We start from the raw sequence: 230,686 nt of genomic DNA on the forward strand, positions 1-230,686 counted from the left end.
GGTCAAAATCCGCATCCAGCTTCTGCAGCGATCCTGCAATGCGCTGCTGCCGGGCCTTGATCCATGCGTCCTGCTGCGCCACGCGCGCAGTGGCCTCGCGCAGCATGCGGTCCATCTCGGCCGGTTGCGGACCGCCGACGGTGGCACGATTGCGCACGATCGCCACCGGATCGAGGGTGCTGCGAAACTCCTGTTCCGACATCGGCAGGGCCTGGGGGAATTCCGAATTCAGCACCGCTTCGTGATAGATGCGCTGCGCCTGGTCATAAGGAAACTCCAGCGGCCGGATGTTGTTGGCCTTGGCATACTCCACCACTTCCGAAGCGAAGTGATGGCCCACGCGGAAGGGCAGCTTGTACTTGCGCATGAGCACGTCGGCCAGTTCCTGGGACGCGGTCCAGTCGCTGTTGAGTTCTTCCAGCGCGCGTTTCGGATCGATCACCAGCGCGCCCAGGATGCTTTCCCAGTTCTTCAGGACCTTGACCGTATTGAGCACCATCTCCTTGTTGGGCTTCACGTCCTTGGCATCGCTCATGCCGGGCGGGATGTTGTGCGCCACGATGGCCACGCCCATGCCCTCGGCAATCACCATCGAGGCATCGCGCCGGGTGCTGTTGAGCAGGCCCGGATTGCGCTTCTGCGGCATGGCCGACGACACGTAAGTATTGGCCCCTCCCTCCTGCAACAGGATCCACGGACGCGGCTGCGCATATTGCGTCATCACGTCCTGGATGAAGGCGCCGGCATGCAGGGCAATGGAAGAGACCACCGCGCCCGCTTCCACCGGACCATCCACCGCCGACAGTTGCGCCGCGTCATAGGCGTTGTCGACGATGGCGGCAAAGCCCAGGTAGTCGGCCATGCGCTGGCGGTTCAACGGCCAGCTGGTGCCGTTGAGCACTGTGGTGCCCATGGCCGAGCGGTCCAGCCGCCCATAGGCTTCGCGCAGGCGCTGGGCATCGCGGTCCAGTGCGGCGGCAAAGCCCAGCAGGTAGTGGCCGTAGCTGTTGGGTTGCGCCGCCACCCCATTGGTGTAGTTGGGCACGATGGTGTCACGCTGGCTGGCGGCCAGTCGGACCAGCGCCGCCGTGGTGGCGTTGAGCTGGTTGGCCAGCGTCAGCAGGTCTTCGCGCAGGATGGCCGCGCGCAGCGTGGCCAGCATGTCCTGGCTGGAACGGCCGGCGTGCAGCAGCGTGATCTGCGGACCGGCCGCCTGGATCAGCAGCGGCTCGAAGGTGATCACCAGCGTCGGACGCTTGGCACCCGGCAGCTCGCCATCGGCCAGCACCTTGCGGATGCCCTTGACGACCAGCGGGGTCATCGACTTGTCCAGCAAGCCTTCGTCGGTGTTGATCACGGCCGTGGCCTTGTTGATTTCGCCGAGCCAGAAGAATTCATCATGGCGCGGCGTCTGCTGCGCGTGCAAGGGCGCGGCGCAAGCCAGCAGGGCAGCGGACAGCGCGACGGCGAGGGTGGAAAGCTTGGGCAAGGCGGTCTCCTGGAAGTGTTGATTGGTCTGTGCAGGGCGACTATCTTAGCGGGCAATCGCGATTCAGGTTGAAGGTGAACAGAGCCTGATATTTCAGGTATCTCGTCTCCAAAGTGTAGTTATTGGCATCTACGCGATATACTGTGCATCCATACAGTTCCTTTCCTGCCTGCTTTTCGCCGCAATGCCCGCCATCCCCGATCACCGTTTCTACTACCTGAGCAATTTCCAGCAGGCGCTGGATTGGCTGGGGCAGCGCTATGCCGACCTGCTGCAGGACGAGGAGCGCGATTTCCTGCTGCGTTTCCCGGCCTTGCCGCTGGCTGCGCGGGCGCTGTTCGTGCGCATGATGATGCGCAAGGGCGAGCACTTCCGCGCCAGCCGTCTGGCTTATCCGGAGATCGGCTGCCCGCTGCAGGCGTCCCGCGATCTGCCGCCCGAATGGGTGGAGCAGGATGCGCCGCTGTCGCTGGCCCAGGTCTTCGCGCTGGCGACCAAGCCGGAGCTGCTGCGCTGGTTCGGCGTGCGCGGTGGACTCAGGACGGCGCGCAAGGACAGCTTGCTGGCGGCACTGGAAAGCGATCCCCTTCATGCCGCGCCGCGCTGCCTGTCGCAATGGATAGCGCCGGGGCAGGGCGGGGAAGCGGTCCTGCGCATGCGGGTTGGCGGCCTGTGTGAACGTTTGCGTTTGATGTTCTTCGGCAACCTGCGCCAGGACTGGAGCGAATTCGTGCTGGCCGATCTGGGTACGCTGCGCTATGAACAGATCGCCCTTTCTGCCGAGGCGCGCGGTTTTCGCAGCCGCACCGACATTGATCTTTACCTGCAACTGCAGGCCTGCAAGCAACGCTTCGAGGCCGGTGACGAGGTCGCTGCGGTGCTCGACGCGCTACCCGCGGAGCGCTTCGACAATCCCTGGCTGGAGAGCCGCCGTGAACGCCTGCTGTTCCAGCTCGGCCAGCATTGCGAGAAGGCCGGCGACTGGCTACAGGCGCAGCAGATCTACGCCGCCTGCCGTTATCCCGGCGCACGGGCACGCGCCATCCGCGTGCTGGAAAAACTGGGCCGCTTCGGTCCCGCGCAGGCCCTGCTGACGATCGCCCGGCAATCGCCCGAGAGCGAGGCGGAACGCCAGCAACTGCTGCGCATCGCGCCGCGCCTGGCGCGCCAGCTGGGTTTGCCGCCGGCGCTGCGGCCGCGCCCCGCCGTGGTCGATCAGATCGAGCTCGTGTTGCCGGCCGAGGGCGGCCGCGTCGAGCGGGCGGTGCAGTTGCATTTGCAGCGGGCTGATGCGCCGGTGTTCTATGTCGAAAACGCGCTGGCCAATGCCCTGTTCGGCTTGCTGTGCTGGGAAGCGCTGTTCGCGCCCATTCCCGGCGCCTTCTTCCATCCCTTCCAGCGCGAGCCGGCCGATCTCTTGAGCGCCGATTTCGCGGCGCGTCGGCGCGATGTGCTGGCGCGCTGCTTGCGCCGCTTCGATGACGGCAGCTACCGTGCGCATCTCCTTGCCATCCATGAGGCCAAGCACGGCCTGCAAACGCCCTTCGTGGCCTGGGGCTGGGTCACGCGCGAGCTGCTGGTGATGGCGCTGGACTGTATCCCCGCTGCACATCTGAAGCTGTGGTGCCTGCGCATCCTTGACGACATTCGAGAGAACCGCAACGGCTTCCCCGACCTGATCCAGTTCTGGCCGCAGCAAGGGCGCTATCGCATGGTCGAAGTCAAAGGCCCGGGCGACCGCCTGCAGGACAACCAGCGCCGCTGGCTGGACTACTGTGCGCAACACGCCATGCCGGTGGCGGTGTGCTACCTGCAATGGGAACAGGCGGCAGCATGAACGAGGCGCTCTCGGCCGGCGCTGCGCAAGAGCAGTCCGCACCGCGCTACACCGTCTCGGTTCGTGCACTGTGCGAATTCACCGCCAAGCAGGGCGATCTCGATCTGCGCTTCACGCCCACACCCACCGCCCAGGAAGGCATCGCCGGTCACGCCATCGTGGCGCAGCGGCGCGGGGAAGGCTACCTGAGCGAAGTGACGCTCTCGGCCGATCATGGCGCGCTGCATGTGCGCGGACGCGCCGATGGCTATGACCCCGCGCGCCAGCTGCTGGAAGAAGTGAAGACTTATCGCGGCCAGCTCTCCAGCCTGCCCGACAATCATCGCCACCTGCACTGGGCGCAACTGCGGGTCTATGGCCACCTGATGTGCGAGCGGGAAGGGCTGGCGCGCATCCATTTGGCGCTGGTGTATTTCGACATCGGCAGCCAGCAGGAAACGGTACTGGAAGAAACCCGCAGCCGCGAGGAACTGGCTACGCTCTTTGCTGCACAATGCGAGCGCTTCATGCGCTGGGCCGAACAGGAGCTGGCGCACCGCGCGGCGCGTGATACGGCCTTGCAGGCGCTGCGCTTTCCGCACGGCGATTTCCGTCCCGGTCAGCGGCAACTGGCGGAGGCGGTATTTCGCGCGCAGACGGGCCGGCGCAGCCTGCTGGCGCAGGCACCGACCGGCATCGGCAAGACGCTGGGCACCTTGTTCCCGGCCCTCAAGGCCGCCCCGGCGCAGCGGCTGGACAAGATCCTCTTCCTCGCGGCCAAGACCCCCGGCCGGCAACTGGCGCTGGATGCCGCCGCCACCTTGAAGGATCACGGCGAACTGCCGCTCCGCGTGCTGGAACTGTGCGCACGCGACAAGGCCTGCGAATATCCGGACCGGCTGTGCCGGGGCGATTCCTGTCCGCTGGCGCAGGGCTTCTACGACCGCCTGCCTGCCGCCCGCGCGGCCTGCCTCTCGCAGCCGCTGCTGGATCGCGAACATCTGCGCAGCGTGGCCCTGCAGCATCAGGTCTGTCCCTACTACCTGGGCAGCGAGATGACGCGCTGGAGCGATGTCATCGTCGGCGATTACAACTACTGGTTCGATGGCGGTGCCATGCTCTACGGCATGGCGCAGGCGCATGACTGGCGCGTGAGCGTGCTGGCCGACGAGGCCCACAACCTGGTCTCGCGGGCGCGTAGCATGTACAGCGCGCAACTGAGCCGGGCAGCGCTGCGGGCCGCGCGCGCCGTGGCCCCGCCGGCCGTGGCCAAGCCGCTGGAACGGCTGGGCCGCGCCTGGACCGCCGCCGGCAAGAAAGCCGACTTGCCCTATCAGGTGCTGGAAGCGCCGCCGGCCAAGTTCGTCGAGGCACTCAGCAGCAGCGTGGGCGCCATCAGCGATTTCCTGGCGCAGGTGGCGGTGCCGCTGGATCCGCCGCTGCGCGATTTCTACTTCGATGCCATGGCCTTCGTGCGGCTGGCCGAATCCTTCGGCCCGCACTCGCTGTTTGATCTCACCCGGGAAGATGAACGCAATACCGTGCTGTGCATCCGCAACGTGGTGCCTGCGCCTTTCCTGGGGCCGCGCTTTGCCTTTGCGCATGCGACCACGCTGTTCTCGGCCACGCTGGCCCCGTGGAATTATTTTGCCGATCTGCTGGGCATGCCGGCCAATACCGCCTGGATCGATGTCGAGTCTCCCTTCCAGGCCAGCCAGTTGCAGGTGAAGGTGGCGCATCAGATCTCCACCACCTGGCAGCGCCGCGCAGCCTCCATCGCACCAATCTGCGAACTCATGTCGCGCCAGTATGAAGAGCGGCCGGGCAACTACCTGGCGTTCTTCTCCAGCTTCGACTACCTGCAGCAGGCGCGCGATGCCTTCGCACGGGCGCATCCGCATATCGCCACCTGGCAGCAGTCGCGCCGCATGTCCGAGACCGACCGCGATGCCTTCCTCGCACGTTTCGAAAGCGCCGGGCAGGGCATCGGCTTTGCCGTATTGGGCGGCTCCTTCGGGGAAGGCGTGGATCTGCCCGGCGATCGACTCATCGGCGCTTTCGTCGCCACGCTGGGGTTGCCGCAATTCAACCCGGTCAACGAGCAGTTGCGTGAACGCATGGAGCAACTGTTCGGCTGCGGTTACGACTACACCTACCTCTATCCCGGCATGCAGAAAGTGGTGCAGGCGGCCGGCCGCGTCATCCGCACCGAAACTGACCAGGGCACGGTCTGGCTGATCGACCAGCGCTTCGGCCGGCCCGAGGTGCAGGCACTGCTGCCGGCCTGGTGGCAGATCGCCGATTCCCGCGCGCTGCCAGCGTGAGCGCCGTGGCTTCTCAGGTTTTTCCCGAGTGACATCTTTTTACGAACCCCTAGCATAGGCGGGTAAGTGGACATGCCGGGTCCGGGTTGCCCGATCTCCCGCAGGATGAGAGTCGAAAAGCCGCGCCAGCCGTGGCACGCGACTGTCCTTGCGGGATCTTTCGGGAACTGTGTCAATTCCGCGTCGAAGGAGGAACAAATTGTCGCTATTGAGCGACAAAGCGTTCGTCTCACATGTAAGATTCTGCCTCTTTCTTCATATGTTCCTGGCAAGAAATGAGTGTTGTGTCTTGTCGGCTTTTTACATTTTTGACAACGAAGAAGGTTGCGGTATCAGGATTTGTTTGTTTTAATGACAACGTGGAATGTGGTCGAAAAAACAACATTCCTGCGCCTGGTCCGCGCGGAGCATGACTCCGCATCCAGAGGGGAAAAGTCCCGCCGTCAGAGCGGATGAATAAATATAGCTGGGGGATGGCAGCATATGGGAACACTTACCGCTTTTTAACAAGGTTGCAGGCAGGTCTTGCGCGCCCGGTCAAAAGCCGCCGCCGTCAGGACAGGGCAGGGAGTCAAGCATGGGAAACGATATCTCCAACTTGCTGAGCAAGTTCGGGGCGACGGTGGATGGGTATCTCGAAATCGAGGCCGCCATCAACTACAAGGAGCCGGTCCGCAAGCCCAAGGCGCCGCTGGTGGTTGCGCAGCCGGCCGCGGCGGACGTGAAGGCCGAACCGGCACCGGTCGTGGCGGCCAGCGCGGTGGTGCCGCTGCTGGACCCGCCTTCGCTTTCCTCCTCCCAGCGCATTGAGCCTGTGATCGAGCCGCTGACCGAGCCGGTCAGCGAGCCGGTCGTTGAAGCGCCTGTCGTTGCTGCGCCTGCCGCCGTCCCCGTCGCTCCTGTCGCTCCTGTCGCCAGACTTGCACCGTCCCTGTCCGTGCAGGCGCCTGTTACCTCCCCGAACCCGGCGCCGGTCAGCCAGATCAGCCCGTCGGCGCCCCATGGCCCTGGCGTACCCACCCTGTTGCGTTCGATGCTGGGCGAGGCCGCGCGCCAGCGCGAAGCCCTGCAGCGCGCCAACAATGACGACGCCGGCCAGTCCGGCGTGGCCCTGCCCCCCACGACGCCCGCACAAGTGATTGCCGTAGTCTCGCCCAAGGGCGGGGTCGGAAAGACCACCCTGTGCTCGGCCCTTGCCTGCAGCCTGGCGCGCCATGGCCGCGTGATCGCCATCGACCTGGATCCGCAGAATGCCTTGCAATACCACCTGGGCGTGAGTGCCGACGCCGTTGCTGCAGCGGCCGCTGCCGCAGATTGGCGCAGTGGCCTGGCCGCCGGCATGGCCGGCACGCAGGTGGTCAGCCACACCCTGGTGGCCGGCGCTGGCGAAGCTGCGCTGGCCCAGCAGATGGCCGAGGATGGCCAATGGCTGCTGCGCCAGTTGCACGCCCTGCAGCTGCAGGCGGGCGACGTGGTGCTGCTGGACCTGCCGGCCGGACAGACCGCCTATCTCGACCAGGCCCTGCGGGCCGCCGACCAGGTGCTGGCGGTGGTGACGCCCGACGCCGGTTCTTTCCTGGCGCTGGAACATATGCGCCAGGTCCTGCATGGCCGCAACAACTGCCGCTATGTGGTCAACAAATACGATGCCAGCCGCAGTTTCAGCCAGGACATGCTGGAAGTGCTCAAGCGCTGGATGGGTCCGCGCCTGGCTGGGGTGATCGCGCTCGATCACGCCATCAGCGAAGGCCTGGCCTATGGCTTCAATCCGCTGGTCAAGGACGGCCACTCGCCGGCCTATGAGCAGTTGCAGGGCGTGAGCGAGGTGCTGCGCGCCGCTGTCGCCAAAGCCGTCGCTACGGGTGCACGCGCATGACGACCGGATCCCAGGCTCCCTCGCCATCGCAGTCGCCAGCCCCGTCCGACCTGCCTGCCGCCGCCACGCTGTCACCGCATCCGCCAGGACAGGAGCCCTCGGCACGGCCATCGGCCAACCGCCTGCAGCAATGGATGCAGACCGTCGGCGCGCGCCTCGAAGGCTTGCCGCGCGGGCCACGCCGTCTGGTGCAATGGGCCGTGCTGCTGTTTGCCACGATGCTGGCGTTGCTGATCATTTCGGTGCCGCTGGACTTCGCCGCCCAGTGCGTCTTCGCCATCGGCTGCTTCGTCGCCGCGCTGGTGCTGCGCAAGCAGTCGGGACGGTTCCCGGTTCTGGTGCTGATCACGCTCTCGCTGACGGTGTCGATGCGCTACATGTACTGGCGCATCAGTTCCACGCTGGCCTTTGAAAGCTGGCTGGACATCTGCTTCGGCTACGGACTGCTGGCGGCCGAACTGTATTCGCTGCTGGTGCTGACGCTGGGCTACCTGCAGACCGCCTGGCCGCTGCGCCGCAAGCCGCAGATGCTGACCATGCCGCCGGCGGAGTGGCCGACGGTGGATGTCTTCATTCCCTCGTACAACGAATCGCTGGACATCGTCTCGCTCACCATCTTCGCCGCGCAGGCCATCGACTGGCCGCAGGACAAGCTGCGCGTGCACGTGCTCGATGATGGCCGCCGCGAAGAATTCCGCGAGTTCTGCGACAACATCGGCGTGAACTACCTGGTGCGCTCCGACAACAAGCACGCCAAGGCCGGCAACCTCAACGAGGCGCTCAAGGTCACCGACGGCGAATTCGTGGCCATCTTCGATGCCGACCACGTGCCGACCCGTTCCTTCCTGCAGATCTGCATGGGCTGGTTCTACAAGGACCCCAAGCTGGCCATGCTGCAGACCCCGCACTTCTTCTTCTCGCCCGATCCCTTCGAGAAGAACCTCAATACCTTCCGCTCGGTACCCAACGAGGGCGAGCTGTTCTATGGCCTGGTGCAGGATGGCAATGACCTGTGGAATGCCGCCTTCTTCTGCGGCTCCTGCGCCGTCATGCGCCGTACCGCGTTGATGGAAATCGGCGGCATCGCCACCGAGACCCTGACCGAAGATGCGCACACCGCGCTGAAGATGAACCGTGCCGGCTACAACACCGCCTATCTCGCCATCCCCCAGGCCGCCGGCCTGGCCACCGAGAACCTGGCGCGCCACATCCGCCAGCGCGTGCGCTGGGCGCGCGGCATGGCGCAAATCTTCCGCGTCGACAATCCGCTCAAGGGCAGGGGGCTGCGTCTGGGCCAGCGACTGTGCTACCTCAACGCCATGCTGCACTTCTTCTATGGCCTGCCGCGCCTGATCTTCCTGACTGCGCCATTGACGTACCTGTTCTTCGGCGCCCACATCTTCCAGGCCTCGGCGCTGATGATCACGGCCTACGTGCTGCCCCACGTGCTGCACGCCAGCCTGACCAACTCGCGCATCCAGGGACGCTTCCGCCATTCTTTCTGGAACGAGGTCTACGAGACCGTGCTGGCCTGGTACATCCTGGGGCCGGTGCTGCTGGCGCTGGTGAACCCCAAGCTGGGCGGCTTCAACGTCACCGACAAGGGCGGCATCATCACCGATGACCACTTCGACTGGAAGCTGGCGCGGCCCTACATGGTGCTGCTGGGGCTGAACGTGGCCGGACTGGGCTTCGGCATCTGGCAACTGATCCATGGTGATCCGAATGCGGTCACCACCATCCTCATCAACATGGCCTGGACGCTCTACAACGTCATCATCAGCAGCGCCGCCATGGCGGTCGCTTCCGAAACCCGCCAGGTGCGCAGCGAGCCGCGCGTGACCGCCGAACTGCCGGTACGCATCAAGCTCGACGACGGCAGCATCATCGACGGCAAGACCCTGGACTTCTCGCAGAAGGGCATTGGCCTGCGCCTGCCTGCCGGCGTCAGCATCGCACGCAATGCACGCATCGAAGTCTCGATGATGCGCAATGCGCAGGAGAAGGTGTTCCCGGCAATGGTGGTGTTCAGCCGCAACGACATGGTCGGTGCGCAGTTCCACGAACTGTCGCTGCGCCAGCAAAGCGAACTGGTGCGCCTGACCTTCTCGCGCGCCGACATCTGGGACAACAACTGGGGCAAGAGCCGTCCCGATACACCGCTCAAAGCCTTGCGTGAAGTCGCCGGCATCGGCATGAATGGCGTACGGCAATTGTTCAAGGCGACCCTGATCCTGATGCGCAGCCGGCGTGCGCAACGCCGCGCGCCGGCACCCGCTGCAGCCCCCTCGGCAGTGGCGGCAGCCACTGTGCCCGTTACCGATAACACTCTGGAAAAACAATAATGAAAACGAAGCAGTCTCAAGCGCAACGGATGCCCTTGCGCCAGCGCTCCCTGTGCCTGATGCTGGCGGCCGTGATGACGGCAGGCAGCCTGCCGCTGCCGGTACTGGCGGCCACCCCCGCGACTCCGGCAGCCACGGCCACGCCCGGTCTGCCGGCACCGATCCCGATGGCCGGCGATCCTTACGTGTTCACCTTCAAGCAGCTGGGCCGCAACGGTTCGATGAACCTGCATGGCGTGGATGCCACCGACAGTCTCAACTTCGACGTGCCGGTCTCGCTGGTGGCCACCGGTGCGCACGTGACCCTGTATTACACGTATTCGCCCGCGCTGCTGCCGGACCTGTCGCAGATCAACGTGATGGTCAACGACGTCGTGGCCGGCAGCATCCCGCTGCCCAAGGAAAACTCCGGCAGCATGCAGACCGCCAAGGTCGACATCCCGGCCAAGCTGATTACCGAATTCAACCGCCTGAGCCTGCAGTTCATCGGCCACTACACGATGGGTTGCGAGGATCCCTTGCATTCCAGCCTGTGGACGCGCGTGGCCAACGGCTCCACGCTGGACCTGCAGACCACGGCGCTGCCGCAGAAGGATGACCTGGCGCTGATGCCCGTGCCCTTCTTCGACCGGCGCGACATCCGCATGCTGAACCTGCCCTTCATCTTTGCCGGCACGCCCGACAACGGCACGCTGGAAGCGGCAGGGTCGCTGTCGTCCTGGTTCGGCGCGCTGGCCGCCTATCGCGGTGCGCGCTTCCCGGTACAGATCAACACCTTGCCCCAGCGCGGCAATGCCGTGCTGATGGTGGCCGGCGAGGCCGCCACCACCGTGGCCGGTGTGGCCGTGGCCGCGCCCAAGGGGCCGACCCTGACCGTGCAGGCCAATCCGAATGATGCCAATGGCAAATTGCTGATCGTCTCCGGCCGCAACATCGCTGAACTCAAGCAGGCCGCCGCTGCCCTGACGCTGGGCGGCAAGGGCCTGGCGGGCAGTTCGGTGGTGGTCGACAAGCTGCAGCCGCTGACTCCGCGCCAGCCGTATGACGCGCCCAACTGGCTGCCTACCGATCGTCCGGTGAAACTCTCCGAGCTGATCGATCCCAAGCGCCTCAATGTCTCCGGCTACAACCCGGGCGAGATCACCATTCCGCTCAACTTCCCGCCCGCGCTCTCCAGCTGGCGACAGGACGGCGCGAAACTGAAACTGGTGTATCGCTATACGCCGCAGCCCAAGTCGTCCAATTCGTCCTTCATGGTCAGCCTGAATGATGGCCTGATCAAGGCCGACGTCCTGCTACCGCACGACCAGCTGGACAAGAGCCTGCTGGCCGCCATCAAGGATGACGCGCTGACCCGCGAGATGAACGTGCGCCTGCCGCTGAACCTGGCCGGTCCGCAATCGCGTCTGCAGCTGCGCTACATGTACGATTTCGTCAAGCAGGGCGAATGCCAGGACGTCATCATCGACAACGTGCGCGGCAGCATCGATCCCGAATCCACCATCGACCTGCGCGGCTACGATCACTTCATGGCCATGCCCAATCTGGGCGTGTTCAAGGATGCCGGTTTCCCCTTCACGCGCATGGCCGATCTCTCGGAGTCGGCGGTGGTATTGCCCGACAATGCCACGTCCGATGATCTCTCGGCCTACCTGACGCTGCTGGGCCGCTTCGGCAGCGCCACCGGCTATCCGGCGACCGGCGTGGCCGTGACCCAGGCTGCGCAGGTCGACAAGGTGGCCTCGCGCGACCTGCTGGTGCTGGCCTCGGGACAGAATCAGCCGCTGCTCAAGCAATGGGCCGATCGCCTGCCGGCGGTGGTGACCGGAGACAAGCAGCGCTTCCAGGTGGCCGATCTGGCCCTGCGCGTGCGCAGCTGGCTGCAGATCGATGACGAGGACCAGGCCAAGCGCCGTGCGCGGCTGGCACTGGCCTTCTCGGGGGGCGAGCCGACCTCTTACCTGACCGGTTTCGAGTCGCCCCTCGACAGTGGCCGCAGCGTGGTGGTGCTGGCCGGTGGCGATGCCTCCGGCCTGCAGCAGATCCTCGATGCCATGGCCAGCAAGGACCCGGAAGCCGAAACCATCCAGGGCAGCCTGGTGGCAGTGCGCGGCACCACCATCGATCCGCTGCTGGCCGAAGAAAATTATTTCGTCGGCAGCATGTCGCCGCTGCGCATGCTGCGCTGGTGGCTGTCGCGCCACGTGCTGGCCATGTTCGTGCTGATTGCCGGAGGCATCCTGATGCTCGGCGGCCTGGCTTACCTGACCCTGCGCGCCAAGGCGAGAAAGCGTCTCAATGCCTGACCTGCCGTTCCAGCCTCTGCGACGCAGCCTGTTGAAGGTGGCGGCCGCACTCGCGCTCAGTGGTACCGGTGCGGCTGCCAGCGCCGCGCCGGCCGCCTGCGCGGCGGTTGACTGGCCGGCCTGGCAATCCTGGGCTGGCAGTCACGTGCAACCCGATGGCCGGGTTCTGCACTCCAGCCTGCTGCCCAATCACACCACGTCCGAAGGTCAGTCCTACAACCTGCTGCTGTCGCTGATCGCCAATGATCCGCAACGCTTTGACCAGATCTGGAGCTGGACCCGCGACAACATGATGGCGCCCGATGCCGCCAACCGCCTGCCGGGCTGGCTGTGGGGGCAGGGTGCCGATGGCAAGTGGCAATTGCAGGACGCCAATTCCGCATCGGATGCCGACCTGTGGATTGCCTACGCGCTGCTGGAAGCGGCGCGCCTGTGGCAGCGCCCGACCTATCGCAGCGATGCAGTGCGCCTGCTCGACGCCATCGAAGCGCGCCTCGTGGTGGACCTGCCGGGCCTGGGCAAGATGGTCTTGCCGGGACCGCAGGGCTTCAGCCAGGGCAGCCAGGCCTGGACGCTCAATCCGAGCTACCTGCCGCTGCCGCTGCTGCGCCGTCTGTACAAGGAGCGCCCCAAGGGCCCCTGGCAGCAGATCGCCACCAACACCGTGCGCATGATCCAGGCCACCAGCCCCAAGGGTTTCGTGGCGGATTGGGTCGGCTACAAGATGACGGCGGCGCAGGCCGGCCAGTTCATGGTTGATCCGGCCAAGGGCGAACTGGGCAGCTATGACGCCATCCGCGTCTACCTGTGGGCCGGCATGACCTCGCCGCGTGACCCCGGGGCCGCACCGCTGCTGGCCGCCCTGGATGGCATGCGCCAGCGCATCGTCGCCACCGGCATCGCGCCGGAGAAGGTGGCCGTGACCAGTGGTGCCATCGAAGGGCAGGGACCGTTCGGGTTTGGCGCGGCGTTGGTGCCGTATCTGCAGGCCAAGGGTGAAAACACCCTGGCCGCGCAATGGCAGGCGCGCGCCGCACAACAGCTGGAAAGCGGACTGGCCCAGCCCAGTGCGCAACCGGAAATTCTGTATTACAACGTCATGCTCGGCCTGTTCGGCCTCGGATGGGCCGAGCAGCGATATCAGTTCCGCGACGACGGAACGCTCAATTTGTCTTGGGAGAAGTCATGCGCACGCGCCGTACCACGCTAGCCATCGGAGTGCTGGCCGCGCTCCTGGGCGCACCCCTGGCCCCGGCCCTGGCTGCGCCGACGGACCTGCAGGCCCAGCTGGTGGAGCAGGGCCAGTACTGGCAGGCGCGCAACAACAACCAGCGCGCCGCCGAGGTCTGGCAGAAGGTGCTGCAGCTGGACAAATCGCAGGTCAACGCGCTGTACGGCATGGGCCTGATCGGCGTGAAGCAGAACCGGCCGCAGCAGGCCAATGCGTATCTGGAACGGCTGCAGGCGCTCTCGCCGCAACCCTGGCAAGCCGCCCAGCTGATGCAGGACATCGCCCTGGCCCGCCCTGAAAACCAGGCCCTGCTGGCCGAAGCCCGCCGCCTGGTGGATGCCGGCGAGCGTGACCGCGCCACCGACACCTTCCGCAAGATGTTCAATGGCCTGACGCCCTCGGGCACGGTCGGCCGCGAGTACTACAACAATCTGGCCTTCAACGATGCCAGCTGGCCGGAAGCGCGCAAGGGCATGGAGCGCCTGCTGCGCGAAACTCCCGAGGACAGCATCCTGGCGCTGTTCTATGGCAAGCAGCTGGCGCGCCATGAAGACAGCCGGGTGGAAGGCATCCGTGTGCTCTCGCGCCTGAGCAAGCAGACCGACATCGGCGGCGACGCCGATGAAAGCTGGCGGCTGGCGCTGACCTGGCTGGGCCCGCCGAGTCCGGCGCAGGCCCCGCTGTTTGAAGAATTCCTCAAGGTCCATCCGGACGACAAGGACATCCGCGACCTGCTGGCCAAGGGCCGCTCGCAGGTCGCCGGCACGCAGACCCCGACGGTGCTCTCGCGCGGCCTGCAGGCCTTGGAGAAGGGCGATCTGCAGGAAGCCGAAAAGGCTTTCCAGGAACGCCTCTCCAGCCATCCCGATGAAACCGATGCACTCGGTGGCCTGGGTGTGGTGCGCCAGCAGCAGAACCGTCTGGCCGATGCCGAACCGCTGCTGGCGCGCGCCGTAGCGAAGGGTGGCAGCGGCTGGAAGAAGGCGCTCGACAGCGTGCGCTACTGGCTGCTGATCCAGCGCGGCCGCGAACTGCAGGCGCGCGGCCAGACCCGCCAGGCGCAGGATGCGCTGACCCAGGCGCTGCGCCTGGATCCGAAGAACACCGATGGCCTGGTCGCCATCGCCGATATCGAAGCCACGGCCGGCCAGTTCGAGGCCGCCACGGCGCACTATCGCCAGGTACTGGCGGTGCAGCCGGCACAGGCCGGAGCGATTCGCGGTCTGGTGAATGTGCTCTCGCAGACCGGGCAAGCCGATGAAGCGCTGCGCCTGCTCGACAAGCTCACCCCGCAACAACAGGCCGAGTTCGGCGACCAGGGCCGCCTGCGCGCCCTGCGTGCGGCCCAGCAAGCCAACCTGGCCGAACAGCGTGGCGATCTCAATGCCGCACTGGACGCCCGGCGCGAAGCGGTGCGCAACGATCCCGACAACGTCTGGACCACCTTCGACCTGGCCCGCCTCTACATCAAGGCCGGCCAGTCGCGCCAGGCGCGCGTGACCATCGATGACTTCACCCGCGAGCATCGCGACAACGTCGACGCGCTCTACGCCAGCGCCTTGCTGTCGGCCGAGATGGAGCAGCGGCAGGATGCGCTCGATACCCTGCGCCGCATCCCCGAGGCCCGTCGTACCGCACCGATGACCGATCTGTATCGCCAGGTCACGCTGACCATCCAGGTCGGCCATGCGAGCGAGCTGGTCAAGACCGGCCAGCGCCAGGAAGCCCTGGCGCTGCTGGATCGCGTGCAGCCCGAAGCGGCCGGCAATGCCGAGCGCACCGGCACGCTGGCCTCGGCCTATGTCGATGCGGGCGATACCCCGCGTGCGCTGGCGCTGATGCAGCCGCTGATTGCGCCGCCGGCCACGCCGAGCGTCGCTACGCGCCTGCAATACGCGTCGGTGCTGCTCAGGGCCGGTGAGGATGCGCAGGTCTACAGCGTACTCACGGCCTTGCAGAACCAGAACATGGACGTGGCCACGCGCAAGCAATACGACGATGTGCGTTTCCTCTACCGCGTGCGCCAGGCCGAACGCCTGCGCGAAGGTGGCGACCTGGCGGCGGCCTACGACACGCTGGCCCCCGCGCTGTCACAGCGGCCCACCGATATCGGTGCGCTCTCGGCACTGGCCCGCATGTTCAATGCGGCCGGCGACAATGCCCGCGCACTGGCGCTCTACAAACCACTGGCCGAACGCAATCCGCGCGACGTCACGGTGTTGCTGGGCGCGGCCGATACCGCCATGCAGGCGCACGACAATGCCTATGCCCTGCGCCTGCTGGATCAGTTCAACAAACTGGAAAGCAGCGATCCCACCACCCTGACCGAAGCCGCACGCATCTATCGTGCGCTGGGCAAGACCGGCGAAGCCACGGCACTGTTGCGCAAGGCGGTGGCCATTGAAAACTCGGCGCGCCAGCGCAGCCTGATGGCCCAGGGCAATGGTTTCGATCCGGCCATCAACCCCTTCCGCACCCAGCGTCGCCTGCCGGGCAACGAGAATGTGGCTGCCATCCCGCCGCCTGCCGAGACCATGCTGCGTCCGGCGATGATGACGGCTTCCGCACCGGCGGCGGCCGACGTCTTGCCGACCCCGGCCAACGCGCGTGTGGCGGCGTCGCAGGCCGCGCCTGCGGTGGCCTATGGCCCGGCGCTCGGTCCGGTGTTCAGCAATGCATCGCCGGCTCCGGCGCAGATGGTCCAGACCACCCAGCCGGGCAGGGCGGGCGCTTATGCGCAGCAAGGTGCGGCACCTGCCACCGCTTTGCCGGGTGCGGCCACCGCCGCCCAGCGCGCCTTGCTGGCGCTGCAGGGCCAGCAAGGCCTGCCGGCGGACAACCTCACGCCGGCGCAGCGCGCCCTCAACGACATCCTGCAGGCGCGCAGCCCCTACGTCACGCAAGGCGTAGTGGTGCGCGGCAATGCCAGCGAATCGGGCCTGAGCCGCATCAACGATATCGAAGCCCCGCTGGAAGTGAACATGCCGGTCGGCAATGACCGCGTGGCCGTGCGTATCACGCCGGTCTCGCTGGATGGCGGCACCATGACCGACGAGGCCGCCAGCCGCTTCGGCGGTGGCGGTTCCAGTGCCACCGGCGTGGGCAAGCAGAGCGCCAGCGGCGTGGGCGTGGCGGTAGCCTACGAGCGTCCTGACGACGGCATCAAGGCCGACATCGGCACGACGCCCAGCGGTTTCAAGTATCCCAACGTGGTCGGTGGCGTGAGCGTGGAGCAGCCGCTCGGCGGCAGCAGCACCAACCGCTTTGGCGTGACGGTGTCGCGCCGTGCCGTCAACGACAGCATCACCTCGTTTGCCGGCAGCACCGACCCGCGCGTCGGCCGTTCCTGGGGCGGCGTGACCGCCAACGGCGGCCGTGCCGAGATGAGTTCGGATGATGCCCAGACCGGCGTCTACGCCTACGGTGCCCTGCACAGCCTGATGGGCCGCAACGTCGAATCCAACACGCGTGTGGAACTGGGCGGCGGTGCCTACCAGTACCTGGCCAACGGCAACGACGAGAAGATGACGGCCGGTGTCTCCGCCACCCTCATCAGCTACGCCAACAACCAGAACTTCTATACCTATGGCCACGGCGGTTACTTCAGCCCGCAGGCCTATCTGGGACTGGGCGTGCCGGTGACCTGGGCCAAGCGCAGCGACCGTTTCAGCTTCCAGCTCAAGGGCTCGGCCGGTGTGCAGTACTTCCGCCAGGACGGCGCGGATTACTTCCCCACGGATGCCGCCCTGCAAGCGGCCAGCGGCAAGACCTACGGGCAGCAGACCAAGACCGGCATCGGCTACAGCCTGGAAGGCAGCGGCGAATACCGCTTTGCGCCGCGTCTGTTTGTGGGCGGTACGCTGCGCCTGAACAATTCGAGCGACTTCCGCGAACTCAATGTCGCCATGTACCTGCGCTATACCCTGGAGGACATGCAGGGCAGTTTCCTGACCTTGCCGGTCAGCCCGTATCGTTCGCCGTACTCCAACTGATTTGACTGAACATTTTTTGATAGAGAGATTGCCATGGCAGCTGCATCCATTCTCGCTGGTCTGAGTATCCTGGTCCTGGGCGAAAGCCATATGAGCCTGGCCGACCACCTCACCGAACCCCTCAATGCCAAGCTGGTCCAGATGGGCGCCAAGGTCCACTCCATCGGCGCCTGCGGTGCCAGTGCCGGCGACTGGCTGACCACCAAGAAGGTCGACTGCGGTGCCGAGCAGATCGACAACGGCAAGATCCAGATCAAGGGCCGCGATGCCAGCACCACGCCCATCGCCGAACTGATCGCCAAGGACAAGCCGGACCTGGTGGTGCTGGTCATCGGCGACACCATGGCCTCCTACGACAAGCCGGCCTTCCCCAAGGCCTGGGCCTGGCAAAGCGTGACCAGCCTGACCAAGGCGATTGCCGCCACCGGCACCAAGTGCGCCTGGGTCGGACCGGCCTGGGGCAAGGCTGGCGGCATGTATCAGAAGAACGATGCGCGCACCCAGCTGATGTCGCAGTTCCTGGCTGCCAACGTGGCACCTTGCACCTACATTGATTCGCTGGCCATGTCCAAGCCGGGCCAATGGATCACCACCGATGGCCAGCACTTCACAGTGGCCGGCTACAAGTCCTGGGGTTCGGCCATCGGCGATGCGCTGGGCAAGCTGCCGGCCGCTGCCGTGAGCGCCAAGGGAGCCAAGAAATGAGCGTGCTGCGCGCACTGACCGCGAGCGCGGCCCTGCTGGGCTGTGCGGGGGTGATGGCCGCTGACATTCCGCTGTATCCGACCGGCCCGGCCGAGGATGCCGCCTTCATCCGTTTCATCAACGCCACGCCGGACGCGCTGCAAGTGGTGGCCCAGAAGGGCCAGCCGCCGCTGAAACTGGACGCGGCCAAGCCGGTCTCGTCCTTCTTCCCGGTGCAGGCCAAGTCCACCATCAAGGGCACGCTGACGGTGGCGGGCAAGAGCCTGGAGCTGGGCGTGCAGGCCAAGCCGGGCGAGTTCGCCACGGTGGTGGTGCTGCCTGATCCCAAGGGCATCCGCCAGGTCACCGTGCAGGACAATCCGGATGACTTCAATGGCCTGAAGGCCTCGCTGGCCTTCTTCAATCTCGATGCTTCCTGTGCCGCTGCAGCCCTGCGTCCGGCCGGCCGCACTGCCGACCTGTTCAAGGGCGTGGCGCAAGGCAGCCTGCAGCGCCGTTCCATCAATCCGGTCAAGCTGTCGGTGCAGCTGGTCTGCGGCGGGGCCAATACCGGCCCGGTGCTGGACCTGGGTGAGTTGAAGGCAGGCGAGCGCTACAGCGTCCTGCTGCTGCCCTCGGCCAGCGGTCCGCGCCTGCTGGCCGCGACTGACAAGCTGGCCAACTGATTCTTGACGCTGACTTACGCTGACTGACGCCGACTGCACCACGCCATGGTCTTTGCCTCGCTTGAATTCCTGACGCTGTTCCTGCCGCTGTTCCTGCTGGTCTATGCCCTGGTGCCGCAGCGCGCACGCAATGGCGTGCTGCTGGCGGGCAGCTGGCTGTTCTATGGCTGGCTCAGTCCGCTGTTCCTGTCCCTGCACGTGGTGCTGACCATCGTGGCCTGGGTTGGCGGCCTGCTGGTGGATCGCGCCCGTGCGCGTGAAGAAGGGCAGGGCAGTCTGCGCCGTCCCGTGCTGCTGATCGCGCTGGTGGTCTTCAATACGGCGGTACTGGTCTGGTACAAGTACGCCAACATCGTCGCTGCCACCGTGAGCGATCTGATGCAGCACTACGGCGCCATGCCGCTGGTGTGGCAGAAGGTGGCGCTGCCGGCGGGCCTGTCCTTCATCGTGCTGCAGGCGATTTCCTATCTGGTGGATGTGCACCGGCGCACGGTGGCGGTGGAGCGCAGCTTCATCAATTACGCCACCTACATCTCCATGTTCGGCCACTCGATTGCCGGCCCCATCATCCGTTACGACTGGGTACAGCGCGAGTTGCGCGAGCGCTGGTTCAATCGGGAAAATTTCTCGCTGGGTGCGCGCCGCTTCATGGTCGGCATGGCCATGAAGGTGCTGGTGGCCGATACGCTGTCGCCCCTGGTGGATGCGGCCTTCCACCTGGAGCATCCGACCCTGGTCGATGCCTGGATCGGATGCCTGGCGTATTCGATGCAACTGTTCTTCGATTTCTCCGGCTACAGCGCCATGGCCATCGGCCTCGGTTTGATGCTGGGCTTCCACTTCCCGGAGAACTTCAATCATCCCTATCTGGCCGGCAGCATCCAGGATTTCTGGCGGCGCTGGCACATCTCGCTCTCCAGCTGGCTGCGCGATTATCTCTACATCGGCCTGGGCGGCAATCGCCACGGCGTCTGGAAGACTTATCGCAACCTGTTCCTGACCATGGCCATCGCCGGTCTCTGGCATGGCGGCGACAGCTGGAATTATTTGCTGTGGGGCTCGGCGCATGGCGTGGCGCTGTGCATCGACCGCGCGTGGTCGCGCTCTTCGTTGCCTTCCATTCCTTCGTGGCTGGCCCATGGCTTGACGCTGCTGTTCGTGTGCCTGGCCTGGACCTTGTTCCGCGCGCCTGATTTCGCCACCGCTGCCACGATGTATGCGGGCCAGTTCGGCTTGCATGGCACCGGCCTGAGCGATGCGCTGGCCGTGATGCTGCGGCCGGTGCAGGCGCTGGCCGTGCTGCTGGGTTTGTTCTGGATCGTCGCCCCGCTGTGGCAGGCGGCACTGGAGGCGCGCTGGGGCGAACGCGCACACTATCTCTGGTTCGTGCGGGCGTGGCCGATCGCCGCCTTCCTGCTCTCCTTTGCACTGATCGCCAGCCGCGAAACCGTGCCTTTCCTTTACTTCCAGTTCTGAGCCGACGATGAGCACGCCCCCCGTTCATGCTGCACATACGCCTCCTGAGCCCAGCGCCATGGCGCGCCGGGCCAGCCGTTGGGCCGGTGCCGCGCTGGCCGCCGTGCTGTGTGCAGGATTGATCTCCTGCGGCTGGCTGGTGTACGCCGGCAAGATCGACTGGCTACCCGCCAGCTGGACGCGCGACGACGCCTTGCATGGCGAGCTGACGCATCAACTGGCCAAGCAGCTTTCCAACGCTTGGCTGCCGGACCAGGCCGCCAAACTGGAGCGCGCCGGCAGCTGGCTGCTGCTGGGCGATACCGGCCCGCGCGTGCGCACCGGCTGCCCCGGCTGGCTGTTCCTGGCCGAAGAATTGCAGGTCAATCGCCACGCACAAGCCAACGCGCAGACCAAGCGCGCCGCAGTGCTGGCCATCCGGCAGGCGCTGGCCCAACGTGGCATCGGCCTGCTGGTGGCGGTGGTGCCGGACAAGAGCCGCATCGCCGCCAGCGCCTTGTGCGGCCTCACGCGTCCGGCCGAATTGAATGCGCGCGCCGCGCAATGGGTGAGCGAACTGAACCAGGATGGCGTGGCCGCCATCGACCTCGCCCCAACGCTGGCACCGCTCGGTGCTTCGGCCTACCTGCACACCGATACCCACTGGAACGAGACCGGCGCGAACGCCGCCGCGCAGGCCATCGCGGCGCGCATCACGGCCGCTGGCGTGCAGGCCACGCCGCAGCAGGCCTATACCGTCCAGCCGGGCAAGCTGGCGCAGCGTCCCGGCGACCTGGTGCACCTGGCCGGACTGGACTGGCTGCCGCTGCGCTGGCAACCCACGCCGGAAAGCGTGGCCGCCACCGTCTTCACCGAAGCGGCCGCCACAGGGCAGGGCGCCACCGCCAAGGGCGGCGATGATCTCGACGATCTGCTGGGCGACAGCCAGTTGCCCAACGTGGCCCTGATCGGTACTTCGTTCTCGCGCAATTCCAACTTCGTCGGCTTCCTGCAGATGGCGCTGGGCGCGAAGATCGGCAGCTTCGCCAAGGATGGCGGCAAGTTCTCCGGCAGCGCCCGCGATTACTTCGCCAATCCCGCCTTCACCCAGACGCCGCCCAAGCTGGTGGTCTGGGAAATCCCCGAGCGCGACCTGCAGACGCCCTACGAAGCGATCTCACTGGCCCGCTGATCGATCATTAAGCTGGCGTTAATGCTGTCTCAATGGGCATTAACGTTGCATTAATGCAATAAATCATTTCCTTTCCGGCGCATTTTCATGTGTGCCGCCGTCCGCTTTGCTGGAGGCAGGTCCCCGGGCCTGCTAAACTTGCCGGTCCGCCCACCGACCGGGCAGGATCCAGGCACTGCCTGGTCAACCTCCACGACAAATTGACAGAAGAATTCGACCCCGCTCCCCTTGCGGACGAGCATGACTCCGGCTCCTTCGAGAGCTACTTCCGCGATCCTTCGCAAGCCGCCGAAGCGCCCCTGGCCTGGGGCCTGGGCCAGCGGCTGGACGTGCTGGACGCGCTGCGCGGCCTGGTCTCCGGTGGCCAGGCTGCTGCGCGCCTGCGCATCTGGATGTTTCTCGAACTGGCGGCGCAGCCGCAGGGCCGCCTGCAGCGCGAGGACCTGAGCCAGCTGTTCTACGCCCTGAAGCCCGAGGCCATGGAAGCCGCCCTGAAGCGCCTGCGCGATCTGGGCCTGCTGGTCTGGGACGCCACCGGCCAGGATTACCAGCTCTCGCCCATCGCCCAGCAGGTGCAAGCCCTGCTGGCCCCGCTCACGCGCGCCGTCGGCGAGGATGACGAAATGGCCGCGCTGCTGGCGCAAGTGGCCGGGGCCCAGGCACTGGGCCTGTCCGATGCCAGCCAGATCCGCCACCTGCATGCGCAATTGGCGCGCCTGCACGACCAGTTCGCCGATGCCATTGCCAGCGGTTCGGAAGCCTTGCTGCGCCAGGCCCAGCCGCGATTCGAACGCGCCCTGAAGCTGGTCAATCGCGCCGGTGAAGCGCTGACCGCCCTGATCCGCAGCGAACATGCCGACGCCCGCCTGGAACGCGAAGCGCGTGCGCTCGGCAACGGCCAGGCGCGCCTGCTGACCATGGCCAGCCAGTTCACCCGCGCCCTGCAGCAGGCCGACCGCCAGCGCGTCACCCTCGGCAGCACCGGCGTGACCAGCTCGGACGTGCGGCGCTGGCTGCAATCGCATGCTGACTTGTCTTCGCTGATGGGGGAGGCGCTGTCCATCGGTGTGAAGCCGGTCTTCGTCAGCGGCCACGAATTGCTGGATGTGGCCGAAGGCGAATTCGAGCGCGACCGTCCCGATACCCAGCGCCAGCAAGGCCTGCCGCCTCCGGCCCAGGCCGTGGAAGGCAAGATCGAAGCGCTGCGCATGCCGGTCGAGCTGGGCGAACTGATTGAACAACTGACACGCCTGGGGGCCCTGCCGGAAGGCGAGGACGCCACCGAATTGCAACCGCAGCCACTGACCTCGGTGGTACTGGGCGGCAGCTTCGGCAAGGCCGCGTATCGCCTGCAATTGCTGCCGCTGCTGGGGGACGCCCAGGCGCGCACCCTGCAAGGGCAGACCGGCGACCTGGCGCGCCTGCCTTGGCAAGCCGGCTTCCTGCCGCGTGTCGACAAAGTCGATGACCCCGATGTCGCCGCCATGAGCGCCGGGGCCGTCCATCCAGATCCATCCCGGGAAAGACCGAATGAGTGAGACCCTAGACGAGGCCGGCCTGTTGGCCGCCGAACTGCTGGCGCGCCGCTGGCTGCCCCGCAAGCACCCGCGCGTGCGCCGCGCCCTGATTGATGCCGACCTGTGGCAAGCCCTGCAGGACCGCCTGGCCCAGGTTGGCCTGCGTCTGGTGGACAACATCCACGCCGATCACATCAGCGTGGCGCTGGTGCGCCCGGCCGAATCGGCCGTTTTCGGTGAGGCCGGCATGAATGCCAACAACAACCTTGACCTGCCGCGCGATGCCATCTCGCTGCTGGTGGTGCTGTGGGCGCTGATCGTGCTGCCCAAGCGCGAACGCCAGTCGGCGCGCGCCGCCGGTGACGATGCCCAGCAGCAGGACGAGATGTTCCACACCGACAAGCCCATGCCGACCGCCGCCGAGGTCAGCCCGGTGGTGTCCTACACGGCGCTGCTGGCCGACTTCGGCAACCAGCTCGGCAAGAAGACGCGCATGGATACCAACCTGCGCCGCCTGGAAGCGCACGGCTTCATCGTGCGCCGGGGCGTCGACATCGCCGAAGGCCCCTTGCTGGACCTGCTGCTGGACTACGATGCCCTGGCGCCGCGCATCCTCGATGGCGCCTTGGGCGACGTGCTGGCACGCGCCACGGCACGCGACGAAGCGGGCACTGCGCCAGAGGCGCAGGCTGATGCCGACGCTGCTGCCGATGAATCATCCGAAGAGGGAGACGCCTGATGTTCCACCTGCAATCGCTGGAACTGCTGCAGTGGGATTATTGCCAGCGCCTGACGCTGCCCCTGGACGGTTCCATCATCACCATCGCCGGCCCCAACGGGTCCGGCAAGACCACGCTGCTGGACGCCATGCGTACCCTGCTGGGCCTGGATTGCTCGGGCGGGCGCAGCTACAAGACCTACGCCCGCCACGCCAACGCCGACACCACCTGGCTGCGCGCCACGGTGGACAACCGCCCGCATGGCCGCCAGACCTCCACCCGTCCGTTCGCGCGCAACCTGCTCTATGCCGATCAGGTCACGCTGGCCTGCCGCATCGAGCGCAACGGCGGCGACTGGCAGCGCCGCTACTGCATGAGCGATGGCGACGTCGCCATCGAAACCCTGGCGCAATTGCCCGAAAAGGATTGGCTGGGCCTGGACCACTGGCGCAAGCGCCTGGAAGGCGCCGGCCTGTCGCGCGCGATTGCGCGCGTGCTGGCGCTGGAGCAGGGCCAGACCGACCGCCTGTGCGAATTCTCGCCCAAGGAATTGCTGCGCCTGGTGTTCGAAGTGTTCGGCGACCAGGAAGTGCTGGACCGCTACGAAGAAGCCCGTCGCCATCAACGTGACCTGGCCGCCGAGGTGACCCTGGCCGAACAGGAACTGGCCTACAGCGAAGCGCAACTGGCGCAGCTGGACAGCCGCGTCACGCTGTATCGCACCTATCAGGGCAAGCTGCGCGAGCGCGAGACGCTGGCCACCGAAGTCATTCCGGTCTTGCGCTGGCACGAAGAGCGGCAAGGCACGGCCACGCGCCTGCGCGAACTGCATCGCCAGCGCCTGCATCACAATCACCTGCGCCGCCAGCGCAGCAGCGATACCTTGCAGCTGTCGTCCCTGCTGACGCAGCAACAGGCGGCACGCGAGAAGGTGTCCGCGCTAGAGCGCGACAAGGCGGAAGCTCAGCAAGCCCAGCAAAAGGCGCGCGATGCCGAGAAGCCGGTGGAAGAACTGGTCAAGCAGGCCGATGAACTGCTGGCCCTGTCCGCGGTGGAAGGCGATGCCACGCAATTGCTGGCCCGCGTGGAAGAACTGGAACAGCAGAAGAGCACGCTGCACGATCGCTGGCGTGACCTGGAGCAGCAACGCAAGGACGCCAGCGGCGCGCTGGACCGCCTGACCGGACAACGCCAGGCCCCGCGCCCGAATGACGTCCAGCAATTCACGCGGGCCTTGCGCCAGGCCGGCATCGCCCATCACCTGCTGGCCGATGTGATCGAGATTGCGGACGACCAGTGGCGTGCCGCCGCCGAAGGCGTCTTGCGCGCCTCGTGCTGGGTGGTGGTGCTGGATGATCCCAAGGATGAAGCCGCCGCCATGGCGCTGGCCGAGCGTGAGCGTTATCGCCATTACGTGGTTTCCGATGCTGCCATGGCGACCTCGCAGCCGCCCGCAGAGAGCCTGCTGGCGGTGTTGCGCTTCTCGGCCAAAGCTCCGTCCTGGCTGCTGCGCCAACTGGCGCAGATCCGCCGCGTGGCCGATACGGTCGAAGGCGCAAGCAGTGGTGGCGAATGGATCACGCCGCAAGCCTACTGGCGCGATGGCCGGGGCGGGCGCAGCGTGTGGCGCGATCCGGGCGATTACCAGTTCGGTGCGGCCGCCATGGCCGCGCGCCAGGCCTCGATTCAGAAGCGCCTGGCCACGCTGGACGAACAGTTGACCGACATCGTCCTGAAGCAAAGCGAAGTCAAGCGCCAGCTCGACGCCGCCAAGAAAGCCACCGAGGGCCACCTCGCAGCAGAGGCGCTGGCGAAGCGAAGTGAAGAGTTCGAACAGGCGCGCCGTCAGTTGCCCGCACTGAAGGCCGCGCGTGTGGCGGCGAGTGAACGTTGGAGCCAGTTTGACGTGCAGTACGCGGACGCCATCGAACAGCGCACCATCCTCGATGGCAAGCTCGATGCCTTGCAGCGCCGCCTGCGCGACAGCGAAGGCGATCTTGCGGGGCAGGAGCGTGACTGGCGCGTGCGTCACGATGAGCAGCGCGCCCGTGCGCTGGCCTCGCGCGCGCAGAAGGGCCGCTTCCCTGCGCACTGGATTGCGACTGCGACGGTGCAGGCGCTCTACGAGAAATACAGCAACGCCAAGCAGGCCGAGCTGCGCATGGCCTCCGTCGAAAACGAACTGGAAACCGGCCACTGGGAAAAGGATGGCACGGTCGAAGACAAGCACCTCATCATGCAGGGCACGGTCGGCAACCAGCGCAACGAACTGGATTCGCGCAAGATCAGCAATCACCAGGCCGAGGAAGCCGTCGGCAATGCGCGTGAACGCTACATCGACGTGTTGCGCGCGACGGTACGCCGCTATCGCAAGAACATCGTCGACCTTGGTGCCCTGGCCGGGGTGGTGGTCAGCGCCGATCTGCCGCATCTGGACAATGACGACACCATCCTGCGCCAGGCTGAACTGAAGGTCAGCTTCAACTTCGACGGCAAGGGCGAGATCGGCCTGAACGATGGCGAAGCGTCCGGTGGCCAGCAGGTCATCAAGTCGCTGATCCTGCTGGTGGGGCTGTTGAAGGATGACGACATGCCGGGCGGTTTCGTCTTCATCGACGAACCCTTTGCCCACCTCGACGTGCGCAACATCCAGCTGGTCGGCAACTTCCTGAAATCGACCCGCGCGCAATACGTGCTGACCACGCCGATCACGCACAACGTCGAAGTCTTCGAGCCGGCCGACATTACGCTGGTCACCTCGAAGAAACCGCGCGAGGCACGCTGGGCGCCGCCCATCGGCGTACTGCAGCGGCGCTTGCGGCTGGATGCCTGAACGCGGTCAGGCACTGGCAGGGAAAACGAAAGAAGGCCGGCGTCATGCCGGCTTTCTTGTCAGCGCATCTCGCGAATGATCCGCGCCTTCGGTGGCAGGAATTCCTCCGGCACCTCCGGTACGTCGGCTTCCAGCAATTGATAGGCCACCGATTCGCACCAGTGAATGCCGCGCGCCAGGGCCAGCGGCCGCGAAGAGTAGCGGCCCGGCAGGGAACGTTTGGGGAAGAGTTTGCCGATGGAGCTATGACGGATTTCCACGCCACTGACGAACCATTGTGCGTCATTGGCCGCACACCAGACCAGGAAGGTGAACGGGGAAGATTCGGCGGTAATTTCGTAACAGGAGACCATGTGAGTGCGTTGATCAGACACTAACAAAAATTCACATGGCCGCCATTATAGTGGCCTCCTGCAAAGCTCACACAAGCGCTCCCCGTTCACCCCTTGCCGGGGCTCCCGCCCTCAGGCCGCTTCGGTCAGGAACTGCACCACCGCCTGCGTGAAGGCGCGTGGCTGTTGCTGGTTGGAGATGTGGGCCGCATCAAATTCCACATACAGCGCACCCGGAATGGTGGCACGCATGAACTGCGCATCGGCCGGTGGCGTCGGCACGTCGCCGCTGCCGGCAATCACCAGCGTGGGCGCGCGGATGCCCGCAATCGCTTCCCGCAGATCATTGTCGCGCACCGCTGCGCAAGCGCCTGCATAGCCCTCCGCCGGCGTGGCCAGCAGCATGGCCGTCAATGCCTGCACTTGCTCCGGATGCTGTTCGGCATACTCGGGCGTGAGCCAGCGTGAAACGACCGCAGTGGCAATGGCCGACAGGCCATCGCGCTGCACGGTCTCGATGCGGCTGTTCCAGGCCTCGGGCGTGCCGATCTTGGCACCGGTATTGCAGAGGATGAGCTTGGCCACGCGGTCCGGATGATGCACCGCCAGCCACATGAAGGTGCTGCCGCCCATGGAGAGACCGCAGAAATGCGCTTGCTTGATGTCGAGCTGGTCGAGCAGGGCGATGACGTCGCTGCCGAGTTGGGCAATCGTGTAAGGACCGGGCGTGACCTCGGACTGGCCGTGGCCGCGCGTGTCATAACGCAGCACGCGGAAATGCTTGCTCAGTTCGGGAATCTGCGGATCCCACATCGCCAGCGAAGTCCCCAGCGAATTGGACAGCACCAGCACCGGCAGGGCCGCGTCGCCGTCGAGCTGGTAATGCAGTTTGATTCCGTTCAGGGTTGCAAAGGGCATGAGTAAATCCTTGGCCCGCGCCACCGGACGGTGGTGACGGGCGTGTGTGAATCAAAAAGCGTCAGATACGCCGGGAATCAGCCAATCTGCGCGATGGCCGAGGGATGCTGGGTCAGCGGAGTGACCGAAATGGTCATGAAGGGATAGAGCGGCAGGGCCGACAGGATGTTGTGCAGCTCATCATTGCCGGAGACGTTGAAGATGCTCACGTTGGCATACTGCCCGACCACGCGCCACAGGTCGCGCCACTTGCCTTCGCGCTGCAGCTTCTGCGACATCTCCTTCTCGTCTTTCTTCAGCTGATCGGCCACGGCCTTGTCGAGCGTGGCGGGAATGTTGACCTGCATTTGAACCATGAACAGCATGATGTGTGCTCCGTTGTCGTTATGGGTGGAATGTCGTGCAGCGCGCGCCCTGGTCGCGATGGTGAACGCGGGGCGGGAAATCGTGATGTTCGATAAACGAACATAAATCCTTTGTTCGCACAAACGAGTGTAGGCGTCCGTGCGGGCAACTGTCAACTTGGGCAGACGGTTTGCTGCGCGTCAACTACGCGCAGGATGAGCGCTGGGGGCGCATCGTGATGGCCTCTCACTCGCGCCGTTCGGGATTCGGAAAACCGGTCGCCGGGAAGGAGCTGGTCTCGATGTCCAGCCAGGCCGGGCGTTCGGCATACATGTCGGCCACCAGTTGCTTGATGGCTTCGATGTACCAGGCATTGTCGTTGATGCGATGCGTGAGGATGATGGGGGAGGTCGCGCGCGGATCGTCGATGAGCCGGTAATGCAGGTCATTGCGCAGCCGCGCCGAGGCCGGGATCAGGCACAGTCCGGATTCGGCCGCCACCAGGCCCAGCGCGGTCTGGATCTCGCGCACCTCGTGCACTTCAGCCGGGTGGATGTCCTGGTCATTGAGCAGGCTCAGGATGTGGTCGGCGAAACTGGGGCGCGGCTCCTTGGGATAGACGATCAGCTTCTGTCCATGCACTTCCTTGAGGCTCACGCGCTGATGGCTGGCGGCCAGCGGGAAAGAGGGCGGGATGGCCAGCACCAGTTTTTCTTCGCGCAGGACGATGCGCGCCACCGTCGCATCATTGCTGCGGATGCGCCCGAAACCGACATCGATGCGCCCCGACTTGAGGGCGGCGAACTGCTGCATCGAGGTCAGCTCCAGCAACTGGATGTCCACCTCCGGATAGTGCTGGCGCAGCTTGCGCACCAGCACCGGCAGGCCGCCATAGAGCGTGGAGGCGACGAAGCCGATGGACAGCGTCTGGCGCTGGTTCAGGCCGATCTGCTGGGTGGCGTTCTTCAACTGCTCCAGCCGGTTGAGAATCTGCAGCGCCTGCTCGTAAAACACCCGGCCGGCTTCAGTCAGGCGCAGCGGGCGGCTGTTGCGCAGGATCAGCTGCACGCCCAGTTCTTCTTCCAGCAGCTGGATCTGGCGCGACAGTGGCGGCTGCGCAATGTGCAGCTGTTCCGAGGCGCGCGTGAAGTTGCGCGTATTGGCCACGGCCACGAAGTATTTCAGTTGTCTGATGTCCATGGCCGAAAATCATATCTCACAGAAACTAATGATGTCTAATCCTTTGATTTTTATAGGAGCCTTTATAAACTATATAAAAAAGGTATGAAACTAGACGAATTTGGTGTTGGCAATGGCAGGGCTTCCGGGTGTTCAATGCAGTCCATGGATACCCCACAACACCTTCACGCTGCGGCCCCGGCCCTGATCGACCGGGTCGAGACCTTCCTGGTCGATCTGCCGACCATCCGTCCCCATCAATTGTCGATGGCGACGATGAACGGGCAGACCCTGATGCTGGTGCGCCTGTACTGCTCCGACGGTACCGTCGGCGTGGGCGAGGGCACCACCATCGGTGGCCTGGCCTATGGTGCCGAATCACCCGAGGGCATGAAGCTGGCCATCGATACCTACTTCGCGCCGCTGCTGCTGGGCGCCGATGCCAGCCTGATCCCGGCCATCATGGCGCGCCTGAACAAGGCCATCCAGGACAATCGTTTCGCCAAGTGCGCCATCGAGACGGCGCTCTTCGATGCCCTGGGCCAGCGCACCGGCCTGCCGGTCTCGCAACTGCTCGGCGGCCGCGCCCGCGAAAGCCTGCCGATCGCCTGGACCCTGGCCTCGGGCGACACCGCCAAGGACATCGACGAAGCCGAACGCATGCTGGCCGCGCGCCGCCACAAGATTTTCAAGCTCAAGATCGGCCGCCGCGAAGTCGAGGCCGATGTGGCCCACGTGGCCGCCATCAAGAAGGCCCTCGGTGATCGTGGCTCGGTGCGGGTGGATGTGAATATGGCCTGGAGCGAACTGGAAGCCCAGCGCGGGCTGGCTGGCCTGGTCGATGCCGGCTGCGAACTGGTGGAGCAGCCGGTGGCCTCGGCCCCGGCACTGGCCCGCTTGAAGGGCAAGCACGCCATCGCCATCATGGCCGATGAATCGCTGACCGGTCCGGCATCGGCCTTTGCGCTGGCGCGCATCGGCGGTGCGGATGTGTTTGCGATCAAGATCGAACAATCGGGTGGCCTGCGCGCCGCCCAGCAGGTGGCCGCTATCGGCGACGCGGCCGGCATCGAGCTCTACGGCGGCACCATGCTCGAAGGCGCCATCGGCACCATCGCCTCGGCCCATGCCTTCGCCACCTTCCGTGAATTGCAGTGGGGGACTGAGTTGTTCGGTCCGTTGCTGCTGACCGAAGAAATTCTGGCCGAGCCTTTGCAATACCAGGATTTCCAGTTGGCCATACCGAACCGCCCCGGACTGGGCATCGTGCTGGATGAAGAGCGTGTGCAATACTTCCGGCGCGACCGCAAGCAAGGGGCGACAGTGACAGCAGCGAGGCCGGCCACACTGGCCGGATAAAACAAAAAAGACGCACTTCCCCAATCTACAAATCCAAAAGGAGACTCAACATGGCAGCCAAGATTTTCAGCACCCCCGAAGTCCAGGACTTCCTGCGCCTGGCCAGCGGCCTCGACACCGAAGGCGGCAGCCCGCGCACCAAGCAGATCGTGCATCGCATCCTGTCCGACCTGTTCAAGACCATCGAAGACCTGGAAATCACCTCCGACGAATACTGGGCCGGCGTGGCCTACGTCAATCGCCTGGGCGCTGCCAGCGAAGCCGGCCTGCTCTCGCCGGGCCTGGGCCTGGATCGCTTCCTGGACATGCGCATGGATGCCGAAGACGCCGCACTGGGCATCACCGGCGGCACCCCGCGCACCATCGAAGGTCCGCTGTACGTGGCCGGTGCGCCGGTGGAGCAGGGCTTCGCGCGCCTGGACGATGGCAGCGACAAGAACGGCCAGACCATCATCATGCACGGCACCGTCTATGGCTCGGATGGCAAGCCCATGGCCGGCGCGCAGGTCGAAGTCTGGCATGCCAACACCAAGGGTTTCTATTCGCACTTCGACCCGACCGGTGAACAGAAGCCCTTCAACATGCGCCGTACCATCATCACCGATGCCCAGGGCCGCTACAAATTCCGCAGCATCATGCCGGCCGCCTACGGCTGTCCGCCGGCCGGCCCGACCCAGGGCCTGCTGAACCAGCTGGGCCGCCACGGCAACCGTCCGGCACACATCCACTTCTTCGTCACCGCCGATGGCCATCGCAAGCTGACCACGCAGATCAACATCGAAGGCGATCCGCTGATCTATGACGACTTCGCCTACGCCACCCGCGAAGGCCTGGTGCCGCCGCTGGTCGAGCGTACCGATGCGGCCAGCATCAAGGCCGAGGGACTGGAAGGCCCGTTCGCCGAGATCGTCTTCGACATCAACCTGACCTCGCTGGTCAACGGTGCCGACAACCAGGTCGTGGACCGTCCGCGCCTGGCCGCCTGATCGCCTGATCGTCCTGCGCCAGCCGCTGGCGCAGGCCAGCCTCATCCCCGCCGACTGCCTTGCCGCGATGGTTTTCCATCGCGACAGGCGGGCTGCACCCTGGAGAAAAGACATGACCACCCTTGCCGCCGACAAGTATGAAGAGGTCGAGCGCCTGCTCGACACCGCCCTGGACGAAGATCCCACCAACGGCATCTTCCGCTGCCGCCGCGACATCTTCACCAATGCCGACCTGTTCGAGCTGGAGATGAAGCACCTGTTCGAATCGAACTGGGTCTACCTCGCTCACGAGAGCCAGGTCCCCGAGATCAACGATTACTACAGCACCTGGATCGGCCGCCAGCCGGTGGTGGTCACCCGCGACAAGAACGGCGAGCTGCACGCGGTCATCAATGCCTGCGCCCACAAGGGGGCCATGCTGTGCCGTCGCAAGCACGGCAACAAGAGCAGTTTTACTTGCCCGTTCCACGGCTGGACTTTCTCCAACAGCGGCAAGCTGTTGAAGGTCAAGGATGAGAAGACCACCGAATATCCGGTCTCCTTCAACAAGAACGGCTCGCATGACCTGACCCGCGTGGCGCGTTTCCAGAACTATCGCGGCTTCCTCTTCGGCAGCCTCTCGGAAGACGTGCTGCCGCTGGAAGAGTATCTGGGCGAGACCCGCGTCATCATCGACCAGATCGTCGACCAGGCGCCCAATGGCCTGGAAGTCCTGCGCGGCAACTCCAGCTACCTGTATGACGGCAACTGGAAGATGCAGATGGAAAATGGTTGCGACGGTTACCATGTCAGCTCGGTGCACTGGAACTATGCCGCCACCATGAGCCGCCGCAAGGAAGGCGGCACCAAGGCCACCGATGCCAACAACTGGAGCAAGGCTGTTGCAGGCGTCTACGGTTTCGAGAATGGCCACATCCTCCTGTGGACCAATACGCTCAATCCGGAAGTGCGCCCGATCTGGAACCAGCGCGAGGAACTGGCAGCCCGCGTCGGCCAGGCACGCGCCGATACCATCGTGGCCCAGACCCGCAACCTGTGCCTCTATCCCAACGTGTTCCTGATGGACCAGTTCGGCACGCAGATCCGCGTGGCCCGTCCCATCAGCGTGAACCAGACCGAGATCAGCATCTTCTGCTTCGGCCCCAAGGGCGAGAGCGCCGAAGACCGCCGCGTGCGGATTCGCCAGTATGAGGATTTCTTCAATGTCTCCGGCATGGGCACCGCCGACGACCTGGAAGAATTCCGCGCCTGCCAGGCCGGCTACGCCGGATCGGCCGTGCGCTGGAACGACATGAGCCGGGGCGCGCCGCTGTGGAAGCAGGGCCCGGACGAGAATGCGAAGAAGATGGGCATGAACCCCAAACTGAGCGGTGAACGCAGCGAGGACGAAGGTCTCTTCGTCTGCCAGCACCACTACTGGACCGAGCAGATGCGCAAGGCCGTCAGCAAGGAACGTGCGGCCGCAGAGCAAGGAGCACAAGCATGAACCAACCTGCCCAACTCGATGCAGTCTGCGCCTTCCTCTATCGCGAGGCGCGTTATCTCGACGAACGCCAGTGGGAATCCTGGCTGGAACTGTACGCCCCGGACGTCGAATACTGGATGCCGGCCTGGGACGATGACGACCAGCTCACCGAAGACCCGCAGCGCGAAATTTCGCTGATCTATTACGCCAACCGCGATGGCTTGGAAGACCGCGTCTTCCGCATCAAGACCGAGCGCTCCAGTGCCTCCATGCCGGAGCCGCGCACCAGCCACATGATCGCCAATGTGGAGATCCTGGACGAGCACGACGATGTGGTGGAAGTGCGCTACAACTTCCATACGCTGTCGCACCGCTACAAGATCACCGACCAGTTCTTCGGTACCACCCTGGTCAGCTTGCGCAAGACCGAAGGCGGCTTCCAGATCGCCAGCAAGAAGATCGCCCTGAAGAACGACTACATCCGCCAGGTCATCGACGTCTATCACGTCTGACCAGCCCGCAGGAGACATGACATGAGCAGCTATCGCATCGCCCTCAATTTCGAAGACGGGGTGACCCGCATCATTCAATGCGGTCCCAAGGAGAAAGTCCTGGACGCGGCGTTCCGCCAACGCATCAACCTGCCCATGGATTGCTCCGACGGCGTGTGCGGCACCTGCAAGTGCCGCGCCGAAAGCGGGCAGTACGACCTGGGCGACGACTATATCGACGATGCGCTCAGCAGCGATGAAGCGGAACAAGGCCTGGTGCTGACCTGCCAGATGATCCCGCAATCCGATTGCGTAGTCGCCGTACCGGTGGCCTCTACCGCCTGCAAGACCGGCAGCGCGAAGTTCGGCGGCAAGGTGGCCGAGGTCACCGCCTTCGGTGAGGCAGCCTTCGAACTGGTGCTGGAGGTGGCGGCCGATGCACCGGCTTTCCTGCCGGGGCAATACGTCAACATCGCCGTGCCGGGCAGCGGCCAGCATCGTTCGTATTCGTTCAGTTCGCCCTCGGGGGCCACGCGCATGAGCTTCCTCATCAAGAACGTGCCGGGTGGCCTGATGAGCGGCTGGCTGGGCAAGGCCGCCACCGGTGATGCGCTGGAGATGACCGGTCCGCTGGGCAGCTTCTACCTGCGCCCGGTCGACAAGCCCGTGCTGATGCTGGCCGGTGGTACCGGGCTGGCGCCGTTCCTGGCGATGTTGGAAGAGATGGTGCAGCAGGGCGTGCAGCAGCCGGTGCACTTGATCTATGGCGTCACCCGCGACCAGGACCTGGTACTGGTGGATCGTCTTGAAGACCTGGCGAAACGCTTGCCCGGCTTCAGCTTCACCACCTGTGTAGCCGATGCCGCAACGAGCCATCCTCGCCAGGGGTACGTGACCCAGCACATGCCGGCCGAGGTGCTGCACGATGGCGCAGTCGATGTCTACCTGTGCGGTCCGCCGCCGATGGTGGAGGCGGTGCAGAAGCACTTCCAGGCACAGGGCATCGCCCCGGCCAGTTTCCATTACGAGAAGTTCGTCACCAGCCAGCCGGTGGCGGTGGCGGCATGAGCGCAGCGCTCCCCCGCGCACGCTTCGCCGGCAAGGTGGCCGTGGTCACCGGCGCCGCCCAGGGCATCCTGCGCGGCGTGGCGCTGGGCATCGCGGCTGAGGGTGGCCAGGTGCTGATGGTGGACCGCGCCGGCTTCATCCATGAAGTGGCGATGGAAGCGCCCGAAGGACGGGCCACCGGCTTCGTCGCCGACCTCGAAACCCATGACGGCGCGCAGGCCGCCATGGCCCGCGCCATTGAACTGCATGGCCGCATCGACCTGCTGGTCAACGGCGTGGGCGGTGCCATCCGCATGCGTCCCTTCGCCGAATTCGAAGCCGATCAGATCGATGCCGAGATCCGCCGCTCGCTCATGCCCACGCTCTATGGCTGTCACGCGGTGCTGCCGCACATGCTGCGCGCGGGCCGGGGCACCATCGTCAACGTTTCCTCCAACGCTACGCGCGGCATTCGCCGGGTGCCGTATTCAGCGGCCAAGGGCGGCGTCAATGCCATGACCTTGGCACTGGCCATGGAATACGGCGAGCAGGGCATCCGCGTGGTGGCCACCGCGCCCGGCGGTACGCAGGCGCCGCCGCGCCGCGTGCCGCGCAATGCGCAAGGCGACAGCGCGCATGAGCAGGCGTGGATGCAGGAGGCCGTGCAGCAGGTGACCGGCTCCACTTTCTTCAAACGCTATGCCACGCTGGAAGAGCAGATCGCACCCATCCTCTTCATGGCTTCCGACGAGGCCAGCTACATCACCGGGGCCGTATTGCCGGTCGCCGGTGGCGACAATGGCTGAGGCCTCTCAATCAACTTCCTTGAACGGAGACACCATGTCTGAACGCCAGGCCATCATTCCCGAGGGAATGGAAGACGTCTACGAAAAAATCGGTTATGCCCCCGGCGTATTGGTCGGCGATGTTCTCTACGTCTCCGGCCAGATCGGGCGCGGTCCCGACATGCAACTGGTGGAGCCGCGCGAAGCCCAGATCGTGCAGGCCTTCGAGAACCTCAAGCGGGTGCTGGAGAAGGCTGGCGGTACCCTGGACGACATCGTCGATCTCTCCACCTTCCATACCGACATGCGCGATTTGCCCTTGTTCATCAAGGTGCGCAACCGCTACCTGAACGCCTATCCGCTGCCGGCCTGGACGGCGATTGGCGCGCACATGCTCGGCGGTGCGCCGGGCTACATCATCGAGATCAAGGCGGTGGCGCATCTGCGCAAGAAGGGGCAGGCCTGACCCGCACAGGATTACTGCAAGAAAAACGCCGGGCATGACAAACACAAGAATACAAAACAACGCCAATCCCGCAAGACAAACGACAACGGAGGAGACCCATGAAGACCCAGGAAGTGAGCCAGATCATCGATGGCGCGCGTTTTACGCAATTCCACTGGATGGTGATGTGCCTGTGCGCATTGCTGCTGGTGTTCGACGGTTATGACCTGTTCATCTACGGCGCCGTGCTGCCGGTACTGATGAAGGAGTGGTCCCTGTCGCCGGTGCAGGCCGGCGCGCTGGGCAGCTATGCGCTGTTCGGCATGATGTTCGGTGCCTTCGTCTTCGGCCCGCTGGCCGACCGCATCGGCCGCAAGAAGGGCGTGGCGATCAGCTTCGTGCTCTTCAGCGTCTCCACTTTCCTGAGCGGCTTTTCCACTTCGCCCACGGAATTCGGCATCTATCGCTTCATGGCCGGCCTCGGTTGCGGCGGCCTCATGCCCAATGCCGTGGCGCTGATGAATGAATACGCGCCCAAGCGCCTGCGCAGTACCTTGGTGGCCATCATGTTCAGCGGCTACTCGCTGGGCGGCGTGCTGTGCGCGGGCCTGGGTATCTGGATGCTGCCCAACTTCGGCTGGCAATCGATGTTCTTTGCCGCGGCCGTACCGCTGGTGCTGCTGCCGGTGATCCTGTGGAAGCTGCCGGAATCGGTCGGCTTCCTGCTGCGTGCGGGCAAGCAGGAGCAGGCCCGTGCCATGCTGGCGCAGGTCGCTCCGCAAGCGGTGCTGGGTGCCGATGTGCAGCTGGTGCAGAGTGATGCCAAGGGCTCTGGCGCGCCGATGCTGGACTTGTTCAAGCAGGAGCGCACCCTCGGCACGCTGATGATCTGGATCGCCTTCTTCTGCTGCCTGCTGATGGTCTATGCGCTGGGTTCGTGGCTGCCCAAGCTGATGGCCAGCGCCGGTTACAGCCTGGGGTCGTCGCTGTCCTTCCTGCTGGCGCTCAACTTCGGCGGCGTGGTCGGCGCCATCGGCGGCGGCTGGCTGGGAGACCGCTTTACCTTGCCCAAGGTGGTGGTGAGTTTCTTCGCGGTCGGCACGGTGGCCATTGCGTTGCTCGGCTTCAACAGCCCGACCCCGGTGCTGTACCTGCTCATCATCGTGGCCGGTGCCACGACCATCGGCACACAGATCCTGCTGTATGCCAATACGGCCCAGTTCTATCCGCTGGCGATCCGCTCCACGGGTCTCGGCTGGGCTTCCGGTGTGGGCCGCTCGGGCGCCATCGTCGGTCCCTTGCTGGGCGGTGCATTGATGGCGGCCGCGCTGCCGCTGAAGATGAATTTCCTGGTCTTCGCCGTACCGGGACTGGTCGCTGCACTGGCCATCGGCATCTTCCTGCTGCGCTATCGTCATGGCCAGCGTGCCGTGGCAGCGGAGACTGCGCCGACCGTGACCGCCACGCCGATCTCGCGCAGCGTTTAAGATCGTAGCCGGTCAAGCCGGTCCGGCACCTGGCGGAGCGATCCACGGGTGCCGGACCTTTCGTGCGTTCGTGTAGTTGCATTTCGCAAGGAAGCTTCGATGGTTCAACGACAAGGCTCGCTCACTGCGTGGGTGGCGGGTTTTCTGGCAGTCCTGATTTCTTATGCCGGTCCGCTGGTGATTTTCGTGCAGGCGGCCCATGCGGGCCAGGTGCCGCAATCACAACTGGTGTCCTGGGTGTGGGGCATCTCCATGGGTGCGGGCGTGAGCGGCCTGCTGCTGAGCTGGTGGTTCAGGATGCCAATCATCACGGCCTGGTCGGCACCGGGGACGGCGCTGCTGTTGAGCCTCTTTCCCGGAGTGGGCATGCCGGAAGTGGTGGGGGCCTACCTCATGGCGGCCGTGATCCTGATCGTCATCGGCGTGACCGGCTGCTTTGAAAAAATTCTTGCCTTCATCCCCAAGGGCATTGCGGCCGGCATGATGGCCGGCATCCTGTTTCAGTTCGGGGTGCAGGCCTTTCGCTCCAGCGTGGGTGCGCCGCTGATGGTGTTTGCCATGCTGGCCGCCTATCTCGCAGGACGCCGCTGGTGGCCGCGCTACGGCATCGTGGTGGTGGCACTGACCGGTTTCGCAGTGGCCTTTGCCGGCGGCCGCACCGAACTGGGAGCCCTCCACCTGGAGTTGGCGCAGCCGGTCTTCATTGCCCCGCACTTCAGCATTGGCATGTTCTTCAGCCTGACGGTGCCGCTGGTATTGGTGAGCCTGACCGGCCAGTTCCTGCCGGGCATGGCGGTGCTGCAGCTGGCGGGCTACCATCCGCCCACGCGCGCCGTGGTCACCGGCACTGCGCTGGCCTCGCTGCTGACGGCCTGCTTCGGCGGCATCACCATCGTACTGGCGGCCATCACGGCCGCGCTCTGTACCGGCAAGGATGCGCATCCGGAACCGGGCCGGCGCTATATCGCCGGTATTGCCAATGGCGTGTTCTATCTCATCGGCGGCACCTTTGCGGCGTCCATCGTGACGCTGTTTGCCGCCTTTCCCAAGGAACTGATCGCGGCCCTGGCCGGGCTGGCACTGATCGGTGCCATCGTGTCCAACATCCGCCTCATGAGCGAGGACGGCAGCCATGCCGAGCCTGCCGTCATCACCTTCCTCGCTACTGCGTCCGGCATGACCCTGTTCGGACTGGGCGCGGCCTTCTGGGGCGTGGTCATCGGCATGGCCGCGCACTGGCTGATCGGCCGTCCCGCCCAGAAAAAATGAAAAACATGGAGACCCCCCAATGACCCCTCAGCATGATTCCTTCGACCCGCTCGCCAGCGAAGTCCTGGCCGTGGTACCGGGCCGCGCGCATGACCTGGCACGCCTGCGCGTGCTGGCACAAGTGCAGGCCGCGCCGACCGTGACGGTGGTCGGCAAGTACAACCACGGCAAGAGCCGCCTGCTCAACGAACTGATGGGGCGCGACGTGTTTGCGGTGGCCGATCGGCGCGAGACGGTCACGCTGTCCGAACACCATCACGCCGAACTGCGCTGGCTGGATGCGCCCGGGCTGGACGCCGACGTCGCCCTGCAGGATGACAGCCACGCACAGGAAGCCACGTGGCTGCAGGCCGATGTGCGCCTGTTCGTGCATGCGGCCAAGGAAGGCGAACTGGATGCGGCCGAACGCCATCTGCTGCAGGCCCTGCGCGAAGACCAGCAGCGCACGCGGCGGCAGACGCTGTTCGTGCTCACGCAGGTGGACCAGATGAGCGATGACGAGCAACTGGCCAAGGTCAGCGCCGCCATCTCTGCGCAGGCACCGGGACTCACGCTGTATCCGGTGTCGTCGACGCGACACCGCAGTGGCGTGGAAGGCGGCAAGTCGCTGCTGCTGCAGCGTAGCGGTATTCCGGCGCTGCAGGCCTTGCTGCGTGACGTGGTGGAGCAGGTGCCGGGCGCGCGCCGACATGAACGCCATCTGCTCTTCACCGAGATCGGCCAGCAGGTACGGCAGCAACAAGCTGCGCTGGAGAGCGGGCTGCAAACGCTGCGCCAGCGCCAGCAGCAGCAACGCCAGGATTTCGAACAGGGGCTGCAGGCCGTGCTGGAAAAAGTCCATCAGGATCTGCTGCCGGTCGTCGAGTTTCAGGGGGACGATCCCGCGCTGGTACCCGATACCGCCGCCGACGAATTCAAGCTCACCGCCGGCAAGCGCGAGCGGGCGCGCATTCACGTCGCTTATTCCCGGGCCTGCATCGCCATTCGCGCGCACCTGATCCAGCATGGCGTGGAAGGGCTGCCGGCCAGCCAGCAGACCTCGGTGGCCAGCCTCGATACGGTGATGGTGGCCGTGCTGGGCATCTCCATCAAATGCCGCGCCGACCTGCGCCGCCGCTTCTGTGAACCGGCGGGGCAGGCGCAATTGAAAGAGGCCTTCCTGCACTACTACGAACTGTCGGAAGACCGCCAGGCGCTGCAACAGCAGATCGCCATCGGCCAGGCCGAGCTGCACGCGCATGAACGCGCGCAGCAGGCGCTGGCGCGGCTGCGCGAAGGAGAGGGCGCATGAGCCATGAAGAACAGCGTTTCATCGAGTCCATCGGCCGCACCGGCCAGGGCGAGGCCGACCTGCAGCCGGTGCTGTCTGCATTGCGTGATTGGCTCGTGGCGCTAGCGCAGGCGTTTGAAGCTGCACCGCTGCCTGCCAGCGGCCTGAAGTCGGCCAGCCCCATGGCGCGCCGTATGGCCGCCTTGCACGAAGAGCGGATCCACCAGGCGCGCTGCCGCGAGGAGCAATGGCTTGCCCTCGCTCCCGCGCGTGCGCTGGCCCAGCGTTTCGAGGGCAAGCTCATGCTGCTGGTGTTCGGCAAGTTCAATGCCGGTAAAAGCTCGCTATGCAACTTTCTCGCGCAGCGCTTCCGCGAGCGCCAGCAGGCGGTGCAGTATTTCCATCTGCAGGACGGGGCGCTGGTGGAGAGTGAAGATCCTTTCCATGAAGGCGCTACCGAAACCACGGCACGGCTGCAGGGCGTCTGCCTGGGCGACGGGCTGGTGCTGCTGGACACCCCCGGCCTGCATTCGGCCACCGGCGAGAATGCGGCGCTCACGCAGCGCTTCCTCGACAGCGCCGATGCGGTGCTGTGGCTGACCAGTTCGACTTCGCCCGGACAGGTGCAGGAACTCGATGAACTGGCGCGCGAACTGCGCCGTGGCAAGCCGCTGCTGCCGGTGCTCACGCGCAGCGACGTCATCGATGAGGATGAGGTGGATGGCCAGATCGTCAAATGCCTGCGCAACAAATCCGATGCCAACCGCGCCGACCAGGAAGCTGACGTCCGTGCCCGCGCCGCCGACAAGTTGCAATCGCTGGGTGTGGCGCTGCATCAGCTGAAGGCTCCCGTATCGGTGTCCGCCTATGTGGCCCGCACGGCCGGTGCGGATGCCGAAGCGATGCGCGGTGCCGGTTTCGAGCGCCTGTATGCCGCACTGTCGGACCTGCTGGCACCGGCCCTGGCCTATCGCGACCGCAAGCCGGCCGAAGTGCTGCTGCACCATCTGCAGGAGGCGGTACTGGCCCCTCTGCAAGGGCAGACCCTGCCCGCGCTGCGGGGCTTGCAGCAGTTGGTGCAGAGCGAACTGCAAGCACTGCCCGCCAGTCGCGCACGCATCGTGCAACTGGCCTGGCGCGAGGTGATGCCGGGCCTGCCGGCCTTGCTGGAGCAGCACGCCGGCACGGGCGATGTGGCCGCTGTACTGGCCAGCCTGCAAGCATCATTGATGCACGCCTTCGAGCGCCACGCGCGCGCCGTACTGGACAGCCATGTGCTGTCCGCACCGGCCCCGGTGGCGCTGGTCCTGCCTGCGGGCAGCGGCTATGAACGCATTGCCGGCGATTTGCCGCCGTCCTACGAGAAACTGTACGAAGCGCTGGGCCAAAGCGTACTGGCCACCCTGGAAGAACTGGCCGATGAAGTGGCAGGGTACTGTACTGCCCGGTTGGCGGCACTGTCTGATGCGGTGTCCGTGCAGCGGGCTCTCATCGATGAGCACGGGCGGCGGCTGGCACAGCTGGAAGACACGTTGCGCTGTGTGCCGGAAGGCATGGCCGCACGCTGAGGCGGCCGACCGGGCCGGGGAGAGCTGGCTTGCGCGTGGGCAAGATCTGCTGTGACGTCAGTGCTCAGGAATCTTTTGTGGTGTTAAGGATCCCTTAATTTTGCGGACCTACAGTAAAGCATCGGCGGTCAGCTCAGCATTGGCGACCGCCGACGCTCCGCCATGGAGCGGCAGCGCTTTCATCCTGAACCACGACAAGGAGCCATCATGGACATCAACAAGATCACCGCCATCAGCGCCATCGTCTTCGGCCTCGCCGGCATGGCGGCACCCCTGACCCACGCCCAGGACATGCAGGGCACGGTCGCCTACATGAACGGCGGCATCGGTGCCGGCGAGCAGGCCAAGCTGCGTGAATCGGCCAAGGACTACAACCTGCGCCTGCTGTTCTCGGAAGCCAAGGACGGCGCCTACGTCAGCAACGTCAAGCTGGACGTGGCCGACCTTCACGGCAAGAGCGTCTTCAGCCTGGCCACCGCCGGCCCCATGACCAACCTCAAGCTGCCCAAGGGCGAATACGAGATCACTGCCGTCTACAACGGCGTCAAGAAAACCAGCAAGGTCAGCGTGGGTGAGAAGCCCGTCTCGCTGAGCTTCAACTGGGCGCATCAGGACAACTGAGTCCCGGCGCATTCATCGGCCAGTCATTGGCCATTCGCCGGTCATTTATCGGCCGTCGCCCCAGCCCCCTTCGAACGTCAGCCATAGCCCGCTCCGCAGAGCGGGCTATGGGCGCTTGCGCGCGGTCTGCCAAGGCAGGAGAAGAATGACATTTTTGTCATTGAAATGTCATTCGAATGACGTTCCGGCTTGCCTAGAATCAGGCTCCCCCTTCAAAAATCGTCTTTCAGGACCATATCTCATGACTAACACAACTCTGCCCCGTCTTCTCCGTGGCGCGCTGATCCCGGCGCTGCTGGCCAGCCAGTTGATCGCTTCATCGGCCATGGCGCAGACGCCGCCGCAGGTCGGCATTCGCGGCAGCATCGTCTCGGTCGGCAAGGATCGGCTGGTGGTCAAGACCAACAAGGGCGCCGAGCAGAACGTGGCCCTCGACAAGGACACCCGCGTGGCCGCCATCTCGATTGCCGACATCAACGACATCAAGCCCGGCAGCTACATCGGCGCGGCCGGCATCCCGCAGCCGGATGGCTCCCAGAAGGCGCTGGAAGTGCACGTCTTCCCGCCCGCCATGGCCGGTACCGGCGACGGCCATCGTCCCTTCGACCTGGCTCCCAACAGCACCATGACCAATGGCACCGTAGGTGACGTGGTGGCCAGCCAGGGCCGCACCCTCACCCTGAAATACAAGGGCGGCGAGAAGAAGATCGTGGTGCCCGATGATGTGCCCGTGGTCAGCATCGAAGCCGGTGATCGCTCGCTCTTGGCCGCAGGCGTGAAGGTGGTAGTGCGCGCCCGCAAGAACGCCGATGGCAGCCTGACCGCCAACAGCGTGAGCGCCGGCAAGAACGGCATCACCCCGCCGATGTAAGCAGGTGCGACGATGCCCCGTTCACCCGTTCTCCATCCGCTGGCCGTGCGCATTGCCCACTGGCTCAATGCCGTGGCCATCGCCTGCATGATCAGCAGTGGCTGGGGCATCTACAACGCCTCGCCCATCTTCGGCTTCAAGTTCGCTCCCTGGATGACTCTGGGCGGTTGGCTGGGCGGCGCCATCGCCTGGCACTTCGCGGCGATGTGGCTGCTGGTGGCCAATGGCCTGTTCTACCTGCTGTATGGCAGCTTCAGCGGCCATTTCCGCCGCCACCTGCTGCCGCTGCGCGCGGCCGATGTGGTCAGCGACGCGGTGCAGGCCATGCGCTTTCGCCTGCCGCATCAGCCCGGCGTCTACAACGCGGTGCAGAAGCTGCTGTACTGGGCGGTGATTCTGCTGGGCATCCTGGTGGTGCTGTCGGGTCTGGCGCTGTGGAAGCCGGTGCAGCTGGACTGGCTGGCCGATCTCTTCGGCGGCTTCGACTTTGCGCGCAAGGTGCATTTCGCCGCGATGGCCGGTATTGCTGGCTTCGTGGTGGTACACCTGGCCCTGGTGGCCATCGTTCCCAAGACCCTCATCCCGATGTTCACCGGAGGCCGTGATCACGAGGCCAATGCATCATGAACGACAAGGACGAACGCAAGACCCCGCCGGCGGAGAAGACCGGCAAGATCCTGCTGGCCGACCATCGCCCGGCGCTGTTGAACGTGCAGCGCCGCCTCATGCTGCGCTCGGCGCTCTCGGTGGGGGCGCTGTCGATGCTGTCGGGCTGCGACCTGCAGGACAACGACAGCGTGGACAAGGTCCTGTGGGCCATGTCGCGCTGGAATGACCGGGTGCAGGCATTGCTGTTCCGCAGCCAGAAACTGGCTCCGACCTATGCGGCCAGCCAGATCACCAATCCGTTTCCCTTCAACGCCTTCTATGACGAGTTCAACGCGCCAGACATCGATGGCAGCGGCTGGAAGCTGGAAGTCTCGGGCCTGGTCAGCGACAAGCGCAGCTGGAATCTGGAGCGCCTGCGCGCACTGCCGCAGGCGGCGCAGATCACGCGCCACATCTGCATCGAAGGATGGAGCGCCATCGGCCAATGGTCGGGCGTACCGCTGAGCTTGTTCCTGCAGGCGGTCGGCGCGGATCTCACGGCGAAATACGTGGGCTTCAAATGTGCGGACCGCTATTACTCCAGCCTGGACATGCCCACGGCGCTGCATCCGCAGACCATCCTGGCGCTGGACTTCGGCAAGGAGGCGCTGCCCACGCAATACGGCTATCCCTTGAAGGTACGTGTGCCGACCAAGCTGGGCTTCAAGAATCCCAAGCATGTGGTGGCCATCTTCGTGAGCAACCAGAACCCGGGCGGCTATTGGGAAGACCAGGGCTACAACTGGTTCAGCGGGATCTGAAGCGCGGATTCCCCAAGACGGAGTCCGGATGGCGGAAACCGGGCGGCAGATCAGCCCCGGTTCTGCCGGAGTCGTTGCAGATCTTCCGGCGTATCGACATCCGAAAAAATCCCTGCATCCTCCACCGCAATCTCTACCAGCGCCGGGCTCTCCAGCAAAACCCGCGCACCGCGATCTCCCTGCAGTGACAGCAAGGCCGGCAGGTGCGACTGCGCAAAACCGGCCGGATTGCCGCGCCGCCCCTGCATCACCGGCACCACCATCGACGCCCCCGCCGCCAGCGCATCGCGCAAGCGCCGCACGGTGTCCGGCTGCACGCGCGGCATGTCGGCCAGCGCCACCAGCCATGCCGACGCATCAGCGCTCTGCTGCAGACCGCATCGCAAGGAGGCGCTCATCTCGCGCGGCCCATCCTGGCCGGTCAGGCAGACCGTGCAGCCCAGCGCACGCAGCGCATCGGCCAGCGGTCCTTCTCCATGCACCACGGCCAGCACCGGCATCACTTCCAGCAAGGCTGCCGCCGTAGCTGTGGCCACGATGCCGGGGCGGCCATCGTGATGGACGAAGGGCTGCAGGAGTTTTTCTTCGTGCGCGCCGAAGCGGCTACCCCGGCCGGCGGCCAGCAGCAGGGCGATGGGTGGGGAGAGTGTGGACATGGTGCAGCAGGTATCCCGAAACGCGAAGGCAAGCGGCCATTGTGCCCAAGTTTGGTCCGCTGCGTGGCCAAGGATGAGCCGGACTATGGTTGACGTACCAACAACGTCCGGTCCACGCCGCGCGCCATCGCATGAGGACCACAGATCCTAATGTTTTAAATTGCATAATGTTTCCACCCGGCCAGTTTGAGGCTATCCTTGTCCGGCAAGGGTTTGCGGGCTTGCGTTGCCGAATTGGCATACCACGTTTCTGCATTTTGATATGGTCGCGATGGCAGCGGGCTCCTAGAATCGAGCGCATGCAAGGCGGCCTTGCCATTTGGCAATCGCTGGCATCGGTCTTGCTGGGGTAGCTGGGGCATCAGGGGGCAAGCCGGACGGTCGGGGAAAGTCCGTCTACGGGGCGCCATACACAACATGGTTGGGATGGAAAGAAGCAATGATCAAGAACATACGTATCGGCTCGCGCCTGGGGGCGGGTTTTGCCGTGGTGCTGGTGTTTTCCATGGTGGTCGCCGCCGTCGGCATCTGGCGGCTCAAGACGGTCGCGCAGCAGACCCAGCAGATGATGGACGTGCCGCTGAAGACCGAACGGCTGGTGTCGCAATGGAACACGCTGCTGCTGATCGCGATCCAGCGCACCACCACCGTGGTCAAGAGCCGCGATCCAGAACTGGAAGCCTTCCTCGCCAAGGAGGCTGCGGCTTCCAGCAAGGAATCCGCACAGACCCTGAAGGACGTGGAGCAGCTGCTCACCAGTGAGGAAGAGAAGAAGCTGTTCGCGGCCATCAACGCGGCGCGCAAGCAGTTCCTCGCCATCCGCGACCAGATCTACGCGGCCAAGAAGGAGGGCGATGCGGCCAAGGTGGATCAGCTCTACCAGCAGCAATACGTCGGCATCGCCAACAACACCCAGGGCGCGATGCGGTCCTTGCTGGATTTCGAACGCGCCCGCATCGATGAAATCTCCGCCGACATCCAGCAGGATGCGGCCAGCAGCCAGTGGCAGATCTTTGCACTGGAAGCCGTGATCCTGGCCTGCGGCATCGCCTTCGCCCTGCTGCTCACGCGCAGCATCACTCGGCCGGTACACGCGGCGCTGGCCATCTCGCAGCGTGTGGCCGCCGGTGACCTGACCTCGCGCGCCCAGCCCATGGGCCAGGATGAACTGGGCCAGCTGGTGGCCTCGCTGCAAGGCATGAGCGAGCGCCTGCATGGCGTGGTCTCCACCGTGCGCCTGGGGGCCGACAACATTGCCGTGGCTTCGGGTGAAATCGCCAATGGCAACCTCGACCTCTCGGCCCGTACCGAAGAGCAGGCCGGTGCGCTGGAAGAAACCGCCGCCTCCATCGAGCAGCTCACGTCCAGCGTGCGCACCAATTCCGAGAACGCGCATCAGGCCAATGACCTGGTCAAGTCGGCGGCTTCCATTGCGGGGCAGGGCGGGCAGGTGATGCAGGAGCTCATCGACACCATGGGCAACATCAACAGCTCCTCGCGCAAGATCGTCGACATCATCGGCGTGATCGATGGCATCGCGTTCCAGACCAACATCCTCGCGCTCAATGCAGCTGTGGAAGCGGCGCGTGCGGGCGAGCAGGGGCGCGGTTTCGCGGTGGTGGCTTCGGAAGTGCGCGCCCTGGCGCAGCGCTCGGCCTCGGCCGCCAAGGAGATCAAGCAGCTCATCGATGATTCGGTCTCCAAGGTCGATGCCGGCAGTGAACTGGTGGAGCGCGCCGGCAAGACCATGCAGGAAGTGGTCGGCAGCGTGCAGGGCGCGCATGCGCTGGTGGGCGACATCAGCACCGCCAGCCGCGAGCAGGCCGAAGGCATTCATCAGGTGAATCAGGCGGTGAGCCAGATGGATGGCGTGACCCAGCAGAATGCGGCGCTGGTGGAACAGGCGGCCGCAGCGGCGAAATCGCTGGAAGACCAGGCGGCGCAATTGAAGCGGGCAGTGGCTTTCTTCGCCTTGCAGGCGGCGTAGGCCAATCGCACAACGGCGGATATCGAAAAGGGCCGCAGCGTGCTGCGGCCCTTTTCATGCAGGCTCGGGAACGATCAGCAAGGATCAGAAAGAATCAGGCCGCCTTGAGAAATTCCGGCCCGAAATCCATCAGCACGTCGCGCACCAGCGTGGCCGTGCTCTGGCAGCCCAGCTTGTCCTTGACGCTGGCGCGATGCACGTCCACCGTCTTGACGCTGATGTTGAGGTCGCGCGCGATGAGCTTGCTGGACTGGCCCATGATGACCTTCTCCAGGATCTCGCGTTCGCGTGCGGTGAGAGTCTTCAGGCGGGCCTTGAGCTGCTGGCGGCGCTCGCGGGCCTGCATGTTGCCGGCCACGTTCTTGAGCGTCATCTGGATGCGTTCCAGCATCTGCTGCGAGTTGTAGGGTTTTTCCAGGAAGTCGACCGCGCCATTGTGCAGGGCGCGCACCGACATGGGAATGTCGCCATGGCCCGAGACGAAGATCACGGGGATGTCGGCCCCGATTTCCTTCAGGCGATCCTGCAGCTGGAAGCCGCTGATTTCAGGCATGCGCACGTCCAGGATCAGGCAGGACAGGCTGTTGGCGTCATAGGCCTTCAGGAAGGCCTCGGGGCCATCGAAGCATTCGGTCCGGATATTGACCGAGCTCAGCAGCCAGGCCAGCGAAGTCCGAACGGCTTCGTCATCATCGACGATGTAGACCACCGGCGGGTTGGTTTCCATCTGCACTCCTCGTCTCGTCAAAATGGAGCCGGCTTGCACCGGCGCTATTTCCGACCCTCTCGATTTCTTGATGGACTGGTCGGCACAAATCAAATCGTCATGCTTTGACTTATGCAAAAAGCAGGCCTGAAATTCTTGGGATCAGCGACACTGTAACACCCCCGTCCTGACGATGGTCTAGGTATTTTTACCTAGATCGTCTGCCGCAATCCCCTGTGGGGCGGGCATGTGGCACGGATTGCCTGCACCATGGGCATGCCTTAACCTGCTCTCATCGAACGCCGTGCTTCATCGGCGTGCATAACAGGGAGATCCCATGAGCACCACCGCCATTCAAAAAGAAACGCCATCCGCACCCGTGGTGCGCGCCCCCCTTGCTGCCGAGCAACTGGAATTCCGCAATGCCATGGCGCACCTGCCGGCGGCGGTATCCATCATCACCACCGATGGTGAAGGCGGCCGCTGCGGCATCACCGCCTCGGCCGTCTGCTCGGTGACCGATACGCCGCCCACGATCCTGGTCTGCATCAATCGCGGCAGTGCCATGCATGACGTGTTCAAGAAAAATGGACGGCTGTGCGTGAACGTGCTCTCGGATGAACTGGAACAGCTGGCCATGCACTTCTCCGGTGCCACCAAGGTTCCTATGGAAGAGCGTTTCGGCTGGGATATCTGGGAGGAGCCGGGCGAACTGGGACAGCCGGTACTGGCCGATGCGCTGGTCAAGCTGCAGGGGCGCATCCGCGAATTCAAGGAAGTGGGTACGCACTCGGTGATGTTCGTGGAGCTGGCCGAGGTCGAGGTCAATGAGAAGAAGGACAGCCTCATTTATTTCAATCGGCTGTTTCACAAGGTCAAGCGTACGGCGCTCTGAGATTCTTTCCTTGGAGTTAAAGATGAATGCCGTTCAGCGCAATGCTGAACGGCATTCATGCTTTCCGGGGGTGTTTTTTTCCTTAAAAAAAACCGTTCGGACTGAGTAGCGGCTTCGCCGCGTATCGAAGGCGCACACAACGGAGCGCCTTCGATACGCCGCTGCGCGGCTACTCAGTCCGAACGGTTGTCTGAAAAAAAGAAAATGGAGAGAAGGTAAAGCAGTGCTCAGAGATCCAGCACCAGCATCCCCGACCTGGCCCTTGAGACACAGGTACAAATCTGGTCATTGGCCGCCTTCTCCTTCTTGGAGAGGCAATTGTCGCGATGATCCGGCTCGCCCTCCAGCAGCGGTACCACGCAGGTCCCGCAGATGCCCTCGCGGCAGGATGTATCGATGACGATGCCCTCGCGCGCCAGGATGTCGACGATGGGAATGCCCACCGGAATCTGCACCACCTTGCCCGAGCTGGCCAGCTTCACTTCGAAGGCACCATCGCCACCGCCAGCACCCTGCGCAGGAGCAGCAGGGGCCACCGGTGCAGCAAAGTGCTCCAGATGAATTGCCTCCTCGCTGCGGCTGGCTGCTGCACACTTGACCACCGCATCCATGAAGGGAGCGGGGCCGCAGGTATAGACGTGGGCGTCCTTGCTGCCGGCTTCGAGGCACACCGTGAGGTAATGCTCCATCTGCGCCGGCATGACCGCATAGTGGAAACGCACCTGCGCGGCGAAGGGCGCGTTCTCCAGCAGATCGGCAAAGGCCGCATGCTCGCGTGCGCGCACGAAGTAATGCAGCGTGAAGGGCTTCTGTTCGGCCCACAGGCGATAGGCCATCGCCAGCAGCGGCGTCACGCCGATGCCCGCGCCGAAGAGCAGGTGCTCCGGTGCGCTGGCATCGAGGGCGAAGAGGTTGCGCGGCGTGCCCACTTCCAGTTCCATGCCCGGCTTGACCGCATCATGCAAGGCCGCCGAGCCGCCACGCGACGCCGGTTCGCGCTTGACCGCGATGGTGTAGCCGCAACGGTCTTCCAGCGGACCGCACAGCGAGTATTGGCGCATGATCCCGGTCGGCCCGGTGACGTCGATGTGGGCCCCCGGCTCGTAAGCCGGCAGCGGGGCGCCATCGGCGCGCACCAGGCGGAAGGAACGGATGTCGCCGGTTTCATCGGTGAGGGTGTCTACGATCAGTTTCATGAGGCCAATACTCGTCGGTTCAATGTCGAAAGTGCGGTACGCCAGCTCAGAGCAGGAAGCCCAGGGCGTTGAGGCTGTCCATGGAGTTGATCAGGCGGATCACCTTCTGCTCGATCTTCGGACCCTGGGGCGTGAAGCGCAGGCGATGCGTGACGTTGGCCACGAACATCGTGTGCTGCTGGCGCTTGTAGCTCACCAGGACCTGGGCCGAGGTGATCTCCACCAGCTCCTCCGACAGGTGCACCGGCACGAAGCGCGACACGGTGCGTACGGTCGCTGCCGCATCCACGGCCGACATCGCGTGGCCCGACGTCAGGCGCTCGATGCGGATCTTGCGCATGTGGGCATTGTCGTAGGCGTAGTTCAGCGAGGCCGCGTAGTCGGTGGTGTCGGGATCGATGGGCACCACGTAGTAACCATCTTCGGTCCACAGGGCTTGCCAGGCGGCATAGTCCTTTTTGTCCAGAAGTTCAGCTTCTTTCCAGATGAAGGCGATGGCCCGCGCCATGGGCGCGGGGATGCCTTGCAGGGTGTCGTGTTGGTTCATATCGGTCATTTCTCCATCATCTTTTTCCACATGGCATAGGCTTCGCGCATGCCGGTTTCATCGGTCGAGTGCGACACCTTGTCGCCGTTGTCATCCACCCACTCACGGTTCAGGCCACGGTTGACCAGGATCGGTGCATCGCGGCCGGCGTGCGAACCGGCCTGCACGCGTTCCCAGGCTTCGGCATCATCGGGGCTGCCGAAGCCGAACGGACCCTGGAAGTGTTCGTGGATGCGCAGGCGTTCGCGGTTGGCGATCTCCGGTCCGCCGTCCATGCCCAGGGCCACGTGGCGGATCTGGGTCTCGCCCACCGACACCGGATGCAGCACCCGGAAGAAGGACATCGACATGGCCACGTTGGGGAACAGGTTCAGGTTGAAACCGGCGCCGTGCAGCGAACGCACGATGCGGCGCACCTGTTCCGGCGGCATGGTCTTGGAGAGTTCTTCGGTGACGTGGGCGAAACGCTCCTGCAGTTGTTCGCTGCCGTCGTCCACATCCAGGTCCACGTGTTCCGGCACCATGATCATGACGCTGTGGCCATTGCCCAGCGAGCGGGTGATGGACTGGTCATCGGTCATGAAGGACAGCATCTCGGAAGTCTCTTCATCGACCGACGACAGGAAGGTCTTGTGCACCACCGGGAAGTGATAGCCGTCGGTGGTGTTTTCCAGCTGGATCTTCCAGTTGCCCTTGAAGCTGAACTTGTGCTCGCCCTGCACCTTCACGGGGAAGCCTGCGCCTTGCTTCATGAACAGGTCGATCCACTTCTTGGCATGGCCGAGGAAGTCCGACAGCGGTTCGATCTCCTGGTTGAAGGAGGCGAAGATCATGCCGTTGTAGCTCTCCGCACGCAGGCTCTGCAGCGGCAGGTCGGCTTTCTCGATGACGTCTTCGTAGCCTTCCGGATAGGGCAGGCCGCGCAGCTTGCCGTCCAGGCCATAGGACCAGCTGTGGTAGGGACAGGTAAAACCGGTGGCATTGCCCTTGTGCTTTTCGCAGACGGTGGCGCCACGATGGCGGCAGCGGTTTTCCAGCACGTTGATCTTGCCGGTCTTGTCGCGCACCACGATCACCGGCTGGCGGCCGATCTGGGCAGTCTTGAAATCGCCGGGATTCTTGATTTCGCTTTCATGCGCAACCCAGATCCAGGTCTTGTAGAAGATCTTGTCCATCTCCGCTTCGAAGATGGCCGGATCGGTGTAGAGCGAAGGATCCACCACCGCATCCTGTACCAGGTCGGCATAGGATGAATCGGTCTTGCGCGGGTGGAAGCGTAGCGGTGCGTTCATGGCTTTCTCCAGTGGCTTGCAGTCGTTGTCAGTGTTGATTGGGCGAGCTTGTCGGGGCAGTGCGTGTCAGGGGCGTTGCTTGAGTGCCTGTTCCAGATGCAGGCCCAGTGCGCAAATGCGTTCGTCATCGCCCTTGCGGCCGACCAGTTGCAGTCCGGCCTTGAGCGAGCTGCCGGCCATCGGCACCGGAATGCTCAGGGCCGGATGGCCGGACAGGTTGAAGGGCCGCACCAGCGAGGACAGCATCAGCACCGAGGCACCCTGGCGGATCGCTTCCAGCGTCGGCGGCAGCGACGGCAGCGTCGGCAGCAACAGCGCATCGGCGTCGGCCAGCGCGGCGTCGACTTCGGCGCTGAAGGCGGCACGCACGGCTTCGGCCTGGGCCACCGCTTCATCGCTGGTGGCGGCGGCGGCCGAGAGGCGCTTCTCGATGTCGGCACCCAGTTTGCCCAGGCCCAGCAGGTGGCCGAAGGCGTCATGCGTTTCGCGATTGATGAGGGTCATGCCGGCCTCGAAGGCGGCGTGCATGTGCTGCGGGGTCCAGGCATCGCCCGTCCAGCCGCTGGCGGCGAAGGCAGCGGTGACGGCCTCTGCGATCTCGGGATCGGCCTGTACCGTTACCAGTTTGACGCGGGCCTGTGCTGCCGTAGCGGTGGCGGCAGCGCGGTCGAAACCGGGCGCGATGCTGGCCATGGCGCTGATGATGAGATCCATGCTGCGCGCAAAGGGGCCCACGCAATCCAGGCTGCTCACGGCCGGATAAGCTCCGGCGCGGCTGACGCGGCCGAAGGTCGGTTTGAATCCGATCACGCCGCAGCAGGCCGCGGGCAGGCGGATCGAGCCGCCGGTGTCGCTGCCGATGGACACATCCACCAGCCCCGCGCCCACGGCCGAGGCCGAGCCGCTGGAGGAGCCACCGGTCATGCGGCTTGCGTCCTGCGGATTGACGGCGGTGCCGTTCCAGTCATTGATGCCGGTCATGCCGTAGGCCAGCTCGTGCATGTTGGCGCGGGCGGTGAGCTGCCAGCCGGCGTCGAGCAGCTTGCGAACCACGTCGGCGTGCGCCGCAGCCGGCGGCGCATCGGCCAGGGCGGCGCTGCCGCCGCAAGTGGGCTGGCCGGCGATGTCGATGCAATCCTTGATGGCCACTGTCGGGCCGCTGCCACCGAGGTGAAAACGCGAGAGCAGGGCGTGGCCGGTGCCGGGGACGGTGCGTGCTGAAGTGTTGCTCATCCTGCCGCTCCCAGGCAGGCGATGCGCGCCTGCTGCTGCAGGGCGGCGAGGGCGGCCTGGCCATTGCGCTTGCGCGGTGTCGGCAGGGGAGATGAAGAAGTTGGCTGGGGGCTCATGGCGCATCCGTTCAAATGGGGCCGACCAGGCTGGCAATCCACGTCGGGCGCGGCATGCAGGCGGTTTCCTTGGCTGATGTGAAGCATTCTAAAAGTCGCCTTAAAATAGATCAAATTGATGTAAAATATTTTTCACATAAGCGGCATGGATAGTGATCGCCGCTTTCCTTGATGTGACTCATCGGGCCCAGGCCCCCGCGCGCCCCCATCCGGAGACTGCTATGGCGACCTTCAACAACATGGACCTGAACCTGCTGCGGGTCTTCCAGGCCATTGCCGACGAACGCAGCCTGACCCTGGCCGGCAACCGCCTGCACCTGTCGCAGCCCGCCGTGAGCTATGCGCTCGGACGGCTGCGGCAGATCTTCGATGACCCGCTCTTCATCCGCACCAAGGAGGGCATGCAGCCCACGCCCGCCGCGCTGGAACTGTCCAAGCCCATCAACCGCGCGCTGCAGGCGGTGCAGGATGCGCTGCGCTATACCGAGCGCTTCGACCCGGCCGCCAGTACGCGCGTCTTCCGCGCCTCGATGACGGACGTGGCCGAGATGATGTTCCTGCCGCAGCTGTGCGAACTGCTGACCGCGCAGGCCCCGCAGACGCGCCTGCAGGTGGAGCAGGTGCCTCCCGCACATCTGGAAGAAGCGCTGCGCACCGGCCAGCTCGACTTTGCCTTCGGCAACTTGCCAGCGCTCAAGGCGGTGACCTGTCATGAACTGCTGTTCCGCGAAACCTATGTCTGCATGATGCGCAAGCGTCCGGCCCTGCCTGCGCGCGAACAACTGCAGCTCGACGAATTCCTGGCGCTCTCGCACGTGCTGGTCGAGTCGGCCGAGAGCAGCCATCACCAGGTCGAGAATTCCTTCCGCAATCTCGGCGTGCAGCGCAAGATCAGCCTGTCGATTCCGCATTTCACCGTGCTGCCGCGCATCCTCGGCAAATCCGATCTGGTGGCCACCGTCCCGGCGCGCATCGCCAAGCTCTTCCACAGCGAGCACCCGGACGTATTCCTCTCCTACGAACTGCCGGTCAAGCTGCCGGCGGTGGACATCACCCTGCACTGGCATCCGGCCTTCGATGCCGACGCCGGCAATACCTGGCTGCGCCAGATCGTCATCGACATGCTGCAGAGCTACGGCCGCAGCAGCTGATCCATTGCGCCGGAAAGCAGAAGGCCCGCCAACGCGGCGGGCCGTTCTCCCTGCCTGCGGGAAGACCACCGGATGTCGGCGGCGGCCTTCCCTCCTCAAGTAGCCCGTACTCAGAAGCGGTGACGCATGCCCAGGCGCAGCGCGCTCTGGTTGCCGGTCGACGACTGGATGCCGCCACCGAAGACCGGATACGCGTTGTAGCCCTTGTCACGGTCATAGACGGCGCCCACGTACAGGTCGGTACGTTTGGATATCTTGTAGTCCACCGTCGCCACCAGTGCCTGGGCATTGCCCACACCCTGGTTGCGCTTCTGGAACTGGTAAGCGGCAGCCAGATCCCACAGCGGTGTCAATGCATAGACCGTGCCCAGTTCATAGGTGGTGGCCTTGGCATTGGTGTCGGTGTTCTTGACCTGGGTGATCACGCCGAACGGTGTGAAGGCACCGATCTGGTAGCGCGCACCGCCGCCATAGATGCGGGTGGCGGAAGCGCCGCTGCTGCTCTTGATGTCGGTGTAGGCGAGCGCGCCGCTGAAGGCACCGCTGTCGTACTGGGCGGTGGCGCTGACGGTGCGGCCGGCATTGTTGTTGCCGGCCACTTCACCGAGCCCGAGCATTGCGCCAAAGCTGAAACCGCCGAACTTGGCGCTGTTGTACTTGATGGAATTGTTGGTGCGGTCGCCGGCATAGATGTGGTTGTTCAGGGCCGTGCCGTGCGCGGCATCGGCATGCAGGCCCCAGCCGAAGGAGCCGGCCGGCGACAGTGCGCCCATCGCATACTGGCCACCGATGTTGGCCATGAAGTCGTACTGGCGACCCACGCTCAGCGCGCCCCAGTCCTTGCTGCCCAGGCCGACGAAGGACTGGCGGCCGAACAACAGACCGCCTTGTCCCAGGCTGCCGTCGTCGGCACCGAAGCCGGTTTCCAGGGTGAAGAAGGCATTCAGGCCACCGCCCAGATCTTCCGTTCCCTTGAAGCCGATGCGGCTGCCCTGAGCGATGCCGCTGTCCATGCGCAGCAGCGACGCGCCGCCGCCGCCGGTCTTGGCGGCGTTGGAGTAATAGGTCAGGCCGAGATCGATCAGGCCATAGATGGAAACGCTGCTCTGTGCATGTGCCATCCCCGTGCCGGCCGCGAGCAAGGCGGCGGCCAGTAGTTTCTTCTTCATGTGACAAGGCTCCCTGTGGTGTTGCAGTGTGATGGTCGCGCTCTGCACCGGGTGAGGCCGATGCCGGGCGGCGAACGCAGCCGGTAGATGTGGAAGGTCTGCGTGGCGTGCATGACATGTCGTCATGTGGGGCCATCATAGGAAGCGCATTTGCGCCAGATCAAATTGATGCAGCGGATAGATGGAATAAGCCCGATTCATGCACCGGACAGATAAGTCGCCGACTCTCGAATCCGGTGCATGAATCGGCGCGATGACGGGATAATCGTGCAGAACTTCACCACGCGAGTGCGTGCGATCACCAAGGCGGCGCGTCGCCCGCGCGGACTAAAGGAATCCTTAGTTGTGGCGTTCCACCAACGGCAGCGTGAAGCAGAAACGCGTGCCGCAGCTTTCTCCGGGTTGTGCCCAGATATCGCCGCGATGGCGCGCAATGATGTTCTTGCACAGCGCCAATCCGATGCCGTTGCCGCTGACCTTGGAAGAAAAGAAGCCATCGAAAAGCCGTTCGCGGTGGCCGGCATCGATGCCGCGTCCCTCGTCGGCAACGGTCAGCAGGGCATTGCCGGCACTGCGCGCGGTGCTGATGCGCACATGCCTTGCGCCCTCGGGAAAGGCCATCATTTCCTCGATGGCGTTGAAGGCGAGATTCAAGATCACCTGGCCGATCAGCACCTTCTCGCAGCTCACCACCAGCGGCTGCGTACCCGGTTCGATGTGCAGGTGGACCTTGCCTTCGGCGGCCTTCATCTCGATGAACCAGCGCACTTCCTCCAGCACGGCGTTGAGGTCGATCAGGCCTTCGCTCTGCTCTAGCCGCACCACGTATTCGCGCACGCTCTTGATGATGGTGGCGGCATGGTCGACCTGGCGTCCGGCACTCTCCAGCCCCCACACGATCTGTCCGGCCTGTTCGCGCAGGGCCTCGCTCTGTTTGATGCGCAACACCGAGCCTTCGAGGAAATTGCGGATCGCCGCCAGCGGCTGCGACAGCTCGTGCGCGATGGCGGTGGCCATCTCGCCCATGGCATTGTGGCGCGCCAGGTATTCCAGCGAGGCCTGGTCGCGGCGGCGCGCTTCCTCGGCTTCGACCTGGTCGGTGATGTCGTGGAAGTGCAGCAGGTGGCCCTTGAGGTCGTTCTCGATCTCGATGTAGCGGCACACTGCGTGATGCCAGCGCACCAGCCCATCCTTGCGCAGGATCTGGTAGCGCAGCGGGAAGCTGATGGCATCCGGCAGCGCCAGCGTGAGCAGTTCCAGCAATTCATCGCGCGACTCCGGCAGGCATTGCTCGACGAAATTCTTCGGCGGGTTCTGGCCCGGCCGCACGCCCAGCAGCTTGCGGCCGGCGTCGCTCAGGTACTCGATGCCGCCATCCGAACGCAGCACCGTCACGCCTTCGTCGGAGTCCTGCATGAATTCCTTGAGACGGCTCTCCAGCTTTTTCATTTCGCGCCGGATCTGTTCCTCGCGCGCAATATCGCGGAACTGCACCATGATCACGTCGCGCTCGGTCAGCGGCACCAGCGTGGCAATCGCCTCCGAGAGAATCTCGTCACCATTCTTGGCGCGGTAGCACCACTCGACCATGTTGCTGCCGTGGAGCACTGCATCGTGCAGCCACTTGCGGCCGATCTCGCGGCGGTATTCGTGCGACTGCCGGCTCATGTCCGGGGCTTTGAGCGGCAGCAGTTCTTCCAGCGTGAATCCCAGTACCTGGCAGGCCGAGGGATTGGCCCAGAGGATGGACTTGGTCTGGGCGTCATGCAGGATGATGCACATGGGCAGTGCTTCCATCATGCGGCGGAAATCGTCCAGCCCGAAGCGGATGCTGTCATCCGGCAGGGCAGGGGAAACTGGGGCAGCGGTTTGTTCTGGCATCGCTCGTCTCTGTCATCGCTTCATGATCTGCAGGACGGTGTCTCCTCCATGGATGAGTTCACGCATCGGAGGAAGCACTGGCGCTGCTTTGTGGAATGGCACTAGGGGATTTCTTTAGAAGGCTTCACCTATTCCCCTAAAAAAGCTGCAGCGCTCCCGATTGAACCGGGATACGCCGCTCCCTACACTCGACTTCATTCTGATGCAAGCCACCTGGAGAATGCAATGTCCGTGATGGAGAACCCGGCCGCGCTGGCCGCCCGTGAAGAAGATGCCCTGGTCCCGTTGCTGGCCGAGATCCGTGCGCGCCGCGAGGAATTCGCCGCGCAGCGTTTCGTGCCCAAGGATTTCATCGCGCAGTTGAAGAAGGCCGGTGTCTATCGCGCCGCCACCCCGCAATGCTTCGGCGGCAGCGGTCTCTCGCCGATGGGTTTCCTGCAGATGATCGAACGCATTTCCGTCGCCGATGCCTCGGTCGGCTGGGTCGCCAGTTTCGGTTCGGCCTCGGTCTATCTGGCCGCTCTGCCCAGGGAAACGCAAGCCAGGCTGTATGCCAAGGGGCCGGACCTGACCTTTGCCGGCGGCCTGTTCCCGCTGCAGCCGGCCGAGCAGGTCGAGGGCGGCTGGATGGTCAATGGCACCTGGAAGTTCGCCAGCGGCTGCAAGGGCGCCGATGTGCTGGGTGTGGGCATCGGTGCGGCCGTGCCCGGCCAGGCCGGTTCCAAGCCGCGCACCGCCGTGCTGCCGCCGGAGCAGGTCGAGATCATCGACAACTGGGACGTGATGGGACTGGTCGGTACCGGCAGCCATGACCTCAAGGTGAGCCAGCAATTCGTCCCCGAGGAATGGACCTTCATCCGTGGCGGTGTGCCCACCATCGATGAACCGCTGTACCGCTATCCGACCATCGCCTATGCCGCGCAGGTGCTGGCGGTGGTGAACCTGGGCGTCGGACGCGCCGCCATCGACGAGATCAACCAAATGTCCGGTGGCCGTGTTGCCATTACCGGTGCGCCCAAGCTGGCCGACCGTTCCTATGTGCGCATCGAGGTCGCCAAGGCCGAAGCGAAATTGCGTTCGGCGCGCGCCTTCCTCTACGACGCCACCGGCGAAGTCTGGCATTCCATCCTCGCCGGCAACCCCGTCACGCCCGAGCAGGTCAGCCTGCTGCGCCTGACCGCCGTGGAAATCGCCAAGGTCGGCAATGAAGTCACGCAGGCCATGTTCGGCCTGGCCGGTACCACCGCCATCTACAGCAATCACCCGCTGCAGCGCTATCTGCGCGATGCCGCCGTGGTCAAGCAGCACGCCTTCCTGGGCGAGGGCATCTATGACGGTGCCGGTGCGGTCACGCTGGGCGTGCCGCCGATGCCGGGCTTCCTGTAAGCCGCCGCGTCCTTTCCCTTTTTGATTTCAAGTTTTCAGCCCGGAGCCCTCATGAGCCAAGTCCCAAGCAATGATAAAGAACCGCTGCGCGTCCTCTTCTGTGTCGGCGTGACGCAAAACTTCTTCGACCTGCCCGCCACCGAGACTGGTCCGGTGTGGCAGGCCTATGGCCAGATGATGACGGCACTGGCCACCATGGACGGCATCAAGGTACTGGGAACCATGGACGATGACCGTCTCATGGTGGGCAAGTCCGACGATGCGCCGTGGACCTTCTACATCATGGCCGACGTGGCCGATCTCGATACGGTGGTGGCGGCCTGCAACCTGTTCCGCACCACCATGGTCGGTGAACACCGCCTGTGGAAGTACGGCAAGATCGAAGCCCGCGTGGGCCGCGCCCTGATCATCCAGGGCGCCTGATCATGGACAAGAAGATTGCCCTGGTCACCGGTGCCGCACGCGGCCTCGGCGAAAGCATCGCGCGCAAGATGCACGCCGCCGGCTACAAGGTGGCGCTGGCCGACATCGACCTGGAACAGGTCTCGGCAGTGGCCGCCAGTCTTGATGCCAGCGGGGCCACCGCCATGCCGCTGGCGCTGGACGTGCGCCGCAAGCCGGACTTCATCGCCGCCTGCGACGCCATCGAATTGCGCTGGGGCGGGGCGGCGGTGCTGGTCAACAATGCGGGCCGCTCGCGTGTGGCAGCGTTGATGGAGATCACTCCCGAGGAGTGGGACGAGGTCACCGCCATCAACATGAAAGGCACGTTTCTTGCGTGCCAGGTGTTCGGCAAACGCTTCGCCGATCGCGGCTACGGACGCATCATCAACATCGCCTCGCTGGCCGGGCAAAACGGCGGCACCGCCACCGGTGCGCACTATGCAGCGGCCAAGGGGGCGGTAATGACCCTGACCAAGGTATTTGCGCGTGAACTCGCAGGCGCCGGGGTGACCGTCAATGCCATCTCGCCGGGCCCGCTGGACCTGCCCATCGTGCGCGAAATCGTGCCGGCCGACAAGCTGGCTGCGACCATCGCCACCATTCCGGTCAAGACGCTGGGCGAACCCGATTTCATCGCCGATGCGGTGCTGCTGCTGGCCTCGCCCGCTGCGGGTTCGGCCACCGGGGCCTGCCTCGACATCAACGGCGGGCTCTACATGCGTTGATGAAGATCGGCCTGGTGCCGATGCCAGATTGCTGTCCCAGATCGGTGGCGGCGTGGGGAAGCCCGCCATCATCTCAACCAACAAGGGAGAAACACATGCTGCACAAACGCCTGATTGCCACCGCCGCCACTGCCGTTCTGGCCGCTGCCGGAACCCTCGCCAGCGTCGCCGGCAATCCTGCCTTTGCCCAGGTCAAGATCGGGGTCGTGACCTCCTCCACCGGGCCGGTCTCGCTGGTGGGCATTCCGCAGAAGAACACCGTGCCGCTGCTGCCGGCCAAGGCCGGTGATCTGAAGATCGAATACATCTCGCTGGACGACGCCAGCGATCCGACCAAGTCGGTCACCGAAGTCAAGAAACTGATTGCCGAATACAACGTCGATGCCATCATCGGCCCCAGCGGTTCGCCCAATGCCATGGGCGTGATTTCCTTTGCGGCCGAAGCCGGCGTGCCGATGCTGGCCCCGGTGGGCACGGCGGCCGTGGTGCTGCCGATGACGGAGCAGAAGAAGTGGGTTTTCAAGACCACGCAGAACGATGACCTGATCGCCAGCGCGCTGGTGGCGCAGATGGTCAAGAGCAAGGTCAAGACGGCCGGCTTCATCGCCGTCAACGATCCCTTCGGTGAGAACTGGGCCAAGGTCTTCACGGAGCTGGCAGCCAGGAACAACATCAAGATCGTGGCCAATGAGCGCTACCAGCGCACCGATACTTCGGTCACCGCGCAGACGCTCAAGATCGTCGCTGCCAATCCGGATGCCGTGCTGGTGGCGGCCCCGGGCGCGGCCACCGTGCTGCCGCAGACCACGCTGTTCGACCAGGGCTACAAGGGCAAGATCTACCAGACCCACGGCGCGGCCTTGCCGGCCTTCCTGCAGCTGGGCAAGAACAAGGTCGAGGGCACCATCCTGGCCGCGAGCCTGATGCTGGTACTGCCCGAGATCGCGGACAGCAATCCCTCCAAGAAGGTCGCCACCGAGTACATCGAGGCCTACAAGAAGATGTACAACACCGTGCCCGCCACCTTCGGTGCCAACGTGTATGACGCCGGCCTGCTGCTGGAGAAAGCCATTCCTGTGGCCGCGAAGAAGGCCAAGCCGGGCAGCAAGGAATTCCGCGCCGCCCTGCGCGATGCACTGGAAAGCACCAAGGAAGTGGTCGGCACCCAGGGCGTCTACAACATGAGCCCGGCGGATCACAGCGGTTTCGATGAACGTGGTCGTGAGCTCATCACCGTCAAGGGCGGCAACTGGACCCTGCTCAAGCCGTAAGGACCACGCCTGCTGCGCCGGTCCGGCCTCCACGCCGGGCGGGCGCAGTGTTCCACCTCCACCCGCATCCCGAACCTGGCGCGTCGTTCCCGGCTGGATGGCAGCGCGCGCCGGCTCCACAAGGAAGTCGCAATGAATCTCCAAATCGTGGCGCTGCTGGGACAGGACGGCATCACCAACGGTGCCATCTATGCGCTCTTGGCGCTGTCCATCGTCCTGGTCTTTACCGTCACTCGTATCCTTCTGATCCCGCAGGGCGAGTTCGTCTCCTTCGGCGCACTCACCATGGGCATGATGCAGAACGGCCAGCCGCTCACCGTCGCCTGGCTGCTGGTGGCCATGTGCCTGGGCGCCTGTGCCTTCGATCTCTACGACATGTGGCGCACCAGCCGCCGCCGCCCCAGTCTGTGGCTGCCGGCCAAGCTGGTGTATGCGGTGGTCGTGGCGGGACTGGCCCTGAATCTCAACTTCGCCACCTTGCCCATGCTGGCGCAGATCGCCATGACCCTGCTGCTGCTGGTGCCGATGGGGCCGCTGATGTACCGCATGGCTTTCCAGCCCATCGCTTCGGCCTCGCCGCTGGTGCTGCTGATCGTCTCCATCGCCGTGCACGTGGCGCTGGTCGGTGTGGCGCTGCTGGTGTTCGGCCCCGAAGGCGCACGCACCGCGCCCTTCACCGAGGCCAGCCTGGAACTGGGCAGCCTGCGCTTTTCCAGTCAGGCGCTGTGGGTGATCTGCGTGTCGCTGCTGCTCATCGTGGGGCTGTTCCTGATGTTCGAGCGCACGCTCTATGGCAAGGCCTTGCGCGCGGCTGCGCTGAACCGCATGGGCGCGCGCCTGATGGGCATCTCGCCGGTGTTCGCGGGCAAGGCCATGTTCCTGCTGGCTTCACTCATTGGCGTGATGTCGGGCGTGCTGATCGCGCCCATCACCACGATCTACTATGACTCCGGCTTCCTGATCAGCCTGAAGGGCTTCGTTGGTTCCATCATCGGCGGGCTGGTCAGCTATCCGGTGGCGGCCATCGGTGCACTGGCCATTGGCCTCATCGAATCCTTCTCGACCTTCTGGGCCAGTGCCTACAAGGAAATCATCGTCTTCGTGCTGATCATTCCCATCCTGCTATGGCGTTCTCTCTCGACCCGTCACGTGGAGGAAGAAGAATGAAACCCGCTGCCTCCACCTCTTCTTCCAAACGTCCGATGGCGCGCTTGTCCTCGCGCGCGGCGCTGGGCCTGTTCGTGGTCCTGCTGGCGGTTGCGCCCTTCGTGCTGCCACCGTTCACCATGACCTTGTTGAACAACATCGGCCTGGCCTCGCTGGTGGTGCTGGGACTGGTGCTGCTGACCGGCGTGGCCGGCCTGACCAGCTTCGGGCAGGCGGCGTTCGTCGGTCTGGGTGCCTACTTCTCGGCGGCACTGTCGGCCAAGATCCTGCCGCTGCCCGATGCGCTGCTGTGGATGCAATCGCCCTGGGTGGCACTGGTGGTGGCCCTGGTGCTGACGGCCGTGCTGGCCTTTGCGGTGGGCAGCGTCACGCTCAAGCTCTCCGGCCACTACCTGCCGCTGGGCACCATCGCCTGGGGCATCAGCCTGTATTTCATCTTCGGTACGCTGGAGAGCATGGGCGGGCAGACCGGCATGTCGGGCATTCCCTCGATCACGTTCTTTGGCATCGCGCTCAGTTCCGACCGGGCCATGTTTGGCCTGATCTGGGTGGCCGTGCTGCTGAGCGTGGCGGCCCTGAGCAATCTGCTGGATTCGCGCGAGGGCCGCGCCATCCGCGCACTCAAGGGCGGCATCGTGATGGCCGAGGCCATGGGCATCGATACGGCGCGCATGCGCATCGTGGTCTTCGTGATCGCGGCCGTGCTGGCGGCCCTGTCGGGCTGGCTGTACGTGCACATGCAGCGCTTCGTCAATCCCTCGCCCTTCGGGCTGGGCTTCGGCATCGACTACCTGTTCATGGCGGTGCTGGGCGGGGCCAGCCATGTGTGGGGCGCGGTGCTGGGCTCGACCTTGATCGTGGTACTCAAGGAATGGCTGCAGGGCATCCTGCCGGTGGTGCTGGGACGCTCGGGGAATTTCGAGACCATCGTCTTCGGGCTCCTGATCGTGGTGCTGCTGCAGCGTTCGCGCGATGGGCTGTGGCCTTACCTGGCACGTCTGGTGCCGGTGCGCAGCCGACGGCTGGCGATTGATCCGCAAGCCGAAGCGCTGCCGCGCCGCCCCATGCCTGCGCCGCAGGAAGTGGTGCTGGACGTGCGGGACGTGACCCGCAAGTTCGGCGGTCTGGTGGCCAACAACAACATGAGCCTGAAGGTGATGGCCGGTGAAGTGCTGGCCCTGATCGGTCCCAATGGGGCGGGCAAGTCCACGCTCTTCAACCAGATTTCCGGTGTCGATACACCGACCTCGGGCAGCGTGCAGTTCCGCGGCCATGAGGTCACCGGTCGCGGTTCGCGTCACATCGCCGGGCTGGGCATGAGCCGCAGCTTCCAGCATGTACGCCTGATGCCGCGCATGACGGTGCTGGAGAACGTCGCCATCGGTGCCTATCTGCGCGGCCAGCGCGGTGTGCTGTCGTCCATGCTGCGTCTGGATCGCCAGGAAGAGACGCGCATCCTGGCGGAAGCGGCGCGCCAGATCGAACGTGTCGGATTGAAAGCACAGATGTTCGAGCAGGCCGGTGCGCTGTCGCTGGGCCAGCAACGCATCCTGGAAATCGCCCGTGCGCTGGCCGCCGATCCCTGCCTGCTGTTGCTGGATGAACCCGCAGCGGGTCTGCGCCTTGGGGAGAAGCAGTCGCTGGGCGACCTGCTGCGCAAGCTGCGCAGCGAAGGCATGGCCATCCTGCTGGTGGAACACGACATGGATTTCGTGATGGAACTGGTGGACCGCATCGTGGTGATGGACTTCGGCCAGAAGATCGCCGAGGGCTTGCCCGAAGAGATCCAGAACAATCGCGCCGTGCTGGAAGCCTATCTGGGCGTGGCCGACGAGGAAGAGGGCGCCGCAGTCGAAGAGGGCGCGGGCAATGCCATCGCAGCAGGAGCACATCATGGGCAATAAGGTATTGGAAGTACGCGACCTGTCGGCGGCCTATGGCCGGGTGCAGGTACTGTCGGGCATCGACCTCTCGGTGGAGCAGGGCAAGATCGTCACCGTGATCGGCCCCAATGGCGCGGGCAAGACCACGCTGCTGTCGGCCATCATGGGGGTGTTGCCCTCGCGCGGGGCGATGGCGTTTGACGGCACCATCCGCCATTCGCCCGAGGTCGAAGAGATGGTGGCGGCCGGCATGACCCTGGTGCCGGAGAAGCGTGAGCTGTTCTCGGAGATGAACATCGAAGACAACCTGATGCTGGGGGCTTTCCAGCGCTACCGCACCGGCCAGCGCGACTACGCGGCGACGCTGGAAGAGGTCTATACGCTCTTCCCGCGCTTGCGTGAACGCCGCACGCAACAGGCCGGCACGCTCTCGGGCGGCGAGCGCCAGATGCTGGCTGTGGGCCGTGCGCTCATGGCCAAACCGCGCCTGCTGATGCTGGACGAGCCCAGCCTGGGGCTGGCCCCGCTGATCGTGCGCGAGATCTTCCGCATCATCGCCGAGCTGCGCCGGCGCGGCGTCTCCATCCTGCTGGTGGAGCAGAACGCACGCGCCGCGCTGCAGGTGGCCGATTACGGCTACGTGCTGGAGAACGGCGAGATCCGCATGCACGGCCCGGCCAGCCAGCTGGCCCATGACCGCCGCGTGATCGAGGCTTACCTGGGCTTGTCCGGCAAGCACCAGGACAAGCTGGCTGGCTGATGTCTTCTTCCTTGAATTCCATGAAACAAGAAACTTCCTCTTCTCCTGTGCCAGCACCGCTGCGCATCTGCATCGCCGGCGCCGGTGCCATCGGCGGCACCCTGGCCGTGCGGCTATCGGCGGCCGGACATCAGGTCAGCGTATTGGCGCGCGGCCAGACGCTGCAGGCCATCCGCGAGCGCGGCCTGACCTTGCATGACCTGCACGGCACCACCCACGCCCGTCCGGCGGCCAGCCAGTTGCCGGAGTTCGGTGTTCAGGACGTCATTTTCCTGTGCGCCAAGAGTCAGGACATGTCAGCCCTGCTGCCCCAGATCGCGCCCATGGTGGGCGAAGAGACGGTGGTGATCCCGACCAACAATGGCGTGCCGTGGTGGTATTTCCACCGAGAGGGCGGGCGCTTCGATGGCCAGGCCGTCAAGGCCGTGGACCCGGATGGTGCGCTGTCAAACGCGGTTGCGCTGGACCGGCTGATTGGCAGCGTGCTCTTCATCACGGCCGAGGTCGAGAGCCCGGGCGTGATCCGCTCGGTCAATCCGCACCTGATGGTGCTGGGCGAACCTTCCGGCGAGATGAGCGAGCGGCTCATGCGCGTGCGGGCGGCGGTGGAAGCGGCTGGTATCGAAGCCCGCGCCACGGATCGCATCCGCGACAAGCTGTGGACCAAGATCATCGCCAACATCAGCACCAACCCGCTGTCGGTCATCACGCAGGGCACGCTGCAGCAGCTGTACGGCTTGCCCGAGTTGCGCGAGGTGGTCAGCCAGATCATGCGCGAGACCTTGCTGGTGGCCTCCAGCCATGGGGCGCGGGTGGATATCGATCCACTGACCTTCCTGCAGCTGGGCGAGGCCATGGGGGCCTTCCGCACTTCGATGCTGCAGGATCTGGAGCGCGGACGGCCACTGGAGCTGGCGGCCATCGGCGATGCGGTGCTGGAAATGGCCGAGCGTTATGCCATCCCGATGCCGATCACGCGGGCCATCGTGTCGCTGGCGCGTTTTCGCGGCGAGGCGGCGCAGCAGCAGACAGAGCAGACAGGACAACAGAGAGCGCAGCAGACACAACAACCGCAGCCGGCGGCACGGGCCGCCTGAGCGCGATCACCTCATTTTCGGATTCAGGAGTCAAATCGATGAATATCATGCAATTCAGCTATGGCGCAGATAAGCCATCCCACTGCAGTGATGAAGAATGGGCACTGCGCATCCAGCTGGCGCACTGTTACCGGCTGGTGGATTACCTGGGCTGGACGGAGATGATCTTCAACCACATCTCGGTGCGTGTGCCGGGGCCGGAGCATCATTACCTGGTCAATCCCTTTGCGCTGAACTACAACGAAGTGACGCCGACCAACCTGCTCAAGGTGGGGCTGGATGGGCAACTGGCCGAACCGTCGGACTACAAGGCCAATCCGGCCGGGTTCGCGCTGCATAGCGCCATCCATGGTGCGCGTGATGATTTGCGCTGCGTGATCCATACGCATACCACGCCGATCTCGGCAGTGACGATGAAGAAGAGCGGCTTCGAGCACAACGATTTCTATGGGGCGCAATTGTTCGGGCGCATCGGGTATCACGAGTTCGAGGGCATTACGCTGTTTGCGGAGGAGAAGGAGCGCATGTTGCAGAGTCTCGGGGACAAGCACATTCTGGTCTTGCGCAATCACGGGGTGGCGGTGTGCGAGAGCGATATCCAGCGCGCCTTCTTCCTGCTGTGGACGGTGCAGCGGGCCGCCGAGATCCAGGTGGCGGGACGGTCGATGGCGGGGGAGGATCAGCTGTTGCCGGATGCGGTAAGGCAGAAATGCGCGGACCTGACGCAGCAGCTCATTCGCAATGACGGGTTTGCGGTGATTTTCTTTGAGGCGATTGTGCGGAAGATGTTGAAGGGGGTTTATCAGGTGGGTTGAGCTTTGGGATGGATCAATGGGGCGGCTGGGGTGGGTGGATTTGGGCGGCCAAGCGTTGGTGCAGGCTACTGCGGCCGCTCTTTGTTCGAATTCGCTGTGAGTTTTTCCAAGGTCATTGACTGGATTTGTTTTTGATCCTGTTTCCTACCTGGAGCCATAAAGCTTTTATGTCCGAGATTCGCGCCTTCTGTTTGCGCCTCACATCATCGGAAAGATGAAATATGCTGTAAATGAATACGCCCTCACGCAGCTGGTAATAGGCACTGTGACAGGTGTTGGTTGGTCGATACCCAATTCCATCACCCAGATTGCAATCAATCTCGGCGGCATAATTCTTGATGGGGTGGGTGATAAACGGCGTCATTGGATAGATGAACATCGGGGTGACGCTCCAGTAGCCAATCTCTTCTTTACTGCGGTCACCCCAATGTTCTTCATCAGGTACTTCGTCCCATACGCCCATGTCGAAGCGCATTTCTTCGCTAGAAGAAATGCAGAAATTGCCAAGCCATTTTTTTCTCTCTTTGGACAAGAAGACCGTGCAATACGTATCGCGGGACTTGGTATTCCATGGAGATGGCTTTCTAGAGATGGCCCATGTGTTGGGGATGTTCGTGACTTTTTTCACCAAGGTCAGATCGCCGGAAGACAATGTTGCAGTCTTGCCGGAATTCATTAGTAAGACCCCGAGAAGGAGCAGGTAGTAATTGGACGCTTTCATTTAGTTTTTAATTGCTGTTGTTGATGAGGACTGCCAGGAAAGGCTTGATCGACAGGAGAGAGTTGCAGAGCCTGCTGAATGCGGTATCAGCGGCTGGATTGTTTTCTTACCTTATTCCCTACCTGAAGCCATAGGGCACGGATGTCAGAAATTTTTACCTTTTGCTTGCGCTTCACGTTGTCAAATACGTGAAAGATGCTGTAAATGAAGACCCCTGGACGCATCTCATAAAGTGTGGTGTGGCACATGCTGGTGGCGCGATAGACTGGTCCGTCTTCCATATAACAGTCCGATTCTGCGGCGTAGTTCTTGATCGGCTTCAAGATGAATGGCGTCATCGGGTAGATGGAGAGTGGTGTGACGCGCCAGTAGCCGACTTCGTATCGACTGCGATCTGCCCAGTCCTCCTCCTCGGGGACTTCGTTCCAAATGCCCATGGTCTGAATGAAATCCGTGTTTGATGTGAGACATAGTTCCCCGAGCCATTGCTTGCTCTTCCGTGATAAAAAAACCGTGCAATAAGTTTCGGGGAAATCTTTTCCTAGAGGTGCCATATTTTTTTTTATATGCCACGTGACTGGAATATGCAGAACTCGCTTTAGTAGGGCTAAATCCTTTGTTGAAATTTCTTTTGCCGAAACTGATGGAGCAAACGCGGTGAAGAGAGTGAACAAGAGAATCCTGATTCTGATCATTTGCTGTTATCCATTAATATGTTCTGTGCCCAAAGAGTCTCCTTCAAGCGCTCAGGTAAATGATTTGGCTTTTTTGTGGTGCCATTAACGCCATTGATTGCCTTTGCTACGGCTTGTACTGTCAGTTCGTCAATAACAGCCGATCTAATTTGCAGGTTGATACTCTTAAATCCGTTGTCTTTGGCACCTGCTGTCCAATACCATCCGCCCGAATCGACTGCGTTATAAACATTGATTGAAAGTCTCTGCGGGTCAGAAATCTTTGGGGCCTTGTCCGGACGTTTTGGATTCCACCAATCCGGCGCAAATGAACTGGGAGATAGCCATCCTCGATACACCCAATACTTGCTGTAATTCTCCCGCCCACTCAGTTGCTTGATCCCCCGCCCCCTGAACTTCGGCCCGTCATGCTCTTCGATATTGCCAAGCCTTCCGGTGAGGTAATAGAGATAATCCGTCTTGCCCTTGGGCGCGTAGAACCCCGCATCCTCCGGCTGAAAACTCTCATGCGTCGGATTCCTGGTGAAGCTCACTGATCCCTCCGCCATCATCACGAGATAGTTGCATTCAACCGCCCCTTCTCCAAGAAAATGCGTCATCCGCACCGGTGAATTGATCAGGTACTTGCGCATCACCTTGTTGATGTCATTCCGGTAGGTTTCTCGAATCGAGGCCGGGGTGCGCTGGCGTCCCTCTGCCTCCAGCGCCTTCAACGGATATTTCTCATCCGGATAGATGCGCGCCAGGTCCTTCGCACTGAGCCACGCACATTTGCGGAAATGGCGAATGAATTCCTTCGGATGCCAGTGCCAATGATTTCTGGGCAACTCAGTGCCCCCGGGCCAGAAGGCAAGGGCGCTGATATGCGCACGCAATGCCTCAAAATCCGTATTGCTCAGCGGCGTCGGATTTTCTGCCGTGCTGGTCTTCAACCATCCCCAGCGCGCCTCGATCGTGCTGCTCTCCCACTCAGTTGGAAACCGCGCGATGACCCGGCGCAACCTGTAGGCCATGTCCGCCTCGGCCATCCTGGACCTGGCTTCTGCCGGCTGGACACGTCCATCCTTGTCGGTATCGAGCCAGCCCCGGATCGTCCGCGAATCACAGCGGCTATCCTGGTCGGTATCGTCATTGATGAGGCGCCACTGCTTCCAATGTGGGAAATCTGCATCGCTGAACTTTCGGATGTTGGCGGCATTCAGGTTGATCCAGCCTTCTCCGCCGGGATAAGTCAGCTTTCTCCAGTGGGGCAGGCTGGCGGATGGCAGCTTGTCCGGCCCGATCACGCGTCCAAAACGCAGCAGTTCATACACGGCGCTCGGGGCAGGGCGCTGCGCTTCGGGACAGGCGTTGGCGATCCGGACCGCATGCTTGTAGAGATCAGCTTCGCCATCCTTTTCCCTGAGGGGCGTGCCAGTCCTGGTCCCGTCCATCGCGTAAGTGGTGAGCACCGCTTCCCCGGTGCTGGCGACGTTGCCCTCGGCACCGGGATAGCGCACGCCCAGGATCATGTCACTGGCGGTGATGTGGACGGCAGAGAGCGCAACCGGGGGATCGGGCTCCTTGTCGCGCGATGGACGCAGCGGTTTCGGAGCTGCCGTCAATGCCTGCGCGGAATGTGCCAGCGGCGGTTTGTCGTAGACCGGCGTCCCGGCAGGGATGTGGAAATGGATTTCGCCGAAGATGACGTCGCTTCGTCCGTCCGACGTGAGCGGCAGCGGACCTGAAGCGCGGCCCGTGAGCCTGGCGAGATTGGCATCGTCGCAAATGATCTCAAAGTGCATGCGCCCCATCTCTCCATCGATGTAGCCTACGTTGCCGATGACCTCCTTGCGATGCACGAAGCGGGTGACCCGCGCGGCCGGCGCGATGTCATGCAAGTGCATGTAGACACTGAAGAAGACGACGCGCGCCTGTTCACCTTCGCCGATCTCGGCTTCATGCCTGATGACGACCACGCCGTCGCTGGTCGCGCCGTTGTACATGAGGGGATGTTCAGGCGGCAGGTTGGGCAAGCCTTTCGTGGGCGGGCGGACAAAGACGATGGTGCCATCCGCAATGGCCCGGACGGGTTCATGGGCGTTGCCTGCCTTCGGAGCGGTCAGGTGAATCCCGCCATGCCATCCGAGATTGAAACTGACCGGAAAAGCGCCCCGGCCTGGCGCATCGCCATTCATGGCCAGGTCGAGCCATTCGTCTTCGCTCTGTTGCTCCGTTCGCGGTGGCAGGAAAGGGGGACTGATCAGCATGATGTCCTCGTTGAAGAAAAACTCACTGTGAGTAGGGATAGCGCTTGGGCAGATTCAAGTCGCTCGCGGGCAGCAATGGCATCGCATACGACACGCGTGCCGGACCCGTCATCGCATGCTGCGACGCCTTGCATTCCCATTTGCCGGCGGTTCCTTGCGTGATCCCGGAGGCGTTGATCTGGATGAAGGAACCGCCTGCCGAAATCACCACCTCTTCTTTCGCATGGATCTCTACGCGCCCGCTGGTCGACAGCAGCCGCGCCACCTTCTCGGCAATGAGATCCAGGTCGTCGCTCTGCGCCTGCACCTCCACCTTGCCCTTGGCGGAGAACAGCTTGATCCCGGCCTTGAAGGCAAACAGGCTGATTTTTTCGGCGACGCTGGCCAGCAGACTCTTGCCGGTCGCGATGCTGGTATCCGAACCCGAGGACAAGGTGATCTCCTCTCCGGCATGCGCATGCAGCCCCTTGCGCGTGGTCAGGCCGATGCCGTCGGGCGACGCGGCCAGCAGGATGGCTTGCTTGAAACGATGGGCCTCCGATTGCGCGGCTTCCGGGTAAGTGCCTTGCGTCGCTTCGATCATCTTGCCCAGGGCATCCAGTCCACCGAGCGCTTCCGCATCTGCCTTCGCCGCGCTCTCGGAGAGTTGCTGGCTCATTGCCGATGCGGTTTTCAGCTGGCCGGTGGCTTCGCTGGCATCCAGTTGCGTTCCCTGTGCACCCGGCCTGCCGTAGGTGCTGATGTACAAGCCCTTGTGTGTGACGATGGCCCCATAGGCGTCGGTGCTGAGCGCGAAACCGGTGCCGAAGAAATGGCGGCGCTCATTGCCCGTCTGGCTGACCAGATGGCCGAGATTCAACTGCGCATGGGCGTGGGTGCTGTAGAGGTGAATCCGGTTTTGTTCGGAGGTGTCATCCATCACCAGCTGGTTGAACCCGACACCGCCGAATTCCTTGGATTTGAATCCCGATAGCCGTCCGTTGCTGTGCCATGGCGGACGCTGTTCCTCATTGAACAGGCGCCCCGTCACGACCGGTCGATCCGGGTCGCCATTGAGGAAGGACACGATGACTTCCTGCCCGATGCGCGGCACATGGACGGCACCCCAGTATTCGCCTGCATTGGCATAACTCACCCGGACCCAGCAGGACGCCGCCTCATTGCCCGGATTGATCCGGTCCCAGCGGAACTGGACCTTGATGCGATCGAGAGAATCGGTGTAAACCTCCTCTCCCGCAGGCCCCACGACGATTGCCGTCTGCGGCAGCATGACCGGCCTGGCATGCGACCGCGCAGGGCGGAACGGCAGCTTGCGCCGCTGTACCTCGAAGCGGTTGAAGCAATGGCCGGTGTGTTCATTCTCCGTCTGGTCGACTTGCCGCTCACGCCGGATCGACTCCTTGAAGGCCAGCAGTGCAGGGCTCAGGCTGCCCGGAAAATCCAGCGCCTGATGCGACAGGGGCAGGTTGTTCTCGATGAACCAGTCAATGGCCAGGATGACGAACTGGCGTTCGCTCTCCGGCTCCTTGCGATGCAGGGGATGGTCCTCCAGCCTGAACCAGCGCCCGCAAGCCAGATTGCGCACGCCCGAGACGCCGCTGTAGCGCTGCATCGCAGATTCCCATTGCTCCACTTGCAGGTCGGCCTGACGATTGCCTTGCTCCTGCTGGGAAAAACTGTATGCGCCGGTGTACTCATACACCTCCAGCTGTGCGGGCAGCAGTCCATACTCTGCCATCACCTGCTCTTCGGCCTCCTTCTGCAGGCGAGGCGATTTGTAGTCGTCGCTGCGGCCGCGCCAGACGTTCGAGGCGAGCGTACGGCTGGCGCTCCACTGCAGGATCTTGTCGAGCTCGTCACGGGGGCCGGCACCGTGGAAGGCAATGCCTTGCCGGTGCAGGCCGGGCAGGCTCCATGTAGTGTCGGTAATGACCAGAACATGGCCACCGCCATCCTCCTGTTGCTCGTGATGGGCGAACCAGCCTTCTTCTTCCATCAGACGCTGGACGAAGTTCCAATCGGTTTCATACTGGGTGCAATAGGGCCGAGCCAGAGACGGGCGCTCCAGTTCGAAGCGATAGTGGCCGCGTGCTTGCGGATGGCCGTCGAACACGTCCGCAAGAATGTCCTCGGTGGTCTTGTCCTGCCAGATCCGGGCGTCCTTGCGAAAGCGCAGGAAATGCAGCCAGGGAGAAAACGAGAGCTGGCAGAAATCGATCTCGCCGTCACTGCCCAGGCGCTTGGCGGTATGCACGTAGCCATGCCAGGGGAGGGTATCGCCTTCATGCTGCCTGATCCACAGGGTGACGGGCTGTGCAATCAATTGCTCCAGCGCGATGCCGGTGCGCGTGGCCAGCAGATCGAGGGTGACTTCGTAGCCGTGATTCAGTCGCTCAGTGGCGATGAGCCGTTGTGGCAGGAGGATGTCCGGCCCGAGCGGCGAGTCCAGCTGGAGCAGCCGACGATGTTGCGTGATGCGCGCTTGGGAGCGGGATGAATCTTTCTGCGAGGGGGCGGGCATGCGATGCGCTTTCCAGGGAGAATTCGCGCAATCCGGAACAGGCCAGTGAACAAACAGGCAAAAAACGCAGGCCCACTTGCGAAGTGCGCTTGCCCGGCTTGAAGGAGGAAGTCCCGGATGCGGCCAATGCCCTTGATCTCATCGGTGCTGCAGAGGCCACGGGCGACGAAGGCGACAGTCTCCGTTGCGAGAGGCGTTTTCTCAATGGAAGAAATTCTAATTTTCGGGCGATTTGTATTGCTGCGTTCCCTCCGCCATCGTCAAGATAGATCGACGCTTTTGATGGAATGACGAATTGTTTTGAATGGCGGCATCCATAAAAAATCGCGCCGCTCCGAAGGAGGGCGCGATACCTGGTACATCCGCAAGCAAAGACGTTCACTTCGTCCCGGTCTTGTTCCAATCCGCCGCCTTGTCCGACGCCGCGCCCGCCACCGAGTACAGCGCTCCCGGCGCATTGCGCGTCTTCTGGAATTCTTCCAGCGACTGCCCGCGCATGGCCGCATAGATATGCAGGTTCGACACGCCGACCACCGCGCCCAGTTTTTCCAGCAGGAAGAAAATCACGCCATAGCGAATCATGGCCTGCCAGTCGCGGCGGCTGATCATGTCGCATTCCTCCTGCGACAGCCCGGCTTCCTCATAGGTGGCCTGCGGATCAGCCCGGAAGCGCTCGCGGAACGCCGGCTGGATCAGCTGGTACAGATAGCGGTTGATGCGGTAGCGTGCATTGGCCGTCTCCAGCGTGAAGGGGTAGGTGCCTTGCAGTTGCTCGATGCCCTTGAGCTGCTGCGCCACGTGCTCGCGATGACGCGCCACCTCGGCCGCCTGTAAGGCCGCATCGGCCGGCACCGCCGGTTCATACACGGCCACCGCGATGCCGGTCATGGAGGGCAGGTAATACTCGCGATGTCGGCAGTTGACGCCCGCCGGCATGGCCCCGCGCATGATGAGCCACATGATGACCTCGGCACTCTCCAGTCCGCCCAGCGTCGCCAGTTCGGCGTGGGTCAGGCGCGTGAGCGCCTCCGGGTCATGCTGCAGGAGATCGAGGAACTGATGGTCCCACGGCGTATTGTTGAACCCCGCACGCTCGCCATGCACCTGGTGCGACAGCCCGCCGGTCGCGACGATGACCACATCCAGGTCCTCCGGATAGCTTTCGATGGCGCGGCGCAGGCCCTGGCCCAGTTTGTAGCAACGGCGCGCGGTCGGGATCGGGAACTGCAGCACGCCCACCTGCAGCGGGATGATCTGGCCGGGCCAGCCCTCCTGGTGCGGCCATAGCATCGACAGCGGCGAGAAGCACCCGTGGTCCAGCGGCTTGTTCTGGAAGAAGGCCATGTCGAATTCATCGGCCATCAGGGAGCTGCCGATATGCCGTGCCAATGCCGCATGGCCACCGACGGCCGGCAGCTTGCGCGCCCCCCCGCCTTCGTCGGCGACCTGGTACTCGCTGCCCACCCCCAGGGCAAAGGCGGAGTAATGATCGAAGAAGAAGGAGGTCACGTGGTCGTTGTAGACCACCAGCAGCACGTCCGGCTGCTTCTCTTGCAGCCATTGCTGCACCGGCTCGTAAGCCTTGAAGATGGGCGCCCACACCGCATCGTGCTGCTTGTTGGCATCCAGCGCGAAGCCGATGGTCGGTGTATGGGAGGTGGCGATGGCGCCGACGATGTTGGCCATGACGATTTATTCCTGTAACAGATGAATCCGATGTGATTGATGCAGCAGCTTGATCAAACCGCAGCCGCCGGACGCTGCCCCATCTGGATGAAGACGATGATCAGCGCCGCCAGCGTAGCCGGCACCGCGAGAATGGCGATGACGGCACCAAAGCCCCAGCCCATCGACAGCAGCACGCCGCCGGCGAAGGAGCCCAGGATGCTGCCGAAGCGGCCCACGCCCAGCATCCACGACACGCCGGTGGCACGCACCACGGTCGGATAGCAGGAGGGGGCAAAGGCGTTCAGTCCGGTCTGTGCGCCGCTCATGCAGAAGCCGGCCAGCAGCACGTAGGCCGCAAACATGCCCGACTGCACGCTGCCGGACGCCAGCAGCAGAATGAAGACGGCACCGGCGATATAGGCGCAGGCGATGGCACGGCTGGGCGACCAGCGATCCATCAGGAAGCCTACCACCAGCGCGCCGACGGTGCCGCCCAGCTGGAACAGGGCCGTGATGCTGGCCGCCTTCTCGATGGGCAGGCCGGCATCCTTGATCAGCGTGGGCAGCCAGCCCGAGAGCAGGTAGATCACCAGCAGGCCCATGAAGTAGGTGCCCCACAGCGACAGCGTGGTCTTGCGATAGGTCTCCGAGAGCAGCACCTTGGCCGGCTGGCCGCCCTTGACCGGCGGTTCGCTGACGCTGAAGGTCTGGCCGGCGGCGAAGTGGCCGCCGCACACGCGCGCCAGGGTGCGGGCAATGCGCTCGGCGGGATAGTGGCGCACCACCATGAAGCGCGCCGACTCCGGCACCAGCCACAGGTAGAAGGGCAGGCACAGCAGCGGGATGGCACCGCCGACCATCAGGACGGTGCGCCAGCCATACTCCGGCAAGAGCGCGGCGGCGAGGAAGCCGACCAGGCCCGAGCCGAGGTTGAAGCCGGTGAACATGATGGCCAGCAGCGTGCTGCGCGAACGCTCCGGGACATACTCGGAGAGCAGGGTAGTGGCATTGGGCATGGCCGCGCCCAGGCCGAGGCCGGTCAGGAAGCGCAGCGCCGAGAGCGTGACCACGTCATGCGCGAAGGCACAGGCCAGGCTGCACGCACCGAACCAGGCCACCGCCGTCATCAGCAGTTTCTTGCGGCCGTAGCGGTCCGACAGCGGACCGACCAGCAGCGCACCCACGGCCAGGCCGATGGGCGCGGCACTCATGACCACGCCGAAGGCCGCGCGCGAGATGCCCCATTCCTTGGTGATGGCCGGTGCCAGGAAGCCCATGATGGCCACGTCCATGCCGTCGGTGGCCACGATGAGGAAGCACAGGATCAGCAGTAGCCATTGATAGCCGGACATCTTGCGCCCGTTGATGTGCGAACGCACGTCCAGCGATTGTGCTGTATTCATTAAGTCTCCGTGATGGGTTCGAGTTGTGGGAATCTGCCGGCTTGTCTGCACGCGGCTTGGGGATTACCTGTCCAGGCAGCACCAGCGTGCCTCGACTTGGCACAAAGTGTAAGACGGGGAGGGCTGGCGAGTATTGCTTTCGGCTACCGGAGTGTTGCCATTTGCTAATCGCGATGGATTTTTTTTGGAATTCGGAAAGTGCGGTCCGCAGGGCCGCAAGCCGCCGCCTGCGGGCTTGCGCCGTTCAGTCCAGCGCGGCGGCGACCGCTTCGATGGCTTCCTGCAGTGCCCGGGCGCCGGGCGACAGATGCGCACCCTTGCGCTGCATGAGCCCGATGCGGCGCTCCATGCCGCGCATGGCGAAGGGCAGGGTGGTGAGCTGCCCGGTGGCGATCTCATGCTGCAGCTGATGGGCCGAGATCACGGTGAGCATGTCGCTGCCCACCAGCAGTCCGCGCAGCAGCGCCAGGTCGCCGGTTTCCACCGCAGGGCGGGGCGCCGGCCAGTGGCTGTCGCGGAAGAATTGCTCGATGGAATCGCGCAAGGGCGTCCCGGCCCGTGAGAGCACCCAGGGATAGCCGTCGAGATCACGCAAGGACAGCTTCTTGCGGCGCGCCAGCGGGTGGCCGGCCCGTGCGATCAGGGCAGCACTGTCGGCCACCAGCGGCCGCATGTCGAAGGTGTCACTGGAGAAGGCGCGCAATGCGCCGACGATGAAATCGATGCGTCCGCTCATGAGGCCGGCGGCCAGCTCTTCATAGGGACTTTCCAGCGAACGGATCTGCAGGCGCGGATGGCGTGCCAGCACCCGCGTCATGGCCGCCGGCAGCAGTTGCGAGCGCGCCAGCGGCAAGGCCCCCACCGTCACCGTACCTTGCACCACACCGTCGAGGGCGGCGATGTCTTCCGGAATATGGCGCAGTTCGGCCAGCGCCCGGCCGAAGCGTTCGGTCCAGCGGCGGCCCGCATCGGTGGGCAACATCCCGTGCGCGGTGCGAAAGAACAGCGCCTGCCCGAGGATGCCCTCCAGCATCGACAAGGCCTGGCTCACCGCCGAGGGCGACACTTCCATCAGGCGCGCCACGCTGGGCATGTGATGCGTTTCGGCCAGCAGCGCGGCGGCCTGCAGGCGGCGTTCATTGAACAGCGCGTCCAGGCTGCCTACCGGCTGGCCGTTGCGGTCGCGCAGGCGCAGGGCATCGTCGCGCACTTCGCGCAGTTCGGCTTCGATGCGCTCGACCCGCAGCCGGACGGCTTCGCCGGCGGCGGTCAGCAGCATGCCGCGCCCCTTGCGCTCGAACAGTTGCGCCGACAGGCTCTGCTCCAGCGCCGCCACCGAGCGCGCCACCGCCGAGGAGGCACGCAGCAGCGTGTCGGAGGAGCGGCGTACTCCGCCGGTGGTGGCGACGACATTGAAGACATGCAGGTGACGCAGGTTGAGCAGGGCCATGGCGTGACGATCCGGGACATTGATTTCTGAGCGCGATTAGAAAATTAGAACAGAGGAAGGCCCACAACGCAACCAAGCCGACAGGGCGCTCACGCATACTCGACGCCATTGTTTTCAAAGGTAAAGCGCCGTGCCTGACCTCGATTTCCCTCTTCCCGGAGACGCTGACGCGTCCGACCTGCTGGCCATTCCCTGCACCCTGATGCGCGGTGGCACCTCGCGTGGTCCCTTCTTCGTGGCCGATGATCTGCCAGGGGACATCGCTGCGCGCGATCGCGTGTTGCTGACCGCGCTGGGATCGCCCGATCGTCGTCAGATCGACGGCCTCGGCGGTGCCCACCCACTGACCAGCAAGGCCGGCATCGTCAGCCGCAGCCGCGTGACCGGGGTGGATCTGGATTTCCTGTTCGCGCAGTTGCAGCCCGAATCGGACCGTGTCGATACCACGCCCAATTGCGGCAACATGCTGGCCGCCGTGCTGCCCTTTGCCATCGAGCGCGGCCTCATCGTCGCCGGTCCCGAGACCACCACCGCGCGCATCCTCACACTCAACACCGGCATGCAGTGCGACGTGACGGTACAGACACCGGGCGGCCGCCTGCGCTATCGGGGCGATACCCGTATCGATGGCGTGCCGGGATCGGCGGCACCGGTCAGCATCAACTTCCTCGACACGGCTGGCTCGGTTTGCCCTGCCATGCTGCCCACGGGGCGCGTGCAGGACAGCGTGCGTTATGTCACGCCCAGCGGTGAGCAGCGCGAGACGGCCGTCACCCTGATCGACAATGGCATGCCCATGGTACTGGTGCGTGCGTCTGATTTCGGCCTGACTGGTGATGAAAGCGTGGCTGTCCTCAATGCCGATGCGTTCCTGAAGGAGAGACTGGAGGCGCTGCGACTGGCCTGCGGTCCGCTCATGGGGCTGGGGGAGGTCAGTGCCAGGAATTATCCCAAGATGTGCCTGCTGTCTGCCCCCTTGGCGGGCGGCACGATCAGCACCCGCTGCTTCATCCCGCATGTCTGCCACGAGGCCATTGGTGTGCTGGCCGCCGTCACCGTCGCCACCGCCTGCGTGCTGGAAGGCTCGGTAGCCCAGGGGCTGGCGCTGCCCGGCAGCGGCTTGCAGCGCACCGTCTCGGTGGAGCATCCCAGCGGCGAATTCAGCGTTGCGCTGGAGCTGGATCCGCACGACCAGCAACAAGTCCTGCGTGCCGCGCTGCTGCGCACGGCGCGTCCCATCCTGCGCGGGGAAGTGCTGATCCCCGCCGAACTCCTGACCGACTATTCCTGAATCCCATGCGAGACTCCCTCATCATCGACTGCCATGGCCACTACACCACCGCCCCCAAGGCGCTGGAAGACTGGCGCAACCGGCAGATCGCCCACCTGAACACGCCCGGACTCGGTCCCAAGGTGGCCGAGCTCAAGATCAGCGACGACGAACTGCGCGAGTCCATCGAAAGCAACCAGTTGCGCCTGATGCGCGAGCGCGGTGCGGATCTCACCATCTTCTCGCCGCGCGCTTCCTTCATGGCGCATCACATCGGCGATCTCAACACCAGCCAGACCTGGGCGGCCATCTGCAACGAGCTGTGCCATCGCGTGGCGCAGCTGTTCCCCGATCACTTCATCGGTGCGGCCATGCTGCCGCAGTCGCCGGGGGCCGATATCCGTACCTCGATTGCCGAGATGGAGAAGTGCGTGCGCGAATATGGTTTCGTCGGCATCAATCTCAATCCCGATCCCTCGGGCGGACACTGGACTGCGCCGCCGCTGTCGGACCGCGCCTGGTATCCGCTCTATGAAAAGATGGTGGAGCTGGACGTGCCCGCCATGATCCACGTGAGCACCAGCTGCAATGCCTGCTTCCACACCACCGGTGCGCATTACCTCAATGCCGACACCACCGCCTTCATGCAGTGCCTGACCTCGGACCTGTTCAAGGATTTCCCGACGCTGAAGTTCCTGATCCCGCACGGCGGCGGTGCCGTGCCGTATCACTGGGGCCGTTTCCGTGGCCTGGCGCAGGAGATGAAGAAGCCGCTGCTGGAAGAACATCTGCTCAACAACATCTTCTTCGACACCTGCGTGTATCACCAGCCGGGCATCGACCTGCTCACGCGCGTGATCCCGGTCGGGAACGTGCTGTTCGCCTCCGAGATGATCGGTGCCGTGCGCGGCATTGATCCGCAGACCGGCTACTACTACGACGACACCAAGCGCTACATCGAGGCGGCCGCCCTGAGCCCCGAAGAACGCCACCAGATCTACGAAGGCAATGCCCGCCGCGTCTACCCGCGCCTGGATGCCGCCCTCAACGCGAAAGGACTGACAGCATGAGCACTCCCCTGATCAACCAGCTTGGCGTGGTCAAGCGCCATATCGAACGCGCCGATGCCGCCGCCGTGCAACAGCTCGGCCAGTTTGGCGTGGCGACCGTGCATGAGGCGCAGGGCCGCACCGGCTTGTTGAAGCCCTATCTGCGTCCCATCTATCCCGGTACCACGATCTCGGGCACCGCCGTGACCGTACTGCTGCACCCCGGCGACAACTGGATGATGCACGTGGTGGCCGAGCAGATCCGGCCTGGCGACATCGTGGTGGCAGCCATCACCGCCGAGTGTACCGACGGCTATTTCGGCGACCTGCTGGCCACCAGTTTCATGGCCCGCGGTGCGCGGGCCCTCATCATCGATGCGGGTGTACGCGATGTGAAGGTGTTGAAGGAAATGGGCTTCCCGGTGTGGAGCCGTGCCATCAGTGCCAAGGGCACCATCAAGGCCACGCCGGGGTCGGTCAACGTGCCGGTGATCTGCGCCGGTGCCCTGGTCAATCCGGGCGATGTGATCGTGGCCGATGATGATGGCGTGGTGGCCGTGCCTGCCGCTGACGCCGTGCGTGTGGCCGAGGTCGCCCGCAAGCGCGAAGCCCTGGAAGGGGAGAAGCGCGCCCAGCTGGCCGCCGGCGTGCTGGGGCTGGACATGTACCAGATGCGCGCGCCGCTGGAGGCCGCCGGTTTGAAATATATCGACTGAGTTTGTGTCGCCCACAGGCTGAACCTGACAAGGAGCCGTGAGGGGAAGAAGAGAGCGTCCACGCAAAAGAGGCGCACGCCGGCCTGAACAGACATCCGTACTGCGCAGCAGAGCGCCCTTGGTGTGCGCCATCCCAATTGACAAGAACACTGGATCAACCAGACCGATTTACCCACAGGAGGAGATTCCTTATGCAGTTGCAACACCCCATCCGTCTCATCCCGGCAGCCCTGCTGCTGGCCGCCGCTCCCGCTGCTTTCGCGCAGAGTTCCGTCACCATCTACGGCGTAGTGGATGTCTATACGGCCTACCAGAAGAGCACCGTCGGCGGCAAGGACACCTCGCTCTGGGCCATGGGCAACAATGGCCAGATGACCAGCCGTCTCGGTTTCAAGGGCGTCGAGGATCTGGGCGGTGGCTATCGCGCCAGCTTCAATCTGGAAACCGGTTTCGATCCCAGCACCGGCGGCCTGCAGAACAGCTACCGCTACTTCGACCGCCAGTCCTGGGTCGGTCTCGGCGGCGGCTTCGGCGAAGTGCGCGTGGGGCGGCAGAACAGCGTCATGTTCCTCTACTCGGGCAACATGGATGCATTCGGTGCGGCCACCTATGGATCGGCCTACAACAACTTCGCCAACTGGCTGGCGCGGGTGGACAACGATATCAGCTACATCTCGCCCAAGTTTGCCAATACCACGCTGGAGCTTCATTACTCGGTGGGCGAGCGCGCCGGCAGCACCGCCGGCAATGCGGTCTACCAGATCGGCATGCAGACCCAGCAGGGACCGGTCTACGTGGGCAGCGCCTACCTCAACGCCAACAACGCCACCAACACCAACAGCGTGAAGCAGTTCATGCTGGGCGGCAATGTTGACTATGGCAGCGGCAAGGTCTACCTGGCCTTCTTCCGCACCAATGAAGTGATCTCGGCCACCACCGGCAATGTCTTCACCAACCCGGCGGGCAAGTACGATCCGGCCGGTGCCGTGGTCGGCAATACGGCAGGCGACTATCACAACACCTACAGCCTCTCGGCCGACTACCGCATCAACGCGCAGACTACCGTCGGTGCAGGTGGCGGCTTTGTCAAAGACGCTTCACGCTACAACAACAACGCGCGCCAGTTCAGCCTCATCGTGAACTACGACCTGTCCAGGCGCACGCGGCTGTATGCGGTGGCCTCACGCCTGATCAACCAGAATACCGCTGCCTATCGCATGACCGGTGCCAGCTTCACGGCCAGCCAGGCCCTGAGCCCGGACGCCGGTGCCAGCGAGACCGGCGTGCAACTGGGGATCCGGCATACCTTCTGAGGACGGTCGTTCTCAGTCGGCTGGTACGGCATAGGCCGCGAGGAAGGTTTCCACCGCGCGGCCGACCATGCGCTTCATGCGCGGCCGCGAAATGCTGGTCTCCAGCCCCAGCATCATCGGCTTGACGGTCTCGCAATCGAGCAGGGCGCACAGCTGCAGGGTCGCCAGCATCGGATCAGCGGCCCGCAGCCGCCCGGCCGCCATCTGCTTCTTCAGGAAGGCGGCGATGCGCTCCATCCCCATCTTCGGTCCCTCTTCATGGAAGCGCCGGCCGATGTCGCTGCGGCCGGCTTCGGCCACGATCATGCGGTGCGTCTGCAAGGTGCTCTCCTTGCACAGGAAGCTGACCGCCTTTTCTCCAAAGACCTGCAGGGTCTTCGCCAGATCGTCCACCTCCTGGTCCAGTGCGGCCAGGGCCGGCTCCATCTGCTTCTTCGCCTCGCCGTGGGTCACCGCCACGAACAGCTCCTCCTTTGACTTGAAGTAGCCATACAGCGTGGCCTTGGAGCCACCAATGCGGGCCGAGATCTCGGCCATGGACGCACCCTCGAAACCCATCTCCTTGAACACGTCTGCCGCCACGGCCAGGATGGCCTCGCGCCGGGCAGGGGTCTTGACTCTCATCGAACTGTCTCCGTTTTCTTTACAAGTGTCATTTTCGTACAGATGTGTTCAGTATTGCTTGACCGGGGAAGAACTGTCAATTAATAATACTGTACAGTTCGGTATCGTTATAAAAACCTTCTTCCCTTTCCGGAGAGTCCTTCATGCGCACCACACCCCTCCTACGGCCCGTCGCTGCACTGGCCATCCTCAGTGTCCTCAGTGCCTGCGGCAAGCCGCCGGGCGGGGCGCCACCCGCAGCGGGCACGCCCGTGCTGGGCGTGATGACGGTACGCGCGCAGCCGGTGGAGCTGCATGCCGAGTTGCCGGGCCGGACCTCGCCTTACCAGATTGCTGACGTGCGGCCGCAGGTCAACGGCATCATCAAGGCACGCAATTTCCGCGAGGGCAGCGACGTCAAGGCCGGGCAGGTGCTGTACCAGATCAACCCGGCCAGCTATCAGGCAGCCTATGACAGCAGCGTGGCGGCCTTGGCCAAGGCCGAAGCGAGCGTGAAGACGGCGCGCCTGAAGGCCAGCCGCTACAAGGAGCTGGTGGCCATCAAGGCGGTCAGCCAGCAGGATTACGATGACGCCGTCGCGTCCCTGGGCGAAGCCGAGGCCGATGTCGGTTCGGCCCGGGCCAACGTGCAGACCAGCCGCATCAATCTCGATTACGCCAAGGTCGATGCGCCCATCTCCGGCCGCATCGGCAAGTCCAGCGTGACGCCGGGCGCACTGGTCACCGCCAGCCAGACCACGGCGCTGACCACCATCCAGCAGCTCGATCCCATCTACGTCGATGTCACCCAGTCCAGCACCAACTGGCTCAACCTCAAGGAAGCGCTGGCCAATGGCGAACTGCAGAAGTCCGGCAACGGCGCCAAGGTCAGGCTGATCCTGGAGAACGGCCGCACCTACGCACAGGAAGGTACGCTGCAGTTCTCCGACGTGACGGTCAACCAGGACACCGGTGCCATCACGCTGCGCGCAGTCTTCCCCAACCCCAAGACCGACCTGCTGCCGGGCATGTATGTGCGCGCCGTGCTGCAGGAGGGCGTGCGCCAGCAGGGCCTGCTGGTACCGCAACAGGCGGTCAGCCGTGACGGTGCCGGCAAGCCGGTAGCCTTCGTGGTCAATGCGGAGGGCGTGGTGGAGCAGCGCGCACTGGTGACCGACCGTGCCATCGGCAGTCAATGGCTGGTCAGCAGCGGCCTGAAAGAAGGCGACCAGCTGGTGGTCGATGGCCAGCAGCGCGCCACTGCCGGAGCCAAGGTGAAGGTGGTGCCATGGTCGCCCAAGACCACGGTGGCCAACGGCAGCGCCGGCAACGGCAACAACTGAGAGGCGGGAAAACATCATGGCTCGCTTCTTCATTGACCGCCCCATCTTCGCCTGGGTACTCGCCATCATCGTCATGCTGGCCGGTGCCATTTCGGTGCTGACCCTGCCGATTGCGCAGTATCCGGCCATCGCACCACCCGCCATCGCCATCACCGCCAACTATCCGGGGGCGTCGGCCAAGACCCTGGAAGACACCGTGACCCAGATCATCGAGCAAAAGATGAAGGGGCTGGATCGTCTCAGCTACATGGCCTCCACCAGTGAATCGTCCGGCTCGGTGACCATCACCCTGACCTTCGAGAACGGGACCAATCCGGATACCGCCCAGGTGCAGGTGCAGAACAAGCTGTCGCTGGCCACCCCCTTGCTGCCCTCGGAAGTGCAGCAGCAGGGCATCACCGTGACCAAGTCGGCCACCAACTTCCTGAACGTGCTGGCCTTTACTTCGGAAGATGGCAGCATGAGCGGCTCCGATCTGTCGGACTACGTGGCCGCCAACATTCAGGATGCGATCAGCCGCGTGGAAGGCGTGGGCGACACCACGCTCTTCGGTTCGCAATATGCGATGCGCATCTGGCTCGATCCCAACAAGCTCAACAGCTACAGCCTCACGCCGCTGGACGTGAAGAACGCCATCCAGGCGCAGAACGTGCAGGTCTCGTCCGGCCAGCTGGGCGGCCTGCCTGCTGCCGAGAACCAGCAGATCAACGCCACCATCACGGCCCAGACCCGCCTGCGCACCGCGGAGCAGTTCCAGAACATCGTGCTGCGCACGCTCTCCGATGGCGCCCGCGTCAAGCTGCGCGACGTCGCCCGCATCGAACTGGGCAGCGAAAGCTATACCTCGGTCGGCCGCTACAACGGCAAGCCTGCAGCCGGCCTGGCCATCAAGTTGGCCACCGGGGCCAATGCACTCGATACCGTCAAGGCCATCGATGCCCGCGTGGCCCAGCTGGAGAAGTTCTTCCCCGCCGGAATGAAGGTGCAGAAGCCCTATGACACCACGCCCTTCGTGCGCATCTCCATCGAGGAAGTGGTACGCACCCTGATCGAAGCGGTGGTGCTGGTGTTCCTGGTGATGTACCTGTTCCTGCAGAATTTCCGCGCCACGCTGATCCCGACCATCGCCGTGCCGGTGGTGCTGTTGGGAACCTTCGGCGTGCTGGCGGCATTCGGCTTCACCATCAACACGCTCACCATGTTCGCCATGGTGCTGGCCATCGGCTTGCTGGTGGACGATGCCATCGTGGTGGTGGAAAACGTCGAGCGCGTGATGTCCGAGGAAGGCTTGCCGCCCAAGGAAGCCACCCGCAAGTCCATGGGCCAGATCAGTGGCGCGCTGGTCGGCGTGGCGCTGGTGCTGGCAGCGGTGTTCGTGCCGATGGCCTTCTTCAGCGGCTCGACCGGCGTGATCTATCGCCAGTTCTCCATCACCATCGTCTCGGCCATGACGCTGTCGGTGCTGGTGGCACTGGTGCTGACACCGGCCCTCTGCGCAACACTGCTCAAGCCCGCGGCCAAGGGCCATGCGCTGGCCACGACCGGTTTCTTCGGCTGGTTCAATCGCCAGTTTGATCGCGGCAACCTGCGCTACCAGGGTATCGTGCGCCACATGCTGGGGCGCGGCTGGCGCTACATGGCCGCTTACGCGGTGTTGCTGGCGCTGGTGGTGACAGGATTCATGAAGCTGCCCGTGGGCTTCCTGCCGGATGAAGACCAGGGCACGCTGTTTGCGATCCTGCAGTTGCCCTCCGGTGCCACCAAGGCGCGCACCGATGCAGTCATTGAACAGGTCGAGCATCATTTCCTGGTGGACCAGAAGGATGCGGTATCGGGCGTGTTCGCCGTCTCCGGTTTCAGCTTCGCCGGTAGCGGCCAGAACATGGGTTTTGCCTTCATCAAGCTCAAGCCCTGGGATGAGCGCAAGGGCCCCGGACTCTCGGTGACCGACGTCGCGGCCAAGGCCGGTGCGGCCTTCGCGCAGATCCGTGATGCCCGCGTATTCGCCTTCGCCCCGCCGGCCGTGTCCGAACTGGGCAATGCCACCGGCTTCGACCTGATGCTGAAGGATGAAGCCAACCTCGGCCACGCCGCCCTGATGCAGGCGCGCAACCAGTTGCTGGGCACGCTGATGCAGGACAAGCGCCTGGTGGCGGTGCGCCCCAACGGCCTGGAAGATACACCGGAGTTCCGCCTCAATGTCGATACCGACAAGGCCGGAGCATTGGGCGTGGCCATGTCCGACATCAATGACACCATCGCCACCGCCTGGGGCAGCAGCTACGTCAATGACTTCATCGACAAGGGCCGCGTCAAGAAGGTGATGCTGCAGGCCGATGCGCAATACCGCATGCTGCCCTCCGACCTCGATCGCTGGTACGTGCGCAACAGCGCCGGCACCATGGTGCCCTTCAGCGCCTTCTCGACCGCCAGCTGGACTTCCGGTTCGCCCCGCCTGGAGCGCTACAACGGCGTGCCCTCGATGGAAATCCTCGGCATGGCCCTGCCGGGGGCGGCCTCCAGCGGTGAAGCCATGGCCATCGTGGAAGCGGCCCTGGCCAAGATGCCACCTGGCATCGGCTATGAGTGGACCGGCCTGTCGCTGCAGGAAAAGGCCTCCAGCGGCAAGACCGGCCTGCTGTATTCGATCTCGATTCTGATCGTGTTCCTGGCGCTGGCGGCGCTCTATGAAAGCTGGGCCGTGCCGTTCTCGGTGATCCTGGTGGTGCCGCTGGGCGTGTTCGGCGCGCTGCTGGGTGCGATCCTGACCTGGAAGATGAATGACGTCTACTTCCAGGTGGGCTTGCTCACTACCATCGGCCTGGCCTGCAAGAACGCCATCCTGATCGTGGAATTTGCCAAGGATCTGCACGAGCATGGCAAGAGCCTGGTGGAAGCCACCATGGATGCGGTGCGCATGCGCTTGCGTCCTATCCTGATGACCTCGCTGGCCTTCATCCTCGGCGTGCTGCCGCTGGTGCTGGGCAGCGGTGCGGGTGCCGGCGCACAGCATGCGCTGGGCACGGCGGTGATCGGCGGCATGCTCTCGGGTACGGTGCTGGCGGTGTTCTTCGTGCCGCTGTTCTTCGTGATCATCATGAAGCTGTTCGCCCGCAATCCATCCTCCGCGCCGCAAGGCCAACCCGCGATTTCCCCGGAGCACTGACATGAATCCTTCCCTGACCCATCGCGCCGCGCATCGTCCCCGGGTGCTGATGACTCCGCTGCTGCTGGCCATGCTGCTGGGCGGCTGCACCCTGATGCCCGAGTACCAGCGGCCCGCCGCCTCCGTGGCGAGCCAGTTTGCGGGCGACCACAGCGCAGGGGCCGCCAGCAGCACGCCGGCCATGGCGGTGTCTGATATCGGCTGGCGTGATGTCTTCACCGATCCGACATTGCAGGAGGTGATAAGCCTCAGTCTGGCCAACAATCGCGATCTGCGCGTGGCCGTACTCAACATCGAGAAGGCGCGCGCCCAATATGGCGTGGAGCGCGCCGCACTGTTCCCGACCATCAACGCCGCCACCAGTGAATCGGCCAGCCGCACGCCGGCCGACCTGTCGGCCACCGGCCGTGCGCTGACCGCGCGCAGCTATACCGCCACGCTGGGTTTCAGTGCCTACGAACTGGACCTGTTCGGTAGAGTCCGCAGCCTCAAGGAACAGGCGCTGCAATCCTTCCTCTCCACCGCCGAGGCTCGCCGCAGCACCCAGATCAGCCTGATCGCCGAAGTCGCCACCGCCTGGCTGACGCTGGCCTCCGACCAGGACCGCCTGCGGCTGGCCAAGGACACGCTGGCCAGCCAGAGCAGCAGTTACGAACTCACGCAGCGCAGCTTCGAGCTGGGCTCGTCCTCGGCGCTGACCTTGCGCCAGGCGCAGACCAGCGTGGAGAGTGCGCGCGTGGACGTGGAGAGCTACACCGCCCAGGTCGACCAGGACCGCAATGCCCTGGTGCTGCTGGTGGGCAAGGACCTGCCGGAGCGGCTGCTGCCGCAGGGTTTGCCCGATACCGCACTGGCCGCCGCCAGTCCGCTGGCGACCATTCCGCCGGGGCTGCCCTCGGACCTGCTGCAGAGGCGCGCCGACATCGTCGAGGCCGAACGCACGCTGCGTGCCGCCAATGCCAACATCGGAGCGGCGCGCGCGGCCTTCTATCCCAGCATCAGCCTGACCGCCGATGCAGGTACGGCCAGTGCGCGGCTGGCCGGCCTGTTCAAGGGCGGTTCGGGCTCGTGGAGTTTCGTGCCGCAGATCTCCTTGCCGATCTTCGATGGCGGTGCCAACCAGGCCAACCTGGATATCGCCACCATCAGCCGCGACATCAGCGTGGCCCAGTATGAGAAGGCCATCCAGACCGCCTTCCAGGAAGTCTCGGATGCACTGGCCCAGCGCAATACCCTGGGCCGCCAGTTGAAGGCGCAGGAGGATCTGGTGGAGGCCAGCGATGCCTCGTACCGGCTCTCGCAGGCGCGCTTCAACAATGGCGTGGACAGCTATCTCACCGTGCTCGATTCGCAACGCACGCTGTACTCGGCGCAGAAGACCCTGATCGGTACGCGCCTGTCGCGCTGGACCAATCTGGTGACCTTCTACAAGGCGCTCGGCGGCGGCTGGGTGGAACGCTCCGGCAGCCCTGTCGCCAGTGACCTGGCCACGGCCGCGCCATGAGCCCGCGCGCCGGCAAGACCCGCGCCATCCTGCTTGATGCCGCGCTGGCCGCGTTTGCCCGGCGCGGCGTGCGGGCCACCACGCTGGAACACGTGGCGGCCAGCGCGGCTTTTACGCGCGGGGCGGTGTACTGGCACTTTCCGGACAAGCTGTCCCTGGTCAATGCCGTGTTCGATGACCTGGTCTGGCCCTTCGACATCGGTCCGGAACTGGCGGTCTATCGCCAGAGCGAGCAGCCGCTGTTGTTGCTGCGCGAGGTGCTGTGGCTGAAGCTGCTGGATTTCCTGCGCAACGTACAGCAGCGGCGTCGCATGGAAGTGGTACTGCGTTATCGCGGCACGCCCGAGCTGCCGGAGGAATTGGGTGAACGTATCGAGTCGCTGAGCCTGCGCGCCCTGCAGCACCTCACCGCCGCCCTTAATATCGCCTATGAACGCGGCCAGCTGCGGCGCGGGCTCACGCCCATCGATGTGGCGCGCTGCCTGGTGGCGGCCTGCATGGGTGTCATTGCCGAGCACATGGAAGACCCGCAGGCGCGCCTGGAACATTCCTTCCATCTGGCGCCGCTATTGGTCCTGCAAGGCGCTGAAATGGCGTAAAAGTTCAGTGCCGCCCGCTGGCGCGCGCAATCAGGGCGTTGAGGAAAGCGCGCGCCGCATCGGGCAGGGTGCGTCCGGCCAGGGACTGGATTTCCAGCTGCAGGGTGTTCATGTCCTTGTCGCGGATCGGCAGGGCGGCCAGCTGTCCTTCGCGCACCAGCTTGCGGATGGGCAGCGCGGCCGAGAAGCCGATGCCGTCGCCGGACATCACGAAGCACAGCAGGGCACTGATGGAGTCCGCCGCCAGGGTCGGCTCCAGCAGCACGTTGCGGCGGCTGCAGCAGGCATCGATCAGGCGCCGCATGGTGATGTTCTTCTGCGGCATGGCCAGCGGATACGGGGCCAGCTCCGACAGGCTGACCTGCTTGCGATGGGCCAGTGCATGGTCCGGCCGCATCACCGCCATGATGGGCGCGCGCTGGGCGAACTCGACCTTGATGTCCGGATCCGGTGCCATGGTGAAGGTCAGTCCCAGGTCGACTGCGCCTTCGCGGATCTGCTGCGCCACGTGGACTGCATTGCCCACCGAGAGCTGGAAACGGATGCCCTTGTGCTGGCGGCAGAATTGCTCAATGGCCGCTGGTACGAATTCCAGCGCGAAACCCTCAGTGGTCGCCAGCTTCACCTCCCCGCGCCGCAAGCCCTTCAAGGCCGCCAGTTCATTGCCGATGCGTTCGGCTTCCAGTTGCTGGCGCAGCGCGTGCGCGGCCAGCAGTTCTCCGGCGGCATTGGGCCGCATGCCGCGCGAGACGCGCTCGAACAGCGGCGTGTCGAGTTCGGCTTCGAGCCGCGCGATCTGGCGGCTGATGGCCGAGGAGGCGACGTTGAGCGTATTGGCCGCTTCGGTAATGGAGCCGCGCCGCACCACTTCGAGGAAGTAGCGCACGGCGGTCTCCTGCAACACACGGGTATGGATGATGGACATCCATGAATTGTAGGAATGGTTTGCCGATTCGGCAATCACTGGTTCGAAAACTTGTACTTGTGGCAAACCATGTGCAGGCTTAGGATGCGTTCACGGATCGGCGGCAGGGTGCCCGCCGTCGCGTCGCGAGGGAGGCTTCATGGATGCTGCACAGGCTGCAATGACGAAGGCGCAGGGCGAGGGACGCTACAAGTATCTGGTATTGGTGCTGCTGTACCTGGGCTGGTGCGTGTCCTACATCGACCGCGCCGCCATCACCTTCGCCGCGACCCAGATCGCCAGCGAATTCGCGCTCAAGCCTTCCGACCTTGGCATCCTGCTGTCGAGTTTCTTCCTCGGCTATTCCCTCCTGCAACTGCCGGGCGGCTGGCTGGCGGACCGTTACGGTTCGCGTCCCGTCATCGTCATTTCCATCCTGCTGTGGTCGGTCTTCACCGGCGTGACCGGCATGGCCTGGTCGGTGACCAGCCTGGTGGTGATCCGCTTCATCTTCGGTCTGGGCGAGGGCGCGTTTCCGGCCGCCAGCGTCAAGGGCGTGGCAGAAAACTTCAGCCGCGAGGAGCGGCCCAAGATGTCCTCGCTGCTGATGTCCTCCAACTACATCGGCAGCATGCTGGCCCCGCTGCTGATCGCACCGCTGATCATGCATTTCGGCTGGCGCGCGGTGTTCCATACCATCGGCATTGCCGGGCTGGTGTTCGCCCTCGTGTACTGGTTCTGCGTGCGTCCGGTACGGCCCGGCAAGGACGGTCCCAAGGCCATCAACAAGGAAGCCTTCGCGGCCCTGCTCAGGATGCCGCTGATGTGGAAGATCGTGGCGGTATGGTTTGGCCTGTCCATCATCAACAAGGGGCTCGACAGCTGGATGCCGACTTATCTGATGACCGTGCGGGGCCTCAACCTCAAGGCGGTCGGCCTGTTGCTGCCGCTGCCCTACATCATGGCCGGTCTGTCGACCGCCATCGGCGGCTGGGTCATGGTGCGCTTCTTCGATGGCCGCGAGAAGCTGCTGCTGATTGCCTCTTCGCTGCTGACCGCCGTCTTCGTCTACTGCATGTACACTGCCGCGACCGTCGAGGGCGTCATCGCCTGGCAATGCCTGGCTTACTTCTTCAAGTCCTTCGTGCTGGCCACCTGCATCGCGCTGCCGACCAAGCTGCTGCAGGCGCAGCTGGTGGGCAGCGGCGTGGGCATGGTCAACCTGGGCGGGCAACTGGCGGGCTTCATTTCGCCGCTGGTGATCGGCTTCCTGGTCAGCGCCTTTGCCAACTACGATTACGCCTTCAGCTTCCTGATCGGCGCGGCCCTGTTCTCGGTGCTGGTGAGCCTGTTCATCCGCACCAGCAAGACCGGCGGCCAGATGCAGCCGGCCTGATCCACTCACAAGGAAATTCATGTCTGATTCCCTCGTCGAAAAAACTGCCGTCGAACTGCGCCAGCTGATCGGCAGCAAGCAAGTCTCTCCGGTCGAGTTGCTGGACGCCTGCATCGCCCGCATCGAAGACCTCAATCCCCACATCAACGCCGTGACCGCCACCTGCTTCGAGCGGGCCCGCAAGGAAGCGCGGGCGGCCGAGCAGGCGGTCATGGACGGGGCTGAACTGGGGCTGCTGCACGGCCTGCCCATCGGCATCAAGGATCTCGAAGAAACCGAAGGCCTGCTGACCACCTATGGCTCGCCTATCTATCGCGGCAACGTACCCGCACACGACAACGCGCTGGTGGCGCGCCTGCGCGCAGCCGGTGCCATCGTGGCCGGCAAGACCAACGTGCCCGAAATGGGGGCCGGGGCCAACAGCCGCAATACGGTGTGGGGGGCCACCGGCAATCCCTTCAATCCGCTGCTCAATGCGGGCGGCTCCTCCGGGGGCTCGGCGGCGGCGCTTGCGGTGGATCTGCTGCCGCTGTGCTCGGGCTCGGATACCGGCGGCTCGCTGCGCATTCCTGCGGCCAAGTGCGGCGTCGTGGGATTCCGCCCCTCGCCGGGACTGGTACCGAGCGAGCGCAAGCTGCTGGGCTGGACGCCGATTTCGGTAGTCGGTCCGATGGGCCGCAATGTGGCCGATACCGTGCTGCAATTGCGCGCCACCATTGGCCTGCATGCCAGCGATCCCTTGAGCTACGCGGTCGATGACGCGGCGTTCGCGGCCTTGCCGCCGGTGGACTTGTCGCGCCTGCGTATCGGCTATACGGAAGACTTCGGTGTCTGTGCGGTGGATGAGGGCATCCGTGAGGTGTTTCGCCAGAAGATGGCGGCCATCGGCCGTTTCGTGCAGGTTTGCGAACCGGTGGAGGTCGACATGGGCGAGGCCCATCGCGCCTTCGACGTGATCCGTGCCGAAGCCTTCGTGGCCGGGTTCGAGGCCGCCTATCGCCGCGATCCCGCTTCGCTCGGCCCCAACGCCCGCGCCAACTACGAGATGGGTGCGGCCATGAGCCTGTCCGACTGCGCCTGGGCGCAGGGCGAGCAGACGCGCCTGTTCCGCCGCTTCCAGCAGCTGTATGCGCGCTATGACCTGATCCTCTCGCCGACCACGCCGGTCTCGCCTTTCCCGTGGAGCGAGCTGTACCTGAAGGAGGTCAACGGCGCGCCGCTGGAAAATTATTATCGCTGGCTGGCCCTGACCTATGTGGTCACACTTGTTACCAATCCCTCGATCTCGCTGCCCTGCGGCCGCGATCATCGCGGCATGCCCTTCGGCTTGCAGGTCACCGGTGCCTTCCGCGACGATGCCCGTTTGCTGGCCTGGGCCGGCGCGCTGGAGGCGGCGTTTGCGGGCGATGAGACATTGCAGCGGCCACGGCCTGACCTGGCGAAGCTGAAGTCCGTCAAGGCAGCGCTGACCTCCCTGGTTACCCATCCGCCCATCTTTGATGGCGCGGCGACGGCAGCGGCGGCACAGGCTGCGGTATAAACCATTTATATTATTTCATTCTTGAACGATTCCATGAGCACGATCCAACGCTTCAATACCAATGCCCGTATGAGCCAGCTGGTGCTGGCCAACAATTTTGCCTTCGTCGCCGGCCAGGTGGCGGACCATCCGGGTGCGCCCATCCCGCAGCAGGCCAGCGAAGTGCTGGCCAAGGTCGATGCCCAGTTGCAGGCCCAGGGGATCGCGCGCGAGCGCATCGTCAGCGCCAATGTCTGGCTCTCCAGCCCGGAGCATTTCGCTGCCTTCAATGCGGTGTGGGATGCCTGGGTCCCTGCAGGCCATGCGCCCACGCGTGCCTGCGTGCAGGCACTGCTGATGGCCCCTGGGCTGGACGTGGAAGTGGCCGTCATCGCCGCCCTCTGAAAAGATCACGGAGTTTGCCCATGAGCCAGCAAGGCCGCGTCGACTATCTCATCATCGGGGCCGGCATCGCCGGTGCCTCCATCGCTTACTGGCTGGCGCGTCACGGCAGCGTGCTGCTGCTGGAGCGCGAATCGCAGCCGGGCTATCACAGCACCGGCCGCTCGGCCGCGCTCTACATGGAAAGCTATGGTCCGCCGCAAGTGCGCGCGCTGACCTGCGCCAGCCGCGCCTTCTTCGATCATCCGCCGGAAGGTTTTACGGAACATGCCCTGCTCACGCCACGGGGCGCATTGTTCTATGCCACCTCCGCCTTGCGTGACGAACTCGACGCCCATGAGGCCCTGGTGCGTTCGGTCTCCGACAAGGTGCAGCGCCTCGATGCGGCGCAGACCCGCGCCATGGTGCCAGTGCTGCGTGAGCAAGACCTGATCGGTTCGGTCTACGAGGAAGATGCCAGCGACATCGACGTGCATGCCTTGCACCAGGGCTTCCTGCGCGGCGCGCGGGCAGCGGGTGCGCGCGTGCTGTGCAATGCCGAGGTGCAGTCGCTGCAGCATGGCCATGAGCAGGGAGAGAGCACGTGGCATGTGCAGACGAGTCAGGGCGAGTTGCGCGCGGGCGTCATCGTCAATGCCGCCGGTGCCTGGGCCGACGAGATCGGGCAACTGGCCGGAGCCGCACCCATCGGACTGGTGCCGAAGCGGCGTTCAGCCTTCACCTTCGCGGCACCGGCCGATAGCGCCCACTGGCCGATGTTCATGCCGGTCGATGAATCTTTCTACATCAAGCCGGATGCCGGCCTGCTGCTGGGTTCGCCGGCCAATGCCGATCCGGTCGGACCGCACGACGTGCAGGCCGAGGAACTGGATATTGCCATCGCCATCGACCATATCCAGAACGGCACGACGCTGGAGATCCGGCGTCCGGCGCACGTCTGGGCCGGCCTGCGTTCCTTCGTGAGCGATGGCAGTTTCGTCGGCGGCTACGACGCCAAGGTGCCGGATTTCTTCTGGGCTGCCGGGCAGGGCGGGTATGGCATCCAGTCTTCACCGGCGGCGGGCGAGGCCTATGCGGCCCTGATCCTGGGCGAACCGGTGCCGGCGCATATCGCGCGCTTCGGGGTCGATGCCGCGGCCTTGAGTCCGGCGCGGCTCGGCTGAACGGCCGCGAGCACCGACCCCTTGCGCGGCTCAGGCCAGCTTGAGGCTGGCCGTGCTGCGCATCTGCGCTGCCTCTTCCTGTGCCTGCATCGCCTCCACCAGCTTGTGCAGTACCTGGCCGGTGAGGCGAGCGAGCAGGCCCTCGTGATCCTGCTCATACTTCTTCAACAGCCGCAGGCAATCCTGATCCACCCACATCCAGTCGCCGCTGCGGCTCTGCGGCGGCAATTGCGCGCGTGCCGCCAGCGGCAGCGGCGCTATCTCCTCCTGCCAGGCCCACAGGTAGTCGTGACGATGCGAGCGCGTGAAGGGCAGCCCGCAGACCTCGGCTACCAGCGGGTCGTGGCGCATGGTGAAATCGATGATCTCGCGCCGCAGGCTGCCGTCCGGCATCGGATGCAAGGCTTCGATCCAGCAATGGTAATCCTTCAGTTCAGACAGCTTGCGCGCACTGCGCCGTGCCTTGCGGCCCGGATGCATGGCAACGTAGAGACCGCTGCCGCAGTCGATGACCTCGCCGCCCGACAGCGCCGTGTAAGGACGATTGAGCAGGAGGCGCAGCACGCGTGCACCGACCAAGGCGTAATCGGCGCAGCGCCCCAGCGTGCCCATGGTCAGCCGTGCTTCCGCGGCCGCTTCTTCCATGACCGCATTGAGGGCGGCATCGATCATGCCGCGCAGCGCCGGAGCGACCGGCAGCGTGAGGGCGGCACCGTTGGCGGCGGGGGCAGAGGCGAAGGGCACACCGGGACTCATGCGTGCTTCCTCATCGCAGGCTGATGAGCGTCTGCAATACCGTGTCCTGCACCTTGATGGATTGCGAATTGGCCTGGTAGACGCGCTGCGCCACGATCATGTTGACCAGCTCGGCGGTCAGGTCGACGTTGGATTGTTCGACGGCACGGCCCTGCAAGCTGCCGAAGGTGGCCGTGGTGGGGGGGCCGACCAGCGGACTGCCGGCCGCCGCCGTGGCCTGGTAGAGATTGTTGCCCAGCGGCTGCAGTCCGTTCGGGTTGGCGAAGTTGACCAGCACGATCTGGCCCAGCACCTTGGTTTGCTGATTGCTGTAGCTGCCCACCAGGCTGCCATCCTTGCCGATGCTGAAGCTGGAGAGCGTGCCCGGCGGCGAGCCATCCTGCGATTGCGCCAGGTTGGCAAAGGCCGAACCGGTCTGGGTGGAGCCGGCGTAGTTCAGTGCGATGGGCGTGGGGAAGCTGGCCCCGCCCTTGACCATGCTGCTCAGGTCGACCGTCATGCCGGTGCTGGCGGTGAGGGCACCGGTGGCATCGAAGCGCAGCGTGCCCAGCAGTTGCGGGCCGGTGGCCGGTGGCGCGGCGTTGATCAGCTTGCCATCCAGCGTGCCATACACCGACCAGGTGGTCGCGGGCGGGCTGCCGGTCGGCGGGCTCTTCACGTAGTAGGTCTGCAGCGAATACGGATTGCCCAGGCTGTCGTACACGGTCGCGCCGGTGGAATTGTTGTAGCTGTTGGGATTGGCCGGATCGAAGGGACTGATGGTCGGCACGCTCTTGCGCGAGTCGAGGTTGATCTTGGTGGTGATGCGCGAGGTGGCGGTGGCCGGGAGGGTGGCCGTATCGATCTTCAGCGGCACCGGATCGCCGCCTGCGGCACCGGCCGGATAGCCGGTGAGATAGGCTCCGTTCATGCTGGGGTTGATGAGGTAGCCATCCTTGTTCAGCTGGAACTGGCCATTGCGCCCGTAACGCGGTGACTGGTCATTCAGGTTGGCCGCCATGCGGAAAAAGCCGTCGCCGTTGATCGCCACATCCAGCGCATTGTTGGTGGTGGCGATGTTGCCCTGGGTGAAGGCCTGGCTGACATTGGCCAGTGTCACGCCGATGCCGACCGGCGAATTGCCGGAGCGGTTCATGGAGTTGGCATAGGCATCGGCAAATTGCACCTGTCCCTGCTTGAAGCCGACGGTGCTGGCGTTGGCCACGTTGTTGCCGACGACTTCCAGATGTTTGCTCGCGCCCTGCAGGCCGCTGAGTCCCTGTTGAAAGCTCATGGTGGTGGTTCCGTTGAGTGAGGTGGAAAAGGGCGTCAGGTCTTGCGCAGGCGCGCCAGTTGCTGGGTCAGGTAGGACTGCGAGGCCTGCATCCGGGCCAGCGTCAGGTTGAGGCGATTGAACTGGTTGGTGTAGCTGTCGCGCAGGTTGGACAGGCGTTCGCGGGCAGCGGCCTGCTGGTCGGAGACCGTCTTGAGGCTGCTCTGCAGGCCGCGCGTCTTGCCGGCCAGCAGCCCGGTCTCGCCCAGCACCTTGTCCAGCAGGGCCTGGCTGCGCGTGACCACGCCGCCCTTGTCGGTGAACAGGCGCGCCAGCGCATCGAAGCTGGTGCTGCCGGCCTTGCTCAGGCGGGCGTCGTCCAGGGCCAGCGTGCCGTCCTTCTTGAAACTCACGCCAATGGCCGCCAGCGAGCCATGCTCATTGCCGCTCACGGCCCCCAGCACCGCGTTGCGCAACTGCCCCATCAGGGCCTGCACCATCGTTTCGCTGGCCAGCGGTCCCTGTTCGCCGGCCTGGCCGCGCACCTTGGAGGGGACTTGCCGGGTGAGTGTGGCGACCGACTTGGTCAAGGCATTGAAGGCATTGACGAAGCTGTTGACCGCCTCCTTGGCACCGCTGTTGTCGTTGCTGACGGTGAGCGTGAAGCGGTCGCCGCTGCGGGTGGTCTTGTTCAGGTTGAGCGTCACGCCCGAGATGGCATCGCGGATCTGGTTGCCGGGGGCGGTGATGGCCACGCCATCGATGCTGAGCCGGGCGTCCTGCGGGCGTTGCAGCTGTCCCATGGCGCTGGCCGTGAGCACCGCATAGTCGCCGCTGCCGCGCAGGCGAATGGCATCGCTGCCGCCGTTGCTCAGCACCAGCCGTTCCACGGCCTGGTCACCCTGGCCTTCGCGCCGCACCGTCGCGGTGACGCCGGCCTTGGCCTCATTGATGGCGCTTGCCACGTCGGCCAGGCCCGGTGCGGTACCGGCCGTGCTGGAGACTGGTGACAGGCTGAAATTGCGGGTGCCAACCGTGAGGCTCACGGTCCCTGTACCGAAACGTTTTTCCAGCGCGACCGACGCGGTGCTGACATTGCCGGAAGGATCGGAAGCGAACACCGCAAAGTCCCCCGTGCCCGAGACCCGGATGGCGTTTTGCGCGCCGCTCTCCTTGGCGGTGAGCACCAGGTGTTCCTGCTTGCCGTCGCTGACGATGGAGGCATTCACGCCAGCCTCTGCCGCATTGATGGCATCGCGCACGCCGGCGAGGGTGTGGTTGGCGGGTTTGATGAGCGCGGTCGATCCCTGCCCGGTCTTGATCGCCAGCACACCCACGTCGAAAGTGGTGCCGGGGTTGATGCCGGCCGAGCTGAGCTTGTGCGCCTGCGCCAGTTGCTCCACGCTCAGCGCATAGCTGCCGGCCACCGCACGGGTGGCGTCGCGCGCGGCCTGGGTTTGCGTCATGGCACCGGGTCGCTGCTGCTGTGGGTCGAAGCTGATCGCGGAGAGGCTGTTGTTGGATCGTACGCTCAGCGTGTTGGCGGTGCCGCCGGTATTGGATTCCAGGACCAGGTGTTCACCGGCTTCGTCGCGCGTGACGCTGGCGGTCACGCCTGCGTTGGCGGCGTTGATGGTATCGCGCAGCCCGGTGACGGTGGCGTCTGCCTTGAGCGTGATGAATGTCGGTGGCCGGGTGCCGACCTTGATGGCCAGTGAATCGCCAGCCCGGAACAGTTGGCCGCTGGCAAAGCCGCTGGAGCGGATCTTCTGGGCCAGCGCGCGGGTGGAGTCATCGGCGTTGATGTCGGCGCTGATGGCGTCGGCCCCGGTCTTGACCTCGCTGCCACTGCCCGTGGCGTTGCCGCTGTTGCTGACCGCCGCCTTCTGGGCGCTGAACCTGGCGGCCGTCAGCCCGGCCAGCGCGCTCTGGTAGGTGCCGAGCGCCTTGTCGAGGCTGCCATAGGCGGCCAGCAGGGCATTGAAGCCATCGGCCTTGCTGGCCAGCGGCGTCAGGCGCGATTTGCTTTCCACGGCGACCAGCTGGTTGACCAGGTTGGCCACGTCCAGTGGACCCGCCGAGGTGGAGATGGAGCCGGTAGATGTTGCCATGTTGCCTCCGTAGCGCAGTCGGTGTTCAGGTGCCGGTGCGCACCAGCGCGCCGCGCACCTGCTGCGTGACAGCCTGCGTGAGCGCCAGGCGCTGGCGGGCTTCGGCGCGCTTGCGCGAGGGCAGGGATTGCAGATCCGGTGCCGTTTCTTCACATGGCAATTCGTAGTCGCCATCGCTGCGCCTTGCTGCGCCCAGTTCCTGCCAGAAAGCGTCATAGTCTGCGTGGACCCGCCCGCGCTTGCCGTGCCGGCTGGCTACGCGATTGCCATTGCTCACCAGCAGCACGCGGCTGCAGCCATGGCCGGCGCCGATGGCGCGCACCATGCGGATCATCAGCGCCTTGGGACGCAGGCCGAACAGGTCGCGCGTGGCGCGCCGGATCTGCTCGCGGCTGTCAGCGCCGCCGCCGCCCTGCAGGCAGCCGATGCGCACGATCCAGCAGTTCCCTTGGCGGCACAGGGTGAAGGCGGTCGAGAACAGGTGGTCCTGGCCGCGATACAGGTGCAGCGCCAGTTCGCCTTCGTGGTCCAGGCTGTTGATGGCGGCCAGGCGCACTTCGTAGTCCTGGCCCGACTTGCCCTGAAACTGGCCGATCGGGATCTGCTGCTGCGAGGCTTGCAGCACCAGCGGGGCCAGGCCACGGCGGATGACGAAGTCGTAGTGGCTGGTCAGGATCTCCAGCCGTTGCGGCCGGCGCAGGCGCAGAGACTGGTAGGGCCGGTAGATCTTGTGCAGCAGGCGCGGCGTGGCCACGGCCAGGGCCGCATGGGTGGCGGTCAGGTTCCAGAAATCCAGCCATTGCCGTGTCTGGCGCGGGGCCAGCAGGCCGCGTGCGCGCAGCTTGATCTGCCGGGCCAGGCGAGAGAGCGGCGCGCGCGGCTGGTCCGGAGCACTGAGCAGGCTGAGCGGCGCACTCGGGCGGGCCGCACGCAGGCGCGCGGGAACGGCCGCGTTCCAGGCCGGGGAGGGGCGGGCGGCACCGGTACTGGCACGTACCAGCTGCACGCAGCGGGCCACGCCCGGTACCAGCAGGTAACACGCCACGGCCAGCAGCAACAGGCTCAGGCAGGCCAGCAACGGTTCCTGGATGTCCAGCAGCAGCCCGTAAGGGCCGGGGGTATGCGGAACGGTAATGAACGACATGGGGACGACTCCTTGCACGATGAAGACAGAGAAAGGGAGCTCTCTGTCTTGCTTGTGCAACGAGCCGCGCAAAATGACGGTCTGTTACAAATTTTTTTTCAGGGGGGGCGTTGGCAGCGGTCAGGCGCGCTGGCGGAGCAGTTCAGAACTCGACGACATGGGTCAGGGTGAGCGTGCGGGACGGCTCCACGCCGATGGTGGTAGTGGCGAAGTCGCTGTAGAGGCGGCGGTCGAACAGGTTGCGGATGCCCAGCGTGGTGCGGCTGCCGCTGCCGCGATGGTAGAGGCTGGCGTCGACCCGGGTCTGGCCGGCGATGCGTACCTGCGAATTGCTGTCGCTGAAGGCCATGTAGCTGCTGCGTGCGGTGAGGCCGGCCCCGAAGCCCCAGCCGCGCCAGGCCTCGGACTGCAGGTCATAGGTGCTCCACAAGCTGGCGCGATGGTGGGCGAACTGCGCGATCCGGCGGTCTTCTTCGGTGCTCGCGGCCGGACGGAACAGGCTGTAGCTGTAACTGGCGATGATGTTCCAGCCGCGGGCCAGCCGGCCCGACAGGTTCAGCTCCACGCCCTGGCTGACGGCCGAGGGCAGCAGCACGTAGCTGTTGAAGGGCGAGCTGGTATCGGGAAACACGAACTGCAGCACATTGGTATGGCTGGCACGGTAGAGGGCGGCGGTGAAGATGGCACGGCGCTCCAGCAGCTCCAGCTTGAGGCCGACTTCCGCCGATTTGCCGGTGGTGGCGGGCGCACTGTTGATGCCGGGTTTGCCGCCATTGAGGCTGGAGTCCAGCAGCAGCTGGCCCGGGGTGAAACTGCGGAAGGCATTGGCGTAGACGGTGGCGGTGTCGCTGAGCCGATAAGCGATTCCGAGGTTGTAGACCGGGCCGTGCCGGGGCGGCGAGGTGTCGTGCTCGACCCCGTTCATGTCGACGTCCGAAGAGAAATTGTTGCGTTCCTGTTCGTAGCCGATGTTGGCCAGCAGCGTCCAGCGACGCCAGCGCACCTGGTCCTGCAGGTAGAGGTTGGAGGTGTAGATCGCGTCGCGGCCACTGACGATGCCGGGGGTATCGGTGATGGCCGGGAAGTCGCTGGCGACAGGCGGCCAGGTGACTCCGATGACGTTCGAATTGCTGGTGTCGCTGTAGCGGCGCAGGCGTGTGCGCGTGAAGCTGCCACCGGCCATCACCGTATGCTGCCACTCGCCGCTGACGATCTTGCGGGAGAGGCTGTTGTCCAGCCCGATGCTGTCCGAATGCAGCAGCGACTGGTCGCTCACGCAGATGCCGGTGCCTTCGTCGAGATCGACCGGCGAGCAACTGGTGTAGCCGGCGGAGTGGTAGCGCAGCCGCGTCAGGCGGGCCTTGCTGTTGAGACGCCAGCCGTCACCCAGGTCTTGCTCCCAGCGATAAAACAGCTCGCTCTTGGTGGCCTGGCTGTGATCGTCGGGCAGGCCCCAGGGCGTGTTGCGCAGGTCAGGGCCGGGGCCGGTGTCGGTGAGCATGGCGCTCTGGTAGCCGCCGAAGGGAGACCGTGTGACGTGGTGGCTCAGGCCTGCTACCACGGCGGTATCACGGTCCTTGTAGCCGAGCGAGGCGGCGAGGTAGAACTCGCGCGCGCCGTCGTAGCCATCCAGGGTGCGCTTGTCGTGGGTGGCCGAGAGGATCGTGCGATAGGTCCAGGCGCGGTCCTCCGTGAGGCTGCCGCCGAGGTCGAGGGCGCTGCGGCGATGGCCGCGATTGTCCACCTCCAGCGTCCATTCACGCAGGGTATCGGCCACCGGTTGCTTGGTCACGATGTTGACTGATCCGCCCGGTTCCATCGGTCCGCCGACCACGATGGAGTCGGCACCGCCCAGGACTTCGACGCGTTCGATGGCGGCCATGGGCACATCCAGCGAGGTGATGCTGCGTGAGCCGGCGACGCGGCCATTGGTCACGTTGGACAGCGAGACCAGATCGCCCCAGCCATCGCGCATGACCGGGGCGATGAAGCTGCGCACGTAGAGCGTACCGGCCTGGTCGACGCCGTCGCCGCGGCCATGGACCACGGCGCTGATGTTCTGCAGGCTGTCCACCACCGAGCGCGATTGCTGGCTTTCGAGAACGGAACTGGTGATCTCCTGCAGCGACACTGGCAGGGCCGACAGTTTTTCTTCCTGCCGTGTGGCCAGGCGGCTGCCGCGGGCCAGGAAGCCGCTGTCGAGATAACCGTGGCTGCTGTTGCGCTCCTCCCCGGTGCCGGTCTGCATGACCGGTGGCAGCGGCGGATTGTAGCGGGGCAGCACTTCCGGAATGCGGCGTACCCCGTATGAGCCATCGGCCTGCGCGACCAGTTCCAGCGGGCTGTCGGCCAGTGCGCGCTGCAGTGCCTGGGGTAGCGTGTAGCGGCCTTGCACGCCGTTGCTGGCGAGCCCGGCCGTCACCGCCGGATCGAACAGCACGATGCCACCGGCGGTACGCGCGATGGCGGCCAGCGTCGCTTCCATGCTGGCGGCGGGCAACTGGAAGTCGAACTGCGCCAGCGGGACGGAGGCGGAAACGATTTGCGCGGCAGCGGGCGCGGCCAGCAGCGCCAGCGGGCTGGCCGCGAGGCAGTGCGCCAGCAGGAGGGCGAGGCGGGTGGGGCGCATGAAGCAGGCGGGTTCAGGTGCGTGCGCTGATGGTGACCCAGTAGGGGCTCACCCGTGTCACCGAGATGGGCAAGGCGCTGGCCAGTGCCGACAGGGCGCGCTCGCTGTCATCCAGCGGGAAGGCACCGCTGATGCGCAGCCCCGCCACGGCCGGATCGAGCCTGAGGATGCCCGTGCGGTAAGGACGCAGCGCTGCCACTACTTCGGCCAGCGTGTTGTTGGCGGCGGTGTAGTAACCGTCGACCCATGAGGTTTCGCCGCCGGCATTGGCGCGGGCGCTGCCGATGCGGTCGCTGTCGAACCAGAGATGCTGGCCGCCGGCCAATTGGCCACGGGTATTGTTGCGGGTCACCACCCCGACCTGGGCGGCCTGCAGCGCTACCAGTTCGGTGCGGGCGGGCTGCAGGGCCATCGCCAGCGTTCCGCCCAGCAGCTCGGCGCTGCCATGCACGGTCTGGATGATGAAGGGCAGGTCCGCACGCGCCGCTACCTGCAGCTGGATTTCGCCCGCCAGCAAGCGGATTTGCCGCGTGCCCGATGCGATCTGCTGGTCGATGGCGCTGCGCGCGTTGAGGATCAGGGTGCTGCCGTCGGCCAGCAGGGTGCGGCGACGCTCGCCGGTACCGGTGTGCAGGTCGGCGCGCAGTCCTGCCAGCGGGGTGACGCGGTCGGCCAGCAGGCCGGCACCCACGGTGAGGCCGGCCAGAATGGCGATCTGCTTGAGGGCCTTGCGACGCCGGCTCTTCTGTTGCAGCGTGTTGCGCAGCACCTGGGGGGCGGCACCGACCTGGCGCGGAACGTCGAACTGCTGCACCGACTGCGCGAGATTGGCATAGGCCACGGCATGGCGCGGATCAGCCGCTTTCCAGTGTTCGAAGGCGGCTTGTTCGCCTTTGCTCAGTTCGCCTTGTTCGATCTGCAGCATCCACTCGATGGCCTGCTCCACGATCTTGTCTTCGTTCTTCATGCGCGCCGTTACCCCAGCGGCGCGAAGCCGGCGGCCTTGTAGCATTGCAGCAGGCCCTTGGCGACGTAGCGGCGGGCCACGCTGGGCGTGATGCGCAACTGTTCACCGATGGCCTGGTAGGTCAGGCCGTCGAGCTTGTAAAGCAGGAAGGCCGCGCATTCCTTGGCGGTCAGCCCGGCCAGCGCCTGGTCCATGGCGCGCAGGGCCTGCAGCAGTTGCAGCTGGTCTTCGGGCGAGATGGCCTGGGCTTCGCCGTTGGTGTGCGCCAGTGCTTGCAGGCAGGCCTCTTCCAGATCGCGGCGTCGCCACAGCTCGTAGACGATGCGGCGCGAGATCGTGGTCAGCAGCGCGCGCGGTTCGCGCACTTCCTGCGGCGGCGAGGTGAGCAACTGGGTGAAGGTTTCCGCGGCCACGTCCTCGGCGGCAAAGGCATCCCCCACGCTGCGCCGCAGGCGCGTGCGCAACCAGCCATGGTGTTCGATGAACATGGCTTCGATCTGGTGCATGGCGCCGAGCGGATCGGACATCAGAGGTGAACTCATGCGCGGTCAAAAATGCGAGTAATGTTCGAGGGGGAGGCCGCAGTGGCCATGCTGGTCTCATCACCAGTCCGCTCTTGTCGAGGGATGGGATGCGCTGCAAATTATAAGAGAAATTCACAGTTGTGAAAAAACTGCCTGCGACCATGGATGCGCCGTGCATCTGAGCATGCTTTTGATCAGTATCGACAGGCATTTCCGGGCGATTGACTTAGTCCGTTGTGTGACCAAAGTGTAAAGTTTCGATGGAGATTCCGTGACGGGATCGCTCCCGTAGTCAGTGTTTTGTCAGCTGCGGAGACATGTTGGTGATCTCATTCGCACCGGATGTCATTCATTTTTATTGCGAGTTCCTCTTTGATTTCTGCGCACTTCACTACGAATTTCCTGCGGCCGCATCCGGTTTGATCGAAGGCGTTACCGGACGCGGCAGCTGGCAGTCTTCCACCCGGTCGCGGCCGCGTTCTTTGGCGCGATAGAGTGCGCGGTCAGCTCCCGCGAACAGATCTTCGATGCGCATTTCGGGCCGTGGCACGCAGCTCATCACGCCGGCGCTGATGGTGACCACGCCACCGGCATTGCCTTGATGCGGGATCGCCAGTGCGCGCACACCATCAAGCACCTTCTGGGCGATGCGATGAGCATTGTCGAGATCGGTGTCGGGCAGCAGCAACGCAAATTCCTCGCCGCCGTAGCGCGCTGCCAGGTCGCCGTGCCGACGCTGCATCCCGCGCAGGGTGCGGGCCACGTCCTGCAGGCAGTAGTCGCCCTGGATGTGGCCGTACAGGTCGTTGTACTTCTTGAAGAAATCGACATCGAACATCACCAGCGACAGGGCGCTCTTGCTGCGGCTGGCATTGCGCATGGCCAGTTGCAGCTGTTCATCCAGGTAGCGCCGGTTGGGAATGCCGGTCATGCCATCCAGCATGGCCTGGGCCCGCAGGTTTTCGGTGAGCAATTTGAGGGACAGGTTCTTCTTTTCGATCTCTTCTTCGGCGCGATCGCGCATGCGCACCACGCGCAACAGATAGGCCGTCAGCAGGCCGACCAGCAGCGCCGCCGAGACGATCACCAGCAATTGCGCACGCTGCGCTTCGCGCCAGTCGGCCAGCATTTCCTCATGCGCCAGTGCGGCCGTGACGAACAGCGGATAGTCCGGCACCCGGGTGAAATAGTTCAGGCGCAGCACGCCATCCTGGGCCGACTGGATCACCGCCCAGCCCGACTGGCGCTGTTGCGCATGATCGCGATAGAGCGGCAGATCGGCCATGCTCTTGCCGAGGAACTCGCTGCCGTAGGGCCGGCGCAGCAGCATGCTGCCGTCGGTGCTGGCCAGTACCAGTGAGCCCTGCTTGCCGATGTTGAGTTCGTTGAACAGGCGCATGAAGTGGTCCAGGCTCACGCCCACGCGGATGACGCCGGTCGGCTTGCCCTGGCGCAGGCGCGTGCGCGTCACCGGAATGATCCAGCGGCCGGTGACGCTGCTGATGACCGGGGTGCCGATCTGCAGTCCACCGGTCTTGTCCTCCACACGGCGCTCTCCGCGCGCCATGGCCATTGCAGGTTCCATGCCGGACAGACCGGCGGGCTCCGCATGGGCGGGCCAGCGCTGCCGGGTGTGGCCCTGCTCGTCGATGACCAGCAGGCTGTCCAGTTCGGGAAAGAGCTGGCTTTGCCGGGTGAGCAGATCTTGCACCAGGCCTTGCAGTTCAGCCGGGGAGAGGCTGCGGCTGCCTTCCAGTCCGGCGATTTCCTGTATCAGCAGGTCGGCCGCACGAAAGCTCAGGTTGACCTGGGTAGCCAGGCCGGTGGCGAGGTTGAGGGTGGCGGTCTCGCCGCTCTTGATCGCTGCTTCACGGCTGCTGAGGCTGCCGTTGAGCAAGGCATAACCGAACAGCGCGCTGCCCAGGATGGCCAGGACCAGCGAGGTGATCCTGACCTTGTTGTTGAGACGAGTGAGGGGCATGGCTTACTCCGGGGGATGTTGGGTGAACGTGTCAATCTGAAATCAAATTAATCAAATTCACCATTTGTATTTTAATGCAAATGCATTTTGATTTCCTTTATTGCAATAGAAAGCCCCTTTTTAAAGGGCGGAATTTTGATGTGGATTAAGTCGCTTGTTGCTTTTCGGCAGGCATCGATCGATTCGCGAATTTCTCTCATTTCCTTATGGAATGGCTATTTCCGCATGGTAATGCTCACCATTTGTCACGCCTGGATGATTGATCCGGCAACTGTGGCGTGAAAATGCGACGAAATTTCGTCGTTAAAAACATTTTAATCGAATACGTTAAATAAATCGTTTATATTGCTTTCAGTCGGCTGGCAAGTGTCGGCCCGGCACAGGGGTTTCTTGGGATTGGCTCAGGTGTAAAAACGGAGAGGGGATGAAATGAAAATCACGGATATGAAGATCAGCGTCCGGTTGGGCGTGTGTTTCGCGGCACTCATTGCGGTGATGTGCCTGATCGCGGGCGTGGGCGTCAAGAATTTGTGGTCGGTCAGCGATGCCACCTCGGAAATCGTCAATGACCGCTACGTCAAGGTCGCGCTCGGTGCGCAGATGAGCGACAAGATCAACACGGCCGCCCGCAGTCTGCGCAATGCCATCCTGGCGCGCAATCCGGAGGAGGTGAAAAAATACCTCGACCGGGTCGACACCAATACCAAGGATGTCAGCGAGTTGCTCGGGCGGATGGAAAAACTCATCAACACGCCGCGCGGCAAGGAAATCTTTGCATCGCTGACGCAAGCCCGTGACGAGTACAGCAAGCACCGCGTCAAGGTGGTGGAGCTGGTCCTGCAGCAGAAACGGGATGAGGCCACGGCCTATCTGTTCGATGTGACGATTCCTGCTCAGGACAAATATTTCGCTGCGCTCAAGGACATGACCACGTTCCAGGCCGGCCTGATGGACAAGGCGGTGGAGCGCGCCAATGACGCCTCCAGCAATGCGGTCAACATCATGGTGCTGCTGTCGGCCGCTGCCATCGTGCTCTCTGCGCTGTGTGCCTGGCTGATCACGCGTTCCATCACTCGTCCGCTCAACCAGGCTGTGCAAGTGGCGACGGCTGTGGCGGCTGGTGACCTGACGGTGCAGATCGACAATGCGTCGAAGGATGAAACCGGCGCGCTGCTGGCCTCGCTCAAGGCCATGAACGACAACCTGCACCGCATCGTGACGGAAGTGCGCCAGGGCAGCGACACCATCAATACCGCTTCCGGCGAGATCGCCACCGGCAACCTGGATCTGTCCTCGCGCACCGAGCAGCAAGCCGGCGCGCTGGAAGAAACCGCTTCGGCGATGGAAGAACTGACCTCCACCGTCAAGCAGAACGCCGACAACGCCCGCCAGGCCAACACCTTGGCCGAAACCGCCTCGCAGGTGGCAATCCAGGGCGGCAGCGTGGTCGGTGAAGTGGTGCAGACCATGAGCCAGATCAACGATGCGTCGCGCAAGATCGTCGACATCATCAGCGTCATCGATGGCATCGCCTTCCAGACCAACATCCTGGCCTTGAATGCCGCCGTGGAAGCGGCCCGGGCCGGCGAGCAGGGGCGCGGTTTCGCGGTGGTGGCTTCTGAAGTGCGGACCCTGGCGCAGCGCAGTGCCGCCGCCGCCAAGGAAATCAAGACATTGATCGACGCCTCGGTGGAGCGCGTGGAAAACGGCAGTCGCCTGGTCGAACAGGCCGGTACCACCATGGATGAAGTGGTGGCCAGCGTCAAGCGCGTCACCGATGTGGTGGCCGAGATCACCGCCGCCAGCGGCGAACAGAGCGATGGCATCGAGCAGATCAACCAGGCCATCGTGCAGATGGATGAAGTGACCCAGCAGAATGCCGCGCTGGTGGAAGAAGCGGCCGCCGCTGCGCAATCGCTGCAGGAGCAGTCGGGCCGTCTGGTGGAAACGGTCAGCATCTTCAAGCTGAGCCACCAAGAAACGCGTCGCCCGGCACCGGTGGCTGCTACCGCGGCACGCACCGTGGACGTCACGCCCCGTGCCGCAGCACTGCCGCGCAAGCCGGCAGCCAAGGCCAGCGCACCGGCCAAGGCCCTGCCGGTTGCGCAGCCGGCCCTCAAGCCGGCCGCTGCAGAAGGGGATTGGGAACAGTTCTGAAGGGCCAGCTCAATCCCGCAAGGGGAGGGTTTGGCAAGCAGCGTGTCCATTGGGCGCGCTGTTTTTTTTTTATTGATTCAAGCCTGCATTGAGGCCTGAATTCAAGCGTGAATTAAAGCGTGAATTAACGCGTCAATTCACGTGCGAATTCTGAGCGAGATCCTGTACAGAATACTGCCCCGAATTCGGACCGGCCTCACCCCGGTCAACTGTGCTTACGTCAGCGAAATTCCCTTGAAGCGCGCCAGCTTTTGCAGTGCGTCTTCCAGCGGCAGGCGTGCGCGTCCGGCGGCAATGCGCAGTTCCCGATGCAGTTCGGCTTCCTCGGTCGTGTCGTCTTCGCACTGGCGGCTGTAGCGTTCGAATCCGGCCAGTGCCGTCAGCAGTTCGGCCAGATGGCGCGGACATTCACATTGCATGCGATCGGACTGGTCCGACACCGACGCCAGGGCGCTCTCGCTGAAGCGCGGCTCCGGAACCCATTCGTCCTCGCCCGGCGTCTGCGCGGCTGCCGGCTCCATGCGCCGGATCATCTCGCACAGCCACTCCACATCGATCCCTTCCACCGCCTTGCGCACCACCCGATGCCCGGCTTCGCGCAGGCGCACCACCATCTCCGGCGAGCCGAAGCGATACAGGATCAGTACTGGTACCTGCACGCCGTCGCGGCGCAGCCCCTCCAGCCGCTGATCGAGATCGCTGTCGAGGACCGTGCTTTCCAGCAGCAACAGGTCGCCCTCGAACTGCCTGAGGTCGAGTTCATCCAGGCTCTCGACAGACATGATGACGCTCAGTTGCCGATGCGCCAGCGCCTGGCCGACCGCCTTGGTGGCAATCCAGGGGCCGACCAGGGCCAGCCGCGTGGCCGGACCGGCATGCCGCTCGTGGCTGCCGCTGCCCTCGGCAGGCAGGCTCTGCGCCAGCGCCTGCAGGTCCTGCGGGGGCAGCGTGGCCAGCTTGCCGATGCGATGGCCGGCATCCACCAGTGTCTTGATCCAGACCAGGCGTTGCATGTCTTCCTGCGAATACAGGCGCTGGCCGCCGCCGCTGTGCTGCGAGGAGGTGATGCCGTAACGATGTTCCCAGGCACGCAGCGTCTCGACTGCCATGCCCAACTGGCGCGCCACCGCGCCGGGGCGCAGCAGCGGCAGGTCGGACAGCTCGGCTGTTTCTGCCGCGGGAGCCGGTGAAGAGGGGGCTTGTTGGTTCGTCATTGTCGTATTTCCAACGAAAAATATTTTTGTAATGTACGGATATTTTTTAAATATATCTGTTCAGAGTCGTTGCAAAGCAAATTTGTTGCACGCTGAAAAAGATTTTTTACCGTTTGTTTTGGTGATCTTTTGAGTATGTCACGCTTTTGCCTGAATGTGAAACATCGTGATCAACAACAAGAATCGGCCCGCTCCTTGTGGACACGTGTCGATCCATTCGAGAAACCTTGCATCCCCCCGGAAAGAACCATCATGAAAATATCGGACCTGAAAATCGGCACTCGCCTCTATATCGGCTTCGGATTGGTTTCCGCCATCCTGGTCATCCTGGTCAGCGTGGCCTATGCCAATTTTGCGCGGCTGGGTGCAGCCAATGACATGAACATCCATAGCTACCAGGCACGGGCAGAAATGCAGGCGATGCTCGAAAGCCTGATCAATATGGAAACCGGCGCGCGCGGTTTCGCCCTGACCGGCAATGAGGCTTCGCTTGAACCGATGCAGCAGGGCCTGGCCAGTTTCAAAACGCATCTGGACAAGGCCCGTCAGCTCACCGTGGACAACCCGACCCAGCAACAGCGCTTGCAGCAAGTGGCCGAAGCCGAACAGCGCTGGGTGAGCACGGCCATCGAGCCCACCATCGCCCTGCGCCGCGCCGTGCGTGACGGGCGCGAGGACATGAGCAAGCTGGTGGCCCTCGTGCAGGCCGGCCGCGGCAAAGCCGAGATGGACAACATGCGCGCCATCTTCGCCGAGATGGACCGGATGGAAAGCGGTCTGCAACAAGAGCGCAGCGACCAGGCCGATGCACTGGAAGCGCTCACCGGCAAGACCCTCATCATCGGCGGCGTGGTCGCGGTGGTGCTGGCGCTGCTGCTGGCCTGGTGGCTGGCCAACAACATCACCCGTCCGCTGGCCGTGGCCGTGCGCCTGGCACGCCAGGTGGCCGGCGGCGACCTGACCGCCCGCATCGACGTGCGTTCCCGTGACGAAACCGGCGAGCTCCTCAGCGCACTGAAGGACATGAATGCCAGCCTGGTCACCATCGTCTCGGGCGTGCGCCGTGGTACCGACATGATCGCCACCGCCTCCTCGCAGATCGCCAGCGGCAACCTGGACCTGTCCTCGCGCACCGAACAACAGGCCAGCTCGCTGGAAGAGACCGCATCCTCGATGGAAGAACTGACCTCCACCGTGCAGCAGAACAGCGCCAATGCACGCGAAGCCAACCGCATGGCGCAGGCCGCCTCCGACATCGCCAGCAGCGGTGGCGGCGTGGTCAGCCGCGTGGTGGAAACCATGGAAGAAATCAATGCCTCCTCGCGCAAGATCGTCGACATCATCAGCGTGATTGACGGTATCGCTTTCCAGACCAACATCCTGGCCTTGAATGCCGCCGTGGAAGCGGCACGTGCCGGTGAGCAGGGGCGCGGCTTCGCCGTGGTCGCGACCGAAGTGCGCAGCCTGGCCCAGCGCTCTGCCGCCGCTGCCAAGGAAATCAAGGCGCTCATCAGCGACTCGGTGGCCAAGGTCGAATCGGGCAGCGTGCTGGTCAATGAAGCCGGTGACACCATGCGCGAGATCGTCGAGAGCGTGCAGCGCGTGACCGGCATGATCAACGAGATCAGCGCGGCCGGTGAAGAACAGCGTTCCGGCATCGAGCAGGTGAGCCAGGCGGTCGGCCAGATGGATCAGGTCACGCAGCAGAATGCCGCCCTGGTCGAAGAAGCGGCCGCTGCCTCGCAATCGCTGCAGGAACAGGCGCAGGAACTGGCGCAGGCCGTCAGCGTGTTCCGCCTCGATGCACAGGCCGCCCAGGAGATGCCCATCGACGTAGCTGCCGCCGCAGTGACACCGGCACCGGCGGCCATGAAGAAGGCCCCGGCCACCATCAAGCCGCGCATTGCACCGCGCGAGCCTCGCCTGTCGGCACCGGTGCCCAGCCGCAGTCTGGCGGGCGCTTCCGACGAATGGGTTACTTTCTGATCGCCACGCCACCATGCACGCCGACATCCTCCGATTGACCGCCCCCTTGACGGGGCAAGCCGCGCAAGCCGAACGGGAGCGTGAGCGCCTGGCCGTGCTCGATACCTACTGCGTGCTGGATACCCATCCCGATGTGCTGTGTGATCTGGTGACCGAACTGGCCGCCACGCTGTTCGACACCGAGATCGCGCTGGTCTCGCTGGTGGCGGAAAACCGCCAGTGGTTCAAGTCGCGGCGCGGTCTGGAGGCACCCGGCACACCGCGCTCGCAGTCCTTCTGCAGCCACGTGATCGAGCAGGATCAGGTCATGGTGGTGCTGGATGCGACCCAGGACCTGCGCTTCGCCGACAACCCGCTGGTGACCGGTGAGCCCGGCATCCGCTTCTATGCCGGGGCCCCGCTGCAGGCCAGCGATGGCGTGCGGCTGGGGACGCTGTGCGTGATCGGCAAGTCGCCACGCGCCGCCTTCGGTGATGCTGATCGGACCAAGCTGACGCTGCTGGCGGCCATCGTCATGGCGCGGCTGGAGATCCTGCGGGTGTCCAGCTATATCGACAGCCTGACTTCCTTGCCCAATCGCAGCCGCCTGACCGCCGACCTGCATAGTCTCGCTGCGCTGGGGCAGGACGGCGAGGGTCTGTCCGGCAAGTTGACGGCGGTGGCGGTCGACATCTGTGATCGCGTGTATCTGCGCGACATGATCAAGGCGCTGGGCTGGGATTACGTGGAAGGTTTCCTGATCCAGGCCAAGGAACAGCTGCGCCAGTCGCTGGGTGAGGTGGCGCTCTATCGCATCGGCACCACCACCTTTGCCTACCTGGAGCGGCGCGACATCTGGCAGCAACAGGTGGAACAGATCGAACGTGCCTTCGCCGGTACCGTCGAGTACCAGGGTATTCCGCATCGGCTGGAAATTTCCGTGGGCATCGTGCCGCTGGGACAGTGTGAAGACATCGACGAACTGGTGCCCTCGCTGTTGACGGCAGCTGACATGGCACGTGATTGCGGCAGCCTGCAATGCCGCTATGAACAGCCGCTTGGCAAGCAGCAGAAGCATTCCTTCGAACTGCTGTCGGCCATTCCCGGCGCGCTGCTCACGGGCGACCAGCTGTGGCTGGAATACCAGCCCAAGATCGCGCTGGCCTCGGGCCATTGCGTCGGGGTGGAGGCGCTGCTGCGCTGGCGCCATCCGGTGCATGGGCTGATCTCGCCGGCCCTCTTCATTCCGCTGGCCGAGAAGACCGCGCTGATTCGCCAGGTGACACTGTGGGTGCTGCAACATGGCATCGAGCAGGCGGCGACGTGGGCGCGCCGGGGGCGGGCGATTCCGGTGGCCATCAACGTATCGGCCCGCGACTTCGACAATGATGATCTGGTACTGGCACTGGCTATGCAGTTGCAGCGGCATCGCATTCCGGCCGGGCTGATCGAGATCGAGTTCACCGAAAGCGCGATGAGCAAGAACCCCGAGGCGCTCTACGGGCGGATCCAGGAAATCAAGCGCCTGGGCGTGAAAGTGGCCATCGATGATTTCGGGGCCGGCTTCAGCAACCTGAGCTATCTCAAGAACATTCCGGCGGACTACCTCAAAATCGACCAGTCCTTCATCCGCACCATGGAAAGCAATTACTCCGACCAGCAGATCGTGCCTTCGATGATTCACCTCGGGCAGAAGCTGGGCTTTGCCGTCGTAGCCGAAGGCGTGGAAACCGAGAAGTGCCGCCGCATCCTGCATCACCTCGGGTGCGAATACGGCCAGGGCTACGGCATCGCCCGCCCGATGGCGGCCGCCGATACCTGGGACTGGATCGCGGCGCGCGATTGAGCCGCGCCCATCAACGCTGCCGGCGGCGCATGCCCAAAAAGGAGGGGGCTTGCGGTGAGGATTGGTGAGGCGTATATTTCCGGATAGAAATATAAATCTGGAGACTTTACGTGACAATCCGACCGGTTCCCCTCCCGTTCGCATGGTTCGCCGTTCTCGTCTTGGCCGTGGTGCTGCCCCTGATGCTGGGCGCGTGCAGCCGTTCGCCAAAGGAGCAACTGGCGTTCCAGCACGCGGAAGAGCAATACCAGATCAACCAGCGCAATGCCGAGCTCGCGCGCAGCCGGCCCGAGGGGGACGCCTCGCGGGACGATGAACGGAGCCGGGAGCGCGATTAACGCTCGCCTGCCGTCGCTTGCCGCATGGCTTGATCATCGCGGCACAGCGCCTCCAGCCGGTCCAGGTCCGCAGTGATCACCCATTGCCGCGCCAGCACAGCAAAACTTTCATACGCGGGATTCTGCTGCTGCAGCGTATCGCACCAATCCAGCAAGTCCGACACCGCGCCCATCGCGATGAGCGCCAGCGCCTGCTGCAGCTCTTCCGGCGGCGGATGCTGCAAGGGCAGGGGAGCGGCATCGTCACCGGCTGAGGCCGCCTCCGGATGCAAGCCCAGCAGGCGACCGATGGTCTCCTGCAGTTCCAGGAAATTGACCGGCTTGAGCAGGCAGGCATCGAAACGTTCACCCGGCTCATCGCCCGGCGCCGGCTGCAGCGTGGCTGACAGCAGCAGCACCGGCACTTGCGGCAGATGCCGGCGTACTGCTTGCAGCACGGCATCGCCATGCAGGCCCGGCAACTGGTAATCGGTCAGCACCAGCGCCAATGCGGGCGCATCCGGTGCGGCGATCCGGGCGATGGCGCTTTCCGCATCGGCCAGCAATTCCACCGCGAAGCCGACGCTGGCCAGCTGGTCGCCCAGCAATTGCGCGATGTCGGCATGATCTTCCACCACCAGCGCCAGGCGGCCCTGGCCATCGATGAGAAGGCGGCCATTGGCGTCTTCCGGCGCATCATGGCGGGCGATGTCGCGCTCGCTGGCGATGGCGGCCGGCAGGCGCAGCGTCATCGTGGTGCCTTCGCCGGGCCGGCTGGACAGCATCACCTGGCCGCCCATCTGCTGCATCCACTGGCGCACGATGGACAGCCCCATGCCGATACCCGGCTGCGAGCGGTCGGCGTTGGCCCGTTCGAAGGGTTCAAACACCCGGGTCTGGAAATGTGCAGGGATACCGCTGCCGGTATCGCGTACCTGCATCTCCATGACGCCCATCTCGAATTGCGCCGAGGCCGGGTGCCACAGGATCTGCAGCACGATGCGGCCGTCCCGGGTGTACTTGGCGGCGTTGTCCAGCAGGTTGCCGAGGATGCGCCGCAGTCGCCGGGCGTCGATGGCGAGCACGGGTGGCAGCGTCGGGTCCACCTGCAGATGAAAGGAATTGTGCTGGCGCTCGGCCAGCAGGGCCGCTTCCTGGCCGATCTCCTGCAGCAGGGCGTGGGCATAGACCGGGGCAGCGTGCGGCAGATCGGGGCGATCGCCGCGGGCATAGTCGATCAGGTCGTTGACCATGGCCAGCATGTGGCGGGCGCTGCGTACGATGATGCGGCCATGGCGCGCGCGCTCGCCGCCGCCGGTCTGCAGCATGTCGGCAAAGCCGAGGATGGAAGTCAGCGGTGTGCGCAGGTCGTGGCTGATGCGGGTGAGGAATCCGGTCTTGGCACGGTTGGCCTGGTCGGCCGCCGCCAGCGCTTCGCGCAGCTCGCGGGTGCGGGTCGCCACCGCCTGTTCCAGCTTGAGTTGCTCGCGCACGCGCAGATACAGCATGGCCCATTGCATCTGTTCATGCTGCCGATGCAGTTCCAGCGCGCGGCTGATGATCGCCACCGTGGCCAGGCACAGCAGTCCCATCTGGAACAGCGCCGCGAAATGCCAGTCCGCCAGCAGGCTGCGATCGACCAGGCCATTGAGTTCGAGCAGCTTGACCGACAGGCCCAGCCAGGCTACCGCAAAGGACAGCGTCAGCAAGCGGGCATGCGCCAGTCCGTGCCACCACGCGTGCAGCATCGACGCCAGCCAGATCACATAGGCGAGGGCACCGCTGGCATTGGCCAGCGGCGCGGTGACGCGATAATCGCCCAGCGCGGTCCAGGCGATGATCACCGACAGCAGCACGTACAGCGTGCGATAGACGATCTGCCAGCCGCGCAATCGCTCCATTCCGACCAGCACATCGCTCATGCGCACGTAGAGCAGGGTGGCCGCGCATCCCAGGGTGGCCGGGGCACGCACCTGCCATGCACCGCCCGCGGGAAACAGGTAGCGATAGAGATAACCCTGAAACGTCCAGATATAAGCCAGCGCGATGAGAATCCACGCAGCCATCAGCAGAAAGCCACGGTCGCGCCAGGCGATGCCCTGGATCAGCGCATAGCTCACCAGCAGCAGCGCACCCCCCAGCACGAAGGCCTGGATGGCCAGTTCGCGTCCTTCCTCTTGGCGATAGGCGGCCGGTTCCCACAGGGCGAGGTTGAGATCGATGGAGGATTCACCGGCGACCCGCAGCACCCACTGGCGCTGCTCTCCGGGGGCCAGTGTCAGTGCGAACAGCGGTGTGCGGCTGATGATCTCGCGTTGCGCGAGGGCGTGCAGCGTACCGGCGCTGCGTGGCGTGATCTCTGCCGTCGCGACCTCCGCAGGCGTGGCGGGCAGCCAGTACAGGCGCACATCCTGCAGCCGCGCCGAGGCCAGAGTCAGCCAGCGTGTGACAGGCTGGCTGCTGTCGTTGCGCACCGTGCCGCGCAGCCAGAAGGCAGCGCTGCTGTAGCCCTCCTGCAGCATGGGGACGGCGATGGCCTCCCAGTGCGTACTGCCGAGGGCCGCGGCCAGCATGGCGCGGCCTTCAGTGTCGCGCAGTATCTGCACTTGCGGCGTGATGACCACGCGCGAGTCGATCCTCGCCAGCTCGATGGACGGCAGCGCCGGCGTGGCCCGCACAGCTTGGGGCAGCAGGCTCCAGAGCAACAACGATGGCCACAGCAGCGCTTTACGCAGACGTGACATCGTCCTCTCGTCAGCGCCGGAACTGGCTGGGCGGCATGCCGAAGCGTTCGCGGAAGGCCGTGGAGAAATTGGCCGTGTTGCTGTAGCCCAGGGCCAGTGCGATGGCACCGATGTCGAGGGTACTTTCGGAGAGCAGGCGGCGCGCTTCCTTCATGCGCTCCTCGCGCAGGAAGTCGAAGACGGTGACGCCGGCGCAATGCTTGAAGGCGCTGGAGAGGCGGCGTGCATTGGTGCCGACCGCAGCGGCCAGGGCATTGAGTCCCAGCGGCTGGTCCAGCTTGTCCATCATGAGCCGGCGCGCGGCCTGGAACAAGACCATGTCGAACGTGCTGGAGCCGCCCTGCGTTGCGGAACCGGTGGGCGTCTGCGTGATCGGCGGCAGGTCCGCATGCAGGGTTGAACGCAGATGCACGCACAGGCGCAGCCGCACCTCCTCGAAATCGAAGGGCTTGGTGATGTAGTCCACCGCACCCACGCTCAGGCCATTGACCTTTTCCTCGGTGGACGCGGCGGCCGAGAGGAAGATCAGCGGAATGTTGCGCGTGCAGGAATTGGCCTTGAGCAGACGGGCGCTGGTGAGTCCGTCGTAGACCGGCATGCGGATGTCCATCAGGATCAGGTCCGGCCGCACGGTCTGCGCCTTGCGGTAGCCATCCTGTCCGTCGCGTGCCACGTAGAGCCGCGCGCCATGGCGCAGCAGGAAGTCCGACAGCAGCATGCGATCTTCCTCGGCGTCGTCGACGACCAGAATGCGCTGTCCTGACAAAGGCCCGGCATAGACCGGGTGGATTGATTTGTAGACCATGTTCGCCTCATCTTGAATGAGCGGGACGTTACCGCGAAAATTCGAAGACACGAAGCGAAAATGGCCGCCCTGAAAATATTTTTCCCGCGATCAAAACTCTGCGGTGGATGAGCAAAACATCGACGAGAAATTCATCGAAAAAGTTCTATATCGACGACAGGGAGGACACTGCGCCAGCCGTCCGGGAGCGAAGAAATGAGCGCCGCTGACGAGGCCCGCCTGGAAAAAATGAGAGCGCATGGCGACCTGCTGAGAAGCGCTTCCCGGATCGTTGAAGCGATGGATGTCGGCGCACCGAAATATTTTTCCTTGCGCCAGAAAGATGAGACCGGTTCGCAATACCTGCAGGTAAAAACGGAGGGTGTCTTGCGCTAAATTCTTTTCCCGTCATCGGGCTCGCCGACGTTGCAGCAGCACGCCCGGCGGCGAGGCGATGACACCACGAACCCGTGCCCGCAGCAGGTGCGCGGCGTGACGGGAAACGCAATGACATCAGGGGAAATCGCAATGGCCACTATTCTGTTGGTTGAAGACATTTTGAGACACGACCGCAACGCTTGCCTGGCCCGCTTCCTGGAAGACCAGGGGCACAAGGTCAGCCGGATGATGGCGGATGGTGAGGAATTGCTCGCGCCGCTGCAGGATGGCGACATCGCCATCATCCACGTAGGGCGGGCCAGCGCCGCCGGTTATGCGCTCACGCAGCGACTGCGCAGAAGCAACGCGCGCATGGGCATCCTGCTGCTGGCCTCCGAGCACGAGAGCGTGACGGTGCGCATCGCCGGCCTGGAACGCGGTGCCGACTTCTGTGAACCACTGCCGCAGCGGCTGGAACTGCTCAACGCCTATATCGAGACCATGTTGCGCCGGGTGGTGCCGCAGGCGTGGCAGCTGGATGTCGCTGCACGCACGCTGCGCGCGCCGCATCACGATGCGGTGGAAATCAATTCGCGCGAAGTGGCGCTGTTGAAGGCACTGGCCAGCAGCACGCGCCATGCCGCTGACCGCTGCGCCATTGCCCATGCCTTCGGGGTAGAGTGGGTCAGCTTCGACGAGCGGGTGCTGGAGAAGACCGTCAGCCGCCTGCGCCGCAAGTGGCGCGACAGCACCATGTACGATTTGCCGCTGCGCACCTTGCACGGCGTGGGCTACTGTTTTACGGAAGCGATCCAGGCCTGCTAGGGCTGCCGGTGCCGGATATCAGACCTGGCGCGCCTGCTGCTGGTTGCCGGCCACCACGAACTTGCCCGCGCCCAGGTGATGCAGGGTGTGGAGGTCGGCATTGTCCGCCGTGAAGTTCCAGTGGCCGTTCTCGAAGATGCGGGCATCGGCGGCGGCACTGACGACTTCCGCGAACAGGGTGTCGTAGGCATCCTCGGTCTGGCCCTGCGGCAGCCAGCGGCATTCCAGCCAGGCGGCGCAGCCTTGTTCGAGGACCGGCACGCCCAGCACCGGGCCGCTGGTGGCCGCGATCCGGTGACGTGCGAACTTGTCTTCGTCGCGGCCACTGGTGCTGCCGACCGCGTAGCTCAGATCCATCTGTGCCGCACCGGGGATGATCAGGCCGAAGCTGCCCGATTGCCTGATCAATTCACGCGTGAAGGTGCTCTTGTCGATCACCACGGCGATGTGCGGCGGCGTGAATTCCACCGGCATCGACCAGGCCGCTGCCATGATGTTGCGGCGACCCTCATGGGCGCTGGTGATGAGCACGGTCGGGCCGTGGTTGATGAGGCGACTGGCGTGTTCCAGTGCGACGGGGCGGAAGTGGCTGGCTTGTGACATGGACTCCTCGTGCGACAGGAAAATTGGCAAACGCCAAGGATGACACAGAACGCACAGCCTCGCCGGATGCGCGGCAGCAAGCGAGCGCCCAAGAAAAACGGGAGCCTGAGCTCCCGTTTCGTGCGGCATGCCTTGCAGCGGACTGCCTTACTTGCCCCAGCTCAGAACCATCGGATCCAGGCGGCGCGCCACGCGCAGCAGGCCTTCGCGCACCTTGGGGTGCATCGGGGCTTGCGGATGGCGCAGCATGTCGGACTTGATCACGCCGCCTTCGAGCATCAGCGCCTTGCAAGCGGCCAGGCCGCACTGACGGTTCTCGTAGTTGATCAGCGGCAGCCACTGCATGTACAGCTCGGCGGCCTTCTCGGTATCGCCCGCGAAATACGCATCGACGATCTTGCGGATACCGTCCGGATAGCCGCCACCGGTCATGGCACCGGTCGCACCGCCATCCAGGTCGGGGATCAGGGTGATGGCTTCTTCGCCATCCCACGGGCCGACCACGGCGTCGCCGCCCAGCTCGATCAGTTCGCGCAGCTTGGACGCGGCACCGGCGGTCTCGATCTTGAAGTAGGAGACATTGGCGATCTCCTTGGCCATGCGCGCCAGGAAGGGGGCCGACAGCGGCGTGCCGGCGACCGGCGCATCCTGGATCATGATGGGGATGTCGATGGCGTCGGAGACGCGGCCATAGAACTCGTAAATCTGTTTTTCCGAGACACGGAAGGTGGCACCGTGATACGGCGGCATCACCATCACCATGGCGGCACCGGCATCCTGCGCGGCACGGCTGCGCTCGGCGCAGATCTGGCTGCCGAAGTGGGTGGTGGTGACGATCACGGGGATGCGGCCGGCCACGTGCTTCAGGACCGTGTCCTGCACCAGCACGCGCTCTTCGTCGGAGAGTACGAATTGCTCGGAGAAGTTGGCCAGGATGCAGATGCCGTTGGAGCCGGCATCGATCATGAAGTCGATGGCGCGCTTCTGGCCTTCCAGATCGAGCTTGCCGTTTTCGTCAAAGATGGTCGGGGCGACCGGGAATACGCCGCGGTAAATGGGGGTGCTCATGGAGTCTCCGTCGTGGTTGTCATGGGCCATCACAGCGATGGCGGTGTGCAATGGCGCTGAATATACGTGGGGCCCGATGGACTGTATAGTGAAGACTTTCCATCATGTGATCGCTTTTTGGAATCACCCATGAAACCCGCGCCCAGCCAGCAAAGCCTCAACAGTCTCCTGTCCCGCCTGCGCATGAAGCAGCTGCAGTTGCTCATCGCCCTGGACGACCATCAATCCCTGCACAAGGCTTCCAATGCGCTGGCCATGACGCAGTCGGCCGCCAGCAAGTCGCTGGCCGAGCTGGAAGCGATACTGGATGCGCAGTTGTTCGAGCGCACCAGATCCGGCCTGATCCCCAACCAGTTCGGCCACTGCGTGATCCGCTACGCGCGCCTGATGGCCACCGATCTCGGATCGCTCTGCGAGGAAATGGCGCAGATCCGCTCCGGACGCGGCGGACGGCTGGCCATCGGGGCGGTCATGGGGGCCTTGCCGGAACTGGTGGTGCCGGCGGTGGATGCCTTGCAGCGGCGTCATCCGGAGCTGTCCATCGATATCGTCGAAGAGACCAGCGTGCAGTTGCTGAGCCGGCTGGACGAAGGCCATCTGGATTTGCTGGTGGCGCGCGCGAGCGTCTCGGAAAACCCGGGCAAGTATCACTATCAGCCCTTGTCGGAAGAGCCGCTGTCGGTGGTGGTCTCGGGCGAGCACCCGCGCCCGCGCGGCAGGCAGATGAGCCTGGCGGCGCTGGCCGGCTATCGCTGGGTCACCTATCCCAGCCACATGCCGCTGCATGCGGTACTGGAGCGCGAAATGGACCTGGCCGGGGTGAGCATGCCGGGCAATGCGATCTCCACCGCCTCCACCTTCGTGACGGTGGCCTTGCTGCAGCAGGGGACCGACATGGTCTCGATCCTGCCGACGGCAGTGGCCGAGATGTTCGTCAAGCGCGGCATGCTGCGCATCCTGCCGGTGAAGCTGCGGTCGATGTCGCAGACCATCGGCATCGTCACGCGCAAGGGCGGGCAGTTGTCCTCGGCGGGGGAGGCCTTCGTGGGCTTGCTGCGCCAAGAGGCCGGGGCCGCCTGAGCCTGTCCGCCGGCCCGGCCATGGTGCCTGGCGCCGGGCTGGTCTTCGCTTCCCCCCTCTTTTTCCTCCCCCCCACTTCAATGCGCAAAGCTTCACTTGCGTTGCCCAGGCAGCAGCAGGGAGGACGCGTTCGCCCTTGCCTGATGGCCCCGGCCGAATCCTGCCCGGCCGGAAACCGCCGAGTGACGGTGGTTACAGGGCGAAATGAAAGGATATTCACCTCATCCATGCAAAAAATTTGGGCAGGTCAATCTGGTGTAATGGTATAGTGATTATACCAGTTGGCGCTGTCCGGATTTTCGCATGGGTTGCCTGCTGGCAAAGACGAAGCAGCACAAAGAAATAATAAAGAAACAACCAAGGCAGCCAGGCGACCGCGAGGCGCACAGCCCCCGCGTTTCCTGGCCAACCCCGCAGAGGTTGTCGTTGAACAGGCACAGCCTCTCAACCCGACAGGAGACAAGACAATAATGGAGACGCCCCAAAGCGCCGTCGAAAGATCGGCCATCCGCAAGGTCGCAATGCGGCTCGTGCCCTTCGTGGGCCTGATGTTTTTCATCAACTTCCTGGATCGCACGGCGATCTCGTTCGCCGGCCCCAATGGCATGAGCCGTGACCTGGCCCTGACCGCCGCCCAGTTCGGGTTTGCAGCCGGGGTCTTCTTCATCGGCTACGTGCTGCTGGAAATCCCCAGCAACCTGGCCCTGCACAAGTACGGCGCGCGCCGCTGGCTGGCCCGCATCATGGTCACCTGGGGCATCGTGGCGCTGCTCTTCACCTGGGTCAGCAGCGTGGAGGGGCTGTATGTGCTGCGCTTCCTGCTGGGCGTGGCCGAGGCCGGATTCTTCCCCGGTGCCATCCTCTACCTGAGCCTGTGGGTCCCTGCGCGGCACCGCAGCCATATCCTGGCGCTCTTTTACCTGGCCCAGCCGCTGACCATCGTCATCGGTGCGCCGGTGGCAGCCCTGCTGATCGAGGCGCACGGCCTGTTCGGGCTGGAAGGCTGGCGCGTGATGTTTGCCGGGGTGGCGCTGCCGGCCATCGTGGTGGGCGTAATCGCCTGGTTCTACCTGGCCGACCGGCCGGCCGACGCCAAATGGCTGGACCCGGCCGAGCGCAAATGGCTGACCGCCGCGCTGCAGGCCGAACAGAGCAGCAAGCGTGTCGAGCATGTGGCCCATGCCGGTGCCGCGCTGAAGAACCCGCGCGTGTGGCTGCTGGCGCTGGTGTATTTCGGGCTGATCTATGGCCTCTATGCGCTGGCCTTCTTCCTGCCGACCATCATCGGCGGCTTCGAAGCGCAGTTCGGCAGCAAATTCAATGTCTTCCAGAAAGGCCTGATCACGGCCATTCCCTACCTGCCGGCCGCCTTCGCGCTGTTCCTGTGGAGCCGTGACGCCACCCGGCGCGGCGTGCGCAGCTGGCACGTCGGACTGCCCGCCCTGCTGGGGGCCATCAGTATCCCGGCGGCGCTCTACATGCAAAGCCCGGCCACCACGGTGTTGGCCATCACCGTGACAGCCTGCGCCATCTTCTCGGCCTTGCCGGCCTTCTGGTCGATTCCGGCGCGCTTCCTCTCGGGGGCGGCCGCAGCAGCGGGCATTGCGCTGATCAATACGGTGGGCAACGCAGCCGGTTTCATGGCGCCCTTCATCACCGGCGCCATCAAGGATGCCACCGGAAACTACCAGGCACCGATGTTCGTGGTGGGCGCGCTCATGGCGGTGTCGGCCCTGGTGATCTTCGCCATCGGCGCCGGCGCCCGGCAAGAGGCCAGCGAGTTGCAAGGACGCGTGATCGCCGAGTGAGGTCGGCGCACGCAAAGAATCGGCCCGTTCAATGCACGAACGGGCCGCCAACGATCACAGGAGAACTGAAATGAAGGAAAAAATTGCACTCTTCGGCGCAGGCGGCAAGATGGGCGTGCGCCTGGCGAAGAACCTGAAGAAATCCGACTACCGCGTGGCTCACGTGGAAGTGAGTGCAGCCGGCCAGCAGCGCCTGCGCGACGAAGTCGGTGTCGAGTGCGTCAGCATCGATGCCGCGCTGGACAATGTGGACGTGGTCATCCTGGCCGTGCCCGATACCTTGATCGGCAGGATTGCCGCCGAGATCTCGCCCAAGCTGCGCGCCGGCGTGATGGTGATGACCCTGGACGCCGCCGCGCCCTTCGCCGGCCACCTGCCGGACCGGCCGGACCTGGTCTACTTCGTGGCGCACCCCTGCCATCCGCCCATCTTCAACGATGAAACCACGGCCGAAGGACGGCGCGATTTCTTCGGTGGCGGCGCGGCCCGGCAATCGATCACCAGTGCCCTGATGCAGGGACCGGAGTCGGCCTTCGATCTCGGGGAAGACGTGGCCAAGGTGATCTACCAGCCCATCCTGCGCAGCTATCGCCTGACCGTGGAACAGATGGCCATCCTCGAGCCGGGGCTGTCGGAAACGGTCTGCGCCACGTTGCTCTACGCGATGAAGCAGGCCATGGACGAGACCGTGCGCCGGGGCGTACCGGAAGAGGCCGCGCGCGACTTCCTGCTGGGCCACATGAATATCCTGGGCGCGGTGATCTTCAAGGAAATCCCGGGCGCGTTTTCGGATGCCTGCAACAAGGCCATCCAGAACGGCTTGCCGCGCCTCTTGCGCGATGACTGGCTCAAGGTTTTCGAGCACGACGAGATCGCCGAGAGCATCCGCCGCATCACCTGACCAGGAGCGCGCATGGAACGCATCTACGCCAGCTACTGGCTGGAAACCGGCGACGATCCGGCCCGCGCGGCCGAGGTCATCGCGGGCGAACAATCCAGCGGCACCTTCGTGGCCCTGGCCACCGAAACGCCCGCCCTGAAGGAGCGCTCCGGCGCGCGGGTGGAACAGCTGGAGATCCTTGGCCACAGCACCACGCCCAGCCTGCCCGGCGGCATGCCCGCCGCGCGCTATACGCAGTGCCGGCTGGAACTGTCCTGGCCGCTGGAAAACACTGGCGCCTCGCTGCCCAACCTGATGTCCACGGTGGCCGGCAACCTGTTCGAACTGCGCCAGGTCTCGGGCTTGCGCCTGACCGGGCTGCGCTTGCCGCGCGCTTTCGTGGAGGCCTATCCCGGCCCCGCCTTCGGCATCGCCGGGACGCGCAAGCTGACCGGCGTGACCCACGGTCCGCTGATCGGCACCATCATCAAGCCCAGCATCGGCTTGTCGGTCGAGGAGACAGTCGAGCAGGTGCGCGCACTGGTGGCCGGTGGCATCGACTTCATCAAGGATGATGAATTGCAGGCCGATGGGGGCCGCTGTCCCTTCGATGAGCGGGTGCGCGCGGTGATGCGGGTGGTCAATGAGCACGCCGAGCGCACCGGCAAGAAGGTGATGGTGGCCTTCAACCTGACCGGCGACCTCGATCAGATGCGCCGCCGCCACGACCTGGTGCTGGCCGAAGGCGGTACCTGCGTGATGGCGGTGCTGAACTCCATCGGCCTGGTCGGCTTGCAGGAATTGCGCCGCCATGCGCAGTTGCCGATCCATGCGCACCGCGCCGGCTGGGGCTATCTCACGCGCAGCCCGCAACTGGGCTGGGACTACGCACCGTGGCAGCAGCTGTGGCGACTTGCCGGGGCCGACCACATGCACGTCAATGGCTTGCGCAACAAGTTCAGCGAACCGGACGACAGCGTCGTTGCCGCTGCGCGCTCGGTACTGCAGCCGGTGGTGCCGGGGGTGGAGATGGTCAGTACCATGCCGGTGTTCAGCTCGGGCCAGACCGGCCTGCAGGCGGCCGATACCTATGCGGCCATCGGCTGCGCCGACCTGATCCATACCGCCGGTGGCGGCATCTTCGGCCATCCGCAAGGCGTGGCCGCTGGTGTGCAGGCGCTGCGCGAGGCCTGGGTGGCGGCCGTCGAAGGCGTGCCGCTGCGGCAGCATGCGGGCAAGCATCCGGCCTTGCAGGCGGCGCTGGAGTTCTGGAAATGAGCCTGCTGCCCGATCACGACGGCCTGCCGCCGGGTTTGCTGCTGGCGTATTACGGCGATGACTTCACCGGGTCCACCGATGCCATGGAGGTGATGAGCGCGGCCGGCCTGTCCACGGTACTGTTTTTGCGGACGCCCGATGCGTCGCTGCTGGCGCGCTTTCCCGAGGCGCGCTGCATCGGCATCGCGGGGGCCTCGCGCGGACGTTCGCCGCAATGGATGGACGAACACCTGCCCGCTCCCTTTGCCGCGCTGGCCTCGCTGCGTGCGCCGCTGATGCAGTACAAGGTGTGCTCGACCTTTGATTCCTCGCCGGCCATCGGCTCCATCGGCCGCGCCATCGATCTGGGCGTGCGCCACATGGCGGGCGATTTCTCCCCCATGATCGTGGGGGCGCCACGGCTGAAGCGCTATCAAGTCTTCGGCAACCTGTTTGCGGCCGTTGACGGTGAGGGCCATCGGCTCGATCGCCACCCCACCATGGCCCGTCATCCCGTCACGCCCATGGACGAGTCCGATTTGCGCCGCCATCTGCGGCACCAGACGGCTCGCCGCATCGAACTGGTGGACATGCTGCAGTTGCGCGAGGGTGGCCAGGCCGCGCATGCGCGCCTGCCTTCCTTGCGTGGCAAGGATGTGCCGGTGGTGATGATCGATGTCCTCGATGAGGAGACCCTGCGCGAAGCCGGGCGGCTGGTCTGGGAAGAGCGCGGGGCGGGCGTCTTCACGGCCTCATCGTCCGGATTGCAATACGCGCTCACCGCCTACTGGCGTGCGCGTGGCTGGATCTCCCCTCAGGCCGGACTGCCGCAGGCGGGCCCGGTGCCGGTGATCGCAGCGGTCAGCGGCAGCTGCTCGCCGGTCACTGCAGGGCAGATCGGCTGGGCGCGCGAACACGGGTTCGCGTGCCTGCGCATGGACCTGCCGGCGGTCTTGTCCGAGGCCACGCGTGAGGCGGAACTGGCACGGCTGGTCGCGGCCGCCGTGGCGGCGCTGCGGGAACGGCGCAGTCCCCTGGTGTTTTCGGCGGAAGGGCCGGACGATCCCTGCGTGAGCGGCTTTGACGGGATTGCGGCGGCTGCCGGGCTGACGCGACCGGAGGCAGCGCAAAAGGTAGGCATGGCACTGGCGGCCACCATGCGCCGCCTGCTCGAAGCGAGCCCCCTGCAACGCATCGCCATTGCCGGCGGCGACAGCTCGGGCGAGGTAGCCAGTGCGCTCGATATTGCCGCGCTGTCGGTCTGTGCCGGACTGGCACCGGGGGCACCCTTGTGCCGGGCATGGTCGGATCATCCGGGACGCGACGGACTGGAGCTGGTACTCAAGGGGGGGCAGGTCGGCGCACGCAGCTTCTTCGGCGACGTGCTGGAGGGCCGGCGCAGCTGAAAGAAGAGGTTGGTTGGACGGCCGCAATCACAGTGCTGGCGCGGGATTGTGGTAGAGTGCGCGTCCAACGAAACCTACAATTGAGACAGTGCAGCCATGCCGGAACCGATACAGCGACGCAAGTTATACCAGGAAGTCCTGGAGCGCCTGATGGCGCGCATTCATCAAGGGGAATTCCCGGCGGGTTCCCAGCTGCCTTCCGAACGCGACCTGATGGACCAGTACGGCGTGGGCCGTCCGGCCGTGCGCGAAGCGCTGCAGGCCATGGAGCGTTCCGGCTTCGTGGAAATTGCCCATGGTGAACGGGCGCGCGTGGTTGATCCCACGGCCGACCGCCTGATCGCCCAGATCGCGGCCGGTGCCCAGCATCTCTTGCGCACCAAGCCGGACATGCTCAGGCATATGAAGGAAGCGCGCGTTTTCCTGGAAACCAGCACCGCCCGCATGGCCGCCGAACGCGCCACCGAGGAGCAGGTCGCGCGCCTGCGCGAGGCCATCGCCGCACACCGCGCCTCGATGGTCAACCTGGAGGAATTCATCGAACGCGACATGGCTTTCCATCGCGAGATCGCCGACATCAGCGGCAACCCCATCTTCCCCTCGGTGGTGGAGTCGATGTTCCGTTGGGCCAGCGAGTTCTACACCACCCTGGTGCGCGCCCCCGGCGCGGAGGAACTGACCCTGGCCGAGCACCAGCGCATCGTCGACGCCATTGCCGCGCATGACGGCGATGCCGCCGCCGACGCCATGCGCGCGCACCTGATGCGGGCCAATGATCTGTACCGGGAGCTGGGCCAGCAGTAATGGGGAAGCGGCCCTAACGCAGCATGCCGTGCCAGGTCGGCTGTTTTTCTTCGTGATAATAAGGGCGGGTCAGCGGTGCCGACATCACCGCCGCATCGGCCAGCACCGTGACCGTGAACAGGGCGGGCGGGCCGTCATAGCGGCGGCAGGCCTGGGCTGAATTGCGGTTGTTGTGCATGTCCACCACCAGCAGGCGCTTCTCCTCTTCGCTCATGCCCGGCGTGGGCGGCGGGGCCATGCGCTTGGGCGGGATCACCAGGGCATCGCCCGGTTCCACCCACAGGTCGGCCAGGCTGATTTCATTGACGTAAGGACGCCAGCGCGCCACCGTGATCACCAGCGGTTCGGGTCCGCGCGAAAAGAAGATGTGCGCGAAATCGTGATACTCCAGGTCGGTGGCATTCCAGGTCAGCAGCTCGCGGCTGCGGCCATCGCCCAGGTAGGGCGATTCATAGCCGGCCCACTTGCCATAGGTGTAGTCGGCCATCACCAAGTTGTCGAAGGGAAAGTGCAGGCACTGGCCGTCGCGCAACAGGGTCGCGCCGAAAGCCTGGGCGTTCTCCGGGGTGGCTGGCAGGGGCTCATAGCGCACCTCGGGAACACGGAAATCGAATTCGGTAATCTCGTAAGAGGGCCAGTCCTTGGGTGTGACGGTGCGCTGCCAATGGGCGATGTCGCGGTAGGTCGCACCGCGTTCAAGGGCCGGCGCTTCCGGTGCCAGCGTGATGAGCTCGCCCACGGTGGTCTCGCTCTGGCTGCCCACGCCCCTTTGGTTGAGCATGTACGGATATCGTACGGGGTCGAGCAAGGGCGTTGATGGCCCATCCTTGATGAAGAGTACGGGATCGAAATCACTCTGGTCTGGCGGCATGGCTTCCCCTGGTGTTGGTACGTTGGCGCGTTGGCTTGTGGCGATGGCCGTGCGGCCTCCCCCGAGGCGGCGCGGCGAGCGCGATCTTCGCACATTTCCGGCCGTGCCGGCAGTCCCGCGCTTCAGCGTACGGGCAAGCGCCGGATACGATAGACGCAGCGCCGGCCGCCTGCGGGCAGGTGTTCTTCCCGGGTGATGGCGAACTCCTCGCCCAGCACCTCGCCAAAGAGCTGCAGCTCCGAGCGGCAAAATCCCTGGCAAGTGCTGGCGGCGGCGCAGATGGGACAGTGGTCCTCGATCAGCAACCAATCCCTTCCTTGCTTTTCCACCCGTGCCATGTAGCCCTCGGCGGTGCGCAGCTCGGCCAGCCGCTGCAGGCGCTTGCCGGGTGCCGTGATCCCGTCGCACTGCAGCAGGTAGTCCGCACGCATGTCCTGCTCGCGCTGGTCGATCAGCTTGTGCAGGCCTGGTTCGCCAAAGAGCTGGCGGATCGAACCGATCAGTTGCACCGTCAGCTGGGCATGCGTGTCCGGGAAGCGGCGATGGCCGGCACCGGTCAACTCCCAGTCCTGGCGCGGCCTTCCGGCCCGCACGGTAGTCTGTGCCTGGCGCGGGCAGATCAGGCCTTCTGCCGCCAGTTTCTGCAATTGCTGGCGCGCTGCCTCGGGCGTGATCTGCAGTTCGCCTGCCAGTTCGGCGGTGGCCGCCGGTCCGCGTGTCTTCAGGCGCAGCAGGAGTCGTTCGGCCGTGCTGGGGCCGGTGTCGGCAGCAGAGCTTTCATCGCGCATGATATTTTCCAAGTGTTTACTTGTTTAATTAAAAAATTGCTCTTACCATTTGCGGTAATTAAGCAAGAATTGACTTGCATAATATCCCGGTGTCCCATCCTTGTCGATGCGGTCCCGGGCCACGCATCGTGTCCGCTGCATTGAGAAAGGCCTGTTGCCATGACCCGTTCTTCCACCTCATCCCTTTCCCCAGGCGCCGCAACGGCTGCGGCCGGCTGGGGTGAACTGCTGGGCCCGCACCGCTGGCGCGCCGTCGCGCTGACCGGCGGGGTCGCCCTGTATGCGATCAACGTGCACATCGTCACCACCATCCTGCCCTCCGTGGTGCGGGATATCGGCGGCCTGGCGTATTACGCCTGGAACGTGACGCTCTTCGTGGCCGCCTCCATCGCCGGTTCCGCCTTGACCGGCAAGCTCATGGGGGCGCTGGGCGCGCGCGCCACCTACCTGATGGCACTGGCGCTGTTCGGCAGCGGCGCCTTGCTGTGCGGCAGCGCAGGCAGCATGGGATGGATGCTGGCGGGGCGGGCGGTGCAGGGCGTCGGCGGCGGTCTGCTGGCGGCGCTGGCGTATGCCCTGATCCCGCTGGTGTTCGAGCCGCGCATGTGGCCGCGTGCCATCGCGCTCGTGTCCGGCATGTGGGGTGTCTCGACCTTGCTGGGGCCCGCCGTCGGCGGCCTGTTTGCCGCCAGCGGCCATTGGCGCGTGGCGTTCTTTGCCTTGTTGCCCTTGCTTGCCGCACAGGCCTGGCTGGTGTGGCGACAATTGGGGCCGGCGACGGTGCGCAGCGCGAGCGGCCCGGCGCAGGCCGTGCCGCTGGGACGCATCGCCTTGCTGGCGTCATCGGTAGTGCTGGTAGCGCTGGCCGCACAGGCTGATGATGACTGGCTGGCCGCGGCCTGCGTGCTGGCGGGAGTGTTGCTGGCTGTGTGGATGGCGCGTATCGACCTGCGCCATCGCGCGAACCTGTTGCCGCACGCGGCTTATCGGCCGCGCACGGTGATGGGCGGGGTGATGGCCTGCATCGCCTTGCTGGTCATGGGCAGTTGCGTGGAAATCTTCCTGCCGTATTTCCTGCAGGGCTTGCACGGCTACGACCCGCTGGGCGCCGGCTATGCGACGGCGGCCATGGCAGCGGGCTGGAGCCTGGGTTCGCTGGGCGGTTCGGGTCTGAGCGGACGGGCGGCCTTGCGCATGATCCGGCTCGGTCCCTGCATGATGACGCTGGGCATGGCGCTGCTGGCGTTCTTGATGCCGGCGCAATGGCTGCCCGCTGGCGCGCTGGCCGATGGCCTGATCGTGCTGGCGCTGGGGGCGACGGGCCTGGGCATCGGCATGGGCTGGCCGCATCTGGTGGCCCGTGCGCTGCATGCGGCGCAGCCCGGCGAAGAGAACCTGACCTCGTCGGCCATCACGACGGTGCAATTGTTTGCCATGGCGCTGGGGGCGGCACTGGCGGGACTGGTGGCCAATCAGGCCGGGCTGGGAGCGGGCGGGGCAGAGGCCACTGCGCGCGCAGCCTGGGTATTGCTGGCGCTGTTCACGCTGGCACCGGCACTGGCGATCTTCGTGGCGCGCTGTGTGGCGCGGGACCGGTGAGGGTGGCATGAATGCTTCAACACCGTTGACGGAAATCGACTACCACCTGCTCGTGGCGGAATTCGACATGTTGTGGTCGCGTCCGCCCGAAGCGGCACGGCGGGCGCGGATGGATCAGATGATGCGCTTGATCTCGGCGTTCGAAGAGAGCCGGCGAATGGCCTCCTCGGCCTGCGACAGCGCCGCTTCGGGCAAGCGCAGGTGAAGATGGGCCAGGGTGTCGTGGCGGCTGTCCAGCAATTCGTATTTCTGCTGGGCCAGCCAGTGGCGCAGCTGCGGCTCGGCGGAATAGACCACGCCGATCTCGATCTCGGCTTGGGCCACGCGTTCGGTGCGCTCGGTACTCTTGAGCGCAGTCGCAATCGCCTCGGTATAGGCGCGCACCAGGCCGCCTGCGCCGAGTTTGACGCCACCGTAGTAACGCACCACCATGGCCAGCACGCCATCGAGCTCGTGGTGGCGCAGCACTTCCAGCATCGGGCGTCCCGCCGTTCCTGACGGTTCGCCATCGTCGGACATGCCGGACTGGCCCCCGGCCATCAATGCCCAGCAGACATGGGTGGCGCTGCGATGGGCATCGCGCATTCGGGCGATTTCCTGCATGGCGGCTTCGCGGCCGGGCACCGGCGTGACGATGCCGATGAAGCGGCTCTTGCGGATTTCCAGTTCGATCTCGGCGCGCCGGGCGATGGTGAAGGTGGCCATGAAAGAGGGCGCTTCAGTCCTGCTGCGGCGCGGCGCCCTTGAGCAGGGCCAGTTCGGCGCGCAGGCCCTGGTTCTCTTCCGACAGGCGGCTCACGCGCGACTGCAGGGCAGCGATTTCGCGGCGCAGGGTGGCCGTGAGTTCGTTTTCCTGGCCCTCCACCAGCGGGATGGCGTTTTCCGTGATCGCCTCATCGGGCTTGGGTGCGCGCGGGGTGCGGGTGGCAGCTTTCTGTTCGCGTACCTTCTTGGCGGCTTCGCGCAATTCCTTCTTGCCCCCGGCCACGGCGCTGACCTGCGCCTCGCTGGGCAGGGTTGCCACGGCGGCGGCGGCATTGATGGAGATGGCACCATTGCGCACTGCTTCCACCAGCTCGGGCGCGGCCGTCTTGCGGATGCGGTCGATCTGGCCGATGGTGGCGCTGCTGATGCCGGCGGCGCGGGCGATGTCTTCGCGGGTCTTGATGCGGCCGGTGTTGTCGTCGGCGTGCCAGGGATCGTCACTGGTCGCAGGCGCATCGCTGGCAGCTGCACCCTCGTTCTCTTCAGTGCTGGTGTTTTTCGCTGGCGTGGCCTCGGCCTTGGTGCGGGCGGCGATGATGTCGCGCTTGCGCAGGGCCAGCATGCCGCGCTGGAAGTCCGAGACGCTGCGGCGGCCGAGCTGGTTGTCGATCATCCAGAGCAGCACATCTTCCAGCGAGCCGAAGCTGTCGTTCTGGATCGTCTTGAAAGGCAGATCGTACTTGCTGCAGATTTCGTAACGGTTGTGACCATCGATGAGCACGTCGCCCCACAGCACCAGCGCATCGCGGCAGCCTTCGGCCAGCAGGCTGCGTTCCAGCGCCGCGTACTCGTTGGGGGTGAGGGGATCGATGTACTGCTTCAGTTCTTCGTTGATGACGATATTCATGTGCCTATGCTGCCTGTGATGCCTGGATGGGCCGGATCGAAAAGCCAGGGGCCGCATTCTACACCACCGCCTTCCGTGCTCTCCGGACGGGCAGGGCGCTTGCAGTACAATGTCGGGCTTCGTCACTGCTTTCCCTCGCGTCATGCGCCTCTCCTCTCGCTTGATGGCTGCGGCCATCGCTTCGGTATTTCTTCTCTCTGCCTGCGGTACCTCGTCGCTCTTGCCGGGCGGCGCTGGCAACAAGCCCGTGGAGGCCAGCGGATCCACGCCGGCCGGCACCGCGGTTGCGCCCAGCGCCACGGCGGCACCGACGCCACGCCGCATCAAGATCGGCCTGGCATTGGGCGGCGGCGCAGCGCGCGGCTTTGCCCACATCGGCGTGATCAAGGCACTGGAAGCCCAGGGCATCACCGTCGATGTGGTGGCCGGCACCAGCGCCGGCAGCCTGGTCGGGGCGCTCTATGCGGCGGGCAATGATGGCTTCGCCCTGCAGAAGCTGGCGCTGGCCATGGATGAGGCCGCCATCTCGGACTGGTCGGTGCCGCTGTTCTCCAAGGTCAGCGGCGTGCTCAAGGGCGAGGGCGTGCAGAACTACGTCAACAAGGCCGTGCACAACGTCCCCATAGAGAAATTCAAGATCCCCTTCGGCGCGGTCGCCACCGACCTGCGCACCGGCCAGCCCATCCTGTTCCAGCGCGGCAATGCCGGCACTGCGGTGCGGGCTTCGTCAGCGGTGCCGGGGGTGTTCCAGTCGGTCAGGATCGGCGACCACACCTATGTGGATGGCGGGCTGGTGTCGCCGGTGCCGGTGCGCTTTGCGCGGCAGATGGGGGCGGACTTCGTGATCGCGGTCAATATCTCGGCCAATCCGGAGGCGCAGGCGGCCTCCAGCAGCTCCATCGACGTGCTGCTGCAGACCTTCGCCATCATGGGCCAGACCATCAACCAGTATGAGTTGAAGAACGCCGACATCGTCCTGCAGCCGGGCCTGGGTTCGATGAAGGGCAGCGACTTCGCCAGCCGCAACGTGGCCATTCTGGCTGGCGAGCAGGCCGCCACCGCTGCCATGCCGGAAATCAAGCGCAAGCTCAAGCTCATGGCGACCGGCGGCAATTGATGGCTTGGCCGTTTTTGGCCGCGATATGAACGAAAAAAAAGGCCGCTGTCTCCAGCGGCCTTTTGCCATGCGGTCTGCACCGCGATGGTGATTATTTCTGCTCTTCTTCACCCGCGATGATGCGGCGTGCACCATTGAAGCGCTTCTTCCAGTAGGACTCGTCCATGCTCTCGATGCGCACCTGGCCGCCGGCCGAAGGGGAGTGGATGAACTTGCCGTCGCCCAGGTAGATGCCGACGTGCGAGAACCCGCGGCGCAAGGTGTTGTAGAACACCAGGTCGCCGGGCTGCAGGTTGTCGCTGCCGATCTTCTCGCCCACGCGGCTGATTTCCAGCGAGGTGCGCGGCAGGTCGGTACCCCATGCTTCCTTGAAGACGTAACGCACCAGTCCGCTGCAATCCAGGCCGGTATCGGGCGAATTGCCGCCGTAGCGGTAATTGATGCCCAGCATGGCCAGGGCCTGGGTCGCCAGTTCGGAGGCGCGGTTGGTGATGTCTTGCAGGCGGGCGATCGCGAGATTGGTCTTGCTGATCAGCAGCTGGGCTTGCGGGGAGGTGGCTTGGGGAGGGGGAAGATCCTGCGCTGCCAGGGAAAGGTCAGCGGAATAGGCCGATGCACTGATCCAAAGGCCGGCTGCGAGCGCGCACGCACGAGCGGTTTGTCGTCGGATTCGGTCAGATCGGCGTAGGGTCATCGGGATCCTCTCAAAATAGGATTGCGGGACTGTAAGGTAAATCTTACGGCTTGTCAAAAGCTGGATTCGTGCCAGCTTGTCAAACTGAAATCATTTATGGGGCAAAAGCGGGGTATTTGGCGGCTTCTCCCAGTAAGTGTTTTTCCTACACGGGGTAGGAAAATATTTCGGCTAAATGATTTACGTTTTTGCAGAAAGTTTCCTTGACGCATGAGAAAAGCGATCGAGAGGGCCGCGTTGATGCAAAAATCTTCATCTATTGGTGAAAGATGAGTTGGCCGGGCGGGATGTCAAAAAAGACTTTCTGGCCGTACAATCAGCGTTCAATTTTTTCTGCCTATCGGAGCCACCATGCAAACCAAACCGTTCCTGTCGCTGGACGACGTCAAGAAGATCGCTGCCGGCGCTGAAGCCGAAGCCCGTGCCAACAACTGGAACGTGGCCATCTCGGTGGTCGATGACGGGGGCCACCTGCTGTGGCTGCAGCGCATGGACGGTGCTGCCCCGATCTCCTCGCAGATCGCCCCGGCCAAGGCCCGCACCGCCGCCCTGGGCCGCCGCGAAAGCAAGATCTATGAAGACATGATCAACAACGGTCGCGTCTCCTTCCTGAGCGCTCCCGGCCTGGACGGCCTGCTCGAAGGCGGTGTGCCGGTGGTGGTTGAAGGCCATTACGTCGGCGCCGTCGGCGTTTCCGGCGTGAAGTCCTCGGAAGACGTGCAGATCGCCAAGGCCGGTATCGCTGCCCTGGGCCTGTAATTTCCCTTCGACGCCGGCGGCCTTGCCGGCCGGCGTTCCCGCCTTGCTTGCACGCTGTTTCGGTGCAATTTCGGTGCAATTTACGCCAACTTTCGGCAATCTACGATTTGCCGGAGGGAGGCTTTTGCGCTATAATCGAGCGGTTTAGCCAATTTTATCCGCCGTAGCGCATACCCATTCCTCTTCCTCGTTCCCAACAGGCCCAGCCACGCTTCCGTACCGAATGAGTCGGGGTGTTCGCGCCGGTCAGTTTGGCGCGCAAAGGTCTACCGGTCATCCAGCCGCGGCGGTAACAATCTCAGGAGTTACCCTTGCTGCCTCTTCTTTCCGGTCCCGCGATTCCGGCCGTCCTCGCGCTCGCAGACGGGTCTGTCTTCCAAGGTTTTTCCATCGGCGCCGCAGGCAACACCACCGGTGAGGTCGTGTTCAATACCGCGATGACCGGCTACCAGGAAATCCTGACCGACCCCAGCTACAGCCGCCAGATCGTCACCCTCACTTATCCGCACATCGGCAACACGGGCGTGAACCGTGAAGACGTCGAAGCTTCGCAGATCCACGCCGCCGGCCTCATCATCAAGGACCTGCCGCGCCTGCTGTCGAACTTCCGCAGCCAGCAATCGCTGTCGGATTACCTCAAGGAAGGCAACATCGTCTCCATCGCCGGCATCGATACCCGCAAGCTGACCCGCATCCTGCGCGAGAAGGGTGCCCAGAACGGCGCCATCGTCGCCGGTGAAGCTGACATCGCTGCGGCGACCGCCAAGGCACTGGAACTGGCGCGCGCCTTCCCGGGCCTGGCCGGCATGGACCTGGCCAAGGTGGTTTCCACCCGGAAGGCCTACAACTGGACCGAGACCGAATGGCGCCTGGGCCGCGGCTATGGCCAGCAGATCACCCCGAAATTCCACGTGGTCGCCTTCGACTACGGCGTCAAGTACAACATCCTGCGCATGCTGGCCGAGCGCGGCTGCAAGGTCACCGTGCTGCCGGCACAAGCCACTGCTGCAGAAGCGCTGGCCCTGAACCCGGACGGCATCTTCCTCTCCAACGGTCCTGGCGATCCGGAACCCTGTGATTACGCCATCGCCGCATCCAAGGAACTGATCGAGCGCGGCATCCCGACCTTCGGCATCTGCCTGGGTCACCAGATCATGGCCCTGGCCTCCGGTGCCAAGACCCTCAAGATGAAGTTCGGCCACCACGGCGCCAACCACCCGGTGCAGGACCTGGACAGCAAGCAGGTGATGATCACCTCGCAGAACCACGGTTTCGCCGTGGACCAGGCGACCCTGCCGGCCAACTGCCGCGTGACCCACGTGTCGCTCTTCGATGGCTCGCTGCAAGGCTTCGAGCGCACCGACAAACCTGCTTTCTGCTTCCAGGGCCACCCCGAAGCATCCCCTGGACCGCATGACATCGCTCCCCTGTTCGACAAGTTCGTGGCGATGATGGAGAAGAAACAAAATGCCTAAGCGTACTGACATCAAAAGCATCCTGATCATTGGCGCTGGCCCGATCATCATCGGCCAGGCCTGCGAATTCGACTATTCCGGCGCCCAGGCCTGCAAGGCCCTGCGTGAAGAAGGTTTCAAGGTCATCCTGGTCAACAGCAATCCGGCCACCATCATGACCGACCCGGAAATGGCCGATGCCACCTACATCGAGCCGATCACCTGGCAAGCGGTGGAACGCATCATCGCCAAGGAAAAGCCGGACGCCATCCTGCCGACGATGGGCGGCCAGACCGCGCTGAACTGCGCACTGGACCTGCACCGCAACGGCGTGCTGGACAAGTACAAGGTCGAGCTGATCGGTGCGACTCCGGAAGCCATCGACAAGGCCGAAGACCGCTCCAAGTTCAAGCAGGCCATGACCAAGATCGGCCTGGGTTCGGCTCGTTCGGGCGTGTCGCACACGATGGAAGAATCGTGGGCGGTGCAGAAGACCATCGGCTTCCCGGTCATCATCCGTCCGTCCTTCACCATGGGCGGCACCGGCGGCGGCATCGCCTACAACGCCGAAGAATTCGAAACCATCTGCAAGCGCGGCCTGGAAGCTTCGCCGACCTCCGAACTGCTGATCGAAGAATCGCTGATCGGCTGGAAGGAATACGAAATGGAAGTGGTCCGCGACAAGGCGGACAACTGCATCATCGTCTGCTCCATCGAAAACCTGGACCCGATGGGCGTGCACACCGGTGACTCCATCACCGTGGCGCCGGCCCAGACGCTGACCGACAAGGAATACCAGATCATGCGTAACGCCTCGCTGGCGGTGCTGCGTGAAATCGGTGTGGATACCGGCGGCTCCAACGTGCAGTTCTCGGTCAACCCGGCCGATGGCCGCATGATCGTCATCGAAATGAACCCGCGCGTCTCGCGTTCCTCGGCACTGGCCTCCAAGGCGACCGGCTTCCCGATCGCCAAGATCGCCGCCAAGCTGGCCGTGGGCTTCACCCTCGACGAACTGCGCAACGAGATCACCGGCGGTGCGACCCCGGCGTCCTTCGAGCCGTCCATCGACTACGTCGTGACCAAGATCCCGCGCTTCACCTTCGAGAAATTCCCGCAGGCCGACAAGCACCTGACCACCCAGATGAAGTCCGTGGGTGAAGTCATGGCCATCGGCCGTACCTTCCAGGAATCCTTCCAGAAGGCCCTGCGCGGCCTGGAAGTGGGCGTGGACGGCATGAACGAAAAGACCACCGACCGCGAACTGATCGAGAAGGAACTGGGCGAACCCGGTCCGGACCGCATCTGGTACGTGGGCGACGCCTTCGCCCAAGGCTTCTCGCTGGAAGAAGTGCATGGCCTGACCCACATCGACCCGTGGTTCCTGTCGCAGATCAAGGAGATCGTCGACATCGAACTGTGGCTGGAAAAGGATGTGGCGCTGGAGTCGCTGGACAAGGCGACCCTGTTCCAGCTGAAGCAGAAGGGCTTCTCGGATCGCCGCCTGGCCAAGCTGCTGAAGACCACCGACACCGCCGTGCGCGAACAGCGCAAGAAGCTGGGTGTGCGTCCGGTCTTCAAGCGCGTCGATACCTGTGCGGGCGAGTTCTCGACCGATACCGCCTACATGTATTCGACCTATGACGAAGAGTGCGAATCCAACCCGACCGACAAGAAGAAGATCATGGTGCTGGGCGGTGGCCCGAACCGTATCGGCCAGGGTATCGAATTCGACTACTGCTGCGTGCATGCCGCGCTGGCCATGCGTGACGATGGTTACGAAACCATCATGGTCAACTGCAACCCGGAAACCGTCTCGACCGACTACGACACCTCCGATCGCCTGTACTTCGAGCCGGTGACGCTGGAAGACGTGCTGGAAATCGTCGACAAGGAAAAGCCGGTCGGCGTGATCGTCCAATACGGCGGCCAGACCCCGCTGAAGCTGGCGCTGGACCTGGAAGCCAATGGCGTGCCCATCGTCGGCACCTCGCCCGACATGATCGACGCCGCCGAAGACCGCGAGCGTTTCCAGAAGCTGCTGCAGGACCTGGGCCTGCGCCAGCCGCCCAACCGTACCGCCCGTACCGAAGCCGACGCGCTGCAACTGGCACAGGAAATCGGTTACCCGTTGGTGGTGCGCCCGTCCTACGTGCTGGGTGGCCGCGCCATGGAAATCGTCCACGAGCAGCGTGACCTGGAGCGCTACATGCGTGAAGCCGTCAAGGTTTCGCATGACTCGCCGGTGCTGCTGGACCGCTTCCTGAACGATGCGATCGAGGTGGATGTGGACTGCCTCTCCGACGGTGAACGTACCTTCATCGGCGGCGTGATGGAGCACATCGAACAGGCTGGCGTGCACTCGGGTGACTCGGCTTGCTCGCTGCCGCCGTATTCGCTGTCCAAGGACACCATCGAAGAACTGAAGCGCCAGACCGCGCTGATGGCCAAGGGCCTGAACGTGGTCGGCCTGATGAACGTGCAGTTCGCCATCCAGCAAAGTGAAGTCGATGGCAAGACTGTCGATACCGTCTTCGTGCTGGAAGTGAATCCGCGTGCATCGCGCACCGTGCCCTTCGTCTCCAAGGCCACCGGCCTGCAGCTGGCCAAGATCGCCGCACGCTGCATGGTCGGCCAGTCGCTGGACAGCCAGGGCATCAAGAACGAAGTCGTGCCGCCTTACTACAGCGTCAAGGAAGCCGTGTTCCCGTTCGTCAAGTTCCCGGGCGTGGATACCATCCTCGGCCCTGAGATGAAGTCCACCGGTGAAGTCATGGGCGTAGGCAAGACCTTCGGCGAAGCCTTCGTGAAGTCGCAGATGGGTGCCGGCGTGAAGCTGCCGAAGTCCGGCAAGGTGTTCCTGTCGGTGAAGAACAGCGACAAGCCGCGTGCCGTGCAAGTGGCGCGCGACCTGGTTGGGCTGGGCTTCTCGATTGTCGCCACCAAGGGCACGGCGGCTGCCATCAGCGCAGCCGGCATCCCCGTGGCCACCGTCAACAAGGTGGTGGAAGGCCGTCCGCACATCGTGGACATGGTCAAGAACAACGAGATCGCCCTCGTGGTGAACACCGTTGAAGAAAAGCGCAACGCCATTGCCGACTCCGGAGCGATCCGCACTTCGGCCCTGGCCGCCCGCGTGACCACCTTCACCACCATCGCCGGTGCCGAAGCGGCAGTGGAAGGCATGCGCCATCTGGACGCGCTGGACGTCTACGATTTACAAGGCCTGCATAAAGCTATACACTAAACCCACAACACGTTACTTTTGCCGGCGTTAGTTTGATGGGCGCCGGCAGGCAAAGAGGGCATCTGAGCAATCGATGCCCTCTCTGACTTTTGGACGACACCCTGCGGCCACAACATGTTCAATGTTGCAGGGCAGATCCGTCCGGGGACGCTAAGGACATGACGCCATCGGGCCACATTCATTTGGGCTTGCGCGTGGCGTCATGTCCTTAGCGGCTCTGAGTCAGAGCGCGTGTTGTTGAAGAGCTGACGGAATCCTGCAGCAACGGTCCGTTCACCAGCCAGACTGTTCCCGTAAAGACAAGGCTTGTCCGCCAGGTTGGCGGCGCGGCTCTCTTTTTGCGTGTTCAGCGGCCGGCGGACCTTGGATGCGTCTTCCGTGTAACCCTAACCTTGAGCAAGAGACTTATGAGCACAGTTCCCCTTACCAAGCGTGGCGCCGAACTTCTGAAGGAAGAATTGCACCGTTTGAAAACCAAAGACCGTCCGGAAGTCATCAATGCGATCGCCGAAGCGCGCGCGCAGGGCGACTTGTCCGAAAACGCCGAATACGAGTCCGCCAAGGAGCGCCAGGCCTTCATCGAAGGCCGTATCGCCGACCTGGAAGGCAAGCTGGGCGCGGCCCAGATCGTCGACCCGGCCGAACTGAACGCCGAAGGCCGCGTGGTCTTCGCCTCCACCGTGGACCTGGAAAACCTGGACAGCGGCGAGAAGGTGACCTACCAGATCGTGGGCCTGGACGAAGCCGACATCAAGGAATCGAAGGTCTCGGTGACCTCGCCCATCGCCCGTGCCCTGATCGGCAAGAGCGCCGGTGACGTGGTGGCCGTGGAAGCCCCCTCGGGCCTGAAGGAATACGAAATCCTGGAAGTGCGCTACGTCTGATGTAGCCCGCCGCATCCGTCTCGCTCAAGCCTGGCGGATGCGCCAATGATCCTGCCGCAATACCGACGCCGGAAATGAAAATGCCCGCATCAGCGGGCATTCTGTTTTGTGGGCCGCAGCAAGCTGCAGCCCGGCGCGACGGGCGATCGAGGGATCAGCCGAGCGACTTCTTGGTGCTGCGCTGGCGCGGCTTGGCCTTCTTGACCAGGCCACCGGCGGTAATGCGTTCATTGCCCTTGAGCATGACCTTGCTCACCGAAGGGCGCTTGGTGGCGTGCGACTTGACGATGGTCACTTCGCGCAGGCCGCCCTTGGCACCGGCAGCGGCTTTCTTGCCTTCGTCCTTTTGCGGGCGATACAGCACCAGCAGCTTGCCGATGTGTTGGACCGGCGCTGCCTTGAGTTCAGCGCAGATGGTTTCGTAGATCGCGATGCGAGCTTCGCGGTCGTCGCCGAAGACGCGGACCTTGATGAGGCCGTGGGCGTTCAGGCTCTTGTCGATTTCCTTCATGACGGATTCGGTCAGGCCACTTTCGCCTACCATCACGACGGGGTTCAAGCCATGGGCCTGGGCGCGCAGTTCGCTGCGCTCGGCGGGAGTCAGATTCAACATGGGAGTGCGGGTTCGGGACGAGGTCTCGGCGAAGCCAAGTTGTCCCTCAATGAGATAAAACCAGTATTCTACGCGAATGGCAAAGAACAAACTGAACAAAAACTGGTTACACGACCATATCAACGACCCTTATGTGAAGTTGGCGCAGAAGGAAGGCTATCGTGCGCGTGCGGCCTACAAGCTCAAGGAAATCGATGAGGAAGAGCGTCTCATCAAGCCCGGGCAGGTGATCGTCGACCTCGGCTGCACTCCCGGCAGCTGGTGCCAGTACGTGCGCAACAAGCTGGCCGGGGCTGAAGGCGGGGGCATCCACGGCACCATCATCGGACTGGACATCCTGCCGATGGATCCGATTGCGGATGTGCACTACATTCAGGGTGACTTCCGCGAAGATGAGCCAGTACGCCAGCTGGAAGCCTTGCTGCAGGGCCGCAAGGCCGACCTGGTGCTGTCGGACATGGCGCCCAATCTGTCGGGCGTGGCCATTGCCGATGCCGCGCGGGTGGAGTACCTGATCGACCTGGCCATCGATTTTGCCCAGCTGCACATGAAACCTGGCGGCGCTTTGCTGGTCAAGTGTTTCAACGGGACCGGCTACAACGAACTGGTGCACAAATTCCGGGCCGAATTCAAGACGGTGATGTCGAAGAAGCCCAAGGCCAGCCGCGACAAGTCGTCCGAAATCTTTCTGCTAGGGAAAATCCTGAAAAATCCTCGCAGCTAATTCAGTTAAAGTTGATGCAAAACCGGTTCGTCGTCCGCAAACCAGCGCAAAATCTGCTGTGAACACGGCGATTTAGTGAATTTTCCTGCCTTGTTTTGCCCGATTTCAGCCTTATATCGATTTCTGTAAATCGTTAGTTTGTCTGAATCGCAGGCAAGAATGTCTTCCCCGCCAGTCTTCAAGCTGATGTCGGAATGGCAAAGAAATGCGCCAGCAGCCGGGTGTGACGCCTTTTTGTGCGTTGCGCGATGGCACAGTGGGGCAGGGCGAGGCTGGGCGGACGGTGGTTTTCCGTGTAAGGGTGGTTGAATCCGGGTAAAATCGGACGATACAAAGGCAACGTGGCGCGCAGGCGTCGGAGGAGTTCCAGTGAACAATATGTTTTCAAAGGCTGCCATCTGGGTAGTCATCGCGCTCGTGCTGTTTATGGTGTTCAAACAGTTCGACAGCCGCAGCATGGCGACCAATGCCAAGCCGATCGCGTATTCGGACTTCATCTCCGAGGTCAAGGCCGGACACATCAAGGATGCGACCATCGAGGATCGCAACATCATCGCCACCACCCAGGATGGCACCAAGGTCAAGACCGCGACCACCATCCTGGACCGCGGCCTGGTCGGTGACCTGCTCAACAATGGCGTGAAGTTCGACGTGCGCCAGCCGGAAGAGCAGTCCTTCCTGTCGCAAATCTTCATTTCCTGGTTCCCGATGCTGTTGTTGATTGGCGTCTGGATCTTCTTCATGCGCCAGATGCAAGGCGGCGGCAAGGGCGGCGCGTTCTCCTTCGGCAAGTCGAAGGCGCGCATGCTGGATGAGAACAGCAACTCGGTCACCTTCGCCGATGTCGCCGGTTGCGACGAAGCCAAGGAAGAAGTCCAGGAGCTGGTCGAATTCCTGCGTGACCCGACCAAGTTCCAGAAGCTGGGCGGCCGCATCCCCCACGGCGTGCTGATGGTCGGCCCCCCGGGTACCGGCAAGACCCTGCTGGCCCGCGCCATCGCCGGCGAAGCCAAGGTGCCGTTCTTCACCATCTCGGGTTCGGACTTCGTGGAAATGTTCGTCGGTGTCGGTGCCTCCCGTGTGCGCGACATGTTCGAGAACGCCAAGAAGCACGCTCCCTGCATCATCTTCATCGACGAAATCGACGCCGTCGGCCGCCATCGTGGTGCCGGCATGGGTGGCGGCAACGACGAACGCGAACAGACCCTGAACCAGATGCTGGTGGAGATGGACGGCTTCGAAGCCAACTCCGGCGTCATCGTGATCGCTGCCACCAACCGCGCCGACGTGCTGGACAAGGCGTTGCTGCGTCCGGGCCGCTTCGACCGCCAGGTGATGGTCGGCCTGCCCGACATCCGTGGCCGCGAACAGATCCTCTACGTCCACATGCGCAAGGTGCCCATCGCTCCTGACGTCAAGGCCGACATCCTGGCCCGTGGCACCCCCGGTTTCTCCGGTGCCGACCTGGCCAACCTGGTCAACGAAGCCGCGCTCTTCGCTGCGCGCCGCAACAAGCGCCTGGTGGAAATGCAGGACTTCGAAGATGCCAAGGACAAGATCGTCATGGGTCCGGAACGCAAGTCGGCCGTGATGCGCGAGGAAGAACGCCGCAACACCGCTTATCACGAGTCCGGCCACGCGGTTGTCGCCAAGCTGCTGCCCAAGGCCGATCCGGTCCACAAGGTCACCATCATGCCGCGTGGCTATGCCCTCGGCCTGACCTGGCAGCTGCCGGAACATGACCGCGTGAACATGTACAAGGACAAGATGCTGGAAGAGATCTCGATCCTCTTCGGTGGCCGTATCGCTGAAGAAATCTTCATGCACCAGATGTCCACCGGCGCGTCCAACGACTTCGAGCGCGCCACCAAGCTGGCCCGCGCCATGGTTACCCGCTATGGCATGTCCGTGACCCTGGGCACCATGGTGTATGAAGATTCGGAGCAGGATGCCTACTTCGGCCGCATGTCGTCCAAGACCGTCTCCGAAGCCACCCAGCAAAAGGTGGACGCTGAAATCCGCAGCATCCTGGACGAGCAATACGCCCTGGCCCGCCGCCTGCTGGAAGAGAACCGCGAGAAGGTCGACGTCATGGCCAAGGCCCTGCTGGAATGGGAAACCCTGGACGCTGATCAGGTCAACGACATCATGAATGGCGACGAACCGCGTCCGCCGCGCAATGGTGTGCCGGTCAAGAAGTCGCCCTCGGACAACAACCGTTCCGGCGACGTCTCGCCCAACGCCACTGCCCCGGCCTGAGGCGTGCAGCGCAAGGCGCAGGGTGTGAATGCCTGAAGCCGCAGACCCGATGAAGGTGAGGAGAAATCCTCACCTTTTTTATTTGGCGAATGAATTTGGCAGATGAAAAACCGTGCAGCCGATGGCGCCCCTGCCGGACAAAAGTGTAAAGGCGGTCCATCGGCGGTGTATCATGCTGCCGCACAGCGATGGTGCGCGGCGCAGCATGCTTAGGGCCGCCACCTCGGGCAATTCATCCGCATCACCTACCACAGCAAGATGACGCAAGCTTTCCTCAAATGCGGCAGGTTCCGCCTGCCGGTCCAGCCTGGCCGCCGGCCACTGGTCATGGGCATCCTCAACGTGACGCCCGATTCCTTCTCCGATGGCGGTCGCCATCATTCGCTGGAACTGGCCCTGACCCATGCCGAACAGATGATTGCCGACGGCGTCGACATCATCGACATCGGTGGCGAGTCCACCCGCCCCGGCATTGCGCCGCTGTCGCTGCAGGAAGAGCTGGAGCGCGTCATGCCGGTGATCTACGCCCTGCGCGACTGCGGCAAGCCCCTGTCCCTGGATACCTACAAGCCGGCCGTCATGCGCGAAGCGCTGGTCGCCGAGGTGGACATGATCAACGACATCAACGGTTTCCGTGCCGAGGGGGCCATCGACGCGGTCAAGGACAGCGAAGCCGGCCTGTGCGTGATGCACATGCAAGGCCAGCCCCAGACCATGCAGCAAGAACCCCGATATGAAGATGTGGTCACCGAGGTCGAGCAATTCCTGCAGACCCAGGTCGGCCTGATGAAGGCGGCCGGTATCGGACGTGAACGAATTTGCATCGACCCCGGTTTTGGTTTCGGCAAGACTGTGGAGCATAATCTGGCTTTGCTCAGGAACACGCGCCGATTGATCGACACGCTGGACCTGCCGCTGCTGGCCGGCATGTCGCGCAAGTCCATGATCGGTGCGGTCACCGGCAAGCCGCTGGAACGCCGCATGGCCGGCAGTATCGGTGCTGCGCTGGCGGCGGCGCAGCAGGGGGCGATGATCATCCGCGTGCACGATGTGGCCGAGACGGTCGATGCGCTGGCCATGTGGCAGGCAGGACGCGGCGACCTTTGATGCGGGCGGCGCTACGTATGCGAACGTGATCGAAACTCAAGCACGACAACAGATTTCATGGGAAACAGGCCAGTGCGCTCGCCGGGCCTGCAAGACATCAATAAGCAATAAGCGTTAAGCGATAAGGGACCAACATGGCAGGTAAATACTTCGGCACCGATGGCGTGCGCGGTCGCGTGGGCGTGGCCCCGATCACACCGGATTTCGTCATGCGCCTGGGCTATGCGGCCGGCAAGGTCCTGGCCAAGTCCAAGGATGGCGTGGCCCGACCGACGGTGCTGATCGGCAAGGACACCCGCATCTCCGGCTACATGCTGGAAGCCGCGCTGGAAGCCGGCTTCGCCGCTGCCGGCGTGGACGTCTGGCTGGCTGGCCCGCTGCCGACCCCGGCCGTGGCCTACCTGACCCGCGCCCAGCGTCTCTCGGCCGGGGTGGTGATCTCGGCCTCGCACAATCCCTATCACGACAACGGCATCAAGTTCTTCTCGGCCAAGGGCAACAAGCTGCCCGACCAGGTCGAGGCGGATATCGAAGCGGCGCTGGAGCAGCCCATGGAGTGCGTCCCCTCCGAGAAGCTGGGCAAGGCGCGCCGCCTGTCGGATGCGGCCGGCCGCTACATCGAATTCTGCAAGAGCACCTTCCCCAGTGCCATGGACCTGCGCGGCATGCGCCTGGTGGTGGACTGTGCCAACGGCGCGGCCTACAACATCGCCCCGCACGTATTCCATGAGCTGGGCGCGGAAGTCATCACCATCGGCAACCAGCCCGATGGCCTGAACATCAACGAGGATTGCGGTGCCACCGCGCCTAAATCGCTGGTGGCCTCGGTGCGTGAATATCGGGCCGACCTCGGCATTGCGCTCGATGGCGATGCCGACCGTCTCATCATGGTCGATGGCAGCGGCCGCATCTACAACGGTGATGAACTGCTTTACCTGATGGTCAAGGACCGCCTGAGCAGCGGCGCGGTCGATGGCGCAGTCGGTACCCTCATGACCAACATGGCCCTGGAAGTGGCCTTCAAGAAGATGGGCGTGCCCTTCGCACGTGCCAAGGTGGGCGACCGCTACGTGCTGGAAGTGCTGCAGGAGAAGGGCTGGCTGCTCGGCGGCGAAGGCTCCGGCCACCTGCTGGCACTGGACAAGCACACCACCGGCGACGGCATCGTCTCGGCGCTGCAGGTGCTGTGTGCCTTGAAGCGCGCCGGCCAGACCCTGGCGCAGATGACCGGCGACATCACCCTGTATCCGCAATCGCTGATCAATGTGAAGATTCCTGCCGGCTACGACTGGAAGTCCAACACCGCGCTGCAAGCCGAACAGGCCGCCGTGGAAGAGGAATTGGGCGAGCGCGGCCGGGTATTGTTGCGTCCGTCCGGTACCGAGCCGCTGATCCGCGTGATGGTGGAGGCGCAGGAAGCCGAGCTGGCGCGCAGCATGGCCCAGCGTATCGCGGCCAAGGTGCTCTGAGTCAGTTGTTGCGGATCCAAGGACGATGTCAAAAGAGCTCCCTCATATCCTGATGGTCGAAGACGAACCCAGCATCGCGGAGCTGTTGCGCTTCACGATGCAGGGCGCGGGCTTTGCCACCACCATCGCCACCGACGTGGCCCAGGCCCGCAAGCTGATTGCCGAGTCGCTGCCTCATGTCGTGCTGCTGGACTGGATGCTGCCCGACAGCTCCGGCCTGGTGCTGCTCTCGGAGCTGCGGCGCGACCAGCGCACGGCGGCGCTGCCGGTCATCATGCTCACCGCCAAGGGCATGGAAGAAGACAAGGTCAAGGGCTTGAACGAAGGTGCGGATGATTACGTGACCAAGCCGTTCTCTCCCAAGGAACTGGTGGCGCGCGTGCAGGCCCTGTTGCGCCGAAAGGCGCCGGAGATCGGCAGCCAGGCTCTCAAATACCGCGACATCAGCATTGACGTCGAACGCCGCCAGGTGGCGGTGGCGGGCCGGGCGGTGGCGCTGGACCAGGCCGAATTCAAGCTGCTGCGCTATCTGGTGGCGCATCCGGAACGCATCTTCTCGCGTGCCCAGTTGCTGGACAAGGTCTGGGGTGACCACACCTTCATCGAGGAACGCACGGTGGATGTGCACATCATGCGGCTGCGCAAGTCGCTGGGCGATCTGGCGCATTACGTGCAGACGGTGCGCGGGATGGGGTACAAGCTGAGCGCCGAGCAGTGAGGTGAGCTACCCGCTGGCAGCGCGATGAATGAAAAGGCGATCCCCGGATCGCCTTTTTTTGCGTCTGATCAGTCCAGCGGCACGCTGCGATAGCGGTTCACGTCTGACGCCGAGACGAATCCCCCTTGGTTGCCCCAGCTGTTGCGGACATAGGAGACCAATGCCGCCACTTCCTGGTCGCTCAGTTGCGGACCGAAGGGCGGCATGCCGAAGGGATAGGGATTGCCCGCCGTCGACGGCGGGAAGCCGCCGTTGAGCACCGCGCGAATGGCATTGACCGGTTGCGGTCCGCCAATGGCGTGATTGCCGGCCAGCGGCGGATAGTCCGGTGCACTGCCTTGACCCTTGCCGCCGTGGCAGTCCACGCATAACTCCCCATAGAGCTTCTTGCCCTGTTTGAGGATGCGTTCCGCCTCGGCGGGCTCCGGCTGCGCGGCGGCGCTGGCAGCGGGCAGGGGCTGGGCCGGCAGCGACTTCAGGTAGACCGCCATCGCATTGATGTCCTCATCGTTCAGATACTGCAGGCTGCGCCCGACGATTTCCGACATCGGCCCCAGCGAGGTGCCGCGCGGCGAGACGCCAGTCCTGAGCAGGGCGGCGATGTCGGCTTCACTCCAGCCGCCCAGGCCGTGTTCGCCACCATGCAGGGGCGGTGCATACCAGTCCAGCGCGGGGATCATGCCGCCGGCCAGATCCAGCGGTGCGATGCTGGCCGCCACCACGTTGCGGGCGCTGTGGCAGGCGCTGCAATGGCCAGCGCCGCGTACCAGATAGGCACCGCGATTCCACTGGGCGGAGCGCGCCGGATCAGGCTGGTAAACAGCCGGTGTGAAGAAAAACGCACGCCATAGCCCCAGCAGCGGGCGCTGGTCGTAAGGGAAGCGCAAGTCATGTGAACGATTGGGCTGATTTACGGGGGGCAGCGTGCGCAGCCAGGCGAACAGGGCGTCGCTGTCTTCGCGGCTGAGCTGGGTGTAGCTGGTGTAGGGGAAGGCCGGAAAGAGGAAGCGGCCATCGCGTCCGCGCCCGTGGTGCAGGGCACGCCAGAAATCGCCGGCGCTCCAGTCGCCGATGCCGTTGGCGCGATCGGGTGTGATGTTGGTGGTGTAGATCGTGCCGAAGGGTGTCGGCAGGGCGCGTCCCCCGGCATAGGCCGCGCCGCCGCGCACGGTGTGGCAGGCCATGCAATTGCCGGCGCGCGCCAGGTACTGGCCCCTGGTCAGCTGCGCCTGATGGTCGGTCACCGGGACGACCACGCCAGGATCTTCACTGCGCAGGCTTTGCCAGGCGATCACGCCGCCGGTCAGCGCCACCACGGCCAGCACGCTGCCCAGCAGGATTCCCAGGCCCAGGCGCAAGGTCTTGTTCATCGTGCCGCTCCTGCACTGGCGGAGGAACCCGGCATGCTGCCGCAGGCCACCGGCAAAGGTTTGGGCAGCACGCGCTCAGGCGCATAGTCCGCCGGGACCGGCTGGGAGGACAGCCAGCTGCTGGCGGCATTGATTTCTTCCGGGCTCAATGCCCTGGCGATCTCGCCCATGCAATCGGGGGCCTTGGCGGTGCGTTCGCCATTGCGCCAGGCGCCCAGTTGCGCATTGATGTAGTCGCGCGGCAGGCCCAGCAATCCCGGAATGCCGGGCTGCACGCCGGTCAACCCGGCACCGTGGCAACTGGCGCAGGCCGCAATGCCCTGGGCTGGCTTGCCCTGGCTGACCAGCAGGCGTCCGCGTTCCAGCACCGTGGCGCTCACATCGGCCGGCACCGGGGGCGGATAGGGCGGATGCTGGTCGGCGAAGAACAGGGCGATCTGCTGAAGATAATCGTCAGAGAGATGGCCCAGCAGGTAATTCATCATCGGATAGCGGCGTCGGCCATCGCGGAAACTCTGCAGCTGGTTCAGCAGATAGCCCTCCGGCTTGCCGGCGATGCGCGGATAGTAGCCATCGGCCGTGGCGCGCCCTTCCTTGCCATGGCAGGCGATGCAGGCGGCCATGCGTTCGGCCATGCCCGGTATGGCGCGCGGCTTGTCCGCGGGCGTCTGGGCCATGGCTGCGCCGCCCGCGATCAGTGTCCCCAGGGCGGCGGCTGCAAGCTTCTTCATATTTGTTGTGGGCAAGCGCATCGGCCTATTGTAGTCCATGCGCGCGCCGCGCTTGCGGCTTTGCAAGGCCGGGCGCAGCGGATACAATAGCGGCCTTGTTTGCCCCCGTAGCTCAGTGGATAGAGCGATCCCCTCCTAAGTCAAATTGGGCAGCGGATGCCGAAAGGCGCCGCCTGAATGGAGTCAAAGTCGGTGAACCCTGACAGCGCATGCATGCACGTTTGCAGCGGCTGCTGGCAATACCGAGCCAAGCCGGTTTCCTCGGAAGCCGGAAGGTGTAGAGACTAGACGGCTCCGGCCTTCCGACCTTCCCGTCAGGGCTGGGTCCATGGCCAAGGTATAGTCCAGACTACAAACATCCGGTTACACGACGTTCATGTATCTGATGGTGGCGAAAGCCATAGTGGTATGAAGGGATAGGTCACACGTTCGATCCGTGTCGGGGGCACCAGACAAAAGGAAACGGGCACTTCTTCGGAAGTGCCCGTTTTTTTTCGTGCTGCCGATTGACTGAATGAAGTTGCCAGGCCAGTGGCCTGGCATTGCCTCAATGACCCTGGTTGGTATTGTCCAGGAAGCGTCTTGCGCTCTCGCTCTGAGGCCGGTTTGCTGAGCCGCCAGGTGCTCCCTGCGACGTGCCCGGCACGTTCGGTGCCGGTTGCGCATTGCCCGGTGCAGCCGGAGTCTGGCTGGGTGTCCAGCCGAAGAAGTTCGAGATCGCATCCACCACCGTCACGCCCACATTGGTCACCAGGCCGTTGTTGGGCGTGAAGTTGTCGTAATAGGGCTCGCCATCGATGAAGCGGATGCCTTCCGGCACCGGCAGGTCGAACTGCGGCACCCCCTTCAAGGCCTTGGCCATGTAATCGACCCAGATCGGCAGCGCCAGCTGTGCGCCGAATTCCTTGCTGCCCAGGCTCTTGGGCTGGTCATAGCCCATCCAGGCCACGGTGGCCAAAGTGCGCTGGTAACCGGCGAACCAGCCGTCGACGGCATCATTGGTGGTACCGGTCTTGCCGGCCAGGTCGGTGCGGCCGATGCTGTTGCTGCGTGCGCCGGTGCCGCCCTGGGCCACCGCCTTGAGCATGCTGGTCATCATGTAGCTGTTGCGTTCCGAGACCACGCGCGGTGCGCCATTGCCCACGATCAGCGGCTCCGCCTTGGACAGCACCTTGCCGCGCGCATCGGTGATCTGCGAGATCAGGTAGGGCTGGATCTTGTAGCCGCCGTTGGCAAACACCGAGTAGGCGGCAGACAGCTGCAGCGGATTGGTCTGGCCTGCACCCAGCGCCATGGGCAGGTAGGGCGGGACCTTGTCGGCATCAAAACCATAGGTGCCGGTGATGAAGTCCTTGGCATAGGGCACGCCGATGTAGTCCAGCGTGCGGATCGCCACCAGGTTCACCGACTTCTGCAGGGCAGTGCGCACGGTGATGGGGCCGGCCGGGGTTTCGTCATCCTTGGGTTCCCAGTTCGGCTGGCCGGGGCCGGCCGGATAGGAAACCGGGGCATCGTTGACGATGGAAGCCGGTGCAAAACCCTTCTCCAATGCAGCCGAATAGATGAAGGGTTTGAAGGTCGAACCCGGCTGGCGCCAGGCTTGGGTCACGTGGTTGAAATTGTTCTGGGTGAAGTCGAAACCACCCACCAGGGCGCGGATGGCACCATCCTGCGGCACCACCGAGACCAGCGCCGCTTCCACCTGCGGCAACTGCACCACCTGCCAGTTCTGCTTGGCATCCTGCATCACGCGGATCAGGGCACCCGGCGCGATGCGGATATCCTTCTTGGCCTTCTCCGACAGGGCCGCGGCCACGAAGCGCAGGGCTTCGCCCTTGATGCTGATCTTGTCGCCGCTGCGCAGCACCGCATCGATCTGCTTGGGGCTGGCGGCCACCACCACGGCGGCCAGGATGTCGTCGTTGTCGGGATGGTCGTCCATGACGTCGTCAATGGCCGAGGCGCGGTCGTCCGCATTGGCGGGCAGCTCGATGGTTTCTTCCGGACCGCGATAGCCGTGGCGGCGGTCGTAATCCATTACGCCCTTGCGCACGGCCAGGTAGGCCGCCTGCTGGTCGGCTGCATTGACGGTGGTGTAGACGTTGAAGCCCTGGGTGTAGGTGTCTTCCTTGTACTGCGCATACACCATCTGGCGCACCATTTCGTTCACGTATTCGGCGTGGATACTGTACTGGCTGCCCGGTGCACGGACCTTCAGTTCTTCCTTGGCGGCCTTTTCATATTGCGCCTTGGTGATGAAGCCCACTTCCATCATGCGCTGCAGGATGTATTGCTGGCGGATGTGCGCGCGCTTGGGGTTGACGATGGGGTTGTAGGCCGAGGGGGCCTTGGGCAGGCCGGCCAGCATGGCGGCTTCGGCCAGGGAAATATCCTTCAGGTCCTTGCCGAAGTAGGTGCGGGCGGCAGCAGCGAAGCCGAAGGCGCGCTGGCCCAGGTAGATCTGGTTCATGTAGACCTCCAGGATCTGGTCCTTGGTCAGGGCATGTTCGATCTTGTTGGCCAGCAGCACTTCGTAGAGCTTGCGGGAGAAGGTCTTTTCCTTGGTCAGGAAGACGTTGCGCGCCACCTGCATGGTGATGGTGCTGGCCCCCTGCGAGGCACTGCCGCGCAGCACGTCGGTGGCCAGGGCGCGGGCGATGCCGATCCAGTCGATGCCGCCGTGCTCATAGAAACGATAGTCCTCGATGGCCAGCACGGCATTCTTCATGTCGGCCGGGATATCTTCCAGTTTGACCAGGCTGCGCTTTTCTTCACCAAACTCGCCGAGCAGGACCTTGTCCTCGGACCAGATGCGCAGCGGCACCTTGGGACGGTAGTCGGTGATCAGGTCCAGCGAAGGCAGGCGCGGGTTGATGAAGATCAGTGCATACACCACCAGCAGGGCAGCGGCGACGCCGAGACCGAGGATGGACAGACCGATGAACTTGGCGATGTTGGGATTGAGGAAGCCGCGCTGGCGGCGCAGGTCCGGCAAAGAGGAAAAAGGCATGGGATGAGCGGGAATCGGAATGCGCTATCTTACCGCATCGCACCGCCGGCCCGGCGTGCCCGCCACGGGCAATGCTTAACCAGTTGTAACATGGCGCCCGGACGACGGGGAAATTCGAGCTTTTGTCGTTATTTTTCATCAATCCCGTTGCCAAAGTGCAAGCCGCAGCCGTTCCAGCCCATCGGAAGGGGCAAGGGCGCGCTTAAATCAGCATTTGTGCGGCGCAGTCGGTACAATGCCGCTCTCGCGCTTTTTCCTGCATCAAGCGCCTTTCGCATTCATCCTGCGCGGCTTGGGCCGACGCATTCACGCAGATCACGCACGCTATGGCAGTCATTTCCCTCTCCGACGCACAACTGGCCTTCGGCCACGTCGCCCTCCTGGATCACGCCGAATTCTCGCTGGAGACTGGCGAACGCATCGGCCTGATCGGCCGCAACGGCACCGGCAAGTCCTCGCTGCTGAAGATCATTGCCGGCCGTTCCAAGCTCGATGATGGCCTCTTGGTGATGCAGCAGAACCTGAAGATCGCCTACGTCGACCAGGAACCGCATTTCCCGGAAGAGATGACGGTCTTCGACGCCGTGGCCTCCGGCCTGGGCGAGCTGCCGGCGCTCTTGGCCGAATACGAAGCCATCACCGGCCAGTTCGGCGGCGACAATGACGACGCCCTGCTGGAGCGCATGCACCAGATCCAGACCGTGCTGGATGCGGCCGACGCCTGGTCCATCGGCAACAAGGTCGAGACCACCCTGGACAAGCTGAACCTGAACCGCGACGCCCGCATCGGCGAGCTCTCCGGCGGCATGAAGAAGCGTGTAGCGCTGGCTTGCGGCCTGGTCGGCAACCCCGACGTGCTGCTGTTGGACGAACCGACCAACCACCTCGACTTCGGCTCCATCCTGTGGCTGGAAGGCCTGCTGCGCGACTTCAAGGGCAGCATCCTCTTCATCACCCACGACCGCAGCTTCCTGGACAACGTCTCTACCCGCATCATCGAACTGGATCGCGGCAAGATTCTTTCCTTCCCCGGCAACTTCACGACCTACCAGGCCCGCAAGGCCGAGCTGCTGGCCAATGAAGAAGTGGAAAATGCCAAGTTCGACAAATTCCTGGCGCAGGAAGAAGTCTGGATCCGCAAGGGCGTGCAGGCCCGCCGCACCCGCGACGAAGGCCGTGTGCGCCGCCTGGAAGCCCTGCGCGTGCAGCGCAGCGAGCGCCGCGAGCGGCAGGGGCAGGTGAAGCTGGAAGTGGGTACCGGTGAACGTTCCGGCAAGATCGTGGCGGAACTGGAAAACGTCAACAAGGCCTACGGCCCCAAGACCATCGTGCGCGACTTCAGCAGCATCCTCATGCGCGGCGACAAGGTCGGCCTGATCGGCCAGAACGGTGCCGGCAAGACCACCCTGCTCAAGCTGATCCTGGGCGAGGAAACGCCCGACAGCGGCACCGTGAAGCAGGGGACCAAGATGCAGGTCGCGTATTTCGATCAGATGCGCGCGCAGCTGAATGAAGAAACGACCCTGGCCGATACCATCGCGCCGGGCAGCGACTGGGTGGAAGTCAACGGCCAGCGCAAGCATGTGATGACCTATCTGTCGGACTTCCTGTTCGCGCCGGAACGCGCCCGTTCGCCGGTGCGCACGCTCTCCGGTGGCGAGCGCAACCGCCTGTTGCTGGCGCGCCTGTTCGCCAAGCCGGCCAACGTGCTGGTGCTGGACGAGCCGACCAACGACCTCGATATCGATACCCTGGAACTGCTGGAAGAATTGCTGGAAGAATATGAAGGCACCGTCTTCCTGGTCAGCCACGACCGCATGTTCCTGGACAACGTGGTCACGCAGGTGATCGCCTCCGAAGGCAATGGCGTCTGGCGTGAATACGTGGGCGGCTATTCCGATTGGGAGCGCCAGCGCCCGGCGCAGACATCGGCAGGGGCCAAGGCCGCTGCCAAGGCGGCCGACAAGAACGAGGTCAAGGCCGAATCCACCATGGCCGCTCCGGCCGCCGCACCTGCACCGGCCAAGAAGAAGCTGAGCTACAAGGAACAGCGCGAGCTGGAAGAACTGCCCAAGCGCATCGCCGCGCTGGAAGCGGAACAGAAGGAGCTGTCGGCGAAACTGGCCGATCCGGATCTGTACAAGAAGGGGGCCGATGAAGCCGTCAAGCTGAACCAGCGCTTCGCCGAGATCGACGAAGAACTGCTGGTGAGCCTGGAACGCTGGGAAGAGATCGAAGGGAAGCAGTAAGCCCGGAAGACCGGGACGACCCGGTCAGCTCGGCTTGCGCAATGCTTCGCGCAGGTCGGGCAGCATCTCCCGCAGGTTGGGCGCGTCCTCGGCATGGGGACGCAGGGCCAGATAGGCTTCCAGATCCTCCAGCGCCGCCTGGGCTTGCCCGAGGTTGGCATAGGCCAGCCCACGGTCGCGTTTCTCGGTGATTTCCTCGGGCAGCAGGATCACCAGTCTCTCCTGTACATCCAGCACCTGTTGCCAGCGCTGGCTTTCCATGAAGATGGCCTTGAGGTTGCGCAGCATGCGCGCCAGGATCTCGCGTGGATGGGCCGCGCGCAGGTAGGCCGCCAGCGGCAGTTCATCGCCGAAATCTTCTTCCGGCTGATGCGCCAGATAGGGCTCCAGCCGCTCTTCCAGTTCCTGCCGCGACAGGCTTGCGCCATTCATGGGATCGAGCACGATTTCACCCGATTGCACCGACAGCTTCATCAGGAAGTGGCCGGGGAAGGAAACTCCCTTCATCTCCAGGCCGATCTGCTGCGCCAGTTCGATATAGACCACCGCCAGCGAGATCGGAATGCCGCGCCGCGTCGAAATCACGCGGTGGATATAGCTGTTGTCGGGATCGTAGTAATTGTTGACGTTGCCGGCGAAGGCCATTTCCTGGAAGAAGAAATGGTTCAGCATGCGCAGCTTCTGGATCTGCGAGGCATCCTGGGGCAGGCGCTGCCTGAGCTTGAGCGCCAGCGTGTCGAGCGCCCTCTCTTCCTCGGCAAAATCCATTTCCGGATAAAAATCCTGTCCCAGCGTCAAGGCGGATTCGAACAACGGAATCGAATCGTCCTGGCGCACCAGCGAAGCAAAATAGTCGAGGGAGGTGAGCGTCATGTCACCCATGCTATCAAAATATTGCGCGCTGCGTCAGGTCTGCCGGGTGGGGAATGAAATTTCTTGTTTCAGGCCGCTCCAGGCTTGTGCTGAAGCGATCTGCAAGGCTGATCAGCGGCGCGCGATGCGCTTGAATTCACGCAGGTGGAAGCCCATCGCGAACAGCGGGCCGAAATAGGCCACCGCACACACTGCCAGCACCAGCATCAGCGCCCCGATGCGCAGCAGCGGATGGGCGCGCAGGGCGACCCAGTCGAAGTGGCCGGAAATCCACAGCGCCACCCCGGCCATCACCAGCAGCGCGCCGGTCAGGCGTACCAGGAACAGGCCCCAGCCCGGACGCGGCACGTAGATCTGGCGGCGGCGCAGGCCGATGTAAAGACACAGGGCATTGAGGCAGGCCCCCAGACCGATCGACAAGGCCAGGCCGGCGTGCGAGAACAGGGGCACGAAGACGCTGTTCATGAGCTGGGTGGCGATCAGCACGCCCACGGCGATGATGACGGGGGTGCGGATATCCTGCTTGGCATAGAAGCCGGGGGCCAGAATCTTCACCACGATCAAGCCGATCAGGCCCACGCCATAGGCCACCAGGGCGTGGCCGACCATGGTCACCGACAGTGCATCGAAGCGGCCATAGTGGAACAGGGTGGCGGTGAGCGGCTCGGAGAGCGTGGCCAGGCCCACGGCCGAGGGCATGGCCAGCATGAAGGTCAGGCGCAGTCCCCAGTCCAGCAGGGCGGAATACTCATCCATGTCGTCGGCAGCATGGGCGTTGGCCAGGCTGGGCAGCAGAATGGTGCCGAGCGCCACGCCCAGCAGGGCGGTGGGAAATTCCATCAGGCGGTCGGCATAGCTGAGCCACGAGACGCTGCCGTGTTCCAGGCGCGAGGCGATGTTGGTGTTGATCATCAGGCTGATCTGCGCCGCCGAGACGGCGAAGACGGCCGGGCCCATCTTCTTGAGCACGCGCTTGACGCCTTCGTCGCGCAGGCCCAGCAGGGGATTCCAGTACAGGCGCGGCAGCATGCCGATCTTGATCAGCGCCGGCACCTGGATCGCCACCTGCAGGATGCCGCCCACCAGCACCGCGAAGGCCATCGCATAGATGGGCTGTTCCATGAAGGGGGCCACGAAGAGCGAGGCCACGATGAAGGCGACATTGAGCAGCACCGAGGTGACTGCCGGGATCTTGAATTCCTTCCAGGTATTGAGGATGCCGCCGGCCAGCGCCACGAAGGCCATGAAGCCGATGTACGGGAACATGATGCGGGTCATCAGCACCGAGGCCTGGAAGGCCTCCGGGTTGTATTGGAGTCCGGTGGCGATGAAATAGACCACGAAGGGGGTGGCGACGATGCCGGCCACGCAGGTGATCAGCATGACCCACATCAGGGCCGTGGCCACGTGGTCCACCAGGTGTTTGGTCTCCTCGGGACCGCGGCGGTTCTTGTATTCGGCCAGGATGGGCACGAAGGCCTGCGAGAAGGCGCCTTCGGCGAAGAGCCGGCGCAGCAGGTTGGGAATGCGGAAGGCGATGTTGAAGGCGTCGGTGTAGGCCGAAGCGCCGAAGGCGCGGGCGAACAGGATTTCCCGGGCCAGCCCGGTGATGCGCGAGAGCATCGTCATGCCGGAGATGGCGGCGAGGGTTTTATGCAGATTCATGGAGCGGCATTATAGCGGTGGGCAGCGGTGCTTTTGCTGGAGTGGCAAGGATTGGTGCGGGAGCACGACAGGGGGCGGGCAGGCCCGGACACGGGTGGTTCGGAGGCGATATGAAGGAAAAGACAATCCCCCTGCTGCACGGCGCAATAGACTCGCTGCCTTGGCCACAGGTTCGGCGGCAGGGATGAATTTCTTTGCGGAAATCGGAATGAGTGCGGTGGCATCGCAACGGATGGCACCGTGTTTACAGCAGAAGCAGACAAGTTGATTGCCTTGTCACGGGAATCTCGTTATAATCCGATGCTTTACAGAATTTGGCATCGCGAGTCCTCGGGGTTTGCGGCGCAAACGACTCTCGATTTAGGATAATTTTCATGGCAAATACCGCACAGGCACGTAAGCGTGCTCGTCAAGCAGTCAAGCAAAACGCTCACAACTCGAGCCAGCGCTCGACCCTGCGCACCGCAATCAAGGCAGTTCGCAAGGCGATCGCCGCCGGCGACAAGGCTGCAGCAACCTCCGTGTTCCAATCTTCCGTGTCGACCATCGACAGCATCGCCGACAAGAAGATCATTCACAAGAACAAGGCCGCTCGCCACAAGAGCCGTCTGGCTGCTGCCCTGAAGGCCCTGGCTGCTTAATTGCATCTTGGCTTGAACTGAAGCGCGGCGTCGCCCGCTTCAGGCTGCAGTACAAGAAAACCGCTTGATTTCAAGCGGTTTTTTGCGTTTGGGCGGCGTGTTTCAAGCGCGTTTCCAGCCTGGCTGCCGAGATAACGGGCCGCAGCCACGCGCTGCAGCCCGGATGCCTTATTGGGGCAATCCCTCGATCCTGGTACCGGGCTTGATGTTCTTCTGCTTGAACCAGCCCTTGTTCATCTCCAGCGCATAGACCGCCGCGCGCTTGGCACAGTGCGAATCCAGGGTCTGTTCCTTCATTTCCTCGATGTTGATGATGACGCCTTTTTCGTCCATGAAGGCCACCGACAGCGGGATCAGCGTATTTTTCATCCACATGCATACCCCGGCCGGCTGGCCGAACAGGAACAGCATGCCCTCGTTTTCGCCCATCTTCTCGCGGAACATCAGGCCTTGCTCGCGCTCGGCTTCGGTCTGGGCCACTTCAGCCTTGATCAGGTGGATGCCGATATTGAGCTGGGTGGTCGGGAATTTGCGCACCTGCGGCGTCTGCGCGCCGGCGGTGGACAGGCAGCCGACAGCCAGCAGGGCGACGGCGCTGTGCATGAAGCAACGGGAAAGTCGGGAAAGTGAAGATTGGCGCATGTTCTTTATCAATCGGGATTCGGATCGGGCAGGATAGCAGCAGCGGGGCGGGGCGTGTGCACCGGGAGCGGGGCGCTGGCCGGCGTGGATGGCTACGGGGTGCGTCGCCTGAACCGCGCGGACATGAAAAAAGGCAGGACCAGCCTGCCTTTTTTGAGTGCGGACGCTAATTACTTAGCTTCAGCTGCCTTCTTTGCCTTCTTTGCCTTCTTTGCCTTCTTGGCCTTCTTTGCCTTCGGAGCAGCGGCTTCAGCCTTCGGCGCTTCCGGAGCGGCCGGAGCTTGTGCGAAAGCAGCAGTGGCGAACAGACCAGCGATCAGAGCGGCGATCAATTTTTTCATTTTGCGTCCTTCAATTCAACATGTTAGGGATGTGAGGCAAACGATGATTCGTGCGAATCACTGCCAATAACGGCGCGCGCGTATGAAGGTTGACACCATTTCGGATCTTTTTTATGAGGTTTCGGGAAGAAGTGTGCAGCCCTGAGTGCTTCGAACCTTGTCAGATTGTTCACGCAGCGGTCAGGCATCCAGTTCCTGTGGATCGACTTCGCGCCATTCGCCGGGCATCACAGGATGGGTCGCCAGCGAGAACGGGCCGATGGCGATGCGTACCAGTCGCAGCGTCGGCAGGCCCACGGCCGCCGTCATGCGGCGCACCTGGCGGTTCTTGCCTTCGCTGATGGTCAGGGCGATCCAGCTGGTGGGCTGGTTGGCACGCTGGCGGATGGGCGGGGTGCGCGGCCACATCCAGGCCGGCTCCTGGATCAAGCGGGCCTCTCCGGGTTGGGTGACGAAGTCGCCCAGGTCCAGCGGATCGCGCAGGCGCTGCAGCGCCTCCGGCGTGGCCAGGCCTTCCACCTGTGCCAGGTAGGTCTTGGGCTGCTTGCGGCGCGGATGGGCGATGGCGTGCTGCAGCTTGCCGTCATCGGTGAGCAGAAGCAGGCCTTCACTGTCGGCATCGAGACGGCCTGCAGGGTAGATGTCGGGAAGGTCGAGGTAATCGGCCAGCGTCTGGCGCTCGGGATGGGCGGAGAACTGGCTCATCACGCCGAAGGGTTTGTTGAAGAGGATCAAAGGCATGCGCTAGTGTCGCAAAAAGATGGCCTTGCGTAAAATCCTGATGCATAATCAATCAGGCAAGTCATGTGTCTTATATAAGACCTGCTGATTGCAATCCGGAATTTTTCCGGCTGAAAATCCGGAAATCTCTTAAAATTCCCCGCTTGTATGGCAATTCATGCAAGGTCCTTGCCGATGTGCATGGGCTTTGCCGCTGATGCTTCCCAACGCTACCGCCTCAACCGTCGGAGACCACGATGTCGTACCAACATATCCAAGTGCCTGCAGAAGCGTGCAAGATCACCGCCAATGCCGATGACACTCTCAATGTCCCCAACAACCCCATCATTCCTTTCATCATGGGCGATGGCGTGGGCGTGGACGTCACGCCGGTGATGCTCAAGGTGGTCGATGCCGCGGTGGAGAAGGCCTACGGCGGTGCGCGCAAGATCCACTGGATGGAAATCTATGCGGGCGAGAAGTCGACCAAGCTCTACGGTGCCGATACCTGGCTGCCCGAGGAGACACTGGACGTGCTCAAGGAGTATCTGGTCTCGATCAAGGGGCCGCTGTCCACGCCGGTCGGGGGCGGCATCCGTTCCTTGAACGTGACCATGCGCCAGCAGCTGGACCTCTATGTCTGCCTGCGTCCGGTGCGCTACTTCAAAGGCGTGCCCTCGCCGCTGAAGGAGCCCGAGAAGACCGACATGGTGATCTTCCGCGAGAACTCCGAAGACATCTACGCCGGTATTGAATGGCAGGCCGGTACCCCGGAAGTGAAGAAACTGATCGAGCTGCTCACGCGCGAGATGGGGGTCAAGAAGCTGCGCTTCCCTGAGACCTCGGCGCTGGGCATCAAGCCGGTCTCGCGCGAAGGTACGGAGCGACTGGTGCGCAAGGCCATCCAGTACGCCATCGACCACGACAAGCCTTCGGTGACGCTGGTCCACAAGGGCAACATCATGAAGTACACCGAGGGTGCTTTCCGTGACTGGGGTTATGCGCTGGCCGGCCGCGAATTCGGGGCCGAACTGATCGACGACGGCCCGTGGATGCGCCTGAAGAACCCCAAGACCGGCCGCCAGATCGTCATCAAGGATGCCATCACCGATGCCTTCTTCCAGCAGGTGCTGATGCGCCCGGCGGAATACAGTGTCATCGCCACCATGAACCTGAACGGCGACTACATTTCGGACGCCGTGGCGGCTCAGGTCGGCGGTATCGGCATTGCTCCGGGCGCCAACATGTCCGATTCGGTGGCCGTGTTCGAAGCCACCCACGGCACCGCACCGAAGTATGCCGGCAAGGATTATGTGAACCCCGGTTCCAGTATTCTTTCGGCAGAAATGATGCTGCGCCACATGGGCTGGATCGAGGCCGCGGATCTCATCATCACGGCCATGCAGAAGTCAGTCTCGGCCAAGCGCGTGACCTATGATTTCGCGCGTTTGCTGGAAGGGGCGACGCAGGTTTCCTGCTCCGGTTTCGGTGAAGCGCTGATCGAAAACATGTAAGCCGGACGGACTGCTTCTGCAGCGTGATTTGCCGCAAATCAATGATGAAAAAACAACACTCAGCCAGGCATCTGCCTGGCTGTTTGCATTTCGGTTACGTAGTCATTGCGGGCGCAGCAATGGCGGCGCCCCAATGAAAAAAGCCCCGCAAGAGCGGGGCTTTTAGAGAAACCGGGGTTTAAGCGGCGTTCTGGATGTTCGAAGCTTGCTTGCCTTTGGGGCCTTGCGTAACGTCAAACTGGACTTTTTGACCTTCTTTCAGGGTCTTGAAGCCGTTCATCTGGATTGCGGAGAAGTGAGCGAACAGATCTTCGCCGCCGTCATCCGGAGTGATAAAGCCAAAGCCTTTGGAATCATTGAACCACTTGACAGTACCTGTTGCCATAAAAGCATCTTTCAAAATTAACTATTCACACGAGCCGTCAAAGCAAGAAGCATCGCGCGTCACGCAGCCCCCCTTAAACCTGCCCCCTATCGTATCGATGAGTTGTTACATTTAGTAACTACTAATCAATGAATTCCATTGTTCTCGGTCGAAATCCAAAAGTCAAGCAGTTTTCACGTTCCGCTTTGTGGCCCTGTTTGAGCGATGGGGAAAGAAACCCTTGATTTAGGATAAATCATCGTCATCTGCGCAAGGTCCGGAAAACAAGTAATATCTATCTCATCTAGAGGTTACGTGATCATTGTGCGTTGCACAGCTTTGATGGTCGAATAAACGCATGGCAACCAAGCACGAAAATGATGGCGGTACAGTCCTGGAACGGCAGGAGGCAAAACTCAAGCCGCCCCCGATGTACCAGGTTTTATTGTTGAACGATGACTATACGCCGATGGAATTCGTCGTCGCAGTCATCCAGCAGTACTTCAACAAGGACCGTGAAACCGCGACGCAGATCATGCTCAAGGTTCACCGCGATGGGAAGGGAATGTGTGGTGTGTATCCCAAAGATATCGCATCCACAAAAGTGGAACTCGTTTTAACCCACGCTCGAAAAGCAGGGCACCCCCTGCAATGCGTGATGGAGGAAGCATGATTGCGCAGGAACTCGAAGTCAGTTTGCACATGGCCTTTGTCGAAGCCAGACAATCGCGTCATGAATTCATTACCGTGGAACACTTGCTGCTCGCGCTGCTGGACAATCCTTCGGCGGCCGAAGTGCTGCGCGCCTGCTCGGTGAACATTGATGATCTGCGCAAGACGCTGACCAATTTCATCACCGACAACACGCCCACGGTCCCCGGCACCAATGAGGTGGATACCCAGCCCACGCTGGGCTTCCAGCGCGTCATCCAGCGCGCCATCATGCACGTGCAGTCGGCCTCCAACGGCAAGAAGGAAGTCACCGGCGCCAACGTGCTGGTGGCCATCTTCGGCGAGAAGGATTCGCACGCGGTCTACTACCTGCACCAGCAGGGCGTGACCCGTCTGGACGTGGTCAACTTCATCTCGCACGGCGTGCGCAAGGATCAGCAGGCTGATCCGCAGAAGGCCCCGGAAGGCGCGGAAGACGTGCAAGCCGAAGGCCAGCAGAAGGAAAGCCCGCTGGACCAGTTCACCCAGAACCTGAACAAGGCGGCCGCCGAGGGCAAGATCGATCCGCTGATCGGCCGCGATTCCGAGGTCGAGCGCGTCATCCAGACCCTGTGCCGCCGCCGCAAGAACAATCCGCTGCTGGTGGGTGAAGCCGGTGTCGGCAAGACCGCCATCGCCGAAGGCCTGGCCTGGCGCGTGACGCAAGGCGATGTGCCCGAGATACTGAAGAATGCCGTCGTCTATTCGCTGGACATGGGCGCGCTGCTGGCCGGTACCAAGTACCGTGGCGATTTCGAGCAGCGCCTGAAGGCCGTGTTGAAGCAATTGAAGGACAGCCCCAACGGCATTCTCTTCATCGACGAAATCCACACCATCATCGGTGCGGGTTCGGCGTCGGGCGGTACGCTGGATGCGTCCAACCTGTTGAAGCCTGCGCTGTCGAGCGGCCAGTTGAAGTGCATCGGCGCGACCACCTACACCGAATTCCGTGGCGTCTTCGAGAAGGACCACGCGCTGTCGCGTCGCTTCCAGAAGATCGATGTGAACGAACCGACCGTGGAGCAGACCGTGCAGATCCTGCGCGGCCTGAAGTCAAAGTTCGAGGAACACCACGGCGTGAAGTATTCTGCTTCGGCCCTGACTTCGGCTGCGGAACTGGCGGCGCGCTTCATCAATGACCGTCACCTGCCCGACAAGGCCATCGACGTGATCGACGAAGCCGGTGCTGCCCAGCGCATCCTGCCCAAGTCCAAGCAGAAGAAGACCATCGGCAAGCCGGAAATCGAGGAAATCATTTCGAAGATCGCCCGTATCCCGCCGCAGTCCGTGAACCAGGATGATCGCGCCAAGCTGCAGACCATCGATCGCGACCTGAAGAACGTTGTGTTCGGGCAGGATCCGGCCATCGAAGCACTGGCCTCGGCCATCAAGATGGCACGTGCCGGCTTGGGCAAGACCGACAAGCCGATCGGCTCCTTCCTGTTCTCCGGTCCGACCGGCGTGGGCAAGACCGAAGTGGCCAAGCAACTGGCCTTCATCCTCGGCATCGAGCTGGTACGGTTCGACATGTCCGAATACATGGAGCGCCATGCCGTGAGCCGCCTGATCGGCGCGCCCCCGGGCTATGTCGGTTTCGACCAGGGCGGCCTGCTGACCGAGGCCGTCAACAAGAAGCCGCACGCCGTGCTGCTGCTGGATGAAATCGAAAAAGCGCACCCCGACATCTTCAACATTCTGTTGCAGGTGATGGACCATGGCACGCTGACCGACAACAACGGCCGCAAGACCGACTTCCGCAACGTGATCATCATCATGACCACCAACGCGGGGGCCGAGAGCCTGCAGAAGCGCACCATCGGCTTCACCGAGAAGAAGGAAGCCGGCGACGAAATGGCGGACATCAAGCGCATGTTCACCCCGGAGTTCCGCAACCGTCTGGATGCCATCATCAGCTTCCGCCCACTGGACGAGGAAATCATCCTGCGCGTGGTCGACAAGTTCCTGATGCAACTGGAAGAGCAGCTGCACGAAAAGAAGGTGGAAGCCGTCTTCTCGGACAATCTGCGCAAGTTCCTGGGCAAGAAGGGCTTCGATCCGTTGATGGGGGCACGCCCGATGTCGCGCCTGATCCAGGACCTGATCCGCAAGGCGCTGGCCGACGAACTGCTGTTCGGCAAGCTGGTCAGCGGTGGCCGCGTGACGGTGGAGATGGACGACAAGGAGCAGATCAAGCTGGACTTCCCCGAGGGCGACGATTCGTCCCCGCCGGAAGAGCCGCAAGAGAAGCTCGAAGTCGAATAAGCGCATCAAGCAAGCCATCAAGGCCACGTCGGGAAACCGGCGTGGCCTTTTGTTTTGCAGCTTGCTTCACTTTCATTATGCAAACAAAAACGGCGCGGTTTTCACCGCGCCGTCTTCACTTCAACTACTTCATATCACCGCATTTACGGCACCAGCGGCTTGCCCGCCTCCTGCTTTGCCTTCACGATTTGCGTGACCTTGTCGATCATCGAGAGGCGATAAGCGGTAGCCGGATGCAGCGCCGTGTAGCCGTTGGGCACGCTGGCCGGATACTGGTCGGCCAGGCGCTTCCAGAACGCCGGCACGTTGTCGATGCTGTAGCCGGCGCGCGCCAGCAGGTACAGCGAGAGCGTATCGGCAGCTGCATCCAGGTCTTGCGGATAGACGCGGATGCCGGCAGTGCCGGCCGTGGTGGTCGGGTCCGGATGTGGCAGCAGCAGGTTGTCGATCACTTCGGCAATCGTCGAGACCATGCGCTGGCGGATGGCGTGGCCGAGGATATTGTGCGCCATCTCCTTGGCGATCAGGTAGGCCAGTTCATCATCGGACTGGGTGAACTTGAGCATGCCGCGGGTAATGAGCACGCGGCGGCCATCGGCATAGGTGTTGACGTTGTCGGCATTGCCCAGCTCGATGCTGAAGGCGCAGGCGAAGGTCAGCGGCACATTGACGGTGGTGTTCTGGCCGTTGCGCTGCACGCCCAGCGCAATCGGGGCCTTCTTGACCACCAGCGGACTCAGCAGCACGGCGGCCTGGCGTTCGGCATCGGTGCCTTGCGGCATCGGCTTGCCTGCCACCGAGATCAGGAAGTCGCCCCGCTGGATGCCAGCCTGGGCAGCACCGCTGCCGGGCAGCACGCCGGTGACCTGCAGGCGGTCGTCGTAGCCCAGGCTACGCGCGGTTTCTGCATATTCGATGGGGAAGGAATAACGGTTCTTGGCGGTGAAGCCCAGCAGGTTGCGGGCATTGCCACGGCAGAGCTGGGCGTTGCTGGTCAACAGCGGTGCAGCGACGCGGTAGAGCCGGTCCTGCTGCGCGATCAGTTCGCGCAATTGTGCTTGCTGGGGATTGTCGGCCACCGGGCGCGGGGCCTGCGTCGTCGTGGTCACCGGTTTGGACGGCGTGGTGGTGACCGGACCGGGTTCCTGGGTGGCGCAGGCGGCCAGGAAGGCCAGCGGGGCCAGGACGGCGAGGGTTTTCAGTTTCTGCCACTGGGGCAGGGGGGATACGAGCATGCGGTTCTCCATCAGTGTTTGCCTGTGCTGCCGAAACCACCGGCGCCGCGTTCGCTGCTGTCGAATTCATCTACCACATTGAAGCCGACCTGCAGTACCGGCACGATCACCAGCTGCGCCAGGCGTTCCATGGGGTTTAGGACAAACTCGGTACTGCCGCGGTTCCACGTCGAGATCATCAACTGGCCCTGGTAATCCGAATCGATCAGCCCGACCAGGTTGCCCAGCACGATCCCATGCTTGTGCCCCATGCCGCTGCGCGGCAGGATCACGGCCGCGTAATTCGGATCGGCCAGGTGGATCGCCAGTCCGGTCGGGATCAGGTGCGTGGAACCCGGCGCCAGGGTCAGCGGCGCATCGATGCAGGCCCGCAGGTCCAGGCCGGCGCTGCCAGGGGTGGCGTAGGCAGGCAGTTGGTCTTTCATGCGGGGGTCGAGGATCTTGATGTCGATGGTCTTCATGATGCGTAATCGGATTCAAATACAAAACGTACGGAAACGTACAAAAGACACGGCCCGCAAGAGGCGGGCCGTGCACCGTCAGGCCGCCATGCGGCGCGCGATCTCGCGTACCAGCTGGCGGGCCAGGGTCTGCTTGTCCGCACGGGGCAGGGCGCTGTGGCCCTGGGCGTCGAACAGCATGAGCGCGTTGTCATCGCGGCCAAAGGTCTGGTGGCCGATATTGCCGACCAGCAGCGGAATGTTCTTGCGGATGCGCTTGGCCGCGCCGTATTGCTCCAGGTTCTCCGATTCGGCCGCAAAGCCCACGCAGTAGGGACGCTGGGGCAGGGCGGCAACGGTGGCCAGGATGTCGGGATTCTGGACGAATTCCAGTTGCGGGGTATCGTTTTCGTCCTGTTTCTTCAGTTTCTGCTCGCTGGCATTGGCCACGCGCCAGTCAGCGACGGCCGCAACGGCGACGAACAGGTCTTTTTCCTTCACATGGGCTAATACCGCCTCATGCATCTGCAGGGCCGTCTGCACATCCACGCGCTGCACGCCATAAGGCGTCTCCAGCGCCGTCGGGCCGGAGACCAGGGTGACTTCCGCACCCGCTTCGCGGGCAGCACGCGCAATCGCGTAGCCCATCTTGCCGGAAGACAGATTGGTGATGCCGCGCACCGGATCGATGGGCTCGAAGGTCGGCCCGGCCGTCAGCAGCACGCGGCGGCCCGCCAGCAGCTTGGGCTGGAAGGCCGCGACGATCTCCTCCAGCAATTGCGCCGGCTCCAGCATGCGGCCTTCGCCGACTTCGCCACAGGCTTGCGCGCCCGCATCCGGGCCCAGCAGCAGGATGCCGTCGTCGCGGATCTGGCGCACGTTGCGCTGGGTGGCCGGGTTCTGCCACATCTCCACGTTCATGGCCGGGGCCACCATCAGTGGTACCCGCGCCGGACGCGCCACGCACAGGGTCGAGAGCAGGTCGTCGCAATGCCCGTGGGCCAGCTTGGCGATAAAGTCTGTGGAGCAGGGCACGATGACCACCGCATCGGCATCGCGGGTGAGATTGATGTGCGGCATGTTGTTGTCCATGCGCGCATCCCATTGGTCGGTATAGACCGGGTTGCCGGTCAGGGCCTGCATGGTGACGGCGGTCATGAAGTGCGTGGCCGCCTCGGTCATCACCACGTGCACCGTGGCACCGGTGCGGCCCAGTTCGCGCGCCAGCATGGCGGCCTTGTAGCAGGCCACGCCGCCGGTCAGGCCCAATACGATTTTCTTGCCAGCCAGATCCATTGTTTGCTCCTGGAATGCGGCGTACCGCAGGCGTGTTCAGACTTGCGGACTTGCCTTACTTCTTGGAGACGCGGCGCAGTTCGTCCACGACGAACAATACCGCACCCACGCAGATCGCACTATCGGCCAGGTTGAAGGCCGGCCAGTGCCAGTTGCCGACGTAGACGTCGAGGAAGTCGATCACGTGGCCATACACCACGCGGTCGATCACGTTGCCGATCGCGCCACCCAGGATCAGGGCCAGGGCCCAGCAGAACATGCGTTGGCCGGGATGCTTGCGCAGCAGGTGGATGATGAACACCGCCGCACCGATGCCGATGGCGGTGAACAGATAACGCTGCCAGCCACCGCTGGCGGCCAGGAAACTGAAGGCCGCGCCCTTGTTGTAGACCAGCACCAGGTTGAAGAAACCGGTCACCGGCACCGACTCGCCATAGTGGAACAGTTTCAGGATAGTGATCTTGGTGAGCTGGTCCAGCAGCAGCACGATGGTGGCGATGCCCAGCCAGGGCAAGAGCCCTTGGGTGGTGGACGAAGAACCGGAAGAGGAGGAGCGCTTTTTGGTTGCCATGGATGTTCTTGTTGGAGTGGACGGCCCGCTGCATTCAAGTGCAGCGGGCCGCTAGCAAGGCCGTCCCGCCCGGATCAGGCGAACAGGCGCTTTTCGCCCTGGCCGAACAGGTTGCTGTAGCAGCGACCGCACAGGCCCGGATGATCGGCATGAGACCCGACATCGGCGCGATAGTGCCAGCAACGTTCACATTTCTGATGCGCCGACGGCGTGACCACCACCGCTTCCTCTTCCACCGTGGCCACCGGGGTGACGCGGGCAGCCGAGGTGATGAGGACGAACTTCAGGTCATCGCCCAGGCTTTCCAGCAGGGCCGCCTTGTCGCCGGCGACCTTCAGTTCCACTTCCGCCTGCAGGGAGGAACCGATGCTGCCGGCGATACGCACTTCTTCCAGCTGCTTGGTGACCGCTGCGCGCACTTCGTGCAGCACCGCGAACTTGTCCAGCAGGGCCTGTGCATCGGCCACTTCCGGCAGGGCGTAATAGACCTGCGAGAAGATGGTTTCGCCGCTGGCCTCGAAGGCGTCCTTGCCGGCAAAGAAGCGCCAGGCTTCTTCGGCCGTGAAGGACAGGATCGGTGCCATCAGGCGCAACAGCGACTGCGTGATGTGCCACACGGCGGTCTGGGCCGAGCGGCGTGCGGCCGACTCCACGCCGCTGGTGTAGAGGCGGTCCTTCAGGATATCCAGGTAGAAGCCGCCCAGGTCTTCCGAGCAGTACATCTGCAGCTTGGCCACCACCGGGTGGAATTCATAGGTCTCGAAGTGCGCCAGCACCTCCGCCTGCAGGCGCGCCATGTTGGCGATCGCATAGCGGTCGATTTCCAGCATCTCGGCCACCGGCACGGCGTGTTGTGCAGGATCGAAGTCGGAGGTGTTGGCCAGCAGGAAGCGCAGGGTGTTGCGGATGCGGCGGTAGGCTTCCACCACGCGCTTGAGGATCTCGTCCGAGATCGACAGCTCGCCCGAATAGTCGGTCGAGGCCACCCACAGGCGCAGGATTTCCGCGCCCAGCGAATCCGAGACCTTCTGCGGCGCGACCACGTTGCCCTTGGACTTGGACATCTTCTTGCCCTCGCCATCGACCACGAAGCCGTGCGTGAGCAGGGCCTTGTAGGGCGCGCGGCCATTGAGCATCGACGAGGTCAGCAGCGACGAGTGGAACCAGCCGCGATGCTGGTCCGAGCCTTCCAGGTAGAGGTCGGCCGGGAACTGCGACTGCTGTGCGTGCGAGCCGCGCAGCACGGTCTGGTGGGTGGTACCGGAATCGAACCAGACGTCCAGCGTGTCGCGGTTCTTGAGGTAGTGCTCGGCTTCGTTACCCAGCAATTCCTTGGGATCCAGGGCCTGCCAGGCTTCGATGCCGCTCTTCTCGATGCGTTGGGCGACCTGCTCGATCAGCTCCGGCGTACGCGGATGCAGTTCGCCCGTTTCCTTGTGCACGAAGAAGGCCATGGGCACGCCCCACTGGCGCTGGCGCGACAGGGTCCAGTCCGGACGGTTGGCGATCATGCCGTGCAGGCGCGCCTTGCCCCAGCCGGGGAAGAAGGCGGTGTCCTCGATGCCTTGCAGCGCGGTCTGGCGCAGGCTGGGGCCGCCGTCCTTGGGCGTGTTGTCCATGCTGGCGAACCACTGCGAGGTGGCGCGATAGACGATGGGGGTCTTGTGGCGCCAGCAGTGCATGTAGCTGTGGTCGAACATGACCAGCTTGAACAGCGAACCCACTTCTTCCAGCTTGCCGCAGATGGGCTTGGAGGCTTCCCAGATGGTCAGGCCGGCAAACAGCGGCAGCCAGGAGGCATAGCGGCCATCGCCCATGACCGGGTTGAGGATGTCGTCGTCCTTCATCCCGTGCGCCTTGCAGGAGATGAAGTCTTCGATACCGTAGGCCGGTGCCGAGTGCACGATGCCGGTACCGCTGTCGGCGGTCACGTATTCACCCAGGTAGATCGGCGACAGGCGGTCATAGCCGGCATCGACCTTGGCCAGCGGATGATGGAAGCGGATCAGGGACAGCTTCTCGCCGGTGGTGGTGGCGATGATCTTGCCTTCCAGGCCGAAGCGCTGCAGGCAGGATTCCACCAGGTCCTTGGCCAGGATCAGCAAGGTGGCTTCGCCGTTGCGGCTGGTCTCGACCAGCGCGTACTCGAATTCCGGATGGACGTTCAACGCCTGGTTGGACGGGATGGTCCAGGGCGTGGTGGTCCAGATGACGATGTAGCCGTTGCGGGTCGGCAGGTCGGCCAGGCCGAAGGCAGTGGCGATCTTGTCGTGTTCGGCAAAGGGGAAGCCGACATCGATGGCCGGGTCGCGCTTGTCCTGGTATTCCACTTCAGCTTCGGCCAGCGCCGAGCCGCAGTCGAAGCACCAATTCACGGGCTTGAGGCCGCGATAGACGTAACCCTTCTCCAGGATCGTGCCGAGCGCGCGCAGCTCGTCGGCTTCGTTGGAGAAATTCATGGTCTTGTAGGGGGTGTCCCACTCGCCGAGCACGCCCAGGCGGATGAAGTCGGCCTTCTGGCGTTCGATCTGCTCACCCGCGTAGGCGCGCGCCTTGGCCTGCACTTCGGCCACCGGCAGGTTCTTGCCGAACTGCTTTTCGATCTGGATCTCGATGGGCATGCCGTGGCAATCCCAGCCCGGCACGTATTGGGCGTCGAAGCCGGCCATGTTGCGGGCCTTGACGATCATGTCCTTCAGGATCTTGTTGACGGCGTGGCCGATGTGGATGTCACCGTTGGCATACGGCGGGCCGTCATGCAGGATGAATTTCGGGCGGCCGGCCGAGGCCTTGCGGATGCGCTCGTAGACCTTCTTTTCCTGCCATTCCTTGACCCATTGCGGCTCGCGCTTGGCGAGGTCGCCGCGCATCGGGAAGCCGGTTTCGGTCATGTTGACCGGATACTTGGAGGGGGCCTTGCCGGCTTTTTCCGGTTTGCCGGGCTTGGCGGAGGATTCGTTGTTGGACATGACAAAGCTTTCGTTGAATGCAGGTTGATTCCGGGGCCCGGCAAGGCGTCACAAGCAGGGCGCGTTGCGGCAGGCAGGATGCAGGATGGGGCGGCTGGACAGCTGCTGGAGCGGGGCTCCGGCAACCGCCCAGCGTTCAAATTCGGTCGGTGGCCGAGACGGCGAAGCCGGCGTTTTCACGGAACCAGGCGCGGGCATTGTCCACGTCACGGGCAATGGCCGTGGTCAGCGTGGGCAGGTCGACATACTTTTCTTCGTCGCGCAGCTTCTTGAGGAATTCCACCCGCACCAGCTTGCCGTAGCAATCGCCCTTGAAATCGAGCAGGTGCGTTTCCAGCAGTACCCGGCCGCTGTCGTCCACCGTCGGGCGCACGCCCAGGCTGGCCACGGCCGGCAAGGGCTGCTCGGCCAGTCCGTGCACCTGCACTACGAAGATGCCCGAAAGCGCCGGACGCTTGTGGCCCACGCGCATGTTCAGCGTCGGGAAACCGATGGTGCGCCCCAGTTTCTTGCCGTGCACGACCCGGCCGCTGATGGCATAGGGATGGCCCAGCAACTGCTGCGACAGGGTGAAATCGCCTTCGGCCAGCGCCGCGCGCACGGCCGAAGAGGAGATGCGCACACCGGCATTGGTCACCGTGGGCAGGGCATGGACCTCGAAGCCATACTGCTTGCCGGCCGCGATCAGGGTATCGAGCGTGCCGGCGCGGCGCGCGCCGAAGCAGAAGTCGTCACCGACCATCAGCCAGCGCACGTGCAGGCCCTGCACCAGGATCTTCTCGATGAAGTCCTGCGGGGAGAGGGCGGCGAAATGGCTGCCGAAATGCTCCACCACCACGCGGTCGATGCCGGAATTGGAGAGCGCTTCGAGCTTGTCGCGCAGGTTGGCGATGCGCGCCGGGGCGCGTTCGGGGGTGCCGGCCAGCTGGGCGAAGAATTCACGCGGATGCGGCTCGAAAGTCATCACCGCCGCGTCCAGCCCCAGTTTGGCGGCGGCCTCGCGCACGCGCGCCAAGAGAGCCTGGTGGCCCAGATGCACGCCGTCGAAATTGCCGATGGTCAGCGCGCACGGGGCGCGCGATTCGGCTGTGGGAAGTCCGCGAAATACCTTCATTGAGCCGCTGGAAAGATGCGCTGTTGCAAAAGCCTTCCATTATAAATGGTTTCGGAGGCTTTCCTTGATTTGGTGGCGGCTTGGCACGGATCAAGCCGCCTGAAGCGGACAGGCAGCGCAGTTTTTCATATTTCACCTGGGAAATGTTGACAAACTTTCATATGAAAGTTTCTTCCCGGCAGCGTCAGCGGGCCAGCGCCGCTTCGGGCTCCTGGAGCTGGCGTGCCTCGGCCAGCATCCAGATGGTGATCTTTCTGACTTCCAGCTTGCTCTGGGTGATATGGGCGCGCAGCAGGATCTGCGCTTCGGTGGCCTTGCGCTTGGCGATCAGTTGCAGGATCTTGCCGTGTTCCTCGTAGGTGGCTTCGATGCGCTTCTTCTTGAGGAAGTCCAGGCGACGCACGATGCGGATCTTTTCCGTCACCTCGGTATGCACCCGGGTCATCTCCACATTGCCGGCGGCGGCCACCAGGTTGGTGTGGAAGGCTTCGTCCAGCTCCGCCACCTTGACGGCATCGGTATGGCGCGCCTCCGGTTCGGCCAGCCAGATGGCGTTCAACTGCTCCAGTTCTGCCGTCGGCTCCTGCTGGGTGCAGAGTTTCTCCAGCGCGGCCATCTCCAGCACGATGCGCAGGTCATAGAGATTGTCGAGGCGGTCGAAGTCGATCGGGCAGACCTTCCAGCCACGCCGGAATCCCACTTCCAGATAGCCCTCGCGCTGCAGCCTGAACAGCGCATCCCGCAAGGGCGTGCGCGAGACGCCCTGGCGCTGGGCCATCTCGGTCTCGGTGAAATTGTCCCCGGGCAGCAGGCGGAAATTGAAGATGTCGTCCTTGATCCGGTGATAGACCTGTTCGGCGAGCGGGTTGGCGACGGTGACGGTCATGGTGCGGGCATTCTGGTTCGAGGGGGCTGCGGACTCATGCCATCAGGCTGACATGGGCGGCGACGATGCGCCAGCCTTCGTCCATGCGCACCCAGGTCTGCATCTGGCGGCCGATACGATCGGACGTATGGTCGGTGAATTCGGTGGAGACCGTAGCATAGTCGCTGCCGAAGGTGGTGACAACGGTGCGATGCAGCTTGCGCGAGGCCGGCACCGGGGTGCAGGTCTTGCGGTACTGGCGGATCGCCTCGCCGCCCAGCAGCACTTCGCCCACGCCGTAGCGCACCGTTTCGGGGGCATACCAGAACCAGCGGTCGAGGGCCGGGATGTCGTTGATGAGCAGGGCGTATTCGTAATCCGTAAACGCTTGTTCGACCTCGGCCACCACGTGGGGCAGGTTCACTTGCATCATGGCGTTTCTCCGGTATAGGCGGCCACGGCGCTGTGCAGCTGCGCCAGCGGCGTGCGCCAGCCGACGATGCCGCCCTGGGCGGTCAGCATCTCCAGCGTGGCGCGATGAAATTCAGGGAAGTAACTGGCGCAGGCATCTTCCACCACCAGGCATTCATAGCCGCGGTCATTGGCCTCGCGCATCGAGGTCTGCACGCACACTTCCGTAGTGACGCCGGCCACCAGAAGGTGAGTGATGCCGCGCTCCTGCAATTGTGCGTGCAGGTCGGTGGCGTAGAAGGCCCCCTTGCCCGGTTTGTCGATGACGATCTCGCCATCCAGGGGAGCCAACTGCGGCAGGATCTGGTTGCCGGGTTCGCCCCGCACCAGGATCCGGCCCATCGGCCCGACATCGCCGATGCCCAGCGCCGGGTTGCCGCGCAGGCGCTTGGCGCGCGGGCAGTCCGAGAGATCCGGCAGGTGCGATTCACGCGTGTGGACCACCAGCATCTGCGCCTGGCGTGCCAGCGCCAGCAGGGCCGCCACGGTCGGCACGATTGCGCCCAGGGGCCGCACATCGTTGCCCAGCGCACTGCCGAAGCCGCCTTCTTCCACGAAGTCGCGCTGCATGTCGATGACCACCAGCGCGGTGCTGCGCGGATGGAACTGATAGGGATAGGGGAAGGCGTCGATACGGATCATGCGGCCTCGGCGTGGGGTGATTGTTCGGAGTGACCCGCCATCCAGCGGCCCAGGGCGGCGCGGTCCGCTCCTTGCGTGGCCACGTCCTGCGCCACGTGCACGATGCGGCCCTCGGTCATCACCAGGATGCGGTCGGACAGTTCCAGCAGTTCGTCCAGGTCTTCGCTCACCAGCAGCACGGCCGCGCCGCGTGCGCGCGCTTGCAGCAGACGTGCGTGGATATCGGCCACCGAGGCGAAGTCCAGTCCGAAGACCGGATTGGCGACGATGAGCACATTGGCCGCGCCTGCATCGCCCTCTTCGCCGAGCTCACGTGCCAGCACGGCGCGCTGCACGTTGCCGCCGGAGAGCGTGCCGATGGGGCGTTCCGGTGCGGGCGGCTTGACGTTGAAGGCCGCGATCAGGGATTGCGCCTGGCGCTTCATGGCGCTGCGGTCGACGCGCCAGCCGCTGCGCTTGAAGGGGGCGACATCGAAATTGCGCAGCGCCATGTTCTCGGCCACGCTCATGCCTGCGATGCAGGCGTTGCGCAAGGGTTCTTCCGGTAGCGCGAAGACACGCAGCCGTCGCATCTCCTCACGCGTGGCGGCATAGGGCGCATCCTCGATCCGGATCTCGCCCAGCAGGGCTTCCACCAGTTCCTTCTGGCCATTGCCGGAGATGCCGGCCAGGCCCACGATTTCACCACGCTTCACTTGCAGCGAGAGGCCCCGCACGGCAGCCACGCCGCGGTCGTTGTTGACGGTCAGTTCCTTCACTTCGAGCCCGAAGCTGGCGTCTGCTGGCACTGCGGGACGCTCCACCTGCGTTTTCTCGGCGCGGGCGTGGCCCATCATCCAGTGCGCCAGGGCATCCGGCGTCGTCTCGGAAACCCGGGCACTGCCGACCAGGCGACCCTTGCGCAAAACCGTCACATCGTCCGCATAGGCAGTCACTTCGTGGAACTTGTGGGTGATCATCAGCACCGTCAGTTCCTGCTGGCGGGTGAGGGCATGCATGAGTCCCAGCACTTCGTCGGCTTCCTGCGGTGTCAGTACCGAGGTCGGTTCATCGAGGATCAGGAAGCGGCGGCGCAGATAGAGCTGCTTGAGGATTTCCAGTTTCTGCTTTTCGCCGGCGGAGAGACTGCTCACCGCGCGCTCCAGCCCGAGTTTGAAGGGCATGCGCGCCATGAACTCCTCCAGCACGGCGCGCTCGCTGCGCCAGCGGATACGCCAGGGAAGATCGCCGCGTGCCAGCAGCAGGTTCTCGGCCACGGTCAGGCTGGGGGCCAGCGTGAAGTGCTGGTAGACCATGCCGATGCCGAGCTGGTTGGGCACGCGCGCACTGCGGATCTCCACCTCGCGGCGGTCAGCCACGATGCTGCCCTGGTCCAGCGGGCTGTAGCCGACCAGGCCCTTGACCAGCGTGCTCTTGCCCGCACCGTTCTCGCCCAGCAGCGCGTGGATGGTGCCGGCGCGGATCTTCAGCGAGACCTCATCGAGCGCGCGAAAGCTGCCGAAGGATTTGCCGGCATTGATGATCTCCAGCTCCAGGGCATGCATGTCAGGCCCCGATCACATCGATCAGTGCGGCCGCATCGGAGACCGCGCCGAACACGCCACCCTGCATCTTGATCATGGACAGCGCCGCCAGGTGGTTGTTGTGGTCAGTCGCGCCACAGCAATCCGAGAGCATCACGCATTCGAAGCCGCGGTCATTGGCTTCGCGCATGGTGGTATGCACGCAGACATCGGTGGTGATGCCGGTGAGCACGATGTTGCGGATGCCGCGCGTGTGCAGGATCATTTCCAGGTCGGTGGCGCAGAAGGAGCCCTTGCCGGGTTTGTCGATGATGATCTCACCGGCGATGGGGGCGAGTTCGGGAATGATTTCCCAGCCCGGTTCGCCGCGCACCAGGATGCGGCCACAGGGGCCGGCATCGCCGATGCCCACGCCATTGGTGCCGATCTGGCGCGAGCGCCAGCGCTTGTTGGCCGGCAGGTCGGACAGATCGGGACGATGGCCTTCGCGGGTATGGATGATGGTGTAGCCGCCGGCACGCATGGCGGCCAGCACTTTCTTGATCGGTTCGATGGGCGCGCGCGTGAGCGAGAGGTCATAGCCCATCTTGTCGACGTAGCCACCGATGCCGCAGAAGTCGGTCTGCATGTCGATGACGATGAGCGCGGTATTGGCCGGGGTCAGGGCACCGTCATAGGGCCAGGGATAGGGTTCGGCCTGGATGTAGCGTTCGGACATGGTTTCTCCTTGGGGCAAGTGGATTTATCGGGTCAGGCTCAGTTCGCCCGGCGCACTCGAGAGCGTGCGGTCAGGCCGGCAGGTGAGGATCATGATCAAGAGCGTGAGCGCATACGGTGCCGCGTTGAAGAGGTAATAGCCGGAGGTCACGCCCACCGCCTGCAAGGCCGGGCCCAGCGCACCGGCAGCACCGAACAGCAGTGCGGCCAGCAGGCAGCGCCACGGCTGCCAGCGCGCAAAGATCACCAGCGCCACGGCCATGAGTCCCTGGCCGCTGGAAAGTCCCTCATTCCAGCTGCCGGGGTAGTAGAGCGACAGGTAGGCGCCGCCGATGGCAGCCAGGAAGCCGCCTGCGGCCGTGGCCGCAATGCGCGTGCCGGTGAGGCGGTAACCGAGCGCGCGTGCGGTCTCGGCATGGTCGCCCACCAGCCGCAAGGCCAGCCCCCAGCGCGTGGCCGACAGGCCCCACTGCAGCACCAGCGCAAGCGCCACGCCGATGAAGAACAGCGCATTGATCTGCAGTGCATGGTGCAGGCGGTCATTGCTGCTCCACGCACCCAGATCGATTGAGGGCAGCATCGGTGCCTGCGGCTGGATGAAGGGTTTGCCTAGGAAGAAGGCCAGGCCCGTCCCCAGCAGCATGAGCGCGATGCCGAAAGCGATGTCGTTGACGCGCGGCAGCGAGCACACCACGCCGTGCAGCACTCCCAGCAAGAGTCCGGCGCAGCCCGCCGCCAGCACGCCCAGCCAGGCCGAGCCGCTGAAGAAGGAGGCCGCGTAGCCGGTCATGGCACCGCAGACCAGGATGCCTTCCAGGCCCAGGTTCACGCGTCCGCCTTTTTCGGTCAGGCATTCGCCCAGGCTGACGAAGAGAAAGGGCGTCCCCACCCGGATTGCGCCCGCGAAGAGCGCCAGCAGCAGGGTGGTGAGATCGATGTCATGCATGGCCGGCCTCCTTGGCGGGGATGACTTGCGCCTGTTGCTGCCAGCGCAGCTTGAGCGCGGACAGGCGCCCGGTAATGGCTTCCCAGGCCAGCAGGTTGCAGAACAGCAGGCCCTGCAGGACCAGCGTGGTGGCGTCCGGCAGGTCCAGACGCCGCTGCAGCAGGCTGCCGCTGGCTTCCACGCCACCGATGACGAGCGCGCAGACGATGATGGCCAGCGGATTCTGGCGCGCCGCAAAGGCCACCAGGATGCCGGAGAAACCGTAACCGGCCAGCAGCGCACTGGTGGCGCTGCCTTGCACGGCACTGACTTCGAACATGCCTGCCAGTCCCGCTGCCGCACCACCGAGGGCGCAGGCCGTCAGGATCAGCCGATTGACCGGCAAGCCCACCAGCCGCGCCGTACGGACGTTGCCGCCGACCACGCCCATGGCGAATCCGGAGACGCTATGGCGCAGGAACACCCAGGCCGCCACGCAGGCCAGTGCACCCCAGGCCAGGCCCCAATGCACTTCCAGTCCCGGCAGCGAACCCACCAGATACGGATCGGGCAGGGGCAGGGTAGAGGGTTTGTTCAGACTGGCCGGATCGCGCAGCGGTCCTTCGACCAGATGCTTGAAGACGGCCACGGCGAGATAGGACAACAGCAGGCTGGAGATGGTCTCATTGACCCCGCGCCACTGGCGCAGACCGCCGCACAGCGCGATCCACAGCCCGCCGGCCAGCATCGCCGCCAGCGCCATGACGGCCAGCATCACCAGCGAAGGCAGGGCCGGCAGCAGTTGCGGCATCACCGCCGCCGCCAGTCCGCCCAGCGCCAGTGCACCTTCCCCGCCGATGACGATCAGGCCCACGCGCGCCGGCAAGGCCACGCACAGCGCCGTCAACAGCAGGGGCGCGGCGCGTTGCAGCGTGTTCTGCCAGGCGAACAGGGTGCCGAAGGCGCCCTGGAAGATCAGCAGGCAAGCCTCGCCCGCCGGCTTGCCCTGCACCAGCAGGAACAGCACGAACAGCAGCAGCGTCCCGGCCAGCGCGCACAGCGTGGGCAGGGCCGGCGCGCTGCCGTTGAGCAGCGCCGAGCGCAAGCGGTGCCAGGGCGAGGTGGCGGCAGCCGCCACCCCGGGAGCGGGGAGGGATGTCATGAGACCGTCCTGCATCAAGGGTCAGCAATCAGACCTGGCCGACCACGCCGGCCACCAGGTAATTCATCTTCTCCAGCGCCACATCGGTCTGGACCTGGGTGGTGCCGGCCGGGATCACGGTATTGCCCTTGTTGTCCTTGATCGGTCCCTTGAAGATCTGGAACTTGCCGGCCAGCATCTGCGCCTTGATCTCGTCGGCCTTCTTCTTGGCCGGTGCGCTCACGGCTGCGCCATAGGGCGACATCTTGACGAAGTCGTCCTTCAGGCCACCGCGCAGGAAGTTGATCATCGGCTTGCCTTCCAGCGTGGCCTTGACGATCTCGGTGTAGGGCGTGGCCCAGTTCCACTCGGCACCGGTGAGGTAGCCCTTGGGGGCCAGCGAGGCCTGGCTGGCGTGGTAGCCGGTGGTCATGATGCCGCGCTTCTCGGCCGTCTCCACGATCACCTTGGGGCCATCGACGTGACAGGTGATGACATCGCAACCCTGGTCGATGAGGCTGTTGGCAGCTTCGGCTTCCTTGACCGGCAGCGACCAGTCACCGGTGAAGATGACGTGGCAGGTGATGGACGGATCGACCGACTGCGCGCCCAGGGTGAAAGCGTTGATGTTGCGCAGGACCTGCGGAATCGGCTTGGCGGCGATGAAGGCCAGCTTCTTGCTCTTGCTCATGTGGCCGGCCACCACGCCCGAGAGGTATTCGCACTCTTCGATGTAGCCGAAGAAGCTGCCCACGTTCATGGGATGCTTGCCGGCGGTCCACAGGCCGCCACAGTGGGCGATGCGCACCTTGGGATATTTTTCTGCAATCTTGAGGACGTGCGGATCGAAGTAGCCGAAGGAAGTCGGGAAGAGCAGGGTCGCACCATCCTGCTGGATCATGGCTTCCATGGTCTTTTGCACGGCCACGGTCTCGGGCACTTTTTCTTCCTCGATCACCTTCACGCCGGGCAGCTTCTTGATGATGGCGGCGGCTTGCGCATGCGACTGGTTGTAGCCGAAGTCGTCGCGCGCGCCGACGTAGATGAAGCCTACGGTCAGCGGGCCGGCGGCCAGCAGTTCCAGCGGGAAGGCAGCGCCCAGTGCGGCAGCTCCGGACAGTTTCAGAAAATCGCGGCGGTTTTGCATGTTGTTGCTCCAGTGTGATCGTGGATGGTTGGGGTGGGGCAAGACAAATTCGGTACTTCTTTCCGGGCAGGATCCTGTACCTCAGCCTGTACAGGATCCTGTACGGCAATCAGGACAGCGCCAGCGAACCCGGTGCCTGCATGCGCGCCGGCTTGCGCACTTCGCGCTGGAAAATTTCCATGGACAGTTTCTTGGCCGCGATGAAGCCGGGCTGCGACAGCGTCTCTACCGTGCGGGGCCGTGGATCCTGGTAATGCAAGATGTCTGCCACCGCCGTCGGGCGCTTGGTCAGCAGCAGGATCTGGTCGGCCAGGTAGACCGCTTCTTCCGGGTCGTGCGACACCAGCACCATGGTGGTGCCGGTCTGCAAAAAGACCTGCTGCAGCTTCTCCCGGATGAAGAGCGTCATCTCGAAATCCAGCGCCGAGAAGGGTTCATCGAGGAACAGCACCTCCGGCCCCGGTGCCAGGGCACGCATGATGGAGGCGGTCTGCTGCTGGCCGCCCGAGAGTTCATAGGGATAGCGCATCAGGTCGAACTTGACGTCGAAGGACGCCACCAGTTCATCGACGCGGCGCTTGATCTCGGCCTTGGACTTGCCTTCCAGCTTCAAGGGATAGGCGATGTTGTCGATGGTGCGCAGCCAGGGGAACATGGCATCGCGGTAGTTCTGGAACACATAACCTATCTTGGTCTGCGCCAGCGATTTGCCATCGAACAGGATCTCTCCGGCATCGATGGGAATGAGCCCGGCGATCATGTTGATGAGCGTGGACTTGCCGCAGCCATTGGGCCCGAAGACGGAGACGATCTGCTGCTTGGGAATATCCAGGTCGAAGTTTTCATACAGCGGCCAGCCGGCGAAATACTTGGTCAGGCCGCGAATGGTGATGTGGGTGCCTGGCGGCCCGGGAACGAAGGGCGTTTCCGGGGGCAGGTCTACTTTGGGGCTGATCACGACGCTCATCTTCCGCTCCAGTGCACGATGCGTTTTTCAATGACGATGAAGACCACGTTGAGGGCATAGCCCAGCGCGCCTGCCGAGAGGATGGCGGCATACATCTCGCGCACGTTCAGGACCTGCTGGGTATCGATGATGCGGTGGCCCAGGCCGTTTTCGGAGCCGATGAACATCTCCGCCACGATCACGATCACCAGTGCCATCGAGACCGCGCTGCGCAGGCCGACGAAGCTGGCTTGCAGGCTTTCCCAGATCAGCACGTCGCAGAAGATGCGCCAGCGCGAAGCGCCCATCACCTTGGCCGCCATCACCCGCTGCTTGCGCGCATTGAGCACGCCATAGGCGCTGTTGAAGAGCACGATCAGGAAGGCACCGAAAGCTGCGATGGCCACCTTGTTGATGTCGGAGACACCGAAGATCAGCAGGAACAGCGGGATCAACGCGGAGGAGGGCGTGGAACGGAAAAAGTCGATCAGGAATTCCACGCTGCGATAGGCGCGCTCGTTGCTGCCCAGCAGAACGCCGATGGGCAGGCCCAGCACGGCGGCGATGGCAAAGGCTTCCAGCGTGCGGATCACGGTCACCGTGAAATCCAGCAGCAGCGCCCCGCCGGCCAGGCCCTTGAACATGGCCATGAGCGTGGCTTCCGGTGGCGGCAGCAGGATGGCCTTGATCCAGCCGGCGCGCACCACCAGGTCCCAGATCACGAACAGCGCGATGGGGCCGACGATGGGCAGCAGGCGGCCCAGGGCCGGGGCTTTGCGCGGCGCTTTGGGCGCTGGCGCAGCCGTGGACGCCGGGGCGGCGGGCTTGGGTGCCACGGTCACGGCAGGAGCGATGGTCTCGTTCATGATGGCCTCAGCCCTTGTAGATCAGGTTGTCGACCACGATGCGTTGCGAGAACACGCCCTTCTCGACGAACAGGTCGTAGAACTTCTGGAAGTAGGCCAGGTCGCTGGGCTTGAACTCGTTGTAGAGCATGTAGGCCGCCAGCGGCACTTCATTGGTGAGCGACCCTTCGATGGCGGTATAGCCCTTCAGGTAGGTGCGAGCCTGGTCCGGGTTGTTGCGCACGAGCTCAATGCCGCGTGCATAGGCGGCGATGTACTTGCGCGCCAGTTCCGGATTCTTCTTGATGAATTCGGTGGTCAGCGCGGCAGCGCCACCGTGCCAGGGAGCCATCGGATCACCCAGGATGTACTTGGCGATCACGCCTGCTTCCAGCACGCGGGTGGTGTTGTTCATGCGGCCCACGGTGCCGGTCGGTTCCAGCGTGTAGGCGGCATCGACCTGGCCGGCCGCCAGCGAAGCGACGTGCTGGCCGATGGGCAGTTCAACTACGGTTGCGCCAGTAGCACCGGCGCGTTCGAGTACCGTCTTGGCCAAGGTGACGTTCTGGATGCCGGGGCCGGAGGCGACCTTCTTGCCCTTGAGGTCGGCGATCGATTTGACTGGGCTGTCCTTGGGCACCAGGAATTCATCGAGTACGTATTTGGCGTTGCTGGGATTGGTGGCAAAGATCTTGAACAGGCCCGGCTGGGCGATCTCGCCGATGGCCAGGTTGCCGGCCCCGGTGCCGTTGGCCGAACCATCGGCGCGGCCTGCCAGCATGGCTTCCATCACCTGCTGGGCTCCGGCGAATTTGAGGGCTTGCACTTCCAGTCCGGCTTGCTTGAAGTAACCCGCTTCCACGGCGGCGTAGAAGGGCAGGCCGGCGGCCACCGGCCAATAGCCGATGCGGATAGGCACCGTCTGCGCGCGCAGGATGGCCGGGGCACCCGCGATGGCGGCGGTGGCGGCGACGGCGCCCGCCTTGGCGATGAAGCTGCGGCGGTTGGCATCGTGGACAGCGGTGGGGTTGTTCTTTTTCATGAGCAGCTCCGTGGTGAGGGTGTCAGTTCAGCGAATGGAGGTAATTGACCCAGCCGCCGTGGTGGGTGATGTCGGTCGCGCCCGCAATGCCGGCCGGCTCGCAGATGAAGCCCTTGACGCTGCTGCCGTCGGCCAGCTCCACCGTGCCGATGCCCAGCGGGGCCGGGATGGCGGCGACGAAGCCGCCGAACTGGCGCAGCGGCATTTCCCACACTTCCACTGCGATGGCGGCGCCGTCGCCTTCGGTGCGGGCCAGGCCAGGCTTGGGTGGGGTGGTACCCGCCAGGGCGTAGAGACGATAGTGGGCGGCGGTGCGGGTGACGGCCACGCGGCGCGCACCGGCTTCCAGCAATTGCCAGTTCAGGGGCTGGCCGGCCAGGTGCGCGCCGACCACGCAGACCTTGATGGTGCTTTCGTTGAAGGGCAGCGGGGTGGCCGCAATCGCATCGGCTTGCGCCGCGCCGCCCAGTTGCTGCTGCAGGCGTGCACCGGCTTCGGCCAGCAGGTGATCGGCACCGGCCGGGCCGATCAGGGTCACGCCGGCGGGCAGGCCATCGCGCCGCCACACGGCGGGGATGGCCAGGGCCGACATGTCCATCAAATTGACGAAGTTGGTGTAGTGGCCCAGTTGCGCATTGCGCACCACCGGATCGGCCTCGACTTCGGCGATGGTGGGGAAGGTGGTGGTGGTCGGCACCAGCATCAGGTCGCTGCCTTCGAGCAGGTTTTCGGCCTGGCGGCGCAGGTCGGCCAGGCGGTACTGGGCGTTGAAGCTGTCAACGGCATCGTAGTCGTCGGCCTGGGCGGTGATCTGGCGCACCACCGGGTGGATGGCTTCCGGGTTCTCCAGGAAGAAGTCGCCCAGCGCGGCGCGACGCTCGGCCACCCACGGGCCCTGATAGAGCAGCTGCGCGGCCGCGCTGAAGGGGGCGAAGGGGATCTTCGCCAGGCTCACGCCGGGGAGGGCGGCGATTTGCGCCAGGCTGCGTTCCCAGGCTTCCTGGGCGATGCTGTCGCCAAAGAATTCACATTGCTCGGGAATGGCGATGCGATAACCCCGCCGCTTCACGCCCAGCATGGTGGGGCGGCGCGAATAGCCATCCTCGGCATCGAAACCGGAAGCGCTGTGCAGCACGCGCCAGGCATCGGCCACGTCGTGGGCGAAGATGGAGATGCAATCCAGGGTGCGGCAGGCCGGGACCAGGCCGCGCGCGCTGATGAGGCCCTTGGTTGGTTTCAGGCCGACCAGGTGATTGAAGGCGGCCGGCACGCGACCAGAACCTGCCGTATCGGTCCCCAGCGAAAACATGACCTGCCCCAGCGCCACTGCCACCGCCGAACCCGAGCTGGAGCCGCCGGAGACATAGTCCGGCTTGATGGCATTGCGTACCGCACCGTAGGGGGAGCGCACGCCGACCAGGCCGGTGGCGAACTGGTCCAGGTTGGTCTTGCCCACCAGCAGTGCGCCAGCGGCCTGCAGGCGCTGCACCACGGTGGCGCTCTCGCTGGCCAGGCGGCCGAATTCGGGACAAGCCCCGGTGGTGGACATCTCGGCCACGTCGATGTTGTCCTTCACGGCGAAGGGGATGCCGAACAGCGGCATGCTCTCCAGCACGGCTTCGCCCTTGATCTGCAGCATCAGGTCCAGCGCTGCGGCTTGTTGTTTCAGTTGTTTGGACGGCACCCGGCTGATCCAGACTTCATCGCGTCCGGCGCTCTCGATGCGGGACAGCAGTTCGGCCACCACCTTGCCGGGTGTGCTGCGGCCTTCGCGATAAGCCGCCAGGGTGGCGGCGATGGTGGTCGGGGCGGCCTCGGGGGCAGCTTGCTGCAGGGCATGGGAGGTGGTCATATTGGATATTCAAACTTGAATACAAGATTGAATATCTTTAAGCAGGAGGCGTGCCAGCTCCTCCGTCACGCGGCTGAAAAACGGGAAATGGCTTCACCACGCGGGTTTGCGAGGTGAAGTGCCGTAAGGCAAGTTGTGCGAGGGGAAATGAAGAGTTTTGTCAGCGAGACAAAATGGGGAGGCGTGCGCCGAACTTGGACGTCCGTGGTGACGGCCTGCACGGGAATCAGGCAAGTTGATCGTCGATGCCAAGTATGTTCACCGTGGCAACAAGGTTGAGACCCGGGCGGCTGCGCGCGTTTCGTCAAGCGAGGAGCCCCGGGATACTCAGGCAGATTCGATCACACGCATTTCAATGTGCAGGCCGGCGGCCGTGGCCATGTTCACCAGCGCATCGAGTCCGAACAGGCTGATCTTGCCTCGCATCAGGTCGGAGACACGCGGCTGAGTCACCCCGAAGAGCTTGGCGGCTTGGGCCTGGCTCATTTCCGTGCGGGTGAGGTGGTTCTTGAGTGCCGTCATGAGGACGGAACGCAGCTTCATGTTTTCAGCTTCTTCCGGAGTGTCCTCGATGGCATCCCAGATGCTGGAAAATCGTTGCTTGCTCATTGCCCTAACTCCTTCAACAAATCGCGGTAACGCTTTGCGGCCAAGCTGCCTGGAAATCAGCGGTATGAAGCTTTCTTCAAAGCTCTCCCCACACCGCATTCAAGGCGGCCAGCGCCGCCAACCCGGCAGTCTCGGTGCGCAGCACCCGGCTGCCCATGGACAGCATCAGCGCGCCCTGGGCGCAAGCCAGGTTTTCTTCCTCCTCGCTGAAGCCGCCTTCAGGCCCGACCATGACGGTCACTGCCTGAGGCGGATGGTGGCGCGCCCAGCCTGACAGCGGCTCGGTCCCGCGCGGGGAAAGCAGGATGCGGCGATGCAGGTCGCTCTGGGCGATCCAGCGCTTGAAGTCGGTGACTTCACCCAGATGCGGCAAGCGATTGCGGCCGCATTGCTCGGCGGCAGCATGGATGATGCCTTGCCAGTGCGCCCGCTTCTTCTCGGCCCGGTCACCCGAGAGCCGCACCACGCAGCGCTGCGCGGCCAGCGGCTGGAGGGCGGTGGCGCCCAGTTCCACGGCTTTCTCGACGATCCAGTCCATCTTCGATCCTTCAGGCAGGGCCTGGGCCAGGGTCAGCGCATAGGGCAGTTCGGCCTCGCGGGGTGAAAAAGTCTTCACTTCGGCGTGGACGCGCTTCTTTTCGAGGGTGCTCAGGCTGGCGGTGTATTCGCCGCCTTCGCCATTGAACAGGGTCACGGTATCGCCCGGTTGCAGGCGCAGCACCTGGATGTGATGGGCAATCTGCTCGGGCAGGACCAGGGCGGAGCCGATGCCGAGGGGGTGCGGGAAGTAAAAGCGGGGCATGGGGCAGGGTCCTGGAGGAAGAAGATCAAAAAGACATGAAAAAAGTTGTCAGTCCGGTCAGGGGCTGGTCCCGAATTTTAATCCCCCCGGCGCACTCTGGTAAAATACGGGCCCGCGCCGTTACCCGGGCTTCCGGGCCGGCGCATTGGCTTGAACATCCGATTTGTGCGCCTGCGGCGCCCCCCAGCACAGCAAACTCTGACCTCGACATGATTTCCACTCTCCCCACCGACAAGATGGCCAACGCGATCCGCGCGCTGGCGATGGACGCAGTTCAAAAAGCCAATTCCGGACACCCGGGCATGCCGATGGGGATGGCCGAAATCGCAGTGGCCCTGTGGGCCAAGCACTATCGCCACAATCCGTCCAACCCGCACTGGGCCAACCGCGACCGCTTCGTGCTCTCCAACGGCCACGGCTCGATGCTGCAGTACGCACTGCTGCACCTGACCGGCTACGACCTGTCGATGGACGACATCAAGTCCTTCCGCCAACTGCATTCCAAGACCGCCGGCCACCCGGAAGTGCACATCACCCCGGGCGTGGAAACCACCACCGGTCCGCTGGGCCAGGGCATCACCAATGCGGTGGGCATGGCGCTGGCTGAAAAGCTGCTGGCCGCCGAATTCAACAAGCCCGGCCTGGCCGTGGTCGATCATTACACCTACGCCTTCGTCGGCGACGGCTGTCTGATGGAAGGGATCTCGCATGAAGCCTGCTCGCTGGCAGGCGTCTTGAACCTGTCCAAGCTGATCGTGCTGTATGACGACAATGGCATCTCCATCGACGGCCACGTCGAAGGCTGGTTCAAGGACGACACCCCGAAGCGCTTCGAAGCCTACGGCTGGAACGTCATCCCGGCCGTGGACGGCCACAACGTCGAGGCCGTCAGCGCCGCGATCCACCAGGCCAAGCTGGCCGACAAGCCGACCCTGATCTGCTGCCGTACCGTCATCGGCAAGGGCTCGCCCAACCTGGCCGGTACCGACAAGGTCCACGGCGCCGCCCTGGGTGACAAGGAAATCGCCGCCGTGCGCGAAGCGCTGGGCTGGACTTCCGCTCCGTTCGAAATCCCGGCGGATGTTTATTCCGCCTGGGATGCCAAGGCCACCGGTGCTGACTTCGAAGCGAACTGGAAGCAGACCTTCGACAGCTACGCCGCCCAATACCCGGCTGAAGCCGCTGAACTGCTGCGCCGCCTGAAGGGCGAGCTGCCGGCCGCGTTCGAATCGACCGTGACCGCCTACATCAATTCCACGCTGGAAAAGAAGGAAACCATCGCCACCCGCAAGGCCAGCCAGAACGCCATCCAGGCTTACGCGCAGGCGCTGCCGGAATTCCTGGGCGGCTCGGCCGACCTGACCGGCTCGAACCTGACCAACTGGAAGGAATCGGTGGCCGTGCGCGCCGACCAGCGCGGCAACCACATCAACTACGGTGTGCGTGAATTCGGCATGAGCGCCATCATGAACGGCATCGCCCTGCATGGCGGCTACCTGCCCTTCGGCGCGACCTTCCTGACCTTCTCCGACTACAGCCGCAATGCCCTGCGCATGGCGGCCCTGATGAAGACCCGCGCGCTGTTCGTGTTCACCCACGACTCCATCGGCCTGGGTGAAGACGGCCCGACTCACCAGTCGGTGGAACACGTCTCCAGCCTGCGCCTGATCCCCAACCTGGACAACTGGCGTCCGTGCGACACCACCGAAACCGCCGTGGCCTGGGCTGAAGCGATCAAGCGCCACGATGGTCCGAGCACCCTGATCTTCTCGCGCCAGAACCTGCCCTTCCAGGAGCGCACCGACGCCCAGGTCAAGGACATCGCCCGTGGCGGCTACGTGCTGCGCGATGCGGCCGATGCCAAGGTGATCCTGATGGCCACCGGTTCCGAAATCGAACTGGCCACCAAGGCCGCTGACGCCCTGGCCGCCGAAGGCATCGCCGTGCGCGTGGTGTCGATGCCGTCGACCGACGTGTTCGACCGCCAGGATGCGGCCTACAAGGCCTCCGTGCTGACCCGCGGCGTGCCGCGCGTGGCCATCGAGGCCGGCGTCACCGCCTTCTGGCACAAGTACGTGGGCCTGGAAGGCGCCGTGGTCGGGATCGACACCTTCGGCGAATCGGCCCCGGCCGGCGTGCTGTTCAAGCACTTCGGCTTCACCGTCGAGAACGTGGTGGCCAAGGCCAAGGCAGTGCTGGCTTGAGCAGTCTGGTGTCCATGACTGAAGAAGTCCTGTTCCGCCGCGCCAGGAAGGGCGATGCGGCGTCGATCGCCGGCGTGCGCATCGACGCCTGGCGCGCCGCCTATCGCGGCCTGGTGCCCGACAGCTACCTCGATCACCTCAAGCCCGAGGAAAGCGTCAAGCTGTGGGAGCAGGTGCTGGAAGCGTCCTCGGACGCGGCCTGCACCTTCGTCGCCGAAAGCGGGGGCGAGATCATCGGCTTCGCTTCGGGCATGACCCTGGCCGAATCGCGTTTCGGCTGCGATGCCGAGCTGACCGCCATCTGCGTGCTGCCCGATGAGCAGCGCAAGGGGCTGGGCAAGCGGCTGCTGGCCAATGTGGCGGCCACCCTCATCGGTGCCGGTGCGACAGGTCTCATGGCCTGGGTGCTGAGCAAGAACGAAGGCGCCGGGGAATTTTTCGAGTCGCTCGGGGCCGAAAGGCTTTATGAACAAACGTTCACCTGGGATGATGGCAGTGAACTCGACGAGATCGGTTTCGTCTGGCGCAAGCTTCACTCCTGAGCGGGTGAGGGCGGCACGAGATTGAACGGCTGGATCAGCAGGGCAAAGAGGGACGGCAAGAACAACTGAACAAAAAGGCCGGAAAAGAAGGATCCATGTCCGATCGGCGGCCCCGAAGTGGGGCAAGCTGACGGCCTGGTCGCTTTCCCGACTACCGGTTTGCATTGATTTTTACTACTTGAGGAGAAGAGCATGGCAATTCGCGTAGCAATCAACGGTTATGGCCGCATCGGCCGCAATATCCTGCGCGCTCACTACGAAGGCGGCAAGAAGCACGACATCGAGATCGTCGCCATCAACGACCTGGGCGACCCGAAGACCAATGCCCACCTGACCCAGTACGACACCGCCCACGGCAAGTTCCCGGGCACCGTGACCGTGGATGGCGATTCCATCGTCGTCAACGGCGACCGCATCAAGGTGCTGGCCCAGCGCAACCCGGCCGAGCTGCCCTGGGGCGAGCTGGGTGTGGACGTGGTGCTGGAATGCACCGGCTTCTTCACCACCAAGGAAAAGGCCAGCGCCCACATCAAGGGCGGTGCCAAGAAGGTGATCATCTCCGCTCCGGGCGGCAAGGATGTCGATGCGACCGTCGTCTTCGGCGTGAACCACGGCGTGCTCAAGGCTTCCGACACCGTCATCTCCAACGCATCGTGCACCACCAACTGCCTGGCTCCGCTGGTGCAGCCGCTGCACGACAAGATCGGCCTGGAAAACGGCCTGATGACCACCGTCCACGCCTACACCAACGACCAGGTGCTGACCGACGTCTACCACGAAGACCTGCGCCGCGCCCGTTCGGCCACCCAGTCCATGATCCCGACCAAGACCGGCGCTGCCGCCGCCGTCGGCCTGGTGCTGCCGGAACTGAACGGCAAGCTGGACGGCTACGCCATCCGTGTGCCGACGATCAACGTGTCCATCGTCGACCTGTCCTTCGTGGCTTCGCGCGACACCACCGTGGATGAAGTCAATGCCATCCTGAAGGCCGCTTCCGAAAACGGTCCCCTGAAGGGCATCCTGACCTACAACACCGACCCCCTGGTCTCGGTGGACTTCAACCACAACCCGGCATCGTCCAACTTCGACGCTACCCTGACCAAGGTCTCCGGCCGCCTGGTGAAGGTGTCTTCCTGGTACGACAACGAGTGGGGCTTCTCCAACCGCATGCTGGACACCACCGTCGCCCTGGCCAACGCCAAGTAAGACGCGTGTTCTGACGCACCGGCCGGGGTTCCCCGGCCGGGAGCGTCAATTTCAGGGCTGTTTCGGCTTCTTTTCCTCGTATGCAAGCTTGCTTGCCAAGGTGAAAATAGTCGAATCAGCCTGCAAAAGGAGTGAAAGGCTGTTGCAGGCACCGCTTGCAATGGCCTTTTTTCCGTTTGCGCATTGCCTGTCCACAACAAGAGCAACCGACCCAATGAGGGAACGCATGTCAGCAAGCTCATCCCAGGCCCGCCGCCTGTTGGCCAACCTGGCCCTGATTTCCGCCGTCAGCTTCTCGCTGTCCGCGTGCGACTACATCAGCAGCTTTTCCAAGCCCAAGCAGACCCCGGAAGAAGCCAAGGCCGAAGGCATCGCCCTGGGCGCCGGCTGCCGCCAGGCCGGCCAGAGCCTGGAAGACTGCTACCAGCGCAACCCCGACGCCCTGAAGGCCGGTATCTTCACCGGCTGGAAGGACATGCACGAATACATGGCCGCCAAGGGCATCCAGACCGTGACCCCGCCCGCGCCTGCGGCGGATGCCGCCAAGGATGATGCCAAGTCCAAGGATGGCAAGGACGGCAAGGACAAGGACGCCAAGGACAGTGACCGCAGCCGCGCCCGTGAGCGCGACGCCAATCGCGACAACGCGCGTTCGCGTGACCGCGAAAGCTCCTCGTCCTCGCGCGACAGTGGCAGCGACCGCCGTGCCAGCCGCGAAGAGAAAACGCCGCCCAAATATTGATCTCGCATGAACACTGGCCCGGGACAGTTGCAGTCCTGCTTGCCAGCCGGTAACATCTGATGCCCCGCAGGCGCTTGCCGGCGGGGCATTTTTCCATCAGCCGGCAGGGGGAACCGCCGGCGACCCGGATGCCAGCCGCCTCTGCCCGCGCATCCGGCCAGAACAACAAGCACAACGACATGAACTCACATTCACAGCCCTTGCCTCCGGCCATGCCGGAGCACGTTCCGGAGACCGCCTTCGGCCTCTGGTTCCTGCGTACACCGACCTGGACCCTGCACGTGCTGGAACGCGCCCTGCAAGATCTGGAGCGCCTCATTCCCGAGCGGCGCAGCAGCTATGCGGTGGTCGCCGACGTCGGCTGTGGCTGGGGGCGCTCGCTCAAGAAGCTGCACCAGCGCTTTGCCCCGCAGCGCCTGATCGGCATGGACATCGATCCCAACATGATCGCCGCCGCACGTGCCGAGACCGAGGCCGAGGGCCTGCGCGCCGAGTTCATCCAGTGCTCCAGCTCGCGCATGCGGCTGGAAGACAATAGCGTGGACCTGCTGTTCTGCCACCAGACCTTCCATCACCTGATCGACCAGGAAGAAGCCATTCGTGAGTTCTACCGCGTCCTCAAACCGGGCGGCATCCTGCTCTTTGCCGAGTCGACCAGGCGCTACATTCATTCGTGGATCATCCGCTTGTTGTTCCGCCATCCGATGGAGGTCCAGAAGACCGCCGGCGAGTACCTGGCCCTGGTGCGCAGCGCCGGCTTCGAGGTCGCGCCGGAGTCGATTTCCTATCCGTACCTGTGGTGGAGCCGGGAAGACCTGGGGATACTGGAACGCGTCTTCGGCATCAAGCCCAAGGCGGAGCGGGAAGAAACGCTGATCAATCTGGTGGCCGTCAAACCCATGAATTAAAGGGTTTCACGCACGATCCGGTGCAGATGAAGGGAAATGAAAAAACGAGAGGCAACTCTCGTTTTTTTCTTCATCCCGCCGGACATTGAATCAGCCGAAGACCTGCTGCCACAGCCGGATCACGCAAGCCCGTTCATGTTCCACCCGGATCGCATCGATGTGGGCGCGTTCGGAACCCTGCAGGCGGATCTGGTGCTGCAGCTTGCGGAACAGGCGGTAGGCATTGGCCGCTTCCGCCGCCAGCAGCGCATCAATCAGCCCGAGCTGGCCGGCCAGCTTGAGCAGGGCGATGTTGCCGATGTCGCCGGTCAGCTGCGGGTGGTCGCAGGCATGGCGCAGCACCAGGTATTGCACCATGAACTCGATGTCGATCATGCCGCCTTCATCGTGCTTCAGATCGAACATCATGCTGCGATTGGGATGGGCATCGCGCATGCGGCGGCGCATCGACAGCACTTCCTCTTCCAGTTTGTTCACATCGCGCGGCTGGCGCAGTACACGCTCACGCAGTGCCTCGAAACGCTCGCCGATGGCGGGATCGCCCGCACAGAAGCGCGCCCGGGTCAGGGCCTGATGTTCCCAGATCCATGCCGCATTGAGCTGGTACTTCTCGAAGGAGGAGACCGGTGATACCAGCAATCCGCTGGCGCCATCCGGACGCAGGGCGATGTCGATATCGAACAGGGTGCCGGCCGGGGTGTGGCTGGTCATCCAGGTGATGAAGCGCTGCGCCAGCTTGGCGTACAGGCCCGGGGCCTCCTGGTCCTCGTCGTCGTAGAGGAAGACCACGTCCAGGTCCGAGGCATAGCCCAGCTCCTTGCCGCCCAGCTTGCCGTAGGCGATCACGGCAAAGCGCGGTACCTCGACATGGCGCTGGGTGATGGTCTGCCAGATCGCTTCGAGAGTGACCTGCACCAATACGTCGGCCAGGGCCGAAAGTTCATCGGCCAGCTTTTCCACTGACAGATCCCCTTCCAGATCCTGCGCCAGCAGGCGGAACAGTTCGGCGTGATGCAGCTCGCGCAGGATGTCGAGCTGGCGTTCGGTATCGCCCTCGGCCGTGGCCAGCTGGCGACGGCAGGTGTCGGCGAAGGCATTCCAGTCGGAGGCGGCCTTGAGGTTGCGGTCGTCCAGCAATTCGTCCAGCAGCAGCGGGTGGCGCGTCAGGTAGGTGGCGGCCCAGCCGCTGGCACCGATCATGCGCACCAGGCGCTGCAGGGCGTAGGGATATTCGGTGAGCAGGGCCAGATAGGCGGCACGGCGGGCGATCGCTTCGAGGAAGTCGAGCAGGCGGCCCAGCGCCGGCAACTGGTCGTAATGCAGCGCGGCCAGCAGCGGCAGTCCATTGTTGATGACGGTATTGAGCCGGTTGCGGCTGGCCTCGGGCAGGCTTTGCATGCGCGGCGACTGCCAGGTCAGGTGCAGGCGGCGCGCACCGTTCTCGATGTCCTCCTCGGGGAAGCCGACCAGGCGCAGGGCGTCGGTGAGGCCTTCGAGATTGTCGTTCTCGCTCACCGCCACCGTGGGCCCATCGCTTTCGCCTTCGGATTGCTTGTCGGCGAAGATGGCATCGAACTGCGCGGCCACGATGGCACGCTGGTGTTCCAGCGCCTGCAGCAGTGCGGCGCTGTCGGCGTAGCCCATCATGTTGGCCACCAGCAGCAGGTCGTCGGGATTGACGGGGAGGGTGTGGGTCTGCGCATCTTCCAGGTATTGCAGACGATGCTCCAGGTCGCGCAGGAAGGTGTAGGCGTCCAGCAACTGCTCCACCACGTCAGGAGCCAGCAGTTCCTTGGCCGCCAGCGTGCGCAGGGTGGCGCGGGTGGAGCGGTCGCGCAGCTCGGCATCGCGTCCGCCACGGATCAGCTGGAACACCTGGCTGGTAAATTCGATTTCGCGGATGCCGCCCCGGCCCAGCTTGACGTTGTTGCTGCGGTCGGGGTGGAGGGCTTCCTGGCGCTTGACCTCGGCGCGGATCTGGCCGTGCATGGAGCGCAGCGCATCGATGGAGCCGAAGTCCAGGTAGCGGCGGAAAATGAAAGGCCGGCTGATTGCTTCCAGAGTGGCGATGTCTTCCTCGGTGCCGGTCAGCGCCCGGGCTTTGGTCCAGGCGTAGCGCTCCCATTCGCGGCCCTGGCGTACCAGGTATTCCTCGACCATGTTGAAGCTGGCCACCAGCGGCCCGGAGTTGCCGTTGGGACGCAGCGCCATGTCGACGCGGAAGGTGAAGCCATCTTCAGTGATTTCGGCCAGCGCACCGATCAGCTTCTTGCCCAGGCGGACGAAGAATTCATGGTTGGAGAGCGATTTCTGGCCGGGCCCGGCTTGCGTATCGCCATCTTCCGGGTAGACGAAGATGAGGTCGATATCGGAAGAAACGTTCAGTTCACCCCCGCCCAGCTTGCCCATGCCCAGCACGATCATTTCCTGCGGGCGTCCTGATTCTTCACCCAACGGGGTGCCATGGAGGGCGGTCTGTTCCTGCATCAGGGCCGCCAGGTGGGTCTGCACGGCGAAATCGGCAAAACCGGTCATGGTGGCCACCACTTCGGCCAGGTCGGCGCGGCCATCCAGGTCACGCGTGATGAGGCTGCAGATGATCAGGTTGCGCAGACGCCGCATGGCGGCCGGCAGACTCAGGCCGGCTTCCAGGTCGCGCGCCAGGCGCTGCTGCATGGCCTCGCGGTCCATGGGCTGGCGGGCGGCCTCGGCCACCAGGGCCGGGCGGGCCGGATCAGCCTGGGTCCAGCGGGTGTAGTAGCGGGAAGTGGAGGCGTCGACCAGGGAAGGATGATGAACAGGCATAAGAGACCGCAAAGCTCCGCGACAAGGTGTAAAAGGAAGAAAACCGCTGCTCCCCCGGCTTCAGGCCCGTCCCGCCGATGCCGACAATGCAGGCAAGGCGGAGGCCGGGGCAGGTTCCCCGGCATGCCAGCTGACTGCGGACTGACGATGGACGTAAAAAGGAGCGAATCCGGCGATTCTAGCCTCCCTTTTTAAACTTATCGCCGTTTTTGCCCCTCATAGCCCCTTTGCCAAGATGGCATGGGCTGGTTTTCCATGCGATCATGCTGCCTGCCCGATTCCATTTTTCTGCCGAGCCGCCTTGCAACCTGATGTCCCAAGAACAACATAACGCCGCACCGAAGCCTGGCCGTTGGGCGCTGTGCTGGCGATTTGCACGGGGCAGCTATCGGCGCCTGAACCGGGCTACCCACCATGTCCTGGGTTTCACCCTCAAGCTGCTGCTGGCCGCCTACTTCGTCTTTTGCGCGCTGTTTCTGGTGCTGCGCTATGCGGTGCTGCCCGAGGTGGGCCACTACAAGCCCCGCATTGAAGCCCTGATCTCGCACCAGCTCGGCCGTGCGGTCAGCATCGAGACCATTGATGCTTCCTGGAGCGGATTGCGGCCCCAGCTCTCGCTGACCAATCTCACCGTCCACGACCAGCAGGGCGAAGCCGCCCTGAGCCTGCCGCGCGTATCGACCACGCTGTCCTGGAGCAGCGTCCTGGTGGCGTCGCTGCGTCTGGAAAACCTCAGTATCGAAGGGGCCGACCTGGCCATCCGCCGCGATGCAGCCGGCAAGCTGTATGTGGCGGGGATCCCGGTGCCGGCCGGGGGCGATGGCAGCAACCTGGACTGGCTGCTGTCGCAGCGCGAAATCGTGATCCGTCACAGCAAGCTGCGCTGGGATGACGAATTGCGCCAGGCACCCGAGCTGGTGCTGGAAGACGTCAACCTGGTGCTGCACAACCGCTGGCTGCGCCATCGGCTCTCGCTGCGCGCCATTCCGCCGCAGGACATGGCGGCTCCCCTGGATGTACGGGCCGATTTCAGCCATCCGGCCTTTGCGCGCAGTTCCGACATCGCGCGCTGGAAGGGCTTGCTCTATGCCGATCTGCGCAATACCGAGCTGTCGGTCTGGCGCGCCTGGTTCGATTATCCGATCGCCATCAACAGCGGCCGCGGCTCGGTGCGCGCCTGGCTGACGCTGGATCACGCCAAGGTCGCGAACTTCACCGCCGACCTCGGTCTCACCGATTTCAATGCTCGCCTGTCGCGCCAGCTGGAGCCGCTGTCCTTGAAACGCGTCAATGGACGCATCTCCGCCAGTGAAACCCTGGGCCCCAATGCTGAGGACGGCGTACCGACCTTCGGTGCCAACGGCCATCAGGTGACCCTGACCGATTTTTCCATCGAGACCCCGGACGGCTTCGTGCTGCCGCCGACCTCGATTGCCGAGAGCTATGAACCGGCCACGCCCCTGAAGGCCGAGCGCACCAGCGTCAAGGCCACCTATCTGAACCTGCAGACGCTGTCGCAGCTGGCCACCCGCCTGCCGCTGGCGCCGTCCCAGCGCAAGCTGCTGGACGACCTGGCCCCGCGCGGAGAGCTGCATGATTTCACCGTGCAGTGGCAGGGCACTTATCCCGAGCTGAGTTCCTACCGCGTCAATGGCCGCTTCAAGGGCCTGGGGCTGAAGGGCTTGCCGGCCCATGTCGAGCCGCGCAAGAATGCTGCCCAGCAAGCCCGCGCACAGTGGGCGGCCTTCCCCGGTTTCAGCAACCTCTCCGGCGAGATCGATGCCAGCGAGAAGGGTGGTTCGGTCAAGGTCGATGCGCAGCAACTGGCATTCGAGCTGCCGACTGATCTGTTCCGCGAATCCAGCCTGCCCTTTGACAGCCTCAAGCTGCAGGCGCGCTGGCAATACCTGAAGGACCAGACCCTGCAGGTGGATCTGGACCAGATGCAGTTCGCCCAGCCCGGCGTGGCCGGCAGCCTCAGCGGGCAGCACCTGCTGCCGCTGCAGGGCCGTTCGGCCGGCAGCGTCGACCTGCATGGCGAGCTGACCAGCTTCGATGTGAAGGCGATTCGCCGCTACCTGCCGCAACACATGAGCGAACCGCTGCATCGCTGGCTCACCGAGGGCTTGCTGGCCGGTAATCTGAAGGAGGTGCAGTTCAAGCTCAAGGGGGCGCTGGCCGATTTCCCTTTCCACACCAGCAAGCCGGGCGAGCAGCCCAAGGGCGTATTCCAGCTGGCAGGCGAGTTCGAGGGGCTGAAGCTGAACTACACCCCCGGCCACGTTGGCCGGGATGGCAAGGAGCCCGAGTGGCCGCTGCTGGAGGAGGGCCGGGGGCGCATCAGCGTCGATCGCACGCGGCTGGAGATCAAGGCTGACAGCGCCCGTACCTTGGGCGCGCGGCTGGGACCGGTGACGGCGCGGGTGGCGGATGTCGATTCGCATGATGCCGTGCTGGAAATCGATGGCGTTGCCAATGGCCCCATGCCGGTCTTCCTGCAATACGTCAACCAGAGCCCGGTAGCGCGCTGGACCGGCAACGTCATGGAACACAGCACCGCCACCGGCGAGGCGCGTCTGGACCTGAAGTTCCAGATGCCGCTGCACCATGCCATCGATACCCGCGCACAGGGGGCCTTCAACTTCGCCAACAATGACGTCGACCTGCTGCCGGAACTGCCGCCCATCTATCGCACCAGCGGCAAGGTCGAGTTCAACGAGCGCGGCTTCACGCTCAATGGCGTGCGCGGCCAGTTCCTGGGCGATAACCTGGCCATCAGCGGCGGCACCCAGAAGGATGGCAGCAGCCAGGTACGTCTGGACGGTGCCATCAACATCGAGAACCTGCGCAAGCAATACCCCGAGCCTTCGCTGCAGCGCCTGCTGGCGCGCTTCTCGGGCGGCACCCGCTACAGCGCCACGGTGCTGGTGCGGCAGCATCAGCCGGAAGTCACGGTCGAGTCCAGCCTGGCCGGTCTCGGCGTGGACCTGCCGCTGCCCCTGCGCAAGGGCGTGCAGGACTCACTGCCGATGCGCTTCGACCTGCTGCCGCTGGCCTCGTCCGATCCGCTGATCGAACGCGAGGAAATGCGTGTGTCGCTGGGCTCGAACGTGGCGTCGCGCTATGTGCGCGAGCGCGTCGCCGCCAAGGGCAATGAGTGGCGCGTCACCAGCGGCGGCATCAGCTGGAACCAGCCGGCACCGACTCCGGCCTCCGGTCTGAAGCTGGCTTTGGCCACCGACAGCCTGGATGCCGACGCCTGGCTGGCTCTGAAGAAGGACCTGGCGGGCAAGGACGCGGCGGCCGCCGGCAACGGTGCAGCCGCAGGCAATCGCCTGGGCAACAGCGATGTCACGCAATACCTGGAGCCGGACAGCGTCTCGGCCCGCGTCGGCGAACTGAACCTGATGGGCAAGAAGCTCAACAAGCTGATCCTGGAAGCGGCGCATCGCCGCAATGCCTGGCAGATCAACCTGGAGTCCCAGCAAGCCGCCGGTACCGTGACCTGGGACGAACCCGGCAGTGCAAGCGGGGCCGGCAAGGTCACGGCACGGCTGTCCTCGCTGGTCATTGCCAAGTCCAGCCCGACGGCCGACGCGGCCCAGCCCGCCAGTGCCGACAAGACCGACGACAACCTGCAGATGCCCGCGCTGGACATCCGCGCCGAGCAGTTCGAACTGGGCGGCAAGAAGCTGGGCCGGCTGGAACTCGATGCCAGCAACATCCTGACCTCGGTCGGCCGCGAATGGCGCATCAGCCGCCTGCTGCTGGCCAATCCCGACGCGCAGTTCCGGGCAGCCGGCAACTGGCTCACCTTCGGCAGCAATCACACCTCCAACTTCACCTATGCGCTGGATATCGAGGATGCAGGCAAGCTGCTGGAACGCTTCGGTTATCCCGGCACCATCCGCGGCGGGCGCGGCAAGCTCGACGGCGATCTCAGCTGGAAGGCACCGCCCTATGCGATGGACATGGCAACGCTGGCCGGGCAGGTGCACATGGACGTGCATTCGGGACAGTTCCTGAAGGTGGATCCGGGGGCTGCCAAGCTGCTGGGCGTGCTCAACCTGCAGGCCTTGCCGCGCCGGCTGACGCTGGACTTCCGCGACGTGTTCTCGGAAGGTTTTGCCTTCGACACCGTGGCAGGAACCGCCAGCATCGCCAAGGGCATCGCCAGCACGGACAATCTCAAGATGGCGGGCGTGACGGCCTCGGTGCTGATGAGCGGCTCGGCCGACATCGCCCGCGAGACCCAGGACCTGCATGTGGTGGTGATCCCCGAGATCAACCTGGGTACTGCCTCGGTGGTGGCGATGGCGGTCAATCCGGTGGTGGGGGTGAGCACCTTGCTGGCGCAGCTGTTCCTGCGCAATCCGGTGATGAAGTCGCTCAGCTTCGAATACAAGGTGACAGGTCCCTGGAGCGACCCCATCGTGGTCAAGCAGGGGCAGGTCTCGCCGGTGGATGCAGAACGTGCCCGCGAGGTGCTGCAGAAGGGCAAGGGCGGCAAGGAGGATGGCAAGCCTGACAATGACCTGATGCCGCCCTCTTTGCCGGCTCCGGCGCAGCGGCGCGGCGCACCCGCGCCGGGACCGGCCATCAATTCCGGTGCCTGATCCTGGTTCCGTCCCCGGCCTGGCCTGCGCGGCTGGCGCGGATGGGCGATACTGGCGGCATTCTTTCTTCACTCACCACGCTGGCAAGAGGCAGACATGAGCGATTCCTTCAAGGTGGCGGCGATCCAGATGGTCTCCACCCCCGAGCCATTGCAGAACTTCGATGCGGCCAGCCGCCTGGTGGCGCAGGCAGCGCAGCAGGGCGCGCAACTGGCGCTGCTGCCGGAATACTGGCCCATCATGGGCCTGCACGAGCGCGATAAGCTGGCCCATGCCGAAGCCGATGGCAGCGGTCCCCTGCAGGAATGCATGAGCGCCCTGGCGCGCGAGCACCGGCTGTGGCTGGTGGGCGGCACACTGCCGCTGCAGTCGGCGGTTTCCGGCAAGGTGCTCAATACTTCACTGGTCTATGGACCGGATGGCCAGCGGGTAGCGCGTTACGACAAGATCCACTTGTTCAATTTCGTGCGGGGTGAAGAAAACTACGACGAAGCCCGCACCATCGAATACGGCAGCGAAGTGCGCAGCTTCGAGGCACCCTTCGGGCGGGTCGGCTTGTCGGTGTGCTATGACCTGCGCTTCCCGGAGCTGTATCGCGCCATGGGCGAGTGCGCCCTGATCGTGATGCCTGCCGCCTTCACCTATACCACCGGCCGCGCGCACTGGGAGCTGCTGCTGCGCGCGCGTGCCATCGAAAACCAGTGCTACGTACTGGCCTCGGCGCAGGGCGGGCAGCACGTCAATGGCCGCCGTACCTGGGGCCACAGCATGCTGGTTGATCCCTGGGGCGAGATCGTCTCGGTGCTTCCTGAGGGAGAGGGGCTTGTGATCGGCGACATTGATCCCCATCGTCTACAATACGTTCGAGAAAGCTTGCCGGCGCTACGCCATCGCAAGCTTTGACCTTTTTGCCTTCCGACAAGACGCTATGAAATTATTTGAACCCAACATGGGCGCCCTGCAAGTGGCGCGCGACGTGCTGCTGACTCCCTTCGGCCTGGACGAATCCAAGCTGCTCAAGGCCTTGGGCAGCATGTTCACGCACAAGGTGGACTACGCCGACCTTTACTTCCAGTTCACCAAGAGCGAGGGCTGGAGCCTGGAAGAGGGCATCGTCAAGACCGGCAGCTTTTCCATCGACCAGGGGGTGGGCGTGCGCGCCGTGTCGGGCGACAAGACCGCGTTCTCCTATTCGGACGAGATTTCCGAATCGGCGCTGCTGGATGCCGCCGCCGCCACCCGCACCATCGCCCGCCAGGGCAGCGGCAAGATCAAGGTGGCCGGTGCCATGACCCCGGCCGGCGGCCGCGCGCTGTACCTGCCGCATGATCCGCTGACCTCGCTGGACGCCACGGCCAAGGTGCAACTGCTGGAACGCATCGAACGCATCGCCCGCGCCAAGGATCCGCGCGTCAAGCAGGTCATGGCCAGCCTCTCCGGCGAATACGACGTGGTGCTGGTGGCGCGCGCCGATGGCGTGCTGGCTGCCGATATCCGTCCGCTGGTGCGGGTGTCGGTGACGGTGATCGCCGAACAGAATGGCCGTCGCGAGATGGGCAGCAGCGGTGGCGGCGGACGATATGACTACGGCTATTTCTCCGACACCCTGCTGGAGAAGTATGCTTCCGAAGCGGTGGCCACCGCGCTGGTGAACCTGGATGCGCGCCCGGCCCCGGCCGGTCCCATGACCGTGGTGCTTGGCCCCGGCTGGCCCGGCATCCTGCTGCACGAAGCCATCGGTCATGGCCTGGAAGGCGACTTCAACCGCAAGGGCTCGTCCACTTTCTCCGGCCGCATCGGGGAACGCGTCGCCGCCAAGGGCGTGACCGTGGTCGATGACGGCACCATCGCCGATCGCCGTGGATCGCTCAACATCGACGACGAAGGCAATCCGACCCAGTGCACCACGCTGATCGAAGACGGCATCCTGAAGGGCTACATCCAGGACACCATGAATGCCCGCCTGATGAAGATGGACGTCACCGGCAATGCCCGCCGCGAATCCTTCGCCCACTTGCCCATGCCGCGCATGACCAATACCTACATGCTGGGCGGTGACAAGGATCCGCGCGAGATCCTGGCCTCGGTCAAGAATGGCCTGTATGCCGTCAACTTCGGCGGTGGCCAAGTGGATATCACCAACGGCAAGTTCGTCTTCTCGGCCAGCGAGGCCTACATGATCGAGGATGGCAAGATCACCTATCCGGTCAAGGGCGCGACCTTGATCGGCAATGGCCCGGATGTGCTCAACCGCGTTTCCATGATCGGCAATGACATGCGCCTGGATTCGGGTGTCGGCGTGTGCGGCAAGGAAGGCCAGAGCGTGCCGGTCGGGGTGGGGCAGCCTACCTTGCGTCTGGATGGCGTGACCGTGGGCGGAACTGCCTGATCATTCATCGCTGCATCGTTTCTTGTGAAAACCGCCGGTGTCATTCACCGGCGGTTTTTTCATTTATGCGCCGGGAATATGACTTCCGGTGGCAGGGGAAAACGACGTGGCCAGATCAAATATTCACTTTTTTTGCAGGAAAGCCACAGTTGGCAAGACGATGGGGTGCGGGCAAGGCTTGCGCGAGGCCAGATTTTTTATTGTGTTTTGGCGACGCTTATTGGCTATTTAGGCAATAAATACTCAATAAATATATATATATTGAATGAAATATGCATTTGCAGCGCAGCATATCGATTTCGTCTTGTTGCTTGCCAAAGCCCCTGATTTGTAGCACTATGAACGCCTGCTTCACTTAACCCATGACGCCAGACATGTCTTTCGCCCGCGCTTACTTTTATTTTTACTTTAGCTATTCCAGCCCCACGGCGGTGAAAAGCGGTAAGCGTTCGTAAAAAGACAAAACCGATTTCCTAAAAAACCGCCAGTGATGGCGGTTTTTTTTTGGTCAACATTCCAGCTGAATCATTGCAGTACACCAGGAGAAAAAAATGCCGCGCACTGACGATCTTCGCATCCGAGAAATGAAAGAACTGGTCCCCCCCTCGCATCTCATCCGCGAATTCGCCTGCACCGAAAAGGTCGAGCGCACCACCGCTGAAGCCCGCACTGCGCTGCATCGCATCCTGCACGGCCAGGACGATCGCCTGATGGTCGTCATCGGCCCCTGCTCCATCCACGACACCAAGGCCGCCATGGAATATGCGCGCCGCCTGGTGGTGGAGCGCGAGCGTCACAAGAACGAGCTGGAAATCGTCATGCGCGTCTACTTCGAGAAGCCGCGCACCACGGTGGGCTGGAAGGGTTTGATCAATGACCCGTACATGGACAACAGCTTCCGCATCAACGACGGCTTGCGCGCGGCCCGTGAACTGCTGCTGAACATCAACGACCTGGGCCTGCCGGCTGGTACCGAATTCCTGGACGTGATCAGCCCGCAATACATCGCTGACCTGATCAGCTGGGGTGCCATCGGTGCCCGTACCACCGAGTCGCAGGTGCACCGCGAGCTGGCCTCGGGCCTCTCCTGCCCGGTGGGCTTCAAGAACGGTACCGACGGCAACGTCAAGATCGCCGTGGATGCCATCAAGGCCGCGTCGCAGCCGCACCATTTCCTGTCGGTGACCAAGGGCGGCCACTCGGCCATCGTCTCCACTGCCGGCAACGAGGACTGCCACATCATCCTGCGCGGCGGCAAGCAGCCCAACTATGATGCGCCCAGCGTGGAAGCGGCTTGCCAGGACATCGCCAAGAGCGGCCTGGCAGCGCGCCTGATGATCGACGCGTCGCACGCCAACAGCTCCAAGAAGCCGGAAAACCAGATTCCGGTCTGCGCCGACATCGGCCGTCAGGTGGCCGCGGGCGACACCCGCATCGTCGGCGTGATGGTGGAATCCCACCTGGTCGCCGGCCGCCAGGATCTGGTGCCGGGCAAGGAACTGACCTATGGCCAGTCCGTCACCGATGGCTGCATCAACTGGGAAGAAAGCCTGCAAGTGCTGCAGGGCCTGGCGGATTCGGTCAAGCAGCGCCGTTTGGTGGGGGATGAGCGGGACGCGGCTTGAGGGGTGTTGTTGAAGAGAGATTGATGCGCCGGTGATTGCTGGCGTGAGGTAGTGAACAAAGCCTTGGTGGGAGCCAGGGCTTTGTTGTTTTCGGCCCGGCATCCTTTGTTCATGACCCTATCCGATCAATTGCCGACAACATAGCGGGCGAGATACAGCAACGCGGTCATCAATATGAGCGTCGGAAGCCTGCCAATTATCTTTTGTGTCGAAATTATTGCGGGTGCTGATGAGTGTAGAGAAACCACGTTAATGTCAGCATGAGGAAAGCCGATGCAAGCGACAAGCAAATCAAGAGACTGGATGCATGAGGTTTTCCAACGGTGACCGGCAGACTGACTCCCCAAAGAAGTGGCATCGCGGCATAGATTGCAAGTGAAATCCCACGTAGTACGCCAGGGCATGATTCGATACAGACATTGGTGTAGGCTAGGATTTCAAATAGCGAAGGGATCAAGTCGAAAAAGTATCCGATCAGAAGTCCGACGCAGAACAGCATAGTCTTTTTCACAATCACTTCACCTCAAAGAAGAGTATGAGCCTTGACTCTCTGAGGTCAGAGTAAAGGTGAGGCCAAGGCCGATGGATGCCCAGTGTGAATCGTGCGAATGTTTCACATTCTCTGTAATGTCAGCCGAACCAGTCGGCCGTTCTTGAAGATAGCCTGCTCTCCATGACGTCAGTCAGCGACCGATGACGTAGCTTGCGATATAGAACAAGCCAGTCATCGACATTAGAGCCAGAAGCCTGACCAACCTTCTAGATATCGAAATACAAGCACGCGCGCTGAACCATCCAGTCACCGCGAAAATAAGTGATGGTGCAAGCAAATAAGTGATCAACAGCGCTGATATCCACCATGGAACCGAGCATAGGTCTATTTCGTGGCAGCTACCCGAGGCAGGTGGCGACAGATTGAACTTCATATATTCAGGCAAGTGGCTACCCGCGAATAGCGCCGCCCACGTTGTCAGAAGTCCAGCGATGAAGAAAGTTAATGACAAGCCAAGACGTTTCATTGGACTTCCCAGAACAGGATTAGTCTTGCCTTGCTCAGATCCGAATAGCCATAGGAGGTGCCGGGGATATGAGCGCTTGAAATGCCAATTCCGCGACCAAGCATGGCGAGGAAGCTCTCCGTCCCAGCAATTGTCATCCGCTTCCCGTTCCACAGATCAATATGTCCGCCGCTTGCATTGCTGGTACTTTGCCCTTCATGCGTCCAATACGCGTGAAACATGATGATCCCCGTACGCCCTTTCACCTTCGATTCCCAATCTTTTCCTGTGACGTCTTCGGGTTGCTTGGGCAAACCGCAGAACGGCTGCAACTTGAGCCATTCGGCAAGTTCATAAGCCCGCACTGCTGCCGGCTTGCCATCCATCATGACACGCCCCAACGCTTTGGCACCTGGCATCGGCTTAACTGTCTTCTGAGAGAAGGAACGCATTTGAATGCCCACTTTGTGAAATGTGGCACTGACGCGCAAGGCGCACTGGTTGTCGTAGTCCCCTTTATCGTCAGGCCCCGGCTTGAAGGGAGCGCCACTCACGTAGTTGTCCCACAGGTCGGAGAACTTAACGGCAGGAACATCAATTTTGCACACTGAGTCCTTGATGGTGTTCGTCCGCACCTTGGCTTGTTGCACCAGTATCTTGCTCATGTTTGTGCCCCTTCCATCTTGATGAGAGCCTCGTCTCCCCAATAAACGACGTATTCATCTTCCCCATAGGTATCAATGCGCGGTAGCTGGCCGTCGGGCTCGGCCCGGCCAGAGAATGTACGCCCGTCCATCGTCTGGACGGTCCAGGGTACGCCTTCAATGGCCTGCGCAATAAGCTGGGGTTGTTCATCGTAGGGAGCTTCGTATTGCTCCGGCTCTTTGATAGGCATCCAAACGCCCTCAGCGTTGAGAAAGTGCTTTTCGGCGACAGCTTCACCGCCTGCATTGCCTACCCCGTCGATATCGTTGAGCGTAGAGTGCAACGGGCATCCAGCACTGGTCTTCATCCCATGAATCACCTGAGCCCGTCCATTGGTGAGCGTAGAGCGCGGAAAACCATCAGCAATGATGCAGTCCTTTCGGCAAGCCACCCGAGCCCCCTGAAAGGCATAAGCCCGCCCATGGCTGCGGCAAGTCTGGTCACCCTCAATTACCGTCCCGCCGCAGGCAGCTTTATCGCCATAGCGAATCCAGCCGATGATCTTCATGCGGCGTCCCCCATCGGCGCCTGGTAGCCAGCTTGCAGCAGCCCCGGTATGCCGGCATCGTCGGCGTATTCCCGAATTTGTGCCGCGCTTTGCAGACTGCTGGTGATCGTGTCCCCATTGTCGGTCGTGCTGCCGACCATGGCCATCGGATGGCCTTTGCAGGTTAGAGCTGCGCCGGCACCTGAGATGATCCTGCTCTCCGTCCCGTCCTGATATCGCACGATGTCACCGACGCAGGCGATGCGGTGTCCCTTGATGTGCATGCTGCTGCTTGCCGTAGCGACTTCCCCGCCAAGCCGCGTGGCCGAACCCAGCGTCGCCAGCGCGTGGCTGCCCTTGATGGGTCGTTTGTCGATGCCGGCAAGAAAATCGTTCGCCAGGCGTTGTCCGTCAAATTCCTTGTGTTCCATCTTTGCTCCTTCCGTCAGTTGGCCGCTTGCCCAAACAGCCCATCAGCGCTCACTTCAAGAGACGCCGATATTTTTGGGTGGAAGGAGTGTAGATTTGGCAGCGCGGAAACCCGCTTGCCCTCAAGCAACCAGCTGCGTTTACTCGAATACCATCGAGCTGGCGCCAAAAACAAACGCCGGCAAAAGCCGGCGTTGTCGGTACTGCAAAGGCAATTGCCCAGATCAGTCGCGGAAGTTGTTGAACTCCAGCGGAATCTCCTTGATCTCCTTGCGCAGCAGCGCCATGGCCGCCTGCAGGTCGTCGCGCTTGGCGCCGGTGATGCGCACGGCGTCGCCCTGGATGCTGGCTTGCACCTTCATCTTGCTGTCCTTGATGACGCGCACGATCTTCTTGGCATCGTCGCTTTCGATGCCGTTCTTCACCTTGATGACCTGCTTGACCTTGTCGCCGCCGATCTTCTCGATCTTGCCTTCGTCCAGGAAACGCACGTCGACGTTGCGCTTGGTCATCTTGTTGGTCAGCACGTCGCGCACCTGGCTGAGCTGGAAGTCCGAGTCGGCAAAGGCGGTCAGTTCACGTTCCTTCTGTTCGACGCGGGCATCAGTGCCCTTGAAGTCGAAACGGGTGGAGATTTCCTTGTTGGCCTGGTCCACGGCGTTCTTGACTTCCACCAGGTTGGCTTCGCAGACGGTATCGAATGAGGGCATGGCTTGTTCCTTATGTTCTTGCAGCCGGCGAAGGCCGGCGTCTGAGCCGTGATTTTAACGGAGTGAGGCGCCCGCCGCCATCGCCCGGCCACTGACAGCGGATTTGCTCCCGCGCGGGCGATATAATCCCACCCCTATGAGCACTTCTTCACTTCCCGTCCGCCACGACGTTTCCCTGCGCGCCCTCAATACCTTCGGCATCGAGGCCAGTGCCCATGCCTACCTGCCTGTAGAGGGCATCGAGCAACTGCGCACCCTGCGCCAGGACGCCGGCCTCATGGCCTTGCCCCGGCTGGTCCTGGGCGGCGGCAGCAACCTGCTCCTGACGCAAGACTTCAGCGGATTGGTGCTGCATATGCAGAACCAGGGCATAGACATCGCCGGCGAGGACGACAACTTCATCTACGTGCGCGCCGCCGCCGGGGAGAACTGGCACGCTTTCGTCCAGTGGACGCTGCAACAGGACCTGGGCGGGCTGGAGAATCTTTCACTCATCCCCGGCAGCGTCGGTGCCGCGCCCATCCAGAACATCGGTGCCTACGGCATCGAGATCAAGGACCGCTTCCACAGCCTGCTAGCCTTCGACCTGATCAGCGGCGAGCTGCTGACGCTGGACCTCCAGGCCTGCCGCTTCGGCTACCGCGACAGCGTCTTCAAGCATGCGCTGCGCGATCGCGCCGTGGTGCTGGAGGTGACATTCGCCCTCCCTAAGCGCTGGAAAGCCAACGCCAACTACGCCGACGTGGCCCAGGCCCTGCAGGAGCGCGGCATCACCGAACCCGGTCCGCGCGACATCGCCGAGGCCGTCATCGCCATCCGCACCCGCAAATTGCCCGATCCCGCCCGGATCGGCAACGCTGGCAGCTTCTTCAAGAACCCCATCGTGCCGGCCCGCCTGCGCGATACCCTGCTGGCGCAATACAGCAACCTGATCAGCTATCGCGTCGATGACGATCACTACAAGCTGGCCGCCGGCTGGCTGATCGACCGCTGCGGCTGGAAGGGCAAGACCATGGGGCGTGCGGGCGTGTATGAACAACAGGCCCTGGTGCTGGTCAACCGGGGCGGTGCCACCGGGGCGGAAGTCGCCAGGCTGGCCAAGGCGATCCAGGATGATGTGAAGGAAAAGTTCGGCGTCCAGCTGGAGCCGGAACCGGTCTTCATCTGAGCGCACTCCTGTGTTAAGACGTAAAAAAGCCGTCCGGTATCGCTACCGGACGGCTTTTTATTCAGACGCCGAGAAGATCAGCCGAAGTGGCAGACGTAATCCAGGGTTTCGGTCACTTCGATGTCGAAGCTGGAGTTGCCGGGCACGCTGAAGGTGGTGCCTGCGGCGTAGGTGTTCCAGGCTTCTTCACCCTTCAGGCGCACGCGGCAGCTGCCGCCGTTGATTTCCATGATTTCCGGTGCGCCGGTGCTGAAGTTCAGCGTCGAGGGCAGGATCACGCCCAGGGTCTTCTTGGTCCCATCGGCCAGCAGCACGGTGTGCGAGACACACTTGCCGTCGAAGTAGACATTGCCCTTTTTCAGGACGGTGACGTTGTCGAATTGAGTGCTCATCGAATCGCTTCCATTAAACGGTAAAGGTGAATCCAGCAGGAATTACTTTTCGTTCTTGCCCAGCAGCGGCAGCGACACGGCAGTGCTGGAATCCAGCAGGCCGGTGTTCTGGTAGATCGACAGCTTCTGGCGGGTGTCGGCGATGTCCAGGTTGCGCATGGTCAGTTGGCCGATGCGGTCGATGGCGGAGAAGCTGCCTTCGCCCTTTTCCATGGTCAGGCGTTCCGGGTGGTAGGTCAGGTTGGGCGACTCGGTGTTGAGGATCGAGTAGTCATTGCCGCGACGCAGTTCCACCGTCACTTCGCCGGTGATGGCGCGTGCCACCCAGCGCTGGGCGGTTTCGCGCAGCATGATGGCCTGCGAATCGAACCAGCGGCCCTGATACAGCAGGCGGCCCAGCTTGCGGCCGTTGTCGCGGTACTGTTCGATGGTGTCTTCGTTGTGGATGCCGGTGACCAGGCGCTCGTAGGCGATGAACAGCAGGGCCAGGCCCGGGGCTTCGTAGATGCCGCGGCTCTTGGCTTCGATGATGCGGTTCTCGATCTGGTCGCTCATGCCCAGGCCATGGCGGCCACCGATGCGGTTGGCTTCCAGGATCAGCTCGGTCATGCTGGCGAAGGTCTTGCCGTTGAGCGCCACCGGACGGCCTTCTTCGAAGCGCACGGTAACGGTCTCGGCCTTCACTTCCACGTCATCGCGCCAGAACGCCACGCCCATGATGGGCTGCACGATCTTGATGCCGCTGTTGAGGAATTCCAGGTCCTTGGCTTCGTGGGTCGCGCCCAGCATGTTGGAGTCGGTCGAGTAGGCCTTTTCCACCGACATCTTGTAGTCGAAGCCGGACTTGATCATGAACTCGGACATTTCCTTGCGGCCGCCCAGTTCGTCGATGAAGGTGCTGTCCAGCCAGGGCTTGTAGATCTTCAGGTTGGGGTTCACCAGCAGGCCATAGCGATAGAAACGCTCGATGTCGTTGCCCTTGTAGGTGCTGCCGTCGCCCCAGATGTCGACGTTGTCTTCACGCATGGCCGACACCAGCATGGTGCCGGTCACGGCGCGGCCCAGCGGGGTGGTGTTGAAATAGGTGATGCCGGCGGTGGAGATGTGGAACGCGCCGCTTTGCAGGGCAGCGATGCCTTCGTTGGCCAGCTGTTCGCGGCAGTCGATCAGGCGCGCCAGTTCGGCACCGTATTGCATGGCCTTCTTGGGGATGGCGTCATAGTCCGGCTCATCCGGCTGGCCCAGGTTGGCGGTGTAGGCGTAGGGGACGGCGCCCTTCTGGCGCATCCAGGTCAGCGCGGCGCTGGTATCGAGGCCGCCGGAGAAGGCGATGCCGACTTTTTGATTGACCGGGACGGATTGCAGGATGTTGGACATGATCTTGACGTTGCGATGAAGTGAAGTGTTGAGCGTGATTCTTGTGCTGGGGAATGGGCAGCAGGCGGCTTAATCGAAGCGGCCGTGCACCAGGTATTCGAGCAGGGCCTTCTGCACGTGCAGGCGGTTTTCCGCCTCGTCCCAGACCACCGATTGCGGGCCGTCGATCACTTCGGCGGCCACTTCCTCGCCACGGTGCGCGGGCAGGCAGTGCATGAAGAGCGCATCCTTCTTGGCGCGCGACATCTTGGCCTGGTCCACGATCCAGCCATCGAAGGCCTTCAGGCGGGCATTGTTCTCGGCTTCGAAGCCCATGCTGGTCCACACGTCGGTGGTGACCAGGTCGGCATCCTGGCAAGCATCGGCCGGATCGGCGAAGAAGGTGTAATTCTGGTTGCCGGGCGAAACCTGGGCCGGATCGATGTCATAGCCCTTGGGGGTGGAGACGTTGACGTGGAAGCCAAACACCTCGGCAGCCTGCAGCCACGAATAGAGCATGTTGTTGGCGTCGCCGACCCAGGCCACGATCTTGCCCTGGATGCTGCCGCGATGCTCGATGTAGGTGAACACATCGGCCAGCACCTGGCAGGGATGCTGCTCGTTGGTCAGGCCGTTGATCACCGGCACGCGCGAATGCCTGGCAAAGCGTTCAATGATTTCCTGGCCGTAGGTGCGGATCATGATGACGTCGCACATGCGCGACATCACCTGGGCCGCATCTTCCACCGGTTCGCCACGGCCAAGCTGGCTGTCGCGGGTGTTGAGGTAGATCGCTGCGCCGCCCATCTGGTGCATGCCGGCTTCGAAGGAGAGGCGGGTGCGGGTCGAGTTCTTTTCGAACACCATCACCAGGGTACGATCGGCCAGCGTGTGATGGGGCTCGTAATTCTTGAACTTACGTTTGATCACACGGGAACGTTCGATCACGTACTCGTATTCATCAAGCGTAAAGTCGGAAAACTGAAGGTAGTGTTTGATTGCCATAAATAAAAACGGCGGCCAGTGTGGCGCCTGCCGCCGATAGTCGTTAACTCCTTAGATTATAAGGGATTCGGCTTAAAAAGATACCCGCAGTACTTGCTGCAAAGAAACCCCCGGGGTTTCGCGAATTCGGGTCAAAGATGAAGTCCCGCGCACGGCATCGGGGATGCGCTTCGAATTCCTTCGATGCACGTGAAGAAATTTTTCGAAATCCGTATCCAGCTTTTTCGAGGAATGCTCACTAAGTGCGACAAAGAGCCTGATCTCACGCCGCAAATGAGAATTATTGCTATTCAGATGGCTAGAATCCGCAGCTTTCCCTTGCCTGAAAGGAACAGCTGCCATGTCGCACGATTCTTCTTGTCCGCACCCCTTACGGGGTTTGCACCGGTCTTTTTCTTCATCACGTTCCTCGCCGCCCAAGCTGCGCGCCTTGCCGGCGGCGTTGGTGGCGGCCTTGTTCGCGTTTCCTGTTTCCGCTGCTGCCGCCGAGGCCACGGCCGAGCGCGAGGAGAGCGATGCTGCGCGCTTGCCTGCCGTCGAGGTCCGCAGCCAGCGCAATCTGCATGATCCCCGTCCCGGCCCCTTGGGCAGCGCCACCCGCACCGCCACTGATGTGCGCGAGGTGCCGCTGACGGTGCAGGCGGTCGATGCCGCGCAGGTCAGGGCTTATGGCGGGCGCGGGCTGGCGGCGGCGTTGGCCGGGGTGCCAGGCGTCTCCAATGTCTCCGATACGCGTTTCGATGCGTTCCGGTTGCGCGGTTTTTCCAATGCCGGCGATACCCTGCTCGACGGCATGCGCGATGATGCGCAATACGTGCGCAGCCTGGGCAACATTGATCGCATCGAGATCCTCAAGGGCCCGGCCGCCGTGCTCTACGGACGCGGCAGCGGCGGCGGCGTGATCAATCGCATCAGCAAGCAGCCGGAACGTGAAGCCTTCGGTCAGGCCACCGCCATCTGGGGCAGCCGTGGCCAGCAGGGCGGGGCGGTGGACTGGAATCGTCCGCTGGGCGAGCAATGGGGGCTGCGCATCAACGCCGGGCGTGAACACGAAGCCCACTTCCGCCACGACGTCCGCGGCACGCGCCAGTACTTCGCCCCGGCCCTGAAGTGGGAGTCCGGCCGCGACAGCTGGCTGCTGCAGGCGGACTACGATGAATTCGAACGGGTTCCGGATCGCGGCGTACCGGGCCGGGTCACGGCGTTGACGGGCAACGATACGGTTGCAGCCCTTGCCTTGCCGGTGGCGTCGGACCGCGCCTTCTTCGGTGCGGCCGGGCGCGACTTCATCCGCGATACCAGTCTCAGCCTGCGTTCCACCCTCACAAGGTCCATTGCGCCGGACTGGAGCGTGCGGCAGATGGTGAGCGTGTTTGATCTCAACAGCGACTTCGACAATACCTTCGTTACCCAAGGCTACGTCAGCGCCGGCCGCAACCTGGGCAGCGTGCAGCGCAGTCGCTTTCAACAGAACCTGCAGCAGCGCAATGTGCAAGCCAACCTCGAATTGCTCGGCACGCTCAAGAGCGGCCTCTTGCAGCACGAGCTGCTGGCCGGTGCCGAATACGGCTGGCAGAAGCGCGAGCCGCGCTTGTGGATGGCCACTGCGCTGCCCGTCTCGCTGACCGATCCCGAGGTGCGCAACGCCACGCCCCAGCCGCAGCCCTGGCAGATGAACTACCACCGGGTCGATTCCGTGGGCTTGTATGCACAAGACCAGATCGCCATCGGGGCGCAATGGAAAGTCCTGGCCGGGGTGCGCTGGGATCACTTCGAGGTCGATTCCCGCAGCCGCCTGCGCGACATTCGCATCGAGCGTTCCAGCAACGCCGTGAGCCCGCGTGTGGGCGCGGTATGGGAAGCCCTGCCGGCGCATCACTTCTATGGATCGTGGAGCAAGAGCTATGCGCCGGTGGGCGGCGACGTGATCGGCTTGTCACCGGGGGCGAAGGGCAATGGCAATGACCTGGGACCCCAATTCAGCCGCCAGCTGGAAGCCGGGGTCAAGAGCGACTGGTTCGGGCGCAGGATCAGCACGACGCTGGCCTGGTTCGAACTGGAACTCTACAACCGCACCGTGGCCGACCCGGTGCAGCCGGGCGTGTTCACCCAGAGCGGACTGGAGCGCAATCGCGGCATCGAATTGAGCGTGGCGGGGGAAGTGGCGCGCCACTGGTTCGTGCGCGGCGGCTGGACCCAGCAGAATTCAAGGGTGGTGCGGGCTGAGGCGCAGTATGCGGGCAAGCGAGCGTCCGGGGTCTCGGCGCGCAATGGCAGCTTGTTCGTGTCCTATGCGCCGCCCCTGGGATGGTTTGGCGAGGCGGGCGTGGTGGTGGAGGGCGCGCGCTTTGCCGATCGCGAGAACCTGCTGGAGTTGCCCGGCTACGTGCGCTGGGATGCTCTGCTGGGCTACCGGATGGAGCGCACCGAATACACGCTGGCGGCCACCAATCTGGCCAACCGGCGCTATTACGTCAGCGCCACCGGGGCCACCCAGATCGTGCCGGGGGCGCCGCGTGCGGTGGTGTTGACGGCTGCCTACAAGTTCTGAAGAGGGACAAGTCAGTACAAGGTCTGTGAAGATTCATGCACCAGCTGCGCATACAGCTGGTGGCGCATCCCCGCAATCTCGCCGGCCTGCACTGCCTCCAGCACCGCACAGCCCGGCTCGTTGAGATGGTGGCAGTTGTAGAAGCGGCACTTGCCCAGATAGGGGGTGAAGTCGCGGAAGGCGCGTTCCAGCATGCCTTCGGAGAGCTGATACAGGCCGAACTCCTGGAAGCCCGGCGAATCGATGATGCTGGCCTCCTGCTCCATCTGGTACAGCCGGGTGAAGGTCGTAGTGTGCTTGCCGGTATCGAGGGCGGCCGAGATTTCGCGGGTGGCGATATCGGCGTCCGGGACGATCAGATTGATGATGGAGGACTTGCCCATGCCCGACTGGCCGATCAGGATGGTGCTCTTGCCGGCCAACAGCGGCATGAAGGCCGCGCGCGTCTCTTCCGGCTGGGCCTTGGCCGAGACCTCGTGCACCGGATAACCCAGGCGCGCATACACCTGCAGGCGTTCACGCGTCTTGGGCAGGGCTTCGGTGATGTCGGTCTTGTTCAGGATCAGGTGCGCGGAGACACCGGCCGACTCGGCCGCCACCAGCGAGCGCGAGACCAGGTCATCCGAAAAGCTCGGTTCGGTCGCCACCACGATGAAGAGTTGATCCACATTGGCCGCCAGCAGCTTGGACCTGTACTGGTCCGAGCGATAGAGCAGGGTGCGGCGTTCGTCGATGCTTTCCACCACGCCCTGGTCGGCCGAGGTGCGGGCCAGGCGGATGTGGTCGCCGACCGCCACATCGCTCTTCTTGCCACGGGTGACGCAATTCAGTTTCTGTTCAGCGGCCTGCACCAGATAGTGACGGCCGTGGGCGGCAATGACCAGCCCCTGTTCCAGCTCAGCCTTGTTCGTCGCTGATCCTGCCCTGGCGCTGCGTGCGCCTTGCTTGCGGACTCCCATCAGGCCGGGGCGCGCTGGGCGAAAATGGCGTCGACCTTGGCCGCGCAGATGAAGTCATTGGCCGACAAACCACCACGGCCTTCGTTGACGCTGTGGGTGTCGAACTTCACGTTGCAGCGGTTGTAGGTGACGGTCAGTTCCGGGTGATGGTCTTCGGCGTGGATGATCCACGCGATCGCGTTGACGAAGGCCAGGGTCTCGTAATAGTTGCCGAAGGCGAAAGTTCGCGCCAGCTTGCCGCCGTCGATCTTCCAGTCGGGCAGGGCGGCCAGGTGGGCGGCGATGGCGGCGTCGTCCAGCGCAGCGATGGGCTGGACGCTGCGGGAGGCGGCGAGGGTGCTTGCGGTGATGCTCATGGGGTTCTCCTGCGGCGGGCTGTTTCATTCATCCAGCACGCCTTTTAGATGATCAAAAAATTCAGTGGCTGCCCGCGGCGGCGGCTGTTCCCGACGTTGCGCGATGGGCGGCGATGGCAGCGTGCAGGTGCTGGATGCGCAGCGACGCCGGCGGATGCGAATCGTAGAAGGCCGAGTGCAGCGGATCGGGGGTGAGGGTCGAGGCATTGTCCTCGTACAGCTTGACCAGTGCCGATACCAGATCCTGGGCATCGGTGTGCTGTGCGGCGAAGGCATCGGCCTCGAACTCGTGCTTGCGCGAGGAGAGCGAAGACAGCGGCGAGAACAGGAAAGTGAAGATCGGCAGCACGAGCATGAACAGGATCAGGGCCATGGCATCGTTGCTGCCCAGCAGCAGAGGCTCCACGCCCAGGCCGGTGTAGAACCATGCTTGGCCCTTCAGATAGCCCAGCAGCGCCAGGAAGGCCAGCGACAGGCCGAACATGACGACCACACGCTTGACGATGTGCTTGAGCTTGAAGTGGCCCAGTTCGTGGGCCAGCACGGCTTCGATCTCATGCGGGGCCAGGCGCGCCAGCAGGGTGTCGAAGAAGACGATGCGCTTGCCCGAGCCGAAGCCCGAGAAGTAGGCATTGCCATGCGCGCTGCGCTTGGAACCGTCCATCACGAACAGGCCCTTGGAGGCGAATCCGACGCGCTGCATCAAGCCTTCGATGCGGCTGCGCAGGCTGTCATCTTCCAGCGCGGTGAATTTGTTGAAGAGCGGCGCGATGAAGCTGGGATAGATCACCAGCATGAGCAGCTGGAAGGCGCACAGCACGATCCAAGTATAGAACCACCAGAGCGCGCCGGCCTTTTCCATCAGCACCAGCACCACCCACAGCAGCGGCAGGCCGATCACGGCACCCAGCAGGGTTTGCTTGATCATGTCGCTGAAGAACAGGCCGCGCGTCATCTTGTTGAAGCCGAAACCGGCTTCCAGCCTGAACTGGCGGTAGTAATCGAAGGGCAGGTCCACCGCACCGGAAATGAGGCCAAATCCCGCCACCAGCGCGATCTGGTACACCATGCCCGGCTCGCCGGTCCAGCCCAGCAGCAGGCTGGAGAGCCATTGCAGCCCGCCCAGCAGGGTGAAGCCGATCAGCACTGCAGCATTGACGATCAGCGTCACCAGGCCGAACTTGGTACGCGCCACCGTGTAGTCGGCCGCCTTCTGGTGGGCCGACAGCGGGATCTTCTCCGCGAACTCGGGCGGCACCGCCGCGCGGTGGGCGATCACATGGCGAATATGGCGCGAAGCCAGCCAGAAACGCACGCCCAGGCTGATGGCCAGGAATACGACGAACAAAACTGAAAACGAAAGTGAAGACATGCTTTCCCTGTGCGAAAATGGCGGAAGTTCGAGGCCCAGGCCCGCGTCCTGCCCCAGCCGGCAGCGGTGGCAGGCCTGTCGGCCATGCCGTCCGGTGCGATCCGGGCGAGCGAACCCAGCAATGAACCCTGCAGTAGATGGGGCCAGGCCCCATCCCGTCAATAAGGAAGAATTATGTCACAAGCCCCCGCCGCGCCTGTCCGGCCCAATGAAATGAACCTGGTCTGGGTCGATATGGAAATGACCGGCCTGGATCCGGACAAGGATCGCATCATCGAAGTGGCCGTGGTGGTTACCGATGCAGAACTGAACGTGCTGGGCGAAGGCCCGGTGCTGGCCATCCACCAGTCCGACGAGCTGCTGGACGGCATGGACGCCTGGAACAAGGGCACCCACGGCCGTTCCGGCCTGATCGACCGCGTCAAGGCGTCCACCGTCACCGAAGCCGACGCCGAACAGCAGATCATCGCCTTCCTGAAGCAATACGTCCCGGCCGGCAAGTCGCCCATGTGCGGCAATTCGATCTGCCAGGACCGCCGCTTCATGGTGCGCGGCATGCCCAAGCTGGAAGAATTCTTCCACTATCGCAACCTCGATGTGTCGACCCTGAAGGAACTCTGCAAGCGCTGGAAGCCTGAAATCGCCACCGGTTTCAAGAAGCGCCAGATGCACACGGCCCTGGCCGACATCCTGGAATCGATCGAAGAACTGAAGTACTACCGCGAGCACTTCATCAAGGAGTGAGGCCGTAGCATCCGGCCCAGGCAGGGTGGTTGGCAGCAACGCCATCCTGTATGAAACAAAAAGGCGCGCCCGGCATCCGGCGCGCCTTTTTCATGGTGCCGGGTGAATCATTCTTCGGAATCTGCGCCGCAGCACTTCTTGTATTTCTTGCCACTGCCGCAGGGGCAGGCATCGTTGCGGCCGGTCTTGGGCGCATCGCGCTGCACCTGCTCGACCGCCGACTTGCGCTTGGGCGCCCAGTAGCGGTGGATGTGCGGAATGGCCGACTCGATCTCGATGGCCAGCTTGTGGGTCTTGAGCGGGTCGTCGATGAGCTTGGTTTCTTCCTCTTCCAGCTCTTCCGAGCCCAGCAGGTAGATGGGGCGCATCAGCGGGGCCAGGTTGGAGTGGAAAATTTCGTCCCACTGCGCCGCGCGCAACTGGATGCCTTCCCAGAAACCCCAGGCCCAGGCTTCCGCATCCAGCAGCGGCTTGCCTTCGTGCTCGCGCTCGCAGAACAGAGGTTCATATTCCTTGGGGGCGACTTCGAAGGTGATGGCGATTTCGTTCATGGTGCGCGCGATCAGGCTGGTGATGCGCTCGGCTTCCTTGCCGTTCTTGAACTTGGGCGTGTCTTCCGGACGGCTGCCCCAGACGCGCGGCAGCCATTCGGCCATCAGCACTTCCTGCGGACCGATGGCCAGGGCCGTCAGGTAGCCGTGCAGGGTGTCCATGGTCATCACATCGTCGGCGCAGCGATCGGAGAGGAGAAAATCGTCGAGTTCGTCGAATTCGGCGTCGGAAAGGGGCTGGTCGAGATGCATGATGGTTCCAATGACTGATGCTAAAGGCAGGAGTGTAAAGGCATTGGCCCGGGGGCGCGAGTGTTGCCGGTCGGTTGCTGCCCGGAATGCTGCAATCGGTTGGGGCGGGCAGGCTGGTGGACAGTACAATAGACGGATGAATTCCCCCGCCCAATCTGCTGACCTCCCCGACGCCACTTCCTTCGCCACGCTCTCGCCCGATACGGTACTCGATGCCCTCGACGGGCTCGGTCTGTATGGAGATGGCCGCCTGCTGGCCCTGAACAGCTATGAAAACCGCGTCTACCAGGTCGGCATGGAAGACGGCCCGCCGCTGGTGGCCAAGTTTTATCGTCCCTTGCGCTGGAGTGATGAGCAGATCCTCGAAGAACACGCTTTTTCGCAGGAATTGGCCGACGAAGAAGTGCCGGTGGTGCCGGCCATGCGTCTCGACAATGGTGCCACCCTGCATCGCCACGCCGGGTTCCGTTTTGCCGTATTCCGCCGCCACGGTGGCCGTGCACCCGAGCTGGACGATGCCGATACCCTGGAGCGTCTGGGCCGCTTCATCGGCCGCATTCATGCGGTCGGCCTGCGCAGCCCGTTCCAGTCCCGCCCGGCGCTGGACATCGCCAGCTTCGGTGAAGAACCGCGTGACTGGCTGCTGGCGCATGATTTCATTCCCATGGATGTGGCCACGGCCTGGCGCACCACGGTCGAGCAGGCGCTCGATGGCGTGCGGCGCTGCTACGAGCGGGCAGGGGAGATCCGCACCCTGCGCCTGCATGGTGATTGCCATGTTGGCAACGTCCTGTGGACCGATGCCGGCCCGCACTTCGTCGATTTCGACGACAGCCGCAGCGGTCCGGCCGTGCAGGACCTGTGGATGCTGCTCTCGGGCGAACGGCGCGAGATGGTCGGCCAGCTGGCCGACCTGTTGGCAGGATATGAAAGTTTCTGCGAATTCGAGCCACGCGAGCTGTATCTCATTGAAGCCCTGCGCACGCTGCGCCTGATCCATTATTCCGCTTGGCTGGCGCGGCGCTGGGATGACCCGGCTTTCCCGGTGGCCTTCCCCTGGTTCAATACCCAACGTTACTGGCAGGACCGCATCCTGGAATTGCGCGAACAGATCGCGCTGATGGATGAACCGCCCCTGTGGCCGGTGTGAATCCGGCGAAATGAACGAAAACAACATCATCATGACGCAAACACTTGTCCGCTGCGGCTGGGTCAACCTGGCCAATCCCCGCTATGTGCAGTATCACGACCATGAATGGGGCGTGCCCTGCCACGATGAAACACGTCTGTTCGAGATGCTCAACCTCGAAGGTGCCCAGGCCGGACTGTCCTGGGAAACCGTGCTCAACAAGCGCGACAGCTACCGCGAGGCCTTCGACGACTGGGATGCCGAGAAGATCGCCCGTTATGACGAGCGCAAGGTGGCGCAATTGCTGAAGAATCCGGGCATCGTGCGCAACCGTCTGAAAGTGGCCGCCACCATCGGCAACGCGCGTGCTTACCTGCAACTGCGCGAGGAAGTAGGCGGGCTCGATGCTTATCTGTGGGGCAAGGTCGATGGCCAGCCCATCGTCAACCGTTGGGCTTCGCTGGCCGATTGCCCGGCCAAGACGCCGCTGTCGGACGCCATTTCCAAGGAGCTGGCCAAGCGCGGCTTCAAGTTTGTCGGTTCCACCATCATCTACGCCTATCTGCAAGGCGTGGGCGTGATCAACGATCACGTGGTGGATTGCCATTGTCACGGCCGTTGAGGCCGGGCGTGCTCTGCACCAAAAGGCCAGCCGATGGGCGGCGGCAGGGCACCGGTTTGGTTTACACTCGCAGCCTGCGATGCAGCATCAGCTTGCACTGCATGGATTCACGAGGCCGGCTGGCGCACTGCCAGGCCGGTGAAGTTTGGGAGTAGCATGATTTTCGTCAAATGGTTTGGCTGGTCGGTCCTCTGGCTGCTGCCGCTGCTGCTTCGCACGGTAGCGCGCGCGCTCGGCCGCAAGTCCGTCTTCGGCGGGCGCGGTGCCATTCGCCTGTGGTGCGGCAGCCTGCTGCTGCTGGCCGCCAGCAGCGCGGTCGAGTCGCTGGTGCGTTCACAACTGATTGCGGGCGATGATGGCCCGGGCGGAGCGCTGTTCGGCGCGGCCCTGATGGATGCGCTGGGCGGCAAGATCAGCCGTGGCATTGCCGCAGTCCTGATGCTGGGTTTGCTGGCGCTGGGCCTGAAATGGCTGCTGGGTGCCATGTTTGGCCGAGGCGCACCGGCTGGCCGTGATGAGCACCCCGAGCTGGACCTGGGGCCGCCGCGCCGTGGCAGCGCCGAAAGTGAACGATTGCGCATGAGCAGCCTGCACGGCAGCGCCGGACCCGCCCGCAGCAGTTTCCCCGCCAGTACCGAACGCCGTGCCCCGATGCCGCGCACGCCTGCTCCCGGTTCCGCATCGGCCAAGCGCATGCCGCCGGCCTCGCCCTTCGCCCCGCGCCCCCGTCCGGCCCGCCTGACGCCGGCCCCGGCACCGGAGCGTCCGGCCGGGAACGCACCGCGTGACGACTGGAAAGTGCCACTGTCGGCCCTCACCGGCGGCAGCCGCAACAGCCAGCCAACGCCTGCCGGCAGCGCGCAGGGCGGCAAGTGGCCTTCCATCAATCCGCGCCAGACGGACCCGGCGGCCAAACCGCGTCCGGAATCCGAATGGGCCGCCTTCGAAAGCCTGCGTCCGACCGAAGCCATGCTGGCCCGTGCCGCTGCCAGCCGTGCCATCTCGGCGGCCAGCGCGGCGGCCGATGCCAGCCTGTCTCGCGCGGCCACGCCGTCGCCGCCGATCCGTCCGATTCCGCCGTCGATTGCACGCGGCAATCCGGCACCGGCCCAGCCTACCCGCAGCATCCGCATCAGCAGCGTGGGCCGTGCTCCTGAGCCGGGCAGTGTGCCCGGTAAACCGGTCGAGCGTGCCGATGTCGTGCCCACGCGCCTGATGCGTTCCCTGCAGCAGGCCAGCGGCGAGCAGGAAACGCCGCCCGCTGCGCCGTTGCCACCACAGATGCAGCCCATCGTGCCGCTGAGTCCGCAGGGACAGCCCTTGCCGGAATCCTTGGGACCGCTGCCCGCGCCCGTGCCCGTGCCGCCCGCGGCGGTTACCCCCGCCGTGCCACCCTTCATGGCACCGATGGCGGCCCCCGAGCCTGCACCGCCGCTGCCCGAGCCGCAACCGGAACCGATCGACCTCGGCACCTTCAATGCCCCCTGGTTCGACATGCTGCCCGACCCCGCGCCCGAAGCGCCGCCGGCCCAGCCCGCTGCGGCCTTCAGCGTGCGCATGCCCGAAGCGGCGCCAGCCTACGTGCAGCCGGTGGCCATGGCGCCCGAGGGCTACGTCGATGAGCCGCGCGTGGACATCCCCTTGCCGTCATTGGACCTGCTCGATGAAGTCCCCGAATCGCGCATCGAGGTCGACCCCGAGCAACTGCAGGAAACCGGTCGCCTGATCGAACAGCGCCTGCGCGAATTCAAGGTGCCGGTCACGGTGTTGGGGGCCGAGGCCGGTCCGGTGATTACCCGTTTCGAAGTGGAGCCGGCACAAGGCGTGCGTGGCGCTCAGGTGGTGAACCTGGTGAAGGATCTTTCACGTGCCCTGGGCCTGACCTCCATTCGCGTGGTCGAGACCATTCCCGGCAAGACCTGCATGGGCCTGGAGCTGCCCAATGCGCGCCGGCAGATGATCAAGCTCTCCGAGATCGTGCATTCGCAGGCTTATCGCAAATCCGCTTCGCACCTGACCATTGCCATGGGCAAGGACATCACCGGCACGCCCGTGGTGACCGACCTGGCGCGCGCGCCGCACATGCTGGTGGCCGGTACCACCGGGTCGGGCAAGTCGGTGGCCATCAATGCGATGATCCTCTCGCTGCTCTACAAGGCTACGCCCGAGGAAGTGCGCCTCATCATGATCGACCCCAAGATGCTGGAGCTGTCGATCTATGAAGGCATTCCGCACCTGCTGGCCCCGGTGGTGACCGACATGCGCGAGGCCGCGCATGCCCTGAACTGGGCGGTGGAAGAGATGGAGCGCCGCTACAAGAAGATGTCCAAGCTGGGCGTACGCAATCTGGCCGGCTACAACCAGAAGCTCGATGATGCCGCCGCCCGTGGCGAGAAGATTCCCAATCCCTTCAGCCTCACGCCCGACGCGCCCGAGCCGCTGGAAAAGCTGCCCACCATCGTGATCGTCATCGACGAACTGGCCGACCTCATGATGGTGGTCGGCAAGAAGGTGGAAGAGTTGATTGCGCGCCTGGCCCAGAAGGCACGCGCAGCCGGCATCCACCTGATCCTGGCCACGCAGCGGCCGTCGGTGGACGTCATCACCGGCCTCATCAAGGCCAACATCCCGACCCGCGTGGCCTTCCAGGTCTCTTCCAAGATCGACTCGCGCACCGTGCTGGACCAGATGGGGGCCGAATCGCTGCTGGGCCATGGCGACATGCTGTTCCTGCCGCCGGGCTCGGGCTATCCGCAGCGGGTGCATGGCGCCTTTGTCTCCGATGAAGAAGTGCACCGCGTGGTGGAATACCTGAAGTCCTTCGGTGAACCGCGCTACATCGAGGAAATCCTGGCTCCGCCGATTTCGGAAGACACGGCCCAGGCCGACATGTTCGCCGGCGGCGAGGGCGGCGATGCCGAAGCCGACCCGCTCTACGACGAAGCGGTGGCCTTCGTGCTCAAGACCCGCCGCGCCTCCATCTCCTCGGTGCAGCGGCAATTGCGCATCGGCTACAACCGCGCTGCGCGGCTGGTGGAGCAGATGGAAACGGCGGGCGTGCTCTCGGCCATGTCGCGCAACGGCAGCCGCGATATCCTGGTGCCACCCTCGGGGGGCGGTGGCGAAGAATAAGAAGCACAGCCCAAAAGAAAATCGGCGGACCCTTGCAGGTCCGCCGATTTTTTTCATCACGCAGGGCGATCATTGCGGCAGGTCAGGCGACCTGCCCGGCATCAGACATCCAGCTGCGTCACCAGCTTGGTGTTGATGTAGGCCTCGATGGCCTCGGTACCGCCTTCGGAACCGTAGCCGCTGTCCTTGATGCCGCCGAAGGGCAGTTCCGGCAGGGCCAGGCCCAGGTGGTTGATGGTCAGCATGCCGCTTTCCACGCGCGCGGCCAGGGCGTGCTTGGTCTTGGCCGACTTGGCGAAGGCGTAGGCGGCCAGACCGAAGGGCAGGCGGTTGGCTTCGGTGATCACTTCATCCAGGGTCTCGAAGGAATTGATGATGGCCAGCGGACCGAAGGGCTCCTCGTTCATCACGCGGGCGTCCAGCGGGACATTGGTCAGCACGGTCGGCTGGAAGAAATAACCCTTGTCGCCGATGCGCTTGCCACCGGTGCGCAATTGCGCGCCTTGCGAGACGGCATCATCGATCAGCGCTTCCAGCGCCGGGATGCGGCGCTTGTTGGCGACCGGGCCCATGCCCACGCCAGCTTCCAGGCCATTGCCTACCTTCAGCTGTTCGGCATAGGTGACGAACTTGTCGACGAAGGCGTTGAAGACACCCTTCTGCACCAGGAAGCGGGTCGGCGAGACGCACACCTGGCCGGCATTGCGGAACTTGGAGGTGGCCAGGGTCTTGGCGGCCAGTTCCACGTCCACGTCATCGAACACCATGGCCGGTGCGTGGCCGCCCAGTTCCATGGTGGCGCGCTTCATGTGCTGGCCGGCCAGGGCTGCCAGCTGCTTGCCCACCGGAGTGGAACCGGTGAAGGAAATCTTCTTGATCACCGGATGCGGGATCAGGTATTCCGAGATCTCGGCCGGCACGCCATAGACCAGGTTGATGACACCGGCCGGCACGCCTGCATCGGCGTAGGCGCGGATCAGTTCGGCCGGGGAGGCCGGGGTTTCTTCCGGCGCCTTGACGATGACGGAGCAGCCTGCAGCCAGGGCCGCCGAGAGCTTGCGCACCACCTGGTTGATCGGGAAGTTCCACGGGGTGAAGGCGGCTACCGGACCGACCGGCTCCTTGATCACCATCTGGTAGGCACCCGGCACGCGGGCCGGCACCAGGCGGCCGTAGGTGCGGCGGGCTTCCTCGGCGAACCAGTCGATGGTGTCGGCCGCGCCCAGGGTTTCCATCTTGGATTCACCCAGCGGCTTGCCTTGTTCCAGGGTCATCAGGCGCGCGATATCGTCAGCGCGCTCGCGCAGCAGGTCAGCGGCACGGCGCATGATCTTGGAACGCTCGAAGGCGGACATGTTGCGCCAGGTCTCGAAGCCCTTTTTGGCGGCTTCCAGGGCGCGATCCAGGTCGCTGCGGTCGGCGTGGGCGATCTTGCCGATCACTTCCTCGGTAGCCGGATTGACGACATCGATGGTGCGGCCGGAGGCGCTGGCGGTCCATTCGCCGTTGATGAAAAGCTGTACGTCCTTATACATGGGCAATCCTCGTTCGTCAGGTTGGGGAAGGGCCGGCGCTGCCCGGTTCGGCCCAATGGGCTACACGCAGGGCAGGCGCGATGGCCTGGGAAGAATGCAGACAGACCGGCTTGCGCCGCTCTGGTTCACACGCAATGCGAAGCCAGTGAAGCTTGTTGCGAAGACCACCTTTATACCACGCGCTTCATTTTCACGTCGGCCACCGGAGCGCCGACAGCGGCTTCCTACAAGGCTGGACGGGCGGCTCGGAAGCAGGAACAATCGTTCATACGCACCGGTCACACTGCCACAACAATATGCCCAGCCGAGGACTTCATGAGCAGCTCTTCCGACCCGTTTCGTCCCGCCCGCACACCGCCAGCCGCTGCCCGTCCTCAATCCGGGGAGGAGCCGGGCAGTCCTTCCCCGGGCGGCCTGGTCGCCGCTGCCCTGTTGAGCGCCGGCGCAGGTCTGTGGCTGGGAAGAAAGCGCCGCCAGAAGCGCGTGACTGCGTCGCCGACAGCGCGCCGGATGGTGGTCTCCCGTGCAGAGGAGGAGAACAGCAAGGCGCCTACCGGCCATTCCGCGACGGCTCATCACGATGCACTGCCGCAAGGACTGGAACGGGCCTTGCGGCTGGTGACGCTGGCCATGCCGCTGATTGCCGCCTGGCGCAAGGGATCGGCCCGTGCCAAGGCGGCCGCCGCCAAGGCCAAGACCGATACACCGCTGCCGCCGGATGCCCCCGCGCGGATCGACATCATCAAGGCCAAGCTGGAACCGGCGCCCTCGGATTATCTGGACCCGGCGGCCGAGGTCAAGATGATCAAGGGCGGCACGCGCGCCCAGCAGGCCTGGCAGATGACGGTGGCCGCCGTCAATGCGTGGATCGATGACTTCGCTCCCAGCATGGGGGCGGCCATCGCCTACTACACCATCTTCTCGATTGCTCCCATGCTGGTGATCGCCATCGCGGTGGCCGGCATGCTGTTCGGCCACGATGCCGCGCAGGGCGAGATCGTCAACCAGATCCGCGACATCGTCGGTACCGAAGGCGCGTTTGCCATCCAGGGTTTGCTGAAGTCGGTGAGCCAGCCGCGCGAGGGCATGATCGCCGCCGGCATTTCGGTAGTCACGCTGGTCATTGGTGCCACTGCGGTGTTTTCCGAATTGCAGAGTGCGCTCGACCGCATCTGGCGCATCCCCGTCGCCAAGCGCAAGAGTGGTCTGTGGCAACTGGCGCGCACGCGGCTGTTGTCCTTCGGCCTGATCATCGGTCTGGGTTTCCTGCTGATCATCTCGCTGGTGGTCAGTGCGGCGCTGGCGGCGCTGGGACGCTGGTGGGGCGGCTGGTTCGAAGGATGGCAACTGCTGCTGCAGATGCTCAACTTTGTGCTGTCCTTCGTGGTGTTCTCCACGCTCTTCTCGATGATCTACAAGTTCATGCCGCGCGTGACGCTCTCTTGGCATGACGTGTGGATCGGTGCCGTGGCCACCACCGTGCTCTTCATCATCGGCAAGTATCTGATTGGTCTGTATCTGGGCAGCACCGGCATGACCTCCGGCTTCGGGGCGGCCGGCTCGTTTGCGTTGCTGCTGCTGTGGATCTATTACTCCGCGCAGATCTTCCTGCTCGGTGCCGAGTTCACGTGGATCTACGCCAACAACTTCGGCTCGCGCGCGAAACGCCAGCGGCTGGTCAATACGGTGGAAGACCATCACGTGAGCATCGAGCAGGCGCAACAGGTGGTGCGTGCGGGTGACAATCCCCGCTAAGCCGGCAGGATGGCCGCGCACTCTTCGGCGGCCCACAGCCGCAGCGTATCGCCGAAGCCGCCGCGCGCCTTGCTCTGCTTGCGGGTGCTGGTGATCACCCGCACCCGCGCACTCCAGGCGATCTGCGCATCGGTGGCCTGCAAGGCCTGCACCAGTCCCACATCCTCATGACAGGCCAGCGCCGGAAAGCCGCCCGCACGCAGATAGGCCTGGGCGCAGACACCCAGATTGGCACCGTGGATATGGCGATGGCCATCCTCATCGTGATAGTCGCGCGCGAAGCGTTGCTGCACCTCCGGCGGATGATCGCCCCAGTGGTCGGGCGTGACCGTACCGCAGACCGCATCCGCCTTCAGCGCCAGTTGTGCCGCCAGCCAATCGGGGGCAACCCGCGTATCGGCATCGGTAAAGGCTAGCCAGCGTGCGCCCGCAGCGATCAGTGCGCGTGCACCGTGATGCCGCGCCAGGCCGACATTGCGCACCTGCAGCGGCAGCACCGTCACCGGATGGCGGCGTGCGATTTGCTCGGAGCCGTCGCTGCAACTGTCGAGTACCACCACGATACTCACCGCCTCACCCTGCAGCTGAGGATGTGCAGCCGCCTTGCGCACCGCCTGCAGGCAGGCGTGCAGGCTGGCTTCTTCGTCGTGCGCGGGGATGACGATGCCGATCATGCTAGGTTCTCCGGGAAGTGGTGGGTGCAGTGCGGGTCAGATCCTGCGCCAGAGGTCGATGAGGATGTCTTCATCCTCGTAGCAGGCCTGGCGCTTCAGTCGCGCGTGCGCATCGATGAGCTGGTGCATGGGCCGCGTGGCCAGCAGGCGGTCGTCGAAATCCTTCTTCCAGTGGCAGGCCAGCAGGTGTCCGCCCGGCGACAGGCTGGCTGCGGCCAGTGCCGCCATCTCGGCCATGTTGGGCGCATCGAAGTAGTAGCAAAGTTCGGAAAACACGATCAGGTCTACCGCCGGCATGTCATGTTCGGCCGCTGGCCACTGTTCGGGCAGCGACTGCCGGCGCACCTGTACATGCGACAGGTGCGCCGTCTTCTCGCGCGTGATGCGTACCGCTTCCGCGCTGAAATCGGAGGCCATCAGCCACTGGCAACGTGCGGCCAGTTGCAGCGTCAGCTCGCCGCTGCCACAGCCGGGCTCGAAGATGGCGCTGCATTGCTGGCGCGGCAGGATGGCCTCGACCAGGGCACGCTTGCGTTGTTCGTACCAGCTGTCCCGCGTCTTCCACGGATCGTCGCTGGCAGCATAGAGCTGATCGAAATGGCGCGTGGCCGGAAGCTGTGCTGCCCTCATAGGAAGAACACCTCGTAAGGCCGCACGAAATGCGCCAGCACACCGGCCGGCAGCACCGGATCGCGTTCGCCGTCACTGCCGATCTGGCTGTGATAGCAGCGCAGGGCGCGTCGCTTCATCATGCTGGTGCCAGCATCGAAGGCCAGCTTGTGGGCGCGGCCCCAAGGGAATTCTCCACCCAGCGGCTGTGCCCAGTGCCAGCCCCAGATCGGCACTTCCACCAGCTTGCAGCCCAGTTCGTGTTCCAGCTCGGCGGCCACTTCGCCCACGGTCTCGTGGTCGGGATGGCCGTCCAGCCGCCACGGCGCGAAGACGATGTCGGTATGGCGCAATTGCGCGATCAGCCAGGCCTTCAGTTCCAGCCTGTGCTGGCGGATCTGGCCGTCGGGAATGCGCGCGCGCAGGATCTGCGCTTGACCCGCTCCCAGGCATTCTAGCGCGGCCATGCTCTCGGCGGGACGCAGCAGCGGCAGGCGTGCTGCCAGCGGCGACGAGGGCGGGTGACTGCGTTCGCCATCGCTCACGGCGACCACGGCGATCTCGCGCATCATGCCGGCCAGTTGGGCGATCAGCCCGCCGCATCCGAGCGTTTCGTCGTCGGGATGCGGTGCCAGGATCACCGCACGTGATCGCGCGGGCACCAGCTGGCTCAGTTCCAGTTCCGGCAGGGCATGCAGGCGCTGGCAGGATTGCCACACATCCTCGGCGGTGCCGTGGGCGATGTCGATATGGCGCGCAGGAGCGGCCGTCCTGGCCGATGGGGGCGGCTTTACAGTAAGCATGGGGAGGACTCCTCTTCAAGACTGGCCTTGGCCAGCGCGGTCATGTCGCGTTCGGCGTGGCTCTGGCGCAGCCACACCGGCAGATCGGCAAGCAGGCGCGCACTGTGCCGGCTGCCGCAATAGGGATGGGGACCGAGGGCAGCCCCGAGGTCCTCGATGATCTGCAGGCAGGCACGCTCCACGGTCAGGCGCGTGCTCAGGGCGTCCTGCATGGCATTGGCACGCGGATGGGCATCGATGCGCGCGGCGCTCTCGCGCAGGCAGGCCGCTGCTGCATGCCCGGCGCACAGTGCGCTGCCCAGCCGGGCCAGCGCATGGCTGTCCGCACGCTGCGCCAGGCTCTGGCGCAGCACGGAGACCAGCGCGGTAGCAGCGCCGTGCCAGCAGGCGGCAATGCCGATGCCACCCTGCCAAAAACCGGGACGGTCCAGATAGAAGCCCGGACCGCCGATCACCTGCGCGGTGACCGTACGCAATTGCAGGCGCGCAGTGCGGGTGGCAGCCATGCCGATGGCAGCCCAGTCGTCCTCGATGATGCTGACGCCCGGCTGGCTCAGTTCAATGGCCAGCAGCCAATAGCGGTCTTGCTCGTCGCGATGGCCGAGCAGCGCATGCGTGACGGCGGCTGCGCCCGAGCACCAGGATTTTTCGCCGTCAAGGATGACCTGATCAGCTTGCTCACGCAGGTGCAGGCTGCCGGGCCGGCCTTGCGCGCACCACACGCCCCAGATCGAATGCGGTGGTACCGGGGCGTGGGCTTCGGCCAGGATGGCGAGGGCATCGGTATGGGCTTCGAACAGCTTGGCCAGCGACAGATCCTGCGCGGCCACGGCCGCCAGCGCCTGCCAGCGCGCAAGCGTCTCGCCGTGGCCCGGCAGGGGCAGACGGTCCAATCCCGCTGCCACCAGCTGGCGCAGCAGCCGCGCGGCGACGGTGGGTAGCTGGGCGTGCGGGCTTTGGTGCAAGGCAGGCGCAATGAATTCCTCCAGCGCTGCAGGCAGCGAGGGAAAGGGTGGGGCGTAGCGGCGGGTGGAGCTGCTCATCATGATGAGGGGCACAGAGGCGCACGGGCTGTGCAATGGTGAAGAGTATGAGTGCCTTCGCATCTGCAAGCTGTCGGTGCGCTACCGTGTTTGACGTAGGAATTCGGTAAGCGCTCGCACCCCGCCGAGCCCGTGCGCGCAAGCGCTGACGCCATCTGTAGGAATCCAATGCGCTGTAAAACCGTCACGCGCCTACAGCCAAATTGCGCGCTCACTTTCATCATGGCGATCCGGACGCAGAAGTCTTCCATGCGCCGCGCCAAAGGGCGACCACGTGACCATGCAGTGCGCCCCCCACGAATGCATCACGCTCGGAGAAGCGACATGAAAACCAAGGATATCCCCGAAGAAGCGACGTTCGACGAATACAACAATGCCGCCGGCGGCTGGGGCTCGGTCAAGGCGCTGGGTGCCATCCTGCAGCAGGAGCACGTCATCGCCACCGGCACGCGCATCCTCATGAAGCAGAACAAGCCGGACGGCTTTGCTTGCGTCAGCTGTTCCTGGGCCAAGCCGGCTGATCCGCATCTGTTTGAATTCTGCGAGAACGGTGCCAAGGCCACCGCCTGGGAGATTACCGGCAAGCGCGCCACCCCCGAATTCTTCGCCCAGCATACTGTCACCGAGATGGAGAGCTGGAACGATCTCGAACTGGAATCCACCGGCCGCATCACCGAGCCCATGAAATACGATGCCGCCAGCGACCGCTACCTGCCGGTCTCGTGGAACGAAGCCTTCGATGACATCGCGGCGCAACTGCGTGCCATGGATCCGAAGAAGGTGGTGTTCTACGCGTCGGGCCGGGCCTCGCTCGAGACCTCGTACATGTATCAGCTGATCGCACGCATGTACGGCACCAACAACTTGCCCGACAGTTCCAACATGTGCCACGAGTCCACCTCCGTGGCACTGCCGCAGACCATCGGCGTGCCCGTGGGCACGGTCAGGCTGGACGATTTCGAGCAGACAGGGTGCATCCTCTTCTTCGGCCACAACACCGGCACCAATGCGCCGCGCATGCTGCATCAGCTGGAAGAGGCGCGCAAGCGCGGCGTACCGGTGATCACCTTCAACCCCTTGCGCGAGCGCGGACTGGAACGCTTCGTCAACCCGCAATCACCCAAGGAGATGATCACCCCGGCGCACACCGACATCAGTTCGCAATATCTGCAGATCAGGATCGGCGGCGACACGGCGGCCGCCATCGGCATGGCCAAGCGCATCCTGGAACGTGACGAACGCGCCCGCACGCAAGGCTTGCCACGCCTGCTGGACCAGGCCTTCATCGATGAGCACACCAGCGGCTTCGACGAGTTCGCCGCCGCTGCACGTGCCGCCGAGTGGGCCGAGATCGAACGCCACGCCGGCGTCTCGCGCGCAGAGCTGGAGCTGGCAGCCGATACCTATGCCGCTGCGGACAGTGCCATGCTCATGTATGGCATGGGCATTACCCAGCATCGTGAGGCGGTGCGTGCCATCCACATGCTGACCAATCTGCTGCTCATGCGCGGCAATATCGGCAAGCCGGGCGCGGGCATCTGCCCCATCCGCGGCCATTCCAACGTGCAGGGCCAGCGCACCGTCGGCATCACCGAAAAACCGGAGATGGTGCCCAATGACAAGCTGCGCGCGCTCTATCATTTCGAGCCACCGATGGAAAAGGGCCTCAACACGGTGGAAGCCTGCGAAAAGATTCGTGATGGCGAACTGTCCGCCTTCTTCATGCTGGGCGGGAATTTCGTGCGGGCCATTCCCGATCATGGGGTGATGGAACCCGCCTGGCGCAAGCTGCCGCTGACGGTGCAGGTGGTGACGCACTTCAACCGTTCCTGCGTCATCCATGGCAAGACGTCCTACATGCTGCCCTGCCTCGGCCGCATCGAGATCGACCAGCAACGCGGCGGCGAGCAGGCCGTGTCCGTGGAAGACAGCACCGGTTGCATGCATGGCTCGCGCGGGCGGGTCAAACCGGCCTCGCCGCATCTGCTGTCGGAACCGGCCATCCTGGCCGAACTGGCCAAGCGACTGCTGCCGGTCAATCCACAGGTGGACTGGGATGCGTGGGTCGGCGACTACGCCCTGATTCGCGATGCCATCGAGGCCACCTATCCTGACATCTTCCGCGACTTCAATGCACGCATGTGGACGCCAGGCGGTTTCGCGCGCCCGCTGGCGGCGCGCGAACGGCAATGGAAGACTCCCAACGGCAAGGCCAACTTCAAGACTCCAGACGGCTTTGATCCTGATCCCGACATGCCTGGCGATGCCCCCGGCGTGTTGCGGCTCATGACCACGCGCGGTGACAGTCAATTCAATACGACCGTCTATTCGCTGGATGACCGCTTCCGTGGCGTGTGGGGCACGCGTCGCGTGCTGCTGATGAATCTGCGCGATTTGCAGCAGCAGGGATTGGGCGCAGGGGATTTCGTCACGGCCGAGACGGTGTCGGATGACGGCGTGCAGCGCCGCGTCGAGCATTTGCGCGTGGAGCCTTTCGATATTCCGGTGGGCTGCGTGATGGGTTATTTCCCTGAACTCAACCGGCTCATCCCGCTGTTCCACCATGCACGCGGCAGCAAGGTACCGGCGGCGAAGTCGATTCCGATTCGCTTGATTCCGGAGATTGGGGAGCCGGTGTTGTCGTGATTTGTTGTGCGTGCGCGTTCGTCGAACTATCGCGGAAATTGATAGAAACAGAATGAGTCGACTTGCGCTGTTGTCATGAGATTGGCAAGCTCCTGCATTCTTCAGGAGACTGTCATGCATCAGCCATCACGCGATCTCACTTACGTACCCAATGAGGTCGTCGCTTTGATGATCCATCATCAATGGACCGCCATCCGCAGCTGGCGCGAACATCTGAATCTGACCCAGCAAGAAGTCGCTGCCCGCATCGGTATCTCGCAGTCTGCCTATGCGCAGCAGGAAAGCAGCAAACGCTTGCGTCCAATGTCCCTCGAAAGAATTGCCGCGGCGCTTGGCCTGAGTGTCGAACAGCTCGATTTCTGACGCAACCCACCACAAGAAAAAAGGCCCCGCCAAAGCGGGGCCAAGAGGGAACTGAGGAAACCTCAGGGTTACAACACAAAAACACCTTGCGTACTGCTGTTCAGCTATTGGCTGATAAAAAATTTATATTGTTTATAAATTATCGTAAATCAGCCGTCGGAAATTTCTCCGGTCAATACTTCCACATGATCTTCTGCAATTCCTTGGGATCATTGGTGCGGGTCAGGGCCAGCTCGGCCAGGATGCGCGCCTTCTGGGCATTCTGGTCATCGGTCACCACCCAGTCGTACTTGTCATCAG

General features: G+C 63.9%; 189 protein-coding genes (2 of these 189 only partly in view). 99 read left to right on the top strand and 90 right to left on the bottom strand.

Features of this window, described 5'->3' with window-relative positions; all coding sequences use genetic code 11:
- Window positions 1-1,489, bottom strand: the 5' portion of a protein-coding gene (locus JOD78_RS14200) for a lyase family protein (RefSeq protein ID WP_121037975.1). It extends 29 nt beyond the left edge of the window; the window shows 1,489 of its 1,518 coding nt (coding positions 1-1,489); it begins with the start codon at window positions 1,487-1,489; its stop codon lies off the left edge, out of view.
- A 184-nt stretch (window positions 1,490-1,673) separates the two neighbouring features.
- Between JOD78_RS14200 and JOD78_RS14205 the strand changes: the two genes are divergently transcribed.
- The 14 genes from JOD78_RS14205 to JOD78_RS14270 all read left to right on the top strand — a co-directional run bounded on the left by JOD78_RS14205 (window position 1,674) and on the right by JOD78_RS14270 (window position 26,465).
- On the top strand, window positions 1,674-3,326 hold the full coding sequence (locus tag JOD78_RS14205; RefSeq protein WP_209568675.1) for a VRR-NUC domain-containing protein: 1,653 nt from the start codon (window positions 1,674-1,676) through the stop codon (window positions 3,324-3,326).
- Window positions 3,323-5,629, top strand: coding sequence for an ATP-dependent DNA helicase (locus tag JOD78_RS14210; protein WP_209568673.1), 2,307 nt, complete (start codon window positions 3,323-3,325; stop codon window positions 5,627-5,629). The genes JOD78_RS14205 and JOD78_RS14210 overlap by 4 nt, the downstream gene beginning before the upstream one ends.
- 577 nt (window positions 5,630-6,206) lie before the next feature.
- The gene (gene bcsQ, locus JOD78_RS14215) at window positions 6,207-7,505 is read left to right on the top strand and encodes a cellulose biosynthesis protein BcsQ (protein ID WP_121037984.1); all 1,299 of its coding nucleotides are present in this window, start codon (window positions 6,207-6,209) and stop codon (window positions 7,503-7,505) included.
- Entirely contained in the window at window positions 7,502-9,850 is a 2,349-nt protein-coding gene (bcsA, locus tag JOD78_RS14220; RefSeq protein ID WP_209568671.1) for a UDP-forming cellulose synthase catalytic subunit, read from the top strand. Before bcsQ ends, bcsA begins: the two co-directional genes overlap by 4 nt.
- A gap of 29 nt (window positions 9,851-9,879) precedes the next feature.
- On the top strand, window positions 9,880-12,156 hold the full coding sequence (bcsB, locus tag JOD78_RS14225) for a cellulose biosynthesis cyclic di-GMP-binding regulatory protein BcsB (RefSeq protein ID WP_245202166.1): 2,277 nt from the start codon (window positions 9,880-9,882) through the stop codon (window positions 12,154-12,156).
- Window positions 12,149-13,366: a cellulose synthase complex periplasmic endoglucanase BcsZ gene (bcsZ, locus tag JOD78_RS14230; RefSeq protein ID WP_209568667.1), complete on the top strand. Its 1,218-nt coding sequence runs from the start codon at window positions 12,149-12,151 to the stop codon at window positions 13,364-13,366. Before bcsB ends, bcsZ begins: the two co-directional genes overlap by 8 nt.
- Entirely contained in the window at window positions 13,342-17,379 is a 4,038-nt protein-coding gene (locus JOD78_RS14235; RefSeq protein ID WP_209568665.1) for a cellulose synthase subunit BcsC-related outer membrane protein, read from the top strand. Before bcsZ ends, JOD78_RS14235 begins: the two co-directional genes overlap by 25 nt.
- 33 nt (window positions 17,380-17,412) lie before the next feature.
- Window positions 17,413-18,084: an SGNH/GDSL hydrolase family protein gene (locus JOD78_RS14240; protein ID WP_039788872.1), complete on the top strand. Its 672-nt coding sequence runs from the start codon at window positions 17,413-17,415 to the stop codon at window positions 18,082-18,084.
- Entirely contained in the window at window positions 18,081-18,749 is a 669-nt protein-coding gene (locus tag JOD78_RS14245) for an alginate O-acetyltransferase AlgF (RefSeq protein ID WP_204725073.1), read from the top strand. Before JOD78_RS14240 ends, JOD78_RS14245 begins: the two co-directional genes overlap by 4 nt.
- Window positions 18,750-18,794: 45 nt before the next feature.
- Window positions 18,795-20,225 carry an MBOAT family O-acyltransferase gene (locus JOD78_RS14250; RefSeq protein WP_204725074.1) on the top strand — a complete coding sequence of 477 codons (1,431 nt, stop codon included), beginning with the start codon at window positions 18,795-18,797 and terminating at the stop codon, window positions 20,223-20,225.
- Window positions 20,226-20,232: 7 nt separating this feature from the next.
- Window positions 20,233-21,396: a cell division protein FtsQ gene (locus JOD78_RS14255; RefSeq protein WP_245202142.1), complete on the top strand. Its 1,164-nt coding sequence runs from the start codon at window positions 20,233-20,235 to the stop codon at window positions 21,394-21,396.
- Window positions 21,397-21,596: 200 nt separating this feature from the next.
- Entirely contained in the window at window positions 21,597-22,934 is a 1,338-nt protein-coding gene (locus JOD78_RS14260) for a hypothetical protein (protein ID WP_204725075.1), read from the top strand.
- Window positions 22,927-23,652 carry a hypothetical protein gene (locus JOD78_RS14265; RefSeq protein ID WP_134134653.1) on the top strand — a complete coding sequence of 242 codons (726 nt, stop codon included), beginning with the start codon at window positions 22,927-22,929 and terminating at the stop codon, window positions 23,650-23,652. Before JOD78_RS14260 ends, JOD78_RS14265 begins: the two co-directional genes overlap by 8 nt.
- Window positions 23,652-26,465 (top strand): ATP-binding protein, encoded by a 2,814-nt coding sequence (locus JOD78_RS14270; RefSeq protein ID WP_209568663.1) that lies wholly within the window; start codon window positions 23,652-23,654, stop codon window positions 26,463-26,465. Before JOD78_RS14265 ends, JOD78_RS14270 begins: the two co-directional genes overlap by 1 nt.
- Window positions 26,466-26,524: 59 nt before the next feature.
- On the opposite strand, the gene JOD78_RS14275 is transcribed toward JOD78_RS14270, so the two are convergent.
- From JOD78_RS14275 to JOD78_RS14290, 4 genes are all read right to left on the bottom strand, one after another.
- Entirely contained in the window at window positions 26,525-26,818 is a 294-nt protein-coding gene (locus tag JOD78_RS14275) for a hypothetical protein (protein ID WP_209568661.1), read from the bottom strand.
- A 111-nt stretch (window positions 26,819-26,929) separates the two neighbouring features.
- A complete protein-coding gene (gene pcaD / locus JOD78_RS14280) occupies window positions 26,930-27,715 on the bottom strand; it encodes a 3-oxoadipate enol-lactonase (protein ID WP_209568659.1) in 786 nt (261 codons plus the stop codon).
- 77 nt (window positions 27,716-27,792) lie between these two features.
- Window positions 27,793-28,080, bottom strand: coding sequence for a muconolactone Delta-isomerase (gene catC, locus JOD78_RS14285; RefSeq protein WP_013233325.1), 288 nt, complete (start codon window positions 28,078-28,080; stop codon window positions 27,793-27,795).
- Window positions 28,081-28,306: 226 nt separating this feature from the next.
- Complete coding sequence (locus JOD78_RS14290) at window positions 28,307-29,260, bottom strand: LysR family transcriptional regulator (protein ID WP_039788858.1); 954 nt, start codon at window positions 29,258-29,260, stop codon at window positions 28,307-28,309.
- A 144-nt stretch (window positions 29,261-29,404) separates the two neighbouring features.
- Between JOD78_RS14290 and JOD78_RS14295 the strand changes: the two genes are divergently transcribed.
- From JOD78_RS14295 to JOD78_RS14365, 15 genes are all read left to right on the top strand, one after another.
- Window positions 29,405-30,598 (top strand): muconate/chloromuconate family cycloisomerase, encoded by a 1,194-nt coding sequence (locus JOD78_RS14295; RefSeq protein ID WP_121040285.1) that lies wholly within the window; start codon window positions 29,405-29,407, stop codon window positions 30,596-30,598.
- A gap of 50 nt (window positions 30,599-30,648) precedes the next feature.
- Window positions 30,649-31,584 carry a catechol 1,2-dioxygenase gene (catA, locus tag JOD78_RS14300; RefSeq protein ID WP_121038026.1) on the top strand — a complete coding sequence of 312 codons (936 nt, stop codon included), beginning with the start codon at window positions 30,649-30,651 and terminating at the stop codon, window positions 31,582-31,584.
- Window positions 31,585-31,696: 112 nt separating this feature from the next.
- On the top strand, window positions 31,697-33,070 hold the full coding sequence (locus tag JOD78_RS14305; RefSeq protein WP_134134661.1) for a Rieske 2Fe-2S domain-containing protein: 1,374 nt from the start codon (window positions 31,697-31,699) through the stop codon (window positions 33,068-33,070).
- A complete protein-coding gene (gene benB, locus JOD78_RS14310; protein WP_121038032.1) occupies window positions 33,067-33,561 on the top strand; it encodes a benzoate 1,2-dioxygenase small subunit in 495 nt (164 codons plus the stop codon). Before JOD78_RS14305 ends, benB begins: the two co-directional genes overlap by 4 nt.
- Before the next feature lie 21 nt (window positions 33,562-33,582).
- Complete coding sequence (gene benC / locus JOD78_RS14315) at window positions 33,583-34,608, top strand: benzoate 1,2-dioxygenase electron transfer component BenC (protein ID WP_121038035.1); 1,026 nt, start codon at window positions 33,583-33,585, stop codon at window positions 34,606-34,608.
- The gene (gene benD, locus JOD78_RS14320; RefSeq protein ID WP_209568657.1) at window positions 34,605-35,393 is read left to right on the top strand and encodes a benzoate diol dehydrogenase BenD; all 789 of its coding nucleotides are present in this window, start codon (window positions 34,605-34,607) and stop codon (window positions 35,391-35,393) included. The genes benC and benD overlap by 4 nt, the downstream gene beginning before the upstream one ends.
- Before the next feature lie 34 nt (window positions 35,394-35,427).
- Window positions 35,428-35,838: a RidA family protein gene (locus tag JOD78_RS14325; protein ID WP_039788846.1), complete on the top strand. Its 411-nt coding sequence runs from the start codon at window positions 35,428-35,430 to the stop codon at window positions 35,836-35,838.
- Window positions 35,839-35,936: 98 nt separating this feature from the next.
- Window positions 35,937-37,304, top strand: coding sequence for an MFS transporter (locus JOD78_RS14330; protein WP_134134669.1), 1,368 nt, complete (start codon window positions 35,937-35,939; stop codon window positions 37,302-37,304).
- A gap of 48 nt (window positions 37,305-37,352) precedes the next feature.
- Window positions 37,353-38,573, top strand: coding sequence for a benzoate/H(+) symporter BenE family transporter (locus tag JOD78_RS14335; RefSeq protein WP_227022583.1), 1,221 nt, complete (start codon window positions 37,353-37,355; stop codon window positions 38,571-38,573).
- Between the two features lie 19 nt (window positions 38,574-38,592).
- Window positions 38,593-39,864 (top strand): GTPase, encoded by a 1,272-nt coding sequence (locus tag JOD78_RS14340; RefSeq protein ID WP_209568655.1) that lies wholly within the window; start codon window positions 38,593-38,595, stop codon window positions 39,862-39,864.
- A complete protein-coding gene (locus JOD78_RS14345) occupies window positions 39,861-41,411 on the top strand; it encodes a dynamin family protein (protein ID WP_209568653.1) in 1,551 nt (516 codons plus the stop codon). The genes JOD78_RS14340 and JOD78_RS14345 overlap by 4 nt, the downstream gene beginning before the upstream one ends.
- 207 nt (window positions 41,412-41,618) lie before the next feature.
- The gene (locus JOD78_RS14350; RefSeq protein WP_121038053.1) at window positions 41,619-42,032 is read left to right on the top strand and encodes a hypothetical protein; all 414 of its coding nucleotides are present in this window, start codon (window positions 41,619-41,621) and stop codon (window positions 42,030-42,032) included.
- Window positions 42,033-42,273: 241 nt separating this feature from the next.
- Window positions 42,274-42,903, top strand: a complete 630-nt coding sequence (locus JOD78_RS14355) for a DUF5666 domain-containing protein (protein WP_134134674.1) — start codon at window positions 42,274-42,276, stop codon at window positions 42,901-42,903.
- A gap of 12 nt (window positions 42,904-42,915) precedes the next feature.
- Window positions 42,916-43,530 (top strand): cytochrome b/b6 domain-containing protein, encoded by a 615-nt coding sequence (locus JOD78_RS14360; RefSeq protein WP_039788807.1) that lies wholly within the window; start codon window positions 42,916-42,918, stop codon window positions 43,528-43,530.
- The gene (locus tag JOD78_RS14365; RefSeq protein ID WP_134134678.1) at window positions 43,527-44,312 is read left to right on the top strand and encodes a molybdopterin-dependent oxidoreductase; all 786 of its coding nucleotides are present in this window, start codon (window positions 43,527-43,529) and stop codon (window positions 44,310-44,312) included. The genes JOD78_RS14360 and JOD78_RS14365 overlap by 4 nt, the downstream gene beginning before the upstream one ends.
- 50 nt (window positions 44,313-44,362) lie before the next feature.
- Here JOD78_RS14365 and JOD78_RS14370 read toward each other — a convergent pair whose 3' ends face one another.
- Complete coding sequence (locus JOD78_RS14370; RefSeq protein ID WP_209568651.1) at window positions 44,363-44,968, bottom strand: nucleotidyltransferase family protein; 606 nt, start codon at window positions 44,966-44,968, stop codon at window positions 44,363-44,365.
- A 439-nt stretch (window positions 44,969-45,407) separates the two neighbouring features.
- On the opposite strand from JOD78_RS14370, the gene JOD78_RS14375 reads away from it, so the two are divergent.
- Complete coding sequence (locus JOD78_RS14375) at window positions 45,408-46,955, top strand: methyl-accepting chemotaxis protein (RefSeq protein WP_121038065.1); 1,548 nt, start codon at window positions 45,408-45,410, stop codon at window positions 46,953-46,955.
- A gap of 94 nt (window positions 46,956-47,049) precedes the next feature.
- On the opposite strand, the gene JOD78_RS14380 is transcribed toward JOD78_RS14375, so the two are convergent.
- Window positions 47,050-47,682, bottom strand: coding sequence for a response regulator (locus JOD78_RS14380; protein ID WP_034337633.1), 633 nt, complete (start codon window positions 47,680-47,682; stop codon window positions 47,050-47,052).
- A gap of 316 nt (window positions 47,683-47,998) precedes the next feature.
- Between JOD78_RS14380 and hpaC the strand changes: the two genes are divergently transcribed.
- Entirely contained in the window at window positions 47,999-48,556 is a 558-nt protein-coding gene (hpaC, locus tag JOD78_RS14385; protein WP_121038068.1) for a 4-hydroxyphenylacetate 3-monooxygenase, reductase component, read from the top strand.
- A gap of 227 nt (window positions 48,557-48,783) precedes the next feature.
- Here the strand turns inward: hpaC and JOD78_RS14390 are convergent, their stop codons facing one another.
- The 4 genes from JOD78_RS14390 to JOD78_RS14405 all read right to left on the bottom strand — a co-directional run bounded on the left by JOD78_RS14390 (window position 48,784) and on the right by JOD78_RS14405 (window position 52,824).
- Window positions 48,784-49,752, bottom strand: a complete 969-nt coding sequence (locus JOD78_RS14390) for a PDR/VanB family oxidoreductase (protein ID WP_121038071.1) — start codon at window positions 49,750-49,752, stop codon at window positions 48,784-48,786.
- Window positions 49,753-49,798: 46 nt separating this feature from the next.
- Window positions 49,799-50,299, bottom strand: a complete 501-nt coding sequence (locus JOD78_RS14395; protein ID WP_209568648.1) for an aromatic-ring-hydroxylating dioxygenase subunit beta — start codon at window positions 50,297-50,299, stop codon at window positions 49,799-49,801.
- A 5-nt stretch (window positions 50,300-50,304) separates the two neighbouring features.
- Complete coding sequence (locus JOD78_RS14400; RefSeq protein WP_088757094.1) at window positions 50,305-51,591, bottom strand: aromatic ring-hydroxylating dioxygenase subunit alpha; 1,287 nt, start codon at window positions 51,589-51,591, stop codon at window positions 50,305-50,307.
- A 66-nt stretch (window positions 51,592-51,657) separates the two neighbouring features.
- Window positions 51,658-52,824 carry an amidase gene (locus JOD78_RS14405; RefSeq protein ID WP_209568646.1) on the bottom strand — a complete coding sequence of 389 codons (1,167 nt, stop codon included), beginning with the start codon at window positions 52,822-52,824 and terminating at the stop codon, window positions 51,658-51,660.
- Window positions 52,825-53,161: 337 nt separating this feature from the next.
- Here JOD78_RS14405 and JOD78_RS14410 point away from each other — a divergent pair, with 337 nt between their 5' ends.
- Window positions 53,162-54,091 carry a LysR family transcriptional regulator gene (locus JOD78_RS14410; protein WP_121038076.1) on the top strand — a complete coding sequence of 310 codons (930 nt, stop codon included), beginning with the start codon at window positions 53,162-53,164 and terminating at the stop codon, window positions 54,089-54,091.
- A gap of 110 nt (window positions 54,092-54,201) precedes the next feature.
- Here JOD78_RS14410 and JOD78_RS14415 read toward each other — a convergent pair whose 3' ends face one another.
- Window positions 54,202-55,260, bottom strand: coding sequence for a porin (locus tag JOD78_RS14415; RefSeq protein WP_209568645.1), 1,059 nt, complete (start codon window positions 55,258-55,260; stop codon window positions 54,202-54,204).
- 339 nt (window positions 55,261-55,599) lie between these two features.
- Entirely contained in the window at window positions 55,600-57,141 is a 1,542-nt protein-coding gene (locus JOD78_RS14420) for an ATP-binding protein (RefSeq protein ID WP_204725093.1), read from the bottom strand.
- 225 nt (window positions 57,142-57,366) lie between these two features.
- Here JOD78_RS14420 and JOD78_RS14425 point away from each other — a divergent pair, with 225 nt between their 5' ends.
- The 9 genes from JOD78_RS14425 to JOD78_RS14465 all read left to right on the top strand — a co-directional run bounded on the left by JOD78_RS14425 (window position 57,367) and on the right by JOD78_RS14465 (window position 66,689).
- The gene (locus tag JOD78_RS14425; RefSeq protein ID WP_121038082.1) at window positions 57,367-58,527 is read left to right on the top strand and encodes an acyl-CoA dehydrogenase family protein; all 1,161 of its coding nucleotides are present in this window, start codon (window positions 57,367-57,369) and stop codon (window positions 58,525-58,527) included.
- 51 nt (window positions 58,528-58,578) lie between these two features.
- On the top strand, window positions 58,579-58,950 hold the full coding sequence (locus tag JOD78_RS14430) for a hypothetical protein (protein ID WP_039788791.1): 372 nt from the start codon (window positions 58,579-58,581) through the stop codon (window positions 58,948-58,950).
- 2 nt (window positions 58,951-58,952) lie between these two features.
- Window positions 58,953-59,696: an SDR family NAD(P)-dependent oxidoreductase gene (locus JOD78_RS14435; RefSeq protein ID WP_209568643.1), complete on the top strand. Its 744-nt coding sequence runs from the start codon at window positions 58,953-58,955 to the stop codon at window positions 59,694-59,696.
- Between the two features lie 95 nt (window positions 59,697-59,791).
- Window positions 59,792-60,967, top strand: coding sequence for an ABC transporter substrate-binding protein (locus tag JOD78_RS14440; RefSeq protein WP_209568641.1), 1,176 nt, complete (start codon window positions 59,792-59,794; stop codon window positions 60,965-60,967).
- 132 nt (window positions 60,968-61,099) lie between these two features.
- Complete coding sequence (locus tag JOD78_RS14445; RefSeq protein ID WP_116535770.1) at window positions 61,100-62,134, top strand: branched-chain amino acid ABC transporter permease; 1,035 nt, start codon at window positions 61,100-61,102, stop codon at window positions 62,132-62,134.
- 35 nt (window positions 62,135-62,169) lie between these two features.
- Complete coding sequence (locus JOD78_RS14450; RefSeq protein ID WP_209568741.1) at window positions 62,170-64,038, top strand: branched-chain amino acid ABC transporter ATP-binding protein/permease; 1,869 nt, start codon at window positions 62,170-62,172, stop codon at window positions 64,036-64,038.
- Window positions 64,028-64,777, top strand: a complete 750-nt coding sequence (locus JOD78_RS14455; protein ID WP_034334426.1) for an ABC transporter ATP-binding protein — start codon at window positions 64,028-64,030, stop codon at window positions 64,775-64,777. Before JOD78_RS14450 ends, JOD78_RS14455 begins: the two co-directional genes overlap by 11 nt.
- 20 nt (window positions 64,778-64,797) lie before the next feature.
- Window positions 64,798-65,874: a 2-dehydropantoate 2-reductase gene (locus JOD78_RS14460; RefSeq protein WP_209568639.1), complete on the top strand. Its 1,077-nt coding sequence runs from the start codon at window positions 64,798-64,800 to the stop codon at window positions 65,872-65,874.
- Between the two features lie 38 nt (window positions 65,875-65,912).
- The gene (locus JOD78_RS14465; protein ID WP_209568637.1) at window positions 65,913-66,689 is read left to right on the top strand and encodes a class II aldolase/adducin family protein; all 777 of its coding nucleotides are present in this window, start codon (window positions 65,913-65,915) and stop codon (window positions 66,687-66,689) included.
- Window positions 66,690-66,801: 112 nt separating this feature from the next.
- Here the strand turns inward: JOD78_RS14465 and JOD78_RS28005 are convergent, their stop codons facing one another.
- The 7 genes from JOD78_RS28005 to JOD78_RS14500 all read right to left on the bottom strand — a co-directional run bounded on the left by JOD78_RS28005 (window position 66,802) and on the right by JOD78_RS14500 (window position 77,396).
- Entirely contained in the window at window positions 66,802-67,410 is a 609-nt protein-coding gene (locus JOD78_RS28005; protein WP_134134689.1) for a hypothetical protein, read from the bottom strand.
- 86 nt (window positions 67,411-67,496) lie between these two features.
- Window positions 67,497-68,084: a hypothetical protein gene (locus tag JOD78_RS28010; RefSeq protein WP_245202143.1), complete on the bottom strand. Its 588-nt coding sequence runs from the start codon at window positions 68,082-68,084 to the stop codon at window positions 67,497-67,499.
- A gap of 17 nt (window positions 68,085-68,101) precedes the next feature.
- The gene (locus JOD78_RS14480) at window positions 68,102-70,354 is read right to left on the bottom strand and encodes a M23 family metallopeptidase (RefSeq protein WP_209568635.1); all 2,253 of its coding nucleotides are present in this window, start codon (window positions 70,352-70,354) and stop codon (window positions 68,102-68,104) included.
- A gap of 22 nt (window positions 70,355-70,376) precedes the next feature.
- Complete coding sequence (locus JOD78_RS14485) at window positions 70,377-72,875, bottom strand: type VI secretion system Vgr family protein (RefSeq protein ID WP_209568633.1); 2,499 nt, start codon at window positions 72,873-72,875, stop codon at window positions 70,377-70,379.
- A 378-nt stretch (window positions 72,876-73,253) separates the two neighbouring features.
- Window positions 73,254-74,561: a gallate dioxygenase gene (locus tag JOD78_RS14490; protein ID WP_209568631.1), complete on the bottom strand. Its 1,308-nt coding sequence runs from the start codon at window positions 74,559-74,561 to the stop codon at window positions 73,254-73,256.
- A 53-nt stretch (window positions 74,562-74,614) separates the two neighbouring features.
- Window positions 74,615-75,946 (bottom strand): aromatic acid/H+ symport family MFS transporter, encoded by a 1,332-nt coding sequence (locus tag JOD78_RS14495; RefSeq protein ID WP_121038100.1) that lies wholly within the window; start codon window positions 75,944-75,946, stop codon window positions 74,615-74,617.
- Between the two features lie 244 nt (window positions 75,947-76,190).
- Window positions 76,191-77,396 (bottom strand): LysR family transcriptional regulator, encoded by a 1,206-nt coding sequence (locus tag JOD78_RS14500; protein ID WP_034339168.1) that lies wholly within the window; start codon window positions 77,394-77,396, stop codon window positions 76,191-76,193.
- Between the two features lie 130 nt (window positions 77,397-77,526).
- Between JOD78_RS14500 and JOD78_RS14505 the strand changes: the two genes are divergently transcribed.
- The 4 genes from JOD78_RS14505 (at window position 77,527) to JOD78_RS14520 (ending at window position 81,744) form a co-directional block, all read left to right on the top strand.
- A complete protein-coding gene (locus JOD78_RS14505) occupies window positions 77,527-78,687 on the top strand; it encodes a 4-oxalomesaconate tautomerase (RefSeq protein WP_348534266.1) in 1,161 nt (386 codons plus the stop codon).
- A 5-nt stretch (window positions 78,688-78,692) separates the two neighbouring features.
- Window positions 78,693-79,736 (top strand): amidohydrolase family protein, encoded by a 1,044-nt coding sequence (locus tag JOD78_RS14510; RefSeq protein WP_121038106.1) that lies wholly within the window; start codon window positions 78,693-78,695, stop codon window positions 79,734-79,736.
- A gap of 11 nt (window positions 79,737-79,747) precedes the next feature.
- A complete protein-coding gene (gene ligK, locus JOD78_RS14515) occupies window positions 79,748-80,431 on the top strand; it encodes a 4-carboxy-4-hydroxy-2-oxoadipate aldolase/oxaloacetate decarboxylase (protein WP_121040291.1) in 684 nt (227 codons plus the stop codon).
- Between the two features lie 191 nt (window positions 80,432-80,622).
- Window positions 80,623-81,744 carry a porin gene (locus JOD78_RS14520; protein ID WP_209568629.1) on the top strand — a complete coding sequence of 374 codons (1,122 nt, stop codon included), beginning with the start codon at window positions 80,623-80,625 and terminating at the stop codon, window positions 81,742-81,744.
- A gap of 12 nt (window positions 81,745-81,756) precedes the next feature.
- On the opposite strand, the gene JOD78_RS14525 is transcribed toward JOD78_RS14520, so the two are convergent.
- Entirely contained in the window at window positions 81,757-82,368 is a 612-nt protein-coding gene (locus tag JOD78_RS14525) for a TetR/AcrR family transcriptional regulator (protein WP_209568627.1), read from the bottom strand.
- 143 nt (window positions 82,369-82,511) lie between these two features.
- On the opposite strand from JOD78_RS14525, the gene JOD78_RS14530 reads away from it, so the two are divergent.
- The 4 genes from JOD78_RS14530 to JOD78_RS14545 are packed head-to-tail and all read left to right on the top strand — an operon-like array spanning window position 82,512 to window position 88,959.
- Window positions 82,512-83,690 (top strand): efflux RND transporter periplasmic adaptor subunit, encoded by a 1,179-nt coding sequence (locus tag JOD78_RS14530; protein ID WP_134134698.1) that lies wholly within the window; start codon window positions 82,512-82,514, stop codon window positions 83,688-83,690.
- Window positions 83,691-83,706: 16 nt separating this feature from the next.
- A complete protein-coding gene (locus tag JOD78_RS14535) occupies window positions 83,707-86,856 on the top strand; it encodes an efflux RND transporter permease subunit (protein WP_209568625.1) in 3,150 nt (1,049 codons plus the stop codon).
- Between the two features lies 1 nt (window position 86,857).
- Window positions 86,858-88,360: an AdeC/AdeK/OprM family multidrug efflux complex outer membrane factor gene (gene adeC / locus JOD78_RS14540; protein WP_280920991.1), complete on the top strand. Its 1,503-nt coding sequence runs from the start codon at window positions 86,858-86,860 to the stop codon at window positions 88,358-88,360.
- Window positions 88,357-88,959 carry a TetR/AcrR family transcriptional regulator gene (locus JOD78_RS14545; protein WP_204725107.1) on the top strand — a complete coding sequence of 201 codons (603 nt, stop codon included), beginning with the start codon at window positions 88,357-88,359 and terminating at the stop codon, window positions 88,957-88,959. Before adeC ends, JOD78_RS14545 begins: the two co-directional genes overlap by 4 nt.
- 4 nt (window positions 88,960-88,963) lie before the next feature.
- On the opposite strand, the gene JOD78_RS14550 is transcribed toward JOD78_RS14545, so the two are convergent.
- Entirely contained in the window at window positions 88,964-89,884 is a 921-nt protein-coding gene (locus JOD78_RS14550) for a LysR family transcriptional regulator (RefSeq protein ID WP_121038122.1), read from the bottom strand.
- A 139-nt stretch (window positions 89,885-90,023) separates the two neighbouring features.
- Between JOD78_RS14550 and JOD78_RS14555 the strand changes: the two genes are divergently transcribed.
- From JOD78_RS14555 to JOD78_RS14570, 4 genes are read left to right on the top strand one after another with little or no spacing between them, the layout of a single operon-like run.
- Window positions 90,024-91,259 carry an MFS transporter gene (locus JOD78_RS14555; RefSeq protein WP_199725000.1) on the top strand — a complete coding sequence of 412 codons (1,236 nt, stop codon included), beginning with the start codon at window positions 90,024-90,026 and terminating at the stop codon, window positions 91,257-91,259.
- A gap of 19 nt (window positions 91,260-91,278) precedes the next feature.
- Window positions 91,279-92,799, top strand: coding sequence for an amidase family protein (locus JOD78_RS14560; RefSeq protein ID WP_209568623.1), 1,521 nt, complete (start codon window positions 91,279-91,281; stop codon window positions 92,797-92,799).
- 33 nt (window positions 92,800-92,832) lie between these two features.
- The gene (locus JOD78_RS14565; protein WP_034333792.1) at window positions 92,833-93,183 is read left to right on the top strand and encodes a RidA family protein; all 351 of its coding nucleotides are present in this window, start codon (window positions 92,833-92,835) and stop codon (window positions 93,181-93,183) included.
- A 20-nt stretch (window positions 93,184-93,203) separates the two neighbouring features.
- Window positions 93,204-94,343: an FAD-dependent oxidoreductase gene (locus JOD78_RS14570; RefSeq protein WP_209568621.1), complete on the top strand. Its 1,140-nt coding sequence runs from the start codon at window positions 93,204-93,206 to the stop codon at window positions 94,341-94,343.
- A 30-nt stretch (window positions 94,344-94,373) separates the two neighbouring features.
- Here JOD78_RS14570 and JOD78_RS14575 read toward each other — a convergent pair whose 3' ends face one another.
- The 8 genes from JOD78_RS14575 to JOD78_RS14610 form a co-directional block, all read right to left on the bottom strand.
- Entirely contained in the window at window positions 94,374-95,099 is a 726-nt protein-coding gene (locus JOD78_RS14575; RefSeq protein ID WP_209568619.1) for a hypothetical protein, read from the bottom strand.
- Between the two features lie 10 nt (window positions 95,100-95,109).
- Window positions 95,110-96,372: a flagellar hook protein FlgE gene (gene flgE / locus JOD78_RS14580; RefSeq protein WP_209568617.1), complete on the bottom strand. Its 1,263-nt coding sequence runs from the start codon at window positions 96,370-96,372 to the stop codon at window positions 95,110-95,112.
- A 35-nt stretch (window positions 96,373-96,407) separates the two neighbouring features.
- Window positions 96,408-98,462, bottom strand: coding sequence for a flagellar filament capping protein FliD (fliD, locus tag JOD78_RS14585; RefSeq protein ID WP_204725111.1), 2,055 nt, complete (start codon window positions 98,460-98,462; stop codon window positions 96,408-96,410).
- A 25-nt stretch (window positions 98,463-98,487) separates the two neighbouring features.
- Window positions 98,488-99,606, bottom strand: a complete 1,119-nt coding sequence (locus tag JOD78_RS14590) for a VirK/YbjX family protein (RefSeq protein WP_209568615.1) — start codon at window positions 99,604-99,606, stop codon at window positions 98,488-98,490.
- 142 nt (window positions 99,607-99,748) lie between these two features.
- On the bottom strand, window positions 99,749-102,235 hold the full coding sequence (locus JOD78_RS14595) for a TonB-dependent receptor (protein ID WP_204725112.1): 2,487 nt from the start codon (window positions 102,233-102,235) through the stop codon (window positions 99,749-99,751).
- A 13-nt stretch (window positions 102,236-102,248) separates the two neighbouring features.
- Window positions 102,249-103,202 (bottom strand): FecR domain-containing protein, encoded by a 954-nt coding sequence (locus JOD78_RS14600; RefSeq protein ID WP_209568614.1) that lies wholly within the window; start codon window positions 103,200-103,202, stop codon window positions 102,249-102,251.
- Between the two features lie 8 nt (window positions 103,203-103,210).
- Window positions 103,211-103,729 carry a sigma-70 family RNA polymerase sigma factor gene (locus tag JOD78_RS14605; protein WP_245202144.1) on the bottom strand — a complete coding sequence of 173 codons (519 nt, stop codon included), beginning with the start codon at window positions 103,727-103,729 and terminating at the stop codon, window positions 103,211-103,213.
- A 388-nt stretch (window positions 103,730-104,117) separates the two neighbouring features.
- Window positions 104,118-105,707, bottom strand: a complete 1,590-nt coding sequence (locus JOD78_RS14610) for a diguanylate cyclase (protein WP_209568613.1) — start codon at window positions 105,705-105,707, stop codon at window positions 104,118-104,120.
- Between the two features lie 429 nt (window positions 105,708-106,136).
- Here JOD78_RS14610 and JOD78_RS14615 point away from each other — a divergent pair, with 429 nt between their 5' ends.
- Window positions 106,137-107,864, top strand: coding sequence for a methyl-accepting chemotaxis protein (locus JOD78_RS14615; RefSeq protein WP_204725115.1), 1,728 nt, complete (start codon window positions 106,137-106,139; stop codon window positions 107,862-107,864).
- A gap of 215 nt (window positions 107,865-108,079) precedes the next feature.
- Here JOD78_RS14615 and JOD78_RS14620 read toward each other — a convergent pair whose 3' ends face one another.
- Window positions 108,080-109,078 carry a MerR family transcriptional regulator gene (locus JOD78_RS14620; RefSeq protein ID WP_209568612.1) on the bottom strand — a complete coding sequence of 333 codons (999 nt, stop codon included), beginning with the start codon at window positions 109,076-109,078 and terminating at the stop codon, window positions 108,080-108,082.
- A gap of 252 nt (window positions 109,079-109,330) precedes the next feature.
- Here JOD78_RS14620 and JOD78_RS14625 point away from each other — a divergent pair, with 252 nt between their 5' ends.
- The 3 genes from JOD78_RS14625 (at window position 109,331) to JOD78_RS14635 (ending at window position 113,227) form a co-directional block, all read left to right on the top strand.
- Window positions 109,331-111,064: a methyl-accepting chemotaxis protein gene (locus JOD78_RS14625; protein WP_134134717.1), complete on the top strand. Its 1,734-nt coding sequence runs from the start codon at window positions 109,331-109,333 to the stop codon at window positions 111,062-111,064.
- 13 nt (window positions 111,065-111,077) lie between these two features.
- A complete protein-coding gene (locus JOD78_RS14630; protein WP_134134719.1) occupies window positions 111,078-112,889 on the top strand; it encodes a GGDEF and EAL domain-containing protein in 1,812 nt (603 codons plus the stop codon).
- Between the two features lie 110 nt (window positions 112,890-112,999).
- Entirely contained in the window at window positions 113,000-113,227 is a 228-nt protein-coding gene (locus tag JOD78_RS14635; protein ID WP_121038161.1) for a hypothetical protein, read from the top strand.
- On the opposite strand, the gene JOD78_RS14640 is transcribed toward JOD78_RS14635, so the two are convergent.
- The gene (locus JOD78_RS14640; protein ID WP_134134721.1) at window positions 113,224-115,950 is read right to left on the bottom strand and encodes a hybrid sensor histidine kinase/response regulator; all 2,727 of its coding nucleotides are present in this window, start codon (window positions 115,948-115,950) and stop codon (window positions 113,224-113,226) included. The two genes, JOD78_RS14635 and JOD78_RS14640, sit on opposite strands and share 4 nt — an antisense overlap.
- Window positions 115,951-115,960: 10 nt before the next feature.
- Window positions 115,961-116,755: a DNA-binding response regulator gene (locus JOD78_RS14645; RefSeq protein ID WP_039788738.1), complete on the bottom strand. Its 795-nt coding sequence runs from the start codon at window positions 116,753-116,755 to the stop codon at window positions 115,961-115,963.
- A gap of 195 nt (window positions 116,756-116,950) precedes the next feature.
- Between JOD78_RS14645 and JOD78_RS14650 the strand changes: the two genes are divergently transcribed.
- Together JOD78_RS14650 and JOD78_RS14655 are read left to right on the top strand one after the other, a co-directional pair.
- Entirely contained in the window at window positions 116,951-117,130 is a 180-nt protein-coding gene (locus JOD78_RS14650) for a hypothetical protein (RefSeq protein WP_134134722.1), read from the top strand.
- A gap of 132 nt (window positions 117,131-117,262) precedes the next feature.
- Window positions 117,263-117,937, top strand: coding sequence for a winged helix-turn-helix domain-containing protein (locus tag JOD78_RS14655; protein WP_121038170.1), 675 nt, complete (start codon window positions 117,263-117,265; stop codon window positions 117,935-117,937).
- Between the two features lie 18 nt (window positions 117,938-117,955).
- Here JOD78_RS14655 and JOD78_RS14660 read toward each other — a convergent pair whose 3' ends face one another.
- A complete protein-coding gene (locus JOD78_RS14660; protein WP_209568611.1) occupies window positions 117,956-118,540 on the bottom strand; it encodes a flavin reductase family protein in 585 nt (194 codons plus the stop codon).
- 147 nt (window positions 118,541-118,687) lie between these two features.
- Entirely contained in the window at window positions 118,688-119,608 is a 921-nt protein-coding gene (locus JOD78_RS14665) for a dihydrodipicolinate synthase family protein (protein WP_039789746.1), read from the bottom strand.
- 129 nt (window positions 119,609-119,737) lie between these two features.
- On the opposite strand from JOD78_RS14665, the gene JOD78_RS14670 reads away from it, so the two are divergent.
- The 6 genes from JOD78_RS14670 (at window position 119,738) to JOD78_RS14695 (ending at window position 126,843) form a co-directional block, all read left to right on the top strand.
- On the top strand, window positions 119,738-120,688 hold the full coding sequence (locus JOD78_RS14670; RefSeq protein WP_209568610.1) for a LysR family transcriptional regulator: 951 nt from the start codon (window positions 119,738-119,740) through the stop codon (window positions 120,686-120,688).
- A gap of 470 nt (window positions 120,689-121,158) precedes the next feature.
- On the top strand, window positions 121,159-122,496 hold the full coding sequence (locus tag JOD78_RS14675; protein ID WP_121038178.1) for an MFS transporter: 1,338 nt from the start codon (window positions 121,159-121,161) through the stop codon (window positions 122,494-122,496).
- A 70-nt stretch (window positions 122,497-122,566) separates the two neighbouring features.
- Entirely contained in the window at window positions 122,567-123,397 is an 831-nt protein-coding gene (locus JOD78_RS14680) for a phosphogluconate dehydrogenase C-terminal domain-containing protein (protein WP_034340448.1), read from the top strand.
- A gap of 12 nt (window positions 123,398-123,409) precedes the next feature.
- A complete protein-coding gene (locus tag JOD78_RS14685) occupies window positions 123,410-124,654 on the top strand; it encodes a ribulose-bisphosphate carboxylase large subunit family protein (protein ID WP_121038184.1) in 1,245 nt (414 codons plus the stop codon).
- A complete protein-coding gene (gene oiaK / locus JOD78_RS14690) occupies window positions 124,651-126,039 on the top strand; it encodes a 3-oxo-isoapionate kinase OiaK (protein WP_209568609.1) in 1,389 nt (462 codons plus the stop codon). The genes JOD78_RS14685 and oiaK overlap by 4 nt, the downstream gene beginning before the upstream one ends.
- A 96-nt stretch (window positions 126,040-126,135) precedes the next feature.
- Window positions 126,136-126,843 (top strand): transcriptional regulator NanR, encoded by a 708-nt coding sequence (locus tag JOD78_RS14695; RefSeq protein WP_121038190.1) that lies wholly within the window; start codon window positions 126,136-126,138, stop codon window positions 126,841-126,843.
- A 13-nt stretch (window positions 126,844-126,856) separates the two neighbouring features.
- On the opposite strand, the gene JOD78_RS14700 is transcribed toward JOD78_RS14695, so the two are convergent.
- Window positions 126,857-127,624 (bottom strand): hypothetical protein, encoded by a 768-nt coding sequence (locus tag JOD78_RS14700; RefSeq protein WP_245202145.1) that lies wholly within the window; start codon window positions 127,622-127,624, stop codon window positions 126,857-126,859.
- A 212-nt stretch (window positions 127,625-127,836) separates the two neighbouring features.
- Complete coding sequence (locus tag JOD78_RS14705; RefSeq protein ID WP_134134731.1) at window positions 127,837-128,502, bottom strand: metalloregulator ArsR/SmtB family transcription factor; 666 nt, start codon at window positions 128,500-128,502, stop codon at window positions 127,837-127,839.
- Window positions 128,503-128,661: 159 nt separating this feature from the next.
- Between JOD78_RS14705 and JOD78_RS14710 the strand changes: the two genes are divergently transcribed.
- Entirely contained in the window at window positions 128,662-130,101 is a 1,440-nt protein-coding gene (locus tag JOD78_RS14710; protein ID WP_209568607.1) for an MFS transporter, read from the top strand.
- Window positions 130,102-130,215: 114 nt separating this feature from the next.
- Here JOD78_RS14710 and JOD78_RS14715 read toward each other — a convergent pair whose 3' ends face one another.
- Window positions 130,216-130,806, bottom strand: coding sequence for a YigZ family protein (locus JOD78_RS14715; RefSeq protein WP_034338619.1), 591 nt, complete (start codon window positions 130,804-130,806; stop codon window positions 130,216-130,218).
- Between the two features lie 13 nt (window positions 130,807-130,819).
- On the bottom strand, window positions 130,820-131,713 hold the full coding sequence (locus tag JOD78_RS14720) for a hypothetical protein (protein ID WP_034338623.1): 894 nt from the start codon (window positions 131,711-131,713) through the stop codon (window positions 130,820-130,822).
- Between the two features lie 142 nt (window positions 131,714-131,855).
- Between JOD78_RS14720 and JOD78_RS14725 the strand changes: the two genes are divergently transcribed.
- Window positions 131,856-132,830, top strand: coding sequence for a patatin-like phospholipase family protein (locus tag JOD78_RS14725; RefSeq protein ID WP_134221768.1), 975 nt, complete (start codon window positions 131,856-131,858; stop codon window positions 132,828-132,830).
- A 91-nt stretch (window positions 132,831-132,921) separates the two neighbouring features.
- Here JOD78_RS14725 and JOD78_RS14730 read toward each other — a convergent pair whose 3' ends face one another.
- Window positions 132,922-133,524 carry a C40 family peptidase gene (locus JOD78_RS14730; protein ID WP_039788715.1) on the bottom strand — a complete coding sequence of 201 codons (603 nt, stop codon included), beginning with the start codon at window positions 133,522-133,524 and terminating at the stop codon, window positions 132,922-132,924.
- 351 nt (window positions 133,525-133,875) lie between these two features.
- Here JOD78_RS14730 and JOD78_RS14735 point away from each other — a divergent pair, with 351 nt between their 5' ends.
- The 4 genes from JOD78_RS14735 to greA all read left to right on the top strand — a co-directional run bounded on the left by JOD78_RS14735 (window position 133,876) and on the right by greA (window position 139,868).
- Entirely contained in the window at window positions 133,876-134,283 is a 408-nt protein-coding gene (locus tag JOD78_RS14735) for a heme-binding protein (protein ID WP_034338629.1), read from the top strand.
- 311 nt (window positions 134,284-134,594) lie between these two features.
- The gene (gene carA / locus JOD78_RS14740; RefSeq protein ID WP_008326829.1) at window positions 134,595-135,758 is read left to right on the top strand and encodes a glutamine-hydrolyzing carbamoyl-phosphate synthase small subunit; all 1,164 of its coding nucleotides are present in this window, start codon (window positions 134,595-134,597) and stop codon (window positions 135,756-135,758) included.
- Complete coding sequence (gene carB, locus JOD78_RS14745; protein WP_121038208.1) at window positions 135,751-138,984, top strand: carbamoyl-phosphate synthase large subunit; 3,234 nt, start codon at window positions 135,751-135,753, stop codon at window positions 138,982-138,984. Before carA ends, carB begins: the two co-directional genes overlap by 8 nt.
- 407 nt (window positions 138,985-139,391) lie before the next feature.
- Complete coding sequence (gene greA, locus JOD78_RS14750) at window positions 139,392-139,868, top strand: transcription elongation factor GreA (RefSeq protein ID WP_013233401.1); 477 nt, start codon at window positions 139,392-139,394, stop codon at window positions 139,866-139,868.
- Window positions 139,869-140,022: 154 nt separating this feature from the next.
- Here greA and yhbY read toward each other — a convergent pair whose 3' ends face one another.
- Window positions 140,023-140,481 carry a ribosome assembly RNA-binding protein YhbY gene (gene yhbY / locus JOD78_RS14755; RefSeq protein ID WP_034340366.1) on the bottom strand — a complete coding sequence of 153 codons (459 nt, stop codon included), beginning with the start codon at window positions 140,479-140,481 and terminating at the stop codon, window positions 140,023-140,025.
- Between the two features lie 76 nt (window positions 140,482-140,557).
- Between yhbY and JOD78_RS14760 the strand changes: the two genes are divergently transcribed.
- The 5 genes from JOD78_RS14760 (at window position 140,558) to JOD78_RS14780 (ending at window position 146,758) form a co-directional block, all read left to right on the top strand.
- The gene (locus tag JOD78_RS14760; protein WP_034340369.1) at window positions 140,558-141,205 is read left to right on the top strand and encodes an RlmE family RNA methyltransferase; all 648 of its coding nucleotides are present in this window, start codon (window positions 140,558-140,560) and stop codon (window positions 141,203-141,205) included.
- A 369-nt stretch (window positions 141,206-141,574) separates the two neighbouring features.
- Window positions 141,575-143,464, top strand: coding sequence for an ATP-dependent zinc metalloprotease FtsH (ftsH, locus tag JOD78_RS14765; RefSeq protein WP_121038211.1), 1,890 nt, complete (start codon window positions 141,575-141,577; stop codon window positions 143,462-143,464).
- Window positions 143,465-143,722: 258 nt separating this feature from the next.
- The gene (gene folP / locus JOD78_RS14770; protein ID WP_121038214.1) at window positions 143,723-144,571 is read left to right on the top strand and encodes a dihydropteroate synthase; all 849 of its coding nucleotides are present in this window, start codon (window positions 143,723-143,725) and stop codon (window positions 144,569-144,571) included.
- 134 nt (window positions 144,572-144,705) lie between these two features.
- A complete protein-coding gene (gene glmM / locus JOD78_RS14775; protein ID WP_034340380.1) occupies window positions 144,706-146,040 on the top strand; it encodes a phosphoglucosamine mutase in 1,335 nt (444 codons plus the stop codon).
- A gap of 25 nt (window positions 146,041-146,065) precedes the next feature.
- Window positions 146,066-146,758, top strand: coding sequence for a response regulator (locus JOD78_RS14780; protein WP_034340383.1), 693 nt, complete (start codon window positions 146,066-146,068; stop codon window positions 146,756-146,758).
- Window positions 146,759-146,826: 68 nt separating this feature from the next.
- Here the strand turns inward: JOD78_RS14780 and JOD78_RS14785 are convergent, their stop codons facing one another.
- The 3 genes from JOD78_RS14785 to JOD78_RS14795 all read right to left on the bottom strand — a co-directional run bounded on the left by JOD78_RS14785 (window position 146,827) and on the right by JOD78_RS14795 (window position 151,869).
- Window positions 146,827-148,128, bottom strand: coding sequence for a cytochrome c (locus tag JOD78_RS14785; protein WP_121038217.1), 1,302 nt, complete (start codon window positions 148,126-148,128; stop codon window positions 146,827-146,829).
- A complete protein-coding gene (locus tag JOD78_RS14790) occupies window positions 148,125-148,946 on the bottom strand; it encodes a c-type cytochrome (protein ID WP_245202146.1) in 822 nt (273 codons plus the stop codon). Before JOD78_RS14790 ends, JOD78_RS14785 begins: the two co-directional genes overlap by 4 nt.
- Window positions 148,947-149,406: 460 nt before the next feature.
- Window positions 149,407-151,869, bottom strand: a complete 2,463-nt coding sequence (locus JOD78_RS14795) for a penicillin-binding protein 1A (protein ID WP_204725129.1) — start codon at window positions 151,867-151,869, stop codon at window positions 149,407-149,409.
- A gap of 326 nt (window positions 151,870-152,195) precedes the next feature.
- On the opposite strand from JOD78_RS14795, the gene JOD78_RS14800 reads away from it, so the two are divergent.
- Window positions 152,196-154,118: an ATP-binding cassette domain-containing protein gene (locus JOD78_RS14800; protein ID WP_121038227.1), complete on the top strand. Its 1,923-nt coding sequence runs from the start codon at window positions 152,196-152,198 to the stop codon at window positions 154,116-154,118.
- Window positions 154,119-154,142: 24 nt separating this feature from the next.
- Here JOD78_RS14800 and JOD78_RS14805 read toward each other — a convergent pair whose 3' ends face one another.
- Complete coding sequence (locus tag JOD78_RS14805; RefSeq protein WP_209568605.1) at window positions 154,143-154,991, bottom strand: SirB1 family protein; 849 nt, start codon at window positions 154,989-154,991, stop codon at window positions 154,143-154,145.
- A 111-nt stretch (window positions 154,992-155,102) separates the two neighbouring features.
- Complete coding sequence (gene murJ / locus JOD78_RS14810; RefSeq protein ID WP_209568603.1) at window positions 155,103-156,656, bottom strand: murein biosynthesis integral membrane protein MurJ; 1,554 nt, start codon at window positions 156,654-156,656, stop codon at window positions 155,103-155,105.
- A 374-nt stretch (window positions 156,657-157,030) separates the two neighbouring features.
- On the opposite strand from murJ, the gene rpsT reads away from it, so the two are divergent.
- On the top strand, window positions 157,031-157,297 hold the full coding sequence (rpsT, locus tag JOD78_RS14815) for a 30S ribosomal protein S20 (protein ID WP_006463174.1): 267 nt from the start codon (window positions 157,031-157,033) through the stop codon (window positions 157,295-157,297).
- A 168-nt stretch (window positions 157,298-157,465) separates the two neighbouring features.
- On the opposite strand, the gene JOD78_RS14820 is transcribed toward rpsT, so the two are convergent.
- The 3 genes from JOD78_RS14820 to JOD78_RS14830 all read right to left on the bottom strand — a co-directional run bounded on the left by JOD78_RS14820 (window position 157,466) and on the right by JOD78_RS14830 (window position 159,021).
- Window positions 157,466-157,939: a DUF192 domain-containing protein gene (locus JOD78_RS14820; protein ID WP_209568602.1), complete on the bottom strand. Its 474-nt coding sequence runs from the start codon at window positions 157,937-157,939 to the stop codon at window positions 157,466-157,468.
- 170 nt (window positions 157,940-158,109) lie between these two features.
- A complete protein-coding gene (locus tag JOD78_RS14825) occupies window positions 158,110-158,280 on the bottom strand; it encodes a hypothetical protein (protein WP_006463172.1) in 171 nt (56 codons plus the stop codon).
- Between the two features lie 180 nt (window positions 158,281-158,460).
- Window positions 158,461-159,021 (bottom strand): pseudouridine synthase, encoded by a 561-nt coding sequence (locus tag JOD78_RS14830; protein WP_209568601.1) that lies wholly within the window; start codon window positions 159,019-159,021, stop codon window positions 158,461-158,463.
- A gap of 236 nt (window positions 159,022-159,257) precedes the next feature.
- Here JOD78_RS14830 and icd point away from each other — a divergent pair, with 236 nt between their 5' ends.
- Window positions 159,258-160,514, top strand: a complete 1,257-nt coding sequence (icd, locus tag JOD78_RS14835; protein ID WP_209568599.1) for an NADP-dependent isocitrate dehydrogenase — start codon at window positions 159,258-159,260, stop codon at window positions 160,512-160,514.
- Between the two features lie 178 nt (window positions 160,515-160,692).
- On the opposite strand, the gene JOD78_RS14840 is transcribed toward icd, so the two are convergent.
- A complete protein-coding gene (locus tag JOD78_RS14840; protein WP_006463169.1) occupies window positions 160,693-160,899 on the bottom strand; it encodes a cold-shock protein in 207 nt (68 codons plus the stop codon).
- 337 nt (window positions 160,900-161,236) lie between these two features.
- Between JOD78_RS14840 and clpS the strand changes: the two genes are divergently transcribed.
- Window positions 161,237-161,551: an ATP-dependent Clp protease adapter ClpS gene (clpS, locus tag JOD78_RS14845; protein ID WP_034330154.1), complete on the top strand. Its 315-nt coding sequence runs from the start codon at window positions 161,237-161,239 to the stop codon at window positions 161,549-161,551.
- Complete coding sequence (clpA, locus tag JOD78_RS14850) at window positions 161,548-163,851, top strand: ATP-dependent Clp protease ATP-binding subunit ClpA (protein ID WP_039788676.1); 2,304 nt, start codon at window positions 161,548-161,550, stop codon at window positions 163,849-163,851. Before clpS ends, clpA begins: the two co-directional genes overlap by 4 nt.
- A gap of 143 nt (window positions 163,852-163,994) precedes the next feature.
- Here the strand turns inward: clpA and JOD78_RS14855 are convergent, their stop codons facing one another.
- From JOD78_RS14855 to JOD78_RS14950, 20 genes are all read right to left on the bottom strand, one after another.
- Window positions 163,995-165,086, bottom strand: a complete 1,092-nt coding sequence (locus JOD78_RS14855) for a M48 family metallopeptidase (RefSeq protein WP_199725002.1) — start codon at window positions 165,084-165,086, stop codon at window positions 163,995-163,997.
- Between the two features lie 11 nt (window positions 165,087-165,097).
- Window positions 165,098-165,547 (bottom strand): dUTP diphosphatase, encoded by a 450-nt coding sequence (gene dut, locus JOD78_RS14860; protein WP_034330145.1) that lies wholly within the window; start codon window positions 165,545-165,547, stop codon window positions 165,098-165,100.
- A 78-nt stretch (window positions 165,548-165,625) separates the two neighbouring features.
- Entirely contained in the window at window positions 165,626-166,822 is a 1,197-nt protein-coding gene (coaBC, locus tag JOD78_RS14865) for a bifunctional phosphopantothenoylcysteine decarboxylase/phosphopantothenate--cysteine ligase CoaBC (RefSeq protein ID WP_121038247.1), read from the bottom strand.
- A gap of 55 nt (window positions 166,823-166,877) precedes the next feature.
- A complete protein-coding gene (gene lspA, locus JOD78_RS14870; RefSeq protein ID WP_039788672.1) occupies window positions 166,878-167,393 on the bottom strand; it encodes a signal peptidase II in 516 nt (171 codons plus the stop codon).
- Window positions 167,394-167,467: 74 nt separating this feature from the next.
- Complete coding sequence (ileS, locus tag JOD78_RS14875; RefSeq protein ID WP_209568597.1) at window positions 167,468-170,362, bottom strand: isoleucine--tRNA ligase; 2,895 nt, start codon at window positions 170,360-170,362, stop codon at window positions 167,468-167,470.
- Window positions 170,363-170,498: 136 nt separating this feature from the next.
- Window positions 170,499-171,476 carry a bifunctional riboflavin kinase/FAD synthetase gene (locus JOD78_RS14880; protein ID WP_204725133.1) on the bottom strand — a complete coding sequence of 326 codons (978 nt, stop codon included), beginning with the start codon at window positions 171,474-171,476 and terminating at the stop codon, window positions 170,499-170,501.
- 184 nt (window positions 171,477-171,660) lie between these two features.
- A complete protein-coding gene (locus JOD78_RS14885; RefSeq protein ID WP_204725134.1) occupies window positions 171,661-172,362 on the bottom strand; it encodes a GntR family transcriptional regulator in 702 nt (233 codons plus the stop codon).
- A gap of 34 nt (window positions 172,363-172,396) precedes the next feature.
- Window positions 172,397-172,774 (bottom strand): oxalurate catabolism protein HpxZ, encoded by a 378-nt coding sequence (hpxZ, locus tag JOD78_RS14890; RefSeq protein WP_088755978.1) that lies wholly within the window; start codon window positions 172,772-172,774, stop codon window positions 172,397-172,399.
- Window positions 172,771-173,454: an isochorismatase family cysteine hydrolase gene (locus JOD78_RS14895; protein WP_134134748.1), complete on the bottom strand. Its 684-nt coding sequence runs from the start codon at window positions 173,452-173,454 to the stop codon at window positions 172,771-172,773. The genes hpxZ and JOD78_RS14895 overlap by 4 nt, the downstream gene beginning before the upstream one ends.
- Window positions 173,451-174,998 carry an ABC transporter ATP-binding protein gene (locus tag JOD78_RS14900; protein ID WP_209568595.1) on the bottom strand — a complete coding sequence of 516 codons (1,548 nt, stop codon included), beginning with the start codon at window positions 174,996-174,998 and terminating at the stop codon, window positions 173,451-173,453. Before JOD78_RS14900 ends, JOD78_RS14895 begins: the two co-directional genes overlap by 4 nt.
- Before the next feature lies 1 nt (window position 174,999).
- Window positions 175,000-175,695 carry an isochorismatase family cysteine hydrolase gene (locus tag JOD78_RS14905; protein ID WP_121038262.1) on the bottom strand — a complete coding sequence of 232 codons (696 nt, stop codon included), beginning with the start codon at window positions 175,693-175,695 and terminating at the stop codon, window positions 175,000-175,002.
- Between the two features lie 24 nt (window positions 175,696-175,719).
- Entirely contained in the window at window positions 175,720-176,640 is a 921-nt protein-coding gene (locus JOD78_RS14910; RefSeq protein ID WP_134134751.1) for an ABC transporter permease, read from the bottom strand.
- The gene (locus JOD78_RS14915; protein ID WP_227022590.1) at window positions 176,633-177,781 is read right to left on the bottom strand and encodes an ABC transporter permease; all 1,149 of its coding nucleotides are present in this window, start codon (window positions 177,779-177,781) and stop codon (window positions 176,633-176,635) included. Before JOD78_RS14915 ends, JOD78_RS14910 begins: the two co-directional genes overlap by 8 nt.
- A 28-nt stretch (window positions 177,782-177,809) precedes the next feature.
- A complete protein-coding gene (locus JOD78_RS14920) occupies window positions 177,810-178,907 on the bottom strand; it encodes a BMP family ABC transporter substrate-binding protein (RefSeq protein WP_121038268.1) in 1,098 nt (365 codons plus the stop codon).
- Window positions 178,908-179,016: 109 nt separating this feature from the next.
- On the bottom strand, window positions 179,017-179,874 hold the full coding sequence (locus JOD78_RS14925) for an ABC transporter ATP-binding protein (RefSeq protein ID WP_209568593.1): 858 nt from the start codon (window positions 179,872-179,874) through the stop codon (window positions 179,017-179,019).
- On the bottom strand, window positions 179,871-180,719 hold the full coding sequence (locus JOD78_RS14930) for an ABC transporter permease (protein ID WP_204725137.1): 849 nt from the start codon (window positions 180,717-180,719) through the stop codon (window positions 179,871-179,873). Before JOD78_RS14930 ends, JOD78_RS14925 begins: the two co-directional genes overlap by 4 nt.
- A gap of 7 nt (window positions 180,720-180,726) precedes the next feature.
- Window positions 180,727-181,740 carry an ABC transporter substrate-binding protein gene (locus JOD78_RS14935; protein ID WP_121038277.1) on the bottom strand — a complete coding sequence of 338 codons (1,014 nt, stop codon included), beginning with the start codon at window positions 181,738-181,740 and terminating at the stop codon, window positions 180,727-180,729.
- 22 nt (window positions 181,741-181,762) lie between these two features.
- Window positions 181,763-183,592 (bottom strand): allophanate hydrolase, encoded by a 1,830-nt coding sequence (atzF, locus tag JOD78_RS14940; RefSeq protein ID WP_121038280.1) that lies wholly within the window; start codon window positions 183,590-183,592, stop codon window positions 181,763-181,765.
- Window positions 183,593-183,919: 327 nt separating this feature from the next.
- Window positions 183,920-184,201, bottom strand: a complete 282-nt coding sequence (locus JOD78_RS14945) for a helix-turn-helix domain-containing protein (protein ID WP_121038283.1) — start codon at window positions 184,199-184,201, stop codon at window positions 183,920-183,922.
- A gap of 76 nt (window positions 184,202-184,277) precedes the next feature.
- On the bottom strand, window positions 184,278-185,003 hold the full coding sequence (locus JOD78_RS14950) for a 16S rRNA (uracil(1498)-N(3))-methyltransferase (protein ID WP_209568591.1): 726 nt from the start codon (window positions 185,001-185,003) through the stop codon (window positions 184,278-184,280).
- A 161-nt stretch (window positions 185,004-185,164) separates the two neighbouring features.
- Here JOD78_RS14950 and tkt point away from each other — a divergent pair, with 161 nt between their 5' ends.
- From tkt to gap, 3 genes are all read left to right on the top strand, one after another.
- Entirely contained in the window at window positions 185,165-187,207 is a 2,043-nt protein-coding gene (tkt, locus tag JOD78_RS14955; protein WP_310839994.1) for a transketolase, read from the top strand.
- 14 nt (window positions 187,208-187,221) lie between these two features.
- Window positions 187,222-187,749 carry a GNAT family N-acetyltransferase gene (locus tag JOD78_RS14960; protein ID WP_198516518.1) on the top strand — a complete coding sequence of 176 codons (528 nt, stop codon included), beginning with the start codon at window positions 187,222-187,224 and terminating at the stop codon, window positions 187,747-187,749.
- Window positions 187,750-187,941: 192 nt separating this feature from the next.
- Window positions 187,942-188,955, top strand: coding sequence for a type I glyceraldehyde-3-phosphate dehydrogenase (gene gap, locus JOD78_RS14965; RefSeq protein WP_034329725.1), 1,014 nt, complete (start codon window positions 187,942-187,944; stop codon window positions 188,953-188,955).
- Window positions 188,956-189,006: 51 nt separating this feature from the next.
- On the opposite strand, the gene JOD78_RS14970 is transcribed toward gap, so the two are convergent.
- Window positions 189,007-189,183 carry a hypothetical protein gene (locus JOD78_RS14970; RefSeq protein ID WP_166675533.1) on the bottom strand — a complete coding sequence of 59 codons (177 nt, stop codon included), beginning with the start codon at window positions 189,181-189,183 and terminating at the stop codon, window positions 189,007-189,009.
- Between JOD78_RS14970 and JOD78_RS14975 the strand changes: the two genes are divergently transcribed.
- Window positions 189,182-189,697: a hypothetical protein gene (locus JOD78_RS14975; RefSeq protein ID WP_034329726.1), complete on the top strand. Its 516-nt coding sequence runs from the start codon at window positions 189,182-189,184 to the stop codon at window positions 189,695-189,697. The two genes, JOD78_RS14970 and JOD78_RS14975, sit on opposite strands and share 2 nt — an antisense overlap.
- Before the next feature lie 179 nt (window positions 189,698-189,876).
- Window positions 189,877-190,605, top strand: a complete 729-nt coding sequence (locus tag JOD78_RS14980; RefSeq protein WP_121040297.1) for a class I SAM-dependent methyltransferase — start codon at window positions 189,877-189,879, stop codon at window positions 190,603-190,605.
- A gap of 90 nt (window positions 190,606-190,695) precedes the next feature.
- Here the strand turns inward: JOD78_RS14980 and glnE are convergent, their stop codons facing one another.
- Window positions 190,696-193,410 carry a bifunctional [glutamate--ammonia ligase]-adenylyl-L-tyrosine phosphorylase/[glutamate--ammonia-ligase] adenylyltransferase gene (glnE, locus tag JOD78_RS14985; protein ID WP_121038295.1) on the bottom strand — a complete coding sequence of 905 codons (2,715 nt, stop codon included), beginning with the start codon at window positions 193,408-193,410 and terminating at the stop codon, window positions 190,696-190,698.
- A 311-nt stretch (window positions 193,411-193,721) separates the two neighbouring features.
- Here glnE and JOD78_RS14990 point away from each other — a divergent pair, with 311 nt between their 5' ends.
- The 4 genes from JOD78_RS14990 to aroG all read left to right on the top strand — a co-directional run bounded on the left by JOD78_RS14990 (window position 193,722) and on the right by aroG (window position 202,040).
- Window positions 193,722-198,026, top strand: a complete 4,305-nt coding sequence (locus JOD78_RS14990; RefSeq protein WP_209568589.1) for a YhdP family protein — start codon at window positions 193,722-193,724, stop codon at window positions 198,024-198,026.
- Between the two features lie 96 nt (window positions 198,027-198,122).
- Window positions 198,123-198,929 (top strand): carbon-nitrogen hydrolase family protein, encoded by an 807-nt coding sequence (locus JOD78_RS14995; protein WP_209568587.1) that lies wholly within the window; start codon window positions 198,123-198,125, stop codon window positions 198,927-198,929.
- Window positions 198,930-198,954: 25 nt separating this feature from the next.
- Window positions 198,955-200,415: a metalloprotease TldD gene (gene tldD, locus JOD78_RS15000; protein ID WP_209568585.1), complete on the top strand. Its 1,461-nt coding sequence runs from the start codon at window positions 198,955-198,957 to the stop codon at window positions 200,413-200,415.
- 551 nt (window positions 200,416-200,966) lie between these two features.
- Window positions 200,967-202,040, top strand: a complete 1,074-nt coding sequence (aroG, locus tag JOD78_RS15005) for a 3-deoxy-7-phosphoheptulonate synthase AroG (protein WP_121038307.1) — start codon at window positions 200,967-200,969, stop codon at window positions 202,038-202,040.
- A 1,015-nt stretch (window positions 202,041-203,055) separates the two neighbouring features.
- Here the strand turns inward: aroG and JOD78_RS15010 are convergent.
- From JOD78_RS15010 to JOD78_RS15025, 4 genes are all read right to left on the bottom strand, one after another.
- The gene (locus JOD78_RS15010) at window positions 203,056-203,703 is read right to left on the bottom strand and encodes a type VI secretion system amidase effector protein Tae4 (protein ID WP_121038309.1); all 648 of its coding nucleotides are present in this window, start codon (window positions 203,701-203,703) and stop codon (window positions 203,056-203,058) included.
- Entirely contained in the window at window positions 203,700-204,251 is a 552-nt protein-coding gene (locus tag JOD78_RS15015; protein ID WP_121038312.1) for a PAAR domain-containing protein, read from the bottom strand. Before JOD78_RS15015 ends, JOD78_RS15010 begins: the two co-directional genes overlap by 4 nt.
- Window positions 204,248-204,661: a PAAR domain-containing protein gene (locus JOD78_RS15020; RefSeq protein WP_121038315.1), complete on the bottom strand. Its 414-nt coding sequence runs from the start codon at window positions 204,659-204,661 to the stop codon at window positions 204,248-204,250. The genes JOD78_RS15015 and JOD78_RS15020 overlap by 4 nt, the downstream gene beginning before the upstream one ends.
- Before the next feature lie 222 nt (window positions 204,662-204,883).
- Window positions 204,884-205,369, bottom strand: a complete 486-nt coding sequence (locus JOD78_RS15025; protein ID WP_034333613.1) for a YajQ family cyclic di-GMP-binding protein — start codon at window positions 205,367-205,369, stop codon at window positions 204,884-204,886.
- 136 nt (window positions 205,370-205,505) lie between these two features.
- Between JOD78_RS15025 and murB the strand changes: the two genes are divergently transcribed.
- Window positions 205,506-206,537, top strand: a complete 1,032-nt coding sequence (gene murB / locus JOD78_RS15030) for a UDP-N-acetylmuramate dehydrogenase (RefSeq protein WP_209568583.1) — start codon at window positions 205,506-205,508, stop codon at window positions 206,535-206,537.
- A 77-nt stretch (window positions 206,538-206,614) separates the two neighbouring features.
- Here murB and JOD78_RS15035 read toward each other — a convergent pair whose 3' ends face one another.
- The 4 genes from JOD78_RS15035 to JOD78_RS28015 all read right to left on the bottom strand — a co-directional run bounded on the left by JOD78_RS15035 (window position 206,615) and on the right by JOD78_RS28015 (window position 209,785).
- Window positions 206,615-206,929, bottom strand: coding sequence for a pyrimidine/purine nucleoside phosphorylase (locus tag JOD78_RS15035; RefSeq protein ID WP_034333616.1), 315 nt, complete (start codon window positions 206,927-206,929; stop codon window positions 206,615-206,617).
- Between the two features lie 42 nt (window positions 206,930-206,971).
- On the bottom strand, window positions 206,972-208,306 hold the full coding sequence (argG, locus tag JOD78_RS15040) for an argininosuccinate synthase (protein WP_209568581.1): 1,335 nt from the start codon (window positions 208,304-208,306) through the stop codon (window positions 206,972-206,974).
- Window positions 208,307-208,375: 69 nt separating this feature from the next.
- Window positions 208,376-209,290 carry an ornithine carbamoyltransferase gene (gene argF / locus JOD78_RS15045; RefSeq protein WP_121038324.1) on the bottom strand — a complete coding sequence of 305 codons (915 nt, stop codon included), beginning with the start codon at window positions 209,288-209,290 and terminating at the stop codon, window positions 208,376-208,378.
- A 72-nt stretch (window positions 209,291-209,362) separates the two neighbouring features.
- Window positions 209,363-209,785, bottom strand: a complete 423-nt coding sequence (locus tag JOD78_RS28015; RefSeq protein ID WP_245202147.1) for a hypothetical protein — start codon at window positions 209,783-209,785, stop codon at window positions 209,363-209,365.
- Between JOD78_RS28015 and JOD78_RS15050 the strand changes: the two genes are divergently transcribed.
- The gene (locus JOD78_RS15050; RefSeq protein ID WP_348534271.1) at window positions 209,736-211,841 is read left to right on the top strand and encodes a TonB-dependent siderophore receptor; all 2,106 of its coding nucleotides are present in this window, start codon (window positions 209,736-209,738) and stop codon (window positions 211,839-211,841) included. The genes JOD78_RS28015 and JOD78_RS15050 overlap by 50 nt on opposite strands.
- 11 nt (window positions 211,842-211,852) lie before the next feature.
- Here the strand turns inward: JOD78_RS15050 and rsgA are convergent, their stop codons facing one another.
- The 3 genes from rsgA to JOD78_RS15065 all read right to left on the bottom strand — a co-directional run bounded on the left by rsgA (window position 211,853) and on the right by JOD78_RS15065 (window position 214,528).
- Window positions 211,853-212,800, bottom strand: a complete 948-nt coding sequence (rsgA, locus tag JOD78_RS15055; protein WP_245202149.1) for a ribosome small subunit-dependent GTPase A — start codon at window positions 212,798-212,800, stop codon at window positions 211,853-211,855.
- Entirely contained in the window at window positions 212,800-213,156 is a 357-nt protein-coding gene (locus JOD78_RS15060; protein ID WP_209568577.1) for a 4a-hydroxytetrahydrobiopterin dehydratase, read from the bottom strand. Before JOD78_RS15060 ends, rsgA begins: the two co-directional genes overlap by 1 nt.
- A 61-nt stretch (window positions 213,157-213,217) precedes the next feature.
- Entirely contained in the window at window positions 213,218-214,528 is a 1,311-nt protein-coding gene (locus JOD78_RS15065; RefSeq protein ID WP_121038336.1) for a M48 family metallopeptidase, read from the bottom strand.
- Between the two features lie 174 nt (window positions 214,529-214,702).
- Here JOD78_RS15065 and orn point away from each other — a divergent pair, with 174 nt between their 5' ends.
- Complete coding sequence (gene orn / locus JOD78_RS15070; RefSeq protein WP_008326970.1) at window positions 214,703-215,272, top strand: oligoribonuclease; 570 nt, start codon at window positions 214,703-214,705, stop codon at window positions 215,270-215,272.
- A 107-nt stretch (window positions 215,273-215,379) separates the two neighbouring features.
- Here the strand turns inward: orn and JOD78_RS15075 are convergent, their stop codons facing one another.
- Window positions 215,380-216,075 (bottom strand): UPF0149 family protein, encoded by a 696-nt coding sequence (locus JOD78_RS15075; protein WP_121038339.1) that lies wholly within the window; start codon window positions 216,073-216,075, stop codon window positions 215,380-215,382.
- A 136-nt stretch (window positions 216,076-216,211) separates the two neighbouring features.
- Between JOD78_RS15075 and JOD78_RS15080 the strand changes: the two genes are divergently transcribed.
- From JOD78_RS15080 to JOD78_RS15090, 3 genes are all read left to right on the top strand, one after another.
- Window positions 216,212-217,225: a serine/threonine protein kinase gene (locus tag JOD78_RS15080; RefSeq protein ID WP_121038342.1), complete on the top strand. Its 1,014-nt coding sequence runs from the start codon at window positions 216,212-216,214 to the stop codon at window positions 217,223-217,225.
- A gap of 31 nt (window positions 217,226-217,256) precedes the next feature.
- Window positions 217,257-217,826: a DNA-3-methyladenine glycosylase I gene (locus tag JOD78_RS15085; RefSeq protein ID WP_034330504.1), complete on the top strand. Its 570-nt coding sequence runs from the start codon at window positions 217,257-217,259 to the stop codon at window positions 217,824-217,826.
- A gap of 156 nt (window positions 217,827-217,982) precedes the next feature.
- Window positions 217,983-220,958 carry a DNA translocase FtsK gene (locus tag JOD78_RS15090; RefSeq protein ID WP_209568575.1) on the top strand — a complete coding sequence of 992 codons (2,976 nt, stop codon included), beginning with the start codon at window positions 217,983-217,985 and terminating at the stop codon, window positions 220,956-220,958.
- Window positions 220,959-221,059: 101 nt separating this feature from the next.
- Here JOD78_RS15090 and JOD78_RS15095 read toward each other — a convergent pair whose 3' ends face one another.
- A complete protein-coding gene (locus JOD78_RS15095; protein WP_209568573.1) occupies window positions 221,060-222,493 on the bottom strand; it encodes an NAD-dependent succinate-semialdehyde dehydrogenase in 1,434 nt (477 codons plus the stop codon).
- 315 nt (window positions 222,494-222,808) lie between these two features.
- Between JOD78_RS15095 and JOD78_RS15100 the strand changes: the two genes are divergently transcribed.
- Window positions 222,809-224,248: a YihY/virulence factor BrkB family protein gene (locus JOD78_RS15100; RefSeq protein ID WP_245202150.1), complete on the top strand. Its 1,440-nt coding sequence runs from the start codon at window positions 222,809-222,811 to the stop codon at window positions 224,246-224,248.
- Here JOD78_RS15100 and JOD78_RS15105 read toward each other — a convergent pair.
- The 4 genes from JOD78_RS15105 to JOD78_RS15120 are packed head-to-tail and all read right to left on the bottom strand — an operon-like array spanning window position 224,245 to window position 227,380.
- Window positions 224,245-224,922 carry a glycosyltransferase family A protein gene (locus JOD78_RS15105; RefSeq protein ID WP_209568571.1) on the bottom strand — a complete coding sequence of 226 codons (678 nt, stop codon included), beginning with the start codon at window positions 224,920-224,922 and terminating at the stop codon, window positions 224,245-224,247. The genes JOD78_RS15100 and JOD78_RS15105 overlap by 4 nt on opposite strands.
- A 36-nt stretch (window positions 224,923-224,958) precedes the next feature.
- The gene (locus tag JOD78_RS15110) at window positions 224,959-225,552 is read right to left on the bottom strand and encodes an SAM-dependent methyltransferase (protein ID WP_121038354.1); all 594 of its coding nucleotides are present in this window, start codon (window positions 225,550-225,552) and stop codon (window positions 224,959-224,961) included.
- Window positions 225,549-226,334, bottom strand: a complete 786-nt coding sequence (locus JOD78_RS15115; RefSeq protein WP_209568569.1) for a PIG-L family deacetylase — start codon at window positions 226,332-226,334, stop codon at window positions 225,549-225,551. The genes JOD78_RS15110 and JOD78_RS15115 overlap by 4 nt, the downstream gene beginning before the upstream one ends.
- Window positions 226,322-227,380 (bottom strand): acyl-CoA dehydrogenase, encoded by a 1,059-nt coding sequence (locus JOD78_RS15120; protein WP_209568567.1) that lies wholly within the window; start codon window positions 227,378-227,380, stop codon window positions 226,322-226,324. The genes JOD78_RS15115 and JOD78_RS15120 overlap by 13 nt, the downstream gene beginning before the upstream one ends.
- A 321-nt stretch (window positions 227,381-227,701) precedes the next feature.
- On the opposite strand from JOD78_RS15120, the gene JOD78_RS15125 reads away from it, so the two are divergent.
- Both JOD78_RS15125 and JOD78_RS15130 read left to right on the top strand, forming a co-directional pair.
- Window positions 227,702-230,023: an FdhF/YdeP family oxidoreductase gene (locus JOD78_RS15125; RefSeq protein WP_199725003.1), complete on the top strand. Its 2,322-nt coding sequence runs from the start codon at window positions 227,702-227,704 to the stop codon at window positions 230,021-230,023.
- A gap of 114 nt (window positions 230,024-230,137) precedes the next feature.
- Window positions 230,138-230,386, top strand: a complete 249-nt coding sequence (locus JOD78_RS15130; protein ID WP_199725004.1) for a helix-turn-helix transcriptional regulator — start codon at window positions 230,138-230,140, stop codon at window positions 230,384-230,386.
- A 172-nt stretch (window positions 230,387-230,558) separates the two neighbouring features.
- On the opposite strand, the gene JOD78_RS15135 is transcribed toward JOD78_RS15130, so the two are convergent.
- Window positions 230,559-230,686 carry the 3' portion of an asparaginase gene (locus tag JOD78_RS15135; RefSeq protein ID WP_034337408.1) on the bottom strand. The gene runs 943 nt beyond the window's last position, so 128 of the gene's 1,071 nt are visible here — the last part of the coding sequence; the start codon falls outside the window, past its right edge — the gene reads right to left on this strand; the stop codon is at window positions 230,559-230,561.

The organism is Herbaspirillum sp. 1130 (assembly GCF_017833835.1).
GTDB lineage: Bacteria > Pseudomonadota > Gammaproteobacteria > Burkholderiales > Burkholderiaceae_D > Herbaspirillum > Herbaspirillum huttiense.

What these genes read in the sequence shown, in the direction of transcription:
- JOD78_RS14205 (WP_209568675.1), top strand. Translation starts at nt 1,674, where the DNA reads ATGCCCGCCATCCCCGATCACCGTTTCTACTACCTGAGCAATTTCCAG.
- JOD78_RS14210 (WP_209568673.1), top strand. Translation starts at nt 3,323, where the DNA reads ATGAACGAGGCGCTCTCGGCCGGCGCTGCGCAAGAGCAGTCCGCACCG.
- bcsQ (WP_121037984.1), top strand. Translation starts at nt 6,207, where the DNA reads ATGGGAAACGATATCTCCAACTTGCTGAGCAAGTTCGGGGCGACGGTG.
- bcsA (WP_209568671.1), top strand. Translation starts at nt 7,502, where the DNA reads ATGACGACCGGATCCCAGGCTCCCTCGCCATCGCAGTCGCCAGCCCCG.
- bcsB (WP_245202166.1), top strand. Translation starts at nt 9,880, where the DNA reads ATGCCCTTGCGCCAGCGCTCCCTGTGCCTGATGCTGGCGGCCGTGATG.
- bcsZ (WP_209568667.1), top strand. Translation starts at nt 12,149, where the DNA reads ATGCCTGACCTGCCGTTCCAGCCTCTGCGACGCAGCCTGTTGAAGGTG.
- JOD78_RS14235 (WP_209568665.1), top strand. Translation starts at nt 13,342, where the DNA reads ATGCGCACGCGCCGTACCACGCTAGCCATCGGAGTGCTGGCCGCGCTC.
- JOD78_RS14240 (WP_039788872.1), top strand. Translation starts at nt 17,413, where the DNA reads ATGGCAGCTGCATCCATTCTCGCTGGTCTGAGTATCCTGGTCCTGGGC.
- JOD78_RS14245 (WP_204725073.1), top strand. Translation starts at nt 18,081, where the DNA reads ATGAGCGTGCTGCGCGCACTGACCGCGAGCGCGGCCCTGCTGGGCTGT.
- JOD78_RS14250 (WP_204725074.1), top strand. Translation starts at nt 18,795, where the DNA reads ATGGTCTTTGCCTCGCTTGAATTCCTGACGCTGTTCCTGCCGCTGTTC.
- JOD78_RS14255 (WP_245202142.1), top strand. Translation starts at nt 20,233, where the DNA reads ATGAGCACGCCCCCCGTTCATGCTGCACATACGCCTCCTGAGCCCAGC.
- JOD78_RS14265 (WP_134134653.1), top strand. Translation starts at nt 22,927, where the DNA reads ATGAGTGAGACCCTAGACGAGGCCGGCCTGTTGGCCGCCGAACTGCTG.
- JOD78_RS14270 (WP_209568663.1), top strand. Translation starts at nt 23,652, where the DNA reads ATGTTCCACCTGCAATCGCTGGAACTGCTGCAGTGGGATTATTGCCAG.
- JOD78_RS14275 (WP_209568661.1), bottom strand. Translation starts at nt 26,818, where the DNA reads ATGGTCTCCTGTTACGAAATTACCGCCGAATCTTCCCCGTTCACCTTC.
- pcaD (WP_209568659.1), bottom strand. Translation starts at nt 27,715, where the DNA reads ATGCCCTTTGCAACCCTGAACGGAATCAAACTGCATTACCAGCTCGAC.
- catC (WP_013233325.1), bottom strand. Translation starts at nt 28,080, where the DNA reads ATGCTGTTCATGGTTCAAATGCAGGTCAACATTCCCGCCACGCTCGAC.
- JOD78_RS14290 (WP_039788858.1), bottom strand. Translation starts at nt 29,260, where the DNA reads ATGGACATCAGACAACTGAAATACTTCGTGGCCGTGGCCAATACGCGC.
- JOD78_RS14295 (WP_121040285.1), top strand. Translation starts at nt 29,405, where the DNA reads ATGGATACCCCACAACACCTTCACGCTGCGGCCCCGGCCCTGATCGAC.
- catA (WP_121038026.1), top strand. Translation starts at nt 30,649, where the DNA reads ATGGCAGCCAAGATTTTCAGCACCCCCGAAGTCCAGGACTTCCTGCGC.
- JOD78_RS14305 (WP_134134661.1), top strand. Translation starts at nt 31,697, where the DNA reads ATGACCACCCTTGCCGCCGACAAGTATGAAGAGGTCGAGCGCCTGCTC.
- benB (WP_121038032.1), top strand. Translation starts at nt 33,067, where the DNA reads ATGAACCAACCTGCCCAACTCGATGCAGTCTGCGCCTTCCTCTATCGC.
- benC (WP_121038035.1), top strand. Translation starts at nt 33,583, where the DNA reads ATGAGCAGCTATCGCATCGCCCTCAATTTCGAAGACGGGGTGACCCGC.
- benD (WP_209568657.1), top strand. Translation starts at nt 34,605, where the DNA reads ATGAGCGCAGCGCTCCCCCGCGCACGCTTCGCCGGCAAGGTGGCCGTG.
- JOD78_RS14325 (WP_039788846.1), top strand. Translation starts at nt 35,428, where the DNA reads ATGTCTGAACGCCAGGCCATCATTCCCGAGGGAATGGAAGACGTCTAC.
- JOD78_RS14330 (WP_134134669.1), top strand. Translation starts at nt 35,937, where the DNA reads ATGAAGACCCAGGAAGTGAGCCAGATCATCGATGGCGCGCGTTTTACG.
- JOD78_RS14340 (WP_209568655.1), top strand. Translation starts at nt 38,593, where the DNA reads ATGACCCCTCAGCATGATTCCTTCGACCCGCTCGCCAGCGAAGTCCTG.
- JOD78_RS14345 (WP_209568653.1), top strand. Translation starts at nt 39,861, where the DNA reads ATGAGCCATGAAGAACAGCGTTTCATCGAGTCCATCGGCCGCACCGGC.
- JOD78_RS14350 (WP_121038053.1), top strand. Translation starts at nt 41,619, where the DNA reads ATGGACATCAACAAGATCACCGCCATCAGCGCCATCGTCTTCGGCCTC.
- JOD78_RS14355 (WP_134134674.1), top strand. Translation starts at nt 42,274, where the DNA reads ATGACTAACACAACTCTGCCCCGTCTTCTCCGTGGCGCGCTGATCCCG.
- JOD78_RS14360 (WP_039788807.1), top strand. Translation starts at nt 42,916, where the DNA reads ATGCCCCGTTCACCCGTTCTCCATCCGCTGGCCGTGCGCATTGCCCAC.
- JOD78_RS14365 (WP_134134678.1), top strand. Translation starts at nt 43,527, where the DNA reads ATGAACGACAAGGACGAACGCAAGACCCCGCCGGCGGAGAAGACCGGC.
- JOD78_RS14370 (WP_209568651.1), bottom strand. Translation starts at nt 44,968, where the DNA reads ATGTCCACACTCTCCCCACCCATCGCCCTGCTGCTGGCCGCCGGCCGG.
- JOD78_RS14375 (WP_121038065.1), top strand. Translation starts at nt 45,408, where the DNA reads ATGATCAAGAACATACGTATCGGCTCGCGCCTGGGGGCGGGTTTTGCC.
- JOD78_RS14380 (WP_034337633.1), bottom strand. Translation starts at nt 47,682, where the DNA reads ATGGAAACCAACCCGCCGGTGGTCTACATCGTCGATGATGACGAAGCC.
- hpaC (WP_121038068.1), top strand. Translation starts at nt 47,999, where the DNA reads ATGAGCACCACCGCCATTCAAAAAGAAACGCCATCCGCACCCGTGGTG.
- JOD78_RS14390 (WP_121038071.1), bottom strand. Translation starts at nt 49,752, where the DNA reads ATGAAACTGATCGTAGACACCCTCACCGATGAAACCGGCGACATCCGT.
- JOD78_RS14395 (WP_209568648.1), bottom strand. Translation starts at nt 50,299, where the DNA reads ATGAACCAACACGACACCCTGCAAGGCATCCCCGCGCCCATGGCGCGG.
- JOD78_RS14400 (WP_088757094.1), bottom strand. Translation starts at nt 51,591, where the DNA reads ATGAACGCACCGCTACGCTTCCACCCGCGCAAGACCGATTCATCCTAT.
- JOD78_RS14405 (WP_209568646.1), bottom strand. Translation starts at nt 52,824, where the DNA reads ATGAGCAACACTTCAGCACGCACCGTCCCCGGCACCGGCCACGCCCTG.
- JOD78_RS14410 (WP_121038076.1), top strand. Translation starts at nt 53,162, where the DNA reads ATGGCGACCTTCAACAACATGGACCTGAACCTGCTGCGGGTCTTCCAG.
- JOD78_RS14415 (WP_209568645.1), bottom strand. Translation starts at nt 55,260, where the DNA reads ATGAAGAAGAAACTACTGGCCGCCGCCTTGCTCGCGGCCGGCACGGGG.
- JOD78_RS14420 (WP_204725093.1), bottom strand. Translation starts at nt 57,141, where the DNA reads ATGCCAGAACAAACCGCTGCCCCAGTTTCCCCTGCCCTGCCGGATGAC.
- JOD78_RS14425 (WP_121038082.1), top strand. Translation starts at nt 57,367, where the DNA reads ATGTCCGTGATGGAGAACCCGGCCGCGCTGGCCGCCCGTGAAGAAGAT.
- JOD78_RS14430 (WP_039788791.1), top strand. Translation starts at nt 58,579, where the DNA reads ATGAGCCAAGTCCCAAGCAATGATAAAGAACCGCTGCGCGTCCTCTTC.
- JOD78_RS14435 (WP_209568643.1), top strand. Translation starts at nt 58,953, where the DNA reads ATGGACAAGAAGATTGCCCTGGTCACCGGTGCCGCACGCGGCCTCGGC.
- JOD78_RS14440 (WP_209568641.1), top strand. Translation starts at nt 59,792, where the DNA reads ATGCTGCACAAACGCCTGATTGCCACCGCCGCCACTGCCGTTCTGGCC.
- JOD78_RS14445 (WP_116535770.1), top strand. Translation starts at nt 61,100, where the DNA reads ATGAATCTCCAAATCGTGGCGCTGCTGGGACAGGACGGCATCACCAAC.
- JOD78_RS14450 (WP_209568741.1), top strand. Translation starts at nt 62,170, where the DNA reads ATGGCGCGCTTGTCCTCGCGCGCGGCGCTGGGCCTGTTCGTGGTCCTG.
- JOD78_RS14455 (WP_034334426.1), top strand. Translation starts at nt 64,028, where the DNA reads ATGGGCAATAAGGTATTGGAAGTACGCGACCTGTCGGCGGCCTATGGC.
- JOD78_RS14460 (WP_209568639.1), top strand. Translation starts at nt 64,798, where the DNA reads ATGAAACAAGAAACTTCCTCTTCTCCTGTGCCAGCACCGCTGCGCATC.
- JOD78_RS14465 (WP_209568637.1), top strand. Translation starts at nt 65,913, where the DNA reads ATGAATATCATGCAATTCAGCTATGGCGCAGATAAGCCATCCCACTGC.
- JOD78_RS28005 (WP_134134689.1), bottom strand. Translation starts at nt 67,410, where the DNA reads ATGAAAGCGTCCAATTACTACCTGCTCCTTCTCGGGGTCTTACTAATG.
- JOD78_RS14480 (WP_209568635.1), bottom strand. Translation starts at nt 70,354, where the DNA reads ATGCTGATCAGTCCCCCTTTCCTGCCACCGCGAACGGAGCAACAGAGC.
- JOD78_RS14485 (WP_209568633.1), bottom strand. Translation starts at nt 72,875, where the DNA reads ATGCCCGCCCCCTCGCAGAAAGATTCATCCCGCTCCCAAGCGCGCATC.
- JOD78_RS14490 (WP_209568631.1), bottom strand. Translation starts at nt 74,561, where the DNA reads ATGGCCAACATCGTCGGCGCCATCGCCACCTCCCATACACCGACCATC.
- JOD78_RS14495 (WP_121038100.1), bottom strand. Translation starts at nt 75,946, where the DNA reads ATGAATACAGCACAATCGCTGGACGTGCGTTCGCACATCAACGGGCGC.
- JOD78_RS14500 (WP_034339168.1), bottom strand. Translation starts at nt 77,396, where the DNA reads ATGGCCCTGCTCAACCTGCGTCACCTGCATGTCTTCAATGTCGTCGCC.
- JOD78_RS14510 (WP_121038106.1), top strand. Translation starts at nt 78,693, where the DNA reads ATGCGAGACTCCCTCATCATCGACTGCCATGGCCACTACACCACCGCC.
- JOD78_RS14520 (WP_209568629.1), top strand. Translation starts at nt 80,623, where the DNA reads ATGCAGTTGCAACACCCCATCCGTCTCATCCCGGCAGCCCTGCTGCTG.
- JOD78_RS14525 (WP_209568627.1), bottom strand. Translation starts at nt 82,368, where the DNA reads ATGAGAGTCAAGACCCCTGCCCGGCGCGAGGCCATCCTGGCCGTGGCG.
- JOD78_RS14530 (WP_134134698.1), top strand. Translation starts at nt 82,512, where the DNA reads ATGCGCACCACACCCCTCCTACGGCCCGTCGCTGCACTGGCCATCCTC.
- JOD78_RS14535 (WP_209568625.1), top strand. Translation starts at nt 83,707, where the DNA reads ATGGCTCGCTTCTTCATTGACCGCCCCATCTTCGCCTGGGTACTCGCC.
- adeC (WP_280920991.1), top strand. Translation starts at nt 86,858, where the DNA reads ATGAATCCTTCCCTGACCCATCGCGCCGCGCATCGTCCCCGGGTGCTG.
- JOD78_RS14545 (WP_204725107.1), top strand. Translation starts at nt 88,357, where the DNA reads ATGAGCCCGCGCGCCGGCAAGACCCGCGCCATCCTGCTTGATGCCGCG.
- JOD78_RS14550 (WP_121038122.1), bottom strand. Translation starts at nt 89,884, where the DNA reads ATGTCCATCATCCATACCCGTGTGTTGCAGGAGACCGCCGTGCGCTAC.
- JOD78_RS14555 (WP_199725000.1), top strand. Translation starts at nt 90,024, where the DNA reads ATGGATGCTGCACAGGCTGCAATGACGAAGGCGCAGGGCGAGGGACGC.
- JOD78_RS14560 (WP_209568623.1), top strand. Translation starts at nt 91,279, where the DNA reads ATGTCTGATTCCCTCGTCGAAAAAACTGCCGTCGAACTGCGCCAGCTG.
- JOD78_RS14565 (WP_034333792.1), top strand. Translation starts at nt 92,833, where the DNA reads ATGAGCACGATCCAACGCTTCAATACCAATGCCCGTATGAGCCAGCTG.
- JOD78_RS14570 (WP_209568621.1), top strand. Translation starts at nt 93,204, where the DNA reads ATGAGCCAGCAAGGCCGCGTCGACTATCTCATCATCGGGGCCGGCATC.
- JOD78_RS14575 (WP_209568619.1), bottom strand. Translation starts at nt 95,099, where the DNA reads ATGAGTCCCGGTGTGCCCTTCGCCTCTGCCCCCGCCGCCAACGGTGCC.
- flgE (WP_209568617.1), bottom strand. Translation starts at nt 96,372, where the DNA reads ATGAGCTTTCAACAGGGACTCAGCGGCCTGCAGGGCGCGAGCAAACAT.
- fliD (WP_204725111.1), bottom strand. Translation starts at nt 98,462, where the DNA reads ATGGCAACATCTACCGGCTCCATCTCCACCTCGGCGGGTCCACTGGAC.
- JOD78_RS14590 (WP_209568615.1), bottom strand. Translation starts at nt 99,606, where the DNA reads ATGTCGTTCATTACCGTTCCGCATACCCCCGGCCCTTACGGGCTGCTG.
- JOD78_RS14595 (WP_204725112.1), bottom strand. Translation starts at nt 102,235, where the DNA reads ATGCGCCCCACCCGCCTCGCCCTCCTGCTGGCGCACTGCCTCGCGGCC.
- JOD78_RS14600 (WP_209568614.1), bottom strand. Translation starts at nt 103,202, where the DNA reads ATGAAGAACGAAGACAAGATCGTGGAGCAGGCCATCGAGTGGATGCTG.
- JOD78_RS14605 (WP_245202144.1), bottom strand. Translation starts at nt 103,729, where the DNA reads ATGTCCGATCCGCTCGGCGCCATGCACCAGATCGAAGCCATGTTCATC.
- JOD78_RS14610 (WP_209568613.1), bottom strand. Translation starts at nt 105,707, where the DNA reads ATGCCCCTCACTCGTCTCAACAACAAGGTCAGGATCACCTCGCTGGTC.
- JOD78_RS14615 (WP_204725115.1), top strand. Translation starts at nt 106,137, where the DNA reads ATGAAAATCACGGATATGAAGATCAGCGTCCGGTTGGGCGTGTGTTTC.
- JOD78_RS14620 (WP_209568612.1), bottom strand. Translation starts at nt 109,078, where the DNA reads ATGACGAACCAACAAGCCCCCTCTTCACCGGCTCCCGCGGCAGAAACA.
- JOD78_RS14625 (WP_134134717.1), top strand. Translation starts at nt 109,331, where the DNA reads ATGAAAATATCGGACCTGAAAATCGGCACTCGCCTCTATATCGGCTTC.
- JOD78_RS14630 (WP_134134719.1), top strand. Translation starts at nt 111,078, where the DNA reads ATGCACGCCGACATCCTCCGATTGACCGCCCCCTTGACGGGGCAAGCC.
- JOD78_RS14640 (WP_134134721.1), bottom strand. Translation starts at nt 115,950, where the DNA reads ATGTCACGTCTGCGTAAAGCGCTGCTGTGGCCATCGTTGTTGCTCTGG.
- JOD78_RS14645 (WP_039788738.1), bottom strand. Translation starts at nt 116,755, where the DNA reads ATGGTCTACAAATCAATCCACCCGGTCTATGCCGGGCCTTTGTCAGGA.
- JOD78_RS14650 (WP_134134722.1), top strand. Translation starts at nt 116,951, where the DNA reads ATGAGCGCCGCTGACGAGGCCCGCCTGGAAAAAATGAGAGCGCATGGC.
- JOD78_RS14655 (WP_121038170.1), top strand. Translation starts at nt 117,263, where the DNA reads ATGGCCACTATTCTGTTGGTTGAAGACATTTTGAGACACGACCGCAAC.
- JOD78_RS14660 (WP_209568611.1), bottom strand. Translation starts at nt 118,540, where the DNA reads ATGTCACAAGCCAGCCACTTCCGCCCCGTCGCACTGGAACACGCCAGT.
- JOD78_RS14665 (WP_039789746.1), bottom strand. Translation starts at nt 119,608, where the DNA reads ATGAGCACCCCCATTTACCGCGGCGTATTCCCGGTCGCCCCGACCATC.
- JOD78_RS14670 (WP_209568610.1), top strand. Translation starts at nt 119,738, where the DNA reads ATGAAACCCGCGCCCAGCCAGCAAAGCCTCAACAGTCTCCTGTCCCGC.
- JOD78_RS14675 (WP_121038178.1), top strand. Translation starts at nt 121,159, where the DNA reads ATGGAGACGCCCCAAAGCGCCGTCGAAAGATCGGCCATCCGCAAGGTC.
- JOD78_RS14680 (WP_034340448.1), top strand. Translation starts at nt 122,567, where the DNA reads ATGAAGGAAAAAATTGCACTCTTCGGCGCAGGCGGCAAGATGGGCGTG.
- JOD78_RS14685 (WP_121038184.1), top strand. Translation starts at nt 123,410, where the DNA reads ATGGAACGCATCTACGCCAGCTACTGGCTGGAAACCGGCGACGATCCG.
- oiaK (WP_209568609.1), top strand. Translation starts at nt 124,651, where the DNA reads ATGAGCCTGCTGCCCGATCACGACGGCCTGCCGCCGGGTTTGCTGCTG.
- JOD78_RS14695 (WP_121038190.1), top strand. Translation starts at nt 126,136, where the DNA reads ATGCCGGAACCGATACAGCGACGCAAGTTATACCAGGAAGTCCTGGAG.
- JOD78_RS14700 (WP_245202145.1), bottom strand. Translation starts at nt 127,624, where the DNA reads ATGCTCAACCAAAGGGGCGTGGGCAGCCAGAGCGAGACCACCGTGGGC.
- JOD78_RS14705 (WP_134134731.1), bottom strand. Translation starts at nt 128,502, where the DNA reads ATGCGCGATGAAAGCTCTGCTGCCGACACCGGCCCCAGCACGGCCGAA.
- JOD78_RS14710 (WP_209568607.1), top strand. Translation starts at nt 128,662, where the DNA reads ATGACCCGTTCTTCCACCTCATCCCTTTCCCCAGGCGCCGCAACGGCT.
- JOD78_RS14715 (WP_034338619.1), bottom strand. Translation starts at nt 130,806, where the DNA reads ATGGCCACCTTCACCATCGCCCGGCGCGCCGAGATCGAACTGGAAATC.
- JOD78_RS14720 (WP_034338623.1), bottom strand. Translation starts at nt 131,713, where the DNA reads ATGAATATCGTCATCAACGAAGAACTGAAGCAGTACATCGATCCCCTC.
- JOD78_RS14725 (WP_134221768.1), top strand. Translation starts at nt 131,856, where the DNA reads ATGCGCCTCTCCTCTCGCTTGATGGCTGCGGCCATCGCTTCGGTATTT.
- JOD78_RS14730 (WP_039788715.1), bottom strand. Translation starts at nt 133,524, where the DNA reads ATGACCCTACGCCGATCTGACCGAATCCGACGACAAACCGCTCGTGCG.
- JOD78_RS14735 (WP_034338629.1), top strand. Translation starts at nt 133,876, where the DNA reads ATGCAAACCAAACCGTTCCTGTCGCTGGACGACGTCAAGAAGATCGCT.
- carB (WP_121038208.1), top strand. Translation starts at nt 135,751, where the DNA reads ATGCCTAAGCGTACTGACATCAAAAGCATCCTGATCATTGGCGCTGGC.
- greA (WP_013233401.1), top strand. Translation starts at nt 139,392, where the DNA reads ATGAGCACAGTTCCCCTTACCAAGCGTGGCGCCGAACTTCTGAAGGAA.
- yhbY (WP_034340366.1), bottom strand. Translation starts at nt 140,481, where the DNA reads ATGTTGAATCTGACTCCCGCCGAGCGCAGCGAACTGCGCGCCCAGGCC.
- JOD78_RS14760 (WP_034340369.1), top strand. Translation starts at nt 140,558, where the DNA reads ATGGCAAAGAACAAACTGAACAAAAACTGGTTACACGACCATATCAAC.
- folP (WP_121038214.1), top strand. Translation starts at nt 143,723, where the DNA reads ATGACGCAAGCTTTCCTCAAATGCGGCAGGTTCCGCCTGCCGGTCCAG.
- glmM (WP_034340380.1), top strand. Translation starts at nt 144,706, where the DNA reads ATGGCAGGTAAATACTTCGGCACCGATGGCGTGCGCGGTCGCGTGGGC.
- JOD78_RS14780 (WP_034340383.1), top strand. Translation starts at nt 146,066, where the DNA reads ATGTCAAAAGAGCTCCCTCATATCCTGATGGTCGAAGACGAACCCAGC.
- JOD78_RS14785 (WP_121038217.1), bottom strand. Translation starts at nt 148,128, where the DNA reads ATGAACAAGACCTTGCGCCTGGGCCTGGGAATCCTGCTGGGCAGCGTG.
- JOD78_RS14795 (WP_204725129.1), bottom strand. Translation starts at nt 151,869, where the DNA reads ATGCCTTTTTCCTCTTTGCCGGACCTGCGCCGCCAGCGCGGCTTCCTC.
- JOD78_RS14800 (WP_121038227.1), top strand. Translation starts at nt 152,196, where the DNA reads ATGGCAGTCATTTCCCTCTCCGACGCACAACTGGCCTTCGGCCACGTC.
- JOD78_RS14805 (WP_209568605.1), bottom strand. Translation starts at nt 154,991, where the DNA reads ATGACGCTCACCTCCCTCGACTATTTTGCTTCGCTGGTGCGCCAGGAC.
- murJ (WP_209568603.1), bottom strand. Translation starts at nt 156,656, where the DNA reads ATGAATCTGCATAAAACCCTCGCCGCCATCTCCGGCATGACGATGCTC.
- rpsT (WP_006463174.1), top strand. Translation starts at nt 157,031, where the DNA reads ATGGCAAATACCGCACAGGCACGTAAGCGTGCTCGTCAAGCAGTCAAG.
- JOD78_RS14820 (WP_209568602.1), bottom strand. Translation starts at nt 157,939, where the DNA reads ATGCGCCAATCTTCACTTTCCCGACTTTCCCGTTGCTTCATGCACAGC.
- JOD78_RS14825 (WP_006463172.1), bottom strand. Translation starts at nt 158,280, where the DNA reads ATGAAAAAATTGATCGCCGCTCTGATCGCTGGTCTGTTCGCCACTGCT.
- JOD78_RS14830 (WP_209568601.1), bottom strand. Translation starts at nt 159,021, where the DNA reads ATGCCTTTGATCCTCTTCAACAAACCCTTCGGCGTGATGAGCCAGTTC.
- icd (WP_209568599.1), top strand. Translation starts at nt 159,258, where the DNA reads ATGTCGTACCAACATATCCAAGTGCCTGCAGAAGCGTGCAAGATCACC.
- JOD78_RS14840 (WP_006463169.1), bottom strand. Translation starts at nt 160,899, where the DNA reads ATGGCAACAGGTACTGTCAAGTGGTTCAATGATTCCAAAGGCTTTGGC.
- clpS (WP_034330154.1), top strand. Translation starts at nt 161,237, where the DNA reads ATGGCAACCAAGCACGAAAATGATGGCGGTACAGTCCTGGAACGGCAG.
- clpA (WP_039788676.1), top strand. Translation starts at nt 161,548, where the DNA reads ATGATTGCGCAGGAACTCGAAGTCAGTTTGCACATGGCCTTTGTCGAA.
- JOD78_RS14855 (WP_199725002.1), bottom strand. Translation starts at nt 165,086, where the DNA reads ATGCTCGTATCCCCCCTGCCCCAGTGGCAGAAACTGAAAACCCTCGCC.
- dut (WP_034330145.1), bottom strand. Translation starts at nt 165,547, where the DNA reads ATGAAGACCATCGACATCAAGATCCTCGACCCCCGCATGAAAGACCAA.
- coaBC (WP_121038247.1), bottom strand. Translation starts at nt 166,822, where the DNA reads ATGGATCTGGCTGGCAAGAAAATCGTATTGGGCCTGACCGGCGGCGTG.
- lspA (WP_039788672.1), bottom strand. Translation starts at nt 167,393, where the DNA reads ATGGCAACCAAAAAGCGCTCCTCCTCTTCCGGTTCTTCGTCCACCACC.
- ileS (WP_209568597.1), bottom strand. Translation starts at nt 170,362, where the DNA reads ATGTCCAACAACGAATCCTCCGCCAAGCCCGGCAAACCGGAAAAAGCC.
- JOD78_RS14880 (WP_204725133.1), bottom strand. Translation starts at nt 171,476, where the DNA reads ATGAAGGTATTTCGCGGACTTCCCACAGCCGAATCGCGCGCCCCGTGC.
- JOD78_RS14885 (WP_204725134.1), bottom strand. Translation starts at nt 172,362, where the DNA reads ATGACCGTCACCGTCGCCAACCCGCTCGCCGAACAGGTCTATCACCGG.
- hpxZ (WP_088755978.1), bottom strand. Translation starts at nt 172,774, where the DNA reads ATGATGCAAGTGAACCTGCCCCACGTGGTGGCCGAGGTCGAACAAGCG.
- JOD78_RS14895 (WP_134134748.1), bottom strand. Translation starts at nt 173,454, where the DNA reads ATGATCCGTATCGACGCCTTCCCCTATCCCTATCAGTTCCATCCGCGC.
- JOD78_RS14900 (WP_209568595.1), bottom strand. Translation starts at nt 174,998, where the DNA reads ATGCATGCCCTGGAGCTGGAGATCATCAATGCCGGCAAATCCTTCGGC.
- JOD78_RS14905 (WP_121038262.1), bottom strand. Translation starts at nt 175,695, where the DNA reads ATGTCCGAACGCTACATCCAGGCCGAACCCTATCCCTGGCCCTATGAC.
- JOD78_RS14910 (WP_134134751.1), bottom strand. Translation starts at nt 176,640, where the DNA reads ATGCATGACATCGATCTCACCACCCTGCTGCTGGCGCTCTTCGCGGGC.
- JOD78_RS14915 (WP_227022590.1), bottom strand. Translation starts at nt 177,781, where the DNA reads ATGACATCCCTCCCCGCTCCCGGGGTGGCGGCTGCCGCCACCTCGCCC.
- JOD78_RS14920 (WP_121038268.1), bottom strand. Translation starts at nt 178,907, where the DNA reads ATGCAAAACCGCCGCGATTTTCTGAAACTGTCCGGAGCTGCCGCACTG.
- JOD78_RS14925 (WP_209568593.1), bottom strand. Translation starts at nt 179,874, where the DNA reads ATGAGCGTCGTGATCAGCCCCAAAGTAGACCTGCCCCCGGAAACGCCC.
- JOD78_RS14930 (WP_204725137.1), bottom strand. Translation starts at nt 180,719, where the DNA reads ATGAACGAGACCATCGCTCCTGCCGTGACCGTGGCACCCAAGCCCGCC.
- JOD78_RS14935 (WP_121038277.1), bottom strand. Translation starts at nt 181,740, where the DNA reads ATGAAAAAGAACAACCCCACCGCTGTCCACGATGCCAACCGCCGCAGC.
- atzF (WP_121038280.1), bottom strand. Translation starts at nt 183,592, where the DNA reads ATGACCACCTCCCATGCCCTGCAGCAAGCTGCCCCCGAGGCCGCCCCG.
- JOD78_RS14945 (WP_121038283.1), bottom strand. Translation starts at nt 184,201, where the DNA reads ATGAGCAAGCAACGATTTTCCAGCATCTGGGATGCCATCGAGGACACT.
- JOD78_RS14950 (WP_209568591.1), bottom strand. Translation starts at nt 185,003, where the DNA reads ATGCCCCGCTTTTACTTCCCGCACCCCCTCGGCATCGGCTCCGCCCTG.
- JOD78_RS14960 (WP_198516518.1), top strand. Translation starts at nt 187,222, where the DNA reads ATGACTGAAGAAGTCCTGTTCCGCCGCGCCAGGAAGGGCGATGCGGCG.
- gap (WP_034329725.1), top strand. Translation starts at nt 187,942, where the DNA reads ATGGCAATTCGCGTAGCAATCAACGGTTATGGCCGCATCGGCCGCAAT.
- JOD78_RS14975 (WP_034329726.1), top strand. Translation starts at nt 189,182, where the DNA reads ATGTCAGCAAGCTCATCCCAGGCCCGCCGCCTGTTGGCCAACCTGGCC.
- JOD78_RS14970 (WP_166675533.1), bottom strand. Translation starts at nt 189,183, where the DNA reads ATGCGTTCCCTCATTGGGTCGGTTGCTCTTGTTGTGGACAGGCAATGC.
- JOD78_RS14980 (WP_121040297.1), top strand. Translation starts at nt 189,877, where the DNA reads ATGAACTCACATTCACAGCCCTTGCCTCCGGCCATGCCGGAGCACGTT.
- glnE (WP_121038295.1), bottom strand. Translation starts at nt 193,410, where the DNA reads ATGCCTGTTCATCATCCTTCCCTGGTCGACGCCTCCACTTCCCGCTAC.
- JOD78_RS14990 (WP_209568589.1), top strand. Translation starts at nt 193,722, where the DNA reads ATGTCCCAAGAACAACATAACGCCGCACCGAAGCCTGGCCGTTGGGCG.
- JOD78_RS14995 (WP_209568587.1), top strand. Translation starts at nt 198,123, where the DNA reads ATGAGCGATTCCTTCAAGGTGGCGGCGATCCAGATGGTCTCCACCCCC.
- tldD (WP_209568585.1), top strand. Translation starts at nt 198,955, where the DNA reads ATGAAATTATTTGAACCCAACATGGGCGCCCTGCAAGTGGCGCGCGAC.
- aroG (WP_121038307.1), top strand. Translation starts at nt 200,967, where the DNA reads ATGCCGCGCACTGACGATCTTCGCATCCGAGAAATGAAAGAACTGGTC.
- JOD78_RS15010 (WP_121038309.1), bottom strand. Translation starts at nt 203,703, where the DNA reads ATGAGCAAGATACTGGTGCAACAAGCCAAGGTGCGGACGAACACCATC.
- JOD78_RS15015 (WP_121038312.1), bottom strand. Translation starts at nt 204,251, where the DNA reads ATGAAGATCATCGGCTGGATTCGCTATGGCGATAAAGCTGCCTGCGGC.
- JOD78_RS15020 (WP_121038315.1), bottom strand. Translation starts at nt 204,661, where the DNA reads ATGGAACACAAGGAATTTGACGGACAACGCCTGGCGAACGATTTTCTT.
- JOD78_RS15025 (WP_034333613.1), bottom strand. Translation starts at nt 205,369, where the DNA reads ATGCCCTCATTCGATACCGTCTGCGAAGCCAACCTGGTGGAAGTCAAG.
- murB (WP_209568583.1), top strand. Translation starts at nt 205,506, where the DNA reads ATGAGCACTTCTTCACTTCCCGTCCGCCACGACGTTTCCCTGCGCGCC.
- JOD78_RS15035 (WP_034333616.1), bottom strand. Translation starts at nt 206,929, where the DNA reads ATGAGCACTCAATTCGACAACGTCACCGTCCTGAAAAAGGGCAATGTC.
- argG (WP_209568581.1), bottom strand. Translation starts at nt 208,306, where the DNA reads ATGTCCAACATCCTGCAATCCGTCCCGGTCAATCAAAAAGTCGGCATC.
- argF (WP_121038324.1), bottom strand. Translation starts at nt 209,290, where the DNA reads ATGGCAATCAAACACTACCTTCAGTTTTCCGACTTTACGCTTGATGAA.
- rsgA (WP_245202149.1), bottom strand. Translation starts at nt 212,800, where the DNA reads ATGGGAGTCCGCAAGCAAGGCGCACGCAGCGCCAGGGCAGGATCAGCG.
- JOD78_RS15060 (WP_209568577.1), bottom strand. Translation starts at nt 213,156, where the DNA reads ATGAGCATCACCGCAAGCACCCTCGCCGCCTCCCGCAGCGTCCAGCCC.
- JOD78_RS15065 (WP_121038336.1), bottom strand. Translation starts at nt 214,528, where the DNA reads ATGTCTTCACTTTCGTTTTCAGTTTTGTTCGTCGTATTCCTGGCCATC.
- orn (WP_008326970.1), top strand. Translation starts at nt 214,703, where the DNA reads ATGTCACAAGCCCCCGCCGCGCCTGTCCGGCCCAATGAAATGAACCTG.
- JOD78_RS15075 (WP_121038339.1), bottom strand. Translation starts at nt 216,075, where the DNA reads ATGCATCTCGACCAGCCCCTTTCCGACGCCGAATTCGACGAACTCGAC.
- JOD78_RS15080 (WP_121038342.1), top strand. Translation starts at nt 216,212, where the DNA reads ATGAATTCCCCCGCCCAATCTGCTGACCTCCCCGACGCCACTTCCTTC.
- JOD78_RS15085 (WP_034330504.1), top strand. Translation starts at nt 217,257, where the DNA reads ATGACGCAAACACTTGTCCGCTGCGGCTGGGTCAACCTGGCCAATCCC.
- JOD78_RS15090 (WP_209568575.1), top strand. Translation starts at nt 217,983, where the DNA reads ATGATTTTCGTCAAATGGTTTGGCTGGTCGGTCCTCTGGCTGCTGCCG.
- JOD78_RS15095 (WP_209568573.1), bottom strand. Translation starts at nt 222,493, where the DNA reads ATGTATAAGGACGTACAGCTTTTCATCAACGGCGAATGGACCGCCAGC.
- JOD78_RS15100 (WP_245202150.1), top strand. Translation starts at nt 222,809, where the DNA reads ATGAGCAGCTCTTCCGACCCGTTTCGTCCCGCCCGCACACCGCCAGCC.
- JOD78_RS15105 (WP_209568571.1), bottom strand. Translation starts at nt 224,922, where the DNA reads ATGATCGGCATCGTCATCCCCGCGCACGACGAAGAAGCCAGCCTGCAC.
- JOD78_RS15110 (WP_121038354.1), bottom strand. Translation starts at nt 225,552, where the DNA reads ATGAGGGCAGCACAGCTTCCGGCCACGCGCCATTTCGATCAGCTCTAT.
- JOD78_RS15115 (WP_209568569.1), bottom strand. Translation starts at nt 226,334, where the DNA reads ATGCTTACTGTAAAGCCGCCCCCATCGGCCAGGACGGCCGCTCCTGCG.
- JOD78_RS15120 (WP_209568567.1), bottom strand. Translation starts at nt 227,380, where the DNA reads ATGATGAGCAGCTCCACCCGCCGCTACGCCCCACCCTTTCCCTCGCTG.
- JOD78_RS15125 (WP_199725003.1), top strand. Translation starts at nt 227,702, where the DNA reads ATGAAAACCAAGGATATCCCCGAAGAAGCGACGTTCGACGAATACAAC.
- JOD78_RS15130 (WP_199725004.1), top strand. Translation starts at nt 230,138, where the DNA reads ATGCATCAGCCATCACGCGATCTCACTTACGTACCCAATGAGGTCGTC.